Below are 173,293 nucleotides of genomic sequence, written 5' to 3' on the forward strand. Positions count from 1 at the left end.
TCTGCTTGCGCACCACCGCGAGTGCGGCCTCGTCGATCGGCGCGTAGGACAGCCCGTCCTGGCCGATCACCTCGGTGGTGACGCCCTGGGTGATCTTCGGGAAGTGATCGGGATGGGTGAGCAGGTAGAGGTCGGAATGCGCGTGCATGTCGATGAATCCGGGTGCGATGACCGAACCCGGCTGTACCGGAACGACTCTCGCGTCGGAGCCGATGGTGCCCGGTGGCGCGATCTCGGCGATGCGGCCGTCGCGGACCAGCACGTCGCCCCTGGTGCGTGGGCCGCCGGTGCCGTCGACGATATCGATGTCACGAAAGAGCAGGTGCGTCATGGTCATCCGTCAGAAGTAGGTGCGGATCAGGTCGATCACGCGCGGGTCGGGCGCGTCGACGCTGTCGATCACCGGGATCAGGCGCCACTTGTCGAACGCGGTGCACGGGTGTGAGAGACCGAGGCGCACGACGGAGCCGACCGGGAGATCGGCCGCATCGGCGCCGGGCAACCGCAGGAAGGTGTGCTGATCGTTCAGCGCGGTGACCACCGCGTTCGGCGGAAGCATGCCGCCGACCACCAGTTGGGGCACCGGCAGACCCTCGTCGAAGGGGAAATCGCGTTTGCCACCGTCGAGCAGGGCCAGCTCCGGTTCCGGCCGCGAGACCACCCTGGCCCAGCCGTGCATGGCGGACCGCAGCCCCGGCTCCTTCGCGGGCGCGGCGAGCGGGGAGATTCCCGCGTAGAAGCCGTCGTCGTGAACGACGTAGGCGCCGCTGCGCAGAACCACCGTGGTCGGCACGCCGCGCGCACCCTCGGGGTCGGCCAGTCCGGCGAGTTCCTCGACCACGAGCTCGGGGTAGGCGCTGCCGCCCGCGGTGACCACCGCCGGGCCCGAATAGGCGCCTGCCGCAACCAGTTCGGTGTGCAGCGCGGCGAGTTCGCGCAGATAGCCGCGCACCGCTGCGACACCCTCGGCGCTGCGATCGTGAGCCAGCGCGCCCTCGTAGCCCGCGACTCCGGCCAGGCTCAGCCGCTCGCTCGCACCGATGGCGGCGGCGACCGCGTGCGCCTGGTCCTGGGTGCGGGCACCGGTCCGGCCGTGCGGTCCCCCCAGCTCGACCAGCACGCGCACCCGCGAACCCGCGGCGGTCTCGCGCAGGATCTTGTCCATCAGTTCGACGGTGGCGACGCCGTCGGCCCAGCAGTACAGCTCGAAGCCGGCCTCGCGTGCCGATTCCGCTGCGGCCCAGGCCAACCCGACCGGGTCGAGCAGGGTATTGGCGAGCATGATCCGGCCGACACCGAACGAGCGCGCGAGCTGCGCCTGCCACGCGGTGGCCAAGGTGATCCCCCACGATCCGGCCACGAGCTGCTCGCGCCACAGCTGCGGCGCCATCGTCGTCTTGCCGTGCGGGGCGAGCGCGACGCCCGCCGCGGCGGTCCATTCGGCCATGAGGTCGCGGTTCGCGTCGAGCCTGCCGCGGTCGAGGGTGAGCAACGGCGTCTGCCACTGGTCGAGTCGCGGTGCGCCGGCGAGATATTCGCGCACGGTGCTCCCCCACGCCGCGGGCGGCGCGCTCTTGTCATGGGGTCCGAGCAACTCGTCGGCGAGGGCGTCCACGACGTCGTTGTCGATGATCACAGCATCCCTTTCTGTCGACCGAGCCCGGGATGGCGGCTCGATCAGTCATATCGAACAAACATTGCACAGTATGCAACGGTGGTTGCGCTGAATGTTTCTGCTCGTTATTGTGCATCTCGAAGGCAGTGACCGCAAGCACGAAAGGGCGAACAAGGTGACCCAGGCAACATCCACTCCGCCCAGGGCGGTCACTGTCGGCGAGGGGCTGGCCGTCCTGATCGCGGGCGCGGGACCCCTGGAACTGTCCGCGCGGTTCGATCGCGGCGCGGGCGGCGCGGAGGCCAATGTTGCCGTGGTACTGGCCCAGCTCGACGTGTCGGCGGCCTGGCTGTCGCGGGTCGGCGACGACGGATTCGGGCGATATCTGCTCGCCGAGCTCAGCGCGCAGGGCGTGGATGTCGCGGCGGTCGCGGTCGACCCGATGCGGCCCACCGGCCTCTACGTCAAGGAACGTGGTGCGGGCTCCGGCGTGGCCAACGATCTGGACGCCGATGCCAGCCGCATGCACTACTACCGCACGGGTTCGGCTGCCAGCGCACTGTCGCCCGCCGATCTCACGGACCGGGCGGCCTTGCTCGAGGGCGCCGATCTCGTGCACTTCACCGGCATCACCCCGGCCCTGTCGGAATCGGCGACCGAACTCACCCGTGCGCTGCTCGCCGAGCCCCGTCGCGCGCTGGTCAGCTTCGACCTGAATTACCGTCCGGCAGTGTGGGGTTCGCGCGTCGACGAGGCCACCGACGAACTCGCCGCGCATATTCGCGGCGCCGATGTGGCGTTTCTCGGCGCCGACGAGGCCGAGGAGATCTTCGGCACCGGCGAACCGGCCGCCCTGCGCGCGTTGTTTTCCGAACCCGCCCAGCTCATCGTCAAGAACGACAAGCACACCGTCACGGGATTCGACGGCGATTCCTCGATCGAGGTGCCCGCGTTGACACTGGAGATCACCGAGCGCATCGGTGCCGGCGACGCCTTCGCCGGCGGCTATCTCGCCGCCCTGCTGCACGGCGCCGACCTGCGCACCCGCCTTCGATACGGCCATCTGTGCGCGGCGGCAGCGCTGACCGCGACCGGCGATTCGGCGAAACTGCCGCCACCCCAGGATATTCGGCGCCTCGCGCTGCTACCCGACGACATCTGGGCCACGCTGCGCTATCCGGCGGCGCTGGATGAAACGATCAGCGCATGAGTCAAAGCGTGTCGCGGGCCCTGTCCATTCTCATCGCCCTCGGCGAGAACTCGCAGTCCCTCGACGAGCTGGCTGCCCGGCTCGGCGTCCACAAGTCGACGGTGTTGCGGATACTGCAGACCATGCAGGCCGATCGGTTCGTCGTGCGCGACAACGCGCACCGCTACTCGCTCGGCACCCGCATGTTCGAATTGGCCAGTCGCGCACTGGAGAACCGTGACGTGCGCACCGTCGCCCGCCGGCATCTGAGTGCGTTGGGCGCGGCCACCGGGCAGACCGTGCACCTGGCCGCCTACGAATCGGGCGATGCCGTCTACATCGACAAGGTCGACGCCGAGCAGGCGGTGCGGATGTACTCGCGGATCGGCAGGCCCGCGCCCCTGCACTGCACCGCGGTCGGCAAGGTGCTCGTCGCCGCGCTGCCACGCAGCGAATGGGCTGCAGTGGCAGCCCGATTGGACTACCACCCCTTCACCACCCGCACCCTGCGCACCCCCGAGCAGTACCTGGCCGAATTGAAACTCGTTGCCGCGCAGGGCTTCGCCGAGGACCACGAGGAACACGAGAGCTTCGTCAACTGCATCGGCGTCGGCGTGCGCGACGGGATCGGCGCCGTCGTCGCCGCCGTGTCGGTCTCCGTTCCCGACGTGCTGCTCGACCATGACCAGGTGCTGGCACTGTTGCCGCAGCTCAGGGCGACAGCCGACGCCATCTCCACCGAACTCGGCTGGGACCCCCGCCGAGACGTCACCGCGAGGAAAGGCTGAACTCCATGTCCGACAAGACCGCCGTGCGCACCTCCGACGCCCCGGCGCCCGCCCACACCTTCTCCCAGGGCGTGCGCAAGGGCCCGTTCGTCCAGGTGTCCGGTCAGGGACCCGTGGACCCCGAGACCAACGAGTACCTACATCAGGGCGATGTCGCCGCCCAGACCACGCGCACCCTGATGAACGTCAAGGCGATCATCGACGCGTCCGGCGCCACCTTCGACGATGTGATGATGCTGCGCGTCTACCTCACCAAGCGCGAGGACTTCGCGATCATGAACGAGGCCTACGGCGAATTCGTCACGAAGCACACCGGCAACGGCGTGCTGCCCGCGCGCACCACCGTATTCACCGGCCTGCCGCGCGCGGAGATGCTGGTCGAGATCGACGCGATCGCCGTCGTAACCGGCTGAGCCACCGCGAATCCCGCCATGTCGTGGACGCCGTCGGCGCATCGTGTTGAGATGGGGTCGCCCCCGCACGGGGGTGTTCACCCCGTTCTACCCGAGGATCAGCCTATGTTCGCCAAGATCGCCCGCCCGCTCGCCGTCGCCGCCCTTGCCCTGTCCGTGACCGCGATCGGCGCCGCAACCGCATCGGCCGCCCCCGCGCAGCCGGTCGTCGGCTCGGTGTCTATCTGCACCGGCATCCCGGTCGGGCCCTTCACCATCAGCGTCTGCCTGTAGTCGCTCACCCGAGTTGCCGCTACCCCGAGTTGCGCAGCGCGGTGGCCAGGCCGTTCATGGTGAGCAGAATGCCCCGCTTCACCAGTTCGGAATCGTCACCGCCGCGCAGCCGGGCCAGCAGGTCGACCTGGAGCTGGTTCAGCGGCTCCAGGTAGGGGAAGCGGTTGTGGATCGACTCGGCCAGCGACGGGTTGTCGCTGAGGAGTTCGGCGTGGCCGGTGACCGCGAGGTACATGCGGATGGTGCGGGCGTGTTCGTCGGCGATCATGGCGAAGATCTTCGCGCGCAGGGTTTCGTCGGTGACCAGCTCGGCGTAGCGGGCGGCGATGTCGAGGTCGCTCTTGGCCATCACCTGGGCCAGGTTCGACAGCACGGTATTGAAGAACGGCCAGCGCTGGTAGAGGTCGGTGAGACGTGCGAGGCGGGCCGGATCGTCGCCGACCCAGTCTTCGAGCGCGGTGCCGGTGCCATACCAGCCGGGCAGCATGACCCTGGCCTGACTCCAGGCCATCACCCAGGGGATGGCGCGCAGGTCCGAGACCGAATTGGTGGGTTTGCGGGAGGCGGGGCGGCTGCCGATATTGAGGTCGCCGACTTCGGCTACCGGGGTGGATTCGCGGAAGTACTCGACGAAGCCGGGGGTGTCGTGCACCAGGTTCGCATAGGCGGCTCGAGCGCGGGCGGCGAGGTCGTCGAGGAGTTCATAGGCCGGTTCGGCGTCGTCGCCGAGACCTTCCACGTCCAGTAGCGTCGATTCCAGGGTCCCTGCGATCAGCGACTCCAGATTGCGGTGTGCCGCACCGGATTCGGAGTACTTCGCGGCGATCACCTCACCCTGTTCGGTCAGTCGCAGCGAACCACGCACCGCGCCCGCGGGCTGCGCCAGGATGGCGTCGTAGCTGCGGCCGCCGCCGCGACCGACGGTGCCGCCGCGACCGTGGAACAGCCGCAACCGGATACCCGATTTCCTGGCCACCTCCACCAGGTCCAGTTCCGCGCGGTAGAGCGCCCAGTTCGCGGCGAGATATCCGCCGTCCTTGTTGGAGTCGGAGTAGCCGAGCATCACTTCCTGGCGCATGCCCGCCGCCTCGACCAGCTCGCGATAGACCGGGACCTCCAGCACCGCCGCCAGAGTCGACGCACCGGCGCTGAGGTCTTCGATGGTTTCGAACAGCGGGACGATGCCCACGGGACAGCTCGGCGCGGTGTCGGCGGTGCCCGGATCGAGAATGCCGGATTCCTTCAACAGCAAGGCCGCTTCGAGCATGTCACTGACCGAGGTGCACATGCTGATGATGTAGTTCGGGACGGCGGCGGCACCGAAGGTATCGATGACCTCCTTGGCGGCGCCCAGAACACCGAGTTCCTTGGTGGCGAGTTCGCTCAGCTGCGCGTTCGGCCCGAGAAGTGGTCGGCGCGTGCGCAATTCGGCGGCGAGCAGCTCCACTCGCTGGGCTTCGGACAGGCTCGGATAGTCGGGGTGCGCGCCCGACCACGCCAGCAGTTCGGTGACCACCTGTTCGTGGACCTCGGAGTTCTGGCGCATGTCCAGGCCCTGCAGGTGGAAGCCGAAGGTCTCGATGGCGTGGCGCAGCGCAGCCAGGCGATCATCGGCGAGCAGTCCGTCGCCGCTGGCGCGCATGGACTCGTCGATCGCGTCGAGGTCGTCGAGGACCGATTGCGGCGCCGGATACGGTGCGGCGCCGGCGTCGAGGCCGTGTTCGGGCAGTTCACCGAGCGCGAGCTCGGCAGTGGCACTGAGCCGGGCCCGAATCGCGTGCAGCGCACGGCGATACGGCTCGTCGGCGAACAGGCCGGGGTCGGGGTAACCCGCTGCGGCGAGTTCCGCGACCCGGGGTGTCACCTGCACCAGGCGGGCCGATTGCGACAGGGACTTCTCGAGTTCGACCAGCTCGTCCAGGTAGCGGCCGAAGGCGTAGGCGGCTGCCTGCTCAGCGGCGGTGTGCACGACTTCCGCTGTGACGAAGGGATTTCCGTCGCGGTCGCCGCCGATCCACGAGCCGGGGCGCAGGATCGGGCGCGGCAGGAGATCTTCGGCGGGCCAGCGCGTCCGCAGCGCCGCGCGCACCTGCGCGTTGATCGCGGGGATCACGTCGTAGAGGGTCAGGTCGTAATAGCGCAGACCGACGGAGATCTCGTCCTGGATCCGCAAGCGCGCCAACCGGATCAGCGCCGTGCGCCACAGGGTGAGCACTTCGCGGCGAATCCGCTGTTCGGATTCGTCGAGGCCGGGCTCGCCGGGTTCGAGGCGCCGGCGCAGGCGCATCAGTTCGGTGATCTTGGACTGCACGTCGAAGACGGTGCGCCTGCGGGTTTCGGTCGGATGCGCCGTGATCACCGGGGAGACGAGCGCGTCGGTGAGTAGGTCGGCCACCACGGTGCCGTCCAGACCGGCCGCGTCGAGTTTGTCGTAGGTGGCGGCCAGGGAGGAGTCCTGCGGCGGCTCGCCCGCCGCCACGTGCACGGCGCGGCGTCGATCACGCTGGATGTCCTCGGCCAGGTTGGCCAGCAGCACGAAGTAGCTGAACGCCCGGATCAGCGGGATCGCGACCTCGGTGGGGGTGCCGTCGAGCATGTCGGCGACGGCGCTGCGCTCGACCTCCTCGCGGCGCACCCGGAACGCCTCGATGCGGACGCGCTCGATCAGGTCGAACACCTCCGGACCTTCGTGGTCGCGGATCGTGTCGCCCAGGATGCCGCCGAGGAAGCGGATGTCCTCGCGCAGCGGCCGGGTAGCTTCGGGTTCCATCTCGATTCGCGATTCGCCCATGGTCAGACAGTATTGCCGCCGGGCCGCGGGCGCGACCCGACGCCGCACCCGCACCGCATGTCGCGCTCAGCCGTGGTGGCGGGCGGTGAAGCGGATCTGATTGCCCCACGGGTCACGGAACGCGCAGTCGCGGCCGTATTGCTGGTTCACGATCTCCTGGGCGACTTCGGCCCCGGCGTCGCGGATACGGGTGAAGGTGGCGTCGATGTCGTCGGTGGCGAAGATGACGGTGGACTGGACGCCGCTGTCGATGCGCGCGAGCGCGGCCGCCCGATAGGCGGGGTCGGGGGCCATCTCCGGGACCTCGAGCACGAATTCCAGGTTCTTCTGGTCGACCGGGCCGACCGTCAGCCAGCGCGTGTTGTCGCCGAACGGCATGTCGGTGCGGACCTGCAGGCCGATCAGGTCCCGATAGAAGGTGAGGGCCTGGTCCTGGTCGCCCACGAGCAGCATGACGTGGGTGAGGGAGAGATCTTCGCCGTGGCGCATCCGGTCTCCTTCGGTCGGGCGTCAGCGGTGCGCCGGCGCCTGCGTTCCAGCGTAGCCAGCGAACCTAGAGTTGCCGGATCACCCGCGCCGGATTGCCCGCCGCGAACACCCGGTCCGGCAGATCGCGGGTCACCACGCTGCCCGCGCCGACCACCACGTCGTCGCCGATGGTCACACCCGGGCACACGATCACCCCGCCACCGAACCAGACATTGTTCCCGATCCGGATCGGCGCCGCCGATTCCCAGCGCTGCCTGCGCTTTTCGTGATCCTGCATCGGGTGCAGCGCGGTGAGCAGCTGACAGCGCGGCCCGATCGAACAGTCGTCGCCGATGGTGATCGTCGCGCAGTCGAGCAGGATCGCGTCGTAGTTGAGGAAGCTGTTCGCCCCGATCTCGATCAGGTATCCGTAGTCACACTGGAATCGCGGCATGATCCACGAACCCTCCCCCAGCTTGCCGAGGAGATCACCCAGCAACTCGGTGCGCCGCCCGGTCTCGTCGGGCCCGGTGCGGTTGAACTCGTCGCACAACCGTTGCGCTCGTTGCCGTTCGGCCACCAGTTCCGGATCGTTGTCCTTGTACAACTCCCCGGCCAGCATCCGCTGCTTCTGTTCGCCCACCCCGCCGAGTGTAGGGGTGGGCGAACACGACGCGTTCGGCCTACTTGGCCGGGTCGACCTCGAAGGTCTTGGCGATGTCGTCGAGGACCGCGTGGGCGCCGGTGAGGCCGACCGAGGTCAGCCAGACCAGGTCGTCGACCGGAGTGACCTTGCCACGCAGCTGGTTCCACAGCGGGTTGGCCTCGGCGGCCGCCTTGCGCTGTGCGGCGGCGTCCTCGCCGTTGCTGGTGAGGAAGACGTAGTCGGCGTCGGCGTCCAGCAGCCGCTCGGGGCTGAGCGTGATCGAGAAGTCGTTCTTGGGGTCGTCGGACTTGTCGAGCTGGTTCAGACCGGCGTCGGCGAAGATGTCGCCGACAAAGCTGACCCGCTGCATCAGCCGGTCTTCCTTGGGCAGGAAGCGCAGTAGCGACACGGTCGGCGCGTTGCCGCCGTTCTTCGCCTTGATCGCCGCCCCGATCTTGGTGGCACGGTCCTGGTACGCCGCCAGCTTGGCCTGCGCCAGGTTCTCCTTGTCGACCGCCTTGGCGAGCAGCAGCAGGTTCTCCTTCCAGGTGGCACCGGTGGTCTGGCTGAACACGACCGGCACGGTGCCCGAACCGAGCTTGATGCCCTTGAACTGCTCGTACTGCTTCTCGTGACGCACCTTCGCCGACACGATCAGATCCGGCCGGGCGCCGGCCAGCTTCTCGATATCGGGGGTCTGCAGATTACCGATGTTCACCGCTCGCCCGCCGCAGGTCTGGGCGGCCGCGCCGAGGAACGCGGGCAGCTTCTCGCCCATGGACTGGTAGGTCGTGTACGCGACGACTTCGGTGTTGAGCACCAGGGCGGCGTCGACGAACGTCTGATCCAGCGCCGCGACCCGAACCGGCCGGGTGGTGATGGTGGCCGGGTCGACGACCGTGCCGACATTCGCGCCCGCTTTGTCCTTGACCGCCCCGGCCTCGATGGTGCGCGGGTACGCGCCGCCGTCGAGGTTGCTCGCGGTATCGCAATCGCTGTTCGCGGCGCCGGTGACCGACCGGTCCTGGCCACACGCGGACAGGCTCAGTACGGCGGCGGCGACTACCGCGGCGGCGGCGAGCCGACGGCTCAGTGGGGTGTTCATCGAGGTCTCCCGAGTGGTTCAGAGTTCTTTAGGGTTGCTAACCTAGCGAAGCCTTACCTAATTACCAACTATGAAGAGGGAAAGTGCCCGCATCGCCGCCCGGAGTCGTGTTCGCCAACACACGGTCTCGCCGGTTGCTACTCATCGCCGGACTCTTGGCCGCGGTGTTCGCGACCGTCCTGCTCAGTTTGGCCATCGGTTCCAAATTCATTGCTCCCCTTGATGTTCTGCACGCACTCGGCGGCACGACCGACACCGAGACCGGCGCGATCGTCAACGGTCTGCGGCTGCCACGCACGCTGCTGGGGGTGCTCGCCGGCCTCGCGCTCGGCATCGCCGGCGCGGTGATCCAGGGTCACACCAGAAACCCCCTCGCCGACCCCGCACTGCTCGGCATCACCCAGGGCGCGGCGCTCGGCATCGTCCTGGCGGTGATGGTCGGCGGCATCTCCAGCCTGTTCGGCTACGTGTGGTTCGGCTTCGCCGGTGCGCTGATCGCCACCATCACCGTGTTCGTCATCGGCACGACGGGCCGCGGCGGACCGACCCCGGTGACCCTCGCCTTGGCGGGCGCCGCCGTGAGCTACCTGTTGCAGGGCCTGATCTCGGCGGTGGTGCTGTTCGATACCGATGTCACCGACATCTACCGCTTCTGGAAGGCCGGTTCGCTGGTCGGATCCAACCTGGACCTCCTCGGCAAGGCCACCCCGTTCATCCTGGTCGGGATCGTCCTCGCGCTGGCCAACACCTCCGCGCTCAACGCGCTCAGCCTCGGCGAGGACACCGCCCGTGCGCTGGGCCATCGCGTTTCCCTGGCGCGCACCATCGGCATCGGCTCGATCGTGCTGCTCACCGGCGCGGTCGTGGCGATCGCGGGACCGCTCGGCTTCGTCGGGCTCGTCGTCCCGCACCTGGCCCGCGGTATCACCGGGCCCGACTATCGCTGGCTGGTCCCGGTCGCCGGATTGCTCGGTGTGGTCATGGTGCTGGTCGCCGACATCGCGGGGCGGCTGGTGCTGGACAAGGGCGAACTTCCGGCGGGCATCATGCTGGCCTTCGTTGGCGTCCCGTTCTTCATCGTGTTGGTCCGCCGCCGAAAGCTGGTGAGCATATGAGTACCGTCCGGGCGGTCCGGCTGGGACCGGTGTCCTGGCAACTGCGACTACGCACGACGGCAGTCCTGGTCGTCGGGCTCGCGATTCTCGGCGCCGCGAGTTGCGTCGCGCTGGCGCTGGGCACGTACACGATGCCCGACGGCGGTCCGGTCACGCCGTGGGACGTGCTCGCCGTGCTCAGCGGTGGCGGCGACGACGGCCTGGCCTATGTGGTGTGGGATCTGCGGCTGCCGCGGATTCTCACCGGCGCGCTGGTCGGCGCGGCACTGGCGCTGTCCGGCGCGATCACGCAGGGCATTGCCCGAAACCCGTTGTCCAGTCCCGATATTCTCGGCGTCACGGCGGGCTCGAGCGTCGCCGCGGTCGCGGTGATCGCCCTGTCGGGCAGCCGTGGCCAGATCAGCGGCGCCGCCGCCGAGATCGGGGTGCCGGTCGCGTCCATGCTCGGCGGCCTCCTCGCCGCGCTCGGCGTTTTCCTCCTGGCCTGGCGCGGCGGTATCGAGGGCTATCGGCTCGTGCTCGTCGGTCTCGGCGCCGGTTCGCTGCTCTCCAGCGTGACCTTCTGGCTCCTCAGCGTCGGTGACGTGGATATCGCGACGCGGGCGGTGACCTGGCTGACCGGCAGCCTCAACGGCAGCAGCTGGATCCAGGTGACACCGGTGGCGATCGCCCTGGCTGTCCTGGTGCCGGTCGTACTCGGGGGCACCCATCTGCTCGGCGCGCTGCATTTCGGCGACGACACCGCCCGCTCACTCGGTGTGCGGCTCAACGCCGCCCGGCTGACACTCCTCGTCCTGGCCGTGTTGCTCGCCGGTGTGGCGACCGCCTCGGCGGGCGCCATCATCTTCATCGCGCTCGCGGTGCCGCAGGTAGCGCTGCGTCTCACCGGTTCGGCACAACCACCGCTGCTCACCTCGGTGGTGCTCGGCGCGGCCTTCACGGTCGCCGCCGATCTGGTCGCCCGCACCCTGCTGCCCGCCGGCGAACTGCCCGTCGGGGTGATCACCGCCGTCCTCGGCGCGCCCTATCTGATCTATCTGTTGATGCGGCGCAATCGCGTCGGGAAAGCGGGCGTGTGATGACCGTTCGGCTGCAGGCCAGCGAGCTGACCCTCGGCTACGGGCCGACAACCGTCGTGGACGGGCTGGACCTGGACATCACCGGTGGCACTGTCACCGCGGTGATCGGGCCCAACGGGTGCGGCAAATCCACCCTGTTGCGCGCGATGGCCCGGCTCCTGCGACCCGCCGGTGGACATATCCACCTGGACGGCAAACGGATCGACCGCATGTCGACCAAGGAAGTGGCGCGCGTGCTGGGCATCCTGCCCCAATCCCCGCTGGCTCCGGAGGGTCTCACCGTCACCGACCTGGTCGCCCGTGGCAGGCACCCGCACCAGCGCTGGTACCGCCAGTGGTCCGACGACGACGAAGCCGCCATCACCGAGGCGCTGACCTGGACCGACATGGTCGAGTTCGCCGATCGCTCGCTCGACGAGCTGTCCGGCGGCCAACGCCAGCGCGCGTGGATCTCGATGGCGCTGGCCCAGAACACCGACCTGCTCCTGCTCGACGAACCCACCACCTTTCTCGATCTCGCCCACCAGATCGAGGTTCTCGACCTGGTCCGGCGCCTGCACGCCGAGGCGGGCCGGACAGTGGTGATGGTGCTGCACGACTTGAACCTCGCCGCGCGGTACGCGCATCGACTGGTCGCGATGCGCGCGGGCCGGGTGGTTGCCGCGGGTACGCCCGCCGAAGTGCTCACCGAGGACGTGGTGGCGCAGGTATTCGGGCTGCGCGCCAAGGTGATCGACGACCCGGTCACCGGCACTCCGCTGGTGGTCCCGATCGGACCCGTCGACGCCGGCGCCTCGACCGAATCCTGAACAGTAGGGTCATGGGGTGACCTCTGGGCGGACTCGACACAACTACACCGGCACCTCGGTCGCCGAACGACAGGTCGAGCGCCGGGCGCTGTTCATCGACGCGGGACTGACCGTGTTCGCGGAGAAGTCGTACGCCAACAGTTCGCTGACCGACGTGTGCGCGGCCGCGGGGCTGTCGCGTCGGCAGTTCTACGAACAGTTCGCCGGGCGCGAGGAACTGCTCGTCGCGGTGTACGACTCCGTGCAGGACAAGGCAGGGGCGGCGGTCGCCGAGGCGCTGGCCGCGGCGGAATCCGACGAGCTGCGCACGCTGATCGACGCGGCCGTTCGCGCGTACACGACGGCGATCACCGACGACATCCGGTGCGCCAAAGTCGCTTTCGTCGACATCGTCGGAGTGAGCCCCGAGATCGAGGCGTATCGGGCGCAGGTCAGGGACCGGTGGGGCGAGGTGGTCACCGCGATCGCGGCCGGACGCGACGGGGTGCGGATGCCGCCCGGCGGTTGGCGGGTGCCGATGGCGGCGTTCATCGGGGCCGTGAACGGCGCCGTGCACCAGTGGAGCCTGGACGACCCGCGACCGCCCGTCGACGAACTGGTCGACGTGTTCTCCACCATCCTGAACAGCCTGATCTCGGCGACGTCCCCCGACGCGTGATTGCGATCTGCGCCACACCCATGTCATAGTTGCCGCTATTGAGACGAAGGAGTCTCAATTCATGTGAGGACTGTGCGCGATGAGATCTCCCTTCGTTCAGCGATGGCTTGCCCTGGCCACCGGTTTGCTCGCGGCGGCAACGGTGGTGACCGCCGGGCCGGTCGCGGCCGAACCACCGGCGGCGCCCCCGCCGGTGATTCCACTACCGCCCGAATGGGATCCGGGCTTCTACCTACCGCCCGCGGACGTGGTGGCGGCGACCGAGCCGGGGGCGATCATCGCGGTCCGGCAGGTGCGGATCGCCGATTTCGGTCTGCTGCCGATCGATGTCGACGCATGGCAGGTGTCGTATCGCTCCAACAACAGCCGTGACGAGGCGATCCCCGCGGTCGCCACCCTGATCAAGCCGCGCGGGCAGGCGCCGAACCCGCGCAAGCTGCTGTCGGTGCAGCTGGCCGAGGACTCGACCGCGGGCTACTGCGCGCCGTCCTATGCGCTGCAACATCTTTCGGCGGCCGCGGTGGCGGGCCAGATCGTGGTGCCCGCCGAGTTCCTGTTCGCGCAGGCAGCGCTGTCACAGGGCTGGGCCGTGGTCGTTCCGGACCATCAGGGCCCGGATTCGGCCTACGCGGCCGGACCGCTGGCGGGCCGGATCACCCTCGACGGCATTCGCGCGGCGACCAGCTTCGCCCCACTCGAGGCGGGACCGACCGCGCCGGTGGGTCTCTACGGCTACTCCGGCGGTTCCATCGCCACCGGCCATGCCGCCGAACTACACAGCAGCTACGCGCCCGAACTGAACATCGTGGGCGCGGCCGAAGGCGGGGTCGGTGCCGATCTCGGTGCCGCCTTGAGCATGGCGAACAATCAGCTGACCTCGGGTCTGGTGTTCGCCGCCGTTCTGGGACTCACCCGCGAATACCCCGATTTCGCCGCCTACCTCGATCAGCGGCTCGATCCGCTCGGCAGGGCCCTGTTCGCGATCAAATCGCCGCTGTGCGTGCAGTATCAGTCGGCGCTGCTGCCGTTTCTGAATCTGACGGGCATGATCGGCTCCGACGGTAATCCCCTCGACGATCCGCCGGTCGCGGCGATGCTCGACGACACCCGCATGGGCAAGTCCGTCCCCGACATGCCGCTGTTCGTGTGGCATTCCGCGTGGGACGAGATCCTGCCGCTGGCCGCCACCGACACCTTGGTCGACACCTACTGCCGCGATCCGAACACGTCGCTGACCTACACCCGCGACCATGCCAGCGAACACATCGTCGCGGAAGTGGTCGGCGGTCCGGCCGCGCTGATCTGGCTGCGTGACCGCCTCGACGGCGTCCCGGCCGCTGCCGGCTGCACCACCTCCGACGCGGGCACCATGGCCGCGACCCCCGGCGCCCTGGACTTCCTCGGCGACTCGCTCGCCGCGAAGTTCGCGTCCCTGTTCGGCATGCCGCTCGGGAGCCGCTGACTCGACGAATCGGCGAACTCGGCGATACACATTGACGTTCGATGTTGATTTGTATCATACTCGCCGAGTTCGTCGATCATGAGCAGGAGGTGCCCCGTTGACCGACAACGCGCGGGCCGCGCTGGAGATTCTTCGCGATGCGAGCCAGTTCAAGTGGTATGTCATTCCGCTGTTACTGGTGGTCATCTACATCTACGCGGTCGAAGTCGAGCGGCGTAACTGGAATGTGCTGTTCGCCGGGCTCGCGCTGTGGGGCATGGACTGGTTCAACGAGATCTGGAACGTGCTGGTCTTCCACTTCACCGAGCGGGCACCGGTCTGGGCGGCGAGCGGACCGACGGCGTACCAGATCTTGATCGGGCTGAACATCGAGATCTGCTTCATGTTCGCGATCATGGGCATCGCGGCGGCGAAGATGCTGCCGCCGAAGGAAACTCGGATCTTCGGGCTGCCGAACCGGCCGGTGCTGATCGCGCTCAACTCGATCGCGGCGGTGGGTGTCGAGATACTGCTCAACAAGGCCGGCGTGCTGACCTGGGACTGGTCATGGTGGCAGCCCGGCTTCCCGTTCCTGATCTGGATCATCGGGTACGTGCCGTTCTTCGCGGCCTGCTTCTTCGTGCACGATCTACCGAGCGTGCGGAGCAAGGCGCTGGTGGTCGGCACGATCTTCGGGATCGACGCGATCGCCCTGATCGGTTTCGGCGCGGCGGGATGGCTGTGAGGCGCGGGCACGCCGTCCGGCGTACAGCGCTGATCGCGGCCGCCGGACTGGTATTCGCCGGGGTGACAACACAATCGGTGGCTTTCGCCGATCCGGGGTGTCTGCCGGTGGGTACGGTCGGCACCCCGGAGGTGAGCGTCGACGAATCCGACGCCGGGCTCGCGGCATTCGCCCCGGCAACGGTCGTGCTGCCCGAGCAGGTGCATTTCCGCACCGCCACCGAGTCGTTCAACCGCCGCTGGTCCTTCGCCACCCGCGACGGTCAGGTGTACGTGAAAGCGGCTGCCGCCCTCGGTGGTTGGCGCATGATCGCGCTGCCGGGCTGCCTGGCGGGGACGATCGCCGGTGTCTCGGCCGACGACGACGAAGTGATGATGATCGACCGGGACGGCCGGTTCGTCACGATGGATCACGCACTCAGCGCTCCCGCGGACTGGAACTGGAGCAGCCGCTACGGCACCCCGCTGTGGACCGGGCCCGGCAATACGCTGCCGCCGGGCGCGCTGACCTGGTCGTGGTCGGTGTTGTCACCCAACGAGGACCACGTGTGGACAGATACCGCGGGCAACGAACACCCTGTCGGCGGGGCGAAGGTGTCGCACGTCTTCGCGCTCACCCACGGCGGTCAGCGGATCCAGTATGTCGACCCGTGGCTGCCGGTGGACCACAGCTACGAGATGAGCACTCCGGTCGGTGGGCGCTTCCAGGCTGTCGCGTTGTCCACCAGCGCGTCGACCTCGCTGGTCGTCAACCGGTACGGCGACTTCTACACGCGCCTCTACGATTTCGACATCTCCGGCGCGGACAAGGTCTTCTTCCGCTACTCCTACGAGGACCAGCGCGGCCTGCCCGAAGCGCCGGACATGCTGTCCGAGCGCGTCGATCCTCGCTACGCCGCCATCCAGCTGCCCGCACCCGACTGGGCCGCACAGCCGAAGGTGCCCGGTGAGATCACCGACCGCATCTCCGTCCACCGGACCGGGCCCGGCTCGGCGGCGCGAGAGCTGCGCGTCGAAGGACGCGACGGTGGCCGGACCGGATTCTGGCGCAAGATGCTCACCGATGCGTCGTGGACCTTCGTCGTCACCGATCAGCCGCTGTCCGGTGCGGCGCTGGAGAACTCGCCGGTGAACCGCGCTCACGAGACGCTCGGTCCGGTGTCCGAGTACGACTACCAGGGTGTTTCGGCCCAGGGGTGGACCGCACGCATCCAGTCCTTCGATCCGGCCGTCTCCCCCACACCGCTGCAGATCGAATTCGGTGACGGAAGCGGGCTCGACGTCGTGCTGCACACCGTCGACGGCTTGCGGCAGACACAGCAGCAGCCCGGAATCACCGCCCAGCCACGGTTCTTCGACGGGACCATCGAAGTGCCGCAGGGACTTCTCGCCTCGGTGGACGCGCAGCCGAGCACCGTACGCGATTTCCTGCGGAACACGCTGGGTGGCAAGCGGTTCACCGACACCTCGGTCGATGTCACGGACGCGCGGTTGCACCTGGCCCTGTCGGACCTCACCCTGAATCGACGCTGACCGGTGCGACCGGGATGGGTTCAGCTCACCTCCCGCTGACGGGGTTGGACGCGGTGCAGCAGGACCTGCTCGAGCAGTGCGACCAGGACATCGCGCACGGAGTCACGGTCGCGGGCATCGCAGTCCAGCACCGGGATCCAGTCGTCGAGGCCGAGCGCTTCACGGACTTCACCGAGATCGAAGCGGGTCGCGTCGGCGAAGCGGTTCACCACCACGACGAAGGGCGTGTGGTGTTCCTCGAAGTAGTCCAGGACGGGGTAACAGTCCTCGACGCGGCCGGTGTCGACGACGATCACCGCGCCGAGGGCGCCGTCGACCAGGTCGTCCCAGAGGAACACGAATCGGTCCTGGCCGGGGGTGCCGAAGAGGTAGAGGATCAGCGACTTGTCGAGGGTGATCCGGCCGAAGTCCAGAGCCACTGTGGTCGCGGTCTTTTCGGCGCGGCGACCGGGATCGTCGACACCGATGGAGACCTCGGTCATCGACGCTTCGGTGACCAGTGGCTCGATTTCGGAGATGGCGCCGATGAAAGTGGTCTTGCCGACGCCGAAGCCGCCGCTGACCACGATCTTCACCGACGACGGCATGGCTGGTGCCTCAAAGTGCGCGGACAAGGTCGCGGATCCTCTCGATGGCGGCGGTCGACAGTTCCGGCGCGTCACGGACGGTCACATGCCCCGCCGCCGCCAGATCGCTGACGATCACCTTGGCGATGCCGATCGGAACCCGCAGGGCGGCACCGATTTCGGCGATGGAGTGCGGCGTCAGGCACAGCTGCACCACGGTGCGTTCTTCGAACCGCAGCGGCGCCGACAGTGCGGACGGCGGTGCCTGGACGAGGGTTTCGATGCGCAGGCCGTCCAGCACCGGGACTGTGCGGCCCGCGGTGACCACGAACGGGCGAACGAAGCGATCGTCGACATCGTCGTGGTCGGTGGGGGTCACCGGCACCGACGGGACGAGACCACGCCACCCCGCCGGCTGGTTCATCGGGATCATGCGCGGGTCGGGCAGCCGCGGGAGATCGAAATCTCTCATCTGCGCAACGACTCTCGCAATTCGCTGATCAGCAGCGGGTCCAGCAGTGATCCGGCGCGTTCGGCGAGGATCGCCATCTCGTAGCCGACCAGACCGACATCGCAGCCGCCGTCGGCGATCACGCCGAGGCAGCTGCCGTCGCCCAGCGCCGACACCAGCAGGAAGCCGCGCTTCATCTCGATCATGATCAGTTTGAGGCCGTCGAAATCGTAACTGCGCGAAGCACTCCGGGCGAGGCTGGACAGGCCCGACACCATCGCGGCGAGCCGGTCGGCGCCGGTGCGGTCGAGTCCGTCCGACATCGCGATCAGCAGCCCGTCGGAGGAGACGGCGACGGTGTCGCGCACGCCGTCGGTATTGCGGACGAAGTTGCCGAGCAGCCAGTTGAAGGTGTGTGGATCGGCGGTCGGTAGGTGGGTGGTCACCGGGTCTCCTGGGGTCTTGTCCGATCGGTCAGCGGGTGGGATCGAGTGGAGGGGAAGAGGATTCGGTCTCGCCGCCGCGTTCGTGGCCGGTGCGGAACGAGGAGAGCATGCTGCGTGTCTGGTCGGGGGTCCGTTCGACAACCGGAGGCCGGTCCGGACTGCCGGCCGGATCGCGGCGGGGTCGCTCGGGCGCACCGGTGATCTTGGCGCGCTTGCTGCGTTTGACCAGGCCGTTGCGGGTGCGTTCGACGGCGGGTGCGCCGATGGACTCCACGGCGGGCAGTTCACGCGGTGGCGGTACCGCCGAGCCGTTGTGTCCCCGGGCCGCCCGCTCCGAGCGGTCCGGGGCTACCACGCCGTAGTGGTCCTCAGCCGACGCGCCGTTGCGGACCGCACCGTTGCGCGGGTGCGCGGAATCGGTTGAACCGCTGAGGAACTGTGCGTATGCGGAGCCGGTGGACGAATGGTTCGCCGAGGCCGGACGACTGCCGTTGGCGCTGTTGCCGGCTCCCGATTCCGGATTCCGGCTGTGCCGCGACCGCCCGTTGGTGCCGGTTGCCGACGCCGAGCCACCGGGGATGCCGTGCGACGTATCGCCGAGGAACCCGGCCGGTCGATCATCGCTGTGGTCCGCACCTGGCGCGCCGGCCGGGATCGCGTGGTGCCCCGGTGTCGCCGAACCGGTCGTGGCCCCAGTGCGCGCAGGGGCCACCGCGTGACCCACGGCGACGGAGGTGGCAGTGCGCTCCAGCGTTGCGGGTTCGGCCAGATCCTGACGTGCGGGGCCTCGGGCGGCGCCCTCTCGCGGATCCGCTGTCTGCCCGGTCTTTCCGTCGGCGAGCAGCGACGGCGGGAGGAGCAGGCGGGCGACGATGCCGCTGACCGGTGACGTGTTCAGTTCCACGTCGATGCCGAGTCGCCCCGCCAGCCGACCGACCACGTAGTGGCCCAGGTAGCGGGTGGAGGCGACGATGAAGTCCTGCTCGCCGCGCAGCCGGGCATTGGCTTCGGCGAGTTGCTCGGTGGGCATGCCGACGCCGTGATCGACGACGGCGAGCAGGTAGCCGCCCGCGACCTTGCGGCCGTACACCTCGACCTCGAGATCGGGCGGCGAGAAGGCCAGCCCGTTCTCGATGAGTTCGGCCAGGATGTGCGCCAGTTCGCTGACGACGGCGCCGGTCACCGCGATGTCGTCGATCCGGCGCAGCACCACCCGCCGGTAGTCGTCGACCTCGGACAGCCCGGCCCGGATCACGTCGGTGAGCGCGATCGGCTCGGCCCATCGACGCGGACTCGCCTCGCCGACCAGCACCAGCAGACTCTCGGCGTTGCGCCGCATGCGGGTGGCCAGGTGGTCGAGTTCGAACAGGTTCGACAGTGCCTTCGGGTCGAGCTCCTCGCGTTCGAACTCGCTGATCAAACCCAGCTGACGGCGCACCAGGTTCTGATTGCGGCGGGCCAGATTCGCCATCGATTCGGTGGTGTTGCGCCGCACCAGCGCCTGCTCGGAGGCAAGGTCGAACGCGGTGGTCTGCACGCGATCCAACGCACCCGCCACAGCGGCGATCTCGACGCTTGCGCCGGGAGGTGTGCGCACGGGGGCGGGCGGATCGGGTTGGGCGTCGGCGGCACTGTGCCAGGCCGCGATCACCTCGGGTAGTCGGGCGGAGGCGACATCGTCGGCTTCGGTAGCCAGCTGGGCCAAGGGGCGGACGATGGCCCTGATGCTGGCGAAGACGAGCGCGAACTCGGCGGCGATCGCCAACAGCGCGGCCAGGGCGAAGGCGGCCAGCATCAGCGCGGCGTCACGGCGCAGTGTCTCGGCCCGCGCGCCCACGTCGTCGCCGATGACCTGCTGGACCCTGCGTTGCTCGTCGATGACCGCGGTCATCTGCGTCCACCACACGGCCGGGTCGACCTGCTGAACCAGCGGTCCCGATGTCGAGGCGATCGCGATGTTCTCCGATTCGGTTGCCCGCGTGGCGTTCTCGCTTGCCAGGACCGCGTCCAGACGGGCCTGCTGGGCGGGTGTCGCGTCGTGGCCGAAGGCGGTGAGCGCGGCATTGCGGGCAGCGCGGATGTCGAGGAACTGCACGTACTCCCCCGGCGCGAATTCCCCCGCGGCGAAAACGCCGTTGAGGAAGCCGCGTTCACGGGCCGCGAATTCCTTCGCGTCACCGAGCGCGTAGAGCGCTTGCAGGCCGTGCCGGACGGCCGGGTCACGCGCCTGGTCGAGACCCAGCGAGAGGCGGTTCAGCGCGTCGATGCCGTCGGTGTAGAACTGGAACGCCGCCTGCCGGGTGACATTGCGATTGTCGACCTGGGAGCGGATCGCGGGCAGACCCGCCAGATGCCCCAGCGCCGAGCGCACTTCCCCGGCACCGGGCGGGTTCCCCACGACGGCGTTCACCAGGGCATGCAGGGCGGCATCGGTGCCCGTGCGCTGGTCGGTGACGGGTTGGCGCAGGCGCTGATCACCGCCGAGCAGACCGTTGCTCAGACCGCGCTCGCGCTGGACCTGCTGCACGAGGTCCTGCGCGGCCAGCGCGACCGCCACCGCGTCCACGGTCTCCCCGCTGCGGCGGTAGGCGCTGACCTGTGTCGACATGGTCAGCCCGAGCAGTGCGAGCACCAGCACCAGCGACACCACCAGGATCCGGGCGAGCTGGCCGGAGATGGTGCGCGGCCGGATCAGCCCGGCGCCGGCCCGCTGCCCTCGAGCGCCGCCGTCCGATCGGGTTCCGGTCGGGTTCGGCCGGGAACGTGCACGCACACCTACTCCTTGGCAATGCCACCGCAACGTCGGTCACGGTGGCTCACGGAAAGTCAGGTGCAAACTTGCACTCCGCGCAGTGCGCGGTCAATTCGGAACGGTGTAAAGCAGCAATTCGTGCACTGATCTAAACATGCCGGAAATCCAGCGGGCTTTGTGTAGCCGAATGCTCACAGCCGCACCGGCGGCGAGTTGGTCGGCCGGTTCACTGCTGGATACATACAGGTCACCAGAGAGCGTGACACACAGCACATTTGATGCGCCCGATCAGAAGCCGAAATTCGAATGCTCGACATCACTACCGGTTGCGACGATGTCACGCAAATCGAGAAGCGAAGTCGTATCGATCAATTCGCGTTACCGAACGGTATTCGCGAGAATTACTCGCCGCCGAGAATTCCCAGCACCTGATCGGAGTAGAAGAACGGCTCGAGCCGTTCCCTGATCAGCCCGGCCAGCACACCGTTGCGCTTGGCCGCCTCGATGACAGCCGGCCCGTAGCGCAGGATCTCGGCACTGATGTCGTCGGCGTCGAGGCCGAGTTCGGGCAGCATCGCCGAGAGCTTGTGGTCGCTGTACCTGGCATAGAACACCTCGACGCACTCGCGCACGAGCAGGCCGAAGTACTCCTTCTCCCTGGTCGTCACCGCGATCTCGTAGCAGATCTGGACCAGCTCGTTGAGGTCCTTCTGGGTGAGGTATTCGCGCAGGCCCGCGACGGGTTCGTCGGCATGCAGGTCCCAGAACTCCATCGCCGCCGAGTGCACGGGCGCGTCGCGCAGCATGTCGCGGATGGCGTTGTTGGTGCGCTTGAGCGCGAACAGCGCGCCCTTGCCCGCGAGGTCACCGACGAAGGTGCTGTCGGCGGCGACCTTCTTGGCCCGGTTGGCAGCGGACTGACCCAGCGACATCAGCGAGGAGACGCCCGGAATCTTCTCGGCGCGCTCGCGATTGGCCTGCACGAAATCGCCGATCAGCTTGTCGACGAAACGCGAGGCGACCGTGGCGACGAGCGGGCTCTCGGTGAGCCGGTCCAGGATCCGCTCCTGGGCCTGGTGCATGCCGAAGATCTTCTCCAGCAACGCTTCCACCGGTTCGCGGTCGACGACGTCGCCGAGGGTGTATTCGGTGTTCGAGGCGATGTGGTCGTAGATGGCGTCGGAGAAGATGCCGACGGTATCGGCGATCACGGGGCTGCCGCCGATGCGGTCGAACACGGTGGCCACCGTCTGCTCGCCCTGTTCCAGGGAGACCACGTCACCGAACCTGATCGTCTCGCCGACGGCCAGCACGGCCGCCACGTCGCGGGCGATCACCTCGGCGAACCGTTCACCGGTCACCTCGGCGAGCAGGAATTCCACCTGCGCATCGAGCAGTCGGTCGGCGATCTGGCGCGCCTGCGTCATCTGTGTGTCCACCCATCACGGTCGTTGCTGGAGGGGAGGACGCGTGGCTACTTCTCGCCGGAATCGTTGCCCTGCACCGATTTCCGGATCTGATCCAGCCGCTCACGCGCGGCTTTCTCCCGCGCCTCCCATTGCTCGTCGACGCTGCGACCCGCGGGAGTCTGCCGGTCGAGCTCGTCCATTCCCTGCGCGGTGCCGAAACGCTGCTCGACCTTATCCCGAACCGAGTCGAATGTCGGCACTCCGGAAGTGGAATATCCGCCGGTGGCGGTGGGTGCGCCGGTCACCGGTAGCCCGGACGGTACCGGCGGTACCGGCATCGCGCCTCCGACCTGCCCGGATGCGACGGGCACCACATCCGCGTCGATGACGTTCGTGTCCAGAGTCACAGGTGATCCGGTTTCGGCATGACCGATCTCAGCCTGGGCCAGTGCGGCGGCGACCGCGCCGAGCCCGGGGCGTCCGGCGACCGCGGCGCGCAGCACCGACACCAGCTCGCCGTCGGGCAGCGCAGCCAGGCGGCCGAGGAGTTCGCTCGTTTCGCTCATACCGCCAGGCTACGCAGAATCAGCGACCCCCGGCGACGACCGGGCTGCGGCGTTATCGAGCCGCCCAGTCGGCGATGATCTTCGGCCACTGGGCGCCGAGCGTGTCGATCACATCGTTGTGACCCGCGCCGGGGACCACGATCAGCTGTTTCGGTTCCCGCGCCGCCGCGTACAGGCGTTCGGCGTGGCGCAGCGGGAGGAGTTCGTCGCGGTCGCCGTGCATCATCAGGACCGGGACACGCAGGTTCGCGATGTGCCGCAGGCTCGGATAGGCGTTCGGGATCAGCGGCGCGGGCAGGAACGGGTAGACCGAGCGGGCGGCGGCGCGCATGCCGCTGAACGTCGACATGAGGATCATGCCGGCGGGCGGATACTCGCCCGCCAATTCGAGCAATACCCCGCCGCCGAGGGATTTGCCCAGGTAGTAGACCCGCTCGGGATCGACTTCGGGTTGCTCGAGCAGGGCCTGGCGGGCGGCTCTGGCGTCGAGGTAGGTGCCCTGTTCGCTCGGCGTGCCCGTGCTGTGGCCGAAGCCGCGGTAGTCGAAGGCGAGCACGTCGAAGCCGGCGCCGACCAGCAGCGCGATGATCGAGACGCGGTCGCCGATGGTGCCCGCGTTGCCGTGCGCGTAGAGGATGTGACCGCGGGGGCGCTCGGCCCGCACGAACCAGCCGTGCACATCGACACCATCGGCGGTGCGCATGGTCAGATCGCGATAGTCCAGGCCGAGCGCCGCCGGGGTCTGGGCGAGGTGCTTGTCGGGGTGGTAGACCAGCGCGTTGAGCACGCGCGTCGCGGGATGCCGGATCACTTGCCGCGGCCCGCCTGGAAGCCGAAGTCCCAGTTGTACAGGCGGGCGATCTCCACGACACCGCCGCCCGGTTGACCGGCGGGCGGGCGGACGAAGCTGCCCTCGCGGCGCACCACGAACTCGCCGTCGACATTCTCCAGCGCGAACAGCACCGCGTCGCGGGAGTTGTCGGTGCAGCCGTCGAGCGTCATCTCGATGGGCGCGGAATTCACCGTGTTCAGGGTGACGGTGGCGTGCACATTACGGAAATCGCTGGCGCCGTCGTAGATCGAGGCGAACACGAGGATGCGGCGGATGAACTGGGTGCAGTCGAGATTGACCGACAGGTTCTCGCCGGTGATGCTGGCGCCGGTGCGGTCGTCCTGATCGAGGTGGATGAACGGCGGTTCGTAGAGGGCACCGAAGCGGCGGTCGAGGGCGCGCACGGAACCGATCGCGCCGTTGACCAATTCGAAGAAGCAGCACAGGTCGAGGTCGATGTTCTTGCCGCGGAGTTTCCCGAAGAGGCGGCCGGTGGCGGCCATCGAGGTCCAATTGAGGTTCACGCGCATGACGCCGCCGGTGGCGCCGTGTTTCTTCAGGGAGACCGACGGGGCCTCCTTGGTGAGCGACACCTTGGCGAGGTCGACCGGTGGTGGTGGCGGGGCGAACTGGGTGTTCTGCTGGGGTGGGATGCCTGGCTGGTTCGGCGGCGGCGCGTACTGCGGCTGCTGCTGATTCGGCGGGAACGCGGGGGTCGGCGGGCTGGGCGGCGGGGTGTGGGGCCGGTTCGGCTGCGGCGCGGGGATGAAGGGCTGTGTCGGCGGGGCGTACGACCGTTGCGGAGCCGGCTGGCCCGAAGCGAACGGCTGCGGGGGTGCGGGCGGTGCGACGGGAGGCGCGGGGGCGTCGTCGACGGAGATGCCGAAATCGGTAGCGAGCCCGGCCAATCCGCTGTCATACCCCTGGCCGACCGCACGGAACTTCCACGCACCCTGGCGGCGGTACAGCTCGCCGAGCACGAACGCGGTTTCCGTGGTCGCCCCGCTGCTGTCGAACCGCGCGACCTCGGCGCCGTTCGCGGTGTCGATCACCCGGATGTAGAGCCCGTGGAACTGGCCGAAGGTCCCCCCGTCGGCGGACGCGGCGAGCACGATCGTCTCGATCTGCGGCTCGACCTGCCCGAGATTCACCGAGAGCGCGTCGACCACGGTGTGCCCCTGCTGTTTTCCTTCGTGCCGCACCGCCCCCGAGGGGTGCACGGCCTGGTTGTAGAACACGAAGTCGTCATCGGAGCGCACTTTCGCCCCGGCGAGCAACAGCGCGGACGCGTCGGCATCGGGCACACCCTGCCCCGACTGCCAACCCAATTCGACCCGGACCGCGGAGGCAGGCACCGCGACATTGGCACCTTTCATCATCGACACCCGTCCAACCTATCCCGCCCTGACTCCGCCCCCAACCGGTCGCCCCTGCTCCCCGCCCGCCGGACAGGTGGAATCACCGCGGCGACACGACGAAGGCCGCCCGGCACAACCGGGCGGCCTTCGGGTATCGGTGCGGATCAGCCGCGCAGTTCTGCGCCGACCGCGGTGGTGGCCGAGGCGACGGCGGCGTCGCGGGCGGCGCTGGCCTCGTCTTCGGTGAGGGTGCGGTCGGGCGCGCGGAAGCGCAGGGCGTAGGTGAGGGATTTGCGGCCCTCGCCGGCTTGGGCGCCTTCGTAGACGTCGAACAGGGCGATGCTCTCGAGCAGGTCGCCGCCGCCGGTGCGAAGCGCGGTTTCCACCTGCGCGGCCGGGACGGTCTTCTCGACGCTGATCGATACGTCCTGCAGGACCGCCGGGAACGCCGAGATCGTCGGCGCGGGCAGGGATTCGCTCAGCGGCAGGGCGTCGAGGTCCACTTCCAGCGCGCAGGTGCGCGGCGGCAGACCGGCGCGCTCCAGGACGGCGGGGTGGAGTTCGCCCGCGTGGCCGACGACCACACCGTCGACGAGCAGTTCCGCGCAGCGACCGGGGTGCCACGGGAGGTAGGCCGCGGCCCGGCGTTCGATGACGACACCCGCCGCGTCGGCGATGTCGTCGACCAGCGCGAACGCGTCGGCCGCCTCGGCCGGACGGCCCGGTCCCCACGGCCCGCGCGGGTCGTGCTTACCGCTGAGCACCGCGGCGATGTGCACCGGCTGGGCGGGCAGCGACGCTTTGAGCTCGGCGATCTGTTCGTCGGTGGGACGACGGTCCACCGGCAGCGCCTCGACCGAGTGGGTCTGCGCGCCGGGCTGCACCACCTGGGCGATGCCGTAGATGGTCAGGTCGCGCGCACCGCGAGAGATGTTGCGGGCGGCCACTTCCAGCAGACCCGGCAGCAACGTGGTCGCCAGTTCGGGGCGGTCGCTGTCCAGGGGATTGAGGACGCGGGTGGTATTGCGGCGCGGGTCGTCGGCGTCGAGCCCCCACACCTCGAACACGCCACCGGGCAGGAAGGCGGGCGGCGGCACCTCGACGGCACCGGCGAAGGCCAGCGCCCGGCTCACCGCACGACGACGCCGCTGTTGCGCGGTCAGACCGCGACCGCCGGGCGCGGTCGGCAGCACGGACGGGATCTGCTCGAGGCCCTCCAGCCGCAGGACCTCTTCGACCAGGTCAGCGGGCTGCGAGAGATCGGGGCGCCAGCTCGGCGGGGTCACCAGCAGCTGGGTCTTGCCCGCGTCGTTGACCTCGATCTCGACGCCCGCGCCGATCTGGGCCAGCCTGCGCACGGAGGTGCCCGCCGGGTAGGTGACGCCGGCGACGCGGTCGGGCAGGTCGATGTCCATCGCGATCGGCGCGACCGGCTCCAGGGGCACCCGGATGTCGGTGAGCGCGGATTCGATGGTGCCGCCGGTGATGTCGGCGAGCAGGGTCGCGGCGCGGTCGAGCGCGGCGATGTTGATCTCGGGATCGACGACCCGTTCGTAGCGCTTGCCCGCCTCCGAGGAGAGCTTGTGACGGCGCGAGGTCCGGTACACCCGCAGCGGATTCCAGACGGCGGCTTCCAGGACCACATCGGTGGTCTCGGCGCCGACCTCGGTGCTCGCACCGCCCATGACACCGGCGAGGGAGATGACGCCGGAATCATCGGCGATCACCACGTCCTCGGCGTCGAGGGTGCGCTCGGTGTCGTCGAGGGTGCGCAGGGTCTCGCCCTTGTGCGCCGAGCGAACCACCAGGCCGCCGTGCAGCTTCGCGGCGTCGAAGGCGTGCAGCGGCTGACCGAGTTCGAGCATCACGTAGTTGGTGACGTCGACAGCCGGGGAGATCGGCCGCATACCCGACAGCATCAGCCTGCGCTGCAACCACAGCGGGCTCACCGCGTTCGGGTTCATCCCGGTGACGCGGCGCACGCCGAAGCGGGTGCAATCCGCATCGTCTTCCAGGCGAACGGGCCAGGCCTGGTCGTCGGCCTCCGGCAGCGTGCGCACGGCGGGATCGGCGTATTCGAGGTCGAACCCGCAGGCCAGCTCGCGGGCCAGGCCGCGCACCGAGAAGCAGTAGCCACGATCGGGGGTGATGTTGAGTTCGATAATCGTGTCATCGGTGCCGAGCAGCACGTTCGCGTCGTCGCCGGGCTGCGCGGAACCGGGCTCGAGCACCAGGATGCCGTCGTGATCCTTGCCGATGCCGAGTTCGGCGACCGAGCAGATCATGCCGTTGGAGGTGTGACCGTAGGTCTTGCGCGAGGAGATCTTGAACCCGCCGGGCAGCTCGCCACCGGGCAGCACGACGACAACGAGGTCGCCGACCGCGAAATTGCGCGCGCCACAGACGATTTCCTGCAACTCGGGGTTGCCGACGTCGACCTTGCAGAAGCGGATCGGCTTCTTGAACTCGGTCAGTTCGGTGATCTCGGCGACGCGGCCGACGACCAGCGGCTTGTCGATGTCACCGCCGATGGGCTCGAGCTTGTCGACCTCTTCGACTTCCAGACCCACCCGGACGAAGCCCGCGTCGAGCTCTTCCGCCGACACCGACCACTCGGGGGTGGTGCGCTGCAGGATCTCGGTCAGCCAGGACTGTGCTACTCGCACTTGACGTTTCGCTCTCTCTCTAAGACCGGATACCGAAGGGCAGGGTGAACCGCACGTCACCCTCGACGATGTCGCGCATGTCGGCGATGGTGGTCTGGAACTGCAGGGTGCGCTCCATGCCCATGCCGAACGCGAACCCGGAATACACCTCGGGATCGATGCCGCTGGCGATCAGGACCTTCGGGTTGACCATGCCGCAGCCGCCCCACTCGATCCAGCCCGCGCCGCCCTTCTTGTTCGGGAACCACACGTCGACCTCGGCCGACGGCTCGGTGAAGGGGAAGTAGTTGGGGCGCATGCGAGTACGGGTCTCGGGGCCGAACATGGCCTGGGCGAACGCGTCGAGGACACCGCGCAGGTGCGCCATGGTCAGGCCCTTGTCGATCGCCAAACCCTCCACCTGCGAGAACACCGGGGTGTGGGTGGCGTCGAGCTCGTCGGTGCGGAAGGTGCGACCGGGGCACGCGACATAGATCGGCACCTCGCGCTCGAGCATGGACCGCACCTGCACCGGGGAGGTGTGCGTGCGCAGCACCTGGCGCGAACCCTCCGGGGCGATGTGGAAGGTGTCCTGCATGGTGCGCGCCGGGTGGTCGGGCAGGAAGTTCAGCGCGTCGAAGTTGAAGTGCTCGGTCTCCACCTCGGGACCCTCGGCGACCTCCCAGCCCATGCCGACGAAGAAGTCGGCGATCTGCTCGGAGATGACGGTGATCGGGTGCCGGGCGCCCACGGGCTGACGACGGGCGGGCAGCGTGACGTCGATCTTCTCGGAGATGAGCACCGCCTGATCGCGCTCCGCCAAGAGCGCGGCACGGCGCGCCTCGAACGCGTCCGACACCCGCTTACGCGCGACGTTGACCCGCTTACCGGCCTCGGCCTTCTCCTCCTTGGGCACACTGCCCAGCCCACGTTGCGCGAGCGCGATCGGCGACTTACCGCCGATGAAGTCGGTCTTGGCGACCGCCAGCGCATCCAGGTCAGCCGCCGCGGCAAACGCCTTCTCGGCCTCCGCCGCCGCTGCCGCGAGTGCCTCCTCGGTCAAAGAGGCGTTTTGCTCGACTCCACTGTTGTCGTCGGCCACGATCTTCTCGACTCTCCCCTGGGGATCGGTTCGCGGGCGCGTCATTGCCATCCCGCATCGGTGCTGCGTAAATCCTATGGGATGGGGTTGACGCGATTCATCCGGATTACTCGCGACGCGATCAGCGCAGGTCGGCGGGGTCTCGAGGTGGACCGATCAGTGCACTCGAGGGCGCGGATCCACAGCGCAGGTCGCGCGAATTCTTCTAGCCGGTTCCGGCGCGCCGGTCACGACCGTCACCCACACAGCCCTCGAATGGGATCCCGCAATCGCGGGCTGACCGATCTGGTCGGGGGTCGTGGCGCGGCTACTCGTCGTATCGGGGCAGGCAGGCAGTGTCGAGGGACAACCCCAGGGGATCGAGGAGGCTGATCGGGTCGCCGTATATGCCTTCGATCAGTTCGGCGTAGCCGCCTGCGGCGGGACCGGCGAACAATGCCCAGCGGCCGACGCGAGGGTCGATGACGAGTAGGGCGCGCACGCCCGCCGCGGCGTACCAGCCGTTCTTGCCGTTGATCTGCGCCGCCCGCTCCGACTTCGCGATCACCTCGACGGCGAGTTCGACATCGAGGGGGTCGGCAAGCCAGTCATCGTCGGTGTCCCAGGTGTCAGGGAGGACGACCAAGTCGGGCGGCGTCGGGTGTTGTGCGCGAAATCGGCTGTTTCTCAGGGCAATCGGAAAGCAGTCCGAATTCGAGGGAACCGAATGGGATCGGGGCGCGTCCAAATGAGCAAACACACCAGCGTGTTCGACTCGAGAACAGGACGACTCGATGGCTGAACAGACCGGCGATCCGACGTCTCCGCGGGGGCGGCGTGCTCGACTCACCGCTCCGGGGAGCGGGCTTGCGTTGTGTGGCTTCGGGATTCGGCCCGTGGGGCGGCGTCCGTTCCCGCGTGTGGCGGGGTTGTGCGCGCACCGGCCAGAACAGCAGGCGGCGCCCGAGCAGGGCCAGCACCCGGACAGTGTCGGATGACGGGGCCGAACGGCCGTCGGGTCACGTCGGCCGGCGCACTGCCCTACGTTCGATTCCAGGCTGCGCAGCCCAATCGACACGGTCGACATCCGGGCGTGTTCGGCCTGGTGAACGGGCTGTGGGCCGCAGGGCACCTGAGTGCCCGGGAGGTGCGGTTTCGCCGTGAAGGCAACGACTGGTTCAGCGAGAATCTGACGAATCCGAGTGATGTCGACCCGGGGGTGTACGACCGCGCACGGCATCCGGGTGCCGCCTCGTGGTTCAAGGCGAGCGCGGTGTCGATGATCGAGCGGGTCGAGGGATACCTCGCGATCCTCGACGCGCACGGCGTCGGGTGGGAGCGGCTGGACTCCGCCGCACCGGGCACCATCATCTATGCCGATGCCGAGCAGGTGGTTGTCGTGCCGTTCGGCGACAACCACCTGCTCAGGGAACCGATCAGCGGCTATTCCGCGGGCTGAGTGTGCCGGGGCAGGAACGCTGCCACCACCGCCGCGCAGGCGACCAGGGCGGCGCCGACCCACACCGCGGGGACCAGGCCGTCCACGTAGGCCTGGGGGTCGGTGTAGGAGCCGTGAGAGGCGAAGACCGAGGCCAGGACGGCGATGCCCATGGCGACGCCTACTTCGCGAACGGTGCTGCTGATGCCCGACGCCATGCCCTGGTCGGCGGGGGAAGCGCTGGCCATGACGATGGTGGACGAGGGCGCGAAGGTGAGGCCCATGCCGATACCGCCGAGGACGAACGGGGCGACGAAGGCGAGATAGGGGACGTCGGCGGTGGTGATCATCGCCATCCAGCCGAGCGAGACAGCCAGGCAGAGCTGGCCGATCGCGATGAGGGTGCGGGCGCCGACGCGGTCGACGATCAGGCCGGCCAGCGGTGCGACGACCATCGGGACCATCGTCCACGGCATCGTGCGGATGCCCGACTCCAGCGGTGAGTAGCCCTGGACCACCTGGAAGAACTGGGCGAGCAGGAAGATCGAGCCGAAGACGCCGGACGAGAACCCGAAGGACACGATGAAACTCAGGCTCAGGCCGCGGGATTTGAACATGCGCAGCGGGAGCATCGGATCGGTGGCGTAGGTTTCCCAGACGACGAACGCGACGAGCAGCGCGGCGCCGCCGATCAGCGCGGTGAGGACCTGCGGTGCGGTCCAGCCGTCATCGGCGCCGTGGATGACACCCCAGACCAGTGCCAGCACGCCGCCGGCCGAGAGCAGCACGCCCAAGTAGTCGAGTTTCCGTGCGGCGCCCCGTGATTCGGACAGCATGCGGGCAGCGAAGGGCAGCGCCAGCAGCCCGATCGGGACGTTGAGCCAGAAGATCCACTGCCAGTTCAGGCCGTCGACCACCGCACCGCCGACGACCGGCCCGACCGCGACGCCCAGGCCGGCGATGCCGCCCCAGATGCCGATCGCGGCGCTGCGCATCTTCGCGGGTACCGCGGTGGCCAGCAAGGTGAGCGACAGCGGCATGACGGCCGCACCACCGACGCCCTGCACCGCACGGGCGGCGATGAGCATCCATGGCTCGGTGGCCAGCGCGCACGCCGCGGAAGCGACGACGAAGATGCCGATTCCGGCCAGGAAGACCCGGCGCCGGCCGATCCGGTCGCCCAGGGCCGACGCCGACAGCAGCAGCGCGGCGAAGGACAGCGTGTAGGCGTTGATGAACCATTGCAGGTCCGACAGCGACGCTCCCAGTTCGGTTTTGATCACCGGGAGGGCGTTCGTCACGACGAGGTTGTCCAGCGTGACCATGAACATCGGAATGCCGACGGCGGCGATCACCGCGCCGAGCGGCTTGTTCTTCGCCCCGGAGTTCGGTGGCGTCACGGCGGCTCGCGCGTCGCCGGATTCGAGTGTCTGCGTCATGCCAAACCCTTGGTTGTTATTGACTGATAACTTCTCCGCTTATCGTTATGCATCGACTGATAACATGTCAAGAGGCATTCGAACGAGGAGGCAGTGACGCCCATGACGAGAACCCGGATGACCGCGTCCGAGCGCAGCGCCCAGGTGCTCGAAGCCGCGATCCATGCCTTTGCCGAAACTGGCTATGCCGCAACGAAAACCGACGAGATCGCCAGACTGGCGGGAGTGTCGCAGCCCTATGTGATCCGCCTGTTCGGAACCAAGCAGCAGTTGTTCATCGCCTGCCTGCTGGAGGTGTGCACGCGCATCGAGCAGGTGTTCCGTGACGCCGAGATCGCCCCCGACGCCGACACCCCGGAGGCATTGCGCGCCCTCGGACACGCATTCGATGTCTTCCTGGCCGAACGCGAACTCCCCCTCGTGCTGCTGCACGGCGCCGCCGCCAGCGCGGATCCGGCGATCGGCGACCACATGCGAGAGCGATTCGGGCGCATCTATCGCCTGATCGGCGAACTCACCGGCGCCGACACACTGGAATCGCGCCGCTTCGTCGCCACCGGCATGCTGCTCACCATCATGACCGCGATGCAGGTCGCGGGCAGCGACGCGATCACACTCCCCTGGGCCACCGAAATCCTCACCGACCTGCGCAGTGCCACCACCCCTTCGTGCTGAGACCGGTCAGCCCGCGAGCAGCACGGACCAGTTCTGCGCCTCGGCCCAGTCCCTGAACGAATGCCAGGCGATGTCGGGGTACGCACGACGCAGACCGTCGACATCGACGTCGAGGCCGACGGTGGCGAAGTAGTCGAACATGGCGGCCAGATCCTCGGAGTGGCCGCGAACGTAGTCGAGCGGGACTTCGCGGTGCGCGATCGGACGGTCGAGGGCTACAGCCAGGGCGGCGGCGAGCCGATCCGGGGTGAGCTCGTCGGCGGCGATGTCGATGCGGCGACCCGCGAACTCGGCGCGGCGATCGAGGACGAGCGCGGCGAAGGCGCCGATGTCCTCGGCACAGATCAGCGTGAGCGGCCGATCGGCGGGCATCGGCCAGGCGAAGGTGCCGTCACGGAGGCCGTCGAGGGTCCAGCCGGTGGCGTAGTTGTCCATGAAGGCGGCGGGCGCGATGACGGTCCACGGGACGCCGCTCGCCCGCAGATGCTCCTCGATCGCGAATTTGCTGTCGTAGTGCGGGATTCCAGTGGCGCGGTCGGCATGCGCGGCGGAGGTGAAGACGATGTGGCCGACATGTGCGGCACCGGCGGCATCGACGAGGGTGACGCCGTGGCGGGTTTCGGCGGTGGTGTCGGTGCCGAACGGCGTGGTCACGGCGAAGAGGGAGTCGACACCGGCCAGGGCGACACCGAGGGAGCCACGGTCGTCGAAGTCGGCGTAGTGGATCTCGGCGCCGAGATCGCGCAACGCCACCGCGGCGGGGCTGTCGGGAAATCGGGTGAGCGCGCGGACGCGGTGACCCATGGTGAGCAGGGCGCGAGCGGTGGCGCCGCCCTGCGCGCCGGTGGCACCGGCCACGGCGATGGTGAGCATGATGTTTCCTCCGGTATGATTTGCTGTGTGGCACATTAACTGTGTCATGCAGCAATCTATCCGTTTTAACTGCGTCGCGCAGCTGATAAGGAGTGTGATCCGGATTACAGAGCAGAGTCGACATGCCCGCTACGCGGAGTTGTCGCGCGTCTCACGGCAGTACATGGCCTCGTATGTCCTGTTCAATCAGGCTGTCGCCGACCATCTGGGCCTGCACCCCACCGATCTGCAATGTCTGAGCCTGCTCACCGCGGAGCCGCAGCCACTCACCGTCAAACAGATCGCCGACATGACCGGACTCACCACCGGCTCCGCCACCCGATTGGTCGACCGGCTCGAACGCGACGGCTATGTGGTGCGCGAACCCGACGCCGAGGACCGCCGTCGAGTGCTGGTCTCCCCCGTGCCCGATCGCGTCGCCCGCGTCACCGCCGTATGGGACGACCTCGGTGAGGGCTGGGAAGCGTTACTCGACACCCATACCGAGGACGAGCTCGCGGTGATCACCGAACACATGCGCAAGGCCGAGCAGCTCAGCCACACCCAGATCGACTATCTCCGGGGCCGGGCCGCACCGGCGTGAGAACTACGTCGCGTGCTGGACGCGGGCGCTCGCGTAGAGGCAGATAGCCGCTGCCGCAGCCAGATTCAGGCTTTCGGCGCGGCCGTGGATGGGGATGCGGATGCGGTGATCGGCGCGGGCGGCGACGGCGGGGTCGAGTCCGTGGGCCTCGTTGCCGAAGAGCCAGGCGACCGGTCCGCGCAGGATGTCGTCGGCGGCGTCGAGGTCGACTTCGCCGTTGGCGGCGGTCGCGAGGATCGTCACGCCCGCGGCGGAGATCGCATCGAGGGTCGCGGTGATGTCGCGGCTGCGGGCCACGGGGACGTGGAAGAGGCTGCCCGCGCTGGCGCGCACGCATTTGCCGTTGTGCGGGTCGACGGTCTCGCCCGCCAGCACCACCCCGTCGGCGCCGACCGCATCGGCGACCCGGATCAGGGTGCCCGCGTTGCCGGGTTCGGCGATCTCCACGGGGACGGCGAGCATCCGTGGGCCACCATCGAGAATCTCACCGAGCGGCACGTCGACGAGTTCGCACACCGCGACCAGGCCGGGCGCGGTGACGGTTTCACCGAGATGTTCGGCGGCGCGATCGCTGACCAAGGTGGTGCGGACGCCGTCGGCGGTGGCACCGGCGATCAGCGCGTTCTCACGACCGGCGGCCGCGAGCGAATAGAAGATCTCCCGGACGCGGCCGGTCTCCAGAGCGGCGGACACCGCGTTGGCCCCCTCGGCGAGGAAAAGGCCGGATTTGCGGCGCTGGGCCGCACGCTGGAGCTTGACAGCGGAAACGACCCGCGGATTGCGCTCGGAGAGCGCGTCCACGGGCCGTTCCGACAGATCGCTGTGTGTTGTCAAGCTCAGGCAGCGGTGGCCGGGGCGTTGACGTCGGCCGGCAGCGCGGCCTTGGCGACAGCCACCAGGCCGGCGAAGGCCTCGGCGTCCGAGACCGCGAGCTCGGCGAGGATCTTGCGGTCCACCTCGACACCAGCGGCCTTGAGGCCCTGGATGAAGCGGTTGTAGGTGATGTCGTTCAGACGCGCGGCGGCGTTGATACGAGCAATCCACAGCTTGCGGAAGTCACCCTTGCGCGCCTTGCGGTCACGGTAGGCGTAGGTCAGCGAGTGGAGCTGCTGTTCCTTGGCCTTGCGGTACAGGCGCGAACGCTGGCCCCGGTAGCCCTTGGAGGCCTCGAGGATGGAACGGCGCTTCTTCTGAGCGTTGACGGCCCTTTTGACGCGTGCCACTTTGGTAGTCCTTGATCATCTGGGGGCGCGGCGGCGCCCGAATTCGGTAGTTGTCGGCGTCCGGTTATCCCGGCCGCGGAATCGTCGGGTTGCGACGGTCCGGCTGACCCGAAGGTCAGGCGAGACCGAGCAGCCGCTTCACGCGGGGGACGTCGACGGAAGCGACGGACTCCGTGCCTTCCAGACGACGAGTCCGGCGAGAGGACTTGTGCTCCAGGAGGTGGCGACGGTTCGCCTGCTCGCGAAGCAGCTTGCCCCGGCCGGTCACCTTGAATCGCTTCTTGGCGCCGCTGTGGGTCTTGTTCTTCGGCATGGATTCCTCTATCTAGTCGTTGAAATCGTTTACTGCGGGTCGGCCGGCGCAGCCTGCTCGGCAGGCGCGGCCTGCTCGACCGGTGCAGCCGGTTCGACCAGCGCGGCCGGGTCTGCACTCGCGGGACCGGTCGGCAGCGGCTGACGTGTCGCCGCCGGCGCCGAAGAGTCCTGCTGGGCCTTCACCCGCGTCTTCGCGCCCTTGTGGGGAGCGAGGACCATGGTCATGTTGCGGCCGTCCTGCTTGGCCGAGGTCTCGACGAACCCGAGATCGGCCACATCGGAGCCCAGACGCTGGAGCAACCGGAAGCCGAGTTCGGGACGCGACTGCTCACGACCGCGGAACATGATCGTGACCTTGACCTTGGACCCGGCTTCGAGGAAGCGAACCACGTTGCGCTTCTTGGTCTCGTAGTCGTGGTCGTCGATCTTCGGACGGAGCTTCTGCTCCTTGATCACGGTCTGGACCTGGTTCTTACGGGACTCGCGCGCCTTCTGCGCGGTCTCGTACTTGAACTTGCCGTAGTCCATGATCTTGCAGACCGGCGGACGGGCATCGGGTGCTACCTCGACGAGGTCGAGGTCGGCTTCGAGCGCGACGCGTAGTGCATCTTCAACACGCACGATCCCAACCTGTTCGCCGCCGGGTCCGATGAGACGAACCTCGGGAACACGGATGCGATCGTTGATGCGGGTCTCAGTGCTGATGGGGCCTCCTAGGTCAAGCGGTGTCGTCTTAACGACCGCACGCAATAACTGCAACCCCTGTTTCAACACGAAAGCCCCGCTGCGGTATTTCTCCGCCACGGGGCCCGATGTCGACCGATCGCCCACAGCCGACGCCCTCACAGGCTCGGTTGTCGACCCCCGCGTGCCAGGCACACGGGAAACCCACCACAATGAGCGGGTGACCGGGACCGCTTATCCGAACGATTGCTCGCCGGTAACGGTGGGAGTCGGGCTCCACTTATCTGCCCCACGGATGCATGACACATCCAGGGGCGGTCGTCAGCGAAGAGCTTAGCATGGCGTTGGGCTATGACCGAATCGCACCTGGCCCGAGCATCCGGAATCAGGCTCGCTATAGCCTGATCAGCATGACTGACGAGCTCGATCCTCCTGTGCGCGACCTGGCCGACATCCCCGCTGTCGAGGTGATCAGCCGGGCCGCCGTGATGCTGATGAGTTCGGCCGCGGAGAAGCTGGGCCTGGCAGGCGAGAACCCGGATTCGGGCGCGGGCGTCGACCTCGACGAGGCGCGCCGGGTGATCACCGCACTGGCCGGACTGGTCACGGCATCGGTGGAGTACCTCGGCCCGCACGCGGGCCCGATCCGCGAGGGTTTGCAGGCGCTGCAGCGCGCGTTCCGCGAGGCATCCTCGGTACCGGACGCGCCGGGCACGGGACCGGGCGAGAAGTACACCGGCCCGGTGCACTGACGGTCCGCACAACGAAAAGATCCGCCGGCGCAGTGCGTCGGCGGATCTTTTCTGTGCTGCGAGCGAACGTCGCGACTCAGACCACGGGGGTCGGAGTGGGACCGCCGGGGGTGACCGAGACGGCCGAGCCGGAGGAGATCATGTTGGCGAGTGCGGTGAGCAGCGCCGCGCTTCCGGTATCCATTACAGGCGTTCCTTTCGAATCCAGGTCAGACGGTCGGCTTGGTGGGCTCGTAAGCCAACGATGACCCGCCGGCGAGGAAACCGAGAATCTGGGCGATGAGCGCCGTGGTGGCTTCATCCATGAGGACGTTCCTTTCGAACTACACGACGATCGAGCCGTCGACAAACCGCTACTACCCGGCATTCCGGGGACGGTGAGGCGAATGTTACCCACGGCTGTTTCACTTCGTGGCGCTTTCGGAAAGTCCCTGCCGGAACGTCTCGAGAGGACGGTAGCCCGGCTCAGCGCAGCGCGGCCGCCTTTCGCGCCAACCGCTTGGCCGCGGTCGTCTCCGCCGGCGCCTTCTTCGCCGCGGGGGCAGCTTTCTTGGCCGCCTTCTTCGCGGCGGGCTTCTTCGGCGCGGGCGCTGCCAGCACCTCTTTCAGGAACTGACCGGTGTAGCTGTCCGACACCCCGGCGATGTCCTCCGGTGTACCGGTGGCGACCACCGTACCGCCGCCCGAACCGCCCTCGGGGCCCATGTCGACGACCCAGTCGGCGGTCTTGATGACGTCGAGGTTGTGCTCGATGACGATCACCGTGTTGCCCTTGTCGACCAGTCCGTTGATCACCTTGAGCAGTTTGCGGATGTCTTCGAAGTGCAGGCCGGTGGTCGGCTCGTCGAGGATGTAGACCGTCCGCCCCATGGACCGCTTCTGCAGCTCGGCGGCCAGCTTCACGCGCTGGGCCTCACCGCCGGACAGGGTCGGCGCACTCTGGCCCAGACGCACGTAACCCAGGCCGACCTCGACGAGGGTCTTGAGATAGCGGTGGATCGAGGTGATCGCCTCGAAGAAGTCGGCCGCCTCGTCGATCGGCATGTCGAGGACTTCGGCGATGGTCTTGCCCTTGTAGTGCACCTCGAGGGTTTCCCGGTTGTACCGAGCGCCGTGGCAGACCTCGCACGGGACGTACACATCGGGCAGGAAGTTCATCTCGATCTTGAGCGTGCCGTCGCCCGAGCAGGCCTCGCAGCGGCCGCCCTTGACATTGAACGAGAACCGCCCGGGCTGGTAGCCGCGCACCTTGGCCTCGGTGGTGGAGGCGAACAGGGTGCGGATCTTGTCGAAGACGCCGGTGTAGGTGGCCGGGTTCGAGCGCGGGGTGCGCCCGATCGGCGACTGATCGACCTGCACCAGCTTGTCGAGGTTGTCGAGACCGTTGATCCTGGTGTGCCGACCCGGCACCTGGCGGGCGCCGTTGAGCTTGTTCGCGAGAACGGTGGCCAGGATGTCGTTGACCAGGGTCGACTTGCCCGAACCGGAGACACCGGTGACCGCGGTGAGTACACCCAGCGGGAACGCCACGTCGACATTCTGCAAATTGTGTTCGGTGGCGCCCACGACGGTGAGCTTGCGCTTCTTGTCGATCGCGCGCCGCACCAGCGGCAGCTCGATCTGCTCGCGGCCGGAAAGGTAAGCGCCGGTGAGCGATTCGGGCTCGGTCAGCAGCTCCTCATAGGGGCCGCTGTGCACCACGCGACCACCGTGCTCGCCCGCGAGGGGGCCGATGTCGACCACCCAGTCCGAGGCGCGGATGGTGTCCTCGTCGTGCTCGACGACGATCAGCGTGTTGCCCAGCTTCTTCAACCGCAGCAGCGTCTCGATGAGCCTGCGGTTGTCGCGCTGGTGCAGGCCGATCGACGGCTCGTCGAGAACATAGAGGACACCGACCAGCCCGGATCCGATCTGGGTGGCCAGCCGGATGCGCTGGGCCTCACCGCCGGACAGGGTCGCGGCGGCCCGCGACAGCGTCAGGTACTCCAGGCCGACGTCGAGCAGGAAGCCGAGCCGGGCCTGGATCTCCTTGAGCACCTGACCGGCGATCGCGGTCTCACGCTCCCCCAGCGTGAGCGCGTTCAGGAACTGCGCGCAGTCACCGATGGACAGCTCACTGACCTCGGCGATCGACTTGTCGGTGCCGTCCGAGGCCAAGGTGACGGCCAGGATCTCCGGGCGCAGCCGGGAGCCGTTGCAGACCGGGCACGCCACATCGCGCATGTACCCGTCGTAGTGCTCTTTCATCTGCTCGGACTCGGTGTTCTCCATGCGCCGCTGCAGAAACGGCATCACGCCTTCGAAATCGGCGTAATAGGAGCGCTTGCGGCCGTAGCGGTTGGTGTAGGACACGTGCACCTGGTCGGAGCTGCCTTCCAGCACCGCCTTGCGTGCCTTCGCGGGCAGATCGCGCCACGGGGTGTCCATCGAGAAGCCGACCGCCTCGGCCAGCCCGGAGAGCAATCGGTTGAAGTACTCGGCGGTCTGCCCGCGCGACCACGGGGCGATCGCGCCGTCGGCCAGGCTCAGGTCGGGGTCGGGCACCACCAGTTCCGGGTCGACTTCCTTGCGGATGCCGAGGCCGGTGCAGTCGGGGCAGGCGCCGTAGGGCGAGTTGAAGGAGAACGAGCGGGGCTCGAGGTCCTCGATGTCGAGGGGGTGGCCGTTGGGGCAGGCCAGGCGTTCGGAGAAGCGGCGTTCCCGGTCGTGGGCGTGCTCGTCGCGGTCGACGAAATCGAGCACCACGATGCCGTCGGCCAGGCGCAGCGCGGTCTCGATCGAGTCGGTGAGGCGCTGCTTGGAGGCGGCCTTGACCGAGAGACGGTCGACGACCACCTCGACGTCGTGCTTCTCCTGCTTCTTCAGCTTCGGCGGATCGGTGAGCGGATACACCACGCCGTCCACCCGCACGCGCGAGTAGCCCTGGGTCTTGAGCTGGTCGAACAGGTCGACGAACTCGCCCTTGCGGGTGCGCACCACAGGCGCCAGCACCTGGAACTTGAGACCGTCGTCCATGGCGAGTACCTGGTCGACGATCTGCTGCGGGCTCTGCTTCTCGATCAGCTCGTGGCAGACCGGGCAGTGCGGCGTGCCCGCGCGGGCGTAGAGCAGGCGCAGGTAGTCGTAGACCTCGGTGATGGTGCCGACCGTGGACCGCGGGTTGCGGTTGGTCGACTTCTGGTCGATCGACACCGCGGGCGAGAGCCCCTCGATGAAGTCGACATCGGGCTTGTCCATCTGCCCGAGGAACTGACGCGCGTAGGCCGACAGCGATTCGACGTAGCGACGCTGCCCCTCGGCGAAGATCGTGTCGAACGCCAAGCTCGACTTCCCGGAACCGGACAGACCGGTGAACACGATCAGGCTGTCGCGCGGCAAATCCAGATCTACACCTTTCAGGTTGTGTTCCCGAGCTCCGCGCACAGTGAGGCGTTCCGCCACCTGGTGAATCCCTTCTCCATCGTCATCCGCCGACCGGACATAATCCCCCGCTGACCATGCTAGGCGTGGGGTCCGACAAGTTTCGGTGTGCGGCCGCGCGGACCCGTCGGCCGGGCGCGCTGCGCAGGGGACGTGACATATCTCGTTCGCCGACCGGCCCCGCAACCGACAGGCGCGGATTATGTTGGAACACAAGGGTGGATCGTTCGACATGATGAAGGAGCCGGCGTGCTCGAGGTGTTCCTGGTCGACGACCACGAGATCGTGCGGCGCGGATTGATCGACCTGCTCGAAGGTGATCCAGAACTCACTGTGATCGGTCAGGCAGGCGGCGTCGCCGAGGCGATGGTGCGCATCCGCGAGGCCCGCCCCGATGTCGCGGTCCTCGACGTGCGGTTACCCGACGGCAACGGCATCGAGCTGTGCCGCAACCTGCTGGCCGAATTCGACGACCTGCACTGCCTGATCCTGACCTCGTTCTCCGACGAGCACGCCATGCTCGACGCCATTCTGGCCGGCGCCAGCGGATATGTGGTGAAGAACATCGACGGGATGAAACTGGCCGACGCGATCAAGCAGGTGGGCGCGGGCCACTCGCTGCTCGATACCCGCGCCGCCGACGCCCTTCGCGCCCGGCTGCGCCGCAGCGCCGAACCCTCCGGGCCGCTGGCCGGGCTCACCGACCAGGAACGCCGGCTGCTCGAACTGCTCGGTGAGGGTCTGACCAACCGCCAGATCGCCGCGCGCATGTTCCTCGCGGAGAAGACGGTCAAGAACTACGTCTCGCGACTACTGGCGAAACTGGGGGTCGAACGCCGCACCCAGGCGGCCGTCCTGGCGACGAAGCTCCGCGAGCCGTGACGGTTCAGGACGGGACGACGATGGTGAGGTTGCCGTCGTAGCGGCGGTAGAGCAGGTTGCCGCGGCCGGTGTGGCTGTCGGTGAAGAACAGGTAGGGCAGCCCGGCGGCGCACAGCGCGTCGGAGGCCTCGTCCTCGGCGAAGACGGGAGCCGCGTCCTGCACCACCCGGACCGGCATCGCGCTCGCGGTCAACGGCAGCTCGGCCGAGGAGTCCGCCGCGGCGGTGAGCCGCTGCCTGGCCAGCGCGACGCCGTGCGGGTCGGCCCACGTGACGATGGCGTCCTCACCGGTATCGGCGTCGGTGAACAGGTAGGCGTCGTAGTCCATCGCATCCAGGACGGTGCTGGCTTCCAGCGGCGTACCGGTCATCAGAGCACAGTCCTTGCGGCGGATGATCGGGCGCGTCTCGGTGATCTGCGCCAGCGGCCGGCGGGCCGGGTCGGGCCACGCGCCGCGCGCTTCCTTGCCCGCGCGGCGGGCGAGCTGACGGTCGAGCCGTTCGGCGGCGAAGGTGACCGCGAAACCGCCGGGGCCGGTGACCTGGACACGGGTGAAGGTGTCGTTGGTACGGATGTTGGCCTGCACCAGGGTCGGCTCGTCGTACCCCTGCGGCGCGGTGACACGCACCCTGGCCGGACTGTCGAGATGATGCCTGCGCATCACGCGGGTGATGGCGCGAACAGCACGGGTGACGTCCTGGGCCGGCACTTCGCCACGCGTGGTCACGGCGAGCTCCGGGTCCGCGGCGGTCGTCCAGTGCTGGGTGCTCGACAACGAATTCATCATGTGCCCCACTTCTCGATCCCAATTCCCGGTGCCCAATGCCACCACTACCGCCGGTGCGAGTGAAGGGCCGAAAGTCCCCTCATTGCGGACTAGACTTTGCTTCGACTCACTCGAGGAGCTGCGAAGACGGGGTACTGCGATGGCGAACGACGGTCGGGGCGGCCGCTATTCGGCTGACCAGACGGTGTCGCGGCAGATGTTGCGCAGCCTGCTCGGCGAGGTCGCCGATCGGGTCGAAGTGATGATCGGTTCGCGCGATCGGATGGACGGCCTCGTCGAGGCCATGCTCACGGTCACCGCGGGTCTGGACCTGGACGAAACCCTGCGCACCATCGTGCGGACCGCGATGAACCTGGTCGACGCCCGCTACGGCGCGCTGGCGGTGCGCGGCCACGATCAGCAGGTCGCGCAGTTCATCGACGAGGGCATGCCGGATCAGATCCGCGACCGGATCGAGCGATTACCCGCGGGCCACGGCGTACTCGGCGCGGTGTTCGCGCACAAGGCGCCGCTGCGGCTGGCCGATCTCACCCAGCACGAATCCTCGATCGGGTTTCCGGCGGGACATCCGCCGATGCACACGTTCCTCGGTGTGCCCGTACGCATTCGGGACGAGGTGTTCGGCAGTCTCTATCTGACCGAGAAGTCCGACGGTCAGCCGTTCACCGAGGAAGACGAAGTCCTGGTGCTGGCGCTGGCGGCCGCCGCGGGCATCGCGGTCGACAACGCGCGCCTCTACGAGCAGGCACGCACCAGGCAGGCGTGGATCGAGGCGACCCGCGATATCGCGACGGAATTCCTGGCCGGTACCGAATCCGATCGGGTGCTCGGCCATGTGGTCGATCACGCGCGCGGGCTCACCGGATCGCATCAGGCGTTCCTCGCCTCGGTGCCGGTGCCCGACGAATTGCCTGGCGAGATCAGCGAATTGGTGGTCACCCAGTGGACCGGCCCCGATGCGGGCCAGGACTGGCAGACCATCCCGATCGCGGGGACGGTGGTGGGCGACGCCTTCAGCAGACGCACACCGCTGCGCTTCGACGACGTGTCGAAGGTGACACTGGGCGTCGAGTTCCCCGTGGCCGAATTACCCGGCGCCGGACCGGCTCTCGTGCTGCCGCTGTGCACCCCCGATGCCACCCTCGGCGTCCTGGTGACGTTCCGGCCGCCGGGATTCGCGCCGTATTCCGACGAGATGCTCGAGCTGACGGCGGCCTTCTGCGATCAGGCCGCGCTGGCGGTGCGGCTGGCCGACGCGCAGCAGCGGATGCGCGAACTCGACCTCGTCGCCGACCGCGACCGGATCGCGCGCGATCTGCACGACCATGTGATCCAGCGCCTGTTCGCGATCGGTCTCACCGTGCAGGCGACCCTGCCCAAGGCGGTGGTGCCCGAAGTGCGGCAACGGCTTTCGACGGTGATCATGGATCTGCAGGAGGTGGTGCAGGAGATCCGCACCTCCATCTTCGATCTGCACGCCAGCGGCTCCGGTCACAGCGAAGGGCTGCAGCAGCGCCTCGAGGTGGCGATCCGGCGCCAGACCTCCGACATCGCCCTGCGCGCGACGATCCAGGTGTCGGGCCCGCTGTCGGTACTCGATCCGCAGCTGGCCGACCACGCCGAGGCGGTGGTGCGCGAGGCGGTGAGCAACGCGGTGCGCCATTCCGGTGCCGACACCGTCGCCATCGTGATCGAGGTGGCCGACGATCTGGTGATCACGGTGTCCGACAACGGCTGGGGCATTCCGAACCACGTCATCCGCAGCGGGCTGCGCAATCTCGAGCAGCGCGCGCAGGAGGCAAGCGGGTATTTCGAGGTCGGTCCGGCGAAACGCCCCGACGCCGACGGCAACCACCCCGAGATGCCGGGCACACAGCTGCGCTGGGCGGTGCCACTGCCCCAGGACGCGCCGACGACCGGCGGGTTCGCCCTCGCCGCCGGACCCGAGACGGGCGAGGACTGAGTCAGGCCGCGGCCAGGACCACGGCGGCGTTGTTGCCGCCCATTCCCAGCGACAGTTTCAGCGTCGGGCCGTCGAGCAGCGGGGTCGGGCCGTTGAGCAGCCGCGGGTGCGCGGGCGCCACAGTCGGCGCCGACGCGACGATGCCGCGCTCGTAGGACAGGGCGATCGCGGCGACTTCGACCGCCGCGCAGGCGCCTTGACAGTGCCCGGTGAGTGGTTTGAGCGCGGCGACGGCGGGCCGGTCGTCGAAGACCGTGCGCAGCACGTCGCGTTCGGCGGCATCGCACTGCCTGGTCCCGGTGCCGTGCGCGTTGTAGTACGCCAGGTCGCCGGCGTCGATCCCCGCGTCGGCCAGTGCGCGCCGGACACACGCGATGATCTGGGCGTGGCTGGGATCGACCGAGACGACATGGAAGGCGTCGTTGGTCATCGCGCCGCCGAGCAGCCGCGCATAGGGCCGCTCGACCGCGTCGGTGAGCAGCAGCGCCACCGACGCCTCGGCCATGGTGAAACCGAGGGTGCCCTCCTGAAAGGGCCTGCAGGCGGTGAACGGGTCGGCATCGGCGATCGCCGCACCCAGACCGACGAAATGTTCGAGCATGTCCGGGGTGGCCGACAGGTCGGTCGTGATGCACAACACATCGTCGACCAGACCCGCGTCACGCCACATCTTCGCCGTCAGCAACGCGACATTGCCCGAACTGCACGCCGCCGACACGTTCATCGCGGGCCCGTGGAAACCGAACTCCTGCATCACCACCGAAATGGGTGTCGACGGCAGCATCCGCAGATAGTCGCGTGAACGCCGGTGGCCCTCGTCACGACGGTAGAAATCGCGCCAATCGGCGACATCGCCCAGCGTGAACGCGTGCACGAGGCCGACGGTGCGTCCCTCCCGGCGCCACCCGCGTTCCTGCGCGTCGGCGACCGCCTCGGCGGCCGCGGCGAACACGGCACGCCCGAACAGACCGGTTCCGTAGGCCACGTCACCACCGTCGGGAATCAGCCCGACCCAGGCGTGCTGATCACGTCCGGGCCCGTAACCGGGGTACAAACGGGCTGCCGGTTTGCACCCCAACAATCCCTGCCACAGGAATTCCCGACCCCACCCGTAACCGGAGACAACACCCATGCCGACGATCGACATAGAATCGAGGCGGTGGGTCATGCCGCCCGTGAGCACATCCAGTGTCACATCGCTCCTCGCGGATCTTCATGAAGGATCACCAGACTAGTCCGGTATGCCGTTCGCAGACCAGGCCGAGATCGGGGGTTTCGCAGTGGGAGAAGGAAGGACCGACGCGGCGAGCGCCGAGCAGCTCGCGCAGCGCTACCGGTCGCTGGTCGAACACACTCCCGATGCCATCTGTGTGCACGAGTCGGGGACGATCGTCTACGTCAATCCGGCGATGGTTCGCCTGCTCGGCGCCCGTTCGGCCGACGACCTGCTCGGCTTGTCGATCACCGTCTTCGTCCATCCCGATTCCATCGCCCCGATGCTCGAACGGATCGACCAGCTCACCGCCGAGGGATCGGCCTCGCCGCCCACCGACATGGATCTCGTCCGGGTGGACGGGCGCACGGTGCCGGTGCAGACCGTGTCGGTGCTCACGGTGTGGCAGGAGAAGCTCGCGTTCCAGGTGGTCGTGCACGATCTGACGGCCCAACGCGCCGCGGAGGCGTCGGCGCGGCAGGCGGAGGCGTATTTCACCACCGTGGTGTCGCAGCTGGAAGAAGGCGTGCTCGTCGTCGATCGGCGCGGTCGCCTCGAATCGATCAACCCCGCAGGCAAACGCATACTCGGCATCGCTGCGGAGGCCGAGCCGGTACTCGGACTGCACATCGACGAACTGCCCATGAAGATGCTCGACCGTGACGGCCGGCCACTCGCGCCCGACCAGCATCCGATGGCGCGCACCCTCGCGACGGGAGAGGCGGTGACCCAGTTCATCTTCGGGGTCGAGCGCACCGACGGGCAGCTGGTATGGCTGTCGTGCAACTGCCGATTACTCAATCCGGACAGCCCGGAGTCGGCGGGGGTGTCCTCGTTCGCCGACATCACCGCGTTCCGGGCCAGCAAGCGCCAGCTCGAGTACCAAGCCACCCATGACGCGCTGACCGGGCTCGCGAATCGTTCCCTGATCCTGTCGCAGCTGTCGGCGGCGCTGGCCGACGACGGCGGCACTCTGATCACCACGGTGCTGTTCATCGACCTCGACGGCTTCAAAGCGATCAACGACACCCTCGGGCACGCCATCGGCGACACGGTATTGCAGATCGTGGCCCAGCGGTTGCAACAGGCGCTGCGCGCCGAAGACCTGGTCGGACGGCTGGGTGGCGACGAATTCCTGGTGCTGCTGGCCGGTCATCCGCAGCGTGCCGACCTGCCCGCCCTGGTAGAGCGCCTGCGCGTGAAGATGGCGGAACCGATCATCGCCAGCGGTCACCGTCTCGAGGTGAGCGCCTCGGTCGGCATCACCGAACTCGGCCCGCACGAACACCGCACGCCCGAAGCCGTCCTGCACGACGCCGACCTGGCGATGTACCGCGACAAGCCGTCGGCCCATCGTGAGCTCGGTCTCGGTCAGAATCGACGCTCGAACAACACCCACGCCTCCTGACAGACTGGTCGGCGTGATCGTCGAACACGCGCTGTTACCCGTTCGCCCCGGCGCCGCCGCCGCTTTCGAAGCGGCCTTCGCGCAGGCGTATCCGATCATCGCGGGAATGCCCGGTTTCGGTGGGTTGTCGTTGTCGCGCTGTGTCGAGCGGCCCGACTGCTTCCTGTTGCTGGTGCGCTGGGAGCAGCTGGCCGACCACACGGTGGGATTCCGTGAGTCACCGGAATATCAGCGCTGGCGTGCGCTGTTGCACCACTTCTACGAGCCTTTCCCGGTGGTCGAACACTTCACGCCGGTCCTCGGCGACGAAGTCTTCCCGGTCGCGGCGGCCCTGCCCGCGGACACGTAGACTCGACAACTCTGTTCTCAACGCGGTGACAAAGGAGTCCTGTTTTGCCCGACCGCCTCGCCGACGCCTCCCCGGCCGCGCACAACCGCGAAATCGAACAGGAGCAGCAGTACCTCTCGGTGCTCTACGACCGGCTCGACGGCATGCGCGACTACGCGCAGAACCGGCTCAAGACTGTGCTCCTCGAATCCGGTGGCACGCCGCAGGCGCGCAGTGAGCGCGAGTCCTTCACCCAGCTCTACAACGAGGACCTGTCCAAATACGACGCCGCCGAGCACGGTCTGTGCTTCGGCCGGATCGATCTGGAAGGCACCGAGGACGCGGCGCGCTACATCGGCAGGCTCGGCATCCTCGACGAGGACAACGACTACGAGCCGCTGCTGCTCGACTGGCGCGCTCCGCTGGCCCGTCCGTTCTACCTGGCCACCACCGCCAATCCCGAGAACGTCACCCGGCGCAGGCACATCCGCTCGCGCAACCGCGCGGTGACCGCGATCAACGACGAGTACCTCGATCTCGATGCCGCCGAGCGCGACGGTGTGGTCGGCACCGACGACGGCGTCGGCGGCGAGAGCGCGCTGCTGTCGGCGCTCAACGCCGCCCGCACCGGGCACATGAACGACATCGTCGAGACGATCCAGAGCGAACAGGACGCGATCATCCGCTCCGAGCACAAGAGCGTGCTCGTGGTGCAGGGTGGGCCGGGCACCGGCAAGACCGCCGTCGCGCTGCATCGCGCAGCCTTCCTGCTCTACACCTATCGGCAGCAGCTGGCCAAGAGCGGCGTGCTGATCATCGGCCCGAACGCCACCTTCCTCGACTACATCGGCCAGGTGCTGCCCTCGCTCGGCGAGACCGGCGTGCTGCTGTCGACCATCGGCGACCTGTACCCAGGTGTGAAGGCGGTGCGCGAGGATTCGCTGCGCGCCGGGGAGATCAAGGGCTCCCTGGACATGCTCGAGGTGCTCAAGCAGGCGGTGCGCGACCGTCAGGAAGTGCCGTCGGAGCCGGTGCGCCTGGCATTCGACGGCTATCCGGTGACTCTGGACCGCAAGATCGCGACCAGGGCGCGCGGACGGGCCCGTTCCTCGCGACGCCCGCACAACCTGGCCAGGCCGATCTTCGCGTCCTCGGTGATCGACGCGCTCACCGACCAGCTCGCCGCCACGATGGGCGCCGACCTGTCCGGTGGCACGAGCCTGCTCAGCTCCGCCGACCTCAGCGAGATCGGCGACGAGATGCGGGCCGACCCGCACGTGCAGGCCGCGATCAGCGCGCTGTGGCCGGTGCTCTCGCCCCAGGAAGTGCTCGCCGACCTGCTCGCCGACCCGGCGCGGCTGGACCGTGCCGCCAAGACCCTGAGCCCCGACGACCGCGCCGAGCTGGTGCGCTCCGACGACGGCACCTTCGGCGCGGCCGACGCCCCGCTGCTCGACGAGCTGGCCGAGCTGCTCGGCGTCGACGACACCGAGGAACGCGAACGCTCGCGTCGCCGGTGGCGGGCCCAGATCGAGGAGGCCCAGGACGCGCTCGACATCCTCACCGGTTCCGCCCCGCAGGACATCGAGGACGAACTCGATCCCGAGATCCTGATGGCCTACGACCTGATCGACGCCTCCCAGCTGGCCCAGCGCCAGGAATTCGGCAACCGGCAGACCACCGCCGAACGCGCCGCGGGCGACCGGACCTGGACCTACGGTCACGTGATCGTCGACGAGGCACAGGAACTCTCGGAGATGGCGTGGCGAATGGTGATGCGGCGCATCCCGAATCGCTGGATCACCGTCGTCGGCGACGTCGCCCAGACCGGTGATCCGGCCGGCGCGTCGTCCTGGCAGCGGGTGCTGGAACCGTACGTGGCACAGCGCTGGAAGCTCACCGAGCTCACGGTGAACTACCGCACTCCCGCCGAGATCATGGCGGTCGCGGCCGATGTGCTCGCCGAGATCGATCCGGGCACCAAGGTGCCGCGTTCGGTTCGCGAGACCGGCAATCCCCCACGCGCCTACCGGGTGCTGCCCGCCGACGTCGCGAGCGAGGTGGCACGGTTGCTCGAGGCCGAGAACGGTCCGGGCACCTCCGCGGTCCTCGCTCCCGCCGCCTCGGTGCCCGAATTATCCTCGCTGGCAGGTGAATCCGTTCAGGTACTCACCGTGCACGATGCGAAGGGCCTCGAGTTCGACCGGGTGTACCTGGTCGAGCCGCAGGCGATCCTGGACGAGTCCCCGCGCGGCCTCAACGACCTCTACGTCGCATTGACCCGCGCGACCCAGCGACTGGCCGTGGTGCACACCGAGGACCTCCCCGCGGTGCTGTCCTCGTTGGGATAGGCGGCACCGGCCGGTGCTGCCTCACGCGAGCAAGCCGGTAACCAGCGCCGCCAGCCCGGCGGCGTAGGTGCTCTCGGCGTCGAATTCGGTCCAGCGGGAACCGATCTCGGCCAGCCGGGGCAGCTGCTCGGGGTCCAGGTCGGCGAAGACCTCCGCGCGGTAGGTCGGCCCTTCCTCGGCGCGCCGCACCGCCCTGCCGGTGACGATCAGCTCGCCTGCCGTGTAGTGCCAGATGGCGCGGTACGCGGCCACCGCGCGCTCGACGGTGAGGCCCGCGGTGATCGCCGCGTCGATGATGGTCTCGGGAAACCACAGCGCCGAGCGGCCGAGCAGATCGCCGTCGGCGAGCACGTCCACGATCCAGGACTGGGCCGCGAGCGCGTCTCGCATCGCGGTGGCGGCCACCAGGATCCGCTGCCGCGGGTCGGCCGGGAGCTCGGGCCAGGCGATCGCGTCGGCGTAGTCGTCGAGCAGTAGCCGCAGCAGGTCCTGCTTGTCGCGGACGTGATGGTAGAGCGCCATCGGGGTGCAGCCGAGTTCGGTGGCGAGCCTGCGCATCGTCAGCTTCTCGACGCCGTCGGCGGCGATCACCCGGTGCGCCGACGCGACGATATCCGCGCGGGACATGCGCGCGGGTCTGCCCGTGCGCGCTGGTTGATCCGACTGCGAGGTGGGCATGGCCCCATCTTGCCCATGCGAAGCCCGGGTATGGACAAGGGGTCGCGGTGGAGTTAGTTTTTATACGTGTATAAAAACACTTCTCCTCCTCGTCCCGGTACCGCGCTGGTCGCGGTCGCCATCGCACAGTTCGTGATCGCCCTCGATATGGCGGTCGTGAACGTGGCGCTTCCTTCGATCGGCGACACACTCGGCTTCGCACCGCTCGACCTGGCCTGGGTGGTGCACATCTACGCCCTGACCTTCGGCGGTTTCCTGCTGCTCGGCGGCAAGGCGTGTGATCTCTACGGGCGGCGCAGGCTGTTCGCGGGCGGGCTGCTCGTCTTCGCGATCGCCTCGCTCGCAGGCGGATTCGCGCAGGAGCCATGGCAACTGGTGGCCGCGCGCGCCGTGCAGGGCATCGGGGCCGCGGCCATCGCCCCGGCCACACTCGCCACACTCACCACAACGTTTCCCGAAGGGCCCGCCCGCGTCCGAGCGCTCGGCGTCTGGGGCGGGGTCAACGCCGCGGGTGGCGCGCTCGGTGTGCTCGTCGGCGGACTGCTCACCGAGTACGCGAATTGGCGCTGGGTGATGCTGGTCAATATCCCGATCGTCGCGATCGCGCTGCTCGCCTTGGCCAGAGGCGTACCCGCCGACGCACCGACGGGTACGCGGGCGCGGCTCGATATCGCCGGTGCGCTGCTGGCGACGGGCGGTATCGGACTACTCGTCACCGGCGTGATCCGCACCGATCACTACGGCTGGGCTTCTACCGAGACAGGCGTGACCCTCGCCGTAGCGGCAGGGTTCCTCGCGGGTTTCCTCGTGGTCGAGACCCGCTCGGCGAACCCGCTGTTGCGGCTGAGCCTTTTCACCAACCGCTGGGTGAGCGGCGCGAACCTGTTCGTCTTCTGCGCCGCCGCGGGCCAGTTCTCCGCCTTCTACCTGGTGTCGCTGTATATGCAGCAGGTGCTGCACATGAACGCGGGGGCCACCGGGGCCGCCTTCATCCCGTTCTCACTGTGCGTCATCGTCGGCACCCTCGCCGCCACCCGGATGGGCGCCCACTTCTCCCCCAGGCCATTGCTGGTCGGGGGCGGTCTACTCACCGCGGTCGGCATCGGCTGGTTCGCACTCATCAGTCCCGACGGCGATTTCGTCACCGACGTTCTCGGCCCGTCGATCGTCGGCGGCATCGGGCTCGGACTCTGCCTCGCCCCCGTCGCGGCGGCGGCCGTCAGCGGCGTGGCACCCGGTGAAGCCGGCATGGCCTCCGGCGCCTTCAACAGCGCCCGCCAACTCGGCGGCAGTGTCGGCGTCGCCGTACTGGCCACCCTCGCGGCGGGCCGCACCGGCGCGAGCGCCGATCCGGTCGCGCTCAACAACGGCTACGCCTTCGCGTTGGCGATCGCCGCCGCGCTGTTCGCCGCTGCCGCGGTAGTCGCGGCCACCGTCCTACCCACCCGGCTGGACCGCATCGAAAACCCGGTCCGCGAGGACATTCCCGCAGTGACCCCATGAAAGGAACTCCGATGACACCCATCGATCTGTTCGCCCGCGCCCTGCACTTCCAGCCACACGGCACGGTGCGATCGGGCGAGCGACGAATGGCCGACGCGTCCGGCGGCTGGCAACTGGCCACCTTCCACGTCGACACCGACGCCGACGTCCATGCCGACCACTGGGAGATGCACCCGTCCAGCGAGGAAGCGGTGTGCTGCCTCGCCGGTTCGCTGCGGCTCTACCTGCGACCGGAGAGTCACGGCGAGGCGGAAACCGCGGTGCGGCTCACGACAGGAACCGCGTTCATCGTGCCGCGCAGCCGCTGGCACAGAATCGAACTCGACGAGCCGTCCGACATCATGTCGATCGGGCTGCGCGGCGGCACCCGGCAGGAGCCCGTCGCAGACTGAGTGGTGAGTACTGCCGAAAAAGGTCGAGGGCGCCGGTTTCCCGGCGCCCTCGACCTTTTCGTACTACCGCGAGTGAACTAGCGGACGGTGTGCACGATCAGCACGTCCGAACGGGACTTGCGGGCCACGTCCGAGGGGACGGAGCCGAGCAGGCGACCGGTGAGGGTGTTGAGGCCCCGGTTGCCGACGACGAGCAGGTCGGCGTCCACTTCGTTGACGAGGTCGAGCAGCGAATCGACCGGCTCGCCGACGATCGCGCGGTCGACGATGTTCTTCGCACCGGCGGCCAGGGCCTTTTCCCGGGCGACGTGCAGGATCTCGTTGGTCGGGGCCGAGCCACGGACCTGGTAGGCCTCGTCCTTGAGCACATCGGCGGCGGCGGCGACGTCGCGGTCGTCGGTCGGGAAGTAGGCGCAGGCCAGCACGAGAGTTGCCTCAGCGTCCCCGGCGAGCGCCGCGGCCTTCTCCACCGCCACGTACGACGAATCCGAGCCATCAGTACCGACGACAATGGTCCGGTAGGCGGTCATCTCTCCTCCAACTTGGTCGGTGCCAGCACCGAACCACTCGGGAATCGAGCGTCAGCGCGGCAATTGGCTCGACCCTAACGCCAAATCAGGCCGATTTATCAGAAATCGCAACAGATCACACCGGGAGTGTTGGCGTTCCTGCCCGATGTCACGGTGGCCTTCGCAACAGTCGAGAAGATTCACCTGCGGCAACAAGACCGCGGTTCGAAGAAATTGTGGCCTATCACAACACGATCAACGACATAGTGCGGCTGGGACTTTGATCACATCAACCGGAGAAACTGGGGAACCCACAGGCCGCGCTTCCGGTGCCGGTATTCGCCGCCACGGTCACCGTGGCGGGGGTGATCCACCAGCTGTTGAGATAGCTGTCGACTTTCGCCGTCAGCTGGTGCGCGCCGGCGGCGGCGTGACGCCAGGAGGTCTTGGTCTCGCCGATCGCCGGGATCGTGACCGTGTCGATCACGTCACCGTTGTCATAGAAGGTCACCGGTGCGCCCGCGTGGCCCGAGCTGTAGCCGACGACGTTGACCGCGACCACCGTGTAGGAACAGCCGACCTTCGGATCGGCGCTCGACACACTGACCCGCTGGCCATCCGAGATGTCCGCGTGCGCGCCCGGCGCGAGCAGAGCCGTGGCGGCCAGCGCGGTCGCGAGGGCGGCCCCGAGACGGGCGGTCCGGTCGAATGATGTTGTCACTGTTGATGTCCTGACTTCTCCACGCAGCAACGGCCGCTGCGAATGCGGTGACACTATCGACGAACACCGCCGCTCCAAGGTGGAATGTCCATATTTCAGACCCCCTACTTCTCGGGTCTGGACGCACCCGATCAGCGCGCCCTGGGGACAGCGCTCACTGCCTGTGCGCTGCGCGCGTATTCCGTCGGCGACATCCCGATCTCGGCGGTGAATTCGCGGCTGAAATGCGCCTGGTCGAAATAGCCGAGCTGGGCCGCGAGTACCGCGAGATCAGGGCGGCCGTGCGCGAGCAGGTCGGCGGCGTCCTGCAACCTGAACCGGCACAGTACCCATTTCGGGCCTGCCCCGACATAGCGGCGGAACAGGCGTTGCAGGGTGCGGATCGGGACGGCGAAACGATCGGTGACCTGGTCGACCCTGGTCAGCTCCGGATCGGTCGCCATGGCGGTGACGATGCGGGTCACCAGCGCGTAGTGCGGATCGTCGGTGCGGCCACGGCCCGCGAAGAACTCCTCGACGATGTCGCGTCGGCGCTCGTCGGACTGTTCGGCCAGCACTCGGTCGGCCAGGCCCTCCGCCTCGGGCAACACCGCGCTCAGCGGGGCCGAATCATCGCGCAGCGCGCCGACATCCATGCCGGTGAAGGCACCGAATCCGCCGGGGGCGAACCGGATGCCGAAGGTCTCGCCTTCCCCGGCGAGCTCGCGCACGTACTTCGTCGTGCACACCCCGGTGACGAAGCCGCCGGTGCGGGTGGTGCTGCGTTCGAAGGTGACGTTCACGCACGGGAACGACAGCACCTGCGCCGAATAGCTGGGCCGACCACGCAGATCCCACCGCACCACCCAGTACCGGTCCGCGAACTCGGCCAGCGCGGGCCCGACCCCCAGCCGGTTCAGCGAGCGGTGCCTCGCCTGCTCCTCCGGGTGCAGGATTCCTTTCACATCACCGGGATCCGGCGCCGCTGTCATCACCGGCCGATCTGTCGCGTTCTTACAAGACGGGCCGTCGGCCGCGGAGCAGGATCGTAGTCATGACCAATCCCGTTGCGCCCATTCCGGAGGGCTACCACTCCATCACCTGTTTCCTGGCCGTGCCGGACGGAAACGCGGCCATCGACTTCTACACCGCGGTCTTCGAGGCGAAGGTGCTCAGCCGCGCCGATCTGCCCGACGGCCAGCCCGCGCACGCCGAACTGCTCATCGGGGATTCCACCCTGCAGCTCGGGATGCCCATCCCCGACAACAATGTTCGCGCCCCCGAGGACTGGGTGCACACCTCGGTGGTGCACTACTGCCCCGACGTGGACGCGGTGATCGCCCGCGCGCTCGCTCACGGTGCCCGCAGCGCCGAGGAGCCGCAGACCTTCGTCACCGGAGATCGCTTCGGCGTGGTGATCGACCCCTTCGGCCACCGCTGGGCGGTGATCACCCGCGTCGAGGACGTCTCGAAGGAGGAGGCCGACCGCCGCGTCGCCGCGTGGATGGCCGAGCAGGCGTAGCGCCCCGCCGGGCCGGGTCCGCAGCGGCCTCGCCTCCGAGCAGCACCCGCGCGATCGGTCGCGCGACTCGGGGGCGGGGTCGCCCGGGGACCGTGGCGCCGGCATGGTCAAGAAATCCCCGCGGCGTCCATCCCGCGCAGCTCCTTCTTCAGGTCGGCGATCTCGTCACGCAACCGGCCCGCCAGCTCGAACTGCAATTCGCGGGCCGCGTTCATCATCTGCGCGGTGAGTTCGGTGACCAGGGCGGCCAATTCGGCACGTGGCATCGACTTCACATCGCGTTCGGCGTAGATACCCGAGCTGGCCCGGCCCGGTTCGCCCTGGGCGCGCCTGCCGCGGCTGGCATTGCGGCCCGATCCGCCGACGGCTACCTCGTCCTCGGCCTCGGTGTACACCTGATCCAGGATGTCGGCGATCTTCTTGCGCAGCGGCTGCGGGTCGAGGCCGTTCTCGGTGTTGTAGGCGATCTGCTTGGCACGGCGACGGTCGGTCTCCTCGATGGCGTGCTGCATCGAGTCGGTGATCTTGTCCGCGTACATGTGCACTTCGCCGGACACGTTGCGCGCCGCGCGGCCGATGGTCTGGATGAGGCTGGTGCTCGACCGCAGGAAGCCTTCCTTGTCGGCGTCGAGGATCGCGACCAGCGAGACCTCGGGCAGGTCGAGGCCCTCACGCAGCAGGTTGATGCCGACGAGCACGTCGTATTCGCCCAGGCGTAGCTGCCGGAGCAGTTCGACGCGCCGCAGTGTGTCGATCTCGGAGTGCAGGTAGCGGACCTTCACACCGAGGCCGAGCAGGTAGTCGGTGAGGTCTTCGGACATCTTCTTGGTGAGTGTGGTGACCAGAACCCGCTCGTTGCGCTCCGAACGCTCACGGATCTCGTGCACCAGGTCGTCGATCTGCCCCTTGGTGGGCTTGACCACGACCTTCGGATCGACCAGGCCGGTCGGGCGGATGACCTGCTCGACCACCTCACCGCCGACCTGACCCAGCTCGTAGTTGCCCGGTGTCGCCGACAGATACACCGCCTGGCCGATTCGACCGGCGAACTCCTCCCAGGTCAGCGGCCGGTTGTCGACCGCCGACGGCAACCGGAAACCGAAATCGACGAGGTTGCGCTTACGCGACATGTCACCTTCGAACATGCCGCCGATCTGCGGCACCGTGACATGCGATTCGTCGATCACGAGCAGGAAGTCGTCGGGGAAGTAGTCGAGCAGCGTCGCAGGCGCCGAACCCGCCGGGCGCCCGTCGATGTGGCGCGAGTAGTTCTCGATGCCCGAGCAGAAGCCGACCTGACGGATCATCTCCAGGTCGTATTCGGTGCGCATCCGCAACCGCTGAGCCTCGAGCAATTTGCCCTGACGTTCCAATTCCTCGAGCCGCGCGGCCAATTCGGCCTCGATGTCGCCGACCGCGCGCTCCATCCGCTCCGGACCGGCCACGTAGTGGGTGGCCGGGAAGATGCGCGCCGAATCGACCTGGCGCACCACGTCACCGGTGAGCGGGTGCAGGTAGTAGAGCGCCTCGATCTCGTCACCGAAGAACTCGATGCGGATCGCCAGCTCCTCATAGGACGGGATGATCTCCACGGTGTCGCCGCGCACCCGGAAGGAACCCCGGGTGAACGACATGTCGTTGCGGGTGTACTGCACGTCGACGAGCAGCCGCAGCAACGCGTCGCGGTCGATCTCGCCGCCGACCTCGAGCTGCACCGACCGGTCCAGATACGACTGCGGGGTGCCCAGACCGTAGATGCACGACACCGAGGCGACCACCACGACATCGCGACGCGAGAGCAGACTCGAGGTCGCCGAGTGCCGCAGCCGCTCGACGTCGTCGTTGATCGAGCTGTCCTTCTCGATGTAGGTATCGGTCTGGGCGATGTACGCCTCGGGTTGGTAGTAGTCGTAGTACGAGACGAAGTACTCGACCGCGTTGTTGGGCAGCATCTCGCGCAGCTCGTTGGCCAGCTGCGCGGCCAGGGTCTTGTTCGGTGCCATCACCAGCGTGGGGCGCTGCAACTTCTCGATCAGCCAGGCGGTGGTCGCCGATTTACCGGTACCGGTGGCGCCGAGCAGGACGACGTCCTTCTCCCCCGCGTTCACCCGGCGCTCGAGCTCGGCGATGGCCGCGGGCTGGTCGCCGGCGGGCGAGTACTCGCTGACCACCTCGAATCGAGCGCCCGAGCGCTCGATCGTGCCGACGGGGCGGTGTTCGGAATGGGCGATCGGGTGACCCCGCTCTTCGTACCCTTCCGTCGGGATCTCGGTTGCGAATGCCATGGATCCAGCTTAGGCGCGACCACTGACACGTTTGCGCTCCAAGCGAGCCGCCGCCCGTCCGCCACACCCCGCGCCGCGCCGAGTGCTGCCGGTCGGGTCGTGGTCGTTCTGGTGAACTTCTGCTCATCGATGCCGTCGCGGCACTGCGCGACTGTGACGACAGCCACCGGCAAGCAAACCGTCGGCGACCCCCATTTCGCCTGGTCGGGGCGACCGCCCACGAACGCGGCGAATGACCGGCACTTCGCGTGATGTCCGAAAAGTCCCTTGCGCCAAGGATATTCGACGATCGAGGCGCCGAATCGACCACGCCACAACTCCCGATGCGGGCGTACCCTGAGTTGATCATCGGACGTGGTGAAGGACAAGGCCATGAGCGTTCTACTTCCCCTGCTCGTCGCGGCTCCCGCGGTAACCGGATTCGCCGGCTATTTCGCCAGAGAGATACGCGGCCCGCTAACACCGACCACCGTCTCCACGACCGTCTCTCCCTCTGCCAGACCCCGGGGCGAATACTTCGACCTGGCCGAGCTGACCAGCACCGACGCCAAGGGCTACATCCGCCCGGTCGACCGGTACGAAGTGCAGCCGTGGGGCATCTACCTGGCCCGCATCCTCGACCGGCCGCACGGTCGCTACGAGGAGTCGTGGATGCTGCCCGGCCAGGCCATTCGCGCCACCATCAGCCACGACCGGCCCGGCCATCACCGCAGCCACGATTACGTGCTCGACATCATCGAGTGCGTCCAGGTCGGGCCGAAACGGTGGCGGGCCACCGACTACTTCCTCGACATCGCGGTGCGGCGCGGCCGGTCCTCGACGCTGTCCGGGTCCAGCGAGCTGCTCGCCGCGCACGCCGCGGGCCATGTCGGCACCGAGCACGCCGACCGGGCGTTCGAGCGTGCCGCGCACGCGCTCGACGGGCTGGCGGCCAACGACCACGATGTCGAGCAATGGTTGCGGTCGCAGGAGATCACCCTGACCTGGATGTGACCGGCGACCGGGCGCGGGTCGGCACGCGCCGGTAGATTCTGCGCTCATGACGCAGGCATCCACCGTGCACGTGCATCCACCCAAGGTCGAGTACTTCGACGTCGCGGCCGGAACGAACACCGATCCCAAAGGTTTCGTCCGGCCGGTGGAGATCTATCGGGTGGAACCGTGGGGCCTGTACATGGGTCGCCAGTCCGATCACGCGCACTTCCACTACCTGGAATCGTGGGTGCTGCCGGAGCTGTCGCTGCGGGCGTCGAAGCTGCACTACAACCCCGGCGTCGAGCAGTGGCAGGACATCTATGTCGATGTGGGCGCGTTCACCAGGGAGTCGCCGACGCTGTGGCGCTCGGTCGACCACTACCTCGACGTACTGGTCCGCACTCGGCGTGATGTCCGGCTCGTCGACGTCGACGAGCTGCTGGCCGCGCACACCGACGGCCTGCTGGACGCCGCGCAGTGTCAGGCGGCGATCGAACACGCCACCGCGGCGATCGACGGGATCGCCGCGCACGGCTATTCACTCGAGGAATGGCTGAGCACCTTCGGGATGACCCTGACCTGGCGCCGAAACGACGAACCGCCCGGACCTCGGTAGGGGGTCCGGGCGGTGCGGGGAGTCGGTGTCAGCCGGCCGACAGGCTCGGGAACAGGTCCGCGAGGCCGCCGCCGCACGACGCACTCCCGGTGCTGCCCGCCGCACCGACGGTGACGGTGATCGAGTCGCTGATCAGCAGCTGACGTGCCTCGAGCTTGTGCTGGCCCGCCGTGGTGGGCTTCCAGGTGATGCTCACGGTGCCCGAGAGCAGCGATGGCGACACCGGGCTGCCCGGAATATCCACGCCGTTGTCGGTGAACTTCACCGAGGTCAGCCGGTCGACCTCGACGCTGGCGGTCAGCTTGTAGCTGCAACCGACCTTGTGGTCGGTTCCGGCCACGCCGAGATTACCGACCCAGGCCGAAGCCTGTGGAGCGGCCAGCACGAGGCTGGCGGCGACGGCGCCGAGTGCGGTGATGCCGAAGCCCGCACGGCCGAACTGACGGTGATGTGTTGTCATACGCGCTACAACTTCCCTGTGAATCGAGTCACCCTGTAGTGACTTCGCACAATTTACACAGCGCGAGACAGCGTGCGGACAGTTTCCGAAACATTGATGTTTAACAGATTGGCGCGCGGTTCACGCGCGGGCGGCGGCCCACTCGGTGACCACCGGATAGACCGCGTCGAACCACGGTTCCTTCACCACGTAGTAGGCATCACCGGCCGCGTCGCCGGTCAGATCCGCCGCCGCGAGTTCGGCTCCGCGCTTGACCGCCAGGTACTCCGACCGCGCGCTCTCGTTCGCGCGCAACCAGTCGCGCAGATCGAGCGCGAACCGCTGTCCGAGCGAATCCCGCACGCGCAGATGAATATTGGCCGGCCTTCCCGGATCGGCATTGCCGTGCAGGCGTTTTCCCCAGAGGGCGAGGTCGGTCCCCTCGGGATCGCCGTGGCTCGGTTTCGGATTGTCGTGCGTCACCTGGGGAGCGAGCGGGAACCCGGCGGCCGTCAAGGCATCCGTCAGCGATTCGGCCGTGGCCATATCGGCCACCGTCACCTGGATGTCGATGATGTCCTTGGCGGGGAGTCCATGCACCGCGGTGGATCCGACGTGATCGATGCGCACCGCCGACGCACCGCAGGCCAGGTGCAGCCGGGCGATGATCCTGCGCGCCTGCATATCCCATTCCGGGTCGGTGACGAGAACGTAGTCGGCGCGCGCCCGGATGCCCTCGCGCTGATTGCGCTCGAACGGCACCAGCCGTCGCGCCCACAGCTCACGGACCTGCGCCTCGACCACCTCCGGCGCACCGTTGTTGTCGAGCCACACATCGGCGACCGCGCGGCGCTGGTCGTCGGTGGCCTGGGCGGCGATCCTGACTCGCGCGTCGGCTTCGGCCACGCCGCGGTGTTCGACCAGCCTGCGCAGCCTGGTCTCCTCTTCTGCCCCGACCACCACGACGAGCTGCATCAGTGGCGCGAGCCCGTTCTCGACCAGGAGCGGAATATCCTGCACCACAACGGCATCGGTGGCCGCCTCGCCGATCAGATCCGCAGTACGGGCGCCGACCAGCGGATGGGTGATGGCGTTGAGCTTGCCCCGAGACACATCGTCGGCGAAGGCGACCGCGGCCAGCGCGGGCCGGTCCAAGCTGCCGTCGGGGCTCAGAATGCCCTCACCGAATTCCTCGACCAGCGCGGCCAGGCCCGGCGTACCGGGGGCGACGACCTCGCGCGCGATCGCGTCGGAGTCGATGAGCACCGCCCCGAGTTCGACCAGCGTCCGCGCCACTGTGGACTTACCCGCTCCCATGCCTCCGGTGAGGCCGATCCGCAACATGGGCCCAGTCTCGCATCCCGGCCGCCGCGCCGGGGCACCTCCTCCGACACGCCCATGCCCGGAGCGGCGGAAGATCCCGGGCCGGGCGCGTCGCGTGGATTAATCTTCCGCGCAGGCGAGAAGGCCGCACGACTACCGGAGGATGATCATGAGTACCAGGAACCACCGGGCGGCTCGCCACCGCCTCGGTATGCCCGGCGGTGTGCACTGCATCGAATTCCCCGCTGTTGCAGCGACTCTCGCCGAGTACCGGCGCTCCTGGTTCACTACCCTGCTCTCCCCCGCCAGACACAGCTTCGCCGCGATGCGCAAACGCCCGAGCATGGCCACCGGATACTGGTCGCCCGCCGCCGCGAGCTGACAGTGGGCCCGGCGCGATGCCGAGCCCACCCCCGCTCAGACGCCGACGAGACCGCTCGGCGCGCGCCGCGCCCCCGGCTGCTGCGCCGGCATCGCATTCGGCGGCACCGGGTACGGCACACCCTGTCCGAGGGTGCCCGCCGCGATATTCGGACCGCACTGCGCGATCGCCGCGTCGGCCTTGGGGCGCGGGTCGGGCAGCACCGGTTTCGCGGCATTCGGCGCCGCCGCGAAGTCGAACGTGGATGTCATATCGCCGGTGACGCCGCGTCGCCACGCGGTCAGGTTCGGCACGTCGACGCCGAATCTGGTTTCCAGCAAACGCAATTGGGACGTGTGGTCGAAGGTCTGCGAGGCGACCAACCCACCGCGGCTGTACGGCGAGATCACCGTGCACGGCACCCGGTAACCCAGTCCGATCGGGCCGGTGATCCCACCCGCGGCGGGCACCCGATCCAGTGGCACCGTCAGGAATTCGCCCGTGGTGCCGGGCGGCGGGGTCGGCGGCGTGACGTGGTCGAAGAAGCCGCCGTTCTCGTCGTAGCTGATGATCAGCGCGGTCTTCTCCCACACCGCCGGATTCGAGGTGAGGATATCGAGGAGCTGCACTATGCCGAGCGCACCGAAAGCCGCCGGCAGCGCGGGGTGTTCGCAGTGCAGCAGTGACGGCACCACCCAGGACACCGCGGGCAGCGTGTTGTTGGCGACGTCGGCCTGGAAATCGTTCGGGTAGGTCGGTGCGATACCACGGCGCGCCAGTTCGGAATTCGGGTCGGCGGCCTGGGTGAAGCAGCCCATCATGCCGTCCAGGAGCATCGACGAGGCCGGGCCGACATCGCGATTGCTGTAGATCTTCCACGGCACCCCGCCCTCGGACAGGTTCTCCGGGTAGGTCCGCCAGCTGTAGACGTTCTTCGGAAGCAGAGTCGGCGTCTCCACCAGCGGACCGCCCGCCAGGCCGTCGGGGTCGATGCTCGCGCTCATCCAGTACAGCCGGTTGGGGTCGGTGGGACCGAGCACCGAGCAGTGGTAGTTGTCGCACAGCGTGAACGCCTGCGCGAGCTCGGTGTGGATCGGAATGTCTTCCGGTAGGTAGTAACCCATCGCCGCGGGCGCATTCGCCGGCCCGACCGAGGCCACCGACATCGGCATCCAGCCGTCGTTGCGGCCGTTGTTGAATGCCTTGTGCATGCCCGGCCAGGTGTGGTCGGGGTCGTTGATGCACTCCCCGTCCAGCGTGGCGCCGCGGGTGGTGTCGAGCCGGAACGGTTCGACGAAACCGTCTGCGGTGGGCCCGATTCCGGGCGACCACCCGTACTGACGCCACGACGCGGAGGACTCACCGAACCCGCGCACCCCCGACAGGGTGCCGAAATAGTGGTCGAAGGACCGGTTTTCCTGCATGAGCAAGACGAAGTGCTCGATATCGCCGAGCCCGCCCATGCCCACCGGATCGGCGGCGAAAGCTCGGTCGATAATCGGATTCGCCCAGGTGGCAAGCGTTCCCACCGCACCGGCGGCCATAGCCTTCGCAAGGAATTGTCGCCGGTTGAGACCGGCGAAGGGACCAGAACTCATCGGAGTGGAGCACCTTTCCCATAGGGGGATGGAGCAATCGCGCACACGCTACCCCACCTGGGAAAAGACCTACTCGCGCAATCCGAGTGAACGGACCAGATCGAGCATCTCGGCCCGGTAGAGCTTGTCCGGATGTTGCGCCCGAGGCCCGAGATGTCCGTAGATCTCCAGCGCCAGCAGCCCGTGCATGCGCCCCCACATCCGCAGCGCGAGAGCCAGTCCCGCGGGCGGCAGGTCGGGGAATTCGCCGCGCACGTGGTCGACGAGCGCGGGGTCGAAATCCGGCCATGCCGGTGCGCCGATGGTCTGCGAGGTCGCGGCATACGGCCAGGCCGCGGCTGCCAGACCGACCAATCCGCCGCACGCACGCAGTTCCGCCTCGTGCGCGGGACCGCTCGACGGCGGTTGATAGCCGAGAACTGGATCGCCGTAGATCAACTTGAACCCAGCGGGATTGGCGACCGCCCATTCCCGGACAGTCTCACCCCAGGCCATGATCCGACCGGCTGGATCGGTTTCGGGCACGGCATCGCGCGCGGCCTCTGCCCGGTCGACGAGCGAGGTGTAGACGTCGGCGATCAGCGTGGTGATCAGGTCGTCCCGAGCGGGAAAGTACCCGTACAGCGCCCCCGCGGTCATTCCCATCTCTCTGGCGATGGCCCGCAAGGAGATCGCGTCGGGACCGCCTTCGGCCAATAGCCGCAACGCGATCGCCTTGATCTCCGCTGTCGCTTCTTCGCGCAATCGCTCGCGCCGATTCCTCACCTCGACCACGGTTGACACCCTACAGCGTTCGTCTACTATCAGCCGTGTCATTACTGAACGGCGTGTAGTAATCGAACAGCGCTGAGGATTGAGGGCATTGTGGAAATCGGAGTATTCGGCGCCACCGGCGTCATCGGCTCCCGAGTGGTCGCCGAAGCACAGGATCGAGGGCACCGGGTCACAGCGTTCACCCGTGATTCCGCTCGTTTTCCCGCCGAGCGGGGCGACACGACGTGGCGAGCAGCCGATTGGCTCGACACCGACAGCATCGCCGCGGCGATCGCAGGGCTCGACGTGGTGATCAGCGCCGTCAACGCGGGGCACGGCATCGCCGACACCATCGCCAAGGCAGACAATTTCGTCGTCGGCGCGCGGGCGATGGTCGGTGCGCTGCAACAACATCCGGATATCCGGTTGATCGTCGTCGGCGGTGGCGGGAGCTTGGAGGTCGCCCCCGGCCTGCAATTGGTGGATACCCCGGACTTCACCAGGGTGCTCACCGAGGAACTGCTAGTACCGGCCGAGTACCGCGAGCCCGTGCTCGCCGGTCGCGATGCGCTCAACATCTATCGCCAGTCCAATCGGCACTGGACCTATCTGAGCCCGTCCTCAGGGCGTATCGAACCGGGCCCGCGCACCGGTCGCTACCGACTCGGCGGCGACCAACTTCTCGACTCCGACACCGATATCTCGGCCGAGGACCTCGCTGTCGCGCTCCTCGACGAGGTCGACAATCCGCGCCACCTTCAGCGTCGTTTCACCGTGGGCCGCTGAACAGGATCTGCCCAGGAAAGGCCGAAGGCCCCGGTCCATATGGACCGGGGCCTTCGGTAATGCGGGTGTTGATTCAGGCGTTTCCGCTGAATCAGGCGTTGCCGGAGAGCTTCTCCCGCAGAGCCGCGAGCTGGGCATCGCTGGCCAGCGAGCCGCCCGTGGACTCGGCCGGACCGGAGGTGGACGCAGCCGCGCTGCCACCGGTCTCGGAGGAGTAGTTGCCCGCGACGGGACCACCAGCGGCGGCCTCGGCGGCAGCGTCGGCTGCCATCTTCTCCATCTGGGCAGTGTGCATCTTGTGGCGACGCTCGGCCTCGGCGTAGCGGCCTTCCCACTCTTCACGCTGCTTGTCGAACCCGTCGAGCCATTCGTTGGTCTCGGGATCGAAGCCCTCGGGGAAGATGTAGTTGCCCGCATCGTCGTAGCTGTCGGCCATGCCGTACTTCGACGGGTCGAACTCGGCGTTGTAGTCCTCGTTCGCCTGCTTCAGCGACAGCGAGATCCGACGACGCTCGAGGTCGATGTCGATGACCTTGACCATGGCGTCGTCGCCGACGGCCACAACCTGGTCCGGGACCTCGACGTGGCGCTCGGCCAGCTCGGAGATGTGGACCAGGCCCTCGATGCCCTCTTCGACGCGCACGAAGGCACCGAAGGGAACCAGCTTGGTGACCTTACCGGGCACGATCTGGCCGATGGCGTGGGTCCGGGCGAACTGACGCCACGGGTCTTCCTGAGTCGCCTTGAGCGACAGGGAGACGCGCTCGCGGTCCAGGTCGACGTCGAGAACCTCGACGGTGACCTCGTTGCCGACCTCGACAACCTCGGACGGGTGGTCGATGTGCTTCCAGGACAGCTCGGAGACGTGCACCAGGCCGTCGACGCCACCCAGGTCCACGAAGGCACCGAAGTTGACGATGGAGGACACGACGCCCTTGCGGACCTGGCCCTTCTGGAGCTGGTGCAGGAACTCGCTGCGGACCTCGGACTGGGTCTGCTCGAGCCAGGCGCGACGCGACAGGACCACGTTGTTGCGGTTCTTGTCGAGCTCGATGATCTTGGCCTCGATCTCCTTGCCGACGTACGGCTGGAGGTCGCGGACACGACGCATCTCGACGAGCGAGGCGGGCAGGAAGCCACGGAGACCGATGTCGAGGATCAGGCCGCCCTTGACGACCTCGATGACGGTGCCCTTGACGGCCTCGTCCTTCTCCTTGAGCTCCTCGATCGTGCCCCACGCGCGCTCGTACTGCGCCCGCTTCTTCGACAGGATCAGGCGGCCTTCCTTGTCCTCCTTCGTGAGGACCAGGGCCTCGACCGCGTCGCCCACGGAAACGACCTCGTTCGGGTCGACGTCGTGCTTGATGGAGAGCTCGCGGGAGGGGATGACGCCTTCGGTCTTGTAACCGATGTCCAGCAGGACCTCGTCACGATCGACCTTGACGATGGTGCCTTCGACGATGTCACCATCGTTGAAGTACTTGATCGTTGCGTCGATGGCGGCCAGGAAATCCTCGGCGGAGCCAATGTCGTTAATGGCTACCTGCGGCGAGGTGACGGTGGTGGGCATATGTGGGTTTGCTCCGGACGGATTGTGGTCGGTTGCGGACATTGGATCTTTCGGTACGCTGCGAGATCACCGCGACGACGCGACGAAGGGATACCGGTAAAGTATCGCACGGACCGTCGCACTTGCCGCTGATCAAATTCAGCGTCCCTCTACAGCGTGCATCAGCCTACGCGACCCGCGCCGAGCCGGGCAAACCACCCCCCGCACCACGCCGATACCCTGTTGGCCGTGTCCGACGACGAACGCCACGCGCAGGCCAACGCGCTGCTGGGTACCTCAGCGACCACCCGAACCAAGATCGACTCGCGCGACAGCGAGCGCGCGAATCGCCGCTGGTGGGACGCCGACGCCGAGCAGTACCACCAGACCCACGCCGATTTCCTCGGCGTCGACTCGCCGGGCGGCGAGTTCGTGTGGTGCCCGGAGGGCCTGCACGAGGGCGACATGGGTTTCCTGGGTGACGTGACCGGCAAGACGATCTTGGAGATCGGCTGCGGATCGGCGCCGTGCTCGCGGTGGCTGGCCGGTCACGGCGCGTTCCCGGTCGGGCTCGATGTGTCGAAGGGGATGCTGGAGCGTGGCGTGGCCGCGATGGATCAGGGCGGACCGCGCGTACCCCTGGTTCAGGCGGGTGCCGAGGCGCTGCCCTTCGCTGACGCGTCGTTCGATCTGGCCTGCTCGGCGTTCGGCGGGGTGCCGTTCGTCGCCGATTCGGCGCTGGTGATGCGCGAGGTGGCTCGGGTGTTGCGCCCGGGTGGGCGCTGGGTGTTCTCGGTGAACCATCCGATGCGCTGGATCTTCCCCGACGATCCGGGCGAGGCGGGTCTGACCGCCACGATCCCGTATTTCGACCGCACTCCTTATGTAGAGGTGGACGGCGACGGTGTGCCGACCTATGTGGAGCACCACCGCACGATCGGTGACCGGGTCCGCGAGATCGTCGGCGCCGGCCTGCACCTGGTGGACATCGTCGAACCGGATTGGCCGGAATGGCTCGACCGCGAATGGGGTCAGTGGTCGCCGCTGCGCGGGCAGATCTTCCCCGGCACCGCCATCTTCATCGCCGAGAAGCCCTAGAACTCCGGCAGCGCGGCGAACGACGGATCCACGCGCACGTTCGGCACGGTGTCGGCGACCCAGCGACGCGCCCTGGTCAGCGCGTGATCGGGGAATTCGACGTCGAAGCGGACGTCATCGGACAGCAGATAGGGCAACCGTCCGCGCAGACCGGGCGCGTACGGGTGGGGCGGGCACATCTCGTCGCGCCGAACCTGCCGGCCGATCAAGGTCTCGCGCGCGCCGGGCACACCGGTCTCGGGGCAGATCACCTGGAACACCGCCGAGCACCGGTCCTTGGGCACCACGATCGACGCCGCGAAGACCAGCTCACCGCGCGGACCCGGCAGTTGGGTCTTCTCCACCCGCAGCAGGGCGGGCAACTGGTCCACCCACACCACGAACGCCTCGATCAGGCAGCCGGTCCGGGCGTGGTGCTCGGCCAGCCGCCTGCGCAGCCGTTTCAGGTCGTGCAGGCGGGCGGGCAGGTCGGGCGTGCCGTTGACATAGTTCAACGCGACGACGTCACGAGTGGCCGGATTCCCCCAGGTCGTGTCGTCCAACTGTTGCATTCCAGGAATGTCGAACGAGATGGGCACCGGATCAATTTACCGGCGGATTCGAGTTCGGTTGTCCCCGTGGGGCGCCCGGCGCGTCGATCAGGCCGAAATCCGCTCGTCGACCAAGTCGACGAGCCAGGCTTCGTGACTGATCACCATCGCGCGGCTGCGCGGGGTGGCGAGCACGGTCGCCAACGCGGTGCGGAACGCCTCGGCGGCCGTCCGATCGTCGAAATCCAGGTCGATGAGGACTCGGTGTGGTGTGCCGTCGACGCGGCCGACGCGGTAGGTGCGCACGCCGTTGTCGGCGCGGAATCGCTCGTACTGGTCGAACGCGGCCTTCCAGTCGTCGTAGTCGCGAACGGTGTTGTCGATGTGCAGGGTGACGGTCATGGTGACCTCCGTGGTCGTGCTGAATGGACAGCTCCATGGTCTGCCGGTTCGGGGCACCGGAACATCCCTGATCCTGGGGGTTTTCCGCCGTAGACTGGGGTCCGTGCCGAGCACCTTGGCAGACCGGATCGGCCGTCTGTGCCGCGCCGGGCACTCCGCCAAACGATTGCGTGAACTCGTCCTGGTCGAGATCCGCGCGAGGATCCCGTTCACCGGCCATGTCTTCGCGCTCACCGATCCCGTCACCGCGATCGCGACGGCGCCGCTCGCCGATGTCCCCCGCCTCGATCTCGCGCTCTTGCCCGACTTGATCCGCGCCCGGTATCTCACTCCACTCAATCGCTGGGACACCGTGCGCGGCACCGGCGCCCACTCGTTGCTGGGCGCCACCGACGGCGACCCGGAACGCTCCCTGCTCTGGCGCACCGCCCAGCACGATCTCGGCGTCACCGACTCCGCCACCGTCACCTTCGCCGACCGCTACGGCTGCTGGGGCTTCCTCGAACTGCTCCGCTACACCGAGTCCCCTTTCACCACACCGGAACTCGGTGAGCTGAGCACGCTGACGATCCCGGTCACCGCCGGCCTGCGCCGTACTGTCGGCGCCACCTTCGTCGAATCCGACGCCGGGCTCGCGCCGCTCGGCCCCGCGGTCGTACTCCTCGACGACACCCTGCGCGTGCGTTCCCAGACGGCAGCCGCCGCGGATTCCCTGCTGCGCCTGCTCCCCCCGGACGAACCGATTCCCCCCGTCCCCGCCTCGGTCTACAACGCGGCCGCCGCCCTGCTCGCCACCGAGGCCGCCGTCCCGCTCGGCCCCGCCACCTCCCGCGTCCACCTGGGCGGCAACCGCTGGCTCACCGTCAAAGCCGACCGCATCGGCCCCGACATCGCCGTGGCCCTGGAACCGAGCACGGCCACCGAACGCCTCGACCTGTTCGCCCGAGCCCACGCCCTCTCCACCCGGGAATCCCAGGTCCTGACCCTCTTGGCGACCGGCCTGGACTCCCACGAACTGGCAGCGGAACTGTTCCTTTCCGAACACACCGTCAACGACCACGTCAAAGCCGTCCTCGCCAAATCCGACACCCGAACCCGCCAGCGCCTCCTCACTCGCGTTCTCGGGGTCGGCTGAGACGACATGATCGATCGACTAGTTGCGCTTGGGCTTTCGGCCTGCCTGGTCGAGGGCGAGGCGGAGGGCGTATTCGATTTGGGAGTTGATGCTGCGCAGGTCGTCGGCCGCCCACTTGGCTATTGCCTCGTGGACGGCCGGGTCGAGCCGTAGCAGGATCTTTTTGGGGTCCTTCTTCGGCTGGGTCATCGGGCGGCTCAGGAGTAGAGGGATCCGGCGTTGACCACGGGCTGGGTGGCGCGGTCACCGCACAGGACGACGAGCAGGTTGGAGACCATGTTGGCCTTGCGCTCCTCGTCGAGTTCGACGGTGCCCTGTTCGGCGAGGCGGTCGAGGGCGAGAGCGACCATGCCGACGGCGCCTTCGACGATCTGGGTGCGAGCGGCGACGACCTGGGCCGCCTGCTGGCGGACGAGCATCGCCTGGGCGATCTCGGGGGCGTAGGCGAGGTGGGTGATGCGGGCCTCGATGACCTCGATACCCGCGGTGAGGGTGCGTTCGCGCAGCTCGACGGTCAGTTCCTCGGCGACTTCGGCACCGTCGCGAAGACTGGTACGGGAGTCGTCGTGGGCGTCGTAGGGGTGGGTGGTGGCGAGGTGACGCACCGCCGCCTCGGACTGGGTTTCGACGTACTCCTCGTAGTCGTCGACAGCGAAGGCGGCCTTGAAGCTGTCGACCACCTTGTAGACGACGACCGCCGCGATCTCGACGGGGTTGCCGTCGGCGTCGTTGACCTTGAGCTTCTGGGTCTCGAAGTTCCGCACCCGCAGCGAGATGGACTTACGGTCGGTGAGCGGGACCACCGAGAAGAACCCGGGCTCGCTCACCGAGCCGATGTAGCGGCCGAAGAAGGTGACGACCTTGGCCTCGTTGGGGTTGACGATGATCAGCCCGGTGGCGAGCAACCAGACGACCAGGATCACGACGACGGCGGCCACCGCGCCGATCCAGGCCAGTGCGCCACCGTTGTGCTGGGTGGCGGCGATGAACGCGAGAACGGCGGCGGCCCCGAACAACAGGGTGAACACCAGCCACCCCAGCACGACGACGAATCCATTGACGCGGAATGCGGACCGCAGCTCCATGACATCCTCCCGATATCTGAGTGATATCACTAAGATAGTAGATATCGGGAGGCTGAGCAAGCGGCGCTAGGAACCGGCGGCGATATTGCGGTTGGCGCGGAACATGTTTCGCGGGTCGTACTTCGCTTTCGCCGCCGCCAGCCAGCGGTAGGTGTCCGGGGAGTAGCCTGCCGCGGTCTGGGCTTCGTCCGCCGCGCCGCCCGCACCGTAAAGGAACGCGAGACTGTGCCCGATCGTCCACGGCGCCAATGCTTCTCGCACCTTCCCGAGGCCTTCGGGTGCGGAGTCACCCTCACCGGGACCGGTGATCACCCGCACGATGTACTCCGCATCGCGATGATCGATCGAGGCCGGGCCACCGTGCCGCAGGGCCGCACCGAGATGGCGGATGTCGATGACCGCGTCGACCGATCCGCCCGGGGCCGTCAACGCGCGCAGCGCGGACAGACCCTGCGGTGTCAGCTCCGAGAGCAGCGCGTTGGTCGCGGCGTAGGCATGCGGGAAAGGCGGGTCACTGTGGATGGTGTGCGATTCGGCGTAGGGCATCGTGCGCAGGTCCTCGTGCAGCCGAGGTCCGATCCGCCGCAGGGGCGCGACCCACCGTTGCCCCTCCTCGTCCGGCCCGTCGAAGGCGATTCGGATCGAAGCGACGTGCCGGCCTCGCAAGGATTCCGGCACGGGCGGGATGTCGGGATAGGTCACCACCGCGATCGTGGAGGTCAGCGCGCTCGGTACGGTCTCGGTCCAGGTGCGCCACGCCTCCAGCGCCGCGTCGACCAGTGGCGCGTCGAAAACCAGCTGACCACCATAGATTTCGGCGACGGGGACGAGATCGAGTTCGAGACCGGTCACCACGCCGAAGTTCCCGCCGGAACCCAGTACCGCCCCGAACAACTCGTCTTCCGGGCCGAGCGAGCGCATCCTGCCGTCGGCGGTCACCAGTTCGATGCGGCGCACATGATCTGCGGCATAACCGAATTCACGGGCCAGCAATCCGAGCCCGCCGCCGAGCACATACCCGACGACGCCCACCGACGGCGACGACCCGTTCAACGGCGCCAGCCCGTACCGCGCGGCCGCCTCGACCAACGCGCCCGCCCGCACCCCGGCCCCGATGTGAGCGGTACGAGCCTGCGGGTCGACGGTGATGGCGTCCATGCGTCCGGTCGTGATGAGCACCCCGCCGTCGGTGGCTACCGACAGACCGTGTCCGGTCGCCTGCACGGCCACCGACAGCCCGTGCCGTGCGGCGAATTCCACGGCGGCGCGCACGTCCTGGCCGTGCTGGGCGCCGACCACGAACGCCGGACGGTGGGTGTAGGCGGTTTGGAAGCCGGCGATCTCCTCGGCGTACCCGGGGTCGTCCGGCGTGAAGACAGGACCAGTGAACTTCGTTGCGATATCGGTCATGTCTTCGACTCTGCTCGCCGACAATGAATAAGTACAAGAGATAGATCTTCTATTACCTATAATCGATAGTTATGGAACTGCGTCAGCTGCGCTACTTCGTGACGATCGTCGACGAGGGCGGGTTCACCAAGGCCGCCGAACGGCTGCACTTGTCCCAGCCCGGTCTCAGCACCCAGATCCGCCAACTCGAACGCGAACTCGGGCAGCGTCTGCTCGACCGCGGTGCGCGCTCCGTGACACTGACCGACGTCGGCGCCGCGGTGCTCACCCACGCACGCGCCGCCCTGGCCGCCGCCGACCGGATCGGCGACACGGTCGGGGAGTTCACCGGATTGCTGCGGGGTCAGGTCCGGCTCGGCATGATCTCCGGGGCGGCGTCGGAGGTCTTCGATGTCGCGGGCGTTCTCGCCGATTTCCACCACGATCATCCGCAGGTCGGGATCAGCCTCACCGAGGACACCGCGGAAAGGATGCTCGCCGCCGTCGAACACGGTGAACTCGACATCGCGTTGACCGGATTGACCGGCGCGCCGATAGATTCCGGCATCGGACTCGAGGTGATCCTGGAGACCGCGCTCGTCGCCGCCGTCGCCCACGATGCGCCCATCGACCCCGCCGAATCGGCGGGCTCCATCACCTTGGGAGCCCTCGCCGATCGCCGCCTCATCTGCCTCACCCGGGGCACCGGCCTTCGCGGGGTCTTCGAACGCTCTTGCGCCGCCGCTGGTTTCACCCCGAACATCGCCTTCGAAGCCGCCGCTCCCCCGCTGCTCCTCGAACTCGCCGCACGCGGGCTGGGAACCGCCATCGTCCCAGCCCTCACCACCGCCGAAGCTGACACCTTCGGTGTCCGATCCCTCGACATCGTCGACCCCACCATCCACGGCCGGCTGGCCCTGGCCTGGCGCACCGATCCCCCGCCCGGCCCGGCGGCGAAGGTGCTGCTCGGGCAACTACGTATCGCCTTCGGCGGCCACGCCTCCGCCGTCGATCGATAGGCGCGGCGGTCAGGGGGAAGACTTCAGGCGGGCGATTTCGGCCTCGAGCTCGGCGTTGCGGTGCTGTAGACGCTCGATTTCGGCTTCGAGAGGAGCGCGGCCCGCGCGCAGGTAGTCCTGGATCCACTCGGTGCGGTAGCGAGGGGTGATGTTCTTGGTGCAGTTCCGGTCGAACGCCTCGACCCGCACCACGAACGCCCGGTCCGAGCGCGCGTCGATCGGGCCCGCCGACGTGGTCAGGAGGCGGTCGAGCAGGCCGGGATCGTCGGCGCGTTCGACGACCTCGACCCGACCGAAGATCTTGACCCTGGTGCGGGTCGGGTAATCGATGAAGAACAGCGACACCCGATCGTCGATGTCGAGATTGCCCACAGTGACGAACTGGTTGTTACCCGCGTACTCGGCCCACGCGATCGTCGAGGAGTCGAGCACGTGCACGAAACCCTGTGGCCCGCCGCGATGTTGGATGTAGGGCCAGCCGGATCCGGTGACGGTAGCGAGGTAGAACGAGTCGGCCTGCCGGATCAGGCCCGCCACCTGGGGCTCCAGTTCTTCGGGCTCGCCGATGTCGGCGCCGTCGGCCATCCGCCTGCCGTGGACGGTGAAACCACCACCGCTGCGCTGACGGCGCTCGGTGGCCGAGGAGAAGGCGATCGCTCCGTATCGGGTCGGCTTGTTCACCCCACCCACGGTACGACGCGTGATTCGTCAAGGATCGGTCCGCCGTGCCGCTGATGTCGGCGCGGGCGTCAGCGCTACGCTTTGGCTAACCGATGAAGGAGAGCTCGACCAGGACGAGGAAGGGCGTGCGTGGTGGAGTCGACTACTGCTGCGAAACTGCAAGAGCTGCGGGACAATCTGAGGGCGGCGCGGGAACCCGCGGGGGAGGCGGGGATCGCCAAGCGCGCGGCGAAAGGAATCCCCGGTCCACGCGAACGCATCGAAATACTTCTCGACCAGGGCAGTTTCACCGAAATCGGGGCACTGGTGAAACAGCCAGGCGCGGCCGACGGACTCTACGGTGACGGTGTGGTCACCGGGCACGGCAGGATCGACGGGCGCCCGGTGGTTGTGATCGCCCACGACCAGACCGTGTTCGGTGGATCGGTGGGTGAGATGTTCGGGCGCAAAGTCGCGATGGCGATGGACCTGGCGGCCGATATCGCGTGCCCGTTCGTGGCGATCAACGACTCCGGCGGCGCCCGGGTGCAGGACGCGGTCACCTCACTGGCCTGGTACGCCGAGATGAGCAGGCGGCAGACGCGGCTGTCCGGGGTGGTACCGCAGGTGTCGGTGATGTTGGGCAAATGTGCTGCGGGCGCGGTGTATTCGCCGATCAACACCGATGTGCTGATCGCGACCGAGTCGGCGTACATGTTCGTGACCGGTCCCGAGATCATCCGCGAGACCACCGGCGAGGAAGTGACCCTCGACGAGCTCGGTGGCGCGTTCAACCAGGCGCACAACGGCAACATCCATCACGTGGCGGCGGACGAGAAAGCCGCTTTCGAGTGGGCACGAACGTATCTGAGCTTCATGCCGTCGAACTGCTACGAGCGTGCTCCCCTGATCAATCCCGGTCTGGAGCCGGAGATCACGGACTCCGACCGCGAACTCGATTCGCTGATACCGGATTCCGATCGCCGGGGCTACGACATGTACGAGATCCTGCTCCGGATCTTCGACGACGGGGAGTTCCACGAGATCGGCGACGGCGCCGCCCGCAATCTGATCACCGGATTCGCACGGGTCGACGGGCGCAGCGTCGGGGTGGTCGCCAATCAGCCGCTGGTGGCCAGCGGCGCGATCGACGCGCGCGGGTCGGACAAGGCCGCGCACTTCATCCGCCTGTGCGACGCGTTCGACATTCCGCTGGTGTTCGTCGTCGACACCCCGGGCGTGCTGCCGGGCGTGGAGGAGGAGAAGATCGGCGTCATCAAACGCGGCGGGCGCTTCTTCTACGCGGTCGTCGAGGCCACCGTTCCGATCGTCACCGTCGTGGTCCGCAAGGCCTACGGCGGCGGCTACGCGGTGATGGGGTGCAAGCAACTCGGCGGCGACATCAATCTCGCGTGGCCGACGGCCCGGATCGCTGTGATGGGCGCCGAAGCCGCCGTGGGCCTGACCCAGCGCAAACAGCTGGCCGCCGTCCCCGAGGCAGACCGACCGGCCGTGCGTCAGCAGATGGTCGACTTCTACAACGCCGCCGTCGCCACCCCGTGGATCGCCGCCGAGCGCGGCTATATCGACGCGGTCATCGAACCGTCGAGCACCCGGCTGGAAATCCGCAAAGCACTGCGCCTGCTCGGCGACAAACACATCGAGCAGGCACCGCGCAAACACCGCCTGATGCCGTTGTAGCGCCGCGTCACCGCGGCCTGCCGGCCGGGAAGCGCCGTGAGCTGGACCAACGAGCCCGGCTCACGGCGGCTACGCGCCGACCGGATCCGCCTGTGTCGCGGCAGAACGCTCGATCGGCGAGCGCCGCGCGAATTCACGGACGAGCAGATAGATCGGGAAGGCGATGGGCGACAACAGAATCGTGCCGACCAGCAGTGGGCCCATCAGGAGCGGGTGCACGTCGCGCTCGCGACTGTCGAGATAGATCCAGCGGCCGAGGAACAGGTCCCACGCGATGATCTGCGCCCACAGTGCGGTCAGCACAGCGGGATCGGCAGTGGCTTCGGTGATCGCATCCAGTGACGGTGAAGTCACCAGCGACCACATCGCGCCGAGCACCGGAACCGCGACGATCGCCCAGACCGCCAATGGCACCAGCACAATCCACGGCGACGAGATGATCGTGCGAGTCCAGCGCCAGGTCGGCGCGAAGATCATCAGAGCCCAGAAGGGCACGGTGACGAAGAACGACAGGTCGAACAGCGTGCTCATGCGGTGACCACCTTTCGGGTACCGGCCGCGCTCGCGACCGAGATCATTACTCCGACAACAATTCCGGTGACGATCGCGGCCGCGGCGGTGAGCGTGGCCTGATCGGGGTGGATCAGCGGCTGTCCGCGCAGCGCCTGCCAGGTGACCAGGGCGAGGATCGCCGCGTAACCCGCCGACCCGGTGATGATCAGGCCCAACCGAACGCGTACCGACCGCAACAACGGGATCCGTGGAGCCAGCACGACCAGCAGTGCCGCGAACAGCGGCAGCGCCTGGAGGGCGTGCATGCCGAAGAAATGCGGAATGCGCAGGTCACCGTCGGTGGTACTCCACCCGGTGAGCGGCATGCCGGGAGTACCGTCCGGTGCGCCGACGGTATGAGCGCCCGCGATACCGTCGATGCCCGATTCCTGCATCGGCATCAACTGGCCCAGGCCCAATCCCACCAGCGTGATCAGCAGGCCGAGGCGGATCGACCAGGTGATCGCGATGTCTCCGATGCGGGTGCGGGCCACTGCGACAGCGACCACCATCGTCGCCAGGAACAGCACCACGATGGTCGACCCCATCGTGACCCAGAGCATCGCGTCGAACGTGGTGGTCGTGTTGTAGTGGCTGCGAGTCCCCCGGATCACCTGCCCGAAGATGACCGCCTGTTCGATCACCCCGGCGACCACGATCACCGTGGCCATCCGCGAGGCGAGCCGAGAAGGGCTGGGCCGCAACGACATCAACCAGGCCAGCGCGACGCTGTAGAACACGAACGAGATCGCGAACTTGGTCGGCTTGAACCAGGCCGTCGACCCGGCGATCACCCGGTCGTCGACCAGCATCCCGATCAGGCCGACCACGACGAGCGCGGCGTTGACGGCGGCGAAATACATCAGCGGGCGGTGCAGGGGGGCGTTGGGGCGGGGCAGCGAGGGGACGGTCAGGACTGACATTCGAATCTCCCAGAGATAGATAGCTATACTATCCGTTATGGATAGCTAGACTATCCGCTATGGGTGACGTAGGCAAGGGGTAGGAACAACACGGAGGTAAGAGTGCGAATCTCGGAGTTGAGTGATCGCAGTGGCATCGCGGTGGCGACCATCAAGTACTACCTGCGCGAGGGACTGCTGCCGCCGGGTGAACGCACCAGCCCCAACCAGGCCAGCTACGGCGAAGACCACCTGCGCCGACTCCGCCTGATCCGCGCGCTGATCGAGGTGGGCGGGATACCGGTCGCCACCGTCTCCGATGTGCTCGCCGCGATCGACTCTCCCGACATGCCGCTGTTCCATGTGCTGGGCGTGGCACAGGACAGCCTGTCCACCCCCGTCCCCGCCGCCCATGACGCCGAATGGGATCGCGCCTACGAGGCCGTGCGCGCGGAGATGGACCGACGCGGCTGGGACATGAAACCGAGCCCGCAGGCCATCGACACGCTCACCGGAGTGATCGTCCGACTCGCGCAACTCGGCTACCGGGACTGGGCCACCACGACCCTGCCCACCTACTTCGACAGCACGCGCGCGGTAGCGGAGAACGACGTGGCGGCCGCCCTGTCCGCGGGCGGGCGCGACGACATCATCGACGCGGTCGTCGTCCTCACCGTCCTCGGAGACACCGCACTGGCCGCCATCCGCCGCATCGCCCAGGCGCAGGTCTCCCTGGAACGCCTGAAGAACCCGGAAACCCCCTGAAAAACGCAGCGACCCCGCGGGAATCCGCGGGGCCGCTGCGTCGTATCTCAGAGCAAACGGGAGAGGAAGGCCTGGGTCCGCTCGTGCTGCGGATTGGCCAGCAGCTCACGCGGCGGGCCCGACTCCACGACCACACCGGCATCCATGAACACCAGTTCGTCGGCGACCTCGCGGGCGAAGCCCATCTCGTGGGTCACCACCAGCATGGTCATGCCCGAATCGGCCAGCTCCCGCATCACCGCGAGCACCTCACCGACCAGCTCGGGGTCCAGCGCCGAGGTCGGCTCGTCGAACAGCATCAGCTTGGGATCCATCGCCAGGGCTCGCGCGATGGCGACGCGCTGCTGCTGACCACCGGACAACTGCGCCGGGTAGGCGTTGCGCTTGGCCGAGAGCCCGACCCGCTCGAGCAGCTCCTCGGCCCTGGCGACGGCCTCGGACTTGCGGATACCGCGCACCTGGATGGGCGCCTCGATCACGTTCTCCAGCGCCGTGCGGTGCGGGAACAGGTTGAAATGCTGGAACACCATGCCGATATCGCGACGCTGGATCGCGGCATCGCGCTCGTGCATCTCGTAGAGCTTGCCGTTCTTCTCCCGGTAGCCGACGAGATCGCCGTCGACGTAGAGCCTGCCCGCGTTCACCTGCTCGAGGTGATTGATACAGCGCAGGAAGGTCGACTTGCCCGAGCCCGACGGCCCGACCAGGGTCAGCACCTTCCCACGCTCGACCTCGAGAGAGATGCCCTTGAGCACTTGCAGCGCGCCGAAGCTCTTACACACCCGGTCAGCCAGCACCATCGGCGGGACTGCCACAACTGGTTCGGTCATTTCGCCTTCACCGCCGCCTGCGCCGTGGCCAGTTCCTGAAGCTGCTTGGCCGTCAGCTGCCGGGTGGCACCACGCGAGTAATAGCGTTCCAAGTAGTACTGGCCGACCATGAGCACGCTGGTGATCGCCAGGTACCAGGTGGCACAGACGAGCAGCAGCGGGATGGGCTGGAAGTTCACGCCGTAGATGTCACGGGCGCGGCCGAACAGGTCGGTACTCAACGGAATCGCGGTGACCAGCGAGGTCGTCTTGAGCATGCCGATCAGCTCGTTGCCGGTGGGCGGGATGATCACCCGCATGGCCTGCGGCAGCACCGTGCGACGCATCGTCTGTGTCCACGACATGCCCAGCGCCACCGACGCCTCGCGCTGACCCTCGCCGACGGAGTTGATACCCGCGCGCACGATCTCGGCCATGTACGCGGCCTCGTTGAGGCCGAGGCCGATCACCGCGAACAGGAACGCCGCCTGCAGGTGCTGCACATCGAGGTGGAAGAACTGCGGACCGAACGGCACACCGAGATCGATCTGCTTGTACAGCGAGGGGACCAGGCCCCAGAACACCAACTGCACGAACACCGGGGTGCCACGGAAGATCCACAGGTAGATCCACGCGGCGGTACGCAGCACCGGGTTCGGCGACAGGCGCATCACCGCCAGGACCGTGCCGAGGCCCACCGCGATCGCCATCGCGAGCACGGTGAGCTCCAGGGTGACGATCGCGCCGGCGGTGATCCGGCTGTCGAACAGGTACTTGCCGTAGGTATCCCACCGGTAGGCGGGATTCGTGGCCGCGCCGTAGACGAACAATCCCACCAGGATCAGGATGATTGCCGCCGCGATCCAGCGGCCCGGCCTGCGCAGCGGGACCGCCTTGATCGGTTCGGGTTCGGTGCCCGGTCCGGGCACCTCCACCGTGTCTTTCGCGTCGGTCACGTCAGCTCACTGCACCGTTGATCACCGAGGTCTTGATCTGACCGTCCTGCACACCCCAGTTGGTGGTGATCTCGCCGTACTTGCCGTTGTCGATCAGGTGCTGCAGCGCCTTCTGCAGAGCCGCCGCCAGCGGGGAGCTCTTCTGCACGGCCCAGCCGTAGGGCGCGGAATCGAACAGCGGGCCCGCGGCCTCGATCTTGCCTTCGCTCTGCTTGATCGCGTACGCGGTCACCGGGGAATCGGCCGACATCGCGTCGACCTGGCCGAGCACCAACGCGTTGGTCGCGGCGCTCTGCTCGTCGAATGCCTTCATTTCGATGGCGGGCTTACCTTCGGCGACGCACTTGGCGCTCTTGGCGGGAATCTCGTCGGTGTGCTCGACCGTAGTGGACTGTACGGCGACCTTCTTGCCGCACGCATTGTTCGGATCGATCGCTTTACCGGTTTGCTGGGCCCACTGGATACCCGCGGAGAAATAGGTCGTGAAATCGACCTGCTGTTCGCGTTCGCGCGAATCGGTGATCGAGGACATACCCACGTCGTAGGTCCCGGCCTGAATGGCGGGAATGATCTTCTCGAACGAGGATTCGACATAGTCGACCTTCAGTCCGAGGGTGCTCGCGACGGCGTCGAGGAGGTCCACATCGAAGCCGACGATCTTGCCGCTCGCGTCCTTGTACTCGTTCGGCTGGTACGGCACGTTCACGCCGACGACCAACTTGCCTGCCTGCTTCACTTTGTCGGGGACCGCCGCGGCGAGCGCGTCGACCTTCTCCGCCGACACCTTGTTCACCGAGGCGCCGTCGCCCTCGGTGTTCTCGGCGCAGCCGGTCAACAGCAAGGCACCGCCGGCGACGGTACACAGCAGCCGCACGGCGCCACGGCCGAGGACAGTTCGAACAGACAAAGGAGCCTCCACATTTCACGTCGACGCCGGCCACGTGTCAGCGCCTGTTTGGCAATGTATGCGAACCGGACACAGCGTGGTGCGACAGTAACCGAAGATTAATCAGCCAATGTGAAAGGGGTCCCTTCACCTCCGGTGCACGCGGGCCCGTACCTGCTCGGTGAATTCGCTGGTGGAAGCCAGACCGCCGAGATCCGCGGTCGCGATTCCGGCCGCCAGCGTCGCCGCCACCGCGCGGGTAATACGGTCGGCGGCATCATGGAGCGAACTATTGTCGTCACGAACTGCCAACCAGCGCAACAGCATTGCCGCCGACAATTGCAGCGCGGCAGGATTGGCCCGATTGTGCCCGGCCAGACCGGGCGCCGCGCCGTGCACGGCCTGTGCCATCGCGCGCGTGTCGGAGCAGTTGAGCGAGGCGGCCATGCCGAGGGAACCGCTGAGCTCACCGGCCAGGTCCGAGAGGATGTCGCCGAACAGGTTCTCGGTGACGATCACGTCGTACTCGGCGGGTGAGCGCACCAGGTGCGCCGCCATCGCGTCGACGTGTTCGTCGTCGACCGTCACGTCCGGATACTGCTCGGCCACTGCGTAACAGACGTCACGGAACAGGCCGGTCGTCATCGGCAGCACATTGGCCTTGTGCACCACGGTGACCCGCTTGCGCCTGCCCTGCGCGAGCCGCAGCGCCTGATGCGCGATCCGCTCGCACGCCTGGCGGGTGATCACCGCGACCGCCATCGCCACGTCCTCGGTGGGACGGAACTCCCCCGACCCGGCGAACATATTGCGGTCGGCGTAGAAGCCCTCGCTGTTCTCCCGGACGATCACCAGATCGATGTCGGGCGCCATCGCGCGCACGCCGGCGAAGGCGGCGGCAGGGCGGATGTTCGCGTAGAGCCCGAGCCGTTTGCGGATGACGCCGCCCGGCGCCACGCGCATGTCCGACGGGTAGGAGGCATTGTCGTGCGGGCCGAGGATCCAGGCGTCGAAATCCTCGAGGGCGGTCAGCGTCTGCTCCGGCAGCGGGTTGCCGAAGGCGGCGATCGCATCGTGCCCGATCACCAGCGGCACCCACTCCACCGGGGCGAGCCCGGCCGCGCCGATCGCTTCGTCGACGACCGCCCGGGTCGCGGCCACCACCTCGGGGCCGATACCGTCGCCGTCGATCACACCGAGTCGCAGGTTCGCCTTCACACCGTTCACTCCCCCATCCTCGCGCGTGTCCGGACCGGATCGAGCGAGTGGGCGGTGCGGACACGCCGCAGCGACTAGTTTCTGCAGATCATGGTGCAGTCGGTGGAGTTGCTCCTCGACGAGGGCGGCGAGGCGGAGATCCGCAGGCAATGGGCGGTTCTTGCCGAAGCAGGCCTGGGCAACCGCCACCCCGGGACCGCACGGCCGCACCTCACCGTCGCGGTGGCGCGCGAGATCTGGCCGCGCATCGACCACGCGCTCGAGCGGCTCGCGTTCGAGCCGCTGCCGATCCGTTTGGGCGGTTGCTCGTCTTCGGGGCGCGCCGACCGATCCTGGTCAGGGCGGTCGTCGTCACCGCGGACCTGCTCGCCCTGCATCGCCGGGTCAGCGAGGTGGTCTCACCCTGCCCCGGCGTACCGGCGACCATGGCTCCCGGCGCGTGGACACCGCACGTGACCCTGGCGCGGCGAGTGCCCCCCGAACGGCTCGGCGACGCGGTGCGGACGGTCGCGGCCGACACCGATTTCCGGTCGCTCATCGTGGGGATTCGCCGCTGGGACGGGGAGGCGCGGCAGGAGCGAATCGTGATCGGGGGAAGATAGTGGGACGCCGCGGCGTTACAGCCGAGGACACCGACAAGGAGAGGACGTCATGGCCACCCAGACGCTGACCCAGCAGAACTTCGACGAAGTCATCACCGGAAACGACGTGGTCCTCGTCGATTTCTGGGCTTCCTGGTGCGGTCCGTGCCGCAGTTTCGCGCCGACCTACGAGACCTCGTCGGAAAAGCACACCGACGTCGTCTACGGCAAGGTCGACACCGAGGCCGAGCAGGGACTCGCCGCGGCCGCCAACATCCAGTCGATCCCGACCATCATGGCCTTCCGCGAGGGCGTACTCGTCTTCGCACAGCCGGGCGCGCTGCCGCCCGCCGCGCTCGAGGACCTGGTGACCCAGATCAAGGATCTGGACATGGACGAGGTGCGCAAGCAGATCGCCGAGCAGCAGGAATCCTCGCCCGCCGAATAGCCCGGCGCCGAGAACACGAAGGGCCCGTTCACCTTTCGAGTGAACGGGCCCTTGTGCGTGTCCGGGTGGCGTCAGCCCGCGAGCAGGTTGACGCCGGCGATCATGGCGCGCACGGTCGATTCCGCGCTGTCGGCGGCGGTGGCCACCGCCCAGCCGCGCCTGCCGTTGAACTCGCACTGCATGAAAGTGGCGGTGCCGTCGGCGGTCGGGCGCTGATGGAAGTGCAGGATCTCGAGGGGGTAGCCCTCGTCGTAGAGCGCGGAGGTCATCGCGGCAACGGGGCTGCCGGTGGCGATGACGGTGCGCAGGTGGTCGGCGAATTCCAGGGTGGCGGTGAAATCCGTTCCGGAACAAGACCATTCGCGCAAGGCGATGGATCCGTCGGCGCGGGTGTACCGGTCGAGGAAGGCGGCGGGGTCGAGGTCGGTGAGCTCGGCGCGCAGGCCCTTGGGGGCAGCGGCGAACAGGGCATGGTCCAGTGTCAGCGTCATTGCAGGTGAGGTCTTCCCGAAGATGTCTTCGTTGGCAGGTGGGACCAGCAGAACGATGAAAAGCAGCCCGCAGCGTAGGGGCTGGTCCGAATCAGACCCCGCTACGGCGGGTTACTACGAGAAGAATTCGCCGTGAGGCTTCCTGCGCGGTCTGCGCAGCAGCGACCGCGAGGTCGCGGTCAGCGACTAGCAGCGCGGCACAGCGGGCGGGATTCGGCACGCAGTCGAGAATAGGGCGATCGTCGCGAAACCGCAACCTGGTTCACTGCCCGGAGTGTCTACCCGTGAGTACCATCACCGCAGCTCAGGATCGGTAACATCGACCCCGGCGACGGCGATGGGTACCGTATCGGGCATGGGGCTGGCGATGACGATCCCCGGGCTCGCGTGTCTGCTGATCCTGTTGGCGTTCGTCGAGGTGGCGATCAACCGGGTCACCGGGACACGTTTCCTCCCGTGGACGCGCAAGCGTGGCGGCACCGTCGCCTCGGCGACCGGTTTCGAACATCTCACCGCGATGTTCCAGGGCTCCAAGCACCACGAGTTCGAACAGCGGCAGAGCACGCTGATGCACCGGGAAGATCCGTCGGAGGGCGCCCCGCCGCGGGATCAGGTGGATCTGGCGGGCGGGTCGGCGCGGCTCGTCGCCCGCGAGCGCTGAATCCGTTCAGTGCCGCGAGGAACCGCCGGTCAGGGGTTCCACCGAAGCGAGGGCGCGGGCCGAACCGTCGACGTCGACCTGGACGCGCAGGCGGTCGGGTTGCGAACTCGTCCGCAACACCACTTTGTCGCCCATCATCACCGGGCCGACGTGTTCGACGATCGCCCGGTACGGCAACCGGTGACGGTCCGGGTGCGCGGCGAGCGCTTCCTCCATGGCCTCCCAGTACACCGCGTTGTTGACATGGCCGAGCCGGTCGACGTCGGTGACGCGCAGCGGGAACGGCACCTCCTCCACCTCCGCGACGTCGAGTTCGGCGAGCGCGGCTTTCCAGCGCAAGCGATGTTCGGTGGTGCTGGCCAGCATCGGCGCCATGAACGCGTCGCTCATCCGCGCGGGACGGCCGGCGACGGGGTCGATGTGGATCAGGAACGCCGCGGCCTCGATGTGCCCACCCTTCTCCCCGCGCAACCGAATGCGCATGTCGCACCATCGATTCGAGAGCGCGTCGGCCCAGCGACGTAGCTGGACGCGGTCGCCGAACATGATCGGCTCGTACACGTCGATCACCGTGCGCCGCACGATCCACGCCTGATGGGTGTCGCCGTCTTCCACCGCGTCGAGATGATCGAACCCGATGTCCTGCAGGTAGCGCGCCACCGCGTCGAGCCGCAGCCGGTCGTCCCCATCGGTATCGCCGAGTCGCACCGGCCACGACATCGCGAAGGCCTGCTCGATATCGGGGCAGTCGGGCAGCGGGGTCGCGATGACGGGCTCGGTCATAGGGCCGATGCTGCCACAGGTGGTCGTCGCGAGCCGGATCCCACCGCGACAGTGTTCACATCGAGTTGCAAGCAGGCTCCCCCTCGGTGACGCGACGGTTGCCGACTGCCACGGACGCCGACCCGGTGGCCGACGTCTCGGTGACCACCACCTCATCGCAGATCCACCGAAGGCTTTGAATCGCTGCGGTTTTCGGCCGTAGGGTCGGTTCGACGCCGGAGGACAGGATGGATGCGATGCTGATCGATTTCACGCCGGACAAGGCGCTGTACCCCTTCGAATCCCGCTGGTTCGAATCGTCGGCGGGCCGGGTGCACTACATCGACGAGGGCTCCGGGATCCCCATCCTGTTCTGCCACGGCAGCCCCACCTGGAGTTTTCTCTACCGCAAGATCATCGGCGAGCTCGGCGACCGGTTCCGGTGCCTGGCAGTCGACTACCTGGGCTTCGGACTGTCCGAACGGCCCCCGGGATACGGCTACACGATCGCCGAGCACGCCGCGGTGGTCGGCGAGCTCGTCGACCATCTCGGGCTCGACGGGTTCGTGATCATGGGCCAGGACTGGGGCGGGCCGATCGGCGCCGCGGTCGGGGCCGATCGAGCCGATCGGGTGCGCGGACTCGTGCTCGGCAACACCCTGTTGTGGCCGACGGACACCTGGCCGCAGAAAGTGTTCAGCCGGGCCATGAGCAGCTCGCCGATGCAGCGGCGGATCCTGCGCGACAACCTTCTCGTGGAGCGTTTCCTGCTCGGCGAGCTCCGGAACACGATCAGCGAGGCCGAGGCCGATCACTACCGCGAGGTGCAGCCCTCCCCCGAAGCCAGACGCGGAATCGCCGCCATGCCCGGGCAGATCCTGGCCGCTCGTCCCTTCCTCGAGCAGCTGTCCACCGATGTGCCCGCTCGACTCGGCGCCACACCGACGCTGCTGGTCTGGGGCATGAAGGACATGGCGTTCCGCCCCGCCTCGTTCCTGCCACGGATGCGCGACACGTTCACCGACCACCGGGTCCTCGAACTGCCCGACGCCAGGCACTTCATCCCCGAACACGAGCCCGGCACGATCGCCGAAGCTATCGTCCAGCGTTTTCACTGACACCGCCGTGATCGCGGTGAGAAAGCAGGGCACACCGCCGCTAGCCGATGCCGCGCCGGTTTCGGTCATCGACCATGAGCGAATCGCTGGCTAATAAAATGTGACCAGATTGTGAATCTCCCGCGAGTCGCCGCCGAGAACGGCCGATCGCACGGTAGCGTCGCGGCCGCTAGGCCAATTGTTACTGCGTGAAAGGAATTGTTCGACATGGCATTCGAAGTCACTGGGGCTATCGGCGATCACTACAACGAAGCCGGTGGCGCGTCCAGCCCGCTGGGTGAGCCGACCTCGGCAGAGCAGGACGCCCCCAACGGTGGCAAGTTCCAGGAATTCACCGGCGGCGTCATCTACTTCAAGCTCCCGACCGGGGCCAAGACCGTGTACGGCGCCATCCGTCAGGCATGGGAAGCCGAAGGCGGCGCGGGCGGCCGGTTCGGCTACCCGACCTCCGACGAGCAGGACATCGAAGGCGGCAAGATCAGCCACTTCGAGAACGGCTCGATCAGCTACTCGATCGCCGATGACGCTGTGACGGTCAACGCGTAACTCGCGTTCCCGCTACGCCACGAGGGGCGCCTACCCCGCCGGGTAGGCGCCCCTCGTGCTGTGCGGACCAGCTCAGTGCGCGGCCGAATCCCAGCTCCGGCCGGTGCCGACGGAGACGGTGAGCGGGACCGAGAGGTCGATCGCGGCCGACATCTGTTCGCGCGCGAGGGCTTCGAGGGCCTCACGTTCGCCGTCGGCGACCTCGAAGACCAGTTCGTCGTGGATCTGCAGCAGCATCCGCGAGCGCAGGCCCGCGTCGCGGATCGCGTTCTGCACGTTGATCATCGCGACCTTGATGATGTCGGCGGCGGTGCCCTGGATCGGCGCGTTCAGTGCCATCCGCTCGGCGGATTCACGGCGCTGACGGTTACTGGAATCCAGGTCGGGCAGATAACGCCTGCGGCCGAACAGGGTTTGGGTGTAGCCGACCTTGCGGGCCTGGTCGACGACATCGGACAGGTAGTCGCGGATGCCGCCGAAACGGTCGAAGTACACGTCCATCTGTTCTTTGGCCTCGGTGGTACTGATCTTGAGCTGGGCGCTCAAGCCGTAGGAACTCAGACCGTAGGCGAGACCGTAGGACATGGCCTTGATCCGGCGGCGCAGCTCGGAGCTCACCTCGGCGATCGGGATGTCGAAGGCCTTCGACGCGACGAAGGTGTGCAGGTCCTCACCGGAATTGAAGGCCTCGATCAGGCCCTCGTCCCCGGACAGGTGCGCCATGATGCGCATCTCGATCTGGCTGTAGTCGGCGGTCATGAGTTCGGCGAAGCCGGGGCCGACCACGAAGGTGTCGCGGATCTGGCGGCCGGTGTCGGTGCGGATCGGGATGTTCTGCAGATTCGGCTCGGTCGAGGAGAGGCGGCCGGTGGCGGCGATGGTCTGGTTGAACGTGGTGTGCACGCGGCCGTCGTCGGAGACCGACTTGAGCAGACCGTCGACGGTCACCTTGAGCCGGGTCGCGTCGCGGTGGGCCAGCAGGTGTTCCAGGAACGCGTGACCGGTCTTCTCGAACAGCGATTCCAGCGCGTCGGCGTCGGTGGTGTAGCCGGTCTTGGTGCGCTTGGTCTTCGGCATGTCGAGCTCGTCGAACAGCACCACCTGCAACTGCTTGGGCGAGCCGAGGTTGATCTGCTTGCCGATCACCTCGTACGCGGAGTTCGCGGCCTCGGTGACGCGGTCGGCGAACTGCTGCTGGAGGTTCTCGAGCTGGGCGACGTCGACCGCGATGCCCGCTTCCTCCAGTTGACCGAGCACGCCGAGCAGCGGCAGCTCCATCTCCGTGAGCAGTGGGGTCGATTCGATGGCTTCGAGTTCGATATCCAGGGCGACGGCCAGGTCCGCGACCGCGCGGGCACGCAACATCTCCTCGCGGGCGATATCGGCGGCGAGGGTGTCCTCGTCGTCGAGCAGGGACAGCTGGCCCGTGTCGCCGGTCTCGACGCGCAGTTCGCGCTTGAGGTAGCGCAGCGACAGATCGTCGAGGTTGAAGCTGCGCTGGCCGGGGCGGACCAGGTAGGCCGACAGGGCGGTGTCGGTGGCGAGACCGCCCAGGGTGAAGCCGCGCCCGCGCAGTGCGTGCCCGGCGGACTTGGCCTCGTGCAGCGCCTTGGGCACCTCGGGATCGGCCAGCCAGGCGGCCAGCGCCGTCTCGTCTTCGGGGGTGAGGACGGTCAGGTCGATATAGCCGCCCTCACCGTCGGCGGCGGCGATCGCCAGGGCCCGCGCGTCACCGTGTACCGGCGTTCCGGTCCCGACGATCGAGAGGCCATGGCGCACACCGGCTTTCGCGTGCTCGGCCAGCCAGTCGGCGACCGCGCCCTGATCGAGGGCACCACCGCTGATCTCGAAGCCCGACTCGGCTTCCGGCTCGGGGGAACCGAGGGTGTCGAACAGCCGGTCGCGCAGCACCCGGAACTCGAGGTCGTCGAAGAGCTGGTGGATCTTGTCGCGATCCCACGGCGCCTTGATCAGCTGGTCGGGGGTGTAGGGCAGCGGCACCTCGCGCACCATCTCGGTGAGCTGGCGGTTGAGCACCACACTCGACAGGTTCGCCCGCAGGGAGTCGCCGACCTTGCCCTTCACCTGATCGACGCGGTCGACCAGGGTGGCGAGGTCGCCGTATTCGCGGATCCACTTGGCGGCGGTCTTCTCCCCCACGCCGGGAATGCCGGGCAGATTGTCGCTCGGGTCGCCGCGCAGAGCCGCGTAGTCGGGATACTGCGCGGGCGTGAGGCCGTATTTGGTCTCCACCTCGGCCGGGGTGAAGCGGGTGAGATCCGAGACGCCCTTCTTCGGGTAGAGCACGGTGACGTCGTCGTTGACCAGCTGGATCGCGTCGCGGTCGCCGGTGACGATGAGGACGCGGTAGCCCTGTGCCATCGCCTGGGTGGTGAGGGTGGCGATCACATCGTCGGCCTCGTAGCCGTCGATGGCCATCACCGGGATGCCCATCGCGCCGAGTACGTCCTTGGTGAGTTCGACCTGCCCACGGAACTCGTCGGGGGTGGCGCTGCGATTGGCCTTGTACTCCGGGTACGCCTCGGTGCGGAACGTCTTGCGCGACACGTCGAACGCCGCGGCCACATGGCTGGGCTTCTCGTCGCGCAGCAGATTGATCAGCATCGAGGTGAATCCGTACACCGCGTTGGTGGTCTGACCCGTGACGGTCTTGAAGTTCTCCGCCGGTAGCGCGAAGAACGCGCGATAGGCGATCGAATGCCCGTCCAGCAGCAGCAGCGTAGGCCGCTCGTCGGGGGCAGTGGTCGTAGTCGATGCCTGCGCAGTCGTCGGTGAACTCACCCGACAGAGTCTAGGCACCCCCACCGACAGGAACCGTGGCGGCTCGCACCCGAAAAGCGGAACGGCCCCCTGGTGCGCTCGAAGTGAGCGCACCAGGGGGCCGGGCTGTGCCGAGATGGGATCAGTCGACGCCGAGGTAGGCCGACATCACCGCCGGGTCGGTGAGCAACGCACTACCCGGGCCCGACTTGGTGACCTCGCCGGTTTCGAGGATGTAGGCGCGATCACTGCGGGTCAGAGCCTGCTGGGCGTTCTGTTCCACGAGCAGCACCGTGGTGCCCTGGCGGTTGATCTCGCTGATGATCCGGAAGATCTGCTGGATCACCATGGGGGCCAGACCCATCGAGGGCTCGTCGAGCAGCAGCAGCTTCGGCCGGGCCATGAGGGCGCGACCGATGGCGAGCATCTGCTGTTCACCGCCCGACATCGTGCCGCCGACCTGCTTGCGACGTTCGGCCAGGCGGGGGAACAGCTCGAAGACCCAGTCCAGGGTCTGCTGGTACTCGGTCTTCTTCTCGAAAGGCCTGCCGTAGCAACCCATGTCGAGGTTCTCCGCGACCGTCATGCCCGGGAAGACACCGCGACCCTCCGGCGCCTGGATGAGACCCTCGACCACCCGATCGTGGGCTTTCATGGTGGTGATGTCTTTGCCCTGGAACAGGATTCGGCCCGAGGTGAGCGGCAGCAGGCCCGACATCGCCCGCATGGTGGTGGTCTTTCCGGCGCCGTTGGCGCCGAGCAGAGTCACCAGTTCACCCTGGGCGACCGAGAGCGAAATGCCGTGCAGCGCTTCGATCCGGCCGTAGTTCACGACCATGTCCTGGACCTCGAGCAGCGGCGTCTCGGTCTGGACCACGGCCTTCGGCTCGTCCCGCGGTCGCACCACCACGGCGTCGGTCCCCGGCGTCGGGGTCGCCCCCTCCTCCGCGGCGGCGACCGATCCCTCGCGCACTTCCTCGATCGTGTCCGCGTCGGGCACGCCGAGGTAGGCCGCGATCACCGCCGGGTCCTCGCGCACCTCGGTGGGCAGGCCGTCGGCGATCTTGCGTCCGAACTCCAGGACCACGATCCGGTCGGTCACGCCCATCACCAGGCGCATGTCGTGCTCGATGAGCAGCACGGTGTAGCCGTCGTCGCGGATCTTGCGGATCAGGTCCATCAGCGCCGACTTCTCGCTGGGATTGAAACCAGCGGCCGGCTCGTCGAGACACAGCAGCTTGGGCTCGGTGGCCAGCGCCCGCGCGATCTCGAGCCTGCGCTGATCGCCGTAGGACAGATTGCGGGCCTTCTCCACCGCGCGCGGCGCGATGCCGACGAACTCGAGCAGCGCCATGCCGCGTTCGATGGCATCACGCTCCTCGCGCCTGAACTTCGGCGTGCGGAACACCGCGCCGGGCACCGAGGTGGTGTGGCGCGCGTCGGTGCCGACGACCACGTTCTCCAGCGCCGTCATCTCGCCGAACAGCCGCACGTTCTGGAACGTGCGCGCGATACCCATCCGGGTGATCTCGTTGCGCTTGGTCTTGGCCAGCGGCTGACCGTCGAAGTGCACGCTGCCCGACGCGGGCTTGTAGACGCCGGTGATCGCGTTGAAGCAGGTGGTCTTGCCCGCGCCGTTGGGGCCGATCAGGCCGAGGATCTCGCCGCGGCGGATCTCGAAACTGACCCCGTCGAGCGCGGTCAGACCGCCGAACTTCACGGTCAGACCGTCGGTCCGCAGCAGGGGCTCGCCCACCGCGGTCTCGATGTCGCGATGCGGCGCGACCACCTCGGCGACGGTCTCGGCATCGGCGAGCTCGGGCAGCACCGCGGTGACGTCGACCTCGCCTGTCGGCTCGACCTCGGGCGGCGGCTGGTAGCCGGCCTTCATGTCTTCGTTGTCGTACAGCGCGTCTCCCGCGCCCGGCCCCGTCATTGCCCTGCTCCGATCGATTCGGCCGCCGGCTTGCGCACGACCGCCTGGTACACCTGTCTGCCGTAGGCGAGCAGTTTCTGCCGCACCGGGAACAGACCCTGTGGCCGCAGAATCATCATCACCACGAGCGCGATGCCGAAGTAGAGGTACTTCAGGTCACCGAGGTTCTGGGCGCCGCCCGGACGGAACAGCAACACACTGCCCAACAGCAGCAAGCCGAGGATCACCGCGACGATCGCCACGCCGATCACCGTCCGCCGGACCCACGCGGCCAGCGCGTCCTTCCTCCACCGCCACAGCAACCACAGCCCGATCAGCAGCGCGACATCGAGGCCGAGCAACAGATAACCGGTCGACTCGCTGGACACCAGCTGCACCGACTGCAACCGCATCGGCAGGTAGGCGATGAGGAACGCGCCGACGATCACGCCGAGCTTGTTGCCCGAACCACCGAGCACCACCGCGCACAGGAACAACATCGACAAGATGATGTCGAACTGTTTGGGGTTGACGTAGGTGACCTGACCGGCGTACATCGCGCCGGACAGACCGCCGACCGAGGCGCCGATCACGAACGCCCACAGCTTGAACTTGAAGGTCGGCACGCCCATGATCTCGGCGGCGTCCTCGTCTTCGCGAATGGCGACCCAGGAGCGCCCGACCCGGCTGCGCTCGAGGTTGCCGATGATCAGCAGCACCACGATCACGAAGACCATACCGAGCCAGAACCACCAGGTGCCGTTGCTGGCCCGCTGGAAGGGATTCCAGCTGCTGGTGTCGCCGAGGTTGCCCGGGGAGAAGAACCCACCGGGGTGCGCCTCGGATTCGCCGACCGCGGGGTAGGCGATCTTGGACAGCCCGAGGCTGCCGTTGGTCAGGTCGCCCAGGTTGTCTGCCATCAGCCGGACGATCTCACCGAAGCCCAGCGTCACGATGGCGAGGTAGTCACCGCGCAACCGCAGGGTCGGCGCGCCGAGGATCAGGCCCGCGAGCGCGGTCAGCGCGATCGCGATCGGCAGGCAGGCCACCCACGCCCAGCCGGGTTGCAGCCAGCCGCCGTCGGTTTGGTTCCACGGACTGTTCGGGCTGGTCAGCAGGCCGACCGTGTAGGCGCCGACGGCATAGAAGCCGACATAACCCAGGTCGAGCAGGCCGGCCTGGCCGACCACCACGTTCAGGCCGATGGCGATCAGCGCGTACATGGCGAACTGCGCCATCACACCGCCGAAGCTCACGCCCGGAGTGTCGAGCAGTGGGGGTGGGAACAGCGGCATCAGCGCCAGCAAGGCGATGATCGGCACGCCGACGGCCCACTGGGCCGGACGCGAGAGCCCGTCCCACCAGACCCGGATCGCGTCGCCGATGCCACGCCGATCCTGCTGCGCGACAGGTGCTTTCGGGGTTTTTGTCAGGTCTGTCATGCGCGTGCCCTCCCCAGGCTCTCGCCGAGGATGCCGGTCGGCCGGAACATCAGCACGGTCACCAGCAACACGAACGCGACCACGTCACGCCATTCGGTGCCGAACAGGATCTGCCCGTACTGCTCGGCGATGCCGAGGATCAACCCGCCGAGCAGCGCGCCGCGCAGGTTGCCGATGCCACCGAGCACCGCGGCGCTGAACGCCTTGATACCGAGGATGAAACCGCCGGAGAAGATGATGCCGGTGGGAATGTAGAGCGTGTACAACATCGCGGCCGCGCCTGCCAGCAAACCGCCGATGAGGAACGTCAGCACGATGACCCGCTCACGCGAGACACCCATCAGGGTGGCGGTGTCGGGGTCCTGGGCGACCGCGCGGATGGCGCGGCCGAATTTGGTTCTGTTGATGACGATTTCGGTGGTGATCGCGAGCACGACGGCCGCGGCGATGATCACCAGCGCCACATTGGTGACCTGCGCGCCGAGGAAGCTGAACTGCACCTTCGGCTCCACGAGCCGGATACCGGTCTGGGCGTTGGAGCCGCCGAGCCCCGGCTTGATCTTGGGCAGGATGTAGTGCACGAACTCCTGGATCACGAACGACATACCGATCGCGGTGATCAGGAACGCCAGCGGTTTCGCGCCGCGCCTGCGCAGCGGCCGGTAGGCGACTCGTTCGAGCCCCACCGCCGCGATGCCCGAGACGAGCATGCCGAACAGCATCGCCAAACCCAGGTACAGCACTGTCAGCAGGACACCCTGGGAATACACGTTGCCGCTGGGCGCGAAGCCGAGCAGTTCCAGTCCCACGTAGGTGCCGAACATACCGAGCATGAAGATCTCGGAGTGAGCGAAGTTGATCAGTCGGAGCACGCCGTAGACCAGCGTGTAGCCGACCGCCACCAGGGCGTAGATCGAGCCGTAGGTGAGACCGTCCACGGTCAATTTCCAGAACTGGTCGATCACCCCGGAAATGTTGAAATCGATGGACCCCTCGGCCAACAGGGTCACACCGAGCGAAGCCGCTGATGTCATGATTACTCTCGCGTCAGGCGCGCGGTGCGCGTGGCTGCTCAGCCACGCGCACCGCTGCACACGTCATCGGAACTACTTGACCTGGTACATCCAGATCTGGATGTTGGCCAGCTCGCCGGTCTCGCCCCACTTGTACTGGCGGGCGACACCGGTGCCGTCGTAGTTGCGGACGTAATCGACCAGCTCGGCGCGGGTGACCTTACCGGCATCGATCCCCTTGAGCAGGATCGTGGTCAGGTCGTAGCCCTCGACGGAGTAGACGCCGGGCGCCTGACCGTTGAGCGCCTTGTAATCGGCGGCGAACTTCTCCGGCGCCGGGCTGCACGGGCACGACAGCAGCGCGTCCTTGGACGAGGAACCGGCCTGCCGGACGAACTCGGGATCGTTACTGCCGTCGGCGGAGACGAAGGCCGCGGTCACGCCGCCGGAACGCAGCTGCTGCACGAACGGCGCCGCCTCCGCGTAGTACCCGGCGTAGAAGATGGCGTCGGGCTTGGCGGCGGACAGCTTGGAAACCGCTGCCGAGAAGTCCTTGTCACCTTCCTTGACACTGGTCCCGCAGGAGGCGTCGGCCGCGGGGCCCGCGGCGGTGATGAACGCCTGTGCCAGACCGGCACCGTAGTCGGTGTTGTCCTGCACGACGCAGATCTTCTTGAAGCCCTTGTCGCCGGTCAGGTAGTTCGCGACCGCCGGGCCCTGCGAGTTGTCGTTGCCCAGGCCACGGAAGAAGGTCTTCCAGCCGTTCTGGGTCAGCGTGGGGTTCGTGGCCGACGCCGTCAACGTGGGCATGCCTGCCTCGCTGAGGATTTGGCCGGTCGCCTTGGTCTCGCCCGAGAAGGTCGGGCCGACCAGCGCCACGATGTTCGGGTCGGCGACGATCGTCGGGACCACCTGGCTGGCGATCTGCGGCTTGCCCTCGGTGTCGAACTGCTTCACCGAGACCTGACAGTCCGGATTGGCCTTGTTGTGCTTGTCGAGCGCGAGCTTCACGCCCATGATGATGTTGATGCCGAGGGCGGCATTGCCGCCGGTCAGCGGGCCCGCCATGCCGAGGGTCAGGGGCGCGCACTTGGCCTTGCCGTCGCCTGCGGGGTCCGCGGCCGCACCGGCATCGGTTGTCGCGACAGCCTTGCCCTCGGTATCGAGCTGAACGACCGACTGGATGGAGAGATCGGTATTGCCGCCACCGCCGCCATCTGACGACTTGTCACTGCATCCGGACAACACCAACGACGCGGCAGCTCCGATTACCAGAACTCCCCGCGTCGACCGACTGCGCCATGTCGAACTGAGCACGTCTCACCTCTATGTCCTGTGCTCCCCGGGTTCACCGAGGGGGCCGACCACGTTCAGCCCGCAGAGAACATATCGCCGCTTTGTTAGATCCGCATCACATTCGCATCATGTCGGACGCCTCTTGTCCAGCAATAGTTCACATTATTGTTTCGCTTACGTAAACATTTTCTGCTTTCGGCCCGCGCGGCAGTAAGAGCCGAACCGAGTCACTGCGGGGTGAGGTTCTCCAGCACGACTTCGGCGACCGCCTTCATCGTCGTGCGGCGATCCATCGCGGTGCGCTGAATCCATTTGAACGCCTGCGGCTCCGAGAGCCCCTGGGTCTGCATGAGCACACCCTTGGCCCGCTCGACCAGTTTGCGCGTCTCCAAACGGTCCGAGAGATTCGCGACTTCTGTTTCCAGCGCCGTGATTTCGTGAAAACGACTGGCCGCCAGTTCGATCGCGGGGACCAGATCGGATTTGGTGAACGGCTTCACGAGATAGGCCATCGCACCCGCGTCACGCGCGCGCTCCACCAGATCGCGCTGACTGAAAGCGGTCAGGATCACCACGGGCGCAACACGTTTCGACGCGATCTCGGCGGCAGCGTCGATACCGTCACGGCGCGGCATCTTCACGTCCATGATGACCAGATCGGGGCGCAGTTCCTCGGCGAGCTCCACGGCCTGCTGTCCGTCGCCCGCTTCGCCGACGACGTCGTAGCCCTCTTCCTTGAGCATCTCGACGAGGTCCATCCGGATCAAGGCCTCATCCTCGGCGACGACGACCCGCTTGGCCGCGGCCTCACGCGTGGCGCCGGCTGCATTCGTGCTCATAGGTTCGACCCCTCTGGATTCCGATGCCTGTCGATCACACCACGACTGGCGATGTAAAGAGTACCTTTTGCTTCCGCGCAGAGAATGCGCCTGCGATGAGATCGCGCACACCCTGCGCCGGATACTCCCCCGCGGAGCGCGGCTACGTACGCCGCGCTTCCGCCGTGGTGCCGAGTGTGGGACTCGAACCCACACGTCCTTCCGGACAACGGTTTTTGAGACCGTCGCGTCTGCCAGTTCCGCCAACCCGGCGCACCGCGGTCACTATAGCGTCTCGGCGCGCCGGGAAGCGAACCGCCGGTCGAACCGGACCTCCACCTGCCCCGTAGTACCTCGAAAGAGCACCTTGGAAGGGGCTGCGATCATGCGCGTGCGCAGAACTACGGTCGACCTGAATGCGTACCCCGACCTGGTGATGATCCTGCTCGGCATGCGGGTGCGCACCCCGCGCGGGATGCTGCGGCTGCTCGGCGTCGGCCCGCAGTTGTATCGCTCACATGCCGACCGGCCCGACGGTTTGCTGCTGCACGAGGACATCGTGTGGTCGATGTTTCCCCCGCATTGGGGCGCCCGGCAGTACTGGCGCGATCTGGATTCGCTCGAGCGCTGGACGCGGTCGGAACCGCACCGGCAGTGGTGGGGCGAATTCCTGCGCGATTCCGGCGGCACCGGCTTCTGGCACGAGGCCTACTTCCGCCGTGGCGGCATCGACGCGGTCTACGACGACATGTCGGCATCGACGGGGCTGGCGGCGTTCGCGCCGGTGGTCCCCGCGCGTGGGCCGATGTTCTCCACCAGGGGCCGCGTGCACGGCACCCCACCGGCCGTGCCGCCGGTCATTTCCGAATCGAATTATTATGATCGAAAAGAGTGACAACGGACACATATCACCGCGAGGTTTCTTCCCCCTATCTCGCGGGTATCACGGTCACACACAACAGATTTGCGCATCGTGAATGATGTACGGCGTTCAACCGAAAGGTGAATAAGTAGTACCGCGCTTGTGATGGTTACAATTCCGGCCTACTCCGTGACAATCGACCCGATTACGGTGTCGGTATGCACGTGCTCTTCGTCTGCAACTCCAATGTCTGCCGGTCGGTGATCGCCGAACGGCTCACCCGGGCGTTCGCGACGGAGCACGCTCTACCCGGCCTCACCGCGGAGAGCGCGGGCACCAGGGCCCTGGTCGGCTTTCCGCCCGATCCGATGGCCGCCGAGACCATCCAGGGCCTCGGCGGGGACACCACCGGCTTCAAGGCCCGAAAGCTCAAGCCCGAGATGGTCGATCGCGCCGATCTGGTGCTGACAATGACCGATTCCTTACGCGACCAGGTCGGCGAACTGGCCTTCGGTACCGCCCCGCGCACCTTCACCCTCGTCGAGGCCCATCGCATCGCCAAGGTCACCGGTGCGAAATCCATTGCCGCACTGCACCACGCGCGCAACAACCTGGCGTATGTGGGCCGCGAGAACATCGCCGACCCGATCGGCCTCTCGCCCGCGGCGTTCCTCGAGGTCGGCGACCGAATCGCGGAATTGCTGTTCCCCGTGCTGGGCGCGCTCGCCCCCCACGAGCAGACGAAACGGTCCGGCGACACCGATCAGCCCGGCCTGGTGATAGCGCCCAGTGGACCCGGCGCCCCACTGTCGGCCTTTCTCGCCGCGCAACGCAGACGCTGAGCTAGGGCTGTTCGCCACGGCGCGCAGGGATTAGACTTCGGCGCGGACGTGGGTGGTTACCCCTTGCAGTTTCGACACACGACGGGACTACAGACTTGCCGAAACGCATTTCGGATGTTTCGCTCCATGTGTATGTGACGCCGGAGATCCTCGACCGCATCGTCGCCAGTGTCCGGACGGTCCTCGACGACCACGTGCACGAGCGCGACGTCTACGCATGGCGGTTCACCATGCCCGTCGACGCGAGCGATCCGGCGCATCACGAACTCGAATCACAGTGGCGCGGTAGCTATCCCGGCCTCGAGCCGAGCGGCGAGAGCACCTACGAGATCGCGCTGAGCCTGGTCGGCGATCCGGCCGATCTCACCGACGCCGACATCGCCGACCTCGAGCGCGGGCTGGCGCTGGCCGTGTACGGCGCGGCCCCACCGCATCACGCGCACGGTGTGCCCTTCACTTTGCGCGCCCATCAGCGCACCGACGTCGTCGCACCCGAACTCGACCACGAACTGCGTTGAGTTTGTCCGGCCGGGTGACCTCGGCGGGGCCACACCGCGGCACTCAGCGGGCCGGGAAGTGCCGGATGACGCCTTCCTGCACGGTCGTGGCGATCAATTCGCCTGTGCGCGAATAGAACCGGCCCGTCGCCAGACCACGCGAACCGGCCGCGACCGGTGACTCGGTGGCGTAGAGCACCCAGTCGTCGAACCGGAACGGGCGATGGAACCACATCGAGTGGTTCACCGTCGCCGCGAGAATCCGGTCCAGCCCCCACGACAAACCGTGCGTGGTGATGATCGAATCGAGCACGGTGGTGTCGGAGGAGTAGCCCAGCGCGGCCACGTGCAGCAGCTGATCATCCGGCAGCGCGCCGTCGGTGCGCATCCAGACCCGGTTGTGGTTGAGCTTCTCACCGGTGCCCTTGAGGATCCACGACGGATCGTTGGTGTAGCGCATGTCGATCGGGTGCGGCGCCTTGATGAACATCTCCAGCTTGTCCTCGAAGCCGACGAAGCTCTCCTCCACCCGGGGCAGGGTTTCGGGATCCGGCACATCCGGGCCCTCGTGCGCGTGCTCGAGGCCCTTACCCCAGTCCTGGAACGCGGCCAGCATCACGAACAGCTCCTGGCCGTCCTGGCTGGCGGTCACCGTCCGGTTGGCGAGCGCGCGGCCGTCGCGGTGCCGCTGCACGTGGTATTCGATCGGCTTCTTCACATCGCCGCCGCGCACGAAATGCGCGTTGATCGCGTGCAGCGGCCGCTCCCCCGCCGTGCGTCCGGCGGCGATGATCGCCTGCGACACCAGCTGCCCGCCGAAGGTGCGGCTCCACACCTTCTCGGGGTGGTTACCCAGGAAGGTGTCCTCGCCGATCGACTCGAGGTCGAGCAGGTCGAGCAACACCCGCAGATCGGGTGTCGGCTCGCCCTGTGTGGTCTCGATGTCGATCGAAATGCTCACTACTAGTGGTCCTCTTCGCCGATGCGGTGCACGTGGATCAGGTTGGTGGAACCGACGGTACCCGGAGGGGAACCGGCAACGATGACCACCAGGTCACCCTTGCGATAACGCTCCAGCGACAATAGCGCCTGATCCACCTGGTGGATCATCGCGTCGGTGGTGTCCACCATGGGCACGATGAACGTTTCGGTGCCCCAGGTCAGCGTGAGCTGGCTGCGGACCTCCGGCATGGGGGTGAACGCCAGCAGCGGCAGCGGGGTGTGCAGGCGGGCCAGACGACGCACGGTGTCACCGGACTGGGTGAACGCCACGAGCGCCTTGGCGTTGAGCCGCTCGCCGATGTCGCGGGCGGCGTAGGAGATCACGCCGCGCTTGGTGCGCGGCACGTGGGTCAGGGGTGGCACCCGCGACGTCTCGGACTCGACCGCGGTCACGATGCGGGCCATGGTACGCACCGCGTCGATCGGCCACGCGCCGACCGAGGTCTCCCCCGACAGCATCACCGCGTCGGCGCCGTCGAGCACCGCGTTGGCGACGTCGGAGGCTTCCGCGCGGGTGGGCCGGGAGTTCTCGATCATCGATTCCAGCATCTGGGTGGCGACGATGACCGGCTTGGCGTTCTCCCGCGCCATCTGGATCGCGCGCTTCTGCACCAGCGGCACCTGCTCCAGGGGCAGCTCGACGCCGAGATCGCCGCGGGCGACCATCACCGCGTCGAAGGCCAGCACGATCGCCTCGAGGTTGTCGATCGCCTCGGGCTTCTCCAGCTTGGCGATCACCGGGACCCGGCGGCCGACGCGGTCCATGATGTCGTGCACGAGTTCGATGTCGGACGGCGACCGCACGAACGACAGCGCGATGAAGTCGACGCCCAGCTCCAGGGCGAATTCGAGGTCGGCAACGTCTTTTTCGGACAGGGCGGGCACCGACACGTTCATGCCGGGCAGCGACAAGCCCTTGTTGTTGCTCACCGGGCCGCCTTCGGTGACCCGGCAGACGACGTCGTTGCCCTCGACCGATTCCACGGTGAGGCCGACCTTGCCGTCGTCGACCAGCAGCCGGTCACCGGCCTTGGCGTCTTGCGCGAGCTCCTTGTAGGTGGTCGAGACGCGGTCGTGGGTGCCGTCGACCTCGTCGACGGTGATCCGCACCTGCTCGCCGTTGGCCCACACGGTCTTGCCGTCGGCGAAGCGGCCGAGGCGGATCTTGGGGCCCTGCAGGTCGGCGAGGATGCCGACCGCGCGGCCGGTCTCGTCCGAGGCCGCGCGGACCATCTTGTAGTTGTCGGCGTGGTCGGCGTGGTCGCCGTGGCTGAAGTTCAGCCGGGCCACATCCATGCCGCTTTCGACGAGCTCACGAATACGATCCTGGGTAGCAGTGGCCGGCCCCAGGGTGCACACAATCTTCGTCCGTCGCATCACGGCCCCCAGCCTAGTGCTCATCCGCCTCTGCGTGAATTTGGCCGGTCGGAGGGTCGTCGTCACCTGGCGACCGGACCGGCGGTTTCGGCGGGACCGGGGGCCGAGCGTTCCCGATGAGTTACCCAGGTGTTCACGAAATCAATGGTCACCGAACGGCGACGTGTCTGGAAAGTCTTGTTTCCAAACGACTCTGGCCGAAGCCCAGAATCAGGCAGATCACCCAGTAGTAGAGCGCCGCGACGCCGTACAGGGCGAAGAAGTCGAAGGTCGGCGCGGCGGCCAGCTGAGCGGTGCGCAGCAATTCGGTGACCAGGATGGTCGAGGCCAGGGAGGTGTCCTTGACCAGGGAGATCAGGGTGTTCGACAGCGGGGGCACCGCGATCCGCGCGGCCTGCGGGAACACGACGTACCAGAGCGTCTGGACATAGGTCATGCCCAGCGACTCCGCCGCCTCCCACTGCCCGTGCGCCACGCTCATGATCGACGAGCGCACCACCTCCGCGGCGTACCCGCCGACGTTGAGGCTGAACGCGATCACCGCCGCCGGGAACGGATCGATGACGATCCCGAATTGCGGCAGCGCGTAGAACACGATGAACAGCTGGACCAGCAGCGGGGTGCCGCGAATGATCGAGATGTAGAAGCGGGCGGGCACCGAGAGCACCCGCCGCGTCGACATTCTCGCCAGCGCGACACCGACCGCGATGGCCAGGCCGATCACGAAGCTGATGGCCGTGAGCGGCAACGTCATCGTCACCGTGGCCTTCAGCATCGGCACCAGGTTGTGCCGGATCAGCTCCCAGGTAGCCGGATCCATCCGCTATTTGCTGACGTCGGTGCCGAAGTACTTCTCCGACAGACGAGCCAGCGTGCCGTCGGCGCGCAACTGCTCCAGCGCCTTGTCGACGTCGGCGATCAGCGCGGTGTCGTCCTTGCGGGCGGCGAAGGCCTGCTTGCTGGTCTCACCGGTCTGCGCCGCGATCTTGATGCCGGTGTCACCGGTCTTCTTGGTGTACTCCCCGACCGCGAGGGTGTCGTTGACGGTGGCGTCGACCCGACCGGCCTTCAGCAGCTGCACCGCCTGCACGAACCCTTCCACCGCTTCGACTTTCGCGCCCGCGCCCGAGGCGACCTTGCTCCAGTTGCTGGTGGCCGACTGCGCGGTGGTCTTGCCCGCCAGGCTCGCCAGTGAGGTGATGGTGGTGTTGTCGGACTTGGTGACGATCACGCCCTCGGAGGTCGTGTACGGCTGCGACAGCGCGTACTTGGCCGTGCGCTCCGGGTTCACGGTGACCTGGTTGGCAACCAGATCGAAGCGCTTGGACTCGAGGCCGGCGAAGATCGAGTCCCACGGGGTCTGCACGAATTCCACCTGCTTGCCGAGCTTCTCCCCGACCGCGCGCGCGACCTCGACGTCGTAGCCGGTGAGCGTGCCGCCCTCCTGGTAGCTGAACGGCGCGTAGGTGCCCTCGGTGCCGATCTTGAGCACGTTCGGGTCGGACGCGGACGAGCAGGCCGACAGGCCCGTCGCGGCGACCACAGCGAGTACGGCGGCGGCAATGAATTTGCGCACGGACATCCCTTTCTCCGCTGCGCGTAGGGGGCACGCGCAGGCCAAGCGACGCTACGGCGCCGCCACAGACCGACACAGAGTAACGCTCACCGTGATCGGAATACCGGCGGGAAACACGAAACGGGTGCCCCGCCGTAGCAGAACACCCGTTCATCCCCGTGTAGGCAGGAATCAGTCGCGCAGCGGGCGACCCTGCGCGTCGGGCACCTTGCCGGTGAGCATCATGATGCCGTCGATCAGCGGCCAGATGGCGCCGAGACCGCAGGTCAGCCAGGTCACCGCGATCTGGGCGATGCCGAGACCGGTGTAACCGAGGTAGAAGCGACCGACGCCGAAGCTGCCGAGGAAGATCTGCAGCAGACCGGCCATCAGCTTCTGCTTGTCCGAGAACGGCACGCCGTACATGTCCCGGCCGTAGGGGGCTTCCGGGTCGTTCGGGTTGTAGCCCTGCGGCATGGCCCCGTACGGCGCTGCGCCGTACCCCGGCTGCGGCTGCTGAGCGTACGGGTCTGCAGGCTGACCGTACTGCGGCTGCGGCGCACCGTACTGCGGCTGACCGTAGCCGGGCTGCGGCTGCTGGGCATACGGATCAGAGGGCTGACCGTAGGCAGGCTGGCCGTACTGCGGCTGCGAACCCGAGTCGGGCTGCTTGCTCAGGTCAGGGCCGTACTGTGGATTGGGGTTGTAGGGGTCGGTCACTCATGTCCTCCATCATTCGTGCGGGTACCCGTCGTGGCCCCCGGCCAGTGGCGATCGGCCGAACGGCGGTGCGCCCGCGACGATCACGGGTCATTGTTGCCGGTCCTGCCCACCGTTGTCTTGTCGGGTGCTTCCCCGAACGGCCCTCGCCATACCTCGGAATATCGCGGCGGGCGTCCGCAATGTTGCCGGACGCCCGCCGATTCGACGAAAACTTCTCTGGATCAGGACTTCTTCGCGTCGGTGACATCCTTCGCGTCGGCGGCGCCGACAGATTCGGACACGACATCCGCTTGTGCCGAATCCTTGTCCACCTCAGCGGAATCCGCCTTCTTGGTGACGTCGACGGCCTCGGTCTCGGAGTCCGTCGCCGTCACGGCGTTGTCGGCCGCACCGGCGGCCCGCAGCGCGGAGAACTGCCACGGCCAGGGGCGCGGCTCACCGTCGGGCTGCAACTGGGCCGGCGTCTCGCGGCCCTTGGTGGCCAAGGCGAAGTAGGCCATGGCGCCGAGGAAGACGAGTGCGGAGGTGAACGAGTTGATCCTGATGCCGAGGATGTGGGTGGCCTCGTCGCTGCGCAGCAACTCGACGAAGAACCGGCCGAAGCTGTAGCCCGCGACATAGAGCGCGAACAGTCGTCCGTGGCCGATCTTGTAGCGCTTGTCGAGCAGCACCAGACCGATGACGACCAGCACGTTCCAGACGAGCTCGTACAGGAACGTCGGCTGCACGACCTCGAGCACCCGCCCGGTCGACACCCCGTTCATCATGTCCCGCGCGCCGGTCTCCGGGTCGAACCGTTCGTAGATCTCCAGGCCCCACGGGAGCTCGGTGGCGCGCCCGTACAGCTCCTGGTTGAAGTAGTTGCCGAGCCGGCCGATGGCCTGGGCGAGCAGCACAGCGGGCGCGACGGCGTCGCCGAGCGCGGGCAGCGGGATCTTGTACATCCGGCAGCCGATCCAGGCACCGATGGCGCCGAAGAACACCGCGCCCCAGATGCCGAGGCCACCCTGCCAGATGTAGAGCGCCTCGACGGGGTGCTTGCCCTCGCCGAAGTACTTCTGCCAGTCGGTGGCCACGTGATAGATCCGGCCGCCGACCAGGCCGAACGGCACCGCGAACATCGCGACATCGAGCACGGCGCCCGGCTGACCACCGCGCTCGCGCCACCGGCGTTCACCCCACCAGATGGCGACGACGATGCCGAGAATGATGAACAGTGCGTATGCCCGCAGCGGGAAGGGTCCGAGTTGCCAGACCCCCTGGGGCGGACTCGGAATATAGGCCAGGACTGAGTTCACCCGGCCCACGTTAGTGGAGAGCCTTACGGGCGTGTTGCCGCGACCCGGACGGCGGACGACGGGCCGGTGACGAGCGATGGGCCCGGCCGCGGATCAGCGGCCGGGCCCATCGTGCGAACCGCTAGGAGCGAACGGTCGCCGAACGCACGCCCTCGGCCAGTTCGGCGGTCAGTGCGCGGACCGCGTCGAGGCCTTCCGGCACGGCCGAGACCAGCGCCGAGCCGACGATCACGCCGTCGGCGTACGCGGCGATCTCGGCGGCCTGTGCTCCCGAGCGCACGCCGAGGCCGACGCCGATCGGGATGTCGGAGTGCGCGCGGATGCGCGAGCACAGCGCGGGCGCGGCCGAGGAGACCGCGTCGCGGGCACCGGTCACACCCATGGTCGAGGCCGCGTAGATGAAGCCGCGTGAGGCCTCGAGGGTCTTGACCAGACGCTCTTCGGTCGACGACGGCGCGACAAGGAAGATGCGATCCAGGTTGTGCGTGGCCGAGGCGACGAACCAGTCGTCGGCCTCGTCGGGGATCAGGTTCGGCGTGATGATGCCGGCGCCACCGGCCGCGGCGAGATCGCGGGCGAAGGTGTCGACGCCGTATTTGAGCACCGGGTTCCAGTAACTCATCACCACGGCCTGACCACCGGCATCGGCGATCGCCTCGACGACGGAGAACACATCGCGCACGCGCACCCCGCTGCGCAGCGCCTGTTCGGCAGCGGCCTGGATGACCGGGCCGTCCATCACGGGATCGGAGTAGGCGACGCCGACTTCGACGATGTCACAGCCGGATTCGACGAGCGCACGGCACGCGGCGATGGAACCGGCGAGATCGGGATAACCGGCGGGCAGGTAGCCGATCAGAGCGGCCCGGCCCTCGCTGCGCGCGGCAGCGAAGGTGTTCGCAAGACGCGACTGCTGACTCACTGTTGGTGCTCCTCGGCATCGTCGTCGAACAGACCGAACCAGCGTCCCGCCGTGTCCATGTCCTTGTCACCACGACCGGACAGGTTGACCAGGATGACCGCGCCCTCGCCGAGCTCCACGCCCAGCTTCAGCGCGCCCGCCACCGCGTGCGCGGACTCGATCGCCGGGATGATGCCCTCGGTGCGCGAGAGCAGCAGCAGCGCGTCCATCGCCTCGGTGTCGGTGATCGGCCGGTACTCGGCGCGACCGATGTCCTTGAGATGGGCGTGCTCGGGGCCGACGCCCGGGTAGTCGAGACCGGCCGAGATCGAATGCGATTCGATGGTCTGGCCGTCTTCGTCCTGCAACAGGTACGAGTAGGCGCCCTGGAACGCCCCGGGCGTGCCACCGGTGAAGGTGGCGGCGTGGCGTCCGGTTTCGACGCCGTCACCGGCCGCCTCGAAACCGACGAGGCGCACACCCGCGTCGGGGATGAAGGCGTGGAAGATGCCGATGGCGTTGGAACCGCCGCCCACGCAGGCCACGACGGCGTCGGGCAGCCTGCCCGCTTGCGCCGGAAGCTGGATCTGCTCGCGCGCCTCCAAGCCGATCACGCGCTGGAAATCACGGACCAGCAGCGGGAACGGGTGCGGACCGGCGGCGGTGCCGAAGCAGTAGAACGTGTCGTCGGCGTGGGTCACCCAGTCGCGCAGTGCCTCGTTGATCGCGTCCTTGAGCGTCTGCGAACCCGAGGTCACCGGGATCACCTCGGCGCCGAGCAGCCGCATGCGGGCCACGTTGAGCGCCTGGCGGGCGGTGTCGACCGCGCCCATGTAGACCACGCAGTCGAGGCCGAGCAGCGCGCACGCGGTGGCCGTCGCGACGCCGTGCTGGCCCGCTCCGGTCTCGGCGATGACGCGCGTCTTGCCCATCCGCTTGGCGAGCAACGCCTGACCGAGCACATTGTTGATCTTGTGCGAGCCGGTGTGGTTGAGGTCCTCACGCTTGAGGAAGATCCGCGCGCCGCCCGCGTGCGCGGCCAGCCGGGTGCATTCGAACACCGGCGACGGACGGCCGGTGTAGTCGCGCTGCAGCCGGTCGAGCTCGTCGAGGAAGCCGCGGTCGGTGCGGATCTTGTCGTACTCGGCGGTGACCTCTTCGATCACGGCCATCAGCGCCTCGGGGACGTGACGTCCGCCGTAGACGCCGAAGTGGCCGCCCGCGTCGGGTTCGTACTCGGAGTGCTGGGCGACGCCGGCGCTCGCCGGGGGAAGCACTGTCACCGGATGCTCCGCCGGGCCGGCTTCGGGCAGGACGGGTGCGTGCCGGCGGTCACCAGTTCGGACACGGCCGAACGCGGGTTACCGCTTGTCACCAGGCCTTCGCCGACGAGCACGGCATCGGCGCCCGCACCGGCGTAGGCCAGCAGGTCGGCGGTGCCGCGGATGCCGGACTCGGCCACCCGGATGACCTCCGAGGGCAGGCCGGGTGCGATCCGCGCGAACACATCGCGGTCGACCTCGAGGGTCTTGAGGTTGCGCGCGTTGATGCCGATCACCGTCGCACCGGCTTCGAGGGCGCGATCGGCCTCTTCCTCGGTGTGCACCTCCACCAGGGCGGTCATGCCGAGGGATTCGGTGCGGTCGATCAGCGAGGCGAGCACGTCCTGTTCGAGCGCGGCCACGATCAGCAGGATCACGTCGGCGCCGTGGGCACGGGCCTCGTGGATCTGGTACGGGCCGACGACGAAGTCCTTGCGCAGCACCGGGATGTTCACGGCGGCGCGCACGGCGTCGAGATCGTCGAGCGATCCACCGAAGCGGCGGCCCTCGGTGAGCACGCTGATGATCCGCGCGCCCCCGTCTTCGTAGGCCTTGGCCAGCACGGCGGGATCGGGAATATCGGCGAGCGCGCCCTTGGAGGGGCTGGCTCGCTTCACTTCCGCGATGACACCGATTCCGTCCTCGTGCAGCGCGGCGTGTGCGTCCAGCGGCCCCTTGACCGCGGCGGCAGCAGCTTTGATCGCTTGAAAATCGAGGAGGGCTTCGCGAGCGGCAACATCCGCCCGGACCCCGTCGAGAATCGAGTCGAGTACCGTCATCTGGCTCGAATCCTTTCTGGGGAGACGCACTTCTCGCCCGAGAGTCCCCTCGGGCGCTGTCTCACCGATGCTGGTAAAGAATAAATGCCCGCCGCGCGTGTCACTGCGGCGGGGGTGCTGCCGGTCACTTGTTCTCCCCGGCCGGACCGCGGTCGGCGCCGGGGGTGTCAGGGGTATCGGTCGGGTCGGTGCCCGCGTCGAGCGCGTCCCACAGCACCCGGTCCGACAGTGGCGCCGCGGTTCCGGTCTCCGCGTTCTGCTTGCTCACCGCGGCGCTGGCGTCGGCCTTACGGAACACCGGGTTGTCGTATCGGTCGGAGACCTCCTCGGTGCGTTCGCCGGTGCGCCGGGTGAGCAGGATGCCCGCGGCCAGTGCCAGGCTCGCCGCGGCGATCGACAGGATCGCGGGACCCAGGTGTGTGTCGGCGGAGCTGACCACCGCGCGCACCGGCAGCTCGGCCAGGGTGCCCGCCCGGTCGGCGGTCCTGCCCGCGCCGACGGCCAGCGCGAAGCCCGGCACCGCGGCGGCCGCGGCCACGACCGAGATCACCACCCCGAGCAACTGCCGCAGCACGCCCTTGACCGCGAACACCGCCGCGATCGAGGCGACCAGCACCAGCGCGAGCGGGGTGAGCGCGCCGAACCACACGCCACCGTTGAGATCGTCGGTGCGCGGTTCGGTGAGGCCGTCGGCCGAGTACACCGTCACCCACGTCATCCGCGAGGACGCCCACAGCCCTGCCGCCGCCAGCGCGAGCAAGACGACCGGAACGATGGGCTTCGCGGCCGGGGCTGCCGTCGCGCCCGCTCCCGGTACCTCGGTGTCCGTCGCGTCGACGGACCGACCGGTGTCGTCTTCGTCCGCCGTCACAGGTCCCCGCCTTCGTAGGTGCGCAGGGTCTGCGCCGCCGCGATCGCCTTGAGCACCGCCATGGCCTTGTTGCGGGCCTCGGTGTCCTCGTAGACCGGATCGGAGTCGGCGACCACGCCCGCGCCCGCCTGGACGTAGGCGGTGCCGTCCTTGAGCAGGGCGGTGCGGATGGCGATGGCGGTGTCGGCGTCGCCGGCGAAGTCGAGGTAGCCGACCACGCCGCCGTAGACGCCGCGCCGGGTCGGTTCCAGCTCCTCGATCAGTTCCATCGCCCGCACCTTCGGCGCGCCCGACAACGTGCCGGCGGGGAAGCAGGCACGCACCGCATCCAGCGCGATCTTGCCCTCGGCGAGCAGCCCGGACACCGTCGAGACCAGGTGCATCACGTGGCTGTACCGCTCGACGTGGCGGTACTGGGTCACCTTCACCGTGCCGGGACGGCAGACCCGGCCCAGATCGTTGCGACCGAGGTCGACGAGCATCAGGTGCTCGGCGTTCTCCTTCTCGTCGGCCAGCAGGTCCTTCTCGAGCAGGATGTCGTCCTCGGCGCTCTCCCCACGCCAGCGGGTACCCGCGATCGGGTGTGTCGTGGCCACCCCGTCTTTCACGGTGACCAGCGATTCAGGACTCGAGCCGACGATCGAGAACGCGGTGCCGCCCTCGCCGTCGGGGATGTGCATCAGATACATGTACGGGCTCGGGTTCGAGGCCCGCAGCATGCGGTAGACCGCCAGCGGTGACCCGGTGTAGTCCATTTCGAAGCGCTGCGAGAGCACCACCTGGAATGCCTCGCCCGCCTCGATCTCCTTGATCAGGCGGCGCACGCCCGCACCGAATTCCTCGGTGGTGCGCCTGCGCAGGAACTGCGGTTCGGGCTGGTCGAAGACCGACACGGTGGAGGGCGCGGGGGTGGCCAGCGCGGCGGTCATCCGGTCGAGCCGGGCGACGGCGTCGTCGTAGGCGGCGTCGACCCGGGAGTCGGTGCCGTCCCAGTTCACCGCGTTCGCGATGAGGGTGATCGCGCCTTCGTGGTGGTCGAACGCGGCCAGATCGGTGGCCAGCATGAGTACCAGTTCGGGCAGCCGCAGATCGTCGGTGGCGAGTTCGGGCAGCCGTTCGATCCGGCGCACCGCGTCGTAGCCGAGGAAGCCGACCATGCCGCCGGTGAGCGGCGGCAGCCCGGGCAGCCGTTCGGTACGCAGCAGTTCGAGGGTGTCGTGCAGCACGCGCAGCGGGTCACCGCCGGTGGGTGCGTCGACGGGCACCGTGCCGAGCCAGGCGGCTTCACCGTCGACGACGGTCAGCGCCGACGGGCTGCCCGCGCCGATGAACGACCAGCGCGACCACGAGCGCCCGTTCTCCGCGGATTCGAACAGGAAGGTGCCCGGCCGGTCGCCGGCCAGTTTGGAATAGGCCGAGAGCGGAGTTTCGGAGTCCGCCAGCACCTTTCGGGTCACCGGGACGACCCGGTGCTCGGCGGCGAGCAGCCGGAACTGTTCGCGGGTCGTGGTGGTTGGTGTCGACGCGCCCTGCATGGGCCCATCATCCCAGGCGTGCCGTCGCCGACGCGCGCGGACCCGACCCCGCGCCGAATCGGGCGGTGACCGGCATCACTACACTCGCGCGCGTTCCATGTCGCATGCGGTAACCCCCTTTCCGAGAGGAGCAATGTTGTACCCCTCGCAGCAGGGCGCACAGGACGGCCGGCTGGCCGTTCCGTCGCAGCAGCACTACGGTCCCGGCCAGCAGACGGTGGCGACGAGCGCGATCAATTCGTTCGTCACCTACGCCAAGGCCATCCAGGACCTCGACAAGAAGAATTTCCCCGACGAGTACGCCGGGCACAGCGACCGCATCCGCGAGCTAGAACCACTGTTGCGCGCGCACGGCATCCTCGACGTGATGCAGATCCGCAATCCCGACATCGCGGCACTGCTCGGGCAATAGGACCCCAGATCCCCGTTCGTGGCCGCGAACGGGGATCTTCCTTACTCGGCCGCCGGTAGATACTGTCTGGGCATGCAGCCAGGCCAGCGCGCTCCGCAATTCGAGCTCCCCGATCAGTTCGCCCAGCTCCGCTCGCTCGACGGCTTGCTCGCCGACGGCCCGGTGGTGCTCTTCTTCTATCCCGCCGCCAATACCCCGGTGTGCACCGCCGAGGCCTGCCACTTCCGTGATCTGAGCGGCGAGTTCGCCGCGCTGGGCGCCTCGTGTGTCGGGATCAGCACCGACAGCACCGAGGTGCAGGCCGGTTTCGCCACCAAGCAGCGCCTCGACTACCCGGTGCTGTCCGACAGCGACGGCGCGGTCGCCGCCGCGTTCGGCGTGAAGCGTGGACTGCTCGGCAAGCTCGCCCCGGTCAAGCGGCACACCTTCGTCATCGACACCGACCGCACGATTCTCAAGATCGTCACCGGCGAGCTGCGGGCGGCCGTGCACGCCGACGAAGCGCTGGCCTTCCTGCGCGAACGCAGCATCACCCCGGAGTAGTACCGGTCGGCGAATCGCCGGGCGGCGGATCGACGCCCGGCGGCCCCGACGCACTTACGCTGGGCAGATGACAACCGGCGAGGTGCGGTCGAGCGGTCAGAAGTCCACGGCCGTCGTATGGCGTAACCGGGCGATCATCACGCTCGCCACGGTGGTGGTGCTGGTGGCCGCCTACTTCATCCTGTCCTCGTTCATCCCCCGGTGGTGGGCACAGCGGCTGGCCAACACCGTGCACGGCAGTTTCAGCTCGGGCATCTGGTGGGGGCTGGTCTACGGCTTCGTCTTCACCTTGCTGCCGCTGGTGCTGCTGATATTCGCGGTGCGGGTGTGGAAGCGCAAGGGTGGCAAGTTCATGGCGGGCGCGGCGGTGATCGTCGCGCTGGCCTGCTCGCTGCCGAATCTGATGACGTTGACGATCGTGCTCGGCGGCAACAATGCCGCACACGCGGGTCAGCGAATTCTGGACGTCGACGCGCCCGCGTTCCGCGGCGCCTGCCTGGTCGGCGCCATCCTCGCGGCGGTGGTGTTCGCGCTGGTGCTCGCACTGATGGGCAAGCGTGGATTCAGCCGTCACAAGGCCGCCAAGGCCGCGGCGCAGCAACCGGCGCCCGCTGCGCCGCCGATGACCGGCGATCGGTAACCCTCGCACACACCCTCGCGGTGATGTGAGTGACCTCACGACCACTGCCAACTCGCGGACGTCACAGCGACGTCGTGGCAAACTCTGTCGTGTGCGCGCCTCACTCCACCATGTCCGTCGTCCGGCCGCGAGGCAGTACCGGCGATGACCCAGTGGCTCGACCCCGTCGAACAACGCGCATGGCAGGCGATCGTCGCGCTCATGACCCGGATTCCCGGCGCGCTGGACACCCGGTTGCAGCGCGAGTCCGGCCTCACCCATTTCGAGTTCCGGGTGCTCAGCCTGCTCTCGGAGGAGGCGGGACACCGGCTGCAACTGAGTGATCTCGCCCACAAGGCAAATGCGTCGCTATCGCGACTCTCGCATGTGGTCTCGAAGCTGGAACGCATCGGCTGGGTGCGCCGCGACACCACCGCGGGCCGGCGCGGGGTGTACGCGGTGCTCACCGACGCCGGTTTCGAGAAGGTGATCGAGGCGGCCCCCGGCTACGTGGACGCCGTACGCAGGCTCGTGCTGGACGGTCTCACCGATAAGCAGACCGCGCAACTCGCGGTGCTCGGGGAATCCCTGTCCGACCGGCTGAACCGGCTCCTCGTCGAAGACGGCGACTAGTCGGCGGCGAGCAGTACATCGGTGTCGAAGCAGGTGTGGGTGCCGGTGTGGCAGGCCGCGCCCTCCTGATCGACGATCAGCAGCAGCGTGTCGCCGTCGCAATCCAGCCGCACCTCGTGCACGTACTGGGTGTGCCCGGAGGTTTCGCCCTTGACCCAGTACTGCTGACGCGAACGCGAATAGTAGGTCGCCTTGCGGGTTTCCAGCGTGCGGGCCAGCGCCTCGTCGTCCATCCAGGCCATCATCAGCACGTCGCCGGTGGCCTTTTCCTGCGCGATCGCGGCGATCAGTCCGTCCTCGGTGCGCTTGAGGCGGGCGGCGATCGCGGGGTCCAGGCTCATGCCTCGTTTATAACAGCAGCCAGTTCGATGGCCACCAGCAGTTCCACCAGGTCGTTCACGCTGCGCACATTGCGGCCGGTGAGTTCCTGGATCCGGCCGAGCCGGTACTTGGCCGTATTGAGGTGGATGTGCAGGGTATCGGCGGCTTCGCGCAGATTCATATCGGCGGCGGCGAACGCGCGGATCGTCTCGGCCAATGTCCCGCCACGAACGCGGTCCTCGGCCAGTGCGCTCCCGATGCGGGGGTCCACCAGCTGACGGGTGGTGTCATCGGCGCGCAGGAGCAGATATCTGAACGGCGTGAGCTGCGGTAACGCGAGTACCCCGCCGCCTTCGGGCAGGAGTTCGAGCGCGGCCTGCGCCTGCCGGTAGGCACGCGGGATCTGGGCGACCTCGGTGACCGCGGTGCTCACCCCGATCGCCAGGGTGATGCCCTCGGCGCCCAACTCGTCCTGCGTCGCGCGCAGTCGCTCGCACAGTCCGTCGGCCGCCCCGCCGGCCCCGAGCGCGGGCACGGCGACGATCTCGGATCCGCGCACCACCGACAGTGTCCGCAGTCCGTTGACCGTGCACCGGGCCACCGCGGCGGACACCAATTGCCGTGCCTGACCGAGCCTTTCGGACGAATCCTCACTTCGCTCCGCCCGATCGAGCACCACGGCGGTGACCACCACCACCGGCGCGGTGCGTTCGGCGCCGATTCCGTGCGCGGTGGCCACCGACAGATGCGGACCGCTCGCGGGCAGCGCGCCGTCGAGCAGCGCGTCCATCAGCGCCTGCGAGTCGCGCCCGGATTCGGCGGCCACGTACTGCTGGAATTCCAGATACGCGTCGGTGGCCTGGGTACTGATCAGATCGGTGTAGCGGGCCAGCGGCCCCGCCAAGGACAACACGGCCGCCTGCCCTGCCTCGGAATCACCGGCGTGCGCGAGCAGCGTTTTCCAGATGGCGCGCTGGCCGAGGCGGAACGCGGCGATGTAATCGACCAGCGGCAGCCCGGTGCGGGCTCGTCGCGCCGCCGCCTGCCGCGCGTAGGCGACGTCGGCCGGGCACACGCGTCGGTGTTCGAGCAGCGCGCCGAGTCCGGTGCGGCTGAGCCGGGCGAGCTGATCGTGCACATCGTCGAGGACACCGGGGCCCGCGGTGGCGTAGCCGGGCAGCTGGGCACGGATCTTGGCCATCACGTCGTCGGCGATCTCGTCGGCGTGTTCGTAAGCGCAGCCCGCTATCCGCCTGCGCTCGGCCGCCACCTGAGCAGACTCGGGCGAAACGGATAAACGTGATCCAGCTGACATGTTCGGGGAGTGTGCATGGGCTCGCTCATGGTGTCAACCACGTCACACTGTCCGCAGCGGACGAGCGGCGGCCCAGTTCTTGGTCCATAACGTCCGATGTGGGCTCCGACCTGCGATCTTAGTGTTCCTCGCATGCTCGAGATAACCAACCTGACGGTGCGCTTCGGCGGCATCACCGCCCTGCAGGACGTCGGGTTCACGGTCGCCCCCGGCGAGATGGTCGGCCTGATCGGACCCAACGGCGCGGGCAAGACCACCCTGTTCAACTGCCTGACCCGGCGCAATCGGCCGACGTCGGGCACCCTGCGCTACCGCGAAACCGATCTGTCGACGGTGCGTCCCGACGCTCTCGCCGGGCTCGGCATCGCCCGCACCTTCCAGAACCTGGGCTTGTTCCCCCGCCTTTCGGTGCGCGACAACATCCTCGTCGGCGCCCATCACCGGGCCTGCGCGGGCTTCGTGTCGGCCGGACTGCGGTTGCCCAAGGTCCGCCGGGAGGAAAAACTACTGCGCGCCGAAGCCGACGAACTGCTCGAGCGCCTCGAACTCACCGCGGTCGCCGACCACGTGGCCGCGGGCCTGCCCTTCGGCACCCTCAAGCGCATCGAACTGGCCAGGGCGCTGGCGGTGCGGCCGCAACTGCTGCTGCTCGACGAGCCGGTGAACGGGCTGAGCCACGGCGAGGTCGACGAATTCGCCGACCGCCTGCGCGCGCTGCAAGCCGACCTCGACCTCACCGTGATCGTCGTCGAACACCACATGGGTTTCGTGATGGGCACCTGCGATCGGGTGATCTGCCTCGAGTTCGGCCAGGTGATCGCCGAAGGCGAACCCGAAGCGGTGCAGCGCGATCCCGCCGTCATCCGCGCCTACCTCGGAGCTTCGGCATGAGCGGTCAGCGACCGGAGGCGGAAGCGGAGCGTAACCACACAGGCCGCCCGAGCATGCCCGAGGAGAACAGCATGAGCGAATTCTTGACGGTCACCGATCTGCACGCCGGATACGGCGCGGCGAAAGTCCTGCACGGCGTGAGTTTCTCGGTCGAGCAGGGCACCGTGTGCGCGATCCTCGGCCCCAACGGCGCGGGCAAGACCACCCTGCTGCGCGCCCTGTGCGGCATGGTCAAGGTTCGCGGCAGCCTGCTGCTCGACGGCGACGAGGTGTCCGGTCGCGCGCCGGAGTCCATGGCGCGCCGCGGCGTCGCCCATGTTCCCGAGGGCCGCGGCACCTTCGCCCCGCTCACCGTCGAGGAGAACCTGCGCTTGGGCGCCTACCCCCGACGCGACCGTACCGGCGTCGACGCCGACCTGCGCCGGGTCTACGACTACTTCCCGATCCTGCGCGACAAGCGACGCGACGCGGCAGGCGGCCTGTCCGGCGGACAGCAGCAGATGCTGGCCATCGGCCGAGCGCTGATGCTGCGTCCCCGGCTGTTGCTGCTGGACGAACCCTCGCTCGGTCTCTCACCGCTGGTGACCCAGGAACTGTTCGGGATCGTGCACACCATCAACGAAGAGGAACGCACCACCGTGATAGTCGTCGAACAGAACGCCCACCTAGCCCTCGGCGTCGCGCATCAGGCGCATGTGCTCGAGACCGGGCGAGTCGTGTTGTCGGGCACCGCGGCCCGGATCAAGGCCGACGAGCAGGTCATCCGCTCCTACCTGGGATACAAGGTGGCGCCGTGACCGAGTTCGTCCAGCAACTCGTCGAGGGACTCTCGGCGGGCGCGATCTACGCGGGCCTGGCGCTGGCGCTGGTGCTGATCTACCGGTTCACCGGGATCGTCAACTTCGCCCAGGGCGAGCTGGCCATGTTCTCGGCGTTCCTGGCCTGGCAGTTGAGCCAGACCATGCCGTTCTGGGCGGCGCTGATCCTCACCCTGGCGATCTCGTTCGCCGCGGGCATGGTGATCGAACGGGTGGTGATCCGGCCGGTCGAGGGCGCTCCCGAGATCACCCTGGTGATCGTCACCGTCGGCTTGTTCTTCACCGTCAACGCCGCCGCGGGCTGGATCTGGTCGTACCAGGTGAAGTCGTTCCCGAATCCCTTCCCCGACGGCGCGTTGCGCGGTGGCGGGATCAGCGTCGGCTACGGCAGCCTCGGCATTCTGGCCGTGGTGGCCGTGGTGATGGCGCTGCTGTATCTGCTGTTCCGCTACACCAGGATCGGGCTCGCGATGCGGGCGGTGGCGTGTAATCCGCAGTCGGCCCGACTCGTCGGGATCCGGGTCGGTACCGTGCTCGCCCTCGGCTGGGGACTGGCCGCGCTGGTCGGGTCGGTCTCGGGGGTGCTGTCGGCGCCGCTGCTGTTCCTCGAACCCAACATGATGGGCGGGGTCCTCATCTACGCCTTCGCGGCGGCCACGCTGGGTGGGTTCGACTCCCCCGGCGGCGCGGTGGCCGGCGGTCTGATCGTCGGCGTCGCCGAAACCCTCACCGGCGCTTACGTCGACGCGATCGGCACCGAACTCAAGATCGGTGTGCCGCTGGTGATCATCCTGGGCGTGCTGTTGCTGCGCCCGCAAGGTCTGTTCGGACACGCGGCGGTGGAACGAGTATGAGCGAAGTGAACATTGCGGCAACGACTTCGGTTGCCCCCGTCACGAAACCGGCACCGCGTCGGCTGACTACGCTGCGCTGGTCACTCGTCGCGACAGCCGCGGTACTCCTGCTGGCCTGCGTCGCACCCTTCCAGCTGGTGCCCTTCCACACTTTCCAGCTGGCGATGGCGATGATCTACGCGGTCACCCTGCTGGGGCTGAATCTGCTGGTCGGCCACACCGGCCAGATCTCACTCGGCCACGGCGCGTTCTTCGCGGTCGGCGCCTACACCGCCGCGATCGCGATGAAGCAGTGGGACACACCCTATTTCGCCACCATCCCGATCGCCGCGGCCGTCACCTTCGTCCTCGGTTTCGCCCTCGGCGTCCCGGCGCTGCGACTGCGTGGGCTGTATCTGGCACTGGTCACCCTGGCCATCGCGATCTTCCTGGTGCCGCTGCTCAAGCGATTCGACGGGGTGACCGGCGGCTCCATGGGACTCATCGTCGACAAGCCGGTGCCGCCCGCCTGGACCGGCCTCGCGGAGGACCAGTGGCTGTACTTCCTGGCGCTGGCCACCACCGTGATCGGCTTCGTGCTGGTGGCCGGAATGCTGCGCTCGCGCGTGGGCCGCGCGCTGCACGCGGTGCGCGACAACGAGATCGCCGCCGAGGTGCTCGGGGTGAATCTGGCGCACTACAAGACCCTCGCCTTCGCCTGGAGCGCGCTGCTGGCCGGCGTCGCGGGCTGCGTCTACACCTGGGTGATCGCCTTCGTCTCGCCCGACTCCTTCGCGCTGACGCTGTCGATCACGCTGCTGGCCGGGCTCGTCGTGGGTGGGCTCGGCACCACCTGGGGCCCGCTGCTGGGCGGACTGTTCGTGATGTTCGTGCCCAGTTTCGCCCAGGACGTCAATCAGGCCGCACCCGGCGTCATCTTCGGACTGCTGATCATCGCGGTCATGTACCTCGCGCCGAAGGGTTTGGCCGGCCTGGCCACCCAGTGGACGCAATGGCTCGGACATCGTGTCCGGAAAGGGAACACCCATGCGCACTAAGCCAATCCGCACCCTCGGCCTGACAGCCGCGCTCCTCGCGACGCTCACCGCGTGTGGCGGTCGTGGCGAGGAGACCGGCACCGTCGGGCTCGGCGACTGCAAGGGTCAGCAGACCACCGGCATCACCGACAGCACCATCAAGCTCGGCGGGGCGTACCCGCTGTCGGGCCCGGCCTCGGCCTACAGCGAGGTGCCCAAGGGCATCAGGGCCTACTTCGACTACATCAACGCCGAGCAGGGCGGCATCGACGGACGCAAGGTCGAGTACATCGTGCGCGACGACGGCTACCAGCCGCCCAAGACCGTCGAGGAGACCCGTCGACTCGTCGAACAGGATCAGGTGTTCGCGGTCTTCCAAACACTGGGCACCGCGACCTCTTCGGCGGTGGCGGACTATCTCAACCAGCGCAAGGTGCCCCAGATCTTCGTGGCCACCGGGGCGAACAAGTTCGGTTCCGGCACCGAGCACCCCTGGACCATCGGCTGGCAGCCCAGTTACCGCACCGAGGGGCTGGCCTACGCGCAGTACGTGAAAGCGCAGCGGCCGAACGCGACCGTGGCGGTGCTCTACCAGAACGACGACTTCGGCAAGGACTTGCTGGCAGCATTCACCGAGGGTGTCGCGGGCAGCGGGGTGAAGGTGATCGCCGAGCAGAGCTTCGAGGTCACCGACCCCACCGTCGATGCCCAGGTACGCAACCTGGCCAATTCCAGAGCCGATGTGCTGCTGAACTTCTCGACCCCGAAGTTCGCCTCGCAGGCGCTGGCCGCCGACGTGCGCAACGCCGACTGGAATCCGTTGCACGTGCTCGCCGTGGTCTCCAACACCATGGCCACCCTGCGCCCGGTGGGGCTGCCCAACGTGCAGGGCACGGTGACCGCGGCGTTCCTCAAGGACGCCGCCGACCCGCGCTGGGCCACGGACGCGGGCATGCAGACCTACCGATCCAAGCTGGCTCAGTACGCCCCCGGCGCCGATCCCGAGAACCAGCACGCGATGGCCGGATGGACGATGGCCGAGAGCTTCCGCAAGACCATGGAAGCGGCGAAGTGCCCGACCCGAGAGGGCCTGCGCGACGCGATGCGCTCGCTGGACAACGTCTCCGCCGACCTGATGCTGCCGGGCATCGCGATGAAAACCGGTGCGGGCGACGGTTATCCGCTCGAGGCCGTCGGTATCCAGACCTTCGTCGGCGAGCACTGGTCGCTGACCGACGGCGGTCTGATCGACACCACCGGCAAGTAGTCGCTGCCCCTCCCTCGTTGCGCAGTGCATCCCAGCGTGCGCGGCTCGTCCGAAGTACCCCCGATCGATGAGGATCACAGATGAAGATGTCAACCACCCTGGCCACGGCGGCCATGACCGCGCTCGCCCTGTGTGTCGGTACCGGGACCGGCAACGCCGATCCCGCACCACAGACCGAGGTGCGCTACGAGGTGAGCAGGCAGGGTGACTCCGCGGTGCTGTCCACCGACGGCAAACTGCAGGTCGTCGACGGCCAGCTGGTGCTCACCACCGGCGCCGACACCCCGGTCGCCGCACTGCCGCTGACCTACCGCATGGACGACAGGGTGTTCCCGATCGCCGCCACCATCGACGGCGGCACCGCGACGCTGACCCCGTCCAAGGAGGGCGGCACTGCGGTGGCCCCGGCGACGAACCTGATCACCCAGGACGTGGCCGCGCAGCAGATCGCCGAGTCCTTCACCCCGCGTGATCAGGCCGCGCTCGGCGTCCTCAGCCAGCGCCTCGGCGTCGGTGGCGCCGTGGCGGCCATCGTCGGCGCGGTGGTCGGCGGCGGCATCGGTTGCCTGGTCGGCGGTGCCGCGGGCGCGACCATCGCCAGCCCGGTGATCGTGCTGCTGGTGCCGTGGGTCGGCGCCACCGTGGCCGGTTGCGTGCTCGGCGCGGCCACGCTCGGTGCGGTCGGCACGATGATCGGTCTGGTCACCGTCGGCGGTCCGCTGGCGCTGTTCTCGGCCTACCAGTACTTCTCGACCATTCTCGCGCCGTGCCCGGCCGAGCTCGGCGCCTACTGCAAGGACCCCGCGGTCCCCACGCCGCCGAAGTAGTACGCACCGCCCTCTCGCCGGCCCACCCGATCACCGCGTCGGGCGGGCCGGCTCGTGGCCGTTTCCGGCCGGTAAGGATTCCCCATGCGCAGAACAGTTTTCGATGCCGAGCACCGCGCCTTCCGTGCGACGATGCGCGCGTTCATCGATGCCGAGGTCGTGCCGAGTTTCAGCAAGTGGTACGACGACGGACTGGTGCCGCGCGAATTCTATTACCGGCTGGGCGAACTCGGGATCCTCGGCATGGAGGTGCCCGTCGAACACGGCGGATCCGGCCTGGACTCGTTCCGGTACCGGGCGGTGCTCACCGAGGAGATCGCGCGCGCCGCGGTGTCTTTCGGCGGCTCCAGCGCTCATGTGTCGCGCTGTCTGCCCCTGATCAACGACCTGGCGACCGCCGAACAGCGGCAGCGCTGGCTGCCCGGATTCGTCACCGGCGAAACGATGTTCGCGCTCGCGGTCGCCGAACCGGGCACCGGCTCGGAGCCGTCGGACATGCGTACCACCGCGCCCCTGTCGCTGGACGGCAGCGAATACCTGCTCAACGGTTCGAAGACCTACGTCATCGGGGGCGCGCACGCCGACCGCGTCATCGTGTGCGCGCGTACCGCGCCACCGAGCGCGGACGACCCCACCTACGGCCTGTCGCTGCTGGTCGTCGACAGCGCCGCCCCCGGCTACCGCGTCGGGCGCGCCCTCGACACCCTCGGCCGAAAGGTCTGCGACATAGTTCAGCTCACCTTCACCGATGTGCGGGTGCCGGTGACCGATCGGCTCGGTGCCGCGCACCGTGGCGACGACCATCTCGCCGCACAGCTGCCACGGGAACGGCTCACCATCGCCGTCGGCGCCCACGCGCAGGCCAGGGCCGCGGTGCGTTTCGCGCACCGCTTCACCGCCGAGCGCACCGCGTTCACCCACTCCGTGGCGAGCTTCCAGAACACCACGTTCGAGCTGGCTGCCTGCCGCGCCGAGGTCGACGCCATCGAGGCGGTGGTCGATCGCGCGCTCGCCGCCCACGATCGCGGCGACCTGACCCCCGCGGACGCGGCCTCGGCGAAGCTGTTCTGCACCGAGTCGGCCGGGCGGGTGATCGACCGCTGCCTCCAATTGCACGGCGGGGTCGGCTATCTCGCGGACTCCCCCATCGCCCGCCTCTACGCCGACCACCGCATCGATCGGATCGTGGGTGGCACCAGCGAAGTGCTGCGCACCATCATCGCCGCCGAGATGGGGTTGTGACGCCGGATCGGCGGGCGCGATCGAGCTCACCGAGCAACCGCCAGGTGCGCTGCTGGTCCTCGGGCGTGGTGAGGTCGGTCTGGGAGAACACCACATCGGTGGCGCCCGCGGCGAAGTAGTCGGTCACGCGGGCGGCGACCGCCTCCTCGTCACCGATCACCACGAGTTCGGCGGCCCGCTGGGCGCCCGACAGCGCGACCACGCGCTGATACGACGGAATCGTGTCGTAGAAGGCGGTTTTCGCCTCGGCGATGCTCCGGGCCGCGGCGACGTCGGCGGTCACGACGCCGGGCACCATCGCCACGATGCGGGGATGCGGCCTGCCCGCGGCCGTCGCGGCGGCGGTCAGCGGCGCGACGATATGTTCGGCCAGCGCCTCGGGACCGACCAGGAAGGGCAACGTGCCGTCGGCCAGTTCGCCGGTGGCTCGCAGCGCCTGCGGCCCCATGGCCGCGACCAGCACCGGCACCGTCGGGTCGGCACCCGCCACCGCCGCGGGCATCGGACTGGCGGCGGTCACCGTCTCACCGCGGAAGTCCACCGCACCGGTGTCGAGAATCGACCGCAGCGCCGTGAGGAATTCACGCAGCCGGAGACCGGGCCGGTCGAACGGCCCACCGAACGCGCGTTCGGACAGCGACCGCGCGCCGAGCCCCAACCCGAGCACGAACCGTCCACCGGTCGCCGCCTGCGCGGTCTGCGCCTGACCGGCCACCAGCAGCGGATGCCTGCCCGGCACCGGAACGACCGAAGTCCCCACTTCGATTCCGGGCACCGCCCGGCCGATCAACGCCGCCAACACGATCGCGTCACTGCTGAAGGTCTGCCCCAACCACACCGAACTCAGCCCCACCTCGGCGGCGACTGTGCCCAGATCGACGGCCGTGTCCACGGCATTGGCGGAGTTGTCGAGAACGAACGGGGACAACGCGATTCCGATGCTCATCCCCGCACCAACGTCGGCGACAACGGAAATCATCGCGATCCACGCACGATGATTCCAATGTCGGCGACCAGCTCACCGTCGGCGCTCGGTCGATACGTTCCGCCGGATCATCGTGCTGTGACGCCGAATCGGTTCGGCGTCAGGTGAATTCGGCTCGACACCTGACTGATGTCAGCGGACGGTGATGCCGTCCGCGCGCATCGCGTTCTTCACCTGGCCGATGGTGAGGTCGCCGAAGTGGAAGACGCTCGCGGCGAGGACCGCGTCGGCGCCGGCGTGGACAGCGGGCGGGAAGTGTTCGACCGCGCCCGCGCCGCCGCTGGCGATCACCGGAACGCGCACCGCGGCGCGCACCGCCGCGATCATCGGCAGGTCGAAACCGGCCTTGGTGCCGTCGGCGTCCATCGAGTTCAGCAGGATCTCGCCGACACCGAGTTCGGCGCCGCGGATGGCCCATTCGACGGCGTCGATGCCGGTGCCACGCTTGCCGCCGTGGGTGGTGACCTCCCAGCCGGACGGGGTGTCGGGCTGACCGTCGGGCACGGTGCGCGCGTCGACCGAGAGCACGATGCACTGGGCGCCGAAGCGTTGCGACATCTCGAACAGCACCTCGGGGCGTGCGATGGCGGCGGTGTTCACCGACACCTTATCGGCGCCGGCGCGCAGCAGCCGGTCGACATCCTCGACCGTGCGTACGCCACCGCCGACGGTGAGCGGGATGAAGATCTGCTCGGCGGTGCGGGTCACCACGTCGAGCATGGTGCCGCGGTCGCCGGTGGAGGCGGTGACGTCGAGGAAGGTCAGTTCGTCGGCGCCCTGGGCGTCGTAGGTCGCGGCCAGTTCCACCGGATCGCCCGCGTCGCGCAGGTTCTGGAAGTTGACGCCCTTGACCACGCGACCCGCGTCGACGTCCAGGCACGGGATCACGCGGACCGCCAAGGTGCTTGGCGCGGTAGTGCCGGGTCGTTCGTCGGTGCGCGGTGTCATGGGGTTCACCCTCGTTCTTCTTCGCTGACGGTGCAAATCATTTCCAGCAGTTCCTCGTGCACGCCCGGCGCGGCGGCCAGCACCGAACCGGAGGTGATCGTCCACGGCGCGCCCGCCAGGTCGGTGACCACGCCACCCGCGGCGCGCACCAGCGCGACCCCGGCCGCGTTGTCCCACGGATGGTGCCCGAACACGACCGCGCCGCCGAGCACCCCCGAGGCGGTGAACGCCAGGTCGATGCCGGTGGCGCCGTGCATCCGCACCCGCGAGGACAACCGGCTCAGCGCACCGAGCAGGTCGAACCGGAACTGGCCGGGGATGCGACCCGCCGAGTCGAGGTTGAAGGCGCCGAATCCGATCATGGAGTTGGCGAGCTTGCCCGGTTCCAGCGGCGGCAATGCCACACCGTCGAGATACAAGGGTCCACCGGTCACCGCGGCGTAGCGGCGACCGAGCATGGGCAGCCAGGTCAGGCCGATCACCGGCTCGCCCTCGTGCACCAGTGCCAGCAGGGTGCCCGACATCGGGTGGCCCGAGGAGTAGTTGAAGGTGCCGTCGATCGGATCGAGTACCCAGGCCGTGCCCGAGGTGAGCGCCGGTCCGCCGAATTCCTCCCCGTGCACCGCGATGCCGGTCCGTTGCTGGAGTTCGGCGGAGATGGTGCGTTCCAGCTCGAGATCGAGTTCGGTGGCGAAGTCGTTGCGGCCCTTGGTCACCGCGCTCGGCGCGCCGAGTCCTTCGACGAATCGCGGGACCACGCCGTCCAGGATCTGGGTGGCGACGGTCAGCAGGTCGGTCAGTTCGGCGGTGCTCGGCGCGGCGGTCATCGGCGGTGTCAGCGCACCGCGGCCAGAGCTTCGGGCAGCGTGAAGCGGCCCGCGTACAACGCCTTGCCGATGATCGCGCCCTCCACACCGTCGTCGGCCAGGCCGGCGATGGCGACGAGGTCGTCGAGCACCGAGATGCCGCCGGAGGCGACCACCGGTGCCTCGGCGGCGTTGGCGACCTCGCTCAGCAGCTCGAGGTTGGGGCCGGTCAGCGTGCCGTCCTTGGAGACGTCGGTGACCACATACCGCGCGCAACCGTCACGCTCGAGGCGTTCGAGCACCTCCCACAGGTCGCCGCCGTCGGTCACCCAGCCACGACCGCGCAACCGCCACTGTCCGTCGACCTGCTTGACGTCGAGCCCCACCGCGATCCGGTCGCCGTACTCGCCGAGCACTCGCGCGCACCACTGCGGATTCTCGATCGCCGCGGTGCCGATGTTCACCCGCGCGCACCCGGTCGCCAGTGCCGCCTTCAGCGAATCGTCGTCGCGGATACCACCGGACAGCTCGACCTTCACGTCGAGTTCGCCGACGACCTGAGCGATCAGTTCGCGATTGCTCCCCTTGCCGAAGGCCGCGTCGAGATCGACCAGATGCACCCACTCGGCCCCCGCTTGCTGCCACGCCAACGCCGCGTCCCGAGGCGACCCATAGCTCGTTTCGCTACCGGCCTCCCCTTGCACAAGGCGCACGGCCTCACCATTGGCGACATCGACAGCGGGCAACAGCACAAGACTCACGCATTCAGACTAGTAGGTCTGTGTCGCCGTTCCCGCAACGGTCCGCGACGGTGAGGCCCGTGTCACGCGAACCGCGCGCACAGACGCTCGGCGTCGAGCGGGTCGGCCCGGATCCGACGACCCGGGCCGACCACGATTCGCTCAGCCTGCCGCGGTGTCGAACGCGCCGGGCTCGTAGGCACCGCCCTGCCGGCGCAGGATGACACCGAGCCGGTTGGCGGCGTTGATCTGGGCCACCACCGCGATCAGGGCGGCGAGCTGCTCGTCGTCGTAGTGCTCGCGCACCTGGGCCCAGGTCTCGTCGGACACGCCCCGCGCGGCGTCGGCGACGCGGGTCCCTTCCTCGGCCAGCGCCAGCGCCGCCCGTTCCGCGTCGGTGAACACGGCCGACTCACGCCATGCGGCAACGAGATTGATCCGCGTCGCGGACTGCCCGGAGTGGGCGAGATCCTTGCTGTGCGCGTCGGTGCAGTAGCCGCAGCCGTTGATCTGGCTGACGCGCAGCATCACCAGGTCCTGGGTGGCTTTCGGCAGGGTCGACCGGATCAGTGCCAGGCTGGCGTTGCCGAACCGCTTGCCGAACTCGGCGCCGACCTCGGTGCCGAAAAGGTTGAATCGGGGTTCCATGACGTGTTCCTCACTGCTGGTGCTGAATCGAACGACCATGAGACGGCGGCGATCGGACCTCCGTAACAGCTCGTCGACGTGATGCACGCCACTGCGGATCGGTGTTACGCGACGGCCTCGGCCGGCGTCTGGTGTGCGTCACATCCGAGTGGAAAAGGAGCTACCCATGGCGCCACAGCCCGAGGGCACAGTGAAGGACCCGGCGACGGAGGTGTTCGTCGCCCATCGCAATCTGCTGTTCACGGTCGCCTACGAGATGCTCGGCTCGGCTGCCGACGCCGAGGACGTCCTCCAGGAGACGTGGCTGCGGTGGGTGGGCGTCGATCTCGACGCGGTGCGCGACCAGCGCGCGTATCTGGTCAGGATCACGACCCGCCGGTCCCTCGATCGGTTGCGCACGCTGGGCCGGCGCCGGGAGTCCTATGTCGGCCCCTGGCTGCCCGAACCGCTGCTGACCACGCCCGACGTGGCCGAGGACGTCGAGTTGGCCGAGAGCGTCTCGATGGCGATGCTGCTCGTTCTGGAGACGCTGACGCCGATCGAAAGGGCGGTGTTCGTGCTGCGCGAGGTATTCGATCTGGACTACGACGAGATCGCCGAGGCCGTCGACAAGAGTCCGGCCGCCGTCCGCCAGCTGGCATACCGGGCGCGCGCCCACGTCGCAGCTCGCCGACCGCGCGGCATCGTGTCGGCGAGCGAATCCCGCGATGCGCTCGCGGCGTTCCAGCGGGCGATCGAGACCGGCGATCTCCAGAACCTGCTCGACCTGCTCGCACCGGATGTCGTGTTCCTCGGCGACGGCGGCGGAATCAAGCAGGCCGCGCTGTCGCCCATCGTGGGGGCCGATCTGGTCGCCGCCTTGCTCACCGCCAGTGTGCCCAGGATCGGCGCGGCGATGACTGTCGAATCAGCACAGCTCAACGGCCACCCGGCCCTGATCCTGCGCCTCGACGGCGTCATCGACACAGTCTTCGCGGTCCGCGTCGACGACGGCTTCATCACCGGCCTCTACTCCGTCCGCAACCCCGACAAGCTGTCGCGGACCGATACAGCGACCACGCTGCGACGCTGACCTGGTCGGCCTTCGCCGCCGGCAGGCGCGTGGTAGTCAGCCGAGGCGGCGGCGGAGTTCGGGGAGTCCGCCGCCGGTGAGGTCGTCGAGCGCGGCCGTGCGGCCGACGACGGCCAGGGCGATGGCCTCGCCGGGGCCGCGCACTTCCGGGCCGTCGCCGGAGGACCAGTCGACGTCGGTGGCGACGAAACGCAGACCCTTGGCGTACCTGGCCGGGAAGGCGAAGGGGTCGGGGTAGTTCAGGACCGCGATGAGACGGTCGGCGGGAATCGTCCGCGGGCGGCCGAGGGGACGGCGGATGTCCTGGTGGTGAACCACGAGGTCGGAGAGCATCAGCCGCGGTGAGTACTTCGACAGGCGACCCGACTCGGTGTCGAGCTTGTCCACCAGCTGCGCGGTCGTCAGCCCCGAGAACGCCTGCGCGAGTGCGCTGTTGGTGCGGTTGACCGAGCCCCGGCTCTTCACCACGACCGCTGCGTAGCCCAGCGGGCTGAGGGTGTCCTGCAACAGGTGCCCGACGACGTCACGAACCCGCCACCCCGCGCACAGCGACGGCGTCTCCCATTCGTGCTCGCTCAGCCCCCGCAGCAGTTCGACCAGCTCCGCTCGTTCGTCGAGCACCATCCCCCGATAACTCATCCCGCCAGCCTAGGCTCACCGACCGACTTCCGAAACCCTCTTGCCGCAGTTCCGTTGGGCGAGTAGCGATTACGACCGCACGATCAACCAGGAGTCGCTGACCTGCCTCGACAATTCGACGCAGGCCGACGACCCCGCGGCCGCACAGGACCGATGCGCGACAATGGACGCCGCGAACACACCTACCCCCGTTGCGGGTACTACCTCCACGAACAGGATCGGCGCAACCCTTGGCCAAGCAGAATCGTCGGCGCCGGACTGGCCGTAAACCGGCAGCCGCTCCCGGACTTCCGATCGATGCCGCGTGGTCGGGCGACCGGTCGCAGGTGGCCGACGCGATCGCGACCGTGGCCTTCCTCGCCGCCCAGGGCGACAAGAACGCCATCGGGCGATTCGCCGAACAGGTCGCGGGCGCCGAATCGGGCGCCGGAGTTCAGCTCGCCGCTCAGCGAATCATTCTTCGCGCCTTCGAGTTCGGCTGGTTGCCTCGCGATGTTCACGAGGCCGCGCGCAGACGGGTGGACGAGTTCGCGGTGAGTTACCTGACCGATCTGATGGCCGAGCACCGGTCCGATTTCTCCGCCGAGTCCGTCGACGAGATCTGGCAGGCGCAACTGGACGAGCTGGGCGCCACGGTGTGGTGGACATCCGAGCAACCCCACCTCGATCAATGGGCCGACCGGGCACTCCTCACCCGTGAAGAGGCTCTCACGGCAGCCCTGACCGCCCTCGCCCTGCTCGTCCAACTCCCGAAACTCGAACAGATCGTCGCGCTCCCCGGCACCCGCAGGCAGAGCGCCACCCATCACCATGTGGACGAGAAGACCCTCGGCCGAGTGCGCGGCCTGCTCGCCAAGGCCGAATCGACGTCCTTCGCCGAGGAAGCGGAAACGCTGTCCGCCAAGGCGCAAGAACTCATGACCAAGTACGCGATCGACCGCGCCCTGCTCGACACCCAGCGCACCGACCCCGACCTCCCCGCCGCCCGCCGCATCTGGCTGGAAACCCCCTACACCGACGCCAAAGCCCTGCTCATCGACATGGTCACCCGAGCCAACCGCTGCCGCGCGATCTTCGTCGCCGACTGGGGATTCGTCACGATCGTCGGCGACGACCCCGACCTCGACGCCGTGGAGATCCTGTCCACCTCCCTGCTCGTCCAAGCCACCCGCACCATGATCGACAACGCCACCACCGAGGAATCCCGCTCCCGCCACTACCGCAAGGCCTACCTCACCGCCTATGCCACGCGAGTCGGCGAACGCCTCGCCGACGCCGCCGAAGCAACCATCGCCGACTCCCCCGACCCCACCCACTTGCTCCCCGCCCTCGCCACCCACCGACAACGAGTGGACAAGGCCTTCGCCACCTACTTCCCCACCGCCCGCACCCGAGGCATCACCATCCGCAGCGCCGAAGGCTGGACCGCGGGCACCGAAGCCGCCGACCGAGCCCACTTCGACAACTCCTGATCACACCGGCAGGCCCCACGATTGTCGCGTCGTCCGTACGCTCGATGTGTGCGGCCCATCATGTCCGAACACGAGCTGGACGACGGCTGGGAGTTGGCCCGGTCGACCGGATCGGCGATGGCGGGTGTCACGATGGAGGGGTTCCGCGATCGCGGGTCGGCGGGGTGCGATCTGCGGATCTTCGCTCGACCGGAGGTCACGGTGGTGATCCAGTTCGGAGATGATCCGCTCACTGCCGAAGATCCTGGCCGGCAGTCGATGTTCGACGGATTGGTCGCCGGACTGGACCCGGGAATCCGCCAGGTCTACGCAGCGCGCGTCGAATGTGTCGAGGTGCGAATGTCGCCGATCGCCGCCTACCACCTGCTCGGTGTCGCGCCGGCCGCCCTGACCGGCACGATGATCGGCCTCGACGACCTCTGGGGTCCGGCGGCGCCACTGCTGCGCGAACAGCTGGCCGAAACAGCAACGTGGGCAGAAAGATTCGCACTGACGTCCCGGTTTCTCACCCTGCGCGAATCGACCAGGACGGCCGACCCGGAGGTCGCCGCAGCGTGGGACCGCATCGTCGCCGGCAACGGCGGCGTGCGGGTACGGGAGCTGACCGAACTCACCGGCTGGAGCCGCAGACGCCTGTGGTCGAGGTTCACCGCCCAGGTCGGCGTGACACCGAAACGCGCCGCGATGCTCACCCGGTTCCGGCACGCGTTCGACCTGCTGACGACCGGCCACTCGCCCGCGAATGCCGCTGTGGCATGCGGCTATTCGGATCAATCACACCTGCACCGCGACGTGTCGGCCTTCGCCGGCGTCACACCGGGTGCGCTCACGGCGCCCTGACCGCCGGAACATTCGTTCAAGACAGCGCACCCTGCCGCACCCCACAGTGAGTGCATGAGCAATTCCCGAGGTCTGCAACGCCGGATCCGCGCCGCCGAGCAGCGCGTCGCCGACGCCTACGGACTCACGATCAGCGAGCACCTGTTCACGCTGCGCGACCCTTCGGTACAGGTCCGCGTCCTGACCGCCGGATCCGGCGAACCGGTCGTCCACATCAACGGCATCTCGGCACCCGCCATGGGTATGGCACCGCTGATCGCCCACCTGCCCGGCTTCCGACACATCCTCATCGACCTGCCGGGCCACAGTCTCGCACCCCCTTTCACCTGGCAGGGAAGTACCGTCCGCGAGCTGGCCACGGGTGTACTCACCGGAACACTGGATGCGCTCGGCGTGGATCAGGCCGCGTTCGTCGGCAGCTCCCTCGGCGGCTTGTTCACCCTCTGGGCCACGCTGGACGCGCCGAAACGGCTCACGCGAGCAGCGATTGTCGCCACCCCCGCCACCGCCTTCCCCGGCATGCGCGGCATTGCCGAGATGGAGTCACTGACCTCCCCGCTGCGCGGCCGTATCGACGAAAGGCTGATGCGACTGCCGTCCCCGCGGTTCGTGGCCCGCTTCGCCCTCACCGAGGCGCTCGGGGCGACAGCGTCTCGTGCCATGTCCGACGACATGCTCGATCTGCACCGACTACCGCTGCGCCTGCCCGGCCAGGCCGCGTCCTACCGCGCGCTGCTGTGTCGTCTGATGCGGGGACGTATCGCGCGCCCCGACAACGTCCTGACCGATGACGAACTGGCTCGGATCACCACGCCGCTGCTGTTCGTCTGGGGCGAGCACGACGTTTTCAGCTCCCCTGACCAGGCTCGACCATCGCTGACGAAGATCCCCGGCGCGCGACTCGTCGTCGTCCCCGGCGGTCACGGCCCGTGGTTCGACGACGCGGTCCGCTGCGCGACACCGGTCCGCGCGTTCCTGTCAGGCGACCCGGCGCACGCCGGAACCGCGCGGGAACGCCACCGCGCCTAGCCACGGTTGCCGCACGACAGTCAGCCGAGGTGACCGGCTTACAGCGAGCCGATCCAGTTGCGCAGCAGTTGCGCACCCGCGTCGCCGGACTTCTCCGGGTGGAACTGGGTGGCCGAGAGCGGTCCGTTCTCGACGGCGGCCAGGAAGGGGACGCCGTGTTCGGCCCAGGTGAGCTTCGGGGGGGCGATGTGCTCGTTGCCGGGGAGTTCCCACTGTTGGGCCGCGTAGGAGTGGACGAAGTAGAAGCGGGTGTCGGCGTCCATGCCGGCGAACAGGGTGCTGTCGGCGGGTGCCTTGACCGTGTTCCAGCCCATGTGGGGAAGGACAGGAGCGTCCAGTCCCGCGACGGTGCCGGGCCATTCGCCGCAGCCTTCGGTCTCGACACCGAACTCGACGCCGCGGTCGAACATGATCTGCATGCCGACGCAGATGCCGAGCACGGGACGTCCACCGGCGAGGCGCTGGCCGATCATGCGATCACCGCGCACCGACAGCAGCCCGGCCATGCAGGCCGCGTACGCGCCGACGCCGGGGACGACGAGGCCGTCCGCGGCCAAGGCGGCGGTGGGGTCGGCCGTGACCTCCACCTGCGCACCGGCGCGTACCAGCGCGCGTTCGGCGGAGTGCAGATTGCCGGAGCCGTAGTCCAGCAGCACAACGGATTTCACAGCACTCCCTTGGTGGAGGGCACACCACTGACCCGGGGGTCGATTTCCACGGCGGCGCGCAGAGCCCGCGCGACAGCCTTGAATTCGGCCTCGGTGATGTGGTGCTGGTCGCGGCCGTAGAGCACCCGCACGTGCAGCGCGATGCGGGCGTTCTGCGCGATCGACTCGAAGACGTGCTTGTTGAGCACCGTCGAGTACGAAGCGCCGGGGCCCGCGCTCGGGATGATGGTGTGCACGAGGTGTTCGGGCTCACCGGTGAACACGCAGTACGGCCGGCCGGACACGTCGACGGCGGCGTGCGCGAGGGTCTCGTCCATCGGGATGAACGCGTCACCGAAGCGGCGGATCCCCTTCTTGTCGCCCAGCGCCTGCCCGAGCGCCTGTCCCAGCACGATCGCGGTGTCCTCGACCGTGTGGTGCGCTTCGATCTCGATGTCACCCTCGGCCCGTACCACCAGGTCGAACCCGGCGTGCGCGCCGAGCGCGGTCAGCATGTGGTCGTAGAACGGCACCCCGGTGGAGATCTCGGTCTGCCCGGTGCCGTCGAGGTTCAGCTCCACCAGAATCGAGGACTCTTTGGTGACGCGTTCCACCCGCGCTGTTCTGCTCATGATGTGTTCCTCCACAGGTGGATTCAGTGAGTAAGGGCGGTGCCCGCGATATCGCGGCTCACGCGCAGGAATTCGTCGTTCTCGGCGGCCAGGCCGATGGTGGCGCGCAGGTACCCGGGGATGCCGACATCGCGGATCAGCACACCCGCGTCGAGATAGTGCTGCCACGCGGCGCCCGCGTCGGTGAACCGGCCGAACAGCACGAAGTTGGCGTCGCTGGGGATCACGTCGAATCCGAGCGCGGCCAGTGCGGCGGCGACCCGATCACGCTGGGCCGCCAGTTCCGCGACGCTGCCCAGGGTTTCGTCAGCGTGACGCAATGCCGCGCGCGCGGCGGCCTGGGTGACCACCGACAGGTGATACGGCAAGCGCACCAGCAAAATCGCGTCGATCACCGCAGGCGAAGCGGCGAGGTAGCCCAGGCGCCCACCCGCGAACGCGAACGCCTTGCTCATGGTGCGGGTGACCACGAGCTTGGTTGGGAACCGGTCGATCAACGTGATCGCGCTGGGTGCCGCGGAGAACTCCCCGTATGCCTCGTCCACCACGACGATGCCGGGCGCGACCTCGAGAATCCGCTCGAGCTCGGCGATCGGGATGCTGTGGCCGGTCGGGTTGTTCGGGCTCGTCACGAACACCACGTCGGGTCGGCGTTCGGCGATCTGGGCCACCGCGTAGTCGATGTCGAGCGAGAAGTCACCGCTGCGCTTGGCCTCGACCCACTCGGTGTCGATGCCCTCCGAGATGATCGGGTGCATCGAGTACGAGGGCACGAAACCCAGTGCGCTGCGGCCCGGTCCGCCGAACGCCTGCAACAGCTGCTGCAGGATCTCGTTGGAGCCGTTGGCCGCCCACACATTCGCGGTGTCGACGGCGATGCCGGTCTGGCGGGTCAGATACTCGGCCAGGTCGTGGCGCAGCGCCACAGCGTCGCGATCCGGGTACCGGTGCAGATCGGCGGCGGCGGCGCGCACCGACTCGGCGACATCGTCGATCAGCGCCTTGCTGGGCGGGTGCGGGTTCTCGTTGGTGTTGAGCTGCACCGGCACCGTCAATTGCGGCGCGCCATAAGGCGATTTGCCCCGCAGGTTGTCGCGCAGCGGTAGCTGGTCCAGGGTCGCCGAGGCGCCGGGCACGGTGGGAGTACTCACGACAGCGCCTCGAAACGCGCCTGCACGGCCTGCCCGTGCGCGGGCAGATCCTCCGCGTTGGCCAGGGCGACAACGTGTCCGGCGACATCCTTCAACGCCGCCTCGGTGTACTCCACGATGTGGATGCCACGCAGGAACGTCTGCACGCTCAGTCCCGAGGAGTGCCGCGCGCACCCCGCGGTCGGCAGCACGTGGTTCGAACCCGCGCAGTAGTCGCCGAGGCTGACGGGCGCCCACGGGCCGACGAAGATCGCACCGGCACTGCGCACCCGCGCGGCGACAGCGGCGGCGTCGACGGTCTGGATCTCGAGGTGCTCGGCGGCGTAGGCGTCGACCACACGCAGACCCTGCGCGATGTCGTCGACGAGCACGATCCCGGACTGCTTGCCGCTCAACGCTTCCCGCACGCGATCGTGGTGCTTGACCACGGCGAGCTGAGCGTTCACGGCGGCGTCGACCGCGTCGGCCAGCGCGGGAGAATCGGTGACCAGCACACTGGCGGCGAGCACATCGTGCTCGGCCTGGCTGATCAGGTCGGCGGCCACGTGCACCGGATCGGCCGTGGCGTCGGCCAGCACGGCGATCTCGGTGGGGCCCGCCTCGGCATCGATGCCGACCAGCCCACGGCACAGCCGCTTGGCCGCGGTGACGTAGATATTGCCCGGCCCGGTGATCAGGTCGACCGGCTCGAGCGCTCCACCGTCGGTATCGACACCGCCGTAGGACAGCAACGCCACGGCCTGCGCACCGCCGACCGCCCACACCTCGTCGACGCCGAGCAGCGCGGCGGCCGCCATGATCGTCGGGTGCGGCAGCCCACCGAACTGTGCCTGCGGCGGCGAGGCCACCACCAGCGACTCGACGCCTGCGGCCTGCGCGGGCACCACGTTCATCACGACCGACGACGGGTACACGGCGTTGCCGCCGGGCACGTACAGCCCGACCCGCTCCACCGGCAGCCACTTCTCGGTGACGGTGCCACCGGGCACGACCTCGGTCACCGTGTCGGTGCGCCGCTGATCGGCGTGCACCTTCCTGGTCCGCTCGATCGCCACCTCGAGTGCGGCGCGCACCGCCGGGTCCAGCTCGGCGAGCGCCTTGGTCAGCTCGCCGACCGGTACCCGCACCACGGCGGGCCGCACTCCGTCGAACTTCTCGCTGTAGTCCAGCGCCGCCTCGGCGCCCCGGTCCCGAATGTCCTCGACGACCGGCCGCACATGATGCAGCACCGAGTCCACGTCGACCCCTCCGCGCGGCAGCGCGGTGCGCAGCTCGGCAGCGGAAGGAGTACGACCGCGCAGATCGACGCGGGCGAGCTCGATGCGGGAAGTCATATCGGGGTACGGTCCTGTTCTGTGGTGGGGCTCAGGTCAGGTACCAGCCTAATGGTCGCCCGCCATCGCTTTTCCACCCACATCCCGCCGAAGCGACGGACCCGACCGGCGGATCCGTCGCGGACACCAGCTAGCGGGTATCTCCGTCGATGCGCAGACTGCCACCCGAGCTCACCACGCGCATGACCATGGCCTTGGTCGAGCCGTTGATGGTGATGCTGGCCAGGCGCATATTCGTGGACCCGTCGGCGTTGTTGCCGCTGACCGCGGTGATGCTGGCGAAGGTGTCGACGGTGCGGGCGTTCCAGTACTCGCGGAACGCGGACTCGCTGCCGTAGACCTGCTGCGCGGCCGGGGTGAGCAGCGACCACGAACCGGCCGGGTCACTGAAGAAGTTCTCGACCAGCAGACCCGCCGATCCGATATCGACGGTGCCGACGTTGCTGGCCTGCCCGAGCGGCGGAACCGCCGCGCTGGGCTTCGGTGCCGCCGACGACTGCGCCGAGGTCTGCGGACCGGCCTGCACTTGCGGCGAATCCGAGTCGGAGCTGTTGAACGCGCTGAACGCCACGGCGATCGCCGCGACCACCGCACCCACCGCGGACCCGATCAGCACCGCACGACCCTTGCCCGCCTGCTTGCGCGGGGCCGGCATCGGCTGAGCCTGGGTGCGCGGGTGCGCGGCGGTGTCCTGACGGACCTGCGGACGCGGGTTCGAGCGGATCTGACGGGTCGTGGCGGTGGACGCGCCCGCATGGGAGGCCCGGCGACCGGACTGCCGGATCACCTGGGTGGTCGCCGCGGAGTTGCGACGGTTGAAAGCCTCACTGGCGGGGACGAATCCGGCGGGCACCGCGTTCTCGTCCTCGGCGAACGCGGCCAGCGCGTCGCGGGCCTCGGTCATCGTCGGACGGTCGAGGGGGTCCGGGCTGAGCAGATCGAGCAGGAAGTCGGTGGCCGGGCCGGCGTTGTGGGGCTCGCGCACCTGTCCGTTGGCGGCGGCGTAGAGCACCGCCAGCGGGTTGGCGTTGGCGCCGTAGGGCGGTTCGCCTTCCAGCGCGTGGAAAAGCGTTGCGCCGAGGGCGAATACGTCGGCGGCGGGGGTCGGATCGGAGCCGCGCGCGACCTCGGGGGCCAGATAGGCGGCGGTACCGCAGATCAGCCCGGTCTCGGTGAGCGTCACGTCGCCTGCCGCGCGGGAGATGCCGAAGTCGGTGATCTTCACCTCACCGTGGTCGCCGAGCAGGATATTGCCCGGTTTCACGTCGCGGTGCACCAAGCCCGCCTGGTGGGCGGCGATCAGGGAGGAGGCGACCTTCTCCCCGATGCGGGCGACCTCGAGCAGCGGCAGCGGGCCCTTCTGGCCCAGCTCACCCGCGAGGCTGACCGACTTGAGGTACTCCATCACCAGGCACGGATCACCGTTGTGCTCGGTGATGTCGAATACCACGATGGCATTGGGGTGCTGGAAGCGTGCCGCGTTGCGGGCTTCCCGAATCGCGCGCTGGCGCAACACATCCCGCTCGCCCTCGGGCAAGCTGGGTTTGATGTGGATCTGCTTCACTGCCACGGAGCGTTGGAGGCGTTCGTCGACAGCACGCCATACAACGCCTGTGCCGCCGCTACCAATACGCTCGACCAGGCGGTAATGCTCCGCGATCTTCTGACCGGTATCGATGGCGCCTACTCCGAACCTTCTCGAAATTGTGACATCCCGCGTATTGACCATGGATATGGTCCGCCGCCGAGTGTAGCTGGCTGGGTGATGACCGCGTGCGGCAGCGGGGGGATTGCTCGCCTGCGGGGGGAAAGACGACTCATGGTGTCACACGTAGCATCCGTCCCGCTGCCTCGACCGCCGGTCCGGAGCTTCCGGCGTCCGCGACGAACACCGCGAACGCCCGGTCACCGTCGATGCCGACGAACCAGCCGTGGGCGTGGGTGTCGTCGAGGTACTCGGCGGTACCGGTCTTGCCGAGCAGGCCGGGGATGTCACGCAGGGCGGTGGCTGTACCCGCACTCACCGTCTCCCCCATCATGGTCTCTAGCTGCGACGTCACCGTCGCGGGCACCGGCGCCGAAGGCCGGTCGGGAGTGCCGGGACGGCCGCGGATGATGCTCGGAGCCGGCGCGGAACCGTGCGCGAGGGAGGCCGCGACGAGCGCCATTCCGAACGGCGAAGCCGTCACCGTGCCCTGTCCGATGCTCGATTCGACCCGTTGCGCCGGACTTTCGGCGGGTGGAACTTTCCCTGTGACAGTCGTCAAGCCGGGTGTCACATAGTCCACCCCGAGACCCAGCTGCTGGGCCGCCGCGGTGAGTCCGTCGGCAGGCAATTTCACTCCCAGCTCGGCCATCGTGGTGTTGCACGAGCGTGCGAACGCGGTGTGCAGAGGCACCATACCCAGGTCGAAGCCGTTGTCGTTGGGAATCGTGCGGCCCTCGATGGTGGCGCGGCCGGGACACGGCAGCACGGTGTCGGGCGTGACCCCGCCCGCTTGCAGTGCCGCCGAGACCGTGACGGTCTTGAACGTGGACCCCGGCGGGTAGAGGCCGGTGAGCGCGATCGGGCCCTGAGCGTCGGCGGGCGCGTTCTGGGCGACGGCCAGCACCTCCCCGGTCGAGGGGCGCAGCGCGACGATGGCGGCCGGAGTGGCGATCGGGGTGAGTGCGTCCTCGGCGGCGTGCTGTAGATCGATGTCGAGGGTGCTGGCGATGTCGGCGGTGGGCTTCGCGTCGGGTCCGGCGATGCGCTGAGTGCCTTCGGCGGTCTGCGCGCGAATCGCCCAGCCCGCGGCGGTGTCGGCCTGTTCCTGCCAGATCTCGGCCAATCCCCCGATGGTGGGTCCGGCGAGGGTCTTGTCGACGGTGAGCAACCGGGTCTGTGGCGCGAGCGTCACTCCGCGCACGCCCGTCAGCGCCTGCTGCACCGGTGCGATGTCGGCATCACGCAGCGCCACGGCGGTGATCGGTTTGCCCTGTGCCGCAGCGAGATCGGTTCGCAGGGTGGTCTCGGTGACGCCCTGCGGCGCGAGCAGCGCGGCGACGGCGGGCAGGTCGGCGTCGGGCGCGACGTTGACCAGCGTCACCACCTGCTGGGTCATCAGGTCACCGCCGGAGGCGTCGAGTACCCGCGCCGGTTTCGCCGCGACCGGGCTGTAGCTGAGCGGGCCGAGGTCGAGGCCGGGCGCGACGGTGGTCGGCTGCCAGGCGATCTTCCACTCGTCGTCGCCGGTGGTGGTCCCGGCGCTCGAGTAGGTCCACGCGTTGCGGCCGTCAGGGCCGAATTTCCAGGTGGATTCCAGCGTGAAGGACTTGCCGTCGGTGGACGACACCCGGACCGTGTCGTTCTTGCCGAGGTTCTCGAACAGCGCGGTCAGGACCGGCCGGGCCTGCTCCGGTGCATCCGTGAGCGCGGCGGCGGCGGATGCGTCTGCGCTGGTGAGCGCGGCGGCGAAGGACTCGGCGACGGTCTGGGGCTGGTCGGGTCCGGAGGAGCACGCGAGGGGCAGCGCAGCGAGCGCGACGAGCAGGACCGATGCCTTTCGTGGTGTGCGCACGAGTCCGAGACTAGCTCGATCCGTGGTGCCGGTGGGGTTGTCGTTTCTGCTGTGACGAGCCCGTCCGCTACCACCAGCCGGTGATCGCCCCGATCTGGCGGCCGAGTTCGGGGGCGAGCGAGCGGGCGTAGCTGGCGGTCAGGTGGTGCTCGTCGCGATAGATGAGCACATTGCCCTCGACCACCCGGCAGCGCTGCGGTCGGCAGACAGCGTCGGACAGGTCGAGCGGATGGACGTTCGGGTAGCCGGCCGCGGGCTCCTGGGCGGGATCGCGCGAGTCGAGCACGTCGGCGCGATCGAGCCCGCAGCTGTCGGGGTCGCCGCGGTGGGCGAGGCAGTCGGTGGCGCGGTAGAGGACGCCGTCGCGGCGTAACCGAGGCGTGTCACGCAGGGCGAGCACGTTGAGGCCACGGTCCTGCAACGCCGTCCATACTTCGAGGTATTCGTTGGGCACCTCGTCGCCCGTGCCGTTCTGGCGGTAGCGGGTGGACAGGGTCAGCACCCAGTTCGGAGGGTCGGCAGCCAGCCGGTCGAGCACCTCGACCGACCATTCGTGACACTCGGGGAAGGGCCACTCGGCGTAGGACGGCTGATCGGCGAGGACGACCGGACAGCCTTCCTTGAGGTAGGAGACCACCCGGAATCCGTGTTCGAGGGCGAGTGGTTCCAGCGCGGGCAGCCAGTGCTCGGAGTGCGACCCACCGACCAGCGCGATCGAGCGCGCGGCGGTGGGGTCGCCGTAGGTACAGACGCGAACTTCCCGGTTGGGGGTGATGCAGCCGTCGGTGGTCGGCGGCGGAGTGTCGGCCTGTCCTTCGAAGACGGTGGGCCGCATGGGTTCCGGTGAGTATTCGGCACCGGAGAGCAACGCGGCGGCGCCCGGATAGCGGTGGGTGTCCAGCGCCTGCGGCGGCACGGCCGGGTTGGCCACCAGCACCACCTGCCACCCCAGCGAGGCGATCAATACCGCGACCGCGGTGGCGGTGACCAGGGCCCCGGTCAACCTTCGGTTCTCGGCCTCCTGGCCGCGCGGTGGCATGCGCAGGGGAGACTCGATCAGCCGGTTGGTCGCGTAGGCCAGGGCCAGCGAGGCGCCGATCACCACCACACCGTCGACGACGCCGGCATTCGCCCGCCCGGTCTCGCCGAGGTAGAAGATCAGGATCGGCCAGTGCCACAGGTACAGCGGATAGGCCAGCGCGCCGAGTTCGGTGCAGAACCGTCCGCCCAGCAGGCGGTTCGGCCACGACCGCGCGGCCACGCCGAATCCGGAGGCGATCACCAGGCAGGCGGCAGCCACCGGCCAGAGCGCCGCGACACCGGGGAACTGGTTCGCGCCGTCGAACAGCGGCCCACACGACAGCACCATGGCCAGACCGAGGGCGGCCGCGAGCCCACGCAGCCGGTTCGGTATCCGCAGCCAGGGCGCCGCGACGGCCAGCATCGCACCGGCCAGCAGCTCCCAGCCGCGCGCGATGCTGTCGTAGTAGGTCCAGGCCTGGTGCTGCGCGGTGCCCGATGCCGCGTACCAGAACGACAGTGACGCCAGCCCGGCCAGCACGATCAGCAAGGTGAGCCGCCCGGCCGAACCGCGCCTGCGTAACCAGGCCCACCCCGCCAGCAGCACGAAGATCGCCAGGTAGAACTGCCCCTGCACCGACATCGACCACAGGTGCTGGAGCGGGCTCACCGACGGATCGGGCGAGAGATAGTCGAGCTCGGCGGTGGCCAGATACCAGTTCTGTCCGTAGAACATCGACGCCAACGTCTGCGCGGCGGCTTCGCCCAGCTGGGTGTAGGGCCGCAACACCACTGTGGCGAGCAGAATCGCCGCTAACACCACCACCAAGGACGGCATCAGCCTTCGCGCGGTCCGTCGCGCGGTCTCCGCCGCGGACACCCCGCCGCGCCGCTCCACCCCGCGCACCACGGCGCCGGTGAAGAAGAACCCCGACAGCACCAGAAAGACATCGACACCGCCGGATACGCGGCCGGCCCACACATGGAACGCCACCACGAGCGCGATCGCTATCCCGCGCAGCCCGTCCAGATCCCGGCGGCGTTCGACGGTGCCACGGACCGCCGCACCCGGCGATGCGGTCCGAACATTCGGCACCAACGACCCCACAGAATCGGCCCCCACAAAGGAATTGTTTCCCGGCAAGTAACCATCAATTTGCCGTAGCGCCACCCAGGAAGCAAACCGCCGTGCCGTGTGGGGAGGGTGTTATCCGGTTCGCCAGGGTGTGGTCGTCAGGGTGGCGGCGTCGTCTTCGTCGAGGTCGATGTCGAACACTTCCGCCAGCACCTTGGGCAGCTCGGTGGGATCGAGATCACGCGAAGTGGCAGTGCCGTCGGGGTATTCCGAGCTCAGCGTCAGGTCATCGAGCACGTGGTGGACATCGGGCAGGAATCGCTGCAGGAAGGGTCGCGTGGTGAACGGCGAACGTGGCGAGGTCGACACGAAGTGGTTGCCGACCGCGTAGTCGATGCGGAACTGCGGGTTCTCGGTGAAGGTGTAGCGGTCGATCCAGCCGTCGCGGCTGAACTGGAACAGCACCCACAGGTCACCGGCCCGGCGTTCCAGCCGGTAGCGCCAGTCGCCGAGCGTGAATTCGCCTTCGCTGTCGACCAGTTCGAACGGCGCCAACGGGCCGAAACCGAAACCGACATCGCTGATCCAGACGCGATCGTCGTCGGGCGTGGTCACGCGCAGCAGGGCATGGGTCGCGGGCCGCTGGACGCCGGTGTCGGCCACACCGTAGGTGACCCGGCCGCTGAGTCCCGCGACGCCGAACCCGAACCGTTCGAGTGCGGCGGCGAAGATCCCCACATTCTCGTAGCAGTAACCGCCGCGGCTGCGACGGATCAGCTTGTCCTGCAGGGAGTTCAGATCCAGCGGGATGCCCCGGCCGAGGATGATCTCCAGATTCTCGAACGGGATGGTGGTCGTGTGGGCGCGCACCACAGCGCGCAGGGTGTCGACCGATGCCGTGCGTGGCCCGTCGTAGCCGATCCTGGACAGATAGGCGTCCAGATCGAGCTCGGCACCCTGCCAGCCGTGATCGTCGGGCACTACGTCGGTCATCGCATCCTCGTTCCGGTCGGTGTCTTCTCGCACAACCGTGGTTCGCCGGACCTTGTTCCCGCGTGTCTCAGGCCGCGCACTTCGCGCCCACGGGGGCCGGGGGCGCGGTGACCGAACCGTGCTCGACATCGACGACATAGTCGATGACCTGCGGCGCGAGCGGCTCGGTTCCCGCGAGCAGGCGCAACACCACACACCCGCCCTCGAACAGCGCCGGTCCGACCGAGTGATCGCCCGGGACGATCGCGCCGGTCAGGTCACGCCCGCTGACCACGGTGTAGAAGGAGAACGGTTTGCCTGCCGCGGTCAGCGCCGCACGCAGTTCCACACTGGTCGCGAAGGGCACGATGGTGTCGGCGGTGCCGTGGATCAGGAAGGCCCGGCGCATGGTCAGCCGGTCGGCGAGTAGCGCGGGCGAACGCTCGATGTAGGCGAGCGGGCAGATCATCGGCGTGCAGCCGCCCGCGTCACGTTCGATCTGGCGTGGCAGTGCGGGATCCGCCGAGCCGCCGGCCGCCCACATCGTGAAATCGTCGGAGGGGCCGTAGTTGTCGACCCAGTAGTCGAACAGCCCGGGCGGCCCGTGTGCCACCGCGAGCCCGCTGGTGATGCCGCCCTGACTCCACCCCCACAGGACGGTGGACGCGATAGCGGGATGCTCGCCGCGATACCACTGGGTGGCCACCACCAGGTCGCGCCAGCCCGCCCACAGATTCCAGTCGCCGGTGCGCCACGGTCCGTCGGCGCTGCGCAGGTCCATGAGCAGAATCGGCGACCCGCCCGTGCGCGCGAGCGCGGACATGTACGGGGCGAAATCGGCCGACGACCCACCGTGCCCGTGCACCGCGACCACCAGCTTCGTGGCCGGGATATCGCCGGGGACACAGCGAAACGGCTCGTATACGCGCCCGGTCGCACGCTCGCCGTCCACGGTGACCGCGACCTGTCGCAGGTCGACGCCCGGTGCGCACGGCGGTTGCCCGTGCAGGGCGGGCCCGACCGCGGCCGATATCGCGACCAGCAGCGCGCACACCGCCACGACGACCCCGACCCGCTTCATGTCGCGATTGTCCGCCACCGGTGGACGGGGGTCCAGCACATCGTCGCGCGTTCCCACGCCGACATGGCACGGTCCTCGCAACCCCACGGTGTAGGGATCGCGAGGACCGCCGGAACCCCCGTGTCGGCGTGGATCCGTTCGCCGTGACGTCAGCGCAGTGCGACCTCCGACCCGCGATGCAACAGCACCGGCGCCGTCTTGCTCGCGGTGTCGGCGTTGATTCCCTTGGCGGCCGGATTCGCCTGCTCCAGTTGGGGTTTACGATCCAGCAACGTCTTGGTCAGCACGCAGGCCAGGTTCGCGTCGAGATCGTCGCGCACCACGAGCAGGTTCGGCACCACGATGGTCGGCGCGTCGGCGGGCAGCCCGTAAGTGGCGGCCGGGATCGAGCCCGTCTCGTAGACCGGGTTGATCTCCTTCAGCTTCGGCAGCACACCGGTGATATCGAGAAAGCGGACCTTGTCCGTGGCGGTGGTGAACAAGTCGGTGATGCCCGGCGTCGGCAGGCCACCGGACCAGAACATCGCGTCGATGGAGCCGTCCTTGAGACCGTCGACGGTCTTGGTCAGGTCGAGGCGCTGGGCGGCGACGTCGCTGTCGGGGTCGAGGCCCGCGGCTTGCAGCACGCGCTGGGCGATCACCTCGGTTCCCGATTTCGGCGAGCCGGTGGAAACCCGTTTGCCGCGCAGGTCGGCGAGGGAGTTGATGCCGGCGTCGGTGCGCACGATGACCTGGGTGTAGTTGTCGTAGAGCCGGGCCAGTGCGCGGATCGGCTGCGCGCTGGTGAAGCTGCCCGTGCCCGCGACCGCGTCGGCCGCGGAGTCGGCGAGCGAGAAGCCGACCTGATAGGTGCCGCCGACCACCTGCTGGATGTTCTGCACGGACGCGCCGGTCTCGGCCGCGGTAGCCTTCACGGTCCCGCCGGTGGCGGCGGAGATCTGTTCGGCGTAGGCGTTGCCCAGCGCGAAGTACACGCCGGTCGCGTTACCGGTGGCGATGCCGATCCTGGTGTCCTGCTTCACCGCACAGGTCACCTCGCCGCCCGCGTCGGCGGTCGGGGTGTCCTGCCGGCCACCGCAGCCGGTGAGTAACGCGGCGGCCGCGACCACGGCGACAATTGTTCTGACCATCAGGTCCCCTTCCGTCGACGGCCAGGCCGCCTGCCGATTCCGCGGATCACGGTGTGTCCGTGGATGTTCTGTTCGCCCGGCCGAGAAGGCCCGCCGCCACGGCGACGACCAGCACGCCGAGCCCGATCCCGGTGGCGACCGGATTCGGGTACAGCAGAATCAGTCCCGCGGCGGCGGCGATGACGCGCGGGATCGGGCCGATCGCGCCGATCCCGAACAGCCACCCGCCGGTCGCCGCCGCCAGCGCCGCGACGCCGACGCAGGCTGCCGCGCTGACCCACAGCACGTCGAGCACCGCACCGCGTCCGAGCAGGTGCTGCCCGGAGTCGGTGAGCACGAACATCAGCGGCACCAGGAACGCGGGCAGCGCGTACCGCAGGGCGTGCCACATCGTCGGCATCGCCTTCGCACCCGTCACCGCGGCCGCGCCGACGGCGGCCAGCGCGGTCGGCGGCGTCACCTCCGAGAGCACCGAGAAGTAGAAGACGAACATGGCGGCGGCGGGTGCGGCGACGTGCAGGTCGAGCAGCGCGGGCCCGATGATCACCCAGCCGATGACGAACGACGCCGTCACCGGGACCGCCAGACCCAGCAGCGACAACGCGATCGCCGCCAGCACCGCGGTGGTCGCCAGCACGACGGCGGGATCGTCGGACAGCGCCGATCCGGCCTTGACCAGCAGCGCGGCCAGTTGCGCACCGAGGCCGGTCTTGGTGGTCATCGCGGTGATCACGCCCGCTGCCGCACACACCGCGACCACCGGCAGCGCCGAGCGCATCCCGTACGACAGCGAGCGCAAGGCTTCGATCACGAACTGCCCCACGCTCTTGCGTGTCCAGCGATGCCGCTCCCGCACCGAGACGCCCTCAGCCGATTCCGTCTTGCTCTGTTCAGCGGGCGTTTTCGTGCGGTCGGTGGCCGCGGCCGAGGATGCATCGGTCGCCGCGGCACTGCGCAGCATCCGGTCCGGGATCGCGAGCAGCAGCGCGAGCACCGTCGCGTACACCACCGCGCGGGTCGCGCTCACCCCTGCCAGCAAGAGCACGACGATCACGATCAGCGATGAGAAGTGATACCCGAAGCGCCCCAGCAGCTTCCACCACGGCGTCGGCAGCGGGCCGTCGGCCAGATCCGCGGGCGCCCGCCCGTCCGCGTGGATCCGGCGCGCGTCGATCTCGACCGACAGCAGAATGCCCAGGTAGTACAGCAGCGTCGGGATCAGGGCCCACCCCAGTACCGTCACATACGACACGTCGAGATATTCGGCGACGATGAATGCCGCGACTCCCAGCGTGGGCGGCGACAGGATCGCACCGACACCCGCCGCCGCGAGCATCCCGCCCGCCTGTTCGGGCCGGTAACCGGCCTTACGCAGAATCGGCCAGGTCACCGCGCCGGTGCTCACCGCGGTCGCGGTTCCCGAGCCCGAGACAGTCCCGAGCAGAAATCCCGACGCCACTGCCGTGCGCCCGGCCGCGCTGTGCGAGCGCCGGAACAGCGACACCGACAGATCGACGAAGAACCGTGCCGCACCGGAGAATTCGAGTACCGCTCCGTAGAGCGTGAACAACACGATGTAGCTGGCGGCGACGTCGAGGGGCGTGCCGTAGAAGCCGCTGCCGGAGTTGTACAGCGCGTCGACGATCTGATCGACGTCGAGGCCCGCGTGCGCGATCGACCAGTCCTGCGGCAGCAGACCGCCGTAGTACCCGTACCCCAGGAACACCAGACACACCACCGGCAGGATCACCCCGGTGGTGCGTCTGCACGCCTCCAGTACGAGCACCAGCAGCAACCCGCCCATCACGACATCGAGCGGCGCGAGCATCCCTTGCCGATCGAGAAACGCGTCGTATCCCCCACCCGCGTCACCGATTCGCATCGGCAGCACCGGATACAGACACACCACCAGGGTGATCGCCGCCAGCACCCAGTCGAGCACGGAAGGCCCGTCGGCCCGATCGAGCGGACCCCACCACGACCGATAGCTCAGGTACACCAGCGGCAGCGCGACAGCCAGAAAGATGACCAGGTAGTACTGGCTGCCCTGCGCCAACGGCCGAAACACCTGCCACACCGACAGCAGCGCGAGCCCGAGCGCGACGCCGCCGACCAGCCGACCGGGGAACCCGGAGAGCACCCGCGCGGGCCGCTCCTCGTCGTCCACCCCCAGCTCAGCCGCAGTGACAACCGGCGGCGCTGCGTTCATGAGCGGACGATAGCAACGAGATTCACGGCCGGTGACGAAATCGACAACCGTGCAGTCTGCACAAAATGGACAGTACGCGGATGCCGCTCACCGCTGTGCTGTCCCACGATCCACTTCCGCACCCCGGCGCAGCGCGAAGGTGGCGCCCGCTGAGGCGGTGGCCGCGACGACGATCGCGAAAACCGTGGTGGCCGTGGCCAACCCCGCCGCATCGCCGAGAAAACCCGTCGCCAGCGGCAACACCGCGGCGGGCAGATAACCGCCCACGTTCTGCGCGGCGTTGGCCTCGGCCAGCCGGTCCGGCGGCACCGCCGATCCGATCGCGGTCAAACCGCCGAGCTGTCCGAGCCCCTGCCCCATCCCGGCCAGCACGGCAGCCACACCGAACACCGGCACCGCCGTCGTCGCGACCGCGCCGATCAGCGCGACCGCACTCCCCACCGTCGCCACCGAGCTGCCGAGCAGGATCACGCGAATACTCCTGCGCCGCATCGCGACCTGGATCCCCGTCGCGGCGAGGAACATCACGAAGGCCAGCGCACCCGCCACGACCCGATTCGCCGAGCCGAGCATCCCGAGAACCGACGGGCCCAGCGACAGGACGAAAGACGTGGCCGTGATGCCGGGGGCGAAGGCGACAATCCCGAGCAGCACCGCTGTCCTGCCCCGCGCCGGTACCGCGGGCAACCGGATCCACGGACCGCGCCCGCCCGCACCGCTCGGCAGATCCATTCGCAACACCACCACGAAAGCCACTGCCAGTAGCACGATTTCGACCGCGAACACAGTCACCGTCGCACCGGGCACGGCCTCCGACAAGACCCCGGCCAGCAGCGGACCCAGGCCGGCGCCCAGCACCATGGCCACCGACGCCGCCAGCGCGCCTTTCGCCGACCGCTCCCGGCCCGCGATATCGGTCACCGCCGCCATCCCCGCCGAGACCGCGCACCCCACCGCGACGCCGGTGAGCAATCGCGCCAGCGCGAGCACGAGAACCGAACCGGCGCAGGCGAACAGCACGCAGGCCACCATCGCCAGCACGATCGCGGGCAGCAGCACCGGCTTACGCCCCACCCGATCGGAGACCACGCCGGCGACGGTCAGCGCCCCGAGCAATCCCGCGATGTAGCAGGCGAAGACGAGGGTGAGCGTGCCCGAGGAGAATCCCATCTCCCGCTGCCACACGACGTAGAGCGGCGTGGCGGCGTTCGAGAGCACGAACACCGCGAGGACCGGCCACGCCGCCGCCCAGATCGCCCGATCGCGCACCCGTGGCGCCGCTGCCTGGATCGTCATGCCCACTCCTTGGTTCGACTTATCTCGTACAAGTACGACAGGAGTCGAACATACTCAGTACGATAAGATTCGTACAAGCCCCGACCCGAAGGTGTCCCATGCAGGCAACGACCGAAGCCGAACGACTTCCCGAACCAGCACGCGCCGACCTGCGCCTCGATGTCGTCCTCGGCGCACTCAGCGATCCGCTCCGCCTCGGCATCGTGCGGAAGCTGCTCACCGAATCCCCCGACCTCGACCGCCCCTGCGGCTGGTTCGGCATCGACCGCCCCAAGTCGACCCTCACCCACCACTTCCGCGCCCTGCGCGAAGCAGGCATCACCCGCCAGCACCGCTACGGCCTCGAACGCCGCAGCCAGGTCCGGGTAGCCGACCTCGACGCCCGATTCCCCGGCCTCCTCGACCTCGTCCGCACGTGGCGGCCCGAATAACCCGTTGGTCCAGGCCGAACCGGCGTGGATAATGTCGTGGTGGCCGTGATGCGACGAATCGTGGTGGTGGGGACTTCGGGGTCGGGCAAGAGCACGCTGGCCCGACAGATCTCACACCGGCTCGACATCCCGCACATCGAGCTCGACGCGATCCACCATCAGCCGAACTGGACACCGATGGCCGCGCCCGAGTTCCAGGCCGTGGTCGCCGAGCGGATCGCCGGCGATGCCTGGGTGGTCGACGGCAACTACCGAGGCAAACTCGGTGATCTGGTGTGGCGACGTGCCGATACGGTGGCCTGGTTCGATCTGCCCCGGTCGCTGGTCATGCGCCAGATCGTCGGCCGGACGGTGGGCCGGGCGCTGACCGGGCGCGAGCTGTGGAACGGCAACCGGGAGCGCTGGCGCGAGATGATCTCGCTCGACCCGGCACGATCGGTGATCATGTGGGCCTGGACGACCCATGCGAAGAACCGGGCGAGCTACCTCGAGGCACAGGACGATCCGGCATTCCAGGATCTCACCTTCGTCCGGCTGGGCTCCCGTCGCGAGGCCGCGGCGTTCCTCGACGGTCTCGCCTGCGCACCACCGCCGACGTAACCCGCTTCGGCCATCACTGCCCACTCGACCGGACCTCCCCCGCGATTGTCGGTGCCCCCGCCTACGATCCGCTCATGCTCTCGATCGATACCGCGCAGCGTCGCGCCCGAGTCGCGACCAGGCATCGCCTCGCGCCGTCGGCCCGTTCGAACGACCCCGTGGACATCGCCCGTTCGATGGTGGTTCTGCATGCCACCGATCCGGCGACGGTGTACCTGTCGGTCGGTGCTCGGGGCATCGATCTCACTCCCGCCGATGTCGAGAAGGCGCTGTACGACGACCGGGCCCTGCTTCGCATGCTGGCCATGCGCCGCACGATGTTCGTCGCGCCGACCGAGTTGCTGCCGGTTCTGCAGGCGTCCACCTGCGATGCGCTGGCCCACAAGCAACGTCGCACCTACGGCCGCTTCATCGAGCAGGCGGGCGTCGTCGACGGTGACATCTCGACGTGGCTGGCCGAGGTAGAAGCCGAGACGCACGCGGCGCTGCTGACCCGTGGCGCGGCAACCGGTGTCCAGCTGAGCAAAGATGTGGCACGGCTGCGCACCCAGATCGACACCGCCCCCGGAAAGTCCTATTCCAAACCGACGAGCATCACCACCTGGGTGCTGGTGGTGCTCGGCGCTGAGGGCCGGATAGTGCGCGGCCGCCCGAACGGCAGCTGGACCAGCAGCCAGTACACCTGGGTGCCCGTGGAAACCTGGCTACCCCAGGGGTTCTCACCGCTGTCGGCCGCCGAGGCTCGCGTCGAACTGGTACGTCAGTGGTTGTACGCCTTCGGCCCGGCCCCGATCACCGACCTGAAATGGTGGACCGGCTGGACCCTCGGTGAAGTCCGGAAAGCCCTGGCCGAACTCGACACAATCGAGGTAGACCTCGACGGCACCCCCGGCCTGATCCTCGCCGACGACCTCACCCCCGTCCCCACCCCCGAACCCTGGGCAGCCCTGCTCCCCGCCCTCGACCCCACCCCCATGGGCTGGCAATCCCGGGACTGGTTCCTCGGCCCCCACGCCCCCGCCCTGTTCGACACCAACGGCAACATCGGCCCCTCCATCTGGGCCGACGGCCGCATAGTAGGCGGCTGGGCCCAACGCCCCGACGGCGAAGTGGTCACCCGCCTCCTCGAGGACGTGGACACCGACACCCAGAAACTGATCGACGCCGAAATAGACCGCACCACAACCTGGTTCGGCGACATCCGAGCCATCCCCCGCTTCCGGACCCCACTACAACGCGAACTCACCGCCTGAACCGACAACTATCTCGGCAATATCCTGCCGATGCGGCGCAGCGCCTAGTCGAAACGGGACAAGACGGCACGAACGGGCCGGGCCCTGGTCAGCGCAGATACGAGGCACCGTTGACGTCGAGCACAGTCCCGGATGCCCAGGTCGCCTCCGGCGATGCCAGGAACCGCACCGCCGCGGCGATCTCCTCGGGGGTGCCGACGCGGCCGAACGGACTCTGCGCCTTGACCGCTTCGGTCACCCGCTCGGCAACACGTTCGGTCGCGACGAAACCGGGCGCGACCGCGGCAACCGAAATACCGTGCGGTGCGAGCGATACCGCCAAAGACTGTGCGAGTGCGTGCACCCCGGCCTTGCTCGCCCCGTACGCGGGGTGATCCGGTTCGCCGCGAAAAGCGCCACGCGATCCGATGTTCACGATGCGCCCGGCAACTCCACGCTCGATCATGTGCCTGGCCGCACAGTACGACGTGTTCGCGGTGCCGAGCAGATTCACGTCCACCGTTCGACGCCAAGCCCGCTGCCATTCCTCATAACTGGTGTCGGCCAGCGGATGCGCGATGTTGACCGCCGCATTGTTCACCAGCACATGCACCGTCCCGAGGCCTTCGATCGCCGCATCGACCACCGACGCCGCACCCTCCGCGGTCCCGAGATCACCACCGATCGACACATGCCCCACGCCGGGCAACCGCGCCAACGTCGCAGCCGCGTCCGCGCGCCGCGACGAATAATGCACTGCGACCCGATCCCCCTGCTCCGCGAACGCCACCGCGATCGCCCGCCCGATCCCCCGCGAAGCACCGGTCACCAACACCCCACGACTCTCATCGACCACACCACCCACCCTGCCACAGCAGCACGCTCCCCATCCGCACCCCACATTTCGCACCCACCACCCGCGCAGACGAGTCCGTCACAATGGTCCGGCGAATGCTGAAGAGCCCGAATGGATTCGGCTGATGACCTAGGCGGCCGCCAAGGGCACGCCGCGACCGATCAGTGCCCGGCGGGGTTGACTGACGAAGGCCGTCCGCAGGTCTGCGTCGCTTCGAGATGACCTCACATGTCCAGGCCGAGGTCGAGTACGCGGACCGAGTGGGTGAGGGCGCCGATGGCGAGGTAGTCGACGCCGGTGCCCGCGTATTCGGCGGCTTGGTCGAGTGAGAGTCCGCCGGAGGACTCGAGTTTCGTCGCGGGGGCCGCGGCATCGCGGCGCTGGACGGCGGCCTGGGTCTGCCAGAGGGGGAAGTTGTCCAGCAGGACGAGTTCGACGTTTTCGGCGAGGACAGCATCGAGTTGTTCGAGGCTGTCGACCTCGACCTCGCAGGCGATGTCGGGTGCCAAGGCGCGGACCGCGCGCAGGGCATTGACGACCGAACCGGCGGCCACCACGTGGTTGTCCTTGATGAGGGCGGCATCGCCGAGCCCCATGCGGTGGTTGACGCCGCCGCCGACGCGGACCGCGTACTTCTGCAGGGCGCGCAGGCCGGGCAGCGTCTTGCGGCTGTCGCGGATCTCGCACCCGGTGCCGTCGACGGCGTCGACCCAGGCGGCGGTGGCGGTGGCGATGCCGGACAGGTGACACACCAGGTTGAGCATGGTTCGTTCGGCGGTGAGCAGGCCGCGGGTGGGGGCGATTATGCTCAGCACCGAGGTGCCCGGCTCCACCCGGGTGCCGTCGGCGACCCGCGCGGTGATCTCGTAGGTGCCCGCGCCGAGGACCTCGTCGAGCACGAGCAGCCCGACGTCCAGACCCGCGACGGTGCCGTGCTGGCGCGAGACGACCGAGGCTTTGCTCACCGCGTCCTCGGCAACGGTGGCGATCGTGGTGACGTCGGGCCCGTAGCGCAGGTCCTCGTCGAGGGCGTTGCCGATCAGCGCCAGCAGCTCGTCACGGTCCAGAGTGGCGTCCAGTGCCATCACCGCACTCCTAATTCTCGGGCGCACAGTGCGCCTCGGTCGAAGCGGCGGAGCGGGTCACTACTCCACCGATATTGCTTGTCCGACTGTGATTTCCAGCTGCGACCCACCCGATTCGAGTGAACTCGGCCGGCAACGCCGCTGGTCAACGCACGCCGAGGGGCACCGCACCGCATTCCGAGGGCACGGTGAACAGTTCGAGCGTGCCCTCCGGCTGGAGCCGAATCGCCGTGCTGTGCCGCTGATCCTCGACCGCGCCGGGCGACTCCGCACGCGTGTGGCACCCTCGGCTCTCGGTACGCGCCGCCGCCGCGTCGAGCAGCGCACGCGCGGTCAAGGTGAGCGCCGCGTCCTCGATACGACGCAGATGCTGTGCCGCCGCCGGTGAATCAGCAGGAGCCGAGTCGAGCGACGACACTGCCGACATCGCACCGTCGATCCGCCTGCGCGCCCGCGCGAGTCCGTCACCGTCACGAACGACGGAGGCATGCGCGGTCATCGCCTGCTGCACCACCGGGCGATCGGCGAATTCCACTGTCCACGAGGAGATCTCCTCGACCCGAGCACGAACCCCCACCCGCTCGGCGGCCGCCACACCGGCACGCTCACCCACCACGAGCCCTTCGAGCAAGCTGTTGGAGGCCAATCGGTTGGCACCGTGCAGCCCGGTCCTGGCGACCTCGCCCGCCGCGTAGAGCCCGGCGACACCGGTCCGCCCGTGCGTGTCGGTGAGAACACCACCGCACTGGTAGTGCGCGGCAGGCGCGACCGGAATCAGTTGCGCCACAGGGTCGATACCCGCCGCCAGGCACGAGGCGGTGATGGTCGGGAATCGCTGCGCGAACCCTTCGATGGCACGGGCGTCGAGGAAGACATGGTCGGATCCGAGCGTCCGCATCCGTTCCGCGATCGCCCGCGACACCACATCACGAGGCGCCAAGTCACCACGTGGGTGCCCGGCCGTCACCGAGTTCCCTTGGGAATCGACGAGTATCGCACCTTCGCCACGCACCGCCTCGCTGATCAACGGTCGCCTGCCCACCCCGCCGGGCGTGTAGAGCACCGTCGGATGGAACTGCACGAATTCGAGATCGGCCACGGCGGCCCCGGCCCACAATGCCAGCGCCACACCGTCACCGGTCGCCCCCGGCGGATTCGTACTCAGCGCGTAGAGCTGACCCAGACCACCGGTCGCCAGCAGTACAGCGGGCGTGTGCACGACGCCGAACCCGTTGTCCGACACCGCGATCACACCCTGTACGCCCTCGGCACCGGTCACCACGCGCAGCGCGGCGGCACCGAACAGCACAGGCAATCCCGCCGCGTTGAGCGCGCGCTGCACCTCGGCTCCGGTCGCGTCCCCACCGGCGTGGATGATGCGACGCGTGCTGTGCCCGCCCTCGCGGGTGCGCGAGATCTGCCCGTCGCGACCGAGGTCGAATACCGCGCCGAGGTCGGTCAGCGCCGCGACCGCGGCCTGTCCACCCTCGACGATCGAACGCACCGCGTCGACCTCGCACAACCCGGCACCGGCTTCGACCGTGTCGCGCACGTGCGAGTCGACCGAATCACCGAGCGGAGCGACGACCGCGATGCCGCCCTGCGCGTACTGGGTCGACGTGTCGGTCGGGCCACCCTTGCTCAGGATGAGCACCCGCAGCCCGCGCAACGAGGCCGTGCGCGCGGCGGTGAGCCCGGCGACGCCGCCGCCGATGACGACCAGGTCGACCTCGGCCTCCCAGGAAACAGGAACCGTCATGGTCGTTACCGACTCGGCCGCGCTGTGCCGGTCACTCGCCACCGCCGGAGTTGCCGATGGCGATCATCCGCTGCACCGAGGCGCGACCGGCCTCGGCCATCGCCAGGTCGACGTGCACCTCGTCGGCGCCCTCGACCAGGCAGCGCAGCAGTGCGGCCGGGGTGATCATCTTCATGTACTTGCAGGACGCGCGATCGTTCACGGCCTGGAAGTCGATCCCGGGGGCCGCCTTGCGCAGCTGGTGCAGCATGCCGATCTCGGTCGCCACCAGCACCTGGCTGGAGTGCGACGCCTTCGCCGCGTCGATCATGCCGCCGGTCGACAGGATGTGCACCCGCTCGGCCGGGAACGCGCCCTCGCCGGCCAGGTACAGCGCCGAAGTGGCGCAACCGCACTCCGGGTGCACGAACAGCTCGGCATCGGGGTGGGTGCGGGCCTGCTCGGTGAGCTCGTCGCCGTTGATGCCGGCGTGCACGTGGCATTCGCCCGCCCAGATGTGCATGTTCTCGCGCTTGGTCTCACGCTTGACGTGCGCGCCGAGGAACTGGTCCGGCAGGAACAGCACTTCGCGGTCGGGGTCGATCGAGTCGACCACGTCGACGGCGTTGGAGGAGGTGCAGCAGATGTCGGTGAGTGCCTTCACCTCGGCGGTGGTGTTCACATACGACACCACCATCGCGTCGGGGTGCTCGGCTTTCCAGGCACGCAGTTCGTCGGCGGAGATCGAGTCGGCCAGCGAGCAGCCCGCGCGCTGGTCCGGGATGAGCACGGTCTTGGCCGGGCTGAGGATCTTGGCCGTCTCCGCCATGAAGTGCACGCCGCAGAACACGATGGTGCCTTCTTCGGCCTCGGCCGCGATGCGCGACAGGGCCAGCGAGTCGCCGACGTGGTCGGCCACGTCCTGGATCTCGGGCAGCTGGTAGTTGTGCGCGAGGATGGTCGCATTGCGTTCGCGCGCCAGGCGGCGCACCTCCTGCGCCCATTCCGGCGTCGCTTCGACACCCGCGTAGCCCGTGGGTCCGTCGAAGACCGAATCCATCAGCGTCCGCTGTGCAGTCGTCGTCGCCATGGTGGCTCCCTTCATCGTGCGAGCGGCTCCATCGCCGCGATTCGCACCAAACCAGGTTTTCGACTTATAATCGAAAACGTGCCCCATAGTAACACCATCCACGAATCGCTCACCGCGGTGTTCCAGGTTCGCCGCTTCCCCTCGAGCGTTTCCGCAGGTAGAGGCGCCAAGCACCCGGAGTTGGCGGTTCTGCTGTGGGAACGCGCGCTCGATCCGCAGAAAGGCACGTGGTCGCTACCCGGCGGCCGCCTGCGCGACGACGAGGACCTCGACACTTCCGCCCGGCGCCAGCTCGCCGAGAAGGTCGACGTGCGCGACCTCCACCACCTCGAGCAGGTGTCGGTGTTCAGCAATCCCGACCGCGTCCCCGCCCCGCGCCGCATCGCCTCGGCCTACCTGGGCCTGGTCCCCCTCACGACCGAACCCGAACTCCCCTCCGACACCACCTGGCACCCGGTCTCGAATCTGCCCGACATGTCCTTCGACCATCGCACCGTCGTCGACCACGCCCGCACCCGCCTGGCCGCCAAGCTGTCCTACACCAACATCGCCTACGCCCTGGCCCCCGACACTTTCACCATGTCGACCCTGCGCGAAATCTATTGCGCCGCACTCGGCTACGACGTGGACACCACCAACCTCCAGCGAGTCCTCACCCGCCGCAAGGTGATCACCCCCACCGGCGACACCGCCCCGTCCGGCCGGGCAGGCGGCCGTCCCGCGGCGCTCTACCGCTTCACCGACTCCGGCCTGCGAGTGACCGACGAGTTCGCCGCCCTCCGTCCGCCGACCTGACCGAAGTGCACACTGCACCTATGAGCGAATTGCAGTGCGATATCCAGCCCGCCCCGCCGTTGCGGCTGACCCCGATCTGCACCGTCTACAGCGGCATCGTGCGACTCGCCATGACGGGCCGGTTCCTGCAGTCCCATCGAGCACCGGCCGACGAGTTCGGCGCGTTCGTCCCGCACGTCGCGCCCCTGCCGGACAACGAGCCCGAACCCCAGGTGTGGGCCGAGGCGTATGTCATGAGCACCGCGTCCTCGGCCGCCGGCGGGTTTCCCGCCGGTGTCGACTACGTCCGCGCGGCCTATCTGGCCGATCCACGCGGCGGCACCGACCGATGGCTGCATCTGGGCGGAGCCGCGCACATCGGCAAAGGAATCACCCTCGGCTACCGGATCACCGTGCAGACCACGCAGGGGTGACAGCCGGTCGACGGACGGAAGTTGTCGGTGGCCGGTGCCACACTGCGAGCATGGACAACGACGCGACGGGCGCGAAGCAGACCACCTCCTACGACGACCCGGATGCTCCCTGGAACAAGGAGTTCTCCGAGGAGGAGATGGCGGGCTGGAACGACGGGGTGATCACGGAGTTCCGGGAGAACCAGGGTCGGGTCGGGGGCGACTACGCGGGTGCCACCCTGCTGTTGCTGACGACGACGGGCGCCAAAAGCGGTAAGCCGCATGTGGTTCCGCTCGGCGCGCTGTATCGCGGTGACCTGATGTATGTGAGCTCGTTCATCGAGGATCGGTACCCGGCCTGGTATCACAACGCCAAAGCCGACCCACGGGTGACGATCGAACTGGGCGGCGAGAAGTTCGCGGCGACGGCCGACGTGCTCACCGGCGAGCGGTACGACGAGTTCGCGGCATGGGCACTGGCGGAGAACTCCTTGCTGGCCGAATACCAGGCCAAGGTCGACAAGCCGCTACCGCTGGTGGTGCTGACGAGAACTACCTCGCCGAGCTAGACCGCCCACGGCTCACCCTTCACGCGCGAGGCAGAATTCCGAGCAGCAGCGCGTCGATACCCGCGGCGAACACCGCGTCGTTGTCAGGCGGTGTCTCCCCGGTCGGCGCCGCACCGAACAGCGCGAGCAGATTCGGGTAGTCGCCGGTCATAGACGCGAGATCGGCACCGAGGCCACCGGTCGTCAGCCCCGCCGCTTCCTGCGCGCCGAAATTCGCACCCCAGCCCGACAGCATCGCCACGCCCATCATGGTCGCACCCGCATCGAGCCCCGCCGGTGCGAGCGCGCCGACCATCCGATCGAGGTAACGCACCGAGTTCGGGCCCATGGCAGACGGCTTGGCCTGCACCAGCCAGGAGTGCCGGCGGTGCAGCGTGCGGGATTGTCCGGCCAGCGTGAGCACGTCGGTGCGCACATCACCGGTCGGCTCCGGGTAGTCGTACTCGCCGGCGACCCGGTCCACCATCAGCGCGATCAGGTCGTCCTTCCCGTCGACGTAGCGATACAACGACGCGGCGGCGGTGCCGAGTTCGTCGGCCACGCCGCGCATCGAGACCGCGCGCAATCCGCCGGCATCGGCCCGCCGCACACAGGCGTCGGCGAGCTGATCGAGCGTGTACGCCGGGCGCGGTCCCGGCCGTGGCGCCGCGGCGCGCGACCACAACGAGGCTCCGGTCTTCGTCATACCTGCCAGCATGCCGCAGAACAACAGTTGCGAACACTGTTAGCAGATGCGTATGCTCCATTGCGAACACTGTTCCCAATGGAGGGAGATCGCCGTGCACGCCATCGAATCGGCCGCACTGACCAAGACCTACGGCAAGAACACCGTCGTCGACCACGTAGACCTGCAGGTCCCCCCCGGCCAGGTACACGCGCTGCTCGGCCCGAACGGCTCGGGCAAGACCACCACTGTGCGCATGCTGGCGACCCTGTCGAGTCCCACCTCTGGCCGCGCCGCGATCCGGGGATTCGACACCGTCCGTCAGGCGAACGACGCGAAGCGACAACTCGGCCTGGTCGGCCAGTTCCACGCCGTCGACCCGCGCCTGACCGGACGTCAGAATCTCGTGATGCTCGCCCGCCTCAACGGCTTCCACGCCGCGAAGGCGCGCAAGCACGCGAACGAGCTGCTCGACCGATTCGAACTGGCCGAGGCAGCCGATCGCGTGGTGAGCACCTATTCCGGCGGCATGCGCCGCAGGCTCGACATCATCGCGGGCATGATCGTGCGTCCCGCGGTCCTGTTTCTGGACGAGCCCACAACCGGTCTCGACCCGCACAGCCGCAACGAGATCTACGGCTACGTCCGGGATTTCGTCGCCGAAGGCACCACGGTGCTGCTCACCACCCAGTATCTCGACGAGGCGCAGCGCCTGGCTGACGCCATCACCATCCTGCAAGCGGGTCGGGTGATCGCGGCCGGCACACCAGAACAGATTCTGGCGACCGTACCCGCCGGTCTCGACGTCGTCATCGAAGATCCACTCCGATACCACGAAGTGCTGTCGGTGCTCGACGGATTCGGCGGCTCACCGACGGATCCCCCACCGGACCAACAGCATTCGCCGATCGGATTGTCGTTCATGTTCTCCGGCGAAGCTCCCGGCCTGCTGCCGGTCCTGCGCGCGCTCGACGCCGCGGGCATCGCCGTCCGCGATATCGGTGCCCGCGTCACCACGCTCGACGACGCGTTCCTCGCGCTCACCGGTCGTGATCGGATCACGGCATGAGCGCCACCGACACTCGTGCGGTGTCCCTGTTCACGGGCGCGTGGGTGCTGTTTCGGCGGGTTCTGACGAATTACCGCAATTCCCCTGGTCTGTTCGCGATCACGCTGGCCGCCCCACTGGGCATGATGCTCCTGTTCGGCTTCGTCTTCGGCGGTGCGCTGGCCAGCGGCGGCGATGCGAGCGAATACCGTTCCTACCTGGTGCCGGGGGTGCTCGTCCTGGTCGCGGCCATGGGCCTGACATCGACCGCGATGACCGCGAATGCCGACCTGCACAGCGGCTTCACCGATCGGATCCGAGCCCTGCCGTTGTCGGCCGCGGCGGCACCGGCAGGATTCGCGCTGGCCGAGACCGTCGTCGGTACCTTGGCAATCGCACTCATGGCGGGAGCCGGCTATCTGATGGGCTGGCGGATCGATGCGACGCCGAGCGAGATCGTGGCGGCGCTGGTGCTACTGCTCGCATTCCGCTGCGCGCTGTCCTGGCTCGGCATCGCGCTCGGCGCGGCGGTCCGCGACGAGCAGATGCTGCAACAGACCGCGCCGTTGATCTTCGGCACGTTGATGTTCTCGAATGTCTTCGTACCGACGTCGTCGATGCCGACGGTGATCGCGGCGATCGCCGAATGGAATCCGGTGAGCAGTCTCGTGGCGGCGCTGCGCGAGCTACTCGGCGCCGGCCTGCCCGACCCGGCCGGCAGCGCATGGCCGATGCAACATCCCGTCGCGGCGGCGACCGCCTGGATGATCGCATTGTTCGCGGTCGCGGTCCCCATCGCGATTCGCCGGTATTCCACCGATTCCTGACAAGTCCTGTTCAGTCGTCCTGGCGGCGATCGCGGTGCTTCGACGAACGCCGGTAGGTTCGTCCGCTGGGCACCGCGGTGGCAGCGGACGAGCTGCGCAGGGCGTGGCGGCGGCGCCAGGCGACCAGATCGGGTCGCTCGGCGGGCGGCTCGGTGGATTGCCCGGCTGCGGTCTTCATGATCAAGGTCCTCCCCCGAAAATACGATGCTGCCAGGATAGGGAGCGGGTCCGACCGCATTCCACTGGTTTTCGGTGAACCGATCCGTGGAGCCCGCTATTGCTTGTCCACCGCCGTCTGGGCCCCGGTCGGCTTGCCTGATTCCTTGCGCGGCGGCTTCTGGTCGATCGGCGCACCGATCAGCACATCCGCCCATCGCGTTGTCGGGTCGATGTCGAACAGCAGCGCCTTCACCAGCAGCGTCAGCGGAATCGCCAGCAGTGCGCCGAGCGCACCGATCACCCACGCCCAGAACACCAGCGACAGGAACGTGATGGTGACGCCGAGGCCCACGGCGTCACCGACGAACTTGGGCTGAATGATCGACTGGATCACGAAGTTGATCACCGAATAGACCACGATCACCCAGATCATCAGCACCGGACCGCTGTCGAGCAGGGCCAGCAGCGCGGGCGGGATGACGCCGATGACGAACCCGACGTTCGGGATGTAGTTGGTGATGAACGACAGCAGCGCCCACAGGATCGGCAGCGGTACCCCCATCAACCACAGTGCCCCACCATCGATCACGGCCACGATGGCGCCGAACACCGTGGACACGATGAGGTATTTGCGTGTCCCGGTGACGAAGTTCTCCAGTGCCTGCGCGATCGCGGGCCGCTCGCGAGCCACGATCGCCAGCCGGCGGTCCATCGTCATCCCGTCGACGGCCATGAACAGCAGCAGCGCCACGACGAAGAACAGATTCGAGAAGACTCCGAGCACACCGCCGACCAGCTCCTCGATGACACTCGCGGCCTTACCCACGTCGATGCCGCTGAGCGCCTTGTGGATCTGGTCGGAGCTCACCCCGAGATCCGACAGCCAGTTGCGCCCGTGGTCGAGCAATTCGTTGAGCTTGTCGGCGTATTCGGGCAGCAGCGAGGCCAGCTGCACCGCCGACAGTGCCAGTGCGCCACCGATGCCGAACAGGATCGCGATCACCGCCACCAGCGCCGCGGCCATGCCGAGCCAGGCAGGCCAGCCCTTGCGGCGCGCCCAACTCTGGATCGGTTGTACCGCGATGGTGAGCATGAGGGCGAGGAAGACCGGTCCGACGATGCCCGAGAACGCCTTCAGACCGCCGATGGTGACCACACCCGCTCCGAGCGACAGGAGCACGATCAGACCGCGTGGAATCGACCATTGAACCGGCGGGGCCGGAGGTGCGGTGTCGGTGCTCGGCTCGGACATGCGCCGAACGGTAACCACGCGAAGACGCCGCCACCTCCCCCATTCCGGGTGAGATCCGCGATCAGGCGGTCTTCATCTGCGGTTTCGGCGGTGGCGCCGCGGTGCGGCGGGTGATCCACCCCAGGGCCCAGAACCCCAGCTCGACCACCCAGAACACCAGCAGCGCCGCGGTGACCACCAGCACCGGGATCGCGAGAAAGACCAGGGACGGCACCGCGATCAGCACCCACCCGAGCACATCGACCGCACGCGCTCCACGAAGCCGGCTGCCGAGTCGCACCGCCGTCCACATCATCCAGCGTCGCGGCACCGAAACCCCGGCCTCGTGCAGGCTGCGCCGGAAGATCCCGTCGGCGTCGGCGGGGCCGACTTCGCCTGTGCGGCACAGATAGTCGTGCAGGATCGCGGCTCTGGTGTAGGCACCGTAGCGCGGGATGAGCCACACCAGAGCGCGCGGCACCGAGGCGAAGTCGGTGCGGAATCCGGCAGGCACGGTGAAGGTTTCGACCGCGCCCTGGTAGGTGAGCGGTTCGGTGAGCCGCCAGAATTTCGCGTCCAGTTCCTCGACGACCGGACCACCACCGATGAATCCCACGACCGTTCCTCTCGCGCGACAGCCGGTATCTACCTGCTGTTATGCGAAAATGGTATCGCTGTATGGCCGCTCAGCCGCGTGGTTGCGAACTCGGATCGAAATCGCCGCTCGGCCGATACTGTTCGGCACCGTAGGGCAGGCGGTAGTCGTCGGACTCGTCGCCGAAATCGGCCGGACGCAGGTCGCCGAGCAGCCCGGCCGCGCCGGAATCCAGATCGACGGCCGGGTGCAACGCGGCGAGGAACACCAGCACCAGGGCGGCCAAGAACGGCTGGATCAGCAGCGCGAGATCGGTCCCGACTTCCGCCGGCAGCGCGACGATCTGGCCGATCGCCGGATCGTCGGGACGCGGATGACGCACGCCCGCAACCCATTCCCCGATCCACATCATCAGCACAGCGCCCAGCCCCGAGGCGAGCAGCATGCCGAGCACGAGCGCGGGCCCGCGCGTGGTCCGCACCCGCCACGCCCCGACCGCACTCAGCACCGCGACCACCGCGCCGAAGCACAGGAAGATCCCGACCGCGTCGAACAGGTGCAGACTCTCGCCGGTGAGCACCGCGGCGCGCCCCGGCTGAGTCACCCGCAACCGCTCGGTCGGCGCGAGCAGGCCCCACACCACTCCGGCCGCCGCACTCGCCACCAGCACCACGGCCATGACGATGCCGACGCCGACGATCTCGCGCCGCAACACCTCGGGGCGCTCCCCGCCGCCGAGCACTACCGGCGTTCCAACTGTGCCGATTCGATGACGCCGTGCCGTGAGCACTTGGCCCACCAGCCATCCGGGCTGATCTGCACGATCATCCGGCGGCCGCACTGCTCGCAGAATCGCGGTGGTTCCAGACCGAGCGCCGCCGACGCGGGCGTGACATCGTCGATCCCGGCCACGATCCGCTTGCCGGTGAACGGGTTGTAGCGCTCGTCCAATGCGGTTACCGCCTCCGTGAAGTGTGACTCGACGGTCGCGCCATCCCTGCCGACCTGGGTCGATACTCGATCGTACACAGCGTTCTACAGGGTTTCGTTGAGCGCCTTGATCGGCATGCTCAGCTCACCGAGCAGATCGAGGTCGGACTCGGCGGGACGGCCGAGGGTGGTGAGGTAGTTGCCGACGATGACGGCGTTGATGCCGCCGAGCATGCCCTGCTTGGCGCCCAGGTCGCCGAGGGTGATCTCGCGACCACCGGCGAAACGCAGGATGGTGCGCGGCATCGCGAGCCGGAACGTGGCGATCGCGCGCAGCGCGTCGGCGGCGGGCAGCACCTCCAGGTCACCGAACGGGGTGCCGGGACGCGGGTTGAGGAAGTTCAACGGGACCTCGTCGGGGTTCAGCGACGCCAGCTGCGCGGCGAACTCGGCGCGCTGCTCGATGGTCTCGCCCATGCCGAGGATGCCGCCGCAGCACACCTCCATGCCCGCTTCGCGCACCATCCGCAGGGTTTCGAAGCGCTCCTCGTAGGAGTGGGTGGTGACCACCTTGGGGAAGTGCGACTTGGCGGTCTCGAGATTGTGGTTGTAGCGGTGCACGCCCATCGCGGCGAGCTGGTCGACCTGCTCCTGGTTCAGCATGCCCAGCGAGCACGCGACCTGGATGTCCACCTCGTTGCGGATGGCCTCCACACCGGCCGCGACCTGCGCCATCAGGCGCTCGTCGGGACCACGCACCGCGGCGACGATGCAGAACTCGGTGGCGCCGGTCTTGGCGGTCTGCTTGGCCGCCTCGACCAGGCTGGGAATGTCGAGCCAGGCCGCGCGCACGGGCGACTGGAACAGGCCCGACTGCGAGCAGAAGTGGCAGTCCTCGGGGCAGCCGCCGGTCTTGAGGCTGATGATGCCCTCGACCTCGACCTCGGGGCCACACCACTTCATCCGCACGTCGTGGGCGAGCTCGAGCAGCGCTTCCAGGTGTTCGTCACCCAGGCGGAGCACCTCGACGGCCTGCTGCTCGGTGAGGCCCTCGCCGCGCTCGAGCACCTGCTCACGGGCGATAGCCAGAATATCGGTCTGGACGGGTGCCTGCGTCACGACGTGATGTCCCTTCGACGGGGGTGTGCGCACGTGCCGTGGGTGTGGTCCACCCGGCGTGGCCGTGCAACTTGAACGGTGTTCAGGATAGGGTAGCGGCTACGAGTGAACCACGACACTCGGGTCGCAAAATCGTCGGAAGGACGCGCGTGCAACTGCGGAAGACGGATGTGGTCGATGCCGCCGTCGCGATTCTCGATCAGTACGGGCTCGCCGATCTGACGATGCGCCGGCTCGCGGGCTCGCTGCAGGTGCAGCCGGGGGCGTTGTACTGGCACGTCAAGGACAAGCAGACCCTGCTCGGCGCGGTGGCCGACCGGATTCTGGCACCGATGGACGAGCCGATCTCAGCCACCGAATGGCCCGCGCAGCTCACCGAGCTGGCGCATCGACTGCGCGACTGTCTGCTCGCCTATCGCGACGGCGCCGAGCTGGTCTCGGCCACCTACGCCTCGCGCCTGACCACCAGCAAGGCGCGTGAACGCCTGGCGGGCATTGTGATCCGTGCCGGAATGACCAGGGAGGAAGCCGATCTCACGGCCTACACCCTGCTGTACTACGTGCTCGGCCAGACCGTCGACGAGCAGTCGCGCATGCAGATGGATTCCGTCGGCGCGCTGCCCGAGGACAACACGCCGTTGCTCGACACTCCCGACCCCACCGCGCGCTTCGACTTCGGCTTGCAGCTGTTCATCGCGGGCGTGCGCACCATCCTCGGGACCCGGGTGCGCTGATCACGGCGGGTCGTTGCGATTGGCTTCCTGGTAGCGCCGCACGAACGGCAGTACCTGCGCTTCGATGACCGCGTTGTACTCGGCGGGTCGCTGAATCGGATTCGCGTGCTCGATCTGGTTCGGCCGCACCACCAGCAGGGTGCCGTCGACACCGCCGGACTGTTCGATCAATACCTCGTGCGAATACTCCACGTCCACCACGCCGTCGCGGGCCGCGTCACGCGGCCGGATGAACACGATCGCCGGGTTCCGCTTGTCCGGGTTCGGCTTGCCGAGCGCACGCAGATCCGCGGTACCACCACCGGCGACGATCGCCAGGAACTGCGCCTCGATCAACCCGTTGCCGGCGGCATCGCGCGAGAAGATCTTGTCGCGCAACACCTGCGCCGACGCCTCACGCATCGCGCGCCAGTCGATGTCGAGGAACAGCCCGTCGCGCTGCGCGAAACGTTCACGCCGAGCCGACATCTCGACTACGAACCGCAGGATCCGGCTCTCCCTGGCACCGGGCAACCAGCCCAGCCACCGCACCAGATCGGCGCCGCGACTACGGCTCTCCGGGCGCACCGCGTCCAGATTCATCGGCGTGCAGTCGAGCAGAACGGCCACCAATCGCCGATCGCTGCCCAGGTGGATGTGCCGCGCCACCTCCAGCGCGATGATTCCGCCCATGCTGTGACCGACCAGCACGATATTGCGCACATTGCCGTAGCGTGCGGCCCGCACGATCATGTCGGCGATGACCTTGGTGTCGATACCGGCGTTGTCGTAGCGCACCGCCCACACCACCCCGAGGCGACTGAGCGCGGGCAGGGCTTTGGCGGTCGGCGTCGCGTTGACTCCCCCGAGCCCGACCATGTCGACCACGGCGGTATCCCAATCCCGGGCATCGGCAGGCAGATTCGCGGGCAGCAACTCCGGTGAGGTCTGTGCCAGCCGCTCACGTTCGGGAACCACATCGTGAACCCAGTACTGCCCGAACACGATCATCGCGACCAGCAGGATCCCGAGAATTCGCAGCAGCACCAGTCTGGTCCGGCGCCAACCGCCCCACGTGTGTCCGAGCTGGGTTTCGCGCAACCGATCCCGCCGACGCGCATCGTCGAAGTCCGCGACGGTGGACGGATGCCGATCGAATGACGACATACTTCCACTGTAGGGACAGTCGAATCCGAACGCTTCCGGCCGCCGTCGCGAGCACCGCCGCGCAGTAGCCACCTCGGTGCACTACCGACGCCGGGCCCGTGATCGGGTTGTCACTGCTCCGAGGACTCGTACCGTTGCGCGTAGTGCGTCGGTGGTTCGCCGAAGATCTTGCGGAAATCGCGGCTGAGGTGCGGTTGGTCGGCGTAGCCGAGATCTGCCGCGAACACGGCCCAGTCGATCTCGACGCCGTCGGCGAGGCGCTCGGTGACTCCCTGCAACTGTTGTCGCGTCGACTACCCGATCCCGCAGGCCGCTACCGGACGCCCTGTGCCGAGTTCGACCTCGCAGCACTGCTCGCTCACCTGCTGTTCTGAGGACCGTCGCTGGTCGGCGCCGCGCGCAAGGAAGCGGTGGCACCCGCCGGATCCGCTGTCGATCTCACCGCGGACGACTGGGCCGCGGCCCGCGGCCACCGCCCCGCTGATCGACCACATCCTCGGCCTCACCGGACGCGACCCCGCCTGGCCCTAGGCTGTCCTGGCACCGCCGGCCACCCCGGCGGCATCGTCAACTGCTCTCCACCGATTCCCTGGTTTCGTTCGGACTCGCGGCCGGCTGACTCGACCCGGTCACCGCGGCGACCGGGCGTCCGGGGAACCAGCGATACATCGCGGCCGCTCCGCCGAGCCCCGCCACCGCGAGCGCTCCCGCCGCCGCGCCGAGCACCGTTACCGCGCTGATCGCGCCGACCGCGATCGGGCCCGCGAACATCCCGATGTCGTGGGTGAGCCGCCAGGCACCGAGGAACTCCGCGCGCTGGCCGGGCGGCGCCACATCGGCGCCGACTGTCATGATCACGCCGTTGCTCAGCCCGTTGGCGAAGCCGAGTAGCACGGCGACCGCGGTGAGTCCGGCCACCGACCCCGCGAACGGCAACGTGGCGTACCCCCCGGCGAAGGCGATCATCGCGGGAACGCCGATCGCCTTGCGGCCGTAGCGATCCAGCCAGATCCCGGCCGGATACGACATCAGCACGTCCACCGCGCCCGCGATGCCGAACACGATGCTGGTGGTCGCCGCGTCGGCGCCGATGTGCACCGCCCACAACGGCAGCAGCGATTGCCGTGCCGCCCGTGCCGCACCCATGAGCAGGGCGCCGAGTCCGAGCGTGCTGAGCAGCCTGCGATGTTCGACCACCACGGAACGAATCGTGTTGTCGCTCACCACGGTCGGCGAACCTTCGGTCTCGGGCATGGCGAACACCAGAGCACCCGCGACGAGCATGGCGACGAGCTGGATCCACAGCCCGCCGACCGGGCCGAGCCAGTGCACCGCGCCCGCGCCGAGGAAGGGTCCGGCGAAGAACCCGAACCGCATCCACCCGGCCAGCGCCGAAAAGGCCCGTCCCCGATCGGCACTCGGCACGACGGCCACGATGTAGGTCTGCCTGGCCAGACCCCACACCGCCCCCGACGCCCCGTTGATCAGCAGCCCGACCGCGAACACGGCGATATTCGGCGCGAGGATGGCCACGAGCAGCCCGAGAGCACAGGTGAACGAGCCGAGAGCGATGGCCTTGCGCTCCCCGGTACGCGCCACCAGCCAGCCCGCGGGCAGATCGCCCAGAATGAGCCCGAAGCCCATCATGGCGACCACCACACCCGCGGTGCCGACCGAAGCGCCGAGTTCGAGCGCGTGCAGCGGCAACATGGGAGCCGCTGCGCCTGAGCCGATTCCGTAGATGGCGGACGGCACGAACACCGCCAGCGCCATCGACCGCAGCTGAGTCACGACGTGACCACCGACCGGCGAACGACGTGCCGGTCGCGACAGCCCTCGGTCATCCGGCGAGCGCGGCGTTACGGGTGAACTGGCTCTCCGGGCGCGCGAGCCCGAAGTGATCGCGCAGCGTGGTGCCGGTGTATTCGGTGCGGAACAGCCCGCGCTCCTGCAGGATCGGCACCACCGTTTCGGCGAATACCTCGAGCCCACCGGGGTAGTACGGCGGCATCACGTTGAAGCCGTCCGCCGCGCCCTGGGTGAACCACTCTTCGATGGTGTCGGCCACTTGCTCGGGCGTTCCCGCGAACACCCGGTGCCCGCGCGCACCTGCCAGCCGGTGCAGCAGCCCACGCAAGGTCGGCCGTTCCCGCTCGACGATTCCCGCCACCACCTGCAATCTGCTGCGCGCGTTGTCGGTGACATCGCCCGCCCCCGCGAACACTTCCACCGGCACCGGCTCGTCGAGCGCGAGGCCGCGCAGCGACGTGCCGGTGATCGATTCCAGCTGCTTGAGCCCGTATTCGGGCACTGTCAGCTCGTTGAACTCGCGTTCCAAACGCAGCGCGGCGGCTTCGGTGTCGGCGATGAACGGGCTGATGCCCGGCAGGATCTTCACCTCGTCGGCGGTGCGCCCGAACTCGGCGGCCTTGGACTTGATGTCGGCGTAGAAGGATTGCGCATCCGAAAGCCGTTGATGCGCGGTGAAGATGGCCTCCGCGTACTTGCCGGCGAAGGCGCGCCCCTCGTTCGAGGCACCCGCCTGCACCAGCACCGGACGCCCCTGTGGTGTCCGCGCGGAGTTGAACGGTCCACGCACACTGAGGTGTTCGCCGACGAAGTCGATCGGGTGGATCTTGTCCGGATCGGCGTACACACCGGCGGCGCGGTCGAGCACGATCGCGTCGTCCTCCCAGCTGTCCCACAGCCCGACCACCGCGTCGACGAATTCGCGTGCGCGGGCATAGCGCGCGGCGTGTTCCGGATGCCGTTCCAGCCCGAAGTTGGCCGCGGCCAGATCGGTGCCGGTGGTCACGATGTTCCAGCCCGCGCGTCCACCGGAGATGTGGTCGAGCGAGGAGAACAGCCGCGCCAGGTTGTAGGGCTCGTAGTAGGTGGTCGAGGCGGTGGCGATCAGGCCGAGATGTGTTGTCGCCGCGGCGATCGCGGTGAGCAGTGTGATCGGCTCGAGGCCGGGCGCGGCATTGTGACGAACATCGGTGCGCAGGGCGGGACCGTCGGCGAAGAACACCGCGTCGAGCTTCGCCGCCTCCGCGGTGCGCCCGATCTCCTGGTAGTAGGAGACGTCGTAGATGCGGTCGGGCCTGCTGTCGGGATGCCGCCAGGCGGCCTCATGGTGCCCGGACGGGTAGATGAACGCGTTCAGACTCAGTTGACGCGGTGCACTCATGACGCCTGTTTCACTTTCTCTGAATCTGTTGTGTCGACACCGAGTCCGCTCAGCAGCACCTCGCGCAGCCGGACGAACTCCGGGTGCGCGTGCCTGCGCGGGCGCGGGGTCTCGATGCGTTGGTCGATCGTGATCCGGCCCTCGTCGAGGACCAGCACCCGATCGGCGAGCAGCACGGCCTCGTCCACATCGTGGGTCACCAGCAGCACAGCGGGCCGATGCCGCTCGCACAGCGCCTGGAGCAGGGCGTGCATCCGAATCCGGGTCAGCGCGTCGAGCGCGCCGAACGGTTCGTCGGCCAGGAGCAGTTCCGGCTCACGCACCAGCGACCTGGCCAAGGCCACCCGCTGCTGTTCACCGCCGGAAAGCTCACGCGGCCACGCCTTCTCCCGCCCGGCCAGCCCCACTTCGGCCAGTGCGGAGCGCCCGCGCTGCTGCGCGTCGCGCCCGGTCAGCCCGAGTACTACATTGTCGAGCACCCGTGCCCATGGCAGCAGCCGCGAATCCTGGAACACCACCGCGCGCTGCGTCGGCACCGTCAGGTCACCGGATCCGGGCACCTCGGAATCGAGTTCGGCCAGTGCCCGCAGCAGTGTGCTCTTGCCGGAACCGCTGCGTCCGAGCAGCGCGACGAACTCACCGCGCCGGATCTCGATGTCGATGCCGTTCAACACGATTCGCTCGCCGAAGCCGCGTGTCAGGGCACGGGTGCGTACGACGACCCGCTCGTCGGAGCTCAGTCGCCCAGTGTCTGTCGCCATGCCAGCACCTTTCGTTCCGTTGCCCGCACGGCGAGATCACCGAACAGTCCGAGCAGCCCGTAGATCACCAGGCCGACGACGATCACGTCGATCTGGCCGTAGGTGCGCGCCTGGGTCATCAGGTAGCCGATGCCGCTGGTCGCGTTGACCTGTTCCACCACCACCAGCGCCAACCAGGAGATGGTCACCGCCAGCCGCAGCCCGAGGAAGAAGCCCGGCAACGAGCCCGGCAACGCGATGCGACGCAGGAATCCCCACCGCGACAGCCCGACGGTCTCGGCCAGTTCCACATAGCGCGCGTCGACGCTGCGCAGGTAGGCGTGGGTATTGATGTAAATCGGAATGAGCACGCTGGTGGTGATCACGATCAGCTTCATCTGCTCGCCGATTCCGAACCAGACGATGAACAGCGGGATCAGTGCCAGCGTCGGGATGGCCCGCTTGATCTGCACGGGACCGTCGACGACGGCCTCACCGATCCGGCTCAGCCCCGCGACCAGCGCGAGCACCACGCCGATCGCCACACCGAGCACGAGGCCGATGACGGCACGCTGCAACGAGGTCAGCAGGTTGGACTGCAACCGGCCGTCGGCGATCAGCTCACCCGCGGTCTGCGCGACCGTCCACGGCGCGGGCAGGGTCTCCGGGTCGATGGCCCCGATCGCGGAGCCGACAACCCAGGTGCCGATGAGCAGAACCGGCCCGAGGGCGAAGCCGAACGGGATCGGCTTGCCCGGTCCCAGTGTGCGCCGGCCTCGCCCGCGCGGGGCGAGCGCTTCGACCGGGGCCGTACTGGTCCGGAGTTTGCGCAGTGCCCCGGCATCGATGGTGGCCATCAGCTCGCCGCCGGTGCGAACGCGGCCCCGCTGGCAGTGACGGCCTCGGTGACCGCAGCATCGAAGCGCAGGTCGAAACCGTCCACGGCCTTGATCTTCTTCGGCAGCTCGCCCACAGCGTCGATCGCGTCGATCGTGGTCTGCTGCCGGGCGATCAACTGCTGGTCCAGGTGCGGGAACGTGTAGGTGCCCAGCGATTCGACGATCCGCTTGGCGTCGTCGGCGCTGACCTTCTGGCTTCCGACGTAGTAGCGGGTGGCCCATTCCTCGCGATGGGTGTTGGTCCACTGCCAGGCCCGCACGAACGCGCCGACCAGAGCACGGGTCGCGGCGGCCTTCGCTGGATCCTGGACCACCGCCCGGCGCGCGTACAGGTAGGCGAGGCCGCTGTAGATGCCCGTGGTCTCCGAGTCCGGGATCAGCGAGGCGCCCTCGGTGCGGAGGAACCGGGTCACGTTGGGTTCGATCAGCGGCGCGACGTCGACCTGAGCGGTGCGGACCGCGTCAGGGAACTCGGCCAGCTGCAGCCGGACCAGCTCCACATCGGTGGGCTTCAGTCCCGCCTTGGTGAGCGCCTTCAACACCGCCGCCTGCTGGGCGGTGCCCTCGGCGTACGCGATCTTCTTGCCCTTCAGATCGGTGAGCTTGCTGATCGAACGACCAGGCGCCACAGCGAGTTTCAGGGCCTGGGGGTTGGTCTGGTAGGAGCCGACGATCGGAACGTCCTGGCCCGCGGCCAGCGCGTGGATCGGCGGCACATCGCCGACCTGACCGACGTCGGCCGCGCCTGCCCGGAAGGCCTCGAGGATGGCCGGGCCGCCGACGAAGTTCGCGAACTCGATCTTGAACGGCAGCTTGTCCAGTTCGCCGGACAGCCGCAGCGCCGATTGCAGGCGTTCCGACTGATCGGCGACGACGAGCGTGGTCCCCGGCGGAACCTCGGTCGGCAGTGGCGCGTCGGGGGTGCCGACCGGTGCGTCGTTGCCCTGCGCGCAGCCGGTCAGGCCGAGCGTCGCAACGGTTGCCATCGCGAGGAGTGCGGCGGTGGCGCGGCCCCGTAGGCCGGGTCGAAAGGTGTTCGGTCGGTGCATAGACGAATTCAAGCAACCGCGAACGCCCCCGAACACCATTAGCGTTTCTATGATTTGAAGGGCACGTCTCCGCGCGGTCCGCGGTCAGTCGCGCGATTCCCCCTCGGCCAGTGCGGTCAGTTTCGACAACGACTGGTGCCAGGTTCTCTCGTTGTCGGCGGGGCTCAGTCCCGGCGGAACCCCCTCGTGCACCGTATCGAGGTGGGTGCCGCCGTCGGCGTCGGTCAGGGTGAACGTCACCGTCTGCGCACCGGTCATGTCCGGGGTCTCGGTGACGAATTCCAGCACCTCGATGATCTGCTCGTCCGGCACCAGCGTGCGGAAGGTCCCGAAACAGGCGTCGCGGTGCGGCGGCCGCGTCTCGCCGGTGGCCGTCGGCTCGTCATAGGTGAGGGTGATCGAGAACGATCCGCCCTCCTTCGGCTCGAACCGATGCACTTCGGCCGTTATCCCGGGCGGGGGCATCCAGGCCGCGACCGCGTCGGCGTCCAGCATCAGGCGGTAGACGGTCGAGCGCGGCGCATTGATCTGCGTGCCGATCCTTGTGGTCGCCATTCCTTCACGATAGTCGCGAGACCGGCGCCGATCGATCACCTGCCGGAGCTACGCGCCAGTGTCTGCAACGGGTCGGTCAGCACGTCGGCAAAGGCCAGTTCCGCGGCCCCGATCAGCGGAGCGTCGTCGGCCAGCGCGGAGGTCCGCAGGCGAACACGTTCGCGGACGGCGAGTAGTCCGTTCACCGCCAACCGGCTGCGGACCTGCGCGGCCGAGGCGAGGTAGATCTCGCGCAGGACACCACCGAACACGACCATGGTCGGGTTGAAGATATTGACGAGATTGGCCACCCCGTAGCCGAGCCAGTCCCCGACCTGGTGCAACGCGTCGCGGGCGACCGCGTCACCGCGAGCCGCCGCGTCGACGATCGCCTCGACCGCCGCCCGGCCGGTGAGGCCGGCACGCCCCGCCAGCGCGATCAACGCCAGCTCCCCCGCCTCGGCCTCCAGGCAGCCACGTGAACCACACCGGCACGTCCGCCCGCCGGGGTTGACGATCATGTGCCCGACCTCGCCGCCATAGCCACCCTCACCACCGAGCAGCTCACCACCCATGATGACGCCGCCGCCGATGCCGACCTCACCGTGCAGGTAGATCAGATCCGACACCCCCGCACCGACACCACGCTCACGCTCGGCGAGGGCGCCCAGATTCGCGTTGTTGCCGACCACGACCCGAACGCCGAGCCGCTCGGACAGTTTCGCGCCCACCGGCACATCCACCCAGCCGATGTTCGGCCCGTACCGCACCACACCGTCGCCCTGCCGAACCATCCCGCAGAACGCGAGACCCACACCCACGCAGACACTGTCGCGTCCTGCCGTGCCGATCATCGTCTCGGCCAGCACCGCCAGGGATTCGATCACCTCGTCGGGATCGAAAGCCGCACTGTCACGCGGTGTTTCACGCCGGTCGAGAATCACACCGCCCAGACCGACCCGCGCTACCGCGAGCCGGTCCGCACCGACGTCCAACGCGAGCACGAACACCCGCTCCGACTCCGGCCGCACCACCAGCGACGGCCGTCCGGCCTTCCCGGTCTGGCGTGGCAGTTCCTCACTCACCAGCCCGGCGGCGGCCAGATCGGTGGTCAGGGCCAGAATTGTGCTGCGGTTCAGGCCCATTCGCTCGGCCAGCTCCGCCCGCGAGACCGGGCCACTCAGATGGACGTGGCGCAGCAGCACGGCGAGATTGCGTGTTCGGATCTCGTCCGGGGCGGGTGCAGCCCTCATCCGGCCCTACCTTCCCGGTCGATGGTCAACTTCCTGGCAGCGAACGCTTGCGCGACAGCGCGTCCACCCCCGCCGCGAGCAGCAGGACAAATCCTGTCACAACGAATTTCGTGCCCGCGCTGTAGCCCATCAGGCCCATCCCGTTGTTGATCACCGCGACCACCGCGGCACCGAGTACCGCGTCGAGCATCCGGCCACGACCACCGAACAGGCTGGTCCCACCGATCACCGCCGCACCGACGGCGGTGAGCAGGACATCGGAACCGCCGGTGTTCGGATCGACCGAGTTGGCCCGCGAGGCCGCGATCAAACCGCCGACAGCGGCCATCGTCGAGCACAGCACGAAGGCGCTGATCTTGATCCGGTCGACCGGAATGCCCGCCCGCCGAGCCGCTTCCACGCTGCCACCAACCGCGTAGACATGCCTGCCGAACGAGGTGCGATTGAGCACGAACGTCCACAACAGCAACAGCGCGATGATGATCGGCACCACGATCGGCATGCCCTGTAGCGAGTTGACCTCCGGATTGCGGCTGCGCTCGTCGTTGAGCACCAGCACCGCTATCCCGGCGACCACCGCGACCGTGGCGATCCGTAACGCGACCACCGGTGCCGTCTCACCGGTCAGCCCGAGCGTCGTGCGCGCCCGCAACTTTCGGTACTGCACCAACGAGAACCCGCCCACCAGCACCAGGTACATGACCCAGCCGAGCAGCGGCGGCACATTCTTGTTGGCGATCGCCAGGATCGTCTCGTCGTGGATGGAGATGTTGCGGCCGTTGTCCATGATCTTCAGTGCCACGCCCTGCAACGCCAGGAACGCGGCCAGCGTCACGACGAACGACGGCACCCCGATCTTCACCACGATCGCGCCGATGGTCAGCCCGATCACCACACCGGTGAGCAACGAGACGAACACCGCCGCGTACCAGGGCCAGCCCTTGTCGGTGAGCAGGACCGCGAGCACCGCGGCACACACACCGCTGGTGAAGCCCGCCGACAGATCGATTTCCCCGAGCAGCAGCACGAAGATCAAGCCCATGGCGATCACCGCGATGGCGGCGCCCTGGGTGAGCAGGTTCGCGATGTTGCCCTGGGTCATGAACACCGGCCGCGCGATCCAGAAGACGACCGACAGCACGACCAGCGCGATGACCGAGGGCAACGCACCCATGTTGCCGCCACGAATCCGCGCGACATAGCCGGTGACCAGCTCGGTCACCGGTGCGGCAGGCTCGGTGGCCTTGTCCGTGACAACCGCGCTCATGCCTGCACTCCGATTCCGAGACTCCCGCTGCGGCCGGCGGTGATCAGTTCGACGACCTGCGAATGCGTCACGTCGGCGGTCCGTACCTGTGCGGCCATCCGGCCCAGATACAGCGCCGCGATCCGGTCCGAGACCGCGAAGACGTCGTTCATGTTGTGCGAGATCAGCACCACCGCGAGACCTTTGTCGGCCAGGCGGCGCACCAGTTCGAGGACCTGCTGAGTCTGGGCGACGCCGAGCGCCGCGGTCGGCTCGTCCAGAATCACCACCTTGCTGTTCCACAGCACGGCCTTGGCGATGGCGACGGTCTGGCGTTGTCCGCCGGACAGGCTGGCCACCTTCTGACGCACGGACTTCACCGTGCGCACCGACAGCCCGGCCAGGGTCGCGCCCGCGAGCTCCTCCATGCCGTATTCGTCGAGCACGAGGCCGTGCTTCTTCTCCCGGCCGAGGAACATGTTCTGCACGATGTCGAGGTTGTCGCAGAGCGCGAGGTCCTGGTAGACGATCTCGATCCCCAGTTCGGCCGCGTCTCTCGGATTGCCGATCTGCACCGGCTCACCGTCGAACAGCACCTCGCCCGCATCGATCGCATGGGTGCCGCCGATGCATTTGACCAGGGTCGACTTGCCGGCGCCGTTATCGCCGACGAGGGCCGTCACCTCACCGCGGTAGGCGGAGAAGTCGATATCGTGCAGGACATGGACCGGACCGAAACTCTTCTCTAATCCGCGTAATTCGATGAGCGGGGTGTCGGTCATCAGCGGACGCCGTTGTCCGCGCAGAGCGTGGTGAACTCACCGGTGCACAGCTCGGCCTTGTCGACGAAGCCGTCCGCGACGACGTCGTTCACGTTGTTCTTGAAGATCGCCTTCGGCTCGAGCAGCACCGCAGGCACCTTCGACTTCGCCTCGGGATCGTCGACGGTGCTCGGCGCCTCGCCCTTCTCCCCGTTGGCCAGCGCGATCGCCAGCTTCGCGCCGGCGGCGGCCTCGAGCTTGATCGCCTTGTACACGGTCATGCACTGATCACCGGCCAGGACGTTCTGCAGACCCTGCACCGTGGCGTCCTGACCTGTCACCGGGATCTGCCCGTTCAGCTTCTGCTTCTTCAGCACCGCGATGGCCGCGTTGGCCAGCCCGTCGTTGGCCGCGACGGTGCCGCCGAGGTTCGGCGTGCCGGTGAGCATCTGTTCGAAGATGGTGCCCGCCTTGGTGTTGTCCCATTCCGGGACGGCCTGATCCGGCCCCTTCACGTACTCGCCCGCGTCGAACTTCGGCTTCAGCGCGCCGTCGTACCCGCTCTTGAACAGGGCGGCGTTGTTGTCGGTCGGACCGCCGTTGAGGTAGGCGACGACCGGCTTGGCCGCCTGCTTGTCGGCCAGGCACTTCGCCAGGCCCTCGCCCATGAGCTGTCCGACTTTCACGTTGTCGAACGACACGTAGTAAGGCGCGCCGCCGCCGAGGGTCAGCCGGTCGTAGTCGATCACGGTCACGCCCTGGGCTTTGGCCTTCTGGATGACCGCCTTGCCGGTACCGCTGTCGAGGTTGGTGATCATCAGTACGGAGGCGCCGTTGGTGATCATCTGATCGGCGATCGTCTGGAAGGCGTTCTTGTCGCCCTGGGCATTCTGGATGTCGGCTTTGATCCCCGCGGCGTCGAACGCCTGCTGAAGATACTTGCGATCCGCCGTCTCCCACCGCGCCGAGGTCTTGCTGTCGGGCAGGATGACGCCGATCTTGGCGCCGCCATCTCCCGAGGAGTTCGAAGTGTCGTCGCCGCAGGCGGTGAGCGAAGTGAGAAGTGCGATCGAGACGGCCGCGATGCCGAAGATCCCCTGACGCATGAGCGTGGGCCTTTCGTGGAACCACCGCCTGTAGGCGGTTGAGCTGGAGCGAATGTTGTTCTCGACAACATACTCCAGGGTGACCTGGCCCACACAGGAATCGCACAGAGTGGTCCCCCCGCGGTTCCCGGGAACGCAAAAAGGCCCTCCAACCGAAGTTGGAGGGCCTTTCGCAATGATGTTCCGGCAGTGTCCTACTCTCCCACACCCTGTCGAGTGCAGTACCATCGGCGCAGGTGGCCTTAGCTTCCGGGTTCGGAATGGGACCGGGCGTTTCCCCACCGCTATAACTACCGTAACTCTATGAAACTAGACAGCGCTCCCCCACCAACACACCCCATATCTATCTATGGGACCTGTTGATCAGGTTTGCTGCAGTGTCTGTTGTTTCAGAAACCGCACAGTGGACGCGTAACACCTTTGTAGTAAGCCCTCGGCCTATTAGTACCAGTCACCTACACCAGTTACCTGGCTTCCAATTCTGGCCTATCAACCCCATGGTCTGTAGGGGGCCTTAACCCATCAAGTGGGAGAGAAACCTCATCTTGGAACAGGCTTCCCGCTTAGATGCTTTCAGCGGTTATCCCTTCCGAACGTAGCCAACCAGCAGTGCTCCTGGCGGAACAACTGGCACACCAGAGGTTCGTCCGTCCCGGTCCTCTCGTACTAGGGACAGCCTTCCTCAAGTTTCTTACGCGCGCGGCGGATAGAGACCGAACTGTCTCACGACGTTCTAAACCCAGCTCGCGTGCCGCTTTAATGGGCGAACAGCCCAACCCTTGGGACCTACTCCAGCCCCAGGATGCGACGAGCCGACATCGAGGTGCCAAACCATCCCGTCGATATGGACTCTTGGGGAAGATCAGCCTGTTATCCCCGGGGTACCTTTTATCCGTTGAGCGACACCGCTTCCACTTGCCGGTGCCGGATCACTAGTCCCGACTTTCGTCCCTGCTCGACCTGTCAGTCTCACAGTCAAGCTCCCTTGTGCACTTGCACTCAACACCTGATTGCCAACCAGGCTGAGGGAACCTTTGGGCGCCTCCGTTACATTTTGGGAGGCAACCGCCCCAGTTAAACTACCCACCAGGCACTGTCCCTGAACCAGATCATGGTCCGAGGTTAGAAGTCCAATACGATCAGAGTGGTATTTCAACGACGACTCCACCCGAACTAGCGTCCGAGCTTCACAGTCTCCCACCTATCCTACACAAACCGTACCGAACACCAATACCAAGCTATAGTGAAGGTCCCGGGGTCTTTTCGTCCTGCCGCGCGTAACGAGCATCTTTACTCGTAATGCAATTTCGCCGAGTCTGTGGTTGAGACAGCAGAGAAGTCGTTACGCCATTCGTGCAGGTCGGAACTTACCCGACAAGGAATTTCGCTACCTTAGGATGGTTATAGTTACCACCGCCGTTTACCGGGGCTTAAATTCTCAGCTTCGCGCCGAAGCGCTAACCGGTCCTCTTAACCTTCCGGCACCGGGCAGGCGTCAGTCCGTATACATCGTCTTACGACTTCGCACGGACCTGTGTTTTTAGTAAACAGTCGCTTCTCTCTGGTCTCTGCGACCCCACCCAGCTCCAGG

Annotated in this window: 174 protein-coding genes, 1 tRNA gene, 2 rRNA genes and 1 pseudogene (2 of these 178 only partly in view); 64 read left to right on the forward strand and 114 right to left on the reverse strand. The window is 68.1% G+C overall.

Features of this window, described 5'->3' with window-relative positions; all coding sequences use genetic code 11:
- Both ACWF99_RS27840 and ACWF99_RS27845 read right to left on the reverse strand, forming a co-directional pair.
- Window positions 1–331, reverse strand: partial view of an N-acyl-D-amino-acid deacylase family protein gene (locus tag ACWF99_RS27840; protein WP_452537907.1) — the start only. It extends 1,283 nt beyond the left edge of the window; the window shows 331 of its 1,614 coding nt (coding positions 1–331); the start codon lies at window positions 329–331; the stop codon falls past the left edge of the window.
- A 9-nt stretch (window positions 332–340) separates the two neighbouring features.
- On the reverse strand, window positions 341–1,633 hold the full coding sequence (locus ACWF99_RS27845) for an amino acid deaminase (RefSeq protein WP_452537909.1): 1,293 nt from the start codon (window positions 1,631–1,633) through the stop codon (window positions 341–343).
- 94 nt (window positions 1,634–1,727) lie between these two features.
- Between ACWF99_RS27845 and ACWF99_RS27850 the strand changes: the two genes are divergently transcribed.
- From ACWF99_RS27850 to ACWF99_RS27865, 4 genes are all read left to right on the forward strand, one after another.
- Window positions 1,728–2,825 (forward strand): sugar kinase, encoded by a 1,098-nt coding sequence (locus ACWF99_RS27850; protein WP_452537793.1) that lies wholly within the window; start codon window positions 1,728–1,730, stop codon window positions 2,823–2,825.
- A complete protein-coding gene (locus ACWF99_RS27855; protein ID WP_378636987.1) occupies window positions 2,822–3,592 on the forward strand; it encodes an IclR family transcriptional regulator in 771 nt (256 codons plus the stop codon). The genes ACWF99_RS27850 and ACWF99_RS27855 overlap by 4 nt, the downstream gene beginning before the upstream one ends.
- 5 nt (window positions 3,593–3,597) lie before the next feature.
- A complete protein-coding gene (locus ACWF99_RS27860) occupies window positions 3,598–4,005 on the forward strand; it encodes a RidA family protein (protein WP_378636988.1) in 408 nt (135 codons plus the stop codon).
- A gap of 105 nt (window positions 4,006–4,110) precedes the next feature.
- Window positions 4,111–4,278 (forward strand): hypothetical protein, encoded by a 168-nt coding sequence (locus tag ACWF99_RS27865; RefSeq protein WP_379299811.1) that lies wholly within the window; start codon window positions 4,111–4,113, stop codon window positions 4,276–4,278.
- 19 nt (window positions 4,279–4,297) lie between these two features.
- Here ACWF99_RS27865 and ppc read toward each other — a convergent pair whose 3' ends face one another.
- The 4 genes from ppc to ACWF99_RS27885 form a co-directional block, all read right to left on the reverse strand.
- On the reverse strand, window positions 4,298–7,069 hold the full coding sequence (gene ppc, locus ACWF99_RS27870; protein ID WP_452537794.1) for a phosphoenolpyruvate carboxylase: 2,772 nt from the start codon (window positions 7,067–7,069) through the stop codon (window positions 4,298–4,300).
- A gap of 66 nt (window positions 7,070–7,135) precedes the next feature.
- The gene (locus ACWF99_RS27875) at window positions 7,136–7,558 is read right to left on the reverse strand and encodes a VOC family protein (protein WP_452537795.1); all 423 of its coding nucleotides are present in this window, start codon (window positions 7,556–7,558) and stop codon (window positions 7,136–7,138) included.
- Window positions 7,559–7,622: 64 nt separating this feature from the next.
- On the reverse strand, window positions 7,623–8,159 hold the full coding sequence (locus ACWF99_RS27880; protein ID WP_452537911.1) for a sugar O-acetyltransferase: 537 nt from the start codon (window positions 8,157–8,159) through the stop codon (window positions 7,623–7,625).
- 61 nt (window positions 8,160–8,220) lie between these two features.
- Window positions 8,221–9,288: an ABC transporter substrate-binding protein gene (locus tag ACWF99_RS27885; protein WP_452537797.1), complete on the reverse strand. Its 1,068-nt coding sequence runs from the start codon at window positions 9,286–9,288 to the stop codon at window positions 8,221–8,223.
- An 83-nt stretch (window positions 9,289–9,371) separates the two neighbouring features.
- Here ACWF99_RS27885 and ACWF99_RS27890 point away from each other — a divergent pair, with 83 nt between their 5' ends.
- The 7 genes from ACWF99_RS27890 (at window position 9,372) to ACWF99_RS27920 (ending at window position 16,667) form a co-directional block, all read left to right on the forward strand.
- Entirely contained in the window at window positions 9,372–10,403 is a 1,032-nt protein-coding gene (locus ACWF99_RS27890) for a FecCD family ABC transporter permease (protein WP_452537798.1), read from the forward strand.
- Window positions 10,400–11,482 (forward strand): FecCD family ABC transporter permease, encoded by a 1,083-nt coding sequence (locus ACWF99_RS27895; protein ID WP_378637003.1) that lies wholly within the window; start codon window positions 10,400–10,402, stop codon window positions 11,480–11,482. The genes ACWF99_RS27890 and ACWF99_RS27895 overlap by 4 nt, the downstream gene beginning before the upstream one ends.
- Window positions 11,482–12,291: an ABC transporter ATP-binding protein gene (locus ACWF99_RS27900; protein WP_452537799.1), complete on the forward strand. Its 810-nt coding sequence runs from the start codon at window positions 11,482–11,484 to the stop codon at window positions 12,289–12,291. Before ACWF99_RS27895 ends, ACWF99_RS27900 begins: the two co-directional genes overlap by 1 nt.
- Window positions 12,292–12,307: 16 nt before the next feature.
- Window positions 12,308–12,949: a TetR/AcrR family transcriptional regulator gene (locus ACWF99_RS27905; protein ID WP_378637008.1), complete on the forward strand. Its 642-nt coding sequence runs from the start codon at window positions 12,308–12,310 to the stop codon at window positions 12,947–12,949.
- A gap of 79 nt (window positions 12,950–13,028) precedes the next feature.
- Complete coding sequence (locus ACWF99_RS27910; RefSeq protein WP_452537800.1) at window positions 13,029–14,411, forward strand: lipase family protein; 1,383 nt, start codon at window positions 13,029–13,031, stop codon at window positions 14,409–14,411.
- A 97-nt stretch (window positions 14,412–14,508) separates the two neighbouring features.
- On the forward strand, window positions 14,509–15,135 hold the full coding sequence (locus ACWF99_RS27915; protein WP_452537802.1) for a hypothetical protein: 627 nt from the start codon (window positions 14,509–14,511) through the stop codon (window positions 15,133–15,135).
- Complete coding sequence (locus tag ACWF99_RS27920) at window positions 15,126–16,667, forward strand: hypothetical protein (RefSeq protein ID WP_452537803.1); 1,542 nt, start codon at window positions 15,126–15,128, stop codon at window positions 16,665–16,667. The genes ACWF99_RS27915 and ACWF99_RS27920 overlap by 10 nt, the downstream gene beginning before the upstream one ends.
- A 20-nt stretch (window positions 16,668–16,687) precedes the next feature.
- On the opposite strand, the gene ACWF99_RS27925 is transcribed toward ACWF99_RS27920, so the two are convergent.
- From ACWF99_RS27925 to ACWF99_RS27975, 11 genes are all read right to left on the reverse strand, one after another.
- Window positions 16,688–17,254: a GTP-binding protein gene (locus ACWF99_RS27925; protein WP_378661551.1), complete on the reverse strand. Its 567-nt coding sequence runs from the start codon at window positions 17,252–17,254 to the stop codon at window positions 16,688–16,690.
- 10 nt (window positions 17,255–17,264) lie between these two features.
- On the reverse strand, window positions 17,265–17,705 hold the full coding sequence (locus ACWF99_RS27930; RefSeq protein ID WP_378661495.1) for a DUF742 domain-containing protein: 441 nt from the start codon (window positions 17,703–17,705) through the stop codon (window positions 17,265–17,267).
- Window positions 17,702–18,130 carry a roadblock/LC7 domain-containing protein gene (locus ACWF99_RS27935; protein ID WP_378637023.1) on the reverse strand — a complete coding sequence of 143 codons (429 nt, stop codon included), beginning with the start codon at window positions 18,128–18,130 and terminating at the stop codon, window positions 17,702–17,704. Before ACWF99_RS27935 ends, ACWF99_RS27930 begins: the two co-directional genes overlap by 4 nt.
- Before the next feature lie 28 nt (window positions 18,131–18,158).
- Window positions 18,159–20,903 (reverse strand): nitrate- and nitrite sensing domain-containing protein, encoded by a 2,745-nt coding sequence (locus tag ACWF99_RS27940; RefSeq protein ID WP_452537805.1) that lies wholly within the window; start codon window positions 20,901–20,903, stop codon window positions 18,159–18,161.
- Window positions 20,904–21,283: 380 nt separating this feature from the next.
- Entirely contained in the window at window positions 21,284–22,309 is a 1,026-nt protein-coding gene (locus ACWF99_RS27945; RefSeq protein WP_452537806.1) for a hypothetical protein, read from the reverse strand.
- A 47-nt stretch (window positions 22,310–22,356) separates the two neighbouring features.
- A complete protein-coding gene (locus ACWF99_RS27950) occupies window positions 22,357–22,857 on the reverse strand; it encodes a PspA/IM30 family protein (RefSeq protein WP_378637031.1) in 501 nt (166 codons plus the stop codon).
- 52 nt (window positions 22,858–22,909) lie between these two features.
- Entirely contained in the window at window positions 22,910–23,668 is a 759-nt protein-coding gene (locus tag ACWF99_RS27955; protein WP_452537808.1) for an alpha/beta hydrolase, read from the reverse strand.
- Entirely contained in the window at window positions 23,665–25,068 is a 1,404-nt protein-coding gene (locus ACWF99_RS27960) for a TerD family protein (protein ID WP_452537912.1), read from the reverse strand. Before ACWF99_RS27960 ends, ACWF99_RS27955 begins: the two co-directional genes overlap by 4 nt.
- 143 nt (window positions 25,069–25,211) lie before the next feature.
- Window positions 25,212–27,713 (reverse strand): phenylalanine--tRNA ligase subunit beta, encoded by a 2,502-nt coding sequence (pheT, locus tag ACWF99_RS27965; protein WP_378637036.1) that lies wholly within the window; start codon window positions 27,711–27,713, stop codon window positions 25,212–25,214.
- 19 nt (window positions 27,714–27,732) lie between these two features.
- Window positions 27,733–28,794, reverse strand: coding sequence for a phenylalanine--tRNA ligase subunit alpha (pheS, locus tag ACWF99_RS27970; protein WP_378637343.1), 1,062 nt, complete (start codon window positions 28,792–28,794; stop codon window positions 27,733–27,735).
- 307 nt (window positions 28,795–29,101) lie between these two features.
- Window positions 29,102–29,419, reverse strand: a complete 318-nt coding sequence (locus ACWF99_RS27975) for a Uma2 family endonuclease (protein WP_378637038.1) — start codon at window positions 29,417–29,419, stop codon at window positions 29,102–29,104.
- Window positions 29,420–29,767: 348 nt separating this feature from the next.
- Here ACWF99_RS27975 and ACWF99_RS27980 point away from each other — a divergent pair, with 348 nt between their 5' ends.
- Window positions 29,768–30,232, forward strand: a complete 465-nt coding sequence (locus ACWF99_RS27980; RefSeq protein WP_452537809.1) for a hypothetical protein — start codon at window positions 29,768–29,770, stop codon at window positions 30,230–30,232.
- On the opposite strand, the gene ACWF99_RS27985 is transcribed toward ACWF99_RS27980, so the two are convergent.
- Window positions 30,217–31,650 carry a DHA2 family efflux MFS transporter permease subunit gene (locus tag ACWF99_RS27985; RefSeq protein WP_452537810.1) on the reverse strand — a complete coding sequence of 478 codons (1,434 nt, stop codon included), beginning with the start codon at window positions 31,648–31,650 and terminating at the stop codon, window positions 30,217–30,219. The two genes, ACWF99_RS27980 and ACWF99_RS27985, sit on opposite strands and share 16 nt — an antisense overlap.
- Window positions 31,651–31,752: 102 nt before the next feature.
- On the opposite strand from ACWF99_RS27985, the gene ACWF99_RS27990 reads away from it, so the two are divergent.
- Entirely contained in the window at window positions 31,753–32,325 is a 573-nt protein-coding gene (locus ACWF99_RS27990) for a TetR/AcrR family transcriptional regulator (protein WP_452537812.1), read from the forward strand.
- A 6-nt stretch (window positions 32,326–32,331) separates the two neighbouring features.
- Here the strand turns inward: ACWF99_RS27990 and ACWF99_RS27995 are convergent, their stop codons facing one another.
- Window positions 32,332–33,198: an NmrA/HSCARG family protein gene (locus tag ACWF99_RS27995; protein ID WP_452537813.1), complete on the reverse strand. Its 867-nt coding sequence runs from the start codon at window positions 33,196–33,198 to the stop codon at window positions 32,332–32,334.
- Between the two features lie 94 nt (window positions 33,199–33,292).
- Between ACWF99_RS27995 and ACWF99_RS28000 the strand changes: the two genes are divergently transcribed.
- A complete protein-coding gene (locus tag ACWF99_RS28000) occupies window positions 33,293–33,781 on the forward strand; it encodes a MarR family winged helix-turn-helix transcriptional regulator (RefSeq protein WP_452537815.1) in 489 nt (162 codons plus the stop codon).
- Between the two features lie 3 nt (window positions 33,782–33,784).
- Here the strand turns inward: ACWF99_RS28000 and ACWF99_RS28005 are convergent, their stop codons facing one another.
- The 4 genes from ACWF99_RS28005 to infC form a co-directional block, all read right to left on the reverse strand.
- A complete protein-coding gene (locus ACWF99_RS28005) occupies window positions 33,785–34,582 on the reverse strand; it encodes a TrmH family RNA methyltransferase (RefSeq protein WP_378637054.1) in 798 nt (265 codons plus the stop codon).
- Between the two features lie 35 nt (window positions 34,583–34,617).
- Entirely contained in the window at window positions 34,618–35,004 is a 387-nt protein-coding gene (gene rplT / locus ACWF99_RS28010; RefSeq protein ID WP_019046423.1) for a 50S ribosomal protein L20, read from the reverse strand.
- 115 nt (window positions 35,005–35,119) lie between these two features.
- Window positions 35,120–35,317 carry a 50S ribosomal protein L35 gene (gene rpmI, locus ACWF99_RS28015; RefSeq protein ID WP_056824456.1) on the reverse strand — a complete coding sequence of 66 codons (198 nt, stop codon included), beginning with the start codon at window positions 35,315–35,317 and terminating at the stop codon, window positions 35,120–35,122.
- 29 nt (window positions 35,318–35,346) lie between these two features.
- Window positions 35,347–36,078 (reverse strand): translation initiation factor IF-3, encoded by a 732-nt coding sequence (gene infC / locus ACWF99_RS28020; RefSeq protein ID WP_378661560.1) that lies wholly within the window; start codon window positions 36,076–36,078, stop codon window positions 35,347–35,349.
- Between the two features lie 335 nt (window positions 36,079–36,413).
- Between infC and ACWF99_RS28025 the strand changes: the two genes are divergently transcribed.
- Complete coding sequence (locus ACWF99_RS28025; RefSeq protein WP_378637057.1) at window positions 36,414–36,755, forward strand: DUF1844 domain-containing protein; 342 nt, start codon at window positions 36,414–36,416, stop codon at window positions 36,753–36,755.
- 465 nt (window positions 36,756–37,220) lie between these two features.
- On the opposite strand, the gene uvrA is transcribed toward ACWF99_RS28025, so the two are convergent.
- Window positions 37,221–40,196: an excinuclease ABC subunit UvrA gene (uvrA, locus tag ACWF99_RS28030; RefSeq protein WP_378637059.1), complete on the reverse strand. Its 2,976-nt coding sequence runs from the start codon at window positions 40,194–40,196 to the stop codon at window positions 37,221–37,223.
- A gap of 228 nt (window positions 40,197–40,424) precedes the next feature.
- On the opposite strand from uvrA, the gene ACWF99_RS28035 reads away from it, so the two are divergent.
- Entirely contained in the window at window positions 40,425–41,057 is a 633-nt protein-coding gene (locus ACWF99_RS28035) for a response regulator transcription factor (RefSeq protein ID WP_056824462.1), read from the forward strand.
- Window positions 41,058–41,061: 4 nt separating this feature from the next.
- Here the strand turns inward: ACWF99_RS28035 and ACWF99_RS28040 are convergent, their stop codons facing one another.
- Window positions 41,062–41,844, reverse strand: coding sequence for a sigma 54 modulation/S30EA ribosomal C-terminal domain-containing protein (locus tag ACWF99_RS28040; RefSeq protein WP_378637062.1), 783 nt, complete (start codon window positions 41,842–41,844; stop codon window positions 41,062–41,064).
- Window positions 41,845–41,983: 139 nt separating this feature from the next.
- Between ACWF99_RS28040 and ACWF99_RS28045 the strand changes: the two genes are divergently transcribed.
- A complete protein-coding gene (locus ACWF99_RS28045; RefSeq protein WP_378637064.1) occupies window positions 41,984–43,807 on the forward strand; it encodes a sensor histidine kinase in 1,824 nt (607 codons plus the stop codon).
- 1 nt (window position 43,808) lies between these two features.
- Here the strand turns inward: ACWF99_RS28045 and ACWF99_RS28050 are convergent, their stop codons facing one another.
- Window positions 43,809–44,954 (reverse strand): beta-ketoacyl synthase N-terminal-like domain-containing protein, encoded by a 1,146-nt coding sequence (locus tag ACWF99_RS28050; RefSeq protein ID WP_452537913.1) that lies wholly within the window; start codon window positions 44,952–44,954, stop codon window positions 43,809–43,811.
- Window positions 44,955–45,048: 94 nt separating this feature from the next.
- On the opposite strand from ACWF99_RS28050, the gene ACWF99_RS28055 reads away from it, so the two are divergent.
- From ACWF99_RS28055 to ACWF99_RS28065, 3 genes are read left to right on the forward strand one after another with little or no spacing between them, the layout of a single operon-like run.
- Window positions 45,049–46,428 (forward strand): diguanylate cyclase domain-containing protein, encoded by a 1,380-nt coding sequence (locus ACWF99_RS28055; RefSeq protein WP_378637067.1) that lies wholly within the window; start codon window positions 45,049–45,051, stop codon window positions 46,426–46,428.
- Window positions 46,429–46,441: 13 nt separating this feature from the next.
- Entirely contained in the window at window positions 46,442–46,777 is a 336-nt protein-coding gene (locus tag ACWF99_RS28060; protein ID WP_378637069.1) for an antibiotic biosynthesis monooxygenase family protein, read from the forward strand.
- Window positions 46,778–46,821: 44 nt separating this feature from the next.
- Window positions 46,822–49,107 (forward strand): HelD family protein, encoded by a 2,286-nt coding sequence (locus ACWF99_RS28065; RefSeq protein WP_378661539.1) that lies wholly within the window; start codon window positions 46,822–46,824, stop codon window positions 49,105–49,107.
- 21 nt (window positions 49,108–49,128) lie between these two features.
- On the opposite strand, the gene ACWF99_RS28070 is transcribed toward ACWF99_RS28065, so the two are convergent.
- Complete coding sequence (locus tag ACWF99_RS28070) at window positions 49,129–49,785, reverse strand: TetR/AcrR family transcriptional regulator (RefSeq protein ID WP_378661542.1); 657 nt, start codon at window positions 49,783–49,785, stop codon at window positions 49,129–49,131.
- Window positions 49,786–49,851: 66 nt separating this feature from the next.
- Here ACWF99_RS28070 and ACWF99_RS28075 point away from each other — a divergent pair, with 66 nt between their 5' ends.
- Window positions 49,852–51,288, forward strand: a complete 1,437-nt coding sequence (locus ACWF99_RS28075; RefSeq protein ID WP_452537818.1) for an MFS transporter — start codon at window positions 49,852–49,854, stop codon at window positions 51,286–51,288.
- 11 nt (window positions 51,289–51,299) lie between these two features.
- Window positions 51,300–51,680, forward strand: a complete 381-nt coding sequence (locus tag ACWF99_RS28080; RefSeq protein WP_452537820.1) for a cupin — start codon at window positions 51,300–51,302, stop codon at window positions 51,678–51,680.
- Between the two features lie 77 nt (window positions 51,681–51,757).
- Here ACWF99_RS28080 and ACWF99_RS28085 read toward each other — a convergent pair whose 3' ends face one another.
- From ACWF99_RS28085 to ACWF99_RS28095, 3 genes are all read right to left on the reverse strand, one after another.
- Window positions 51,758–52,210: a universal stress protein gene (locus tag ACWF99_RS28085; RefSeq protein ID WP_378661184.1), complete on the reverse strand. Its 453-nt coding sequence runs from the start codon at window positions 52,208–52,210 to the stop codon at window positions 51,758–51,760.
- 268 nt (window positions 52,211–52,478) lie between these two features.
- Window positions 52,479–52,910 (reverse strand): hypothetical protein, encoded by a 432-nt coding sequence (locus ACWF99_RS28090; protein ID WP_452537821.1) that lies wholly within the window; start codon window positions 52,908–52,910, stop codon window positions 52,479–52,481.
- A gap of 131 nt (window positions 52,911–53,041) precedes the next feature.
- Window positions 53,042–53,881: a DUF6597 domain-containing transcriptional factor gene (locus ACWF99_RS28095; protein ID WP_452537914.1), complete on the reverse strand. Its 840-nt coding sequence runs from the start codon at window positions 53,879–53,881 to the stop codon at window positions 53,042–53,044.
- A 62-nt stretch (window positions 53,882–53,943) separates the two neighbouring features.
- Here ACWF99_RS28095 and ACWF99_RS28100 point away from each other — a divergent pair, with 62 nt between their 5' ends.
- The gene (locus tag ACWF99_RS28100) at window positions 53,944–54,411 is read left to right on the forward strand and encodes a VOC family protein (RefSeq protein ID WP_379317382.1); all 468 of its coding nucleotides are present in this window, start codon (window positions 53,944–53,946) and stop codon (window positions 54,409–54,411) included.
- 107 nt (window positions 54,412–54,518) lie between these two features.
- Here the strand turns inward: ACWF99_RS28100 and uvrB are convergent, their stop codons facing one another.
- Window positions 54,519–56,696 carry an excinuclease ABC subunit UvrB gene (gene uvrB, locus ACWF99_RS28105; protein ID WP_452537823.1) on the reverse strand — a complete coding sequence of 726 codons (2,178 nt, stop codon included), beginning with the start codon at window positions 56,694–56,696 and terminating at the stop codon, window positions 54,519–54,521.
- 372 nt (window positions 56,697–57,068) lie between these two features.
- Between uvrB and ACWF99_RS28110 the strand changes: the two genes are divergently transcribed.
- Window positions 57,069–57,689 carry a DUF402 domain-containing protein gene (locus ACWF99_RS28110; protein WP_452537824.1) on the forward strand — a complete coding sequence of 207 codons (621 nt, stop codon included), beginning with the start codon at window positions 57,069–57,071 and terminating at the stop codon, window positions 57,687–57,689.
- A 46-nt stretch (window positions 57,690–57,735) separates the two neighbouring features.
- Window positions 57,736–58,287, forward strand: a complete 552-nt coding sequence (locus ACWF99_RS28115; RefSeq protein ID WP_452453703.1) for a DUF402 domain-containing protein — start codon at window positions 57,736–57,738, stop codon at window positions 58,285–58,287.
- A gap of 28 nt (window positions 58,288–58,315) precedes the next feature.
- On the opposite strand, the gene ACWF99_RS28120 is transcribed toward ACWF99_RS28115, so the two are convergent.
- Both ACWF99_RS28120 and coaE read right to left on the reverse strand, forming a co-directional pair.
- Complete coding sequence (locus tag ACWF99_RS28120; RefSeq protein WP_378661173.1) at window positions 58,316–58,747, reverse strand: hypothetical protein; 432 nt, start codon at window positions 58,745–58,747, stop codon at window positions 58,316–58,318.
- 120 nt (window positions 58,748–58,867) lie between these two features.
- On the reverse strand, window positions 58,868–60,070 hold the full coding sequence (gene coaE / locus ACWF99_RS28125) for a dephospho-CoA kinase (protein WP_378661171.1): 1,203 nt from the start codon (window positions 60,068–60,070) through the stop codon (window positions 58,868–58,870).
- Window positions 60,071–60,218: 148 nt separating this feature from the next.
- On the opposite strand from coaE, the gene ACWF99_RS28130 reads away from it, so the two are divergent.
- Window positions 60,219–60,431, forward strand: coding sequence for a hypothetical protein (locus ACWF99_RS28130; protein WP_378637096.1), 213 nt, complete (start codon window positions 60,219–60,221; stop codon window positions 60,429–60,431).
- A gap of 35 nt (window positions 60,432–60,466) precedes the next feature.
- On the opposite strand, the gene ACWF99_RS28135 is transcribed toward ACWF99_RS28130, so the two are convergent.
- Window positions 60,467–62,008, reverse strand: a complete 1,542-nt coding sequence (locus ACWF99_RS28135; RefSeq protein WP_452537826.1) for a phospholipase C — start codon at window positions 62,006–62,008, stop codon at window positions 60,467–60,469.
- Window positions 62,009–62,077: 69 nt separating this feature from the next.
- Window positions 62,078–62,782: a TetR/AcrR family transcriptional regulator gene (locus tag ACWF99_RS28140; protein WP_452537827.1), complete on the reverse strand. Its 705-nt coding sequence runs from the start codon at window positions 62,780–62,782 to the stop codon at window positions 62,078–62,080.
- Between the two features lie 90 nt (window positions 62,783–62,872).
- Between ACWF99_RS28140 and ACWF99_RS28145 the strand changes: the two genes are divergently transcribed.
- Window positions 62,873–63,547, forward strand: coding sequence for an NAD(P)-dependent oxidoreductase (locus ACWF99_RS28145; RefSeq protein WP_452537828.1), 675 nt, complete (start codon window positions 62,873–62,875; stop codon window positions 63,545–63,547).
- A gap of 91 nt (window positions 63,548–63,638) precedes the next feature.
- Here ACWF99_RS28145 and rpsA read toward each other — a convergent pair whose 3' ends face one another.
- The gene (rpsA, locus tag ACWF99_RS28150; RefSeq protein WP_056824523.1) at window positions 63,639–65,117 is read right to left on the reverse strand and encodes a 30S ribosomal protein S1; all 1,479 of its coding nucleotides are present in this window, start codon (window positions 65,115–65,117) and stop codon (window positions 63,639–63,641) included.
- Between the two features lie 228 nt (window positions 65,118–65,345).
- On the opposite strand from rpsA, the gene ACWF99_RS28155 reads away from it, so the two are divergent.
- Window positions 65,346–66,194, forward strand: a complete 849-nt coding sequence (locus tag ACWF99_RS28155) for a class I SAM-dependent methyltransferase (protein ID WP_378637106.1) — start codon at window positions 65,346–65,348, stop codon at window positions 66,192–66,194.
- Here the strand turns inward: ACWF99_RS28155 and ACWF99_RS28160 are convergent.
- Window positions 66,191–66,745, reverse strand: a complete 555-nt coding sequence (locus ACWF99_RS28160) for a hypothetical protein (protein ID WP_379299737.1) — start codon at window positions 66,743–66,745, stop codon at window positions 66,191–66,193. The two genes, ACWF99_RS28155 and ACWF99_RS28160, sit on opposite strands and share 4 nt — an antisense overlap.
- Window positions 66,746–66,832: 87 nt before the next feature.
- Window positions 66,833–67,126: a hypothetical protein gene (locus ACWF99_RS28165; protein ID WP_452537830.1), complete on the reverse strand. Its 294-nt coding sequence runs from the start codon at window positions 67,124–67,126 to the stop codon at window positions 66,833–66,835.
- A gap of 103 nt (window positions 67,127–67,229) precedes the next feature.
- On the opposite strand from ACWF99_RS28165, the gene ACWF99_RS28170 reads away from it, so the two are divergent.
- A complete protein-coding gene (locus tag ACWF99_RS28170) occupies window positions 67,230–68,261 on the forward strand; it encodes a helix-turn-helix transcriptional regulator (protein ID WP_452537831.1) in 1,032 nt (343 codons plus the stop codon).
- 18 nt (window positions 68,262–68,279) lie between these two features.
- Here ACWF99_RS28170 and ACWF99_RS28175 read toward each other — a convergent pair whose 3' ends face one another.
- The 3 genes from ACWF99_RS28175 to ACWF99_RS28185 form a co-directional block, all read right to left on the reverse strand.
- A complete protein-coding gene (locus tag ACWF99_RS28175; protein WP_378637115.1) occupies window positions 68,280–68,450 on the reverse strand; it encodes a toxin-antitoxin system HicB family antitoxin in 171 nt (56 codons plus the stop codon).
- An 8-nt stretch (window positions 68,451–68,458) separates the two neighbouring features.
- The gene (locus tag ACWF99_RS28180) at window positions 68,459–69,346 is read right to left on the reverse strand and encodes an SPFH domain-containing protein (protein ID WP_358188763.1); all 888 of its coding nucleotides are present in this window, start codon (window positions 69,344–69,346) and stop codon (window positions 68,459–68,461) included.
- Window positions 69,347–69,412: 66 nt separating this feature from the next.
- Complete coding sequence (locus ACWF99_RS28185; protein WP_452537832.1) at window positions 69,413–70,756, reverse strand: FAD-binding oxidoreductase; 1,344 nt, start codon at window positions 70,754–70,756, stop codon at window positions 69,413–69,415.
- 71 nt (window positions 70,757–70,827) lie between these two features.
- Here ACWF99_RS28185 and ACWF99_RS28190 point away from each other — a divergent pair, with 71 nt between their 5' ends.
- A complete protein-coding gene (locus ACWF99_RS28190) occupies window positions 70,828–71,754 on the forward strand; it encodes a LysR family transcriptional regulator (RefSeq protein WP_452537833.1) in 927 nt (308 codons plus the stop codon).
- Between the two features lie 9 nt (window positions 71,755–71,763).
- Here the strand turns inward: ACWF99_RS28190 and ACWF99_RS28195 are convergent, their stop codons facing one another.
- A complete protein-coding gene (locus ACWF99_RS28195) occupies window positions 71,764–72,435 on the reverse strand; it encodes a pyridoxamine 5'-phosphate oxidase family protein (RefSeq protein WP_379318114.1) in 672 nt (223 codons plus the stop codon).
- Between the two features lie 132 nt (window positions 72,436–72,567).
- On the opposite strand from ACWF99_RS28195, the gene ACWF99_RS28200 reads away from it, so the two are divergent.
- Complete coding sequence (locus ACWF99_RS28200; RefSeq protein ID WP_378637353.1) at window positions 72,568–74,115, forward strand: acyl-CoA carboxylase subunit beta; 1,548 nt, start codon at window positions 72,568–72,570, stop codon at window positions 74,113–74,115.
- A 69-nt stretch (window positions 74,116–74,184) separates the two neighbouring features.
- On the opposite strand, the gene ACWF99_RS28205 is transcribed toward ACWF99_RS28200, so the two are convergent.
- Window positions 74,185–74,646 carry an ABA4-like family protein gene (locus tag ACWF99_RS28205; RefSeq protein ID WP_378637122.1) on the reverse strand — a complete coding sequence of 154 codons (462 nt, stop codon included), beginning with the start codon at window positions 74,644–74,646 and terminating at the stop codon, window positions 74,185–74,187.
- A complete protein-coding gene (locus ACWF99_RS28210; protein WP_452537835.1) occupies window positions 74,643–75,590 on the reverse strand; it encodes a hypothetical protein in 948 nt (315 codons plus the stop codon). Before ACWF99_RS28210 ends, ACWF99_RS28205 begins: the two co-directional genes overlap by 4 nt.
- A 117-nt stretch (window positions 75,591–75,707) precedes the next feature.
- On the opposite strand from ACWF99_RS28210, the gene ACWF99_RS28215 reads away from it, so the two are divergent.
- Entirely contained in the window at window positions 75,708–76,334 is a 627-nt protein-coding gene (locus ACWF99_RS28215) for a MerR family transcriptional regulator (RefSeq protein WP_378637126.1), read from the forward strand.
- 47 nt (window positions 76,335–76,381) lie between these two features.
- Here the strand turns inward: ACWF99_RS28215 and ACWF99_RS28220 are convergent, their stop codons facing one another.
- The 4 genes from ACWF99_RS28220 to ACWF99_RS28235 form a co-directional block, all read right to left on the reverse strand.
- Window positions 76,382–77,134 carry an amino acid ABC transporter ATP-binding protein gene (locus tag ACWF99_RS28220; RefSeq protein ID WP_378637356.1) on the reverse strand — a complete coding sequence of 251 codons (753 nt, stop codon included), beginning with the start codon at window positions 77,132–77,134 and terminating at the stop codon, window positions 76,382–76,384.
- A gap of 26 nt (window positions 77,135–77,160) precedes the next feature.
- On the reverse strand, window positions 77,161–78,099 hold the full coding sequence (locus ACWF99_RS28225; protein ID WP_378661142.1) for an amino acid ABC transporter permease: 939 nt from the start codon (window positions 78,097–78,099) through the stop codon (window positions 77,161–77,163).
- 1 nt (window position 78,100) lies between these two features.
- A complete protein-coding gene (locus tag ACWF99_RS28230; protein ID WP_378661139.1) occupies window positions 78,101–79,006 on the reverse strand; it encodes an ABC transporter substrate-binding protein in 906 nt (301 codons plus the stop codon).
- A 126-nt stretch (window positions 79,007–79,132) separates the two neighbouring features.
- A complete protein-coding gene (locus ACWF99_RS28235) occupies window positions 79,133–80,212 on the reverse strand; it encodes an isocitrate/isopropylmalate dehydrogenase family protein (protein ID WP_452537836.1) in 1,080 nt (359 codons plus the stop codon).
- 293 nt (window positions 80,213–80,505) lie between these two features.
- On the opposite strand from ACWF99_RS28235, the gene ACWF99_RS28240 reads away from it, so the two are divergent.
- Window positions 80,506–80,805, forward strand: coding sequence for a 2'-5' RNA ligase family protein (locus ACWF99_RS28240; protein ID WP_452537838.1), 300 nt, complete (start codon window positions 80,506–80,508; stop codon window positions 80,803–80,805).
- 49 nt (window positions 80,806–80,854) lie between these two features.
- Window positions 80,855–81,232 (forward strand): thioredoxin, encoded by a 378-nt coding sequence (gene trxA, locus ACWF99_RS28245; RefSeq protein WP_056824580.1) that lies wholly within the window; start codon window positions 80,855–80,857, stop codon window positions 81,230–81,232.
- Window positions 81,233–81,303: 71 nt separating this feature from the next.
- On the opposite strand, the gene ACWF99_RS28250 is transcribed toward trxA, so the two are convergent.
- Complete coding sequence (locus ACWF99_RS28250) at window positions 81,304–81,723, reverse strand: 2-keto-3-deoxygluconate kinase (protein ID WP_378661134.1); 420 nt, start codon at window positions 81,721–81,723, stop codon at window positions 81,304–81,306.
- 337 nt (window positions 81,724–82,060) lie between these two features.
- Between ACWF99_RS28250 and ACWF99_RS28255 the strand changes: the two genes are divergently transcribed.
- Window positions 82,061–82,384 (forward strand): DUF6191 domain-containing protein, encoded by a 324-nt coding sequence (locus ACWF99_RS28255; protein WP_452537840.1) that lies wholly within the window; start codon window positions 82,061–82,063, stop codon window positions 82,382–82,384.
- A 6-nt stretch (window positions 82,385–82,390) separates the two neighbouring features.
- Here the strand turns inward: ACWF99_RS28255 and ACWF99_RS28260 are convergent, their stop codons facing one another.
- Complete coding sequence (locus tag ACWF99_RS28260) at window positions 82,391–83,167, reverse strand: acyl-[acyl-carrier-protein] thioesterase (protein WP_452537841.1); 777 nt, start codon at window positions 83,165–83,167, stop codon at window positions 82,391–82,393.
- Between the two features lie 236 nt (window positions 83,168–83,403).
- On the opposite strand from ACWF99_RS28260, the gene ACWF99_RS28265 reads away from it, so the two are divergent.
- Entirely contained in the window at window positions 83,404–84,264 is an 861-nt protein-coding gene (locus ACWF99_RS28265) for a haloalkane dehalogenase (protein ID WP_452537843.1), read from the forward strand.
- A 207-nt stretch (window positions 84,265–84,471) separates the two neighbouring features.
- Window positions 84,472–84,810 carry an LGFP repeat-containing protein gene (locus ACWF99_RS28270; RefSeq protein ID WP_101463459.1) on the forward strand — a complete coding sequence of 113 codons (339 nt, stop codon included), beginning with the start codon at window positions 84,472–84,474 and terminating at the stop codon, window positions 84,808–84,810.
- A 72-nt stretch (window positions 84,811–84,882) separates the two neighbouring features.
- On the opposite strand, the gene polA is transcribed toward ACWF99_RS28270, so the two are convergent.
- The 8 genes and pseudogenes from polA to ACWF99_RS28310 all read right to left on the reverse strand — a co-directional run bounded on the left by polA (window position 84,883) and on the right by ACWF99_RS28310 (window position 94,348).
- Window positions 84,883–87,612, reverse strand: coding sequence for a DNA polymerase I (gene polA, locus ACWF99_RS28275; protein ID WP_452537844.1), 2,730 nt, complete (start codon window positions 87,610–87,612; stop codon window positions 84,883–84,885).
- A gap of 121 nt (window positions 87,613–87,733) precedes the next feature.
- On the reverse strand, window positions 87,734–88,429 hold the full coding sequence (locus ACWF99_RS28280; RefSeq protein WP_378637358.1) for an ABC transporter ATP-binding protein: 696 nt from the start codon (window positions 88,427–88,429) through the stop codon (window positions 87,734–87,736).
- A gap of 147 nt (window positions 88,430–88,576) precedes the next feature.
- Window positions 88,577–89,482, reverse strand: a pseudogene (locus ACWF99_RS28285) (ABC transporter ATP-binding protein); the annotation flags it as partial.
- A 41-nt stretch (window positions 89,483–89,523) separates the two neighbouring features.
- Complete coding sequence (locus tag ACWF99_RS28290) at window positions 89,524–90,948, reverse strand: branched-chain amino acid ABC transporter permease (protein WP_452537846.1); 1,425 nt, start codon at window positions 90,946–90,948, stop codon at window positions 89,524–89,526.
- Window positions 90,945–91,982 carry a branched-chain amino acid ABC transporter permease gene (locus tag ACWF99_RS28295; RefSeq protein ID WP_378637155.1) on the reverse strand — a complete coding sequence of 346 codons (1,038 nt, stop codon included), beginning with the start codon at window positions 91,980–91,982 and terminating at the stop codon, window positions 90,945–90,947. Before ACWF99_RS28295 ends, ACWF99_RS28290 begins: the two co-directional genes overlap by 4 nt.
- 72 nt (window positions 91,983–92,054) lie before the next feature.
- Window positions 92,055–93,212 carry a branched-chain amino acid ABC transporter substrate-binding protein gene (locus ACWF99_RS28300; protein WP_452537848.1) on the reverse strand — a complete coding sequence of 386 codons (1,158 nt, stop codon included), beginning with the start codon at window positions 93,210–93,212 and terminating at the stop codon, window positions 92,055–92,057.
- A gap of 272 nt (window positions 93,213–93,484) precedes the next feature.
- On the reverse strand, window positions 93,485–94,096 hold the full coding sequence (locus ACWF99_RS28305; RefSeq protein WP_056824610.1) for an ANTAR domain-containing response regulator: 612 nt from the start codon (window positions 94,094–94,096) through the stop codon (window positions 93,485–93,487).
- 165 nt (window positions 94,097–94,261) lie between these two features.
- Window positions 94,262–94,348 (reverse strand) — tRNA-Leu (locus ACWF99_RS28310).
- 112 nt (window positions 94,349–94,460) lie between these two features.
- Between ACWF99_RS28310 and ACWF99_RS28315 the strand changes: the two genes are divergently transcribed.
- From ACWF99_RS28315 to ACWF99_RS28325, 3 genes are all read left to right on the forward strand, one after another.
- A complete protein-coding gene (locus ACWF99_RS28315; RefSeq protein ID WP_452537849.1) occupies window positions 94,461–94,970 on the forward strand; it encodes a monooxygenase family protein in 510 nt (169 codons plus the stop codon).
- A gap of 185 nt (window positions 94,971–95,155) precedes the next feature.
- Window positions 95,156–95,779 (forward strand): arsenate reductase/protein-tyrosine-phosphatase family protein, encoded by a 624-nt coding sequence (locus ACWF99_RS28320; RefSeq protein WP_452537850.1) that lies wholly within the window; start codon window positions 95,156–95,158, stop codon window positions 95,777–95,779.
- Between the two features lie 134 nt (window positions 95,780–95,913).
- Window positions 95,914–96,297, forward strand: coding sequence for a hypothetical protein (locus ACWF99_RS28325; RefSeq protein ID WP_452537851.1), 384 nt, complete (start codon window positions 95,914–95,916; stop codon window positions 96,295–96,297).
- Window positions 96,298–96,340: 43 nt separating this feature from the next.
- Here ACWF99_RS28325 and ACWF99_RS28330 read toward each other — a convergent pair whose 3' ends face one another.
- From ACWF99_RS28330 to ACWF99_RS28380, 11 genes are all read right to left on the reverse strand, one after another.
- Window positions 96,341–97,237, reverse strand: coding sequence for an acyl-CoA thioesterase (locus tag ACWF99_RS28330; protein WP_378637168.1), 897 nt, complete (start codon window positions 97,235–97,237; stop codon window positions 96,341–96,343).
- A 2-nt stretch (window positions 97,238–97,239) separates the two neighbouring features.
- Window positions 97,240–98,658, reverse strand: a complete 1,419-nt coding sequence (pyk, locus tag ACWF99_RS28335; RefSeq protein WP_378995802.1) for a pyruvate kinase — start codon at window positions 98,656–98,658, stop codon at window positions 97,240–97,242.
- 145 nt (window positions 98,659–98,803) lie between these two features.
- Complete coding sequence (locus tag ACWF99_RS28340) at window positions 98,804–99,475, reverse strand: amino acid ABC transporter permease (RefSeq protein ID WP_378637174.1); 672 nt, start codon at window positions 99,473–99,475, stop codon at window positions 98,804–98,806.
- Window positions 99,476–99,478: 3 nt separating this feature from the next.
- A complete protein-coding gene (locus tag ACWF99_RS28345) occupies window positions 99,479–100,237 on the reverse strand; it encodes an amino acid ABC transporter substrate-binding protein (protein ID WP_452537852.1) in 759 nt (252 codons plus the stop codon).
- Window positions 100,238–100,402: 165 nt separating this feature from the next.
- Entirely contained in the window at window positions 100,403–100,930 is a 528-nt protein-coding gene (locus tag ACWF99_RS28350) for a TM2 domain-containing protein (RefSeq protein WP_101463469.1), read from the reverse strand.
- 224 nt (window positions 100,931–101,154) lie between these two features.
- Complete coding sequence (lgt, locus tag ACWF99_RS28355; protein WP_452537853.1) at window positions 101,155–102,231, reverse strand: prolipoprotein diacylglyceryl transferase; 1,077 nt, start codon at window positions 102,229–102,231, stop codon at window positions 101,155–101,157.
- Window positions 102,232–102,352: 121 nt separating this feature from the next.
- Window positions 102,353–103,153: a tryptophan synthase subunit alpha gene (trpA, locus tag ACWF99_RS28360; protein ID WP_378637179.1), complete on the reverse strand. Its 801-nt coding sequence runs from the start codon at window positions 103,151–103,153 to the stop codon at window positions 102,353–102,355.
- The gene (gene trpB / locus ACWF99_RS28365; RefSeq protein WP_378637181.1) at window positions 103,150–104,415 is read right to left on the reverse strand and encodes a tryptophan synthase subunit beta; all 1,266 of its coding nucleotides are present in this window, start codon (window positions 104,413–104,415) and stop codon (window positions 103,150–103,152) included. The genes trpA and trpB overlap by 4 nt, the downstream gene beginning before the upstream one ends.
- Complete coding sequence (gene trpC / locus ACWF99_RS28370) at window positions 104,412–105,233, reverse strand: indole-3-glycerol phosphate synthase TrpC (RefSeq protein ID WP_056824640.1); 822 nt, start codon at window positions 105,231–105,233, stop codon at window positions 104,412–104,414. The genes trpB and trpC overlap by 4 nt, the downstream gene beginning before the upstream one ends.
- A gap of 124 nt (window positions 105,234–105,357) precedes the next feature.
- Window positions 105,358–106,104 (reverse strand): TIGR02234 family membrane protein, encoded by a 747-nt coding sequence (locus ACWF99_RS28375; protein WP_452537855.1) that lies wholly within the window; start codon window positions 106,102–106,104, stop codon window positions 105,358–105,360.
- A complete protein-coding gene (locus ACWF99_RS28380) occupies window positions 106,101–107,639 on the reverse strand; it encodes an anthranilate synthase component I (RefSeq protein WP_378637186.1) in 1,539 nt (512 codons plus the stop codon). The genes ACWF99_RS28375 and ACWF99_RS28380 overlap by 4 nt, the downstream gene beginning before the upstream one ends.
- A 133-nt stretch (window positions 107,640–107,772) precedes the next feature.
- Between ACWF99_RS28380 and ACWF99_RS28385 the strand changes: the two genes are divergently transcribed.
- The 4 genes from ACWF99_RS28385 (at window position 107,773) to ACWF99_RS28400 (ending at window position 109,846) form a co-directional block, all read left to right on the forward strand.
- Entirely contained in the window at window positions 107,773–108,051 is a 279-nt protein-coding gene (locus ACWF99_RS28385; RefSeq protein ID WP_378637188.1) for a hypothetical protein, read from the forward strand.
- Between the two features lie 72 nt (window positions 108,052–108,123).
- Window positions 108,124–108,594, forward strand: coding sequence for a peroxiredoxin (locus ACWF99_RS28390; RefSeq protein ID WP_452537856.1), 471 nt, complete (start codon window positions 108,124–108,126; stop codon window positions 108,592–108,594).
- A gap of 67 nt (window positions 108,595–108,661) precedes the next feature.
- Window positions 108,662–109,234 (forward strand): permease, encoded by a 573-nt coding sequence (locus ACWF99_RS28395; protein WP_378637191.1) that lies wholly within the window; start codon window positions 108,662–108,664, stop codon window positions 109,232–109,234.
- A 144-nt stretch (window positions 109,235–109,378) separates the two neighbouring features.
- Window positions 109,379–109,846: a MarR family winged helix-turn-helix transcriptional regulator gene (locus ACWF99_RS28400; RefSeq protein WP_378637194.1), complete on the forward strand. Its 468-nt coding sequence runs from the start codon at window positions 109,379–109,381 to the stop codon at window positions 109,844–109,846.
- On the opposite strand, the gene hisI is transcribed toward ACWF99_RS28400, so the two are convergent.
- Together hisI and ACWF99_RS28410 are read right to left on the reverse strand one after the other, a co-directional pair.
- Window positions 109,843–110,187 carry a phosphoribosyl-AMP cyclohydrolase gene (gene hisI, locus ACWF99_RS28405; protein WP_378637196.1) on the reverse strand — a complete coding sequence of 115 codons (345 nt, stop codon included), beginning with the start codon at window positions 110,185–110,187 and terminating at the stop codon, window positions 109,843–109,845. The genes ACWF99_RS28400 and hisI overlap by 4 nt on opposite strands.
- Complete coding sequence (locus ACWF99_RS28410) at window positions 110,184–111,437, reverse strand: PucR family transcriptional regulator (RefSeq protein ID WP_378661108.1); 1,254 nt, start codon at window positions 111,435–111,437, stop codon at window positions 110,184–110,186. The genes hisI and ACWF99_RS28410 overlap by 4 nt, the downstream gene beginning before the upstream one ends.
- A gap of 177 nt (window positions 111,438–111,614) precedes the next feature.
- On the opposite strand from ACWF99_RS28410, the gene ACWF99_RS28415 reads away from it, so the two are divergent.
- From ACWF99_RS28415 to ACWF99_RS28445, 7 genes are all read left to right on the forward strand, one after another.
- Window positions 111,615–112,373 carry an ABC transporter ATP-binding protein gene (locus ACWF99_RS28415; protein ID WP_452537858.1) on the forward strand — a complete coding sequence of 253 codons (759 nt, stop codon included), beginning with the start codon at window positions 111,615–111,617 and terminating at the stop codon, window positions 112,371–112,373.
- A 71-nt stretch (window positions 112,374–112,444) separates the two neighbouring features.
- Window positions 112,445–113,170, forward strand: a complete 726-nt coding sequence (locus tag ACWF99_RS28420) for an ABC transporter ATP-binding protein (RefSeq protein WP_378637204.1) — start codon at window positions 112,445–112,447, stop codon at window positions 113,168–113,170.
- Entirely contained in the window at window positions 113,167–114,045 is an 879-nt protein-coding gene (locus tag ACWF99_RS28425) for a branched-chain amino acid ABC transporter permease (RefSeq protein ID WP_378637206.1), read from the forward strand. Before ACWF99_RS28420 ends, ACWF99_RS28425 begins: the two co-directional genes overlap by 4 nt.
- Window positions 114,042–115,082 carry a branched-chain amino acid ABC transporter permease gene (locus ACWF99_RS28430; RefSeq protein WP_452537859.1) on the forward strand — a complete coding sequence of 347 codons (1,041 nt, stop codon included), beginning with the start codon at window positions 114,042–114,044 and terminating at the stop codon, window positions 115,080–115,082. The genes ACWF99_RS28425 and ACWF99_RS28430 overlap by 4 nt, the downstream gene beginning before the upstream one ends.
- Complete coding sequence (locus ACWF99_RS28435; protein WP_378637209.1) at window positions 115,072–116,328, forward strand: ABC transporter substrate-binding protein; 1,257 nt, start codon at window positions 115,072–115,074, stop codon at window positions 116,326–116,328. Before ACWF99_RS28430 ends, ACWF99_RS28435 begins: the two co-directional genes overlap by 11 nt.
- A gap of 80 nt (window positions 116,329–116,408) precedes the next feature.
- Complete coding sequence (locus ACWF99_RS28440; protein WP_452537861.1) at window positions 116,409–117,155, forward strand: hypothetical protein; 747 nt, start codon at window positions 116,409–116,411, stop codon at window positions 117,153–117,155.
- Window positions 117,156–117,239: 84 nt separating this feature from the next.
- Window positions 117,240–118,397: an acyl-CoA dehydrogenase family protein gene (locus ACWF99_RS28445; protein WP_452537862.1), complete on the forward strand. Its 1,158-nt coding sequence runs from the start codon at window positions 117,240–117,242 to the stop codon at window positions 118,395–118,397.
- Here ACWF99_RS28445 and ACWF99_RS28450 read toward each other — a convergent pair.
- The 5 genes from ACWF99_RS28450 to ACWF99_RS28470 all read right to left on the reverse strand — a co-directional run bounded on the left by ACWF99_RS28450 (window position 118,372) and on the right by ACWF99_RS28470 (window position 122,524).
- Window positions 118,372–119,343, reverse strand: a complete 972-nt coding sequence (locus ACWF99_RS28450) for a TIGR03564 family F420-dependent LLM class oxidoreductase (RefSeq protein WP_452537864.1) — start codon at window positions 119,341–119,343, stop codon at window positions 118,372–118,374. The two genes, ACWF99_RS28445 and ACWF99_RS28450, sit on opposite strands and share 26 nt — an antisense overlap.
- A gap of 171 nt (window positions 119,344–119,514) precedes the next feature.
- Window positions 119,515–120,330 carry an imidazole glycerol phosphate synthase subunit HisF gene (hisF, locus tag ACWF99_RS28455; protein WP_378637218.1) on the reverse strand — a complete coding sequence of 272 codons (816 nt, stop codon included), beginning with the start codon at window positions 120,328–120,330 and terminating at the stop codon, window positions 119,515–119,517.
- A 5-nt stretch (window positions 120,331–120,335) separates the two neighbouring features.
- Window positions 120,336–121,157, reverse strand: a complete 822-nt coding sequence (locus tag ACWF99_RS28460; RefSeq protein ID WP_378637220.1) for an inositol monophosphatase family protein — start codon at window positions 121,155–121,157, stop codon at window positions 120,336–120,338.
- A gap of 8 nt (window positions 121,158–121,165) precedes the next feature.
- Entirely contained in the window at window positions 121,166–121,897 is a 732-nt protein-coding gene (gene priA, locus ACWF99_RS28465; protein WP_452537865.1) for a bifunctional 1-(5-phosphoribosyl)-5-((5-phosphoribosylamino)methylideneamino)imidazole-4-carboxamide isomerase/phosphoribosylanthranilate isomerase PriA, read from the reverse strand.
- A gap of 141 nt (window positions 121,898–122,038) precedes the next feature.
- The gene (locus ACWF99_RS28470) at window positions 122,039–122,524 is read right to left on the reverse strand and encodes a carboxymuconolactone decarboxylase family protein (protein WP_378661089.1); all 486 of its coding nucleotides are present in this window, start codon (window positions 122,522–122,524) and stop codon (window positions 122,039–122,041) included.
- A gap of 166 nt (window positions 122,525–122,690) precedes the next feature.
- Between ACWF99_RS28470 and ACWF99_RS28475 the strand changes: the two genes are divergently transcribed.
- Window positions 122,691–123,596, forward strand: coding sequence for an RNA polymerase sigma-70 factor (locus tag ACWF99_RS28475; RefSeq protein ID WP_452537867.1), 906 nt, complete (start codon window positions 122,691–122,693; stop codon window positions 123,594–123,596).
- Window positions 123,597–123,632: 36 nt separating this feature from the next.
- On the opposite strand, the gene ACWF99_RS28480 is transcribed toward ACWF99_RS28475, so the two are convergent.
- Window positions 123,633–124,235 carry a maleylpyruvate isomerase family mycothiol-dependent enzyme gene (locus ACWF99_RS28480; protein ID WP_378661081.1) on the reverse strand — a complete coding sequence of 201 codons (603 nt, stop codon included), beginning with the start codon at window positions 124,233–124,235 and terminating at the stop codon, window positions 123,633–123,635.
- A gap of 230 nt (window positions 124,236–124,465) precedes the next feature.
- On the opposite strand from ACWF99_RS28480, the gene ACWF99_RS28485 reads away from it, so the two are divergent.
- The 3 genes from ACWF99_RS28485 to ACWF99_RS28495 are packed head-to-tail and all read left to right on the forward strand — an operon-like array spanning window position 124,466 to window position 127,576.
- Window positions 124,466–125,707, forward strand: a complete 1,242-nt coding sequence (locus ACWF99_RS28485) for a DUF2786 domain-containing protein (protein ID WP_378637232.1) — start codon at window positions 124,466–124,468, stop codon at window positions 125,705–125,707.
- Between the two features lie 48 nt (window positions 125,708–125,755).
- The gene (locus tag ACWF99_RS28490; protein ID WP_452537869.1) at window positions 125,756–126,547 is read left to right on the forward strand and encodes a helix-turn-helix domain-containing protein; all 792 of its coding nucleotides are present in this window, start codon (window positions 125,756–125,758) and stop codon (window positions 126,545–126,547) included.
- 54 nt (window positions 126,548–126,601) lie between these two features.
- On the forward strand, window positions 126,602–127,576 hold the full coding sequence (locus ACWF99_RS28495; RefSeq protein ID WP_452537870.1) for an alpha/beta fold hydrolase: 975 nt from the start codon (window positions 126,602–126,604) through the stop codon (window positions 127,574–127,576).
- Between the two features lie 38 nt (window positions 127,577–127,614).
- Here the strand turns inward: ACWF99_RS28495 and hisH are convergent, their stop codons facing one another.
- From hisH to ACWF99_RS28555, 12 genes are all read right to left on the reverse strand, one after another.
- Entirely contained in the window at window positions 127,615–128,244 is a 630-nt protein-coding gene (gene hisH / locus ACWF99_RS28500; RefSeq protein ID WP_378661072.1) for an imidazole glycerol phosphate synthase subunit HisH, read from the reverse strand.
- A complete protein-coding gene (hisB, locus tag ACWF99_RS28505) occupies window positions 128,241–128,855 on the reverse strand; it encodes an imidazoleglycerol-phosphate dehydratase HisB (protein ID WP_056824871.1) in 615 nt (204 codons plus the stop codon). Before hisB ends, hisH begins: the two co-directional genes overlap by 4 nt.
- Before the next feature lie 23 nt (window positions 128,856–128,878).
- Window positions 128,879–130,006, reverse strand: a complete 1,128-nt coding sequence (locus ACWF99_RS28510; protein WP_378637240.1) for a histidinol-phosphate transaminase — start codon at window positions 130,004–130,006, stop codon at window positions 128,879–128,881.
- Window positions 130,003–131,340, reverse strand: coding sequence for a histidinol dehydrogenase (hisD, locus tag ACWF99_RS28515; protein ID WP_378637243.1), 1,338 nt, complete (start codon window positions 131,338–131,340; stop codon window positions 130,003–130,005). The genes ACWF99_RS28510 and hisD overlap by 4 nt, the downstream gene beginning before the upstream one ends.
- Before the next feature lie 130 nt (window positions 131,341–131,470).
- Entirely contained in the window at window positions 131,471–133,069 is a 1,599-nt protein-coding gene (locus tag ACWF99_RS28520) for a protein kinase domain-containing protein (RefSeq protein WP_452537873.1), read from the reverse strand.
- Window positions 133,070–133,157: 88 nt separating this feature from the next.
- Complete coding sequence (locus ACWF99_RS28525; protein WP_378637246.1) at window positions 133,158–134,900, reverse strand: penicillin-binding transpeptidase domain-containing protein; 1,743 nt, start codon at window positions 134,898–134,900, stop codon at window positions 133,158–133,160.
- A 67-nt stretch (window positions 134,901–134,967) separates the two neighbouring features.
- Window positions 134,968–137,043: an acyltransferase family protein gene (locus ACWF99_RS28530; RefSeq protein ID WP_452537875.1), complete on the reverse strand. Its 2,076-nt coding sequence runs from the start codon at window positions 137,041–137,043 to the stop codon at window positions 134,968–134,970.
- An 84-nt stretch (window positions 137,044–137,127) separates the two neighbouring features.
- Complete coding sequence (locus tag ACWF99_RS28535; protein WP_452537877.1) at window positions 137,128–137,988, reverse strand: arylamine N-acetyltransferase family protein; 861 nt, start codon at window positions 137,986–137,988, stop codon at window positions 137,128–137,130.
- Window positions 137,989–138,055: 67 nt separating this feature from the next.
- Entirely contained in the window at window positions 138,056–139,048 is a 993-nt protein-coding gene (locus tag ACWF99_RS28540) for an alpha/beta hydrolase family protein (RefSeq protein ID WP_452537878.1), read from the reverse strand.
- A 149-nt stretch (window positions 139,049–139,197) separates the two neighbouring features.
- Window positions 139,198–140,178: a TAXI family TRAP transporter solute-binding subunit gene (locus ACWF99_RS28545; RefSeq protein ID WP_452537879.1), complete on the reverse strand. Its 981-nt coding sequence runs from the start codon at window positions 140,176–140,178 to the stop codon at window positions 139,198–139,200.
- Between the two features lie 46 nt (window positions 140,179–140,224).
- Window positions 140,225–142,387, reverse strand: a complete 2,163-nt coding sequence (locus ACWF99_RS28550; RefSeq protein WP_452537881.1) for a TRAP transporter permease — start codon at window positions 142,385–142,387, stop codon at window positions 140,225–140,227.
- An 87-nt stretch (window positions 142,388–142,474) separates the two neighbouring features.
- Complete coding sequence (locus tag ACWF99_RS28555; RefSeq protein WP_452537883.1) at window positions 142,475–143,683, reverse strand: MFS transporter; 1,209 nt, start codon at window positions 143,681–143,683, stop codon at window positions 142,475–142,477.
- 98 nt (window positions 143,684–143,781) lie between these two features.
- Between ACWF99_RS28555 and ACWF99_RS28560 the strand changes: the two genes are divergently transcribed.
- The 3 genes from ACWF99_RS28560 to ACWF99_RS28570 all read left to right on the forward strand — a co-directional run bounded on the left by ACWF99_RS28560 (window position 143,782) and on the right by ACWF99_RS28570 (window position 145,967).
- Window positions 143,782–144,114 carry an ArsR/SmtB family transcription factor gene (locus tag ACWF99_RS28560; RefSeq protein WP_378637265.1) on the forward strand — a complete coding sequence of 111 codons (333 nt, stop codon included), beginning with the start codon at window positions 143,782–143,784 and terminating at the stop codon, window positions 144,112–144,114.
- Between the two features lie 48 nt (window positions 144,115–144,162).
- Entirely contained in the window at window positions 144,163–144,714 is a 552-nt protein-coding gene (locus ACWF99_RS28565) for a hypothetical protein (RefSeq protein WP_452537885.1), read from the forward strand.
- 74 nt (window positions 144,715–144,788) lie between these two features.
- Window positions 144,789–145,967, forward strand: coding sequence for a winged helix DNA-binding domain-containing protein (locus tag ACWF99_RS28570; protein ID WP_452537886.1), 1,179 nt, complete (start codon window positions 144,789–144,791; stop codon window positions 145,965–145,967).
- Between the two features lie 88 nt (window positions 145,968–146,055).
- Here ACWF99_RS28570 and ACWF99_RS28575 read toward each other — a convergent pair whose 3' ends face one another.
- The 4 genes from ACWF99_RS28575 to nadA all read right to left on the reverse strand — a co-directional run bounded on the left by ACWF99_RS28575 (window position 146,056) and on the right by nadA (window position 150,715).
- Window positions 146,056–146,802: an SDR family NAD(P)-dependent oxidoreductase gene (locus ACWF99_RS28575; RefSeq protein WP_378637271.1), complete on the reverse strand. Its 747-nt coding sequence runs from the start codon at window positions 146,800–146,802 to the stop codon at window positions 146,056–146,058.
- A 224-nt stretch (window positions 146,803–147,026) separates the two neighbouring features.
- On the reverse strand, window positions 147,027–147,887 hold the full coding sequence (gene nadC, locus ACWF99_RS28580) for a carboxylating nicotinate-nucleotide diphosphorylase (RefSeq protein ID WP_452537888.1): 861 nt from the start codon (window positions 147,885–147,887) through the stop codon (window positions 147,027–147,029).
- A 145-nt stretch (window positions 147,888–148,032) separates the two neighbouring features.
- A complete protein-coding gene (locus ACWF99_RS28585) occupies window positions 148,033–149,646 on the reverse strand; it encodes an L-aspartate oxidase (protein ID WP_378637276.1) in 1,614 nt (537 codons plus the stop codon).
- A gap of 31 nt (window positions 149,647–149,677) precedes the next feature.
- Window positions 149,678–150,715: a quinolinate synthase NadA gene (nadA, locus tag ACWF99_RS28590; RefSeq protein ID WP_378637279.1), complete on the reverse strand. Its 1,038-nt coding sequence runs from the start codon at window positions 150,713–150,715 to the stop codon at window positions 149,678–149,680.
- A 78-nt stretch (window positions 150,716–150,793) separates the two neighbouring features.
- Between nadA and ACWF99_RS28595 the strand changes: the two genes are divergently transcribed.
- From ACWF99_RS28595 to ACWF99_RS28605, 3 genes are read left to right on the forward strand one after another with little or no spacing between them, the layout of a single operon-like run.
- A complete protein-coding gene (locus ACWF99_RS28595; RefSeq protein WP_378637282.1) occupies window positions 150,794–151,510 on the forward strand; it encodes an NUDIX hydrolase in 717 nt (238 codons plus the stop codon).
- A gap of 20 nt (window positions 151,511–151,530) precedes the next feature.
- The gene (locus ACWF99_RS28600) at window positions 151,531–151,923 is read left to right on the forward strand and encodes a hypothetical protein (protein ID WP_452537891.1); all 393 of its coding nucleotides are present in this window, start codon (window positions 151,531–151,533) and stop codon (window positions 151,921–151,923) included.
- A 50-nt stretch (window positions 151,924–151,973) separates the two neighbouring features.
- Complete coding sequence (locus tag ACWF99_RS28605; RefSeq protein WP_378637287.1) at window positions 151,974–152,471, forward strand: nitroreductase/quinone reductase family protein; 498 nt, start codon at window positions 151,974–151,976, stop codon at window positions 152,469–152,471.
- 19 nt (window positions 152,472–152,490) lie between these two features.
- Here ACWF99_RS28605 and ACWF99_RS28610 read toward each other — a convergent pair whose 3' ends face one another.
- A complete protein-coding gene (locus ACWF99_RS28610) occupies window positions 152,491–153,156 on the reverse strand; it encodes a TetR/AcrR family transcriptional regulator (protein ID WP_378637289.1) in 666 nt (221 codons plus the stop codon).
- A gap of 94 nt (window positions 153,157–153,250) precedes the next feature.
- On the opposite strand from ACWF99_RS28610, the gene ACWF99_RS28615 reads away from it, so the two are divergent.
- Both ACWF99_RS28615 and ACWF99_RS28620 read left to right on the forward strand, forming a co-directional pair.
- On the forward strand, window positions 153,251–154,204 hold the full coding sequence (locus ACWF99_RS28615) for an ATP-binding cassette domain-containing protein (RefSeq protein WP_378661034.1): 954 nt from the start codon (window positions 153,251–153,253) through the stop codon (window positions 154,202–154,204).
- The gene (locus ACWF99_RS28620) at window positions 154,201–155,010 is read left to right on the forward strand and encodes an ABC transporter permease (protein ID WP_378637295.1); all 810 of its coding nucleotides are present in this window, start codon (window positions 154,201–154,203) and stop codon (window positions 155,008–155,010) included. Before ACWF99_RS28615 ends, ACWF99_RS28620 begins: the two co-directional genes overlap by 4 nt.
- A gap of 10 nt (window positions 155,011–155,020) precedes the next feature.
- Here the strand turns inward: ACWF99_RS28620 and ACWF99_RS28625 are convergent, their stop codons facing one another.
- The 6 genes from ACWF99_RS28625 to bioB all read right to left on the reverse strand — a co-directional run bounded on the left by ACWF99_RS28625 (window position 155,021) and on the right by bioB (window position 159,044).
- Window positions 155,021–155,188 (reverse strand): hypothetical protein, encoded by a 168-nt coding sequence (locus ACWF99_RS28625; protein WP_452537894.1) that lies wholly within the window; start codon window positions 155,186–155,188, stop codon window positions 155,021–155,023.
- A gap of 96 nt (window positions 155,189–155,284) precedes the next feature.
- Window positions 155,285–156,421, reverse strand: coding sequence for an AI-2E family transporter (locus ACWF99_RS28630; protein ID WP_378637300.1), 1,137 nt, complete (start codon window positions 156,419–156,421; stop codon window positions 155,285–155,287).
- 61 nt (window positions 156,422–156,482) lie between these two features.
- Window positions 156,483–157,016, reverse strand: a complete 534-nt coding sequence (locus ACWF99_RS28635) for a DUF1353 domain-containing protein (RefSeq protein WP_452537895.1) — start codon at window positions 157,014–157,016, stop codon at window positions 156,483–156,485.
- A gap of 70 nt (window positions 157,017–157,086) precedes the next feature.
- The gene (locus ACWF99_RS28640) at window positions 157,087–157,737 is read right to left on the reverse strand and encodes a DUF2567 domain-containing protein (protein ID WP_452537897.1); all 651 of its coding nucleotides are present in this window, start codon (window positions 157,735–157,737) and stop codon (window positions 157,087–157,089) included.
- The gene (gene bsaP, locus ACWF99_RS28645) at window positions 157,737–157,946 is read right to left on the reverse strand and encodes a biotin synthase auxiliary protein BsaP (RefSeq protein WP_452537898.1); all 210 of its coding nucleotides are present in this window, start codon (window positions 157,944–157,946) and stop codon (window positions 157,737–157,739) included. Before bsaP ends, ACWF99_RS28640 begins: the two co-directional genes overlap by 1 nt.
- 84 nt (window positions 157,947–158,030) lie before the next feature.
- A complete protein-coding gene (bioB, locus tag ACWF99_RS28650; protein WP_378637307.1) occupies window positions 158,031–159,044 on the reverse strand; it encodes a biotin synthase BioB in 1,014 nt (337 codons plus the stop codon).
- Between the two features lie 149 nt (window positions 159,045–159,193).
- On the opposite strand from bioB, the gene ACWF99_RS28655 reads away from it, so the two are divergent.
- Window positions 159,194–159,778: a TetR/AcrR family transcriptional regulator C-terminal domain-containing protein gene (locus tag ACWF99_RS28655; RefSeq protein WP_358115294.1), complete on the forward strand. Its 585-nt coding sequence runs from the start codon at window positions 159,194–159,196 to the stop codon at window positions 159,776–159,778.
- Here ACWF99_RS28655 and ACWF99_RS28660 read toward each other — a convergent pair whose 3' ends face one another.
- From ACWF99_RS28660 to ACWF99_RS28725, 14 genes are all read right to left on the reverse strand, one after another.
- The gene (locus ACWF99_RS28660) at window positions 159,779–160,924 is read right to left on the reverse strand and encodes an alpha/beta fold hydrolase (RefSeq protein WP_452537900.1); all 1,146 of its coding nucleotides are present in this window, start codon (window positions 160,922–160,924) and stop codon (window positions 159,779–159,781) included. It abuts the gene before it with no gap.
- 110 nt (window positions 160,925–161,034) lie between these two features.
- Entirely contained in the window at window positions 161,035–161,202 is a 168-nt protein-coding gene (locus ACWF99_RS28665; protein WP_378661019.1) for a helix-turn-helix domain-containing protein, read from the reverse strand.
- Window positions 161,203–161,491: 289 nt separating this feature from the next.
- Window positions 161,492–162,715 (reverse strand): MFS transporter, encoded by a 1,224-nt coding sequence (locus ACWF99_RS28670; protein ID WP_378637313.1) that lies wholly within the window; start codon window positions 162,713–162,715, stop codon window positions 161,492–161,494.
- Window positions 162,716–162,764: 49 nt separating this feature from the next.
- Window positions 162,765–164,114, reverse strand: a complete 1,350-nt coding sequence (locus tag ACWF99_RS28675; protein ID WP_452537902.1) for an LLM class flavin-dependent oxidoreductase — start codon at window positions 164,112–164,114, stop codon at window positions 162,765–162,767.
- On the reverse strand, window positions 164,111–164,875 hold the full coding sequence (locus ACWF99_RS28680) for an ABC transporter ATP-binding protein (protein ID WP_378637318.1): 765 nt from the start codon (window positions 164,873–164,875) through the stop codon (window positions 164,111–164,113). The genes ACWF99_RS28675 and ACWF99_RS28680 overlap by 4 nt, the downstream gene beginning before the upstream one ends.
- Window positions 164,851–165,711: an ABC transporter permease gene (locus ACWF99_RS28685; RefSeq protein ID WP_378637320.1), complete on the reverse strand. Its 861-nt coding sequence runs from the start codon at window positions 165,709–165,711 to the stop codon at window positions 164,851–164,853. The genes ACWF99_RS28680 and ACWF99_RS28685 overlap by 25 nt, the downstream gene beginning before the upstream one ends.
- Window positions 165,711–166,802, reverse strand: coding sequence for an ABC transporter substrate-binding protein (locus ACWF99_RS28690; protein ID WP_378637323.1), 1,092 nt, complete (start codon window positions 166,800–166,802; stop codon window positions 165,711–165,713). The genes ACWF99_RS28685 and ACWF99_RS28690 overlap by 1 nt, the downstream gene beginning before the upstream one ends.
- 84 nt (window positions 166,803–166,886) lie before the next feature.
- Window positions 166,887–167,357 carry an SRPBCC domain-containing protein gene (locus ACWF99_RS28695; RefSeq protein WP_378637325.1) on the reverse strand — a complete coding sequence of 157 codons (471 nt, stop codon included), beginning with the start codon at window positions 167,355–167,357 and terminating at the stop codon, window positions 166,887–166,889.
- A gap of 35 nt (window positions 167,358–167,392) precedes the next feature.
- Complete coding sequence (locus ACWF99_RS28700) at window positions 167,393–168,589, reverse strand: ROK family protein (protein ID WP_378661004.1); 1,197 nt, start codon at window positions 168,587–168,589, stop codon at window positions 167,393–167,395.
- 25 nt (window positions 168,590–168,614) lie between these two features.
- A complete protein-coding gene (locus ACWF99_RS28705) occupies window positions 168,615–169,856 on the reverse strand; it encodes a sugar ABC transporter permease (RefSeq protein WP_378637330.1) in 1,242 nt (413 codons plus the stop codon).
- A complete protein-coding gene (locus ACWF99_RS28710) occupies window positions 169,853–170,617 on the reverse strand; it encodes an ATP-binding cassette domain-containing protein (protein ID WP_378637333.1) in 765 nt (254 codons plus the stop codon). The genes ACWF99_RS28705 and ACWF99_RS28710 overlap by 4 nt, the downstream gene beginning before the upstream one ends.
- Entirely contained in the window at window positions 170,617–171,702 is a 1,086-nt protein-coding gene (locus ACWF99_RS28715) for a sugar ABC transporter substrate-binding protein (RefSeq protein ID WP_378661001.1), read from the reverse strand. The genes ACWF99_RS28710 and ACWF99_RS28715 overlap by 1 nt, the downstream gene beginning before the upstream one ends.
- Before the next feature lie 181 nt (window positions 171,703–171,883).
- Window positions 171,884–172,000 (reverse strand): 5S ribosomal RNA (gene rrf / locus ACWF99_RS28720).
- A gap of 123 nt (window positions 172,001–172,123) precedes the next feature.
- Window positions 172,124–173,293: ribosomal RNA gene (locus ACWF99_RS28725) — 23S ribosomal RNA — on the reverse strand; it runs 1,387 nt beyond the window's last position.

It is taken from the genome of Nocardia sp. NPDC055002 (assembly GCF_053608825.1).

Coding starts and splice junctions, on each gene's coding strand:
- ACWF99_RS27865 (WP_379299811.1), top strand. CDS start 4,111: ATGTTCGCCAAGATCGCCCGCCCGCTCGCCGTCGCCGCCCTTGCCCTG.
- ACWF99_RS28250 (WP_378661134.1), bottom strand. CDS start 81,723: ATGACGCTGACACTGGACCATGCCCTGTTCGCCGCTGCCCCCAAGGGC.
- uvrB (WP_452537823.1), bottom strand. CDS start 56,696: ATGGCATTCGCAACCGAGATCCCGACGGAAGGGTACGAAGAGCGGGGT.
- ACWF99_RS28445 (WP_452537862.1), top strand. CDS start 117,240: ATGCGCAGAACAGTTTTCGATGCCGAGCACCGCGCCTTCCGTGCGACG.
- ACWF99_RS28540 (WP_452537878.1), bottom strand. CDS start 139,048: ATGAAGCGGGTCGGGGTCGTCGTGGCGGTGTGCGCGCTGCTGGTCGCG.
- ACWF99_RS27925 (WP_378661551.1), bottom strand. CDS start 17,254: ATGCCGTCGTCGGTGAAGATCGTGGTCAGCGGCGGCTTCGGCGTCGGC.
- ACWF99_RS28095 (WP_452537914.1), bottom strand. CDS start 53,881: ATGACAGCGGCGCCGGATCCCGGTGATGTGAAAGGAATCCTGCACCCG.
- ACWF99_RS27990 (WP_452537812.1), top strand. CDS start 31,753: ATGACGAGAACCCGGATGACCGCGTCCGAGCGCAGCGCCCAGGTGCTC.
- coaE (WP_378661171.1), bottom strand. CDS start 60,070: ATGTTGCGGATCGGCCTCACCGGAGGCATGGGAGCGGGTAAGTCCACA.
- ACWF99_RS28080 (WP_452537820.1), top strand. CDS start 51,300: ATGACACCCATCGATCTGTTCGCCCGCGCCCTGCACTTCCAGCCACAC.
- rpmI (WP_056824456.1), bottom strand. CDS start 35,317: ATGCCGAAGAACAAGACCCACAGCGGCGCCAAGAAGCGATTCAAGGTG.
- ACWF99_RS28420 (WP_378637204.1), top strand. CDS start 112,445: ATGAGCGAATTCTTGACGGTCACCGATCTGCACGCCGGATACGGCGCG.
- ACWF99_RS28415 (WP_452537858.1), top strand. CDS start 111,615: ATGCTCGAGATAACCAACCTGACGGTGCGCTTCGGCGGCATCACCGCC.
- ACWF99_RS28175 (WP_378637115.1), bottom strand. CDS start 68,450: ATGACCCAGCCGAAGAAGGACCCCAAAAAGATCCTGCTACGGCTCGAC.
- ACWF99_RS28605 (WP_378637287.1), top strand. CDS start 151,974: ATGGACAACGACGCGACGGGCGCGAAGCAGACCACCTCCTACGACGAC.
- ACWF99_RS28385 (WP_378637188.1), top strand. CDS start 107,773: ATGTTGTACCCCTCGCAGCAGGGCGCACAGGACGGCCGGCTGGCCGTT.
- ACWF99_RS28600 (WP_452537891.1), top strand. CDS start 151,531: ATGAGCGAATTGCAGTGCGATATCCAGCCCGCCCCGCCGTTGCGGCTG.
- ACWF99_RS28070 (WP_378661542.1), bottom strand. CDS start 49,785: ATGCCCACCTCGCAGTCGGATCAACCAGCGCGCACGGGCAGACCCGCG.
- ACWF99_RS28110 (WP_452537824.1), top strand. CDS start 57,069: ATGAGCGTTCTACTTCCCCTGCTCGTCGCGGCTCCCGCGGTAACCGGA.
- trxA (WP_056824580.1), top strand. CDS start 80,855: ATGGCCACCCAGACGCTGACCCAGCAGAACTTCGACGAAGTCATCACC.
- ACWF99_RS27985 (WP_452537810.1), bottom strand. CDS start 31,650: ATGACGCAGACACTCGAATCCGGCGACGCGCGAGCCGCCGTGACGCCA.
- ACWF99_RS27945 (WP_452537806.1), bottom strand. CDS start 22,309: ATGACGCAGGCGCGCCAGATCGCCGACCGACTGCTCGATGCGCAGGTG.
- ACWF99_RS28085 (WP_378661184.1), bottom strand. CDS start 52,210: ATGACCGCCTACCGGACCATTGTCGTCGGTACTGATGGCTCGGATTCG.
- ACWF99_RS27895 (WP_378637003.1), top strand. CDS start 10,400: ATGAGTACCGTCCGGGCGGTCCGGCTGGGACCGGTGTCCTGGCAACTG.
- ACWF99_RS28220 (WP_378637356.1), bottom strand. CDS start 77,134: ATGGTGCTGGCTGACCGGGTGTGTAAGAGCTTCGGCGCGCTGCAAGTG.
- ACWF99_RS28620 (WP_378637295.1), top strand. CDS start 154,201: ATGAGCGCCACCGACACTCGTGCGGTGTCCCTGTTCACGGGCGCGTGG.
- ACWF99_RS28115 (WP_452453703.1), top strand. CDS start 57,736: ATGACGCAGGCATCCACCGTGCACGTGCATCCACCCAAGGTCGAGTAC.
- ACWF99_RS28040 (WP_378637062.1), bottom strand. CDS start 41,844: ATGATGAATTCGTTGTCGAGCACCCAGCACTGGACGACCGCCGCGGAC.
- ACWF99_RS27855 (WP_378636987.1), top strand. CDS start 2,822: ATGAGTCAAAGCGTGTCGCGGGCCCTGTCCATTCTCATCGCCCTCGGC.
- ACWF99_RS27960 (WP_452537912.1), bottom strand. CDS start 25,068: ATGATGAAAGGTGCCAATGTCGCGGTGCCTGCCTCCGCGGTCCGGGTC.
- ACWF99_RS27920 (WP_452537803.1), top strand. CDS start 15,126: ATGGCTGTGAGGCGCGGGCACGCCGTCCGGCGTACAGCGCTGATCGCG.
- nadC (WP_452537888.1), bottom strand. CDS start 147,887: ATGGCACTGGACGCCACTCTGGACCGTGACGAGCTGCTGGCGCTGATC.
- ACWF99_RS28265 (WP_452537843.1), top strand. CDS start 83,404: ATGCTGATCGATTTCACGCCGGACAAGGCGCTGTACCCCTTCGAATCC.
- ACWF99_RS28260 (WP_452537841.1), bottom strand. CDS start 83,167: ATGACCGAGCCCGTCATCGCGACCCCGCTGCCCGACTGCCCCGATATC.
- hisB (WP_056824871.1), bottom strand. CDS start 128,855: ATGAGCAGAACAGCGCGGGTGGAACGCGTCACCAAAGAGTCCTCGATT.
- ACWF99_RS28290 (WP_452537846.1), bottom strand. CDS start 90,948: ATGACAGACCTGACAAAAACCCCGAAAGCACCTGTCGCGCAGCAGGAT.
- ACWF99_RS28470 (WP_378661089.1), bottom strand. CDS start 122,524: ATGGAACCCCGATTCAACCTTTTCGGCACCGAGGTCGGCGCCGAGTTC.
- ACWF99_RS28675 (WP_452537902.1), bottom strand. CDS start 164,114: ATGAGTGCACCGCGTCAACTGAGTCTGAACGCGTTCATCTACCCGTCC.
- ACWF99_RS28320 (WP_452537850.1), top strand. CDS start 95,156: ATGCACGTGCTCTTCGTCTGCAACTCCAATGTCTGCCGGTCGGTGATC.
- ACWF99_RS28050 (WP_452537913.1), bottom strand. CDS start 44,954: ATGTCGATCGTCGGCATGGGTGTTGTCTCCGGTTACGGGTGGGGTCGG.
- ACWF99_RS28315 (WP_452537849.1), top strand. CDS start 94,461: ATGCGCGTGCGCAGAACTACGGTCGACCTGAATGCGTACCCCGACCTG.
- ACWF99_RS28710 (WP_378637333.1), bottom strand. CDS start 170,617: ATGACCGACACCCCGCTCATCGAATTACGCGGATTAGAGAAGAGTTTC.
- ACWF99_RS28535 (WP_452537877.1), bottom strand. CDS start 137,988: ATGACCGACGTAGTGCCCGACGATCACGGCTGGCAGGGTGCCGAGCTC.
- ACWF99_RS28210 (WP_452537835.1), bottom strand. CDS start 75,590: ATGTCAGTCCTGACCGTCCCCTCGCTGCCCCGCCCCAACGCCCCCCTG.
- ACWF99_RS27860 (WP_378636988.1), top strand. CDS start 3,598: ATGTCCGACAAGACCGCCGTGCGCACCTCCGACGCCCCGGCGCCCGCC.
- ACWF99_RS28715 (WP_378661001.1), bottom strand. CDS start 171,702: ATGCGTCAGGGGATCTTCGGCATCGCGGCCGTCTCGATCGCACTTCTC.
- ACWF99_RS28450 (WP_452537864.1), bottom strand. CDS start 119,343: ATGAGCATCGGAATCGCGTTGTCCCCGTTCGTTCTCGACAACTCCGCC.
- ACWF99_RS27880 (WP_452537911.1), bottom strand. CDS start 8,159: ATGCTGGCCGGGGAGTTGTACAAGGACAACGATCCGGAACTGGTGGCC.
- ACWF99_RS28390 (WP_452537856.1), top strand. CDS start 108,124: ATGCAGCCAGGCCAGCGCGCTCCGCAATTCGAGCTCCCCGATCAGTTC.
- ACWF99_RS28165 (WP_452537830.1), bottom strand. CDS start 67,126: ATGACCGTCACCCTGCACATCGACAACACCGTTCGCGACTACGACGAC.
- ACWF99_RS27885 (WP_452537797.1), bottom strand. CDS start 9,288: ATGAACACCCCACTGAGCCGTCGGCTCGCCGCCGCCGCGGTAGTCGCC.
- ACWF99_RS28695 (WP_378637325.1), bottom strand. CDS start 167,357: ATGGCGACCACAAGGATCGGCACGCAGATCAATGCGCCGCGCTCGACC.
- ACWF99_RS28570 (WP_452537886.1), top strand. CDS start 144,789: ATGCTCTCGATCGATACCGCGCAGCGTCGCGCCCGAGTCGCGACCAGG.
- ACWF99_RS28705 (WP_378637330.1), bottom strand. CDS start 169,856: ATGAGCGCGGTTGTCACGGACAAGGCCACCGAGCCTGCCGCACCGGTG.
- ACWF99_RS27875 (WP_452537795.1), bottom strand. CDS start 7,558: ATGCGCCACGGCGAAGATCTCTCCCTCACCCACGTCATGCTGCTCGTG.
- ACWF99_RS28045 (WP_378637064.1), top strand. CDS start 41,984: ATGGCGAACGACGGTCGGGGCGGCCGCTATTCGGCTGACCAGACGGTG.
- ACWF99_RS28480 (WP_378661081.1), bottom strand. CDS start 124,235: ATGAGTTATCGGGGGATGGTGCTCGACGAACGAGCGGAGCTGGTCGAA.
- ppc (WP_452537794.1), bottom strand. CDS start 7,069: ATGGGCGAATCGCGAATCGAGATGGAACCCGAAGCTACCCGGCCGCTG.
- ACWF99_RS28625 (WP_452537894.1), bottom strand. CDS start 155,188: ATGAAGACCGCAGCCGGGCAATCCACCGAGCCGCCCGCCGAGCGACCC.
- hisI (WP_378637196.1), bottom strand. CDS start 110,187: ATGAGCCTGGACCCCGCGATCGCCGCCCGCCTCAAGCGCACCGAGGAC.
- ACWF99_RS28630 (WP_378637300.1), bottom strand. CDS start 156,421: ATGTCCGAGCCGAGCACCGACACCGCACCTCCGGCCCCGCCGGTTCAA.
- nadA (WP_378637279.1), bottom strand. CDS start 150,715: ATGGCGACGACGACTGCACAGCGGACGCTGATGGATTCGGTCTTCGAC.
- ACWF99_RS28255 (WP_452537840.1), top strand. CDS start 82,061: ATGGGTACCGTATCGGGCATGGGGCTGGCGATGACGATCCCCGGGCTC.
- ACWF99_RS28520 (WP_452537873.1), bottom strand. CDS start 133,069: ATGGTCAATACGCGGGATGTCACAATTTCGAGAAGGTTCGGAGTAGGC.
- ACWF99_RS28460 (WP_378637220.1), bottom strand. CDS start 121,157: ATGACCGCCGCGCCGAGCACCGCCGAACTGACCGACCTGCTGACCGTC.
- ACWF99_RS28295 (WP_378637155.1), bottom strand. CDS start 91,982: ATGACATCAGCGGCTTCGCTCGGTGTGACCCTGTTGGCCGAGGGGTCC.
- ACWF99_RS28190 (WP_452537833.1), top strand. CDS start 70,828: ATGGAACTGCGTCAGCTGCGCTACTTCGTGACGATCGTCGACGAGGGC.
- ACWF99_RS28100 (WP_379317382.1), top strand. CDS start 53,944: ATGACCAATCCCGTTGCGCCCATTCCGGAGGGCTACCACTCCATCACC.
- ACWF99_RS28270 (WP_101463459.1), top strand. CDS start 84,472: ATGGCATTCGAAGTCACTGGGGCTATCGGCGATCACTACAACGAAGCC.
- ACWF99_RS28560 (WP_378637265.1), top strand. CDS start 143,782: ATGCAGGCAACGACCGAAGCCGAACGACTTCCCGAACCAGCACGCGCC.
- ACWF99_RS28430 (WP_452537859.1), top strand. CDS start 114,042: ATGAGCGAAGTGAACATTGCGGCAACGACTTCGGTTGCCCCCGTCACG.
- ACWF99_RS28305 (WP_056824610.1), bottom strand. CDS start 94,096: ATGAGCACGAATGCAGCCGGCGCCACGCGTGAGGCCGCGGCCAAGCGG.
- ACWF99_RS28690 (WP_378637323.1), bottom strand. CDS start 166,802: ATGCACCGACCGAACACCTTTCGACCCGGCCTACGGGGCCGCGCCACC.
- ACWF99_RS28550 (WP_452537881.1), bottom strand. CDS start 142,387: ATGAACGCAGCGCCGCCGGTTGTCACTGCGGCTGAGCTGGGGGTGGAC.
- hisF (WP_378637218.1), bottom strand. CDS start 120,330: ATGACACCGCGCACCGACGAACGACCCGGCACTACCGCGCCAAGCACC.
- ACWF99_RS28395 (WP_378637191.1), top strand. CDS start 108,662: ATGACAACCGGCGAGGTGCGGTCGAGCGGTCAGAAGTCCACGGCCGTC.
- ACWF99_RS28205 (WP_378637122.1), bottom strand. CDS start 74,646: ATGAGCACGCTGTTCGACCTGTCGTTCTTCGTCACCGTGCCCTTCTGG.
- ACWF99_RS28700 (WP_378661004.1), bottom strand. CDS start 168,589: ATGAGGGCTGCACCCGCCCCGGACGAGATCCGAACACGCAATCTCGCC.
- ACWF99_RS28340 (WP_378637174.1), bottom strand. CDS start 99,475: ATGGATCCGGCTACCTGGGAGCTGATCCGGCACAACCTGGTGCCGATG.
- ACWF99_RS28435 (WP_378637209.1), top strand. CDS start 115,072: ATGCGCACTAAGCCAATCCGCACCCTCGGCCTGACAGCCGCGCTCCTC.
- ACWF99_RS28025 (WP_378637057.1), top strand. CDS start 36,414: ATGACTGACGAGCTCGATCCTCCTGTGCGCGACCTGGCCGACATCCCC.
- ACWF99_RS28565 (WP_452537885.1), top strand. CDS start 144,163: ATGCGACGAATCGTGGTGGTGGGGACTTCGGGGTCGGGCAAGAGCACG.
- ACWF99_RS28610 (WP_378637289.1), bottom strand. CDS start 153,156: ATGACGAAGACCGGAGCCTCGTTGTGGTCGCGCGCCGCGGCGCCACGG.
- ACWF99_RS27900 (WP_452537799.1), top strand. CDS start 11,482: ATGACCGTTCGGCTGCAGGCCAGCGAGCTGACCCTCGGCTACGGGCCG.
- ACWF99_RS27980 (WP_452537809.1), top strand. CDS start 29,768: ATGACGGGGCCGAACGGCCGTCGGGTCACGTCGGCCGGCGCACTGCCC.
- ACWF99_RS27950 (WP_378637031.1), bottom strand. CDS start 22,857: ATGAGCGAAACGAGCGAACTCCTCGGCCGCCTGGCTGCGCTGCCCGAC.
- ACWF99_RS28130 (WP_378637096.1), top strand. CDS start 60,219: ATGAGTACCAGGAACCACCGGGCGGCTCGCCACCGCCTCGGTATGCCC.
- ACWF99_RS27850 (WP_452537793.1), top strand. CDS start 1,728: ATGTTTCTGCTCGTTATTGTGCATCTCGAAGGCAGTGACCGCAAGCAC.
- ACWF99_RS28185 (WP_452537832.1), bottom strand. CDS start 70,756: ATGACCGATATCGCAACGAAGTTCACTGGTCCTGTCTTCACGCCGGAC.
- ACWF99_RS28680 (WP_378637318.1), bottom strand. CDS start 164,875: ATGGCGACAGACACTGGGCGACTGAGCTCCGACGAGCGGGTCGTCGTA.
- ACWF99_RS28495 (WP_452537870.1), top strand. CDS start 126,602: ATGAGCAATTCCCGAGGTCTGCAACGCCGGATCCGCGCCGCCGAGCAG.
- ACWF99_RS28380 (WP_378637186.1), bottom strand. CDS start 107,639: ATGCAGGGCGCGTCGACACCAACCACCACGACCCGCGAACAGTTCCGG.
- hisD (WP_378637243.1), bottom strand. CDS start 131,340: ATGACTTCCCGCATCGAGCTCGCCCGCGTCGATCTGCGCGGTCGTACT.
- ACWF99_RS27910 (WP_452537800.1), top strand. CDS start 13,029: ATGAGATCTCCCTTCGTTCAGCGATGGCTTGCCCTGGCCACCGGTTTG.
- ACWF99_RS28475 (WP_452537867.1), top strand. CDS start 122,691: ATGGCGCCACAGCCCGAGGGCACAGTGAAGGACCCGGCGACGGAGGTG.
- ACWF99_RS28055 (WP_378637067.1), top strand. CDS start 45,049: ATGCCGTTCGCAGACCAGGCCGAGATCGGGGGTTTCGCAGTGGGAGAA.
- ACWF99_RS28400 (WP_378637194.1), top strand. CDS start 109,379: ATGACCCAGTGGCTCGACCCCGTCGAACAACGCGCATGGCAGGCGATC.
- ACWF99_RS28120 (WP_378661173.1), bottom strand. CDS start 58,747: ATGACAACACATCACCGTCAGTTCGGCCGTGCGGGCTTCGGCATCACC.
- ACWF99_RS28180 (WP_358188763.1), bottom strand. CDS start 69,346: ATGGAGCTGCGGTCCGCATTCCGCGTCAATGGATTCGTCGTCGTGCTG.
- ACWF99_RS28440 (WP_452537861.1), top strand. CDS start 116,409: ATGAAGATGTCAACCACCCTGGCCACGGCGGCCATGACCGCGCTCGCC.
- ACWF99_RS27930 (WP_378661495.1), bottom strand. CDS start 17,705: ATGAGAGATTTCGATCTCCCGCGGCTGCCCGACCCGCGCATGATCCCG.
- ACWF99_RS28585 (WP_378637276.1), bottom strand. CDS start 149,646: ATGACGGTTCCTGTTTCCTGGGAGGCCGAGGTCGACCTGGTCGTCATC.
- ACWF99_RS28660 (WP_452537900.1), bottom strand. CDS start 160,924: ATGTCGTCATTCGATCGGCATCCGTCCACCGTCGCGGACTTCGACGAT.
- ACWF99_RS28345 (WP_452537852.1), bottom strand. CDS start 100,237: ATGTCCGTGCGCAAATTCATTGCCGCCGCCGTACTCGCTGTGGTCGCC.
- rpsA (WP_056824523.1), bottom strand. CDS start 65,117: ATGCCCACCACCGTCACCTCGCCGCAGGTAGCCATTAACGACATTGGC.
- ACWF99_RS28555 (WP_452537883.1), bottom strand. CDS start 143,683: ATGACGATCCAGGCAGCGGCGCCACGGGTGCGCGATCGGGCGATCTGG.
- ACWF99_RS27995 (WP_452537813.1), bottom strand. CDS start 33,198: ATGCTCACCATCGCCGTGGCCGGTGCCACCGGCGCGCAGGGCGGCGCC.
- trpC (WP_056824640.1), bottom strand. CDS start 105,233: ATGACGGTACTCGACTCGATTCTCGACGGGGTCCGGGCGGATGTTGCC.
- ACWF99_RS28280 (WP_378637358.1), bottom strand. CDS start 88,429: ATGGTCGTGAACTACGGCCGGATCGAAGCGCTGCACGGCATTTCGCTC.
- ACWF99_RS28545 (WP_452537879.1), bottom strand. CDS start 140,178: ATGGTCAGAACAATTGTCGCCGTGGTCGCGGCCGCCGCGTTACTCACC.
- ACWF99_RS28160 (WP_379299737.1), bottom strand. CDS start 66,745: ATGCAACAGTTGGACGACACGACCTGGGGGAATCCGGCCACTCGTGAC.
- ACWF99_RS28685 (WP_378637320.1), bottom strand. CDS start 165,711: ATGGCCACCATCGATGCCGGGGCACTGCGCAAACTCCGGACCAGTACG.
- ACWF99_RS28135 (WP_452537826.1), bottom strand. CDS start 62,008: ATGAGTTCTGGTCCCTTCGCCGGTCTCAACCGGCGACAATTCCTTGCG.